The sequence below is a fragment of the Pseudomonas sp. FG6 genome (assembly GCF_057809015.1).
Genome location: NZ_JBMDJD010000004.1, coordinates 55,044 through 230,555, shown reverse-complemented (window position 1 = coordinate 230,555; position 175,512 = coordinate 55,044). Strand labels below are relative to the sequence as shown.

Sequence of the window (175,512 nt, the reverse complement as noted above, 5' to 3'; positions counted from 1 at the left end):
GAGAAACTGGCCTCGTGAAACCTTAACTGGTGTCCAGAATTACTTGACCAGTTCACTGCGCAGCCCAGCGGGAGCAAGCTCCCTCGCCACAGGGGTTGTATTCGGCCAATGATGAAGGGTACTTCAGCAACAAGCAGCCCCTCAATCTTCCTCACTGCCATCCAGCTTCCAATACCCCACCGCCTTCACAAAATCCGGGTCCACGCCTTTGTCCTCAAGCAACACCCGGCGGATCTGCCGCGAGACCTTGCTCTCCGTCGCCACCCAGGCATACAGCGTGCCGCCGGGCATTTCCAGGTGTTGCACGGTGGTCAGCAGGTTGTCCCGGCGACCTTCGCGCAGCACCCAGATCACATGCACCTGCGCCGGGCTGTGGAGAATCTGCTGCTCGGCGCCGTTTTCCACTTCCACCACCACCAGGGCGCGGCGGGCGGGCGCCAGGCCTTCGAGGCGGCGGGCGATGGCGGGCAGGGCGGTTTCATCGCCGATCAGCAGGTAGCTGTCGAAAATGTCCGGCACGATCATCGAGCCCCGTGGCCCGGCGATGTGCAGGTACTGCCCCGGCGCCGCCTGGGCCGCCCAGGTCGAGGCGGGGCCGTCGCCGTGGAGTACGAAATCGATGTCCAGCTCCAGGCTGTCCAGGTCGTAGCGGCGCGGGGTGTAGTCGCGCATCTCGGGCGTCGGGCCCTGGGCCTTGGCCGCGCCGGGGGTGAAGTTTTCCAGGGCGGCATGTTCCTCGGCGTTCTGCGGGAACAGCAGCTTCACGTGATCGTCGCTGCCCAGGCTGGCGAACCCGGCCAGCTCCGCCCCGCCCAGAGTGATGCGGCGCATGCGCGGGGTCAGGTCTTGCACCCGCAGCACTTGCAGGCGACGCCGCTTGATCTCGTGGGTGACGCGGTGAATGGCAGTTGGATCGACTTCATTCATGGCTTGACTCCGAAACGGGCGGACGGTCGGGACCGTCGATGATGGCTTTGGCGGTGTCGTTAAGCAGGTCGCGCACCCGTCGGATTTCTTCCGGGCTCCAGCGGCCATGATGCTTTTGCAGCGCATGCCGCAGGTTATACACCGCTTCATGGATCTCCGGGGGCCGATCACGGCCGTGCAGCATGCGCCGGCTGCTTTCGATGCGCAGGTGCACCTCTTCCAGCGCCACCGCTTGTTCTTCAAGGGATAGGCGTCCGGCCTCGGTCACGCTGTAGCTTTTTTTCCCGTCATCGACGCCGCAGGTGACCAGTGCGCTCACTTCCAGGAACGTCAGCGTCGGGTAGATCACCCCGGGGCTGGGGCTGTAGGCGCCATCGAACATGTTCTCGATGCGTCGGATCAGGTCGTAGCCGTGGCAAGGCTGTTCGGCAATCAATGCCAGGGCCAGCAGCTTCAGGTCGCCGGAAGCGAAGACCCGAGGCCCGCGGCTGCCGCGCTCGCGCGCAGCCGGGCGATCAAAACCGTCGTGTTCGCGTTTGGGATGGGAATAAGGGACGGCCATATGCTGTTCTCCATTCTGCATAAGTGAGTATCGAGATATAACTTTCGCCCTGTGATATATCTTCTAGCCTTAACAAGGGCTGGAACTAAGATATATCAAGTTTGTTGGCGGGCTACTTGTGATGAAACAAGACCTTACCTGAATGTGACGGGTAGGCGGGTGATGGGTTTTTACATGTGGTTTTTCTTGACAATGGGCAATGCCACGGTGCTGCGGGGCGTGTGGGCTGTTTCTGACATACAAACTTAAAGTTTACATATAGGCGGGTATTTTTCGCGCATTCGTATGCCGCATTTACTACAAGCTTGTGGGAAATTGCCTGCTTTTTTTTAGTTGGAGAGCGCCGATCATGCCCGGCGTTGGAAATGCAGCCAAAAGTTGTGCTGGCGGCAATTCCAACCTTTCTCTATTTATGCCAAGAACAGGTGTTAACAACATGCTCAAACAACTCGTAACCGCCGCTTCCCTGACTGCCGCTGCCCTGGCCTCTTCGACGGCCTTCGCGGTCGATGATGCGCGCTCCTCCATCCACATCACCGCGAACATCCCGAGCCAGCAGTTCCACGTGCAGCCACGCGACCCGAACTTCGGTAAAGACGAAGTCATGAGCTACAACACCGTCAGCGGCACCTTGACTGCGCTGCGCCAGACCTTCGATGTGAAGAACACCGACGGTTCGGTCCATGCCTACATCGAAGGTGGCCCGGCGGCGCTGTACAACGGCCGGGACGCCATTAACCTGACCACCAAGTTCAATGGCATCACCCTGACCGCCCTGGCTCAGGAAGTGGTCGATGACGCCACCTCCACCCCAGGCACCCAGGCTGACATGTCCATCGTCGCGGATCGTCCGCTGGATACCCAGAACGGCCTGTACACCGCCGACATGACCGTCATCTTCGACGCCGTACCACGCGTTACCCCGTAACGCCATTCGATGCCCGTCGAGTTTCACCTCGCTGCACGGGCATTGTCGCAGGCCGGCCGGCGCTCCCCCGCCGGGCGGCCCGCACCTGAAACGCCCTGATCGCTCGCTGATGATGAGAATCCGTTGATGTTTCCGATGACACCCATCGCGGGTGCGCTCGCGCTATTGCTGTGCGCGAATGCAATGGCCGCGCCGACTGCCCCCGGTACGACACCCAGGAGCCTGCTGGCCCAGGCCAAGGGGCTGCCGGCTGAGTTTGAATCGCATTTTTTCGATGTGCCTCTGGCGGTTCGTGTTGAACTCAATCAACAGTACCTCGGTGAAGCCATGGTGGTCTTGACGCGGGACGATCGCATTACCCTGCTCGAATTCACCGACACCCAGGACAGCCCCATAAAAGCGGTCGATCGCGATCAATGGGAGCAACACCTCAAGCAAGGACAAAAGCTGGGTGCCTGTGAAGGCAGTTGCCCGTCCGGGCTGCTGGCCGTGCACTACAGCCTTGAAAATTCATTGGTGTCGATCCTGACCAGGGACGTGGAGCGCGCCAACGAAACCAAGCGTTATCACGATCAGCCGGAAGGCGGCAGCCTCGGCCTGATCTTCAACAACCAACTGAACATCAACGGCGGCCAGGAACAAGACACGGGCGGGCGCTATGGCCTCAACGCCAGTTCCAGCGTCGGCAACTGGAGCCAGTCACTGGACCTTCAGCTGTCACGTCTTGGTGGCCCGGACGACCAGCTGTACCACGCCATCTACGAGCTCTACACCCAACGGGAGATGGAAGGGAATTTTTTCCGCCTGGGTTATTTCACCCCCAGCTCCGATGGCCTGAACCGTCAGATCCGTTCGTTCGGTGCCAACCCGGACACCGCGCTCGGGGTGATGTACGGCAGCTCCGACAGCCTGGTGGTCGAAAACCCCAAGCCCAGTGTCTACCCGATTTATGTCACCGCCAACCGCCAGGCCTCGGTGGAAATTTATCGCAGCGGCCTGTTGATCAATACCCAGGCGGTCAGCGCCGGCTTGCAGAGCCTGGACACCCGGCCCTTGCCCGGCGGCATCTATGAAGTGGAAGTGCGGCTGGTCGAGGACGGACAAACCACCGCCACCAGCCAGGAGCTGGTCTACAAACCGAATAACTGGAGTAACTCCGAAGATCGCTGGCGCTACAACCTGTTCGCCGGACGTGAAACCCGGCTGTGGAGCAACTGGGAAGACCAGCCCTCGGGGTTCAACACCGCGGGCCTGGGCTTCAACTACCTGGCCCATCCACGGGTGATCCTGGGCGCCTCCACCCGCCAGGTGCAAGACAAGCTGCAAGTGGGCACCTCGATCGACTGGACCCTGGCCAGCCATACCAGCCTGTACGCCAACGTCTACCAGACCCAGCAGTACGGCACCGGCATGGACATCCAGGGCCTGTACAGCTACGGCCACGGCAGCGTCGTGGCGAGCCACAATCGCAGCTGGCTGGACACCCGCAACACCTACGAAACCCTGCCGGACGGCACCCGCATCCGCCAGCGCAACGTCTTCGTCGGCCAAACCAGCAACTCCTCGCTGTCGGTCAACCATCGCTTGAGCAACAAGACCTCCGTCAACGGGCGGCTGGCCTACAGCGAAGGCAATGTCCAGGGCACCGGCCTGGACCTGGGCCTCACCCAGCGCGGCAAGCTGCGCGGCAGCGATGCCAACTGGCGGTTGTCGGTGTTCGATCGGCCGGGCACGTCGAGCACGGCCGAGCGACGCAATCGCGGCATCGACCTGAGCGTCAACGTCGCGCTGGGCGGGCCGGGCGAGTACTGGTCGGGCAGCGTCGGCACCCGCACGTCACGCGAGGGCGACCGGGACAACAATGCCTCGCTGACCTATCGCCGCGACCTGGAAGATCACGTGCTGCAAAGCGTCTCTGCCACCGCGTTGGCCGACACCTACGGCGTGGGCATGTCCGGCCTCGCCAGTTTCATGACCGACTCGCTCTACGGCGACGGTTTCGTCCAGCGTTCGTCCTACAACGACAACCTCACCGGCGGCTTGAACCTGAGCAGCACCGTGGCCGTGGGCGGCCATAAAACCGCCTTCACCGGCCTGCCCCAGGGACGCGGCGCCGGCATGATCGTCGACGTGGAAACCGACCTGGACGACGTCGCCCTGCGTGCCGACGACTTGACCGGCGGCAGCACCGTATTGCGTCCGGGCCGTAACTTCGTCCCCATCACCGCCTACAAGAACAGCATGGTGACCTTCGATTTTGACGGCGTGCACCCGCCCGCCGCGAACATCCAGCCTTCGCGCACCCGCTACCACTTGAACAAGGGGGGCGTGGACTACCGCAAGATCCAGGTGATGAAAACCGTGACCGTGCTCGGTCGCCTGGTGGACGAACAGGGCGAGCCGCTCAGGGGCCATCACGTCATCAACCACGCCAGTCGCGGCGTCAGCGAGGCGGACGGCTTCTTCTCCATGGAAATGAACGCCAGCTCGCCCACCCTGGAAGTGCGCCACGGCAGCGAACTGTTCTGCCGCTTCCGCCTCGACCCGGACAACGCCGAGCGCGAGGGCGATGTGTTGATGATCGGTGATCTGCGCTGCACCCCGGACACCCTGGCCGATACGACGATTGCGGGGGCCGACCGTGCGAAACAGCGCTCATGAAGGTGTGGGGGCAAAAGGGTGCTCACGAGGCTGAGACCAACGCTTGCTCATGGACTGTGGGAGCAAAGCTTGCTCAATGAACTGTGGGAGCAAAGCTTGCTCGCGATGAACGATGACGCGGTTCACCGGGAAACCGAGGCGCCTGCATCGCGGGCAAGCCTTGCTCCCACAGGGGAGTGGTTCCCACAGAGATGGAGGGGCCACAGATGAGTGGTTTCCACAGATGAATGATTTTCACAGATGAATGATTTCCACAGATGTATTGCTCGCCAGCCCTTCGCGGCGATTCGCTTTGATGCATGAGGTTGTATTGATGAAATGTTTATCGACGGCAGGACGTGGCGTGGTTTCGGTGTTGTTGTTCGCCGCGCTCCTGGCTGGCGCCCCCGCGGCCAATGCACTGACCCAGAACATCAGTGCGCTTTTTCGGCCCGATCCTGCAAAACCGATGGAGAACAAGTTCACCAATACCACGCCGGTGAGCGGGTACTGCTCCCAATTCCCAAGAGAATGTCAGATCACCGGTATGTTCAGTATCCGGATGCCGATTATTTTCAACTCGACAGGGCCAATTCAGGCCAATCACCCAACTAATCGGCAAGGCGCCATGTTCAAGGTGCCCGCCAATTGGCGTCCGGCAACCGTGACTCATTCAAGCACTGGTGAAAGTGAAGTGGTTGAAGTGCGGGTGTCAGGTATCGGTTCGCAATATCGGCTCAGTGTCAGCCCGGTCGAGTTGGTGGGGGGGGGCGTAAGTGTCGTGACGGCTCACGGCAGGCTGTGGGGGAACAGTTGGGTGAACGCGCCTTCGCCTTGTCGTTATAGCGGAGTAGGGATTTATTCGGTTAACCAATACGCATTTTTCTGGAAGACGCCACAGGAGAGTGCCTGTTCTAAACAGGCTAAGTACCTGGTTCCAGACTTGCGATACAACTACCTGGACTTCGCCTACGAACTACGCACGCCCAACCCCTTGAAGATGTCGACGGGTCACTACACCGGCTCGTTGAACTACAGCGTCGGACCGGGGCAAGATTTCGACATGGGCGACGTCATGATCCCGAACGATTCGGTGATCACCCTCAACTTCAATCTCGAAGTCCAGCACACCCTCAAAATCGAAGTCCCCCCCGGTGGCAACCGTGTCGACCTGGAGCCCCAGGAAGGCTGGCAAGCGTGGCTCAACAGCGGGCGCAAGCCGACGCGGCTGTTCCGTGACCAGCGCTTCCATCTCTCGGCCTCCTCGCGTTTCAAGATGGCCCTCGAATGCCAATACGTCAGCGGCAACACCTGCGCGGTGGCGGAACCCGATACCGGCCACGCCGTGCCGGTGGACATCAGCGTCAGCCTGCCCGATGGCGTCACCGACGCCGCCGGCCAACCGGTCAACCGCCGCCGGCTGGGGCGCGATGGCAGTGGCACGGAACTGTTCCAGCCGGGTTTCTACATCGATCGTCGCTCGGGAACCCTGCACTTCGACGTGGGCCGCACCTATGTCGAAGAGATGCTGGGCACTGGCGCCAAGGCCTATAGCGGCAACGTCACCGTGATCTGGGATTCGGAAGTTTAAACGCAGGGTTCGACGGATGTTTTTCCCCGCCACGATTCGCTTTGATGCGTGAGGTGCACAGATGGAACTATCGAGGAAACTGGCAAGCGGTTTGGTTTCAGCGGTCTGGTTGGCTTGGTTGCCGACAGTCGATGCCGCCAGCGTGAACATTACCGCGCAATTCCGGGCAGACAGCGCCAAGCCCCAAGAGAACAAGTTCGTCAACACCACGCCCAACGGGGGGTATTGCCAGCAGTTCGTTGCGCTGTGCCAGTCGGCGGGGATATTCAGCCTGAGGTTGGGCGCGTCCCCTTCAGGCGGCCCGATCCAGGCCAATCATGCAGACGCCCGGCAAGGAGCAATGCTTAAAGTCCCGGCCAACTGGCGTCCGGTGCAGGTGACCCATGCAGGGACAGGTCACACCGAAACCCTTGAATTGCGCGTCGCCGGAATAGGCGGGGCCCTCGCGCTCACGCCCAACCCGGTGGACATTGTCGGTGGCGGCGTGAGTGACGAAACCGCCTACAACATGATCTTCGGCACGACCTGGTGGCAAGCCCCGGCGCCCTGTGTGCGGCAAGGGGCGACGATTTCCCACGCCTGGTTCTTCTGGCGCACGCCAGCGGAAGAGGCTTGTGCCAAACCGTCCCGCTACCCGATTGCCCGGCTCCAGTACCAAGACTTGAGCTTCGCCTACGAACTGCGCACGCCGAATCCCTTGAAAATGGCGGGCGGCCAGTACCGGGGCTCGCTGGTGCTCGGTCTCGGGCCCGGCCAGGACTTTGACTTCGGTGACGTTGTGGCCGCCAACGATACGGCCCTCACGCTCAATTTCACCTTGGATGTCGAGCACGTCCTCAAGGTGGAAATTCCGCCGGGAGGCAACCGGGTGGAGCTGGAGCCGCGAGAGGGCTGGAAAACCTGGTTGAGCAACGGCAGCAAACCGACCGTGCTTTTTCGCGACCACCCGTTCCATATCTCGACGTCCAGCCCGTTCACGATGAGGCTCGAATGCCGCTACATGGCCGGCACCGAGTGCGGGGTCACGGCGCCGGGCTCCGCGATCTATTACCCGGTGGACGTCATGGTCACGCTGCCCGAAGGGTTGACCGGCAGCACCGGGCAACCGGTCAACCGCCAGGCGGTGCCGGTGGCGGGCTTTTCCAATCCCGCTCGATTCCTGCCCCTCAGGTACATCGACCGCAAGCCCGGCACCCTGCATTTCCAGATCCGCAGCAGCAGCGTCGCCGCGATGCTCGACCGTGCGCCCGACACCTATACCGGCAGCGTCACGGTGGTCTGGGATTCAGAGGTTTGAAGGGCTTGCCGTCCGGCGGTGTCCAGCAAGTTGCGTTTAATACATGAGGTTCAGAAGTGATGAAGCATCTATTGGCATGGGTTGGTTTTCTGGTGTTTTGCGGCGTGGCCCAGGCGGGGCCGCAGATTGGGGTCGGGGTGGTCTACGACTACCTCGACGGTGACAAGAGCACCTACATGAAGCGGGTATTCAACGGCGGCACCTCCACGGCGTTCGTCAAGGTCAACGTCCTGGAGATCATCTACAACGAAGATGGCACCTACCAGGAAATACCCCTGCAAGACCAGGCCGGTGCCGCCGCCAAGGATGGCCTGATGGCCAGCCCGGCGCGCCTCATCGTGCCGGCCAACGCCATGCAAGGCACTCGCTTGTTGTTCATGGGCAACCGCGACAAGGAGCGTTACTTCCGTGTGCGTTTCGTGCCGGTGGTGCCGGAGGCCGAGGACGAGTTCGCCATCAGCGCCGAGGAGCGCGAGGAATACAAGAAGGAACGCGTGGCGGCCGGGGTCAAGGTCCTGGCGGGTTACGGCACGGTGTTCTTCGTGCGGCCCAAGCACACCCGTTTCGAGACGGTGATCGATGAAAGCGCCAACCGTTACCAGATGCGCAACAACGGCAACAGTGTCGTGGTGATCGACGAGTTCAAGGACTGTGTCGCGAAGACAGACAACGACTGCCGGCCGACGATCAAGCACCACATCATGGCCGGCCGCACGTTTTCGTTCGACAAGGAAGCGGGGCGCGAATACCGCTTCACGCTGATCGAGGGCGGCAAGAGCCGCGCCGTCGAGGTCAAGGGCTGATGGTCGCCGTCGCCGAACCGTCGCAGATGCCACAGGTAATCCATATGTCCAAGACACTGCTGCGCCCCCTCGCGTTGACCGCCCTGATGCTGCCTTGGGGCCTGGCCTGGGGGGCGGTCGAGCGGGAGACGTTCGAACTCCACGTGACCATCCCGACGGTGGACTTTTATGTCCTGCCCCTGGACCCGCAATTGGTCCAGCGCGAGCAACGCCTGCCGTACAGCACCATCACCAGCGACCTCACGCCGCTGCGGGCGACCTACGAGGTGAAGAGCACCCTCGGTGCCATCGGTGCGCGCCTGGCTGACGAGGCTTATTTGTCCAATGGCCGTGATCGCATCGACTTGAAGGTGACGTTCAACAACGTCGAACTGACCCTGGATTCGAACGAGGTTGTATCGGCTATCGAAGCCCGGCCCGGGCGCCAGGTGCCGCTGGAAATCGCCGCGATCAAGCCCCGTGAGGGATACAGGTCGGGCGCCTACTACGGCACGGTGCACATGGTGTTCGATGCGATTGCACCGTGAAGAGCCAAGGCATGGCGCTGGTGTTGCGAGCCCCCGTGGCGAGGGAGCTTGCTCCCGCTCGCCTGCGCAGCAGGCGCAAAAATCCCGGGTTGAAAAGCGAGGGCGGCTTCGCCCCCCAGCGGGAGCAAGCTCCCTCGCCACGGGCAGTGGTGCTTCGTTCTATTTCTAATAAAAAGGTATCAAGCATGTTCAAGAAAATAATGCCCGTCATGGCCTTGGCCGTTGCAACCCTGAGCCCCTCACTGGCGTCGGCGGTCGATGATGCGCTCACCTCCATCCACATCACGGCGAATATTCCGAACAAGAATTTCCATGTGCAGCCACGCAACCCTGATTTCGGCAAGGATGAGGTGATGCACTACAACCCGGTGACCAAAATGCTGACCCCGCTGCGCCAGACCTTCGATGTGAAGCACACCGAAGGTTCGATCCATGCGTACATCGAGGGGCTGCAATGGCTCTACAACGGGCGGCATTCGATTCCCCTCATCACCTCGTTCAACAATGTCTCACTGGACAGTGTTCCGCAGGAAGTGGTGGATGACGCAACGTCCACGCCAGGTACCCAGGCTGAGATGGTCATCTTCGCGCCTTGGCCGATCGCTCCCAACCAGGCGACAGGTTTGTACACCGGGCATCTCACGGTGATCTTCGACGCCGTCCCCCGGATAAGCCTGTAAACCTGCGCCATACCCCGATGGATTGCACGCTGCAATCCCCCCGTGGCGAGGGAGCTTGCTCCCGCTCGCCTGCGCAGCAGGCGCAATACCGGCATGGCTGAACAATTCCCGGAAGTTGAAAAGCGAGGGCGGCTTCGCCCCCCAGCGGGAGCAAGCTCCCTCGCCACGGGAAACTGCATTTCGTTTCATTACTAAAGAAGAGAGGTACCAAGCATGTTAAAAAAAATAATATCGGTGACAGCCTTGGGTGTTGCTGTCTTGAGTCCTTCGCTGGTGTCGGCGGCTGATGATGCGCGCACAGCCATCCATATCACGGCGAACGTTCCGAACAAGCAGTTTCATGTGCAGCCGCGTAATCCGGACTTCGGTAAAGACGAGTACATGTACTACGACCCGGTAAACAACAACCTGAGTTCGTTGCGCCAGACCTACGACGTGAAAAATACCGACGGTTCGGTCCATGCCTACATCCAGGAAGGCAGGGCCTTCCTGGACAATGGCACGGTTAACATTCCCCTGAGTGTCGAGTTCAACGGCGTCTATTTGCTCGGCACGCCTCAAGAAGTGGTGGACGATGCCTCGTCCACGCCAGGCACCCAGGCCGACATGCTCATCCGTGCGAACGCCATGACGGTCAAGCGTTACCCAGGGCTGTACACCGGCCAGTTCACGGTGATTTTCGACGCGGTGCCGCGCATCACCCTGTAACTGTCACCGTACGGCGCCTTACTGCCTCGCCACCAACGGCTTGCACTGGGTCTGGCTGCCCGGTTGCAGGTATGGCGAGAGAATCGGCGCCATGCCCTTGAGCACCTGCACCGGCAAGGCCGAGGTGAACTTGAAGTTCTGCGCCGAGGCCCCCGGGACAAAGGCGGTGAGGGTGCCGAAATGGCTGTCGCCGATGTAGAAGACGAAGGTGGCGGTGCGGTTGATCGCCTTGGAGCTGATCACCCGTCCACCGGCACCGATGGCTTCGATGCGGTTGTCGCCGGTGCCGGTCTTGCCGCCCATGGCCAGCGGTGTGCCGTCCGCCAGTTTGAAACTGCCCGCCACCCGTTTCGCGGTGCCGGCATCGACGACTTGCGACAGCGCACCGCGCAAGGCCTGGGCCACCTCGGCCGGCATCACCCGTTTGCCTTTGTCCGGATCGTTGAGCAGGCGTGTCTCGTAGGGCGTACCCACGGCAAAATCCAGGCTGTCGACCCGCAGCGCCGGTTGGCGGATGCCGTCGTTGAGGATGGTGCCCACCAACTCCGCCAGCGCGGCGGGACGGTCGCCGGAGCTGCCGATGGCGGTGGCGAGCGACGGCACCAGGTGGTCGAACGGGTAGCCGACTTTCTGCCAGCGTTGGTGAATATCCAGGAACGCCTCGATCTCCAGCATGGTGCGGATGCGGCTGTCGCGGGCGCTCTTGTGCTTGCTCTTGAACAGCCAACTGTAGACTTCCTGGCGCTCGAACTGGCTGGCCTTGACGATCTGGCTGAACTTGGCGTCGGGGTTGTTCAGAAGGTAGCCCATCAACCACAGATCCAGCGGGTGGACCTTGGCGATGAAGCCCTGGTCCGGCAGGTCGTAGGCGCCGGGGCCGTAGCTCTGGTAGAGCCGTTCCAGGCGTTCGTCGGTGAGTTTCTCAGGGTCCTTGACCGACTTGAGGTGCGAGCGCACGAACAGGTTGAAGCTCTCCTGGCTGTCGCCGGGAAAGAAATAGCGGTGCACTGCGGCCAGGCGGATCGCGGTGGGACGCATGCCGTCGAGGAAGGTTTCCAGGCGTTGGGCGGTGTCTTTCTTCTGGTATTTCTTCCAGAACCTGAGCAGGAACGAGGTGCCTTCGCGGTCGGCGAACTGGGCCAGGTACTCCTGGCGGCGCGGGTCCTGGTCGTCCTTGAGCAGTTCGGAACTGTTGTTGGGGCCGGCGTAGGTGGCGTAGCGCACCAGGTCGCGCATCAGGCGGATGAACGGCAGGTTGATCGATTCACGCAAAGCGTCGCGCAGTGTCGGGTTGCGGCCGTTGTCCTCGCTGCGGAAGTTATGGAAGGTGTGCAACCCGCCACCCGTGAAGAACGCCTCGCCGGGGCTGGCCGAATAGGTGCGGTCCAGCGCGGCGTCGAGCATTTTCGGCAGGCTGCGGTCGGTGTTCTGGATCAAGTAGTCGACAGCCCAGCGGGAGAGGCGGTCCGGTTCGGCAATCTCGATTTTCTTCAGCTCGGCCGGGGTCTGCTGGGCGTAGCGGTCATGCAGTTCGGCGATGATTTGCAGGTAGGTGGTGAGCACCCGCAATTTGGCCGTAGAACCCAGTTCCAGCTTGCTGCCCTCGTTGATGTCGAAAGGCTGGTCGGTGCTGTCGGTTTGCACCCGCACACGCGAGCCATCGGGGGTCAGCTCCAGCAGGGTGAAGCTGTAGCGCACCTGGGTGGTGCTGGTGGGGGTCAGCAGGCGTTCGCCCATCAGGCCGATCTCGGTGGCGAACGCCGGGTCGGCCAGGTGCTTGAGGTATTCGGTGGCCTGGGCCTGCAAGTCGCTTTGCAAGGTGCTGGTGGCGGAAAGGTCCAGGCGATCGAGGTCGTAGAGTGGGCGGTTGAGCAGCGTGGCGAGGCGGCTGCGGGCGGCGCTGATGCCTTTGTTGGTTTCGTTGGGCTGGATCGTCGGTTCCTGCACCCAATCGCGGTAACTGACCTTGCTCGCCAGGGCGGCCGCGGCCAATGGCGCGTCGATCACGCCGTTCTGGGCCAGCAGCCGGATGTGGCTGTCGGTCAGGCTCGCCAGTTCGTCGTGGCCCTTGGACAGGTAGTGGGACGGCCGCCGCTGGGCGATCATCAAGGAGAGCATTTCCCGCAGGGCCAGGCCTTTTTCCGCCAGGCTCTGCGGGTCGCTGGCATCACTGAACAGCCGTTCGTTGGCCCGTTTGAAGTCGGCGCCGTACCAGACCCGCAAGCCTTCGGCCATGCCATGCACTTCACCGTGTCCCGGCACGGCAGACAGTGGCACGCTGTTGAGGTAGTCACGGATGATTCGCTGCCGCGCTTCGAGCGTCTGCGGGCCGGCCTGGTAGGCCCGCACGCTGGCGGAAATCATCTGGCGAATCTTCTCGCCACCCGACACGGTGAGGCCTTCGGGGGAGTGGCGGTACTTTTCCAACTGCGTCGCCAGGGTACTGCCACCGGCGGATTGCCCCGGCAGGCTCAACAGCTTGGCCACCTGCGACCACGCCGCCATGCCGAAGCGCGGCCAGTCCACCGCCGGGTTTGCCAAAGGTTGCTTGGGGTCGAGCAGGAAACGGTTCTCGATAAACAGCAGGCTCTGCACCACCACCGGCGGGATCGCGTCGAAACTGGCGTACAGCTGTTGCGGGTACTTGAACTGGTAGAGCGGGGCGGCGCGGCAATCGGTGATGGTCAGCCCGGCCTGGATCTTTTCGGGGTAGGGCACGAACAGGCCTTTTTCGACGTACTTCATCAAGGCGGGAGAAAAATGCGCCTGGGACTGGATCACGTAGTCACGCTTGAGCAACCGCGGCAGGAACTCCCCCAGCGCGCTGTAGCCCAGGCGCCGGTCGAACGGTCCGGCACCCGGATAGACGATGGCATCGCTGGGGCCTGGTTGGACGGCGTAGCTCAGGGACGCGGCGTAATGGCTGATCTCCCGGGCCTGGAACCGGGACGTGCGCATTTCCTTGGCCACCGCGAGCCCAACCACCACGATGATAATCAGCAGCAGCAACCAGAACGCCCGCCAACCATGCCGGGCGCGACGCTTTTTTTGGGGTGAAGGCGCTTCTTCCATACGTTCAGCCGGGACCACAGGTTCATGCGAATCGGTTTGCCACAAAGCGCCCATAGTCGACTGATCCATTCAAGCAGATTGATCGGACTTGCTTGAAGCTTAGACGGTGGTTGGCGGGGGGTAGGGGAAAATGTGGGGAGGCCTATTCCGAACACTCTCGAGACGCCATTGGCCAATACACCCCCCGTGGCGAGGGAGCTTGCTCCCGCTGGGCTGCAAAGCAGCTCCCCCTCAAGCAGAACGCAATCCACCAGAAACACCACGGCAACAGGTTTCAGGGCTGCTGCGCACCCCAGCGGGAGCAAGCTCCCTCGCCACGAAAAGCGGGTGAGTCAGTGCCGGTGTTGGAGGCCATCCAAAGCGATTCCACCGCTGAACCCGAGCCACCTACCCCCCCCCGTGGCGAGGGAGCTTGCTCCCGCTGGGCTGCAAAGCAGCCCCCTCCTCAAGCAGAACGCAATCCACCTGAAACACCACGACAGCAGGTTTCAGGGCTGCTTCGCACCCCAGCGGGAGCAAGCTCCCTCGCCACAAAAAGCAAGTGAGTCAGTACCGGTGTCGGAGGCCATCCAAAGCGATTCCACCGCTGAACCCGAGCCACCTACCCCCCCGTGGCGAGGGAGCTTGCTCCCGCTGGGCTGCAAAGCAGCCCCCCCTCAAGCAGAACGCAATCCACCAGAAACACCACGGCAACAGGTTTCAGGGCTGCTGCGCACCCCAGCGGGAGCAAGCTCCCTCGCCACGAAAAGCGGGTGAGTCGGTGAGGTCGGTATAAGCCATTACAAATGAAAATTCGCCGTCGACCCTGAGCCAACCACAGGGACTACGTTGTTTTCGGAAAAGTCGCTCGACCATCATCGCGTCGGTTCGTTACGGGTGAAGCTACCGTAAATAGCTTCTCTCACCTACAGGAAACCAAGGAATGCATCCGCCACGTCCAAACTCTCATCGCTTGCGTCAAGGCCGCTCTTCGGAACAGGGGAGAGGCTACCTCGTCACTACGGTCGTTCACCAACGCACACCCATCTTCAAGGACTGGCAACTGGGCCGCTTATTGGTTGCAGAAATGCGCCAGGCTCACGAGCGAGGTCAGGTCAATTCGCTGGCCTGGGTTGTGATGCCGGACCATCTGCATTGGCTGGTGCAGTTGGAGCAAACTCAACTCACACAGGTGATGCAGAGGGTCAAATCGTGCAGCACCCTGACGATCAATCGAGCAATGAACAGGCACGGCGCCTTCTGGCAAAGCGGTTTCCATGACCGTGCGATCCGCGACAACCAGGACCTGAGGCCCTTTGCCCGCTACATCGTCGCCAATCCACTTCGTGCAGGGCTGGTGGATCGTATCGGTGACTACCCACTCTGGGATGCGATATGGCTCTAGCGGCGAGTGAATCGGCACGGCCAATATCGGCCATCCAAAGCGATTCCACCGCTGAACCCGAGCCACCCACACCCCCCGTGGCGAGGGAGCTTGCTCCCGCTGGGCTGCAAAGCAGCCCCCTCCTCAAGCAGAACGCAATCCACCTGAAACACCACGACAGCAGGTTTCAGGGCTGCTGCGCACCCCAGCGGGAGCAAGCTCCCTCGCCACAAAAAGCGGGTGAGTCAGTGCCGGTGTTGGAGGCCCTCCAAAGCGATTCCACCGCTGAACTCGAGTCACCACAACAGTCGATGTTGGCTGTAATCCCTGTGCTAGAGCCTTAAACCCCATTCCAAGGCATGACGCTGCACCCTCCCTGTGCAATACTCGCGAGCATTTCGCGAAACGTCTGTAATCCTGGACAAAGCCTCTCATGGGATGCGTTTCTGTTGAGGCTTAGTCCTGAATTTCCCTGGTTTTACAGTGAATCTCTCTATCTCCGGCTTCTTATACTGCACGGCCCACCGATCCTGGTGCTGGTGTCCCCAAGGACGGTCTGTCCACGAAGCAGACCCGGTTTCGGCAAGGTGGCAGGCCTATCGGCCTGTGGCCTTGGACACTCGGTGGTCAATCCAATAACAAGACGAGGTTGTATCCCTATGGCTGTCGGCAATCATCTGCCCCACGGCGAGACCGCGCAGGGTGGTCCGCTCAAACGTGAACTCGGCGAACGACATATCCGCCTGATGGCGCTTGGCGCCTGCATCGGTGTCGGGCTGTTTCTCGGTTCGGCCAAGGCCATCGAGATGGCCGGGCCGGCGATCATGCTGTCCTACATCATTGGCGGCCTGGCGATTCTGGTGATCATGCGCGCCCTGGGCGAGATGGCCGTGCACAACCCCGTGGCCGGTTCGTTCAGCCGTTATGCCCAGGACTACCTCGGCCCGTTGGCCGGGTTCCTGACCGGTTGGAACTACTGGTTCCTGTGGCTGGTGACCTGCGTGGCGGAGATCACGGCGGTGGCCGTGTACATGGGCATCTGGTTCCCCGACGTGCCGCGCTGGATCTGGGCCCTGGCGGCACTGCTGAGCATGGGTTCGATCAACCTGATTGCGGTGAAGGCCTTCGGCGAGTTCGAGTTCTGGTTCGCCCTGATCAAGATCGTGACCATCATTGCCATGGTCATCGGCGGCGTCGGCATCATCGCCTTCGGCTTCGGCAACGAGGGCGTGGCCCTGGGCATTTCCAACCTCTGGACCCATGGCGGCTTCATGCCCAACGGCGTGCAGGGCGTGTTGATGTCCCTGCAAATGGTGATGTTCGCCTACCTGGGCGTGGAGATGATCGGCCTGACCGCCGGTGAAGCGAAAAACCCGCAAAAAACCATCCCCGATGCCATCGGCTCGGTGTTCTGGCGGATCCTGCTGTTCTACGTCGGCGCGTTGTTCGTGATCCTGTCGATCTACCCGTGGAACGAGATCGGCACCCAGGGCAGCCCTTTCGTGATGACTTTCGAGCGCCTGGGCATCAAGACCGCCGCCGGTATCATCAACTTCGTGGTGATCACGGCCGCGCTGTCGTCTTGCAACGGCGGCATCTTCAGCACCGGGCGGATGCTCTACAGCCTGGCGCAGAACGGCCAGGCCCCGGCCGGTTTTGCCAAGACCTCGGCCAACGGCGTACCGCGTCGCGCCTTGCTGTTGTCCATCGCCGCACTGTTGCTGGGCGTGCTGCTCAACTACCTGGTGCCGGAGAAAGTCTTCGTCTGGGTGACCTCCATCGCCACCTTCGGCGCGATCTGGACCTGGGTGATGATCCTGCTGGCCCAGCTCAAGTTCCGCAAAAGCCTGAGCCCGTCGGAGCGTGCGGCCCTGAAATTCCGCCTGTGGCTGTACCCGATCAGCTCATACCTGACGCTGGCGTTCCTGGTGCTGGTGGTGGGATTGATGGCGTACTTCCCCGATACGCGCGTGGCGCTGTATGTCGGCCCGGCGTTCCTGGTGTTGCTGACGGTGCTGTTCCATGTCTTCAAGTTGCAACCCACTGCGGTTGTGCAGGGGGCGGTGCGTTCGGTTTCGTAGGTCAATCGATGTAAAAAGAGCCCCGGTCTGATGATCGGGGCTCTTTTTTGTGGGGTGTCCCTGGCAATCGAACTACAACGCACCTGTTAGTTCTTACAGTAGACCGGGTACAGGCAGCCCCCTAGATTAATACCGCCTGAAGCGTTGACCGGCTCGGAGCGAGTATGAAAGCGATATGGAAAGGATTTTTCTGCTACTCCCTGGTTGGACTCGCCAACACACTGATCCACTGGCAAGTCTTTTTCGTGCTGAGAGTGGCTGTCGGCCTTAGCCAGGCAACGAGCAATTTAGTTGCCTTTTGCGTAGCGGCCTCATTCTCCTTCTATGTCAATGCGCTTTACACCTTCGAAGCCAAGATCTCAGTGTTGGGCTATGTTCTTTTCATAGGCGTAATGGGCGTGCTCAGCTTCGTCGTCGGCTATCTGGGGGATCGTTGGCATGTCCATGGCTTGCTGACGGTGACGGTATTTTCACTATTGAGCCTGGTGATTGGTTTCCTATTGTCCCGGTTCGTGGTGTTTCGCGGACGTCGTGCATGAATATTTCGCTGATCGTTCCGGTGTTCAACGAAGAGCAGGCAATCGACCTGTTTTATCAAAGTGTTCGCCGGCACCCGGCGCTGAAAGACCATGCTGTCGAGATTGTCATTATCAACGATGGCAGCAGCGACCAGACCGCCTCCCTGGCCCGTGCTATTGCGTTGGCGGACAGCCAAGTGCTGTTGATCAATTTTTCCCGCAACTTTGGCAAGGAGCCTGCGTTGTTTGCCGGGCTCGAACATGCCAGCGGTGACGCCGTAATCCCGATGGACGTGGATCTGCAAGACCCCATCGACGTCATTCCGCAGATGATCGCTGAATGGGAAAAAGGCGCCGAAGTTGTGCTGGCCAAGCGCCGCAACCGCTCATCCGACAGTTACCTCAAGCGCCGGGGCGCGGCGCTGTTCTATCGAGTGCTCAATCGCATTGCCTATCCTCACATTGAACAGAACGTAGGGGACTTTCGCCTGATGGACCGCAAGGTGGTGGAGGTGGTCAAGGCCCTTCCCGAATACCAGTTGTTCATGAAGGGCGTGTTGTCGTGGGCCGGTTTCAACACGGTCGTCATTGAGTACGACCGCCCCCGCCGCGCTGCCGGCAAGAGCAAGTTCAATGGTTGGCAATTGTGGAACCTGGCCCTCGAGGGCATCACGTCATTCAGTACCGTGCCGTTGCGGTTATGGACCTATGTGGGGAGCTGTATCTCGCTGCTTTCGTTTTTATACGCGGTTTACATGGCTCTGGACAAAATCGTGTTTGGTAACGATGTACCGGGTTATCCGTCATTGATGGTCGCGATTCTGTTCCTGGGCGGCGTGCAACTGGTGGGTATCGGTGTGCTGGGCGAATACATCGGGCGGATCTACCTGGAAACCAAGCACCGGCCCCGGTACGTCATCAAGGAAATGGTCCGGGGAGGGGCCATGACCCGAAATAAACCGTGAAGCCAGGAGCGATCAGCCAAATTCTCAAGGAGTCATGCCCCATGAAGATGCCTCACATCGGCTTGGGAACGCACTCAGGTCGATGGGCTGATCGTTCAGCTTTGTTTGCGCTGGTCATCCTTGCGCTGGTCGTACGATTTCATGGGATCACCGTACCTGCTATCTGGTATGACGAGGCGTTCAGCATCCTGCTAGCCAGGCACGAGCCCTTGCAGATCTGGTCGATCACGGCACGAGACGTTCACCCGCCCCTTTATTACCTCGTGCTGCACTACTGGATGGTGTGGTTCGGCGACGGGGTCTTGGCGGTGAGGTCGCTCAGTGTGCTAGCCGATGTGGGCACGGTCTTGCTGAGCATCAAGTTGATGAGCCTGATTGCCACGCGCAGGGCAACCTGGATCGCTGCGTTGCTCTTGGCGTTGCTGCCGATTTCGGTCCGTTACAGCCAGGAAGCGCGCATGTATACCTTGCTCGGATTCTGGCTGATGGGGGCGACCGTGGCTTTGGTGTGCTGGGTTAAAGCGCCTGGAAGCCGACGTTTGCCGGTGACCTATGTACTGCTGATGAGTGCCGCGTTCTACACCCATTACTTCGCCGCGTTGTGTGTCCTTGCCCACTGGTTTTATTGGTGGTGGGGCCGTCCGGGGAAATACCAGACTGTCCTTCCGGTGCGCCCGTGGATACTGGTCAACGGTGCGATCGTGATGCTGTTCGTGCCGTGGTTGCCTCCCTTCATTGATCAACTGGCTGGTAGGCAGGGGCTTGAATGGATACCGCCGATCACAGGACAGGCAGTGTTTAGTCTCTTTTGGCAGTTCGTTATGTTGAATGGGCCGTGGGTGCAGTTGTCTTACGTGGGGGCGTTGCCTTTACTCGTGCTCATTGCACTCGCGGTCATACTGCTTTGGAAAGATGATAGCCAGCGTCGATTCAGCGGTTTAGTGGTTGGCTATTTTTTTATTCCGATTGTAGTTCTTGCCCTGGTGGCATTATTTGTTCCGGTATTTGTTCCTCGATATCTGGTATTTGCTGCGGTCGGCTTGCCATTCATCGTTGCCGTTGCTTTGGATATGTTGGTGTCACGATCAAGCATACTGATCTTGGCCATGGCCATTATTGGAGCAGTAGAGATACAGGGGTTGCAGGTTATCTATCGACAAACGGAGGGTTTGAGCGGAATTGGTTTTCGTAGGGATTTTGGCTTTGATGCGCTGGCAAGCATGATTAAGCAAGCGGTTCGGCCAGATGATCAAATTGTGCTTGAGTCAATAAGATCGTACGTGGAATTCAGTTACTACAATAAAACCGGTATACGGCCGAAGTTATACCTCCGCTTGTCGTCTGATACCGCTCAGGAAAACTCCTATCGAAACGGCTACGCCTTGATTGACGAAGATTTCCAGGGGAGGTATCTGAATAACCTGGATTCATTGAGGTGCTACGGGCGCAGGATCTGGTGGGTAGCTCCCGAATCTGACACCAAGCCTTTATCAGAAAAAGAATGGGAGCAAACCCTTACCCTTGTGGATGGGGCGATGGTTGCTTCTTTGTTTACCCTCAAAACACCCGCAGCCCCAGATGAGGTTGGCAACCCAATGGTCGTTACGCAGCCTCAACATCCCCCGGCTCAAAACTGTCCGCCCGCGCCATCTGCCACATCCGCGAATAAAACTCCCCAGTGACCTCACCGGTCAGCAATTCCCCCGGTTTCAAGAACACGTGCAACTGCGAAAACAACTTGATCTCGGTGGCCGACATGCGCCGCACCAGATGCTTGGGTTGCAGTTGCGAAGGGTGGTCCAGGCCGGCGGCGGCGAGCATTTCGGCCAGGGCCTTGAGGGTGTTGCGGTGGAAGTTGTAGACCCGCTGGGCTTTGTCCGGGACCACCAGGGCGCGCTGGCGCAGGGTGTCCTGGGTGGCGACGCCGGTGGGGCATTTGTTGGTGTGGCAGCTTTGCGACTGGATGCAGCCGATGGCGAACATGAAGCCCCGGGCGGCGTTGGCCCAGTCGGCGCCGATGGCCAGGACGCTGGCGATGTCGAAGGCGCTGACAATCTTGCCGCTGGCGCCGAGCTTGATTTTGTCGCGCAGGTTCAGGCCCACCAGGGTGTTGTGCACGAACAGCAGGCCTTCGCGCAGCGGCACGCCGATGTGGTCGGTGAACTCCACGGGCGCCGCGCCCGTGCCGCCTTCCTTGCCGTCCACCACGATGAAGTCGGGCAGGATGCCGGTTTCCAGCATGGCCTTGGCGATGCCCATGAACTCCCACGGATGGCCCAGGCAGAACTTGAAGCCCACCGGTTTGCCACCGGACAGTTCGCGCAGTTGCCGGACGAACTGCATCAGTTCCAAAGGCGTGGAGAACGCGCTGTGGCGTGACGGCGAAACACAATCCTCGCCCATGGAAATGCCGCGGGTCTCGGCGATTTCCCGGGTGACTTTATGCTTGGGCAGGATGCCGCCGTGGCCGGGCTTGGCGCCCTGGCTCATCTTGATCTCGATCATGCGCACTTGCGGGTTCTGCGCCTGGGCGGCGAAACGCTCGGGGTCGAAGTGGCCGTCGGGGGTGCGACAGCCGAAATAGCCGCTGCCCAGCTCCCAGGTCAGGTCGCCGCCGTGTTCGCGGTGGTAGGGGCTGATGCTGCCTTCGCCGGTGTCGTGGGCGAAGTTGCCGAGCTTGGCGCCCTGGTTCAGCGCCCGGATGGCGTTGGCGCTCAGGGAGCCGAAGCTCATGGCCGAGATGTTGAACACCGAGGCCGAATACGGCTGGCTGCACTGTGGACCGCCGACGGTGACGCGAAAACCGCTGGGGTCGCTGAGCGGGGCCGGGCGCATGGAGTGGCCGATGAATTCGAAGCCGGTCTGGTAAACGTCGATCAGGGTGCCGAACGGCTTATCGGCGCTTTCGTTCTTGGCCCGGGAGTAGACCAGCGAGCGCTGGGCCCGGGAGAAGGGCAGGGCGTCGCTGTCGGATTCGAGCAGGTACTGGCGGATCTCCGGGCGGATGCCTTCGACCAGGTAGCGGATGTTGCCCAGGATCGGATAGTTGCGCCGCACGGCGTGGCGGTTTTGCAGCAGGTCGAACAAGCCCAGCAAGCTCAACAGCCCGGTTACCAGCGTGATCGGCCAGAGCCAGTCGTGTTGCAGGAACGGCAGGCTGGCGAGCGTGAAGATCACGCAGCCGGCAAAAAAAGCGTAACGGCTCAGCAGCGACAGGCTCATACGGTTTCCTTGGGAGAGGCGGTTGGCGAGACATTAGCTTGGAATGCAGCTTGTGGCGAGGGAGCAAGCCTCCACAATGGGGGGCGGTCAGTGAGCGCCAGAACACCTGTGGGAGCAAAGCTTGCTCGCGATGGCGGTTGCACATTCAACATCCACATTGACTGTTGCACCGCCATCGCGAGCAAGCTTTGCTCCCACAGGGTCACACAATGTCATACAGTTTTTGCAGTTGCCTCGCTCAACTCGCCTGCTTCATCTGCCGCACCGGCAGCTCCACGCGGAAGGTGGTGCCGACGCCAACTTCGCTGCGTACGGTGATTTCGCCGTTGTGTTTCTTCACGATGCCGTAGGACAGCGACAGCCCGAGCCCCGTGCCCTGGCCGATGGGTTTGGTGGTGAAGAACGGGTCGAAGATTTTCTGCAGGGTCTCGGGGGGGATGCCCGAGCCGTTGTCGGCGACTTCGATCCACACGGTTTCGTCACCGACACCGTTGCGCAGGGTGATGGTGCCGCGTTCGGGGCCGATGGCCTGGGCGGCGTTGACGATCAGGTTCATGATTACCTGGTTGATCTGGGACGGCAGGCATTCCACTTCCGGCAACGGCGTGTATTGCTTGACCACGTCGGCCTTGTACTTGATTTCATTGGCGACGATGTTCAGTGTCGAATCCATGCCCTGTTGCAGATTGGCCATCTGCCATTCCTGATTGGAGTCGACGCGGGAGAAGTCCTTGAGGTCCTTGACGATCTGTCCGACCCGGGCGATGCCGTCCTTGGATTCCTTGATCAGCAGTGGAATGTCCTCGATAAGGAAATCCAGTTCCACCTGCTCGCGCAGTTTTCTCAAGCGCACCACCAGCTCGGGCGAGGCGATGGCTTCTTCGGCCCTGTCATAGGCCTGGAGCATTTCCTGGAGTTTGCCGAAATAACCGTCCAGGGCGCCCAGGTTGGAAGAGATGAAGCCGATCGGATTGTTGATCTCATGGGCCACCCCGGCCGCCAGTTGGCCTAGCGAGGCGAGTTTTTCCGATTGCACCAGCTGGGTTTCGAGCATCTTGCGTTCGTCGATCTCCATCTGCAGCAGTTCGCTGGCTTGCTTGAACGCCTGGGTCCGTTGTTCCACCAAGTCTTCAAGCTTGTTCATCTTCAATTGCGCGCGGGAGGTCATTTCCCATTTGGTGGTCAGGGTGTTGGCCATCTGCTGGACTTCGATGTTGTCGAAGGGCTTTTTCAGGATCAGCAGCCGGTCGTGGCCGTTCAGGCGGTCGAGCAGTTCGTCCCAGGAATAATCCGAGTACGCCGTACAGACCACCACTTGCAGCTGGGGGTCGCGCTTCCACAGTTCTTCGATGGTCTTGGCGCCATCCCACCCTTCGGGCATGCGCATGTCGACGAAGGCCAGGGCATAGGGACGGTCCTTGGCCGTGGCGTCCAGCAATTTGCCCAGGCCTTCCTGGCCGCCGTAGGCCGAGTCGAGCTCGAAGACGGTGGTGACAGGTTTCGGCGCTTCGCCGAACAGCGCGTTTTCCATGTCCAGCAGGTCGGCGTTGCCCTCGTCTTCCGGCGTGAGGATCTTGCGAAAATCGTCATGAATGGCGGGTGTATCGTCGATCAACAGGACGCGGCGGTTACTCATGCTATTCATTGTTCACCCTCTGCAAGTTTCAGGGGCAGTTGCAGTTCGAACGTCGCCCCCTTGCCTGGCCCCTCGCTGTGGGCGGTGAGGTGGCCGTTCATCTCGATGGCCGCCAGTGCGCAGCTGTGCAGGCCAAACCCGTGGCCTTCCTTGCGGGTGGTAAAACCGTGGGCGAAGATGCGCGTCATGTTTTCCTGCGGGATGCCTTCGCCTTCGTCCTTGACGCTGATTTGCAGGGTCTCGCCATTTAGGACTGCGGCCTTGAGGGTCATGTTCCGCGCATGATTGGAAACTCCCGCCATGGCGTACTTGGCGTTGCTGATCAGGTTGATCAGGATCAGCAGCAAGCGGTGCTTGTCCCCCATGATCCGCGGCACTTCGCCGTATTCCTTTATCACCGTGACATGGTGGCGGGTCAGCGCGCCGGAGTTCATGCGCAGGGCATCTTCGAGCAGCTCGCTGATCACCAGCGGTTCCAGCAGGCTGTTGGCGCCGGCGTAGGATTGCTGGGTGGAGACGATGTCCTTGATGTGGTCCACGCTCTTGCTCAGTTGCCCCAGCTCGTCGATCAGGCCTTGCTGCTCGGTGCCGATGGCCTCCACCAGTTGGTTGAGGTAACCCGGCAGCAGCTTGCCTTTGGGGTCTTCGCTGAGGAAATGCCCCAGGTCATCGGGGTGTTCATTGATCAGCTGCATGGCCTTGCCCAGGCCCAGGGCCTTGCTGCTGCGCAGCTTGCGACTGACCAGGTCGGCGGAGATGTTCACGCTGTTGAGCACGTTGCCGACGTTGTGCAGCACGTTGGTGGCGATTTCCGCCATGCCGGCCTGGCGGGCCGTGTCCATCAGCTCGCTCTGGGTGTCCTTGAGCTGTCGGGTGCGCTCTTCGACCCGTTGCTCCAGTTCATCGTTGGCGGTCTTCAGGGCGTTGTTGACGCTTTTAGTTTCGGCGAAGCTGCGCATCAGCCGGATCGCCAGCCAGATCAGGATCAGCACCAGGAACGTGGCGAACACCAGCAGCAGCACATGGTTGCGTTGGTATTGGGCGGCGGCTTTTTCCTGGTCCTGCTCGAGCAGCTTGGAGATGGTGTCGAGGCGGTCGGACAAGGACACGGTCTCGACGCCCACCAGCAACTCATTGACCCGTGGCTGCTCGCGCAGCACCAGTGCGATGTGTTTGCTCAGGATCTCCACGGAACTACGTAGCCCCTGGGGCAGGCGTTCCTTGTTGACCTCGAGCCGGTTCAACCCCAGGAGCACTTCCGCGGCGATCTCCGGTGTGGTGAGCTGAGCGTATTCCATGCTGCTTAGCAGCAGGTCATAGGTGTCGACGGCAACGTTTTGCAGCGCCAGTTTGTCCGCGTCGGAGAGTTGGGCGAATTGGCCCTGGATGTCGTCCTCGGCGGTGGGCAGGAACGCCAGGGAGTTGCGCAGTATCGAGTTGTGGGACTTGAACTGTTCCACCAGGCGGGTTTTTTCCTTGACCGCCTTGAGGTATTCCTCGCGCTGGCTATCCCAGAGGGTGGGGGCGTGGCGACCAGGCTGCGACTCGATGGCGTCCAGGCGCTGCCACAGGCGCGTCATCTCGTGCAGGGGCGAGACCAGGGGGTCGTAATTGTGGCTCAGGGCGACGCGCGCCTTGAGGACTTCGTTGTCCCAGATGGCGTCCTGCTGCTTGAGCTGGCGCACCAGGTCTCGCGATTCGATGTACGAGGCGGCTTGCTGCGCGCTCGAATTGATGTACATGAACAGCAGCACCGAAGCGAGCAATATGCCGATGAACAATAGGCCGAGGCGGCGCAGGAGGGTCATAGCGGCTTGCCCTCCGATTCACCGGTCAGGGTCTTGAGGAATTCGACGATCAGTTCCGTGTCCTTGCCGGCAGGTTCGCGTCCCAGCTGGTACCTGAACATCACTTCCACCGCCTTCTCCAGGGTGGGTGCGGAACCGGCATGAAAATACGGCGCGGTGAGGGCGACGTTGCGCAGGCTTGGAACCTTGAACACCTGGCGGTCCGCTTCGTCGCCGGTGACGTTGAAGCGCCCTTCGTCGGCTGGGGTCACGTTGCCCCGGTCGCGGATGTAGTCGCCCATCACGCCGAACTTCTGGAACATGTTGCCGCCGATGTTCACGCCCTGGTGGCAAGCGATGCAGCCGTATTCCTTGAAGCGCTGGTAACCGAATTTTTCCCTGGGTGTGAGGATGTCGGTATTGCCCAGCAGGTATTGGTCGAAGCGCGAGTTGGGGGTTTGCAGGGTACGTTCGTAATCGGCCAGCGCGCCCTGGATATTGGGCTGGGTCACGCCATCGGGGTACGCCTCCTTGAAATCCTTGGCGTAACCGGGGTCGTCGGCGATGCGCTTGACCACCGCCTCCCAGGTGTTGCCCATTTCCGTGGGGCTGATCACCACCGCGTGGACTTGTTCTTCCAGGGTGTCGACGCGACCGTCCCAGAACTGATGGAAGTTCAGGCTGGCGTTGAACACCGTGGGGGTGTTGACCGCCAGCGGCTTGCCGTCGAAGCCCAGGGAAAACTGCTTGTCGTCCGCGCCGCCCTTGTCCAGTCGATGGCAGCTGGCGCAGGACAGGGTGTTGTTGACCGACAGTCGTGGGTCATTGAACAGCCGCAACCCCAGCTGGACACGCTTGGGGTCCAGGGCTGGAATCGGTGGCAAGGGTTTGAGCGGTTCGTCCAGTGGCGCGGCGTGAGCGGCCAGGCTCGTTCCCAGAAGCAGGCCGAGCGCCAGAATCAGTCCATGTGATGCCATGGGGTGTGTTCCTTGAAAACGTTTGGTTGATGACGCTCAGGTGCTCACGCAAACGGGTACTGGCGCTGCTCCCACTCGGTCATCCATTGGACGAAAGCCTGTGCCTCCACCGCCTTGCTGAAGTAGTAGCCCTGGGCCTCTTCGCACTGGTGCAGCTTGAGGAACTCCAGTTGCTCGGGGGTTTCCACGCCTTCGGCGATGATGTGCAGGTTCAGGCTCTTGCCCAGGCTGATGATGGTGCTCACCAGTTTGGCGTCGTTGCTGTCGATGCTCAGGTCACCGACGAACGACTGGTCGATCTTCAACACATCCACTGGAAATTTCTGCAGGTAGCTCAGGCTCGAATAGCCGGTGCCGAAGTCATCGATGGCCAGCCGTATCCCCAATTGCTTGATGGCCTTGAGGATGGCGACGGTGGTGTCGATGTTTTGCATGAGCACGCTTTCGGTGATCTCCAATTCCAATAATGTCGGGTCGAAGCCGATTTCCTTGAGCGTGCGGGCGATGCCTTCGACGAACCCGCGCTGGCGAAAATCGATGGCCGAGACGTTCACCGACAGGCACAGCGGGCGCATCCCCTGGGCTTGCCAGCGGCAGGCCTGCTGGCAGGCTTCCTGGAGCACCCACTGGCTCAGGGGCACGATCAGCCCGCTGTCTTCGGCCACGGGAATGAAGTCGGAGGGGTAGACCAGGCCGTAATCCGGCCGGTTCCAGCGCACCAGGGCCTCGACGCCGACCACCCGGCCGCTCGTCAGGTCCAGCTTGGGCTGGTAGTGCAGCACGAACTCCTTGCGTTGCAGGGCGAGCCGCAGGCCGGATTCGATGGTCTGCTGCTGGCGGGCCCGACGGTTCATGTCCTCGGTGAAAAAACGGTAGTCGTTGGGTCCGGTGTCCTTGACGTTGCGCATCGCCGTCTCGGCTTTCTTGATCAGCGCCACGGCATCGAAGCCGTCGGTGGGGTACACGCTGACACCCAGGCTCGCGGTGACGGTCAGGTCGTGGCCGTCGATGGGTTGCGGCGTACTGATGGCCGCCAGCAGTTTTTCCGCCACGCCCTTGGTCTGTTGCGGGTCGCTGACATCCCCCAGTACCACCACGAACTCATCGGAACCGTAGCGAAACACCGAGTCGGTTTCACGCACCACGGTGGCCAGGGTCCGCGCCACGCGCTTGAGCATTTCGTCGCCCACCGGGTGGCCGAGCGCGTTATTGATGCGCTTGAAGCGGTCCAGGCCGAGGAACATCACCGCCAGTTGCCGGTCATGCCGACGGCATTGGGCCATGGCCTGGGTCAGGCGGTCTCCGAGCAACATGCTGTTGGGCAACTCGGTGAGCACGTCGTATTGCAGCAGGTGGGAGACCTTGAGCAGTTCCTGGACGCGTTCTTCGATGGTGCGCTCCAGGCTGCGCATTTTGCGCGCCGCATCCTGGGCCAGTTGCCATTTCCAGGTCATGGCACTGGCCATCTGGCGGATTTCCAGGGTGTCGAACGGTTTCTTGAGGATCAGCAACTGATCGTCGAACTCGATCCGCTCGGACATGGTTTCCCAGGAGTAGTCGGAAAACGCCGTGCACAACGCGATTTGCAGCCGCGGGTCGGCCTTCCACATCTGCTCGATGGTTTGCAGGCCGTCCCAGCCCGGCGGCATGCGCATGTCGGCGAACACCAGCGCGTAGGGCTGGCCTTCGGCCTGGGCGCGCTTGACCAGTTCCAGCGCCTCTTCACCCTGGTAGGCCGAGTCGATCTGGAATTGCAGCCGGTTGACCTGCGGGGTACCGAACAGCAGGCTTTCGGTGTCGTCCAGCGAGTCATCGCTGCCCGCGCTGGGGCTGAGGATCTTGCGAAAGTCCTGGTGGATCGCCGGCGTGTCGTCCACCACCAGGATGCGCCGGTTGGCCGGTACCGACATGGGGTTCATGGGTTGCTCTCCGATAGCTGGCCTGTGGGCCTGGTCCAGTGGTTGGCCACGGGAACGATGGTGCCGGCCTTGAGCAGTTCGGCGGCCTGGCTGCTGTCGACCACGGTACTGAAGTAATGCCCCTGGGCCTGCATCGAGCCGCCGCTGGACATCAGCGTGGTGCGTTGCTCCTGGGTCTCGACACCCTCGGCAATGATGCCGATGCCCACATCCCGGGCGAAGTTGATGATGGCCCGCAACGTCGTGGCGTTCTCCGGATCGTCGTTGGCGCTGTCGAGGAACCGTTGCGCCAGCTTGAGGTGGTTGACCCGGTAGGTCTTGAGGTAATCGAACGAGGAGTACTCGGTGCCAAAATCGTCGATGGCGATCTGTACCCCCAGCTCACAGAGGCGCGGCAGCACGTCGTTGTGGGTCCACTTGGTCTGTGCCAGGGTGGCTTCGGTCACGTCGAAGCGCAGGTCCCAGGGCGCCAGTTCCCAGCGGGCGGTGGTGCGCAGCACGTCGTAGATCAGTTCGGGACCGGTCTTGAGCTGGGTCAGGGACAGGTCGATGGCAATCACCGGTGGCGCCATGCCCTGGTCGCGCCATTGGCGCATCTGCTGGCAGGCCTGGTCCAGCACCCAATGGCCGAGGCCGATGATGATGCCGGTCTTTTCTGCTGTCGGCATGAAGACCGACGGTTCCAGCCAGCCACGCTGTGGGTGTTTCCAACGTACCTGCACGCCCATGCCGAGGATCTTGCCGGTGCCCAGGTCGACTTCCGGCAGGTAATGCAATTGCAGCTCGTTGTTCTCGATGGCCTGGCGCAGGTCGTTGGCCAGGGTGACCCGGTCGGTGACCTCCTGGTTGATCTCCTCGTTATGGAAATGGTACTGGTTGCGGCCTTTTTCCTTGGAGCGGTACAGGGCCATGTCCGATTGCGCCATCAGGCTGTCGGCGCTCAGGCTCTGCGGGGTGTACAAGGCGATGCCGATGCTGACCGAGATGCGTACGTCGTTGCCGTCCAGGGAGTAGGGCGCCACCAGGACGTCGCGGATCTTGGCCGCCAGCGCGGCGCATTGGGTCGCTTCGTGGACGTCCAGTTGCAGGAGGGCGAACTCGTCGCCGCCCAGGCGCGCCACCACGTCGTTTTCCCGGGTGCAGGCCTTGATGCGGGTGGCGACTTCCTGCAACAGCAGGTCGCCGATGGGATGGCCCAGGGTGTCGTTGATCCGCTTGAAGTGGTCCAGGTCCAGGTAGAACATCGCGAACGGCGCCGCCCCTCGGCGAGCGGCGGCGAAGGCCTGGTGCAGGCGCTCGATCACCGTGGCCCGGTTGGCCAGCCCGGTCAGGGCGTCGGTGCGGGCCAGCAAGGCGATTTTCTCCTCGGCCAGCTTGCGCTCGGTGATGTCCAGGATGATGCCTTCCACCTCCAGCAGCAGGCCCTGTTCGTTGCGCACCGGAATGTAGCGGTTTTCCACCCAGCGGAACGTGTCGTCGCCGGTGCGCATGCGGAACTCGATGGAAGCCCCCGCGGTGTCGCGGTCCAGCACCCGGATCATGGCCTCCTGGACCTTGTCCTGGTCGTCGGGGTGGATCAGGGTTTGCGCCCAGTCCGGCGAACTGGTCAGTTGCGCCGCGACATGGCCGAACTTGGTGATGTTGTGGGAGATGTACATCAAGGCGAACGGCGGCTCGCCCCGCAGGCGATAGAGAATGGTCGGGCTGTTCTGCACGATGATGTTGGCGTCGGCCAGCTCGCGGGTGCGTTCCTCCACGGCCCGTTCGAGCATGTCCATCTTCAGCGCCGCGTCCTCGGTCATCTGCCATTTGACGGTCAAGGCGCTGGCCATCTGGCGAATCTCGATGGCATCGAAGGGTTTTTTCAGGATGAGCAGGCGATCGCCCAGCTCCAGGCGCTCGGAAATGTCTTCCCAGGAATAGTCCGAATACGCCGTGCACAGGGCCACTTGCAGCTTGGGATCGACGCGCCAGAGCCGCTCGATGGTTTCAAGGCCATCCCAGCCCGGCGGCATGCGCATGTCGATGAACGCCATGGCGTAGGGCTGCCCCTGGGCCAGTGCCGTCTCGACCTTGTTCAGCGCCTCCATGCCCTGGAAGGCCGAATCGAGCGCGAAGCTCTGGATGGACACCGCTACCGGCGCGCCGAACAGGGCCTCTTCGGCGCTGCTCAGGTTGTCTTCGGCGGTCACCTGCGGGCTGAGGATCTTGTGAAAATCGTCATGAATCGTCTGGGTGTCGTCGACGATCAGGATCCGCCGATTGGTTTTTTCCATCGGCAGGCTCATGGCCGTGCACCGTCGAGATGCTGACTATAGAACCCTGGAAACATCTGATATCCCTTTCGCTGGCATGAGTATTCTGGCCTGTACTTGGCCCTTCATGGGGTACAGCATAGTCGTCTCAACGGGATGCGCCTGGCGGATGATGGCAAATCGTATCTAAATTTCTGCAATCTACTAGCCTGTCATTTGGGGGTAGGGTAGAACAGTTGTCGTGAATAGGAGGGGGTTGCAATGGAAGATCAATCGCCGGACGTTCCGGTCAAGAAACCGACGGTGCTGTTGGTCGATGATGAAGAGCCGATTCTCAATAGCCTGCGTCGATTATTGCGCAGCCAGCCGTATGAGATCCTCGTCGCCGACAGTGGCGCCAAGGCCCTGGAAATCCTCAAGGAGCGGCCGGTCGACCTGGTGATGACCGATGCGCGCATGCCCAACATGGATGGCGCCACCTTGTTGGCGCAGATCCGCAAGCTCTACCCCTCGACCCTGCGCATCCTGCTCACCGGCTACGCCGACGTGGACATGATGACCAAGGCCATCAACGAAGGGGGGCTCTATCGTTACCTCAGCAAGCCGTGGAACGACGACGAGCTGGTGCAGGCGTTGCGCCAGGCCCTGGCCCACCAGCATTCGGAAAGCGAGCGCCAGCGCCTCGAAGCGTTGAACCGCGAGCAGAATCAGCAACTCAAGACCCTCAACACGACCCTGGAAAAACGCGTGGCGTCGCGCACCTCCGAGTTGCAGCAGACCGCCGACATGCTCGACCTGGCGTATGAAGAGCTCAAGCGCAGCTATGTCACCGGCACCGAGGTGTTCTCGCTGATCGCCAACCTGCGCCTGCCCAAGGCCAAGCAGACCAACCGGCAGATCATCGAATTGATCAGGGTCTACAGCCGCCTGCATTTTTTGGATGAGTCCACCGACCGCGACCTGACCATGGCCGCCGCGCTGTACAACATCGGCAAGCTGAGCTGGACAGACAACATGATGGTCACGCCGGCCGACATGCTCCACCACAACGAACTCGAGTTGTACCGGGCCTATCCGAAGCAGAGCGAATCGCTGCTGATGACCCTGGACCCGATGAAGGACGCGGCGCGCATCATTCTTCATCACCAGGAACGTTGGGACGGCAGCGGTTTCCCCGATCACCTCAAGGGCGAGGCGATTCCGTTCGGTTCGCGACTGTTGAAGCTGGCGGTGGACTTCATCGAGTTGCAGCGCGGGTTGATCCTGGAGCGGCAGATGAACAGCGATGAAGCGCTGGTCTACATCCGCAAGTACGCGGGCAAGCTCTACGACCCGGACATGATCGAGGACTTCATCAAGGCCTGTGGCGAGTACCTGGACGACGTGACGCTGTCCGACCCGACGGTCAAGGTCATGACCACCCGCGAACTGGCGGCCGGCATGGTCCTGGCGCGCAACCTCAACGCCGACAACGGCATGCTGCTGCTCAACGCCGGCAAGGTCATGAGCGCGCCCCTGATCGACAAGCTCATCGCCTTCGAAGCGATGGAAGGGGCGCGGTACAGCGTGTTCGTCAAGATTCCCGAAGAGGAGGATCCTTCGGTGCCCAAGCCGATGCTGGGGTGACCTGGATCTTCTGTGGGAGCGAGCTTTTGTGGGAGCCGAGCTTGCTCGCGATGAACGATGACGCGGTCCTGCAGTTGGACCGTGTCACCCCATCGCGAGCAAGTTCGCTCCTACAGGAGGATGCGTCGACCCTGGGATCAGGGCAGGCTTTGCTCACTTCGCCCCGCGCTGTAATCTCCCCGGCATTTCCCCCGCCGAGGCCTTGATCCCATGACCACTTCCCTCATTCGCATCGCCGCCGCCCTGCTGATCGGCGCGGACGGCCGGACGCTGTTGGTGCGCAAGCGCGGCACCCGGGCCTTCATGCAGCCGGGTGGCAAGATCGAGGCCCATGAACAACCGGTGCAGGCGTTGGCCCGTGAACTGGAAGAAGAGTTGGGGCTGCGCATCGACCCGACGCAGGCCCGCTACCTGGGGCTGTTCAGCGCTCCGGCGGCCAACGAGCCGGGGTTTACCGTGCAGGCCGAGGTGTTCTTGCTGGACATCGACGCGGCGGTTTCACCCGCTGCCGAAATTGAAGAAGTTCGCTGGATCGACCCGGCCACCGACGGCGATCTGTTCCTGGCACCGTTGACAGGCGAGGTGATCCTGCCGTTTTATCGGGCCAGACATTTGACCACCTGCTGACTCAAGGATTGATGCTCATGATTCCATTGCCGGACCTGTTGATTTTCGCCGCCGCCGCGCTGCTGATGGTGCTGACGCCCGGGCCGAACATGATCTACCTGATTTCCCGTTCGATCTGCCAGGGCCGCAAGGCCGGGGTCACCTCTCTGGTGGGCGTGGTGGCGGGCTTCTTCGTGCACGTGTTTGCCGCCGCCGCAGGGTTGACCGCAGTGTTCCTGGCGGTGCCCATGGCGTATGAGGCGTTGAAATGGGCCGGTGCGCTGTATTTGCTGTGGATGGCCTGGCAGGCGGTGAAGCCGGGGGCGCGCTCGCCCTTCGAGGCCCAGCAATTGCCGGAAGACTCGACGCGCAAGTTAATCACCATGGGGTTTCTGACCAGCGCGCTGAACCCGAAGATCGCGGTGTTCTATCTCTCGGTATTCCCGCAGTTCATCAGCCCGGAACACGGTTCGCTGTTCACCCAGAGCATCCTCCTGGGGCTGACCCAGATCAGCGTCAGTTTCAGCGTCAACCTGTTGATAGCCCTGTTCGCCGCCGGCATTGCCTCCTGGTTCGTGCACAACCCCACCTGGCTGGCGGCGCAGCGTTATTTCATGGGCTTTGTCCTCGGCGGATTGGCGTTGCGACTGATGCTTGAGCAACGGCGCACGGCGTGAACATTCGACGGTTGCGGGCCGGCGATGCCCCGGCGTATCGCGAGCTGATGCTCCAGGCGTACGCGCGGCATCCGCAGGCCTTCACCTCCAGCGTCAGCGAGCGGGCGGCGTTGCCGATCAACTGGTGGGAGTCACGCCTGGGCAGCCGGCTCGACGTACTGCTGGGCGCGTTTGTCGATCAAGCGCTGGTCGGCATCGTCGGCCTGGCCCTGGAACCCCGGGAAAAGGCCCGGCACAAGGCCTTGCTGTTCGGCATGTACGTCGATGAAACCCACCACCGCCAAGGGCTCGGCTATCAACTGCTGCAAGCCGCCCTCGACGAAGCCCGCCGCTATCCGTTCCTGCGCCTGGTGCAACTGACCGTCACCGCCGGCAACGACCCGGCGATCACGCTTTACCAGCGCTGCGGTTTCGCCCTTTATGGCCTTGAGCCGCAGGCGATATGCGTGGACGGCGAATACCTCGACAAGATCCTCATGTGGCTGGAGCTTTGACTCACCGCTATCCCAGGTTTTTTGTGGGAGCGAGCCTGCTTGCGATTGGGGTTTCACCGCACGGCACTGACCCCATCAAGTGTGGAAAACGACGTGTCCTTGGCCGTCAGCAAGAAGTCGCGCATGTACGGCGCGTCGAGCATGTCGGTGCGCACCGCCGCATACAGTGTGGCGAACAAGCCTTTCTCCCCCAGCCGCTTGGCCTTCACGTAGCCGCGTGAGCTGTACTCATGCAGCGCCCAGTGCGGCATGCCGCACACGCCACGGCCGCTGGCCACCAGTTGCATCATCATCACCGTCAGTTCGGAGGTGCGCACCTGGGCCGGTTCGATGTCGGCCGGTTCCAGGAAGCGGGTGAAGATGTCCAGCCGATCCCGTTCCACCGGGTAGGTGATCAGGGTTTCGCTGATCAAGTCCTCGGGCACGATGTACGGCTTGCTCGCCAGTCGATGCTGGTTCGCCACGGCCAACATCGCTTCGTAGGTGAACAACGGTACATAAGTGATGCCCGCCAGCTCCAACGGGTCGGAGGTCACCACCAGGTCCAGGTCGCCACGGGCCAGGGCCGGCAGTGGGGCGAAGGCGAAGCCCGAGGCCAGGTCCAGCTCGACTTCCGGCCAGGCATCGCGGAACTGGTCGATGGTGGGCATCAGCCATTGGAAGCAGCTGTGGCATTCGATGGCCATGTGCAGGCGCCCCGCCGTGCCGCCGGCCAGGCGGGCGATGTCCCGCTCGGCGCTGCGCAACAACGGCAGGGTGGTGTCGGCCAGTTGCAACAAGCGCAGGCCGGCGCTGGTGAACCGCACCGGTTTGGTCTTGCGCACGAACAGTTGCATGCCCAAGCGTTCTTCCAGCTCCTTGAACTGGTGAGAAAGGGCGGACTGGGTCAGGTGCAGGCGTTCGGCGGCTTCCACCAGGCTATCGGCTTCGCGCAGGGCGTGCAGGGTCTTGAGGTGTCGGAGTTCGAGCAAGGGGGTCTCCATGAGTGAAACTTGTGATCAACACGAAAATGTTGAGTTTGTCTCATGCGGGGCCGACTGTCGACAATAGCGACATCTTAGAGAGGAGGATGCATACCATGGCCCTGGCCCACACCTTAGGTTTTCCCCGCATCGGCGCAGACCGCGAACTGAAAAAAGCCCTCGAAGCCTATTGGAAGGGCGACCTGGCCCTGTCCGAGCTGCAAGCCGTCGGGCGCGAGCTGCGGGCCCGGCACTGGCAATTGCAGGAAGACGCCGGCATCGACCTGCTGCCCGTGGGCGATTTCGCCTGGTACGACCAGGTGCTCAGCCACACCTTGACCCTGGGCGCCGTTCCGCCACGCTTCCACGGTACGTTGGATGCACAGGGCCTGCCGACCCTGGACACGCTGTTCGCCATGGCCCGCGGTGCCACGGCGCCTTGCTGCGGTGCCGACCACGGCCAGACCCAGCATGCCCAGGAGCTGACCAAGTGGTTCGACACCAACTACCACTACCTGGTCCCGGAGTTCAGCGCTGACCAGACGTTCGCCCTGAGCTGGCAACAGCTGTTCGATGAAGTGGCCGAGGCCCAGGCCCTGGGCCATTCGGTCAAGCCGGTGATCATCGGTCCGCTGACCTATCTGTGGCTGGGCAAGGCCAAAGGTGGGGACTTCGACAAGCTCGACCTGCTTGAACGCCTGCTGCCGGTCTACGGTGAAATCCTCAACCGCCTCAAGGCCCAAGGCGTGGAGTGGGTGCAGATCGACGAGCCGATCCTCACCCTGGACCTGCCACAGGCCTGGAAAAACGCCTTCGAACGGGCTTACCACATCCTTCAATATTCGCCGCTGAAGAAACTTGTGGCGACCTACTTCAGTGGCCTGGAAGACAATCTCGGCCTGGCGGTCGGCCTGCCCGTGGATGGCTTGCACATCGACGCGGTGCGTGCGCCGGACCAACTGGGCCAGGTACTCGACCGCCTGCCCACCTACAAGATCCTCTCGGTGGGCCTGGTCAATGGCCGCAACGTCTGGCGCTGTGAGCTGGAACAGGCTCTGGCGCAGTTGCAACCGGCGCAGGAGCGCTTTGGCGATAACCTCTGGGTCAGCACCTCATGCTCGCTGCTGCACAGCCCGGTGGACCTGGAGCGCGAAGACCGGCTCGACCCCGAACTCAAGAGCTGGCTGGCCTTTGCGGTGCAGAAGTGCGGTGAAGTCGCGGTGTTGCGCGATGCGCTCAACGATCCACAGGCGCCGAGCGTACAGCGCGCCCTGGCCGACAGCCGTGAGATCCAGGCCAGTCGCGCCCGTTCGGCACGCATTCATAAACCGGCAGTCCAGGCCCGCCTGGCGGCGATCGGGCCGCAGGACAGCCAGCGGCACTCACCGTTTGCCAAGCGCATCGAATTGCAGCGCGCGGGGCTGAACCTGCCGGCTTTTCCAACGACGAGCATCGGCTCCTTCCCGCAGACATCGGCGATTCGCCTGGCACGCCAGGCCTACAAGCAAGGCAAGCTGTCGGCCAATGACTATCAGGACGCCATGCACACCGAGATCCGTCATGCCGTGCAGATCCAGGAGCGCCTGGGCCTCGATGTGCTGGTGCACGGTGAGGCGGAACGCAACGACATGGTGGAATACTTCGCCGAGCAACTGGACGGTTACGCCTTCACCCGCTTCGGCTGGGTGCAGAGCTACGGCTCGCGTTGTGTAAAACCGGCGATCATCTACGGCGACATCAGCCGACCGAAAGCCATGACGGTCGAGTGGATCCGCTATGCACAGAGCCTGACCGACAAAGTCATGAAAGGCATGCTCACCGGCCCCGTGACGATGCTGATGTGGTCGTTCCCCCGCGAAGACGTGTCGCGTCGGGTGCAGGCGCAGCAACTGGCCCTGGCCCTGCGTGACGAAGTGGTGGACCTGGAAAAGGCCGGGATCAAGATCGTGCAGATCGACGAAGCCGCCTTCCGCGAAGGCTTGCCGCTGCGCCGTAGCCAATGGCAGTCCTACCTGGACTGGGCGGTGGAGGCCTTCCGCCTGTGCGCCTCGGGCGTAGCTGACGAAACCCAGATCCACACCCACATGTGCTACAGCGAATTCAACGACGTGATCAAGGCCATCGCCGCCATGGATGCCGACGTCATCACCATCGAAACGTCGCGCTCGGACATGGAGCTGCTGGAGGCGTTCGAGGCGTTCGATTACCCCAACGACATTGGTCCGGGCGTCTATGACATCCACTCGCCGCGCGTGCCGGACACCGCCGAGATGGTGGCGTTGATGAGCAAGGCGGTGAAGCGGATCGCGCCCGAACGGCTGTGGGTCAACCCCGATTGCGGGTTGAAAACCCGGGGCTGGCAGGAGACGGAAGCGGCGTTGGTGAACATGGTGGCAGCGGCGCGGCAGTTGCGTAGCCAGTTGGCTTGAAGAAGCGGGTGCCGTGAGCCGGCACCTGTGCTGTGGGAGCAAAGCTTGCTCGCGATGCAGGCACCGCGATTACTGACAGATCGCGTTGGCTGCATCGCGAGCAAGCTTTGCTCCCACAGATGAAATTCTTCATCGCAAGAGACCACACGGCAATCTTCATCAAACTGTCACGCATTTGTGGCAGCGCGCTTGAACAAACTTCATCAGACTTGCGCTCTACTGGGGTTCTGCGTTTCGGTGTTTGTTCATGCGTGTATTCATTTTCCTGGCCGCGTTGTTGTTCGGCCTGCCGTCGATGGCGGCGTCTCGTTGTGATGTCAATGTCGCGACCCAACGGGTCGACCTGGACCAGGTAAGCCTGGCGTACCAGAGCGTTGGCCGTGCCTCGGATCCGGCCTTGCTGCTGGTGATGGGGCTGGGCGGGCAGTTGATCCATTGGCCGGACGAGGTGGTGATGGCCCTGTGCGAGCAGGGTTTCCGAGTGATCCGCTACGACAACCGGGACGTGGGCCTGTCGGCCTGGCGCCAGGCTCCCGGCAGCGCCAACCTGACTTTCGAAGCCTTGCGCTACAAGCTCGGCTTGCCCGTGGCTGCGCCTTATACCTTGACCGACATGGCCAACGACGGGCTGGGGCTGATGGACGCCTTGCAGGTGCAGCGCTTTCATGTACTGGGCGCGAGCATGGGCGGCATGATTGCCCAGCACATGGCCGCCATGGCGCCACAGCGGGTCGAAAGCCTGACGCTGATCATGACCAGTTCCGGTGCCGAAGGATTGCCGGCACCGAGTGCTGCGCTGGTGCAGTTGCTGTCGCGGCGCAGCGCGCCGAATCGCGAAGCGGCGCTGGAGCAGCAGGCCGATCTGCTGGCCGCCCTGGGCAGCCCCCTGGTGGTCGACGACCGCCAGGTGTTGCTGCATCAGGCCGCCGTCTCCTATGACCGCGCCTTCAACCCCGAAGGCGTGCAACGGCAGATCATGGCGATCATGGCCGAGCCGAGCCGGGTCGCGCTGCTCAATCAATTGCAGGTGCCAACCCTGGTGGTCCACGGCACCGCCGACCCGCTGTTGCCGGTGATGCACGGCGTGCACCTGGCTGCGCACATCCGTGGTAGCCAGTTGAAGCTGATCCCGGGCCTGGCCCATCGTTTCCAGGAAGCCTTCAAGGCGCCGCTGCTGGGGGCGGTGTTGCCCTACTTGCAGCAGCACCGCGAAGACACCTCCCACTGGGCGCAGATCGAGCCGGTGCAGGTGCCGAACCTGCTCTAGCTTTCGCTGTGGCTCAAACCGACAACCGCAACCGCGCCAGATCCCGCAACGGCGGGGCGCCGAACAGTCGGCTGTACTCACGGCTGAACTGCGAAGGGCTTTCATAACCCACCCGATACCCCGCCGCAGAAGCCTCCAACCCTTCGGCCAGCATCAGCCGCCGGGCTTCCTGCAGGCGCAGTTGCTTCTGGTATTGCAACGGGCTCATGGCGGTCATGGCCTTGAAGCGGTGGTGCAGCGTGGAAACGCTGAGGTTCACTTCTCGGGCCAGGTCATCGATGCGCAGCGGCTGCTCGAAATGGCCATTGAGCCATTTGATCGCCTGGCTGATGCGATGGCTCTGACTGTTGGCAATGGCGATTTCGTACAAACGGTAACCCTGGGGACTGCGCAACAGGCGATAGAGAATCTCCCGGCGTACCAGCGGCGCGAGCATGGCGATGTCTTTCGGGGTGTCGAGCAGCCGCGTCAGGCGCAGCACCGCGTCGAGCATCGGCGTGTCCAGCCGTTCGACGTAGAGGCCGCGCCCGGCGGGGCGGGTGGGCACCCCCAGCGGGCCGGCGTCGGCGATCAGGGCGGTGATTTCCGCCGGGTCGATGTCCAGGCGCAGGGCCAGGATCGGTTGCTCGGGCGAAACATCGGCGATGCAGCCGCTCAGGGGCATCGACACCGAGACCACCAGGTAGTGGAGCGGGTCGTAGTTGAACAACTCGTCCGCCAGGCGCACCTGCTTGCTGCCCTGGGCCATGATGCACAGCGCCGGTTGTGCGAGCACTGGGGCAAAATCATGGGGCTGGCTGTGGCGTGACAAGTTCAGCGAGCCGATGGCCGTGGCATAGCTGCCATCTTCGCAGGTGTTGCGGTCGATGATCGACGCCAGTTCGGCGCGTTGCTGTTCCAGGTAGGTGTCCAGCGGGAGGTGGGCGTGATCGAGTGGGGACATGCCGGAATCCTCGGATGATAAGGCTCAATGGACACAGCTTAAGTTTGTGCAAGGCCTGGCGTTAGTCACATCCTCTTGAAAGCTTGCCTGATCCTGCACGGCTTGCGGGAGCGCCACCCGGCAACGTCTTTGAAACTTGCTTGATACCTTTTGTTTCAACTTTCGGCTTTGCAGCCGATGGCTGGCAGGCGTTGGCGTGTCGACAGGCAGGATTGTGCAATGGGTCGGCAGGAATCGACTAACCCGGGTGGTCGACGGACCCTTAACCTTTGATCCTGTAGCGGCCTGTCCCCGGCTGCACGACGGATAACCTGGGAGGTTGAACATGTCTACACAGATTCCCGTCAGCCACATGGCTTTTGTGAGGGCCCGCGTCGGTTACTCCAGGCAATTGGGTGCACGCCTGAGTACGCTGATCACGCCTTCGCGTCAAACACCCGGCTGCCTGCACTTTGCCTTGCAGCAATCGCAGTGCGACGCCGATTTGTGGCTGCTTTCCGGGCTCTGGACCAACCAGTCGGCGATGGAAGCTTATTTCAACTCTCCGGCCATGGCGATTTTCTCCGAGTTGGTGCAGCACCTGGTGGTCAGCAGCCTGGATTTCCACACTTTCAAGGACGTGTCTGTCGCCCAGGCGACCGAAGGTGGCGTGGCGAAGGTGCACAAACTGGCCGGTTGAAGGTTTAATGGCCGTCATTTTCCACCGCCAGGATGCGCGAACATGGCACGTAAAGCCTTTGAAACCTTTGAAGCTGTTTCTGCAGTCGTTCCCCGGGAGGGCGGCGGCTACTTCGCCGCCATTGCCACCAAGGCCATCGGCGGCTCGGGGGCGCCGCGTTTCAACAAGGTGCTTGAAGAGCAGAACTTCTCGACAGCTACCAAAGCCGATGAAGCGGCAGCGGTGCAACTGACCCATCTCAAGGGGGTCAGCGAGGAGGGTGGGTTGATCTGGTAATCAGCGCAGTTAACGCCGTGGAAGCAAGGCTGTAGGTACTGAAGGTACTCAGTGTGGGAGCAAGGCTTGCCCGCGATGAAGGCGCCTCGGTTTCTCAGGTAGACCGCGTTGCTTGCATCGCGGGCAAGCCTTGCTCCCACAGAAACCGCTCCCACAGAAACCGCTCCCACAGAAATCGCTCCCACAGATGACCTTTTTGTCTAAATGCAGCCCTTATCGAGGGCGATGCATCTTGAACAACGCCTCAGGCCCCAGCTGGAAGTAATCCGCCGGTCCGCCGCCGCGCAGGATCGGTTCGGCCGCGGCGGTGTCGTAGATCCCATCCTTCAACAGCCATTTGGCGATATGCACGGCGACCACTTCGCCGAGGATCAGCCAGCTCGGCACTAATTCCTTGTCCGCCCGCTGCAACTGAATGATCTGGGTGACCTTGCATTCGAAGGACACCGGGCTTTCGGCGACGCGCGGCACCTGGATGACCCGTGACGGCGCCGTCGTCAAACCCGCCAATTCGAACTCATTGACCTGGGGCGCGACCATCGCGCAGCTCTGGTTCATCTGCTCGGCCAGTGGGCGAGTGGCCAGGTTCCAGGCGAACTCACCGGTCTGTTCGATATTGTTCAGGCTGTCTTTGCGTCCGACGCTGGAAAAACCAATGATCGGCGGAATGTAGTTGAACGCGTTGAAGAAGCTGTAGGGCGCCAGGTTCAGGCGACCTTCGCCATCCTGGGACGAGATCCAGCCAATGGGACGCGGACCGACGATGGCATTGAACGGGTCGTGAGGCAGGCCGTGGCCTTGGGCGGGTTCGTAGTAGTGGATGTCGTCGGGCATTGCGGGCATTCCTGGAAGGCGTTCGGAGGCGGCCAATAGTGCAAGGCCGGGCCTGTTTTTTCCAGATCGGTTTGAGGCAAAAAAGATCGCCGCCTCGGCAGCGCCTACAGACCGGATTCAATCCGTAGGCGTTGCCGAAGGCGGCGATCTGTGTGTCGACATTAACCTATCACGCCAGCAGTGCCGGTCTTGTCAAAACCGTCGGCGGCGATGGCGTCGGCGGTGCCAGTCTTGTCGAAGCCGTCAGCGGCGATGGCGTCGGCGGTGCCGGTCTTGTCGAAACCGTCGGCGGCGATGGCATCAGCGGTGCCGGTCTTGTCGAAGCCGTCAGCGGCGATGGCGTCAGCGGTGCCAGTCTTGTCGAAACCGTCAGCGGCGATGGCGTCGGCGGTGCCGGTCTTGTCGAAGCCATCTGCGGCATAGCTGCCCGAATGGCTGCGTTCGATGGCAGCGCTGGCGTTAGAGCCGAAAGAGGCGGTACCGGTCTTGTCGAAACCATCGGCAGCAAAGGTATTGGCGGCCAGTACGGACAGGGTCAGGGCGAGGATCAGTTTGGTTTTCATGGTCGTAAACTCCAGGTTCGTTGGCGATGTGTCTTGCATGGGTTGAATGCTACGCCGATTAAACTGATTAAAAAGCGCAAAATAATGCTGGAAATAATCGATTAAATAGATATTAAGAGCGACGTATTCAATTCGCTTTCCATCGTCAGAGCGAACGTCGCGCAGGTCATCGATCAGGTGAAAGCAGGATGCAGTGCCAGCATTAACCGGTGATTAATCGCTGTTCGGATGTAAATGACAGATTTTTCATACATTCCCGACCTGTTTTTCACTGCTGCAACGCCAGTCTGCGCCGGGCCAAAAACAAGCGCCGCACGTCAACACTGGAGCCTTTCCCTGCGATGAATAAACTGCCTCAAATCACCCTGGCCTTCTGGGTCATGAAAATCTGCGCAACGACCCTGGGCGAGACGGCGGGGGATTTGCTGTCGATGACCCTGGACGTCGGTTACGCCGTCAGTTCGCTGATTCTGATCAGCGTCTTCGTCCTGACCCTGGTCACGCAGTTGATGTCCAAGACCTACAAGCCTGTCCTGTATTGGATCGTGATCCTGTCCACCAGCACCGCGGGCACCACCATGTCCGACTTCATGGATCGCACCCTCGAACTGGGCTATGCCACCGGGTCGATGATCCTGATCGCGATTTTGCTGGCGATCTTCGCCGCCTGGCGCCTGAGCGGCGATTCGCTCAACGTGACCAAGGTGCAAACCTTTCGCGGCGAGATGTTCTATTGGATGGCGATTCTGTTTTCCAACACCTTGGGCACCGCGCTCGGTGACTACCTGGCCGATGATTCGGGCCTGGGGTTCGCCGGTGGTGCACTGCTGATCGGCTCGACCATTGCCGTGGTCGTGCTGCTCAAGTACTTCACCAGGATTTCGTCGGTGGTGTTGTTCTGGATCGCGTTCGTACTGACCCGTCCGTTGGGTGCGACGCTGGGCGACTTGATGACCAAGTCCCACGAGAAGGGTGGCCTGGACTTCGGCACCATCGGTTCTTCGGCGGTGCTGGGGGGAATCTTGCTGGTGATGATCGCCGGGGCGGCGTATGCGCAGAGTCGCTATGGCAACCGGGAGGCTGCGCAGTTGAGCTGAGACCGAGTCGCGCCCTTCGTCGGATCGCCGCCCGGAGCAAGCCCGCTCCCACAGGATTTTGAGCAGAACCTGTGGGAGCGGGCTTGAACTGTGAAAGGGGCACTACAGTCTCTAGAGTAATGACCGCGGGAACACCGATCAGTCCGTCACGATCCGCGAATGCTTGCGGGTGTCTTTCATGGTGACGTACACCAGCAGCGATACCGCGATGCACGCCGTCACGTACCAGTAGTAGCCGGTTTCCATGCCGATGCTCTTGAACCACAGGGCGATGTATTCGGCGGTGCCGCCGAAGATCGAGACGGTCAGCGCGTATGGCAGGCCGACGCCCAGGGCGCGGATTTCGGTGGGGAACAGCTCGGCTTTCACCACCGCGTTGATCGAGGTGTAGCCGCTGACGATGATCAGCGCGGCCATGATCAGGAAGAACGCGCCCCACCAGGTCTGGATGGTGTGCAGGGTGGTGAGGATCGGCACGGTGAACAGCGTGCCGAGGATGCCGAAGGCAATCAGGATCGGCCGACGCCCGATCTTGTCCGACAGGCCGCCGATCACCGGTTGCAGGCACATGAACAGGAACAACGTGGCAGCGGAAATGGTGGTGGAGTCGGAAATGCTCATGCCGACGGTGTTCACCAGGTATTTCTGCATGTAGGTGGTGTAGGTGTAGAACGCCAGGGTGCCGCCCATGGTCAGGCCGACCACGGTCATCAGTTCCTTGGGATGGCGCAGCAAGGTGCGCATGGCGCTTTCCTTGGCTTTCTCTTTCTTGGTGAACGACTCGGTTTCTTCCATGCCGCGTCGCAGGTACAGCGCCACGATCGCGCACAGGGCGCCGATGGCGAACGGAATGCGCCAGCCCCAGGCGTACAGCTGTTCGCTGGTGAGGAACTGCTGCAGCACGATCAGCACGCCGAGGGCGATGAGCTGGCCGGAGATCAGGGTCACGTACTGGAAGCTGGAGAAGAAACCGCGACGTTCCTTGGTCGCCATCTCGCTCAGGTAGGTCGCCGAGGTGCCGTATTCGCCACCCACCGACAGGCCCTGGAGCAAGCGGGCGAACACCAGCAGGAGCGGCGCGCCGACGCCGATGGTTTCATAGCCCGGGCTCAGGGCGATGATCAGCGAACCGAAGCACATCAGGTAGACCGAGGCCATCAGCGCGCGTTTGCGTCCGGCGCGGTCGGCGTACAGCCCCATCAACCAGCCGCCGATCGGGCGCATCAAGAAGCCCACGGCGAAGATCGCGGCAGTGTTGAGCAACTGGGCGGTGGTGTCGCCCTTGGGGAAGAAGACTTTGGCGAAGTACAACGAGAACGCGGCGTAGACGTACCAGTCATACCACTCGACCATGTTGCCGACCGAACCGCTGAAGATCGACTTGATCCGGCTGGCGGTGGTTCTTTCACGGGCGGGTACGGCAGCCGACCCAATGGGCAGGGCGTTGGAGTTATCCATTGAAGGATCCTTCGTTTAATTGTTGTTGTGGAGCGCGTGGGAGCGCAGCCTGACAGGGCTATAGCAGAAGCTGTGCCAGGTGCCGGAAGGCCGGTTTAGAGGGGGGTGTGGCGCTGGATGAGCGGAAATCCGCTCATCTTGGCTGGGGGTGTGGGCGGGAATCCGCTTATGCAAAGAGATGCAGTGCCTGTATTGGCCTCATCGCGAGCAAGCCCTCTCCCACATTTCGTCCGGCGTACACATGCCCCTGTGTGCGAGCTTGCTCGCGATGGGGCCGGCACAGCTTGCGTAGAAATCAGGCCCTACAAAAACATCTCCCGACTCAACCCATGCCGCTGCATCTTTTCATTGAAGGTACGCCGCGGCAGTTGCAGTTCTTCGAGCACCGCTTTCACATCGCCCTTGTGCCGCATCAGGGCAGCCCGCAGGCATTGGGCTTCGAAGGCTTCCTGCTGGGCGGCGAGGGATTGACCGGGTTCCATGTCCAATCCAGGGGACTGGTCCAGCCCCAGGACCTGGCGTTCGGCAACGTTGGCCAGTTCCCGCACGTTGCCCGGCCAGTCGTGGCTGAGCAGGTGGTTCAGTTGCGCAGCGCTCAACGGCGCGGCGGCGCGGCCCAGGCGTTCGGCGGCGTGGTGGGTGAAGTGTTCGAACAGCAGGGGAATGTCCTCGCGCCGTTCACGCAGCGGCGGCAGGCGCAGTTCGGCGATGTTCAGGCGATAGGCCAGGTCTTCGCGAAAGCGCCCGGCCCGGGCTTCGTCCAGCAGGTCGGGTTTGGTGGCGGCGACGATGCGAATGTCCACCGCGATGCTCTGGTTGGAGCCCAGGCGTTCGAGTTTCTGTTCCTGCAACACGCGCAGCAGCTTGACCTGTTGGGCCAGGGGCATGCTTTCTATTTCATCAAGGAACAGCGTCCCGCCATGGGCGTATTCGAGCTTGCCGATGCGCCTGCCCTGGGCGCCGGTAAAGGCGCCGCTTTCGTGGCCGAACAATTCGGCCTCGAACAACGGTTCGGGAATGGCCGCGCAGTTCAAGGCGACGAAGGGCTTGCTCGCCCGCGGGCCGAAATCGTGCAGGCAGCGGGCGACCAGTTCTTTGCCGCTGCCGGTTTCGCCACGGATCAACACGTTGACCGGCAGTGCCGCCAGGTCCAGCACCTGGCGCCGCAGGTTTTGCAGCGCGCGGGAAACGCCCAAGAGCGTTCCATCGAGCCGGGCGCGGGCATCGGCCTGTTCGTGCAGGCGACGGTTCTCCAGTACCAGGAAACGCTTGTCCAGAGCGCGGTGCAGGCTGCCAAGCAGGGCGTCGGGGCTGAAGGGTTTCTCCAGGAAGTCGTAGGCGCCGTCGCGCATGGCTTCGACGGCCATCGGTACGTCGCCGTGGCCGGTCAACAGAATCACCGGCAGGTCCGGATCGCGGCGGCGCACTTCGGCGAGCAATTCCAGGCCGCTGAGCCCGGGCATGCGCACGTCGCTCAGGATCACCCCCGGGAAGTGCTCCGGGAGATGCGCCAGGCATTCCTCAGCGCGGCTGAACAACTGCACCTGGAACCCGGACAGGCTCAACCACTGCTCGACGGCGCTGCGGATGCTGCTTTCGTCATCGACGACCAGGACGTTTTTCAAGGTGGAAGGGCTAAGCATGCAGCGGCGTCTCCTGATCGATGGGCAAGGTCACGCAGAACACCGCGCCGTTTTCATGATTGTCGGCGGTCAACCGCCCGCCGGATTCGTGAATGATCGCAAACGAAACCGCCAGCCCCAAGCCCAGGCCATCGCCCACGGCCTTGGTGGTGAAGAATGGATCGAAGACCTGGGCCAAGTGCTCTTCGGCGATCCCGCTGCCGCTGTCGCTGACTGTTAGGCACCACAATTGCTCATCGGCCTCCAGGCGAATGTCCAGGCGCTTGGTCGGTTGCCCGGCCATGGCGTCGAGGGCGTTGCGCAGCAAGTTGATCAGCACCTGTTCGAGGCGGATCGCATCGCCCCGCACCCACGCCGGGCGGCTCAGGTGCAGCACGGTGCTGACGTTTTCGTCCCGCAGCCGGGTGTCCAGCAGTTGCAGGGCCTGGTCCACCACCGCTGCCAGGTCCAGGCGTTCGCGCAGGCCGCTGGGGCTTTTGCGGGCGAAGGTCTTCAGGTGGCCGGTGAGGGCGGCCATGCGGGTGAGCATGTCGTCCACCGGCTTGAGGGCCTTGTAGGCGTCGTCGATCCGGCCGTGATCGAGCAGCAGGCGCAGGGTTGCCAATTGCATGCGCTGGGCGGTCAGTGGCTGGTTGATCTCATGGGCCAGGGCCGCCGACATTTGCCCCAGGGCCGCGAGCTTGGCCGATTGCACCAGGCCGTCCTGGGCGGTGCGCAGGTCTCGGGTGCGTTCCTCTACCAACCGTTCAAGTTCCTGGCGACTGCGCTGACGCAGCTTTGCCAGGCGCCAGCGCTGGTTGAGAAACAGCAGCAGGAACACCAGCGCCAGCCACAGCCCGGCGGCGGCGAGCCCGGCGTTGCGTCGGTCTTCGAAGGCGATCTGCGGCTGGCGCAACAAGTGCAACGTCCAACCTTCGGCGCTCAGCGGCAGCGATTCCCACAGGTAGTCCGCTGTGCCTGCGGGCGCTTGGACCCGGGCCAGGTGGCTGTTGTCGTCAAAGCGCCGTAGCGACTCATAGGCCAAGGGTTGCAGCGGCTGCTTGTCGTACTGGCGGGTGGCCTTGAGTTCGGCGCGGTCGCTGTCGCTCAAAGGTTGCAAGTGGCGGTAGCGCCAGCCTGCGCGATTGGCGATGAAAATGATGCCCCGGGCATCGCTGACCAGCAGGGTGTCGCTGCCTTGGCGCCATTCGCGCTCCAGGTCCGGGAACTCCAGCTTGACCACCATCGCGCCGAGGAACTGGCCGTTCTCGTCGGTCACCGCGCTGGAAAGGAAGTAACCCGGAATGCCGCTGGTCACCCCCACCGCATAGAAACGCCCGGTGCCCTGGGTGCGGGTCTGGATGAAATAGGGGCGAAAACCATAGTTGTGGCCCACGTAGCTGCTGGGCAGGCGCCAATTGCTGGCGGCAACGGCCAGGCCGGTATGGTCGAGCAGCTCCAGGGTCGACGACTGTGCTGCGCCGTTGATTTGTTCGAGCTTGCGGTTCAACGCCTCCTGTTGCGTCGCACTGACCGGTCCCTTGAGGGCCGAGCGCAATTCCGGGTCCAGTGCCAGGACGGCGGGGAGGGTGCGGTAGCGTTCGATCAGGGTGTGCAATGAGTTGGCGTACAAGGCCAACTGCTGGTTTGCCCGGTTGGCGTCCTCCTGCAGGGCCGCACGCTCGGCGTGGCGCACGGCCAGCGTCGCGGCCACCACGGCACCGGCCAGGATCAGCAAGGTGTACAACGACAGGCGCAAGGTACGGGTGGTCGGCAGCATGCTGGCGTGAACCAGTGGCGGGTCGGGCGGGCACGATAGCATGGCACATCCCACATGGATGCAAGCTGCGCCACCGCTATCGCGAGCAAGGCGGTTCACTTGAGGTTTGTGTGAACAATTGTGGCGAGGGAGCTTGCTCCCTCGCCACAGGTCATCTGTTGTTCTTAAGTTAAAGGGGAGCCATCAACAAAAAGGCCGGTGGGCATGTTGCCCCACCGGCCTTTTTCACTGCGGCTAAGTGCGTGTTACTGCACTTCTACCGCCAGGCTGTCGCTGATCTTTTTCTGCCAGATGGCAGGGCCGGTGATGTGCACCGACTCGCCCTTGCTGTCGACCGCGACCGTCACCGGCATGTCCTTGACCTCGAACTCGTAGATCGCTTCCATGCCCAGTTCGGCGAAGGCCAGGACCTTGGACTTCTTGATCGCCTGGGCGACCAGGTAAGCCGCGCCGCCGACGGCCATCAGGTAGACGGCCTTGCTGTCCTTGATCGCTTCGATGGCGGTCGGGCCGCGCTCGGATTTGCCGATCATGCCCAGCAGGCCAGTCTGCTCGAGGATCTGACGGGTGAACTTGTCCATCCGCGTGGCGGTGGTCGGGCCGGCCGGGCCGACCACTTCGTCGCCCACCGGGTCGACCGGGCCGACGTAGTAGATGAAGCGACCTTTGAGGTCCACCGGCAGGGTTTCACCCTTGTTCAGCATCTCGACCATGCGCTTGTGCGCCGCGTCGCGACCGGTGAGCATCTTGCCGTTGAGCAGGACGGTTTCGCCCGGCTTCCAGCTCTGCACTTCTTCCGGGGTCAGGGTGTCGAGGTTCACGCGACGGGCCGACGGGCCAGCTTCCCAGACGATTTCCGGGTAGGCGTCCAACGGTGGCGCTTCCAGGGCGGCAGGGCCGGAACCGTCGAGCACGAAGTGCGCGTGACGGGTGGCGGCGCAGTTCGGGATCATGCACACCGGCAGGGAGGCGGCGTGGGTCGGGTAGTCCATGATCTTCACGTCGAGCACGGTGGTCAGGCCACCGAGGCCCTGGGCGCCGATGCCCAACTGGTTGACCTTCTCGAACAGCTCCAGGCGCATTTCTTCGATGCGGTTCTGCGGGCCGCGGGCCTTGAGCTCATGGATGTCGATGGATTCCATCAACACTTCCTTGGCCATGACTGCGGCTTTCTCGGCGGTGCCGCCGATGCCGATGCCCAGCATGCCCGGTGGGCACCAGCCGGCGCCCATGGTCGGAACGGTTTTCAGCACCCAGTCGACGATGGAGTCGGACGGGTTGAGCATGGCCATCTTCGACTTGTTCTCGGAGCCGCCGCCCTTGGCCGCCACGTCCACTTCCACGGTGTTGCCCGGGACGATGGAGTAGTGGATGACCGCAGGGGTGTTGTCCTTGGTGTTTTTGCGCGCACCGGCCGGGTCGGCGAGGATGGACGCACGCAGGACGTTTTCCGGCAGGTTGTAGGCGCGACGCACGCCCTCGTTGATCATGTCGTCCAGGCTCATGGTCGCGCCATCCCAACGCACGTCCATGCCCACACGCACGAACACGGTCACGATGCCGGTGTCCTGGCAGATCGGCCGATGGCCGGTGGCGCACATGCGCGAGTTGATCAGGATTTGCGCCATGGAGTCACGGGCTGCCGGCGATTCTTCGCGCAGGTAGGCCTCGTGCATCGCCTGGATGAAATCCACGGGGTGGTAGTAGGAAATGAACTGCAGGGCGTCGGCAACGCTCTGAATCAGGTCGTCTTGCTTGATCACGGTCATGAGTCGCGCTCCTCTCTAAGACGGGAACATTCAATAAGGCACCGCCCGTTTGGGTGCATCGGTCGACGGACGGAACCTCTTAGGACACGCCGGGCATGTTGGCGCGACGTTAAAAAGGCGCGGCAGTATATCGCAGGCGAGGGGCCTGTGGGAGCGAGCTTGTTCGTGATAGCGATGTGGGAGCAAGGCTTGCCCGCGATGAAGATCATGCAATCTCCCAGAGAATCGAGGTGTCCGCATCGCGAGCAAGCTTTGCTCCCACAGCCCAACAGGGCGGTGCACAGATTAGGTGTCAGGCATCAAACCACTGCGTCAATCTAGGCCATTGCTTTGACGCCATTTTTCTGCTCCAGAATTGAATGGTCATTTGTCCTACACGCCACTAAAGTGGCGTCTGGCCTGTAGCGTTGGACGCCTCTGTCAGTTTTCCTTTTTCATGGTGAGTCAACGATTGACCCAAAAAGCCATTCAACGTCTTTTACTGAAACGCTTCGCTTTGGCGGCCGTGACCTACGCGCTGGCGCTGGTGTTGTTGTGGCTGGCATTTTTCAGTGGTCATTACCTTGACTCGTTGCGCGGCGTCATCATCGGCAGCGGGTTGGTGGTGTTGTGCCAGGCCGGGCTGTTCGCGCTGTTTATCACCGGCCGCAACCTGCGATTCGAGGACCCCAGCCTCACCGAAATGCAGGTCTTGATCGGCCTGGGCTGGCAGACCTGGATGATGGCGCACCTGGATCAGGCCCGGGGCGTGTTCCTGGTGTTCTATGTGCTGATCCTGCTGTTCGGCTTGTTCCACTTGTCCCGCCGGGCCTTCGTGCGCTGTGCGACGCTGGTGTTCATCAGCTTCACCGGCATCAACCTGTGGGACGGCTACTTCTTCCGGCTTCCCGACCCTACGCTGGCCGCGTTGCAGGTGTGCGTGCTGTTCATGGTGTTGGTGTGGCTGGTGTTTTACGCCCGCTACGTCCAGACCTCGCGCCAACGCATGCGCCAGCGGCGGTTCGCCTTGCAGGCGCACCAGGACACCCTGCGCGGCATGATGCGCCAGCTCGAAGACCTGGTGGCCACCGACGAACTGACCGGGCTGTTCAACCGTCGCCACTTCCTGCGCCTGGCTTCTCGCGAGCTCAACACCCTGCGGCCCAATGTCGCCCATGGCCTGGCCTTGATCGACCTTGATCACTTCAAGCGGATCAACGACCTGCACGGCCACGCCGCCGGCGACCAGGTGCTCCAGGCGTTCGCCGGGGTCGCCACGGCCTGCCTGCGCGAGGGTGACGTGCTGGCGCGTTACGGTGGCGAGGAGTTCGTCATGCTCTTGCCCGATTGCGATCCCTCGCGCCTGACCGCCTGTTGCGAGCGGCTGCGGCTGGCGTTCACCGAGGTCGAGCTGATCGGCCTGCAAGTCGGTGCCCTCAGCCTGTCGGCGGGCATGACGATGCTGGAAATGGGCGATGACCTGGACAACGCCTTGCAGCGCGCCGACCAGGCCTTGTACCGCGCCAAGCGAGACGGCCGCAATCGCTGCGCCGCCGCCTGGGAGAACGTCGATGCCTGAGTTGACGGTCGGCGACCGGCAATGGACGGTGGCGGCGGGCAGCAATCTGTTGGACGCCTTGAATCAGTCCGGTGTGCCGGTGCCCTACAGTTGTCGCGCCGGCAGTTGCCATGCGTGCCTGGTGCAATGCGTCGGTGGCGATGTGCGCGACAGCCGACCCGATGCGCTGAGCCCGGCGCAGCGCGATCAAGGCTGGCGACTGGCGTGCCAGTGCCAGGTCGTCGAGGATGTGCAGGTCCATGCCTTCGACCCGCAGCGTGACGGCCAGGCGGCCCGAGTGGCGGCGGTGGACTGGCTGGGCCCCGACGTGCTGCGTCTGCGCATCACGCCTGAGCGGGCGCTGCGTTACCAGGCTGGGCAGCACCTGGTGCTGTGGGCTGCTGGCGTGGCCCGGCCATATTCCCTGGCGAGCCTGCCCGAGGAAGACCGCTTCCTGGAGTTTCACCTCGACTGCCGCGAACCCGGCCGGTTCAGCGATGCGGCGAGACAGATGAAGGCGGGCGACCCGATCCGCCTTGGCGAACTGCGCGGTGGGGCCTTGCATTACAACCCCGACTGGCATGACAAACCCTTGTGGCTGCTGGCCGCCGGCACTGGCCTGGCGCCGCTGTTCGGCATCCTGCGTGAAGCCCTGCGCCAGCGTCATCAGGGGCCGATCCGGCTCATCCATGTGGCCCACGATGCGGCCGGGCACTATCTGGCCAAGCCCTTGGCGGCGCTGGCGGCCAAGCATCACAACCTCAGTGTCGAGCTGCTGACCTCGGCCGAGGCCGCGCTGGCGCTGGGGCAACTGCGCTTGGCGTCCCGGCAAACCCAGGCATTGCTGTGCGGCCACCCCGAGCGGGTCGAAGCCTTCGCCAAGCGCTTGTACCTGGCCGGCTTGCCGCGCAATCAGCTGTTTTCGGATGTCTTCCTGACTCGGGCGAGCTGAGCCAAATCTCGCCTATCCCTCAAATACCTGTGGGAGCGGTGTATTCAAATGCTGTGCGTCTCCCGTGGGGAGCGAACTTGCTCCGGGCGGCGATCCGACGAAGACGGTCGTTCAGGCACTACATTCCTGAAGCCAAAATCAAAAAAGCCCCGCCATTCACATGGCAGGGCTTTTGGTTTTCAGCGCTCGGTCACTCAGACCATCGGATCGCCAACGTGCAGGATCTTCATCCCGTTGGTGCCGCCGATGGTGTGGTAGCTGTCGCCTTTGGTCAGGATGACCCAGTCGCCGGTCTGCACCACGCCGCGCTTGACCAGTTCGTCCACCGCCGCCTGGCTGACTTCGCCCGGTTGCAGGGCGGCCGGGTCGAACGGCACGGTGTAGACGCCACGGAACAGGGAGGCGCGAGCCTGGGTTTCGCGGTGCGGGGAGAACGCGTAGATCGGCACCGAGGAGCGGATGCGCGACATGATCAGCGGCGTGTAGCCACTTTCGGTCAGGGCGATGATCGCCTTCACGCCGGGGAAGTGGTTGGCGGTGTACATGGTTGCCAGCGCGATGCTCTCGTCGCAGCGCTCGAACGTCTTGCCGATGCGGTGGCTGGAGGTCTTGCCGGTAGGGTGCTTCTCCGCGCCGATGCAGATGCGTGCCATGGCCTGCACCGCTTCGAGCGGGTATTGACCGGCGGCGCTTTCGGCCGAGAGCATCACGGCGTCGGTGTAGTCGAGCACGGCGTTGGCTACGTCGGACACTTCGGCGCGGGTCGGCATCGGGTTCTGGATCATCGACTCCATCATCTGGGTCGCGACGATCACCGCTTTGTTGTGGCGGCGAGCGTGCAGGATGATCTTCTTCTGGATGCCCACCAGCTCGGCGTCGCCGATTTCCACGCCCAGGTCGCCACGGGCCACCATCACGGCGTCGGAAGCCTTGATCAGGCCATCGAGGGTTTCGTCGTCGGCCACGGCTTCGGCGCGTTCGATCTTGGCCACCAGCCAGGCGGTGCCGCCGGCTTCGTCGCGCAGTTGGCGGGCGTATTCCATGTCGGCGGCGTCGCGTGGGAAGGACACGGCCAGGTAGTCGACTTCCATTTCCGCGGCCAGCTTGATGTCGGCCTTGTCTTTTTCGGTCAGGGCCGGAGCCGTCAGGCCACCGCCGCGACGGTTGATGCCTTTGTGGTCCGACAGCGGGCCACCGATGGTCACCACGCAGTTCAGTTCAGTGTCGGTGGCGGTCTCGACGCGCATCACCACGCGGCCGTCGTCGAGCAGCAGCTCGTCGCCCACGCCGCAATCCTTGACCAGGTCCGGGTAGTCGATGCCGACCACTTGCTGGTTGCCTTCGGTCAGCGGATGGCTGGTGGAGAAGGTGAAGGTGTCACCGATTTTCAGTTCGATACGCTTGTTGGCGAATTTGGCGATACGGATCTTCGGGCCTTGCAGGTCACCCAGCAGGGCGACGAAGCGGCCGTGCTTGGCGGCCAGGTCGCGCACCAGCTTGGCACGAGCCTTGTGCTCGTCCGGGGTGCCATGGGAAAAGTTCAGGCGGGCGACGTCCAGGCCAGCCAGGATCAGCTGTTCGAGAACTTCCGGCGAATGACTGGCCGGGCCAAGGGTAGCAACGATTTTGGTGCGACGGACGGACATGCAAGACTCCTCAGGTTCAAGCGCCAGCGAAGGCTACTATGCTCTTTGGGTGTAGTCATTGTTCATATGCACTACTTATTCGTTTCTTTTTCGAAAGGAACATTCCTGAAAATTTTCACGCTTTTTTGCCCAACACAACTCCTTTGTGGCGAGGGGATTTATCTGTGGCGAGGGGATAAATCCCCTCGCCACAAGAGCACTCCCAGTACCATTTCAGGTTGAAGATTTCCCCACCCAGGCCGATACAGCACTCAAGACAGGAGAACCTTCCCATGCGATTCGTGCTTTTTATTGCCCTGGCCCTGAGTATCACGGGCTGCACCCGTTGGTCGATGGACCATCACATGAACCTCGCCTACAAGGCCTATGAGCGCGGCAATTGCGAACAGGTGATGCTCGAGCTGTCCCAGGTCGACCGCGACAGCCGGGCCCGTCGCTACATGCAGCCGGAAGTCTCGATGATGCGCGGCCAGTGCCTGGAACGGCAAAAGCTGTTCGTCGATGCGGCGCAGACCTATCAGTTCATCATCATGCAGTACCCCAACAGCGAATACGCCTTCCGCGCCCGTGCCCGGCTCGAGACCCTGCAGAGCCTGGGCCATTATCCGACTCGCAGCGCCTCGGCCATCCGTCCCGCTTCCTGAGGTATAGCGGGGCCATCGTGCCCCGGTGGCCATTACAGGGCGGTTTGACCGGCCACTGTTTATGGGCTGGCCGCCCGGCAATCATGAGCTATATTGTACAAGTCGTATTAGAGCTAGATCTCTAGATCCAAGGGGCACCTGTGACCGGCATCAGTTCAGGCCAAGGCGTATATAGGCGTCTGGCACCGGGATCGGGGAGAGCGGGCTGGCGTGTGCTCGTTCCGAAATATTCGGTTGCCCCTGTACGGGGTCGTTCAAAAAGCGATGCAAGACATGTACAAGAACCGGCGAATCGAGCGGCAGCAGCTGCCGTATTTCCTGAAAGTGTTTAATGGCGTCAACGACAGGCCCATCGGCTTTTTAGGCAATGTCTCAGAAGATGGCCTGATGCTCATCAGCCATTTGCCGTTGTTGGTCGGTGCCGATTTTGATCTGCGCCTGAAAATTCCTTCCGACGAGGGCGGGCAGCAAATCATCCAGATCAAGGCCAATTGCTTGTGGTGCCGTGAAGATGTCACGCCACAGCATTTCGATGCCGGCTTCAAACTGCGAGGGATAGCGCCGCCGGAGTACGGGCAACTGGTCAGCGACCTGCAACAGTATTTCAGTTTTCATCCGCTGCCCGAGTCGGCTTAAGTCTCGGCGTTTTCTGGTAGTTATTACCGCCCTGTGGGAGCGAGCCTGCTCGCGATGGCGTCGGCACAGTCGGCATTGATGCAAGCTGAGCCACCGTCATCGCGAGCAGGCTCGCTCCCACAGGTTCTGCATCCGTCCTCGTTTATATAGGCCTTCAGCGCTGAACCTTCGCTTCGCTATCCAGCAGCTTCTCCAGCAACACCCCCCCATCTTGCCTCTGGTGAATCGCCAGGGCCAGGTTGCGCGGCCAGTCTTCCAGGCCTTCCGATAAATCCAGGATCAGCGTGCTTGCAGAAAAAAGGTTTCGCAGGTGTGCGCGAGCATGGCTGTGGCCCGTTTGTCGGCGCTGTCGAAGTTGACAGGTGTGCGGGCAGATAGCCCTGTCGTCTACTGGATCGTGGACTCCATTGGCGCTGTAGCCAATTGGATATTCCTTAGCGTTCAGGAGAAGGTCATGGACACTGTCGAGGCTGGAAAAGGTGCGGAAATTACAATAAGGGCGCAACGAGACGAGGGATGGGCAGATCTCAAGCTGGAATACTCATGGGCGCAAGGTGGCAAGCTGTTCTCTGTGCGGACGCTTAGCTACAGAGCGGGAAATAATGGCCGTTCGAAAGGCAACATAAAAATAGGGCTCGTTTCAAAAGGCAATACGGGCTGGGTAGAGTTGACGGGTAGTGGTGTTCAGAATGGCAACTGGCATAGTTTTGTCAAAACGCTCGCTGTAGAAGGAGACGCCAAGTCCGCAGACATCCATTTCAATTGGATATACGACCAGGCGTTTCCGAGGGCCGACATCAATATGACGGGAATGGCGACCAAGCCCTATTCCGCTTCTGCTGCAACGCCGTCTGATGGCATTTCTCAATGACTGTCAGCGTTACGACTAGAAGGCCTGGCACAAGCAAAAACAACAATGTCTATGCGGTCCCGGCCTTTTTCCAGGCAAGGTATTGCGTCACCAATTGCGCCCCCAATTCACTGGGGCGTGAGTCCAGCACCGGGATGGCGTGGGCGCCCAGTCGCTTGTGCAGCTCGGCCCGCGCATTCAAATAGTCCACCGTCCCGCAATAAGCCAAGGCTTCGGGCAGGGTTTGCACCGGCGCCTGGCGCAAGTGGTCCAGCGCCTCTTCCCGCAGGCTGGCCAGCAGGACCCGGTGCTGTTGGCCCAGCCGTTTGAGGGCGGCCAGCAGCTCTTCATCGTCTTCGTCCCGCAGGTTGGTCACCAACACCACCAGGGCCCGGCGCTTTTGCCGGGCCAGCAGTTGGGTCACGGCGGCCTGGTAATCGGCGGGGCGTTGGCTGCTGTCCAGGTCGTAGACGCTGTTGAGCAAGACGTTGAGCTGGCCGCTGCCCTTGACCGGCGCGAGGTAGCGGGGCTGTTCGGTGGCGAAGGTACTCAGGCCCACGGCGTCGCCCTGGCGCAAGGCGGTGTAGCTGAGCAGCAGGCAGGCGTTGAGGGCGTGGTCGAAATGGGACAGCTCGCCGTCCTGGCTGCGCATGCGCCGACCGCAATCGAGCAGGAAGATGATCTGCTGGTCGCGCTCGTCTTCGTACTCCCGGGCGATGGGTGTGCGGTGGCGTGCGGTAGCTTTCCAATCGATCTGGCGCAGGCTGTCGCCTTCGCGAAACTCGCGCAGTTGATGGAATTCCTGGCCTTGGCCGCGTCGTTGACGCTGGCGGATACCCAGTTGACTGAGCCAGTTGTCCACGGCCAGCAGTTGGCCCTCGTAGAGCCTGGCGAAGTCGGGGTAGACGCGGGTTTCGTCGACGGCGTCCAGCAGGCGTTTGTCGGTCCACAGGCCCAACGGGCTCGGCAGGTGGGTCTCGCAGTGTTCGAAGGTGAAGTGCCCGCGCTTGAGCGGGCGCAGGCGATAGCCGACCTGGCTGTGCTGGCCGGGTTGCAGTTCGACCGACAATGGCAGGTTTTCGAAATCCAGGCCATCGGCGACGTGATCGAAGACCCGTACGTTCAGCGGTTGATTGAAGTCATGACTGACTTGCAGGCGTACCTCGCTCCATCGACCCAGTGCCAGGCTCCCCGGCATTTGCCGCTGCACCCGGGGCGAGGGCAGGCGCTTGAGGCGCACGGCGTCGAGCGTGGCCAAGGCCAGCAGCGCCAGCAGCAAGCCCCAGTTGATCGACAACAGCACCGGTGGAATCGCGATGTCCAACGCCCGCAGCGCGCCCAGCACGATACTCACGGCCAGCAACACGGCGAGCCAGGTCAGCAGCAGGCGGGAGGGTTTCATGGGTGCATGCTCTCGCGGGAGGTGTTTGCCTTGGCAAAGAAATTTGCTGCTGCGAGGTTTCCTGTGGCGAGGGAGCTTGCTCCCGCTGGGCTGCGAAGCGGCCCCCAGGTTCTATCTGACACACCGCCAGGGGAGGCTGCGCCTCCAGCGGGAGCAAGCTCCCTCGCCACAGAGGACTGCGTTGGCCAGGCGAGCGTGTGCAAGGACACGGCATTCACAACCGCGGCGCCGGCACTTGTTCGAGCAGTTGCCCGAGCACCTGGTCCACCGACAGCCCTTCGATGTCCAGCTCCGGCGCCAGGCGTACCCGGTGGCGCAGTACCGCCAGGGCGCAGCCCTTGACGTCATCGGGCACCACGAACTCGCCGCCGCGCAACAACGCCCGCGCCCGCGCGCAACGCACCAGTGCAATCGAGGCACGCGGGCCGGCGCCGAGGGTCAGCCCCGGCCAACTGCGGCTGGTGCGGGCCAGGCGCACGGCGTAGTCGAGCACCTGCTCGTCCATCGGCAGGTCGCTGGCGATGCGTTGCAACGCCTGCACATCCTTGGCTTGCAGCACCGTGCGCAACGGCTGCACGTCGAGCATGTCGGCGCGGGTCGAGCGGCTGACTTGGCGCACCATGTCCAGCTCCTGGCTCGCGTCGGGGTAGTCCATGCGCACCTTGAGCATGAACCGATCGAGCTCGGCCTCCGGCAGCGGGTAGGTGCCTTCCTGTTCGATGGGGTTCTGGGTGGCGAGCACCATGAACGGCTGGCTGATGGGCAACGCACGGCCTTCGAGGGTGACCTGGCGTTCCTGCATGGCTTCGAGCAGCGCCGCCTGGGTCTTGGCCGGGGCGCGGTTGATCTCGTCGGCCAGCAGCAGGTTGGTGAACACCGGGCCCTTGCGCAGCTTGAACTGCTCGGTCTGCAAGTCGTACACCGCATGGCCGGTGACATCGCTGGGCATCAGGTCCGGAGTGAACTGGATGCGCGCGTACTCGCCACTGAAACAACGCGCCAGGGCGCGCACCAGCAGCGTCTTGCCCAGCCCCGGAACCCCTTCTAGCAAGACGTGGCCGCCGGCAATCAGCGCCGTGAGCACATCGTCGATGACCTCGGCCTGGCCGACCACCGCCTTATGCAGTTCGCTGCGTATGGCCTGGGCCAACTGACTGGCACGCTGGCGCTGTTGGGTGGCATGGGCCTGGCTGCCGGCTGGTTCGTTCTGTTCGGTCATAGGGCGTTCCTGAGGTTTTGCAAATGGGCGACCAAGCGGCAGAACTCTGCGCTGGACAGGCGCTGTTTCGGCCGGGGGCTTAGGGCCTGGCTGATGGCTCGGGTGGGTTGGCGCGTCAGGCGGGCGAGTACTTGCCACTGTTCGGCGACGGCCAATTGTTCGAAACCGGGGTGTAGATGGCGGGCGCGGCGCAGCACGTCCTGTTGCAAGGTGTGCAACAAATGTTGCTGGCCGTTGTGGCGCAGGTGGAAACCGGCGCTGGCCTGCAAGTGTTCTTCCAGCTGGCGCCGTGCTTTGGGCGCCGGTTGCTGCAACGGGCCCAGGCGTGCCGCCGCGTGCCACAGCCACAGGCCGATCAGCGCCAGCAGGGCAACCAATGCTTGGGGGAAATAGCGCAGCAGCAGGCTCAGCAGGTTGTCGTGGTCGGTGTTGAACAGCAGCGTGACGTCGGTGTCGGCGCTCAGGTACCAGAGCAGCCAGGCGTTGTCGTATTGGCCGATGTGTTCGTTCTTCCACACCTCGGCGTCGGTGAGCACGGTGATCGAGCCCAGGCCGAGGTTCAATTGCATCATGTGGGTCGACAATGCGCTGTTGGCCCAGGCTTGGGCCAGGTTGTGCGGGTCTTCGAGGTGATAGTCGGTGTCGAAATCGACATACGCCGGCGCCTCTTCGTCTTCCAGGTACAGCTTGGTCAGCTCGGGGTAGCGGTCCTTGACGAGGTCTGGCGCCGGTTCCTTGAGGTCCTTGCTCAGCATTTGCCGCAGGAGTACGCGGTCCAACAGCAAGTCGCCGCTGCTGCCGGTGCTCTCGTCCCACAGGGCCTCGGCGACAAACAGCAGCCGCCCGCCGGCTCGGGTCCAGTTCAGCACCTGGTCGACATCCCGTGGCGTCATGTTGCTTCGCTCCCCCAGCAACAGCAGGCTGCGCTGGCGGGGCTCCAGGGTGGGGAGGACGTCGAGGCTATTGGCGTGATCGACCTTGATGCCCTGCTGGCGCAGGAAATGTTCGGCCGCCAGGTAGGGGTTGGCCTGGGCTTGCGGCGAGGGGCCGTGGTCGATGGTTTCCTGGTAGGGCACCGCCTTCATATAGACGTAAGCGACCAGCGCACACAGCACGACGGCCACGACGGCGCCCACCAGCCATCCGTGGCGCGGCTTCACTGGGACGCTCCCGGCCCGAATAGCCCGCGCCAGCCATCGCACAGTGCTCGTTGCAGATGCGCCGGCGGTGGGCGATGCCCGTAGGCGATGTTCTGCCAGTGCAGCGTCAGGTCCTGGCTGAACAGCAGCAGCTCCTGTTGCTGGAGGCGTTCGACCCGTTGCAGCACCTGGCCTTCCGTGTCGGCCGGTTTCAAGGGGACGTTGAAGTCGTGATGCAAGCGACTGAGCAGGGCGCGGTAGAGCAGGCCAAGGGCGTCACGGGGATGGGCGGCCCACAATTGTTCGACACAAGTGGCGACGTCCTCCGGCAGGCTCTCCTGGCGGATGTCCAGGCCGAACATCTGTGCCGGTGCCGGCCGTTCGATGGGTGGCTGTCGCCTCGGCCTGCGGCTCACCAGGGCTTGGGCTTGTTCACGATAGCGCCAGGCGAGCCAGGCGATCGCACCGGCCAGGCAGGCCCAGAGGATGACCTGGATCAGCGCGGCGGCGATGTCGAAGCGTTGGCTGCCCACCCATTTGAACAATGCCTTGAGCCAGCCCGGGTTGGCCTCGGCCTCGGTGGGTTCGGGGCGTTCTTCGCCGAAACGATAGCGGGTGATGGTCTGTGGGTTCTTGAACGGCGGGGCTTGCAGGATCGCCTCGATGCCGTTGCGTGAAGCTTCGCTGGTCAGCGGTTGGTTGAGCAATCGAGGGCTCTCGGGGGGGATACCGTCCCCGTCGGCCCACGCCGGGGGCGCGAGGGCGGGAAGGAGCACGGCCAGCAGGAACAACGCCGGGGCCACGCCGCTCAGGCGCTGGCGCAGGCGCCGGAACACCAGTTCGATGTCCCAGGCTTCGAGGAGGGTGCGCCGGTTCAGGTAGAGGCTGAAGCCTGCGGCGACATACACCGGCTCCCAGACGATCAGCAGCAGGGGATAGAGGAAGTTGATCAGGTGCTCGAACTTCAACACGGTGTGCTCGCTCGTCGCGATCAGCATCTGCCAGTCCCACTCCAGTTCGACCTGCTGTGGCACGAACAGATAGAACAGCGCCATCAGGCCGAACCAGAGGGCGGTTTCCAGGTGCACGCCAATGATCGTCAGCCACTGCGCTGCGCCGCCGTTGCGTTGCAGCAAGACCCGCAGGCGTTGTTCCCGCGCCTCGCCGGCCAGTCCTTCGAGTTGCACGACGGGCATGAGGAAGCTGCGGCTCAGGCTCAGCCTGCGCCAGGTCAGGCTCGCCAGCAATTGGGGCTTGAGCAGCGCCAGCCATTGGCGCAACGCCTGTTTCAAGGTCGGGGTCTCGCCAAACAGCGCCTTGGACAGGATGTACAGGGGCAAACGGTCAAAGGCTGGCTTCAACCACCAGAACAGGATCACCACCAGGGATGGCCACTCCCACAGCAACACCATCAATAACGCATACACCGGCAGCGTGACGATGGCCCAACTGGTCATCAGCAGGCGTCGGTGTTGCTGGCTCATCAGCACGCCGAGGTCCATGGCTTCCCAGGCGGTACGCGGGCGGATGACGACGGTGGCATCACTCAGGCGCATGGCGGCTCCGTCCGGCAAACGTCAGGTAGCCGAGCACCAGCAACCACAACAACGCGCCGACCGTGTATTTGGTGGCGGGCGTCACGGCGCTGGAGGACCAGTACGCCTCGATGAAGGCGGCGATCAGCAGCAACAGGACGATGCCGCCGATCAACAGCACGCTTTTGCCTGCCGCGAGCCGCAAGGCTTCGCCCCGGGTGAGGCGCCCAGGCGCGATGAGTGCCCAACCCAATTGCAGGCCGGCGGCACCGGCCAGGACGATGGCGGTCAGCTCGAAGGCGCCATGGCCGATCACGAACGACCAGAACGTCGTGGCGGACCCGATCTGGGTCAGGTGACCCGCCACGGCGCCGATGGTCAGGCCATTGAAGAACAGGAAGAATGCGCTCCCCAGGCCAAACATCAAGCCACTGGCAAAGGTCTGAAATGCGATGCCGATGTTGTGCATGATGTAGTAGCCGAACATGACCCAGTCCTCGCTGGCGGCCCGTTCGACGGAGCGCCCCAGGTGTCCGGAAGCCGGGTCGTACATGCTGCGGATCTGGCTCACCTCGTCGACACTCAGCACGCTGTAGACCAGATCGGGAAACCAATAGACCAGTAATGCAATGCCGGCCAGGCTGCCGAGGAACATCGCCGCGGCGGCCAGCACGAACCGCCATTGTTCACGGACCAGTCGGGGAAACCCGGCCAGGATAAAGGCCGAGAGGCTGATCGCAAGGCGGCTGCGCTCCCGGTAGAGCTGCTGGTGGCCACGCAGCGCCAGTTGTTGCAGGGTGTCGACCAGCAAGCTGCTGTAGCCGCGGGCCTGGGCCAGCGCCAGGTGATGGCAAAGTCGTCGGTAGGCACCGGGGAAGTCGCCGCTCTGGAGCGCATGACGGCTGCGTTCCAGTTGATCGAGCTGCTGGGACAGTTGGTCCCATTCCCGTTGATGGCGGTTTTCGAACAGGCTCTGCTTCATGTTGGCCCCAGCAGGCCGCGGGCGATGCCGTTGAGTTCTGTCGCGGCTTGGGGGGGCTGGACGTTCAAGGGCGCGGCCAGGATGCCGGCCAGTTCGTTGACCCGCGCCGGGGAGAGTTCTGCCTGGCGCTCGGCGAAACCGAGTACGGCGCGCTGCTCGCTCAGGCTCAGGCTGAAGGACAACCGTATGGGCTGCGCCATGGGCAGGGTGGGGCGCTTGACCGGCTGTTCGCGATACACCACCAGGGTGCCCGCCGCGAGATCTCCCAGGCGTTTGAAGGCCGGATGTTGCAGGCAGCTGATCGCGCCGAAGGTGTAGCCGAAAGGCAACATGTCGACGAAGCGCAACAGGTTGCGGATCAAGGAGGCCGACCAGCCAACGGGCCGGCCATCGTCCTGGACCACGCGCAACCCCATGACCTGCTTGCCGGGGGAGCGGCCCTGGTTCAATACCTCGAACAGCACCATGTACCACCAACTGACGATAAACAGCAGGATCGAGCCCAGGCCGATACCCAGTTCGCCGAAAAACGCCAGGATGATGAAAAGCAGGCCCAGGATCAGCCCGCGTATGGCCAGGTCGAGGGTGAAGGCGAGTGCACGGGGCATCAACCCCGCCGGGCGCAGTGGCAGGTCGATGCCTTCGGGCGTTTCAACCTGATACCGCGTGTCCAGTGGCGCAGGCAGCGTCGCGTTCCTTTGCAGTGCTGGTTTCTCGAGCATGGGCAACCTGAATGATGGGGCCGGATCGAAGAGTCATGTCGGCCCCGATGCTAGCAGTCTTCGTGCGGGCGGACGATATAACTGTGTGTGTCATTTCGTGGATCGCATTGCAATGTGATTGTGCATCCCTGTGGGCGCGCATTGGGTGAGCGACACAAAACTCTTGTGGGAGCAAAGCTTGCTCGCGATGGCGTCTGTACATTCAACATTGATGCAAACTGAGGCGCTGCTATCGCGAGCAAGCTTTGCTCCCACAGAAACTGAGGTGAACACTGCACCCGCCAATCGCTCCCCCCAGTCTTCAAAAGTTACACGACCACTGGCCGCCGCCAGGTTCGAGCGCCTAGACTTCGCCAGTCTTCAGTTCAGGAACAGCCCGTGACTTCCATTTTCTGGTACGACTACGAAACCACCGGCATCAACCCGCGTTGCGACCGACCCTTGCAGGTGGCGGGTATCCGTACCGATTTCCAGCTCAATGAGATCGACGAGCCGGTGAACCTGTATTGCCGTCCCAGCGACGATATCCTGCCCCATCCGGCGGCTTGTGCGATCACGGGCATCACCCCGGCATGCCTAGCGGAAAAGGGCTTGAGCGAAGCCGATTTCATGACCCGTGTCCACGCACAACTGGCCGCTCCCGGGACCTGCGGCGCCGGCTACAACACCCTGCGCTTCGACGATGAAATGACGCGCTACAGCCTGTATCGGAATTTCTTCGACCCGTACGCGCGCGAGTGGCAGGGCGGCAACAGTCGATGGGACCTGATCGACCTGGTGCGCACTGCCTACGCGCTGCGCCCGCAAGGCATTGTCTGGCCGCAAGAGGAGGGGCGCGTGACCCTCAAGCTGGAGCGCCTGACGGCCGCCAACGGTATTGACCATGGCCAGGCGCACGATGCGTTGTCGGACGTGCGCGCGACCATCGCCCTGGCGCGCCTGATCCGGCAGAAACAGCCGCGGCTCTACGACTGGCTGTTCCAGCTGCGCAGCAAACAGAGCGTGATGGACCAGATCCGCCTGCTGCAACCGATGGTGCATGTTTCCGGGCGTTTTTCCGGTGAGCGCAATTACCTTGGCGTGGTCCTGCCACTGGCCTGGCATCCGAAGAACCGCAATGCCTTGATCGTCTGCGACCTGCACCTGGATCCCCAGGGCTTGCTGGATCACGACGCCGATACGCTGCGCCAGCGCCTGTATACCCGCCGCGAAGACCTGCTCGAAGGCGAGTTGCCCGTGCCGCTCAAGCTCATCCATATCAACAAGTGTCCGGTGGTTGCGCCGCTCTCGGTACTGCGGGCGGAGGATCGGCAGCGACTGCAATTGGACATGGAGGGTTATCAGCAGCGGGCGTTGCGGCTAACTGACGCACAGAAAGTTTGGCAGGATAAACTCCCGGCTATTTATGGGGGCGAGGATTTCACCGCCAGTGAAGATCCCGAGCAACAGTTGTACGCAGGTTTTCTCGGCGATCGCGATCGCCGTTTATGCGAGCAAGTCCGACTGGCGGATCCGGCTCAATTGACCCAGGAGCGCTGGCCTTTCGATGATGAGCGTTTGCCTGAATTATTGTTCCGATATCGCGCCCGCAACTTTCCTGACACGTTGAATCAGCAAGAGCACGAGCGTTGGAGACTTTTCTGTCAACAACGTCTGTCATCCCCGGAGTGGGGCGCGCCCAATACGCTGGAAAGTTTTGATAAGGCGATGGCGCAATGGATGCTCCTTGCAACGCCATTGCAACGAGAAGTACTCCTGCACTGGCAGGGTTACAGCGCGCAACTGCGCCAGCGTTTAAGCCTTGGCTGACGATGAATTGAAAAGATGACAGGCATAAAAAAACGCCAGCATTCGCTGGCGTTTTTTGTTCGCAAAGAACGGTGCGAACCGGTGAGGCTTAACCCAGCAGGGTTGCCCAGCCTTCAACCACGTCACCGCCCCACTTGGCTTTCCACTCTTTCAGAGTCTTGTGGTTGCCACCTTTGGTTTCGATGACTTCGCCGTTGTGCGGGTTCTTGTATTGCTTAACTTTGCGAGCGCGTTTGGTGCCGGTAGTTTTTACGGCGCCACGTGGGGCTTTGCTCGATTTTGCTTCTGGATCCAACAGGGCAATGATGTCGCGCAGGGACTTGGAGTATTCGCCCATCAGCGTGCGCAGTTTGCCTTCGAATTCCAGTTCTTTTTGCAGCTTGTCGTCTTGCGACAGGTTCTTCAGGCGCGCTTGCAGTTCTTTGATGGCTTCTTCTGTGGCGCGGTATTCATTGATCAAGGACATGAGGACTACCTTATGTAGGACACGGGTGGCAAGGACACAGTGCGGCAATAGTAATCAGACAGTTTCATCAAGTAAACATTTAGCCGGTGTTTTATTTAATTAATTAGTGGTGTCTCGCAAAAGCCGCTGTTGCAGTTAAATTCCGTCAGTCTCTTCACATTTGTTCACACATATAGCGTCCCTGCGCAGCGCCGGTCGCTTGGCGATCTGGAGCTGTCTACCGTGGGGGCGGTCAATCATCAATACTGCAGTTTTGCTGCGCAATGGCTAGAATGGCCGCCTTTGCGAAGTTCTGGAGTTCCCCCTAATGCGCACTTTTCGGTTGGTGATCGCTTGCCCGGACCGCGTCGGCATCGTTGCTAAAGTCAGTAACTTTCTGGCGTCCCATAACGGTTGGATCACTGAAGCAAGCCATCACTCGGACGATCAAAGCGGCTGGTTTTTCATGCGTCACGAGATTCGCGCCGACTCGCTGCCCTTCGGTATCGAGGCTTTTCGCGAGGCGTTCGCACCGATTGCCCAAGAGTTCTCGATGAACTGGCGCATCACCGATACCGCGCAGAAAAAACGTGTGGTGCTGATGGCGAGCCGTGAATCCCACTGCCTGGCTGACCTGTTGCACCGCTGGCACAGCGATGAGCTCGATTGCGACATCGCCTGCGTGATTTCCAACCATGATGACTTGCGCAGCATGGTGGAGTGGCACGGCATCCCGTACTACCACGTCCCGGTCAACCTGCAGGACAAGCAGCCGGCGTTTGCCGAAGTCTCGCGCCTGGTCCAGCAGCACGATGCCGACGTGGTGGTACTGGCTCGCTACATGCAGATCCTGCCGCCAGCCTTGTGCCGCGAATATGCCCAGAAGGTCATCAACATCCACCACAGCTTCCTGCCGTCGTTCGTCGGCGCCAAGCCGTATCACCAGGCTTCGATGCGCGGTGTGAAGCTGATTGGCGCCACGTGCCACTACGTGACCGAAGAGCTGGACGCCGGCCCGATCATCGAGCAGGACGTGGTGCGCGTCAGCCACAGCGACAGCATCGACGATATGGTGCGTTTCGGCCGTGACGTCGAGAAGATGGTGCTGGCGCGAGGCCTGCGTTATCACCTGGAAGACCGGGTGCTGGTGCACGGCAACAAGACCGTGGTGTTCTGATCAAAGAAGGGCCTGGACGAGCAAATCGCCAGGCCCTTTTCAGGCCTGCCTGAGGCGCATCAGCTTCTTGAGCAAGGGGCGCCCGACCATCAGGAAAAACACCGGCCCGCCAGCCAGCAGATAGAAGTAATAGGTCACCGCCCGCCAGATCAGGATCGCCGCCGCTGCGGTGGATTTACCCACCATGGGCGCCAGCAACGCCGCCGATGTCACTTCCGCCGCCCCGGCGCCGCCCGGCAGCAGGCTGAACTGTCCCGCGCTCAGGGAAAGCATCTGGATCAGGAAGCTCCACGCCCACTGCAAATCCGCCCCCAAGCCTCTCAGTGCCAGGTACAACACGCTGTAGCGCAACGTCCAGTGCAGACAGGTCAGGCCGAAGACCTGGAACAATGTCCGCCGGGGCAATTTCAAGGTGTCGGTAAACGCCGCCAGAAAGTGCAGGATCTTGCGCCCCCAGCGTCGACGGGTGCTGCTCCTGACCCGCAGATGGCGCAGCAGCCGGGCTCCCAGCCGAATCAGCCGACGGTGATAGCGGGCCGCGAGTGCGCAGCCGACCAAGCCGCCCAACAATGAAACGGCGCTCAAGGCCAGCATCCACTCCAGGCGCTGGCTGAGGTTCTGGAACAGCGCGTACAGCAGGATCCCCACCAAGGCGCAGAAAAAAAACAGCAGGTCGCTCAGTTGGTCCATGGCAAACACCGCGCTGCCGTGGGCCGGGCGCACGCCGTTGCGCGAGAGCAGGGCCATCAGCGTCAGCGGCCCACCGCTGCCGCCGGGCGTCGCGCACATGGCAAACTCGGTGGACATCACCACGCCAAGGCTCCTCAGCCCACCCAACTGTCCACGGTGTTCACCCAACAGCAGGCGCAGGCGGACGGAGTTCAGGCCCCAGCAGAGCAGGATCATGCCCAGCATGACCAGCAGCAGCGACACGGGAAAACGCTGCACCCGCGACCACATCTCGCCACCGCCCACCAGCAACGGAACCAGCCACGCGATGAGCAGCGCGAGGACCAGCCAGATCAGCCGTTTCATGCGGCGCTGCCGACCATGAGTTCGCGGCTCGCCAGCCAGCGCGCCTTGGTCAGCGGCACGCGTCCATCCTCCAGCAGGCGTTCCAGGGTGCGTAGCCAGTAGTCCCGGGAGAACCGGTGGCGCATGTCCACCGGGTGCAGGCCCAGGCGAATCACCGGCGCCTGGCGCCAGCGTTGTTCACGCCGGTCGCTGATGACTTTCGATACACCACGGCGCCAGGCACTGCGGGCGCTCCAGACCAATCCCGGGGCATCGATGGGGGTGAAGTCCGGCAGGCGATACAGGTGCCGGGGATCGCTGGTATAGCGCAGGGGCAATTGGCGCAAGGCCTGGCGCGTGCCTTCGCTCATCAACCAGGCCGGCGCGACGAACCCCTCCAGTGGCCACTGGTAGCGCTGGAACAGTTCCATGCCCGCGCGCAGGCGCAGCAGGGCCTCGGCCTCGGAAAGGGCGTAGAACTCGCCTTCGTGGGTGTAGACCCGGCGCATGAACCAGTCCCTGGGCGAGCGCGGCGCCTTGCCGTCGTCGCAATGGTAGTAGCCGTGCAAGACCAGTTCGTCGCCCCGCGCGACCCGGCTGTCGAGCAGGCGCCGCATGCCCGGAAAATGCTCCAGCCTGTTGCCGTGGTGAAAGTCCGGCACCACCAGCCAGGTCATCGGCAGGTGGCCGAGGGCGTCGACGGCTTCGACAAAGGGCTGGTAGTCGGGCCAGGTTTGCGGGGCCACGTCATGCAATACCAGCAGTACGCTGGACGACGGGTTCATCGCCGCGCGCCTCGCTCAAGCATTGGCCAGCATCGGCATCTGGGCACCGAGCACGGCGTAGTAATGGCCCAGCAGGCTGTTGACCACCGAATCCCAGGCGTAATGGCGTTCTACATGACGCCGCGCCAACACGCCGCGGCGCTGGCAGCCCTCGCTGAACAGCTGTCGCACGGCATTGGCCATGGCCTGTGGGTTGTTGGGGGCACAGAGCAGGCCGCAGTCTTCGTGGACGATTTCGGTGAAGGCGCCGGCCGCCACTGCCACCACCGGGATGCCGCAGGCCATGGCTTCGAGGATCACCAGGCCGAAAGTCTCCTGGTCCCCAGCGTGGAGCAGGGCATCGGCGCTGGCCATCAGCCGGGCGACCTGTGGTGCCGGGCAGAATTCGTCGATCACCGTGACGTTGTCCGGCACCACGGCGGGCATCGACGAGCCGACCAGCAACAAGTGATAACGCTGGCCCAGGCGTTTCATGCACTTGAGCAGCACCGGCAGGTTTTTTTCCTTCGAGCCGCGACCGGCGAACACCAGCAGGCGCGTGTCCTCGGCAATGCCCAGTTCGGCCCGCAGCTCCGGGTCGCGGGCGGCGGGATTGAAGGTGTGCAGGTCCACGCCCAAGGGTTGTACGAAGACGTTCCGCACGCCGAGCCCGGTCAACTTGTCGGCCATGACCTGGCTCGGCGCCAGGACCCGGTCGAAGTTACCGTACAACTTACTGACGTAGGCTTCGATGTTGGGCGTGAACCAGCTGCCCATGCGGTTGCTCACCAGCAGCGGCAGATCGGAGTGATAAAAGCCGATCACCGGGACGTCGAGTTGCCGCCGGGCATCCAAGGCCGCCCAAGCCGTGAGATAGGGGTCGCCGACCTCGATCAGGTCCGGCTGCAAGTCCTGCAGGACATTGCGCCAGGGCGCCAGGCGAAGGGGGAAGCGATAGCCTTTGCCGAAAGGCAGGGGAGGGGCCGGAACGGTGTAGATCCCGTCTTGCTCGCTCAGATGCGCGCCGGGAACCAGCAAGCTGTGGCGAATACCGGGCCGATCGCCCAGGCGCCGGTGCTTGGCATCCAGATAAGTGCGCACGCCGCCGCTGGCGGGGGCGTAGAACATGGTTATGTCCGCTATATGCACGATGAACATCCCTCTGGTCTGTGTTCTCCTTTTGTTGACCTTTGTGGGGAATGGATGTTCGGTTGGGTTGTTGGGCAGGTGAGGTGTCAGTCAGTGCTGGGGTGTTTGGGTTGGCCTCATCGCGAGCAGGCGCTACTCAATGCGGAAACAGCGCTTTCTGTTCCAACAAGTGGGTGGTGTTCGTCGCGTCCGGATTGATCGCGATGTTCTGCGCCAGGTTCTCAATCAGCAGGATGCGACCGCTCAGCCAGGTCTGGATGTTGTTGGCCGTGACATCGCCCATTTTGTGCAGGTAGTTGTCGAGGTTGTCGCGGATGGCATTGCGTTGCAGGTAATCGTTGTACAGCGTGAAGCAGGCGAAGGCAGCGATGACGATGAGAGCCGCGGCTAGCAGGATTTTATGGCTAAAGCGCAGGTTTTTATTCATGGCTCGGGGTTCCGCTAAGGTCTAAATTCTCTGGGCATGCTTTTATAGAATAGAAGGGCACGCAAAATGGCGTCAGATTCAAAAAAGCTGATATTTCCATCTCTCCTTAGGGGAATACCCGGCCTTGTGTTCAGCAGGATCTGTCGCTTCATATCTCGGCCAAGCAGGGCCATGGATTAACCACAGGTGACGAAATGCCTGACTCATTGCAACTTGTTATCGGCGCCGATCTGACCGGCCAGCCCATTGCCCAGGCCATGCGCCTGGCGAACCGACATGGCCTGGTGGCCGGCGCCACCGGCACTGGCAAGACCGTGACGTTGCAGCGTCTGGCCGAAATGTTCAGCGATGCCGGCGTGGCGGTGTTCGCCGCCGATATCAAGGGTGACCTGTGCGGCCTCGGTGCCGCCGGCAATCCCCAGGGCAAGATCGCCGAGCGCATCGCCGGCATGCCCTGGCTCAACCACCGGCCCCAGGCTTATCCGGTGACGTTGTGGGATATCCACGGCCAATCCGGGCATCCGCTGCGCACCACCTTGAGTGAAATGGGCCCGTTGTTGATCGGCAGCCTGCTGGAGCTGACCGACAGCCAGCAGTCGGCGTTGTACGCCGCGTTCAAGGTGGCCGACCGCGAGGGGTTGTTACTGCTGGACCTCAAGGACCTCAAGGCGCTGCTCAATCACCTCAAGGACAACCCCGAGTTGCTGGGCGACGACGCCGCCCTGATGACCACCGGTTCCAGCCAGGCGTTGCTCCGTCGCTTGTCCACCTTGGCGCAGCAAGGCGCTGACGCCTTGTTCGGCGAACCGGCCTTGCAGCTCGAAGACATCCTGCAACCGGCCAGCGACGGTCGTGGCCGTATCCATTTGCTCGACGCCAGCCGCCTGGTCCATGAGGCGCCGAAGGTCTACGCGACGTTCCTGTTGTGGCTGCTGGCCGAGCTGTTCGAGCAACTGCCCGAGCGCGGCGATGCGGACAAACCGTTGCTGGCTCTGTTTTTCGACGAGGCGCACCTGCTTTTTGCCGGTACCCCCAAGGCGTTGCAGGAACGCCTGGAGCAGGTGGTGCGGTTGATTCGTTCCAAGGGTGTCGGGGTGTATTTCGTGACCCAGTCGCCGGGAGACTTGCCCGACGACGTGTTGGCGCAATTGGGGTTGCGTATCCAGCATGGCTTGCGCGCCTTTACCGCCAAGGAGCAGAAGTCCTTGCGAGCGGTGGCCGACGGCTTCCGGCCGAACCCGCAGTTCGACACGCTGGCGGTACTGACCGAGCTGGGCATCGGTGAAGCCCTGGTGGGCACCTTGCAGGAAAAGGGCACGCCCGAAATGGTCCAGCGCGTACTGGTGGCGCCGCCGCAGTCGCGCATTGGCCCGCTGACCGAGGCCGAACGCGCCGGGCTCATCGCTCGTTCGCCGTTGCAAGGACGCTACGATAAGCCCATCGATCGTGAGTCGGCCTATGAAGTCCTGATGGGGCGCAAGGGGCTGGAGCCGCAGGCCGAAGCCGCACCGGACAAGCCAGCGGCCGAAGAACCGAGTTTCACCGACAAGGCTGGCGAATTCCTCGGCACGGCGGCCGGCCAGGCCTTGAAGTCGGCGATGCGCCAGGCGGCCAATCAACTGGGGCGGCAGTTGGTGCGTGGGTTGATGGGGTCGTTGTTGGGGGGGAGTAAGCGGCGGTAGTGCAAGGCTTAAGATTGAGTCGCGAAGACGGTTTGTCAGGCGAGAAATATGTTGGCTGACTTAGCGGTATCGCGAGCAGACAACGAAACGCTCAACCCTTGGGCTTGCCGTGCGCCGCCAAGCGCTCCAGCGCCGCGCGCAGGTTGGGGTCGCTGATGCCGTCGGCGGTGGCCTGGATGGTCGCGGCGGCGTTGGTGGACAAATCCAGTGTGTGCCCCTTCGCGCCCACGTGGACGGTGGGCGGCTGCACCTTGAACAAAATCCGCGTCAGGCCGGCGAATTCTTCGAACACCTGCAATTGGCGCAACAGGCGCTTTTGCTGGTAGCGCAGGCGCGTGGCCCAATGGCCGTCGGTGACGATCAGCAGCAGGCAGCCTTCGCGCCAGGAGGCCACGTGGCAGTGCTCGCGCGCGGCCGGCTGCAACTGGCTGTCCAGCAGGCGTTGCAGGTGCCCCAGGCGCCGGGCGTGACCGAAAATGGCTTTCAGCGGCTTGGCTTCGCGCAGCAGGACGGCGGGCACCTTGGCTGTGAGAGGGCGGAAGGCCATGAACTAATACCGCAAATGACAGAGGCGCCATGGTAGCAGAAAGCATCGGCTGCGCCTCGATCCACCGCCCCGAGGCTCTGGCGCCGCATTTGGCGCAGGATAACTTCTGCGCTTGATGGGTTGAAACTCGCGCAAAAGCCCTTATTTTAAGCAAGCCCCGTCACAGCGCTGTGCCAGCATCGTGGAATAACGCCACTTTCCTCTCCATCGTTTCCGGGTAGAATGCTCGTTCGCATGCGGCCATGAGGGCTGCACGGGCGACCCATGGGGCCCGCCCTCCATCCCTTTAGTGTGGAAGATCCTGCCGATATGTTTGCGCCTTTGTTAAAGAAACTCTTTGGAAGCAAGAACGAGCGTGAAGTCAAGCGCATGCTCAAGACGGTACAGACTGTCAATGCCTTCGAAGAGCAAATGGTGGCCCTTTCGGACGATCAGTTACGCGCCAAGACTGCCGAATTCAAGGACCGCATCGCCAAAGGGGAAACCCTGGACCAGCTCCTGCCTGAAGCCTTTGCGGTCGCCCGCGAAGCCGGCAAGCGGATCATGGGCATGCGTCACTTCGACGTCCAGTTGATCGGCGGCATGACCTTGCACGAAGGCAAGATCGCCGAAATGCGCACCGGCGAGGGCAAGACCCTCGTGGCGACCCTGGGCGTGTACCTCAACGCACTGTCCGGCAAGGGCGTGCACGTGGTGACGGTCAACGACTACCTGGCCCGCCGCGACGCCAACTGGATGCGCCCACTCTACGAATTCCTCGGCCTGACCGTCGGTGTCGTTACACCGTTCCAGCCGCCGGAAGAGAAACGCGCCGCCTACGCCGCCGACATCACCTACGGCACCAACAACGAATTCGGTTTCGACTACCTGCGCGACAACATGGCGTTCAGCCTGGAAGAAAAATTCCAGCGTGAACTCAACTTCGCCGTGATCGACGAAGTCGACTCCATCCTCATCGACGAAGCCCGTACCCCGCTGATCATCTCCGGCCAGGCCGAAGACAGCTCCAAGCTGTACACCGAGATCAACAAACTGATCCCGCAGCTCAAGTTGCACGTCGAGGAAGTCGAAGGCCAGGTGACCCAGGCCGGTCACTACACCATCGACGAGAAGACCCGCCAGGTCGAACTCAACGAAGCCGGTCACCAGTTCATCGAGGACATGCTGACCCGCGTTGGTTTGCTGGCCGAAGGCGAGAGCCTGTACTCGGCGCATAACCTGGGCCTGTTGACCCACGTCTATGCCGGCCTGCGTGCCCACAAGCTGTTCCATCGCAACGTCGAATACATCGTGCAGGACGGCCAGGTCGTGCTGGTCGACGAACACACCGGCCGTACCATGCCGGGCCGTCGCCTGTCCGAAGGCCTGCACCAGGCCATCGAAGCGAAGGAAGGCCTGAACATCCAGGCCGAGAGCCAGACCCTGGCCTCGACCACCTTCCAGAACTACTTCCGCCTGTACAACAAGCTGTCCGGCATGACCGGTACCGCTGACACCGAAGCGTTCGAGTTCCACCAGATCTACGGCCTGCAAGTGGTGGTGATCCCCACCAACAAGCCGCTGGCGCGCAAGGACTACAACGACCTGGTGTTCCTGACCGCCGAAGAGAAGTACGCGGCGATCATCAACGACATCAAGGAAGGCATGGCCCAGGGCCGGCCGATCCTGGTGGGTACCGCCACCATCGAGACCTCCGAGCACATGTCCGCCTTGCTCAACAAGGAAGGCATCGAGCACAAGGTCCTCAACGCCAAGTTCCACGAGAAGGAAGCCGAGATCATTGCCCAGGCCGGTCGCCCGGGTGCGCTGACCATCGCCACCAACATGGCCGGTCGTGGTACCGACATCCTGTTGGGCGGCAACTGGGAAGTGGAAGTGGCTTCCCTGGAAAACCCGACCCCCGAGCAGATCGCGCAGATCAAGGCCGACTGGCAGAAGCGTCACCAGCAGGTGCTCGAATCCGGTGGCTTGCAGGTGATCGCCTCCGAGCGTCACGAATCGCGCCGTATCGACAACCAGCTGCGTGGCCGTGCCGGTCGCCAGGGTGACGCCGGTTCCAGCCGTTTCTACCTGTCCCTGGAAGACAGCCTGATGCGTATCTTCGCCTCTGACCGGGTGAAGAACTTCATGAAGGCCCTGGGCATGCAGCCGGGCGAGGCGATCGAGCACCGCATGGTGACCAACGCCATCGAGAAGGCCCAGCGCAAGGTCGAAGGCCGCAACTTCGACATCCGCAAGCAACTGCTGGAATTCGACGACGTCAACAACGAGCAGCGTAAAGTGATCTATCACATGCGCAACAGCTTGTTGGCCGCCGACAACATTGGCGACACCATCGCCGATTTCCGCCAGGAAGTGCTCAACGCCACCGTCAGCGCCCACATTCCGCCGCAATCGCTGCCGGAACAATGGGATATCGCGGGCCTGGAAGCGGCCCTGCGCAGTGACTTCGGCGTGTCGTTGCCGATCCAGCAATGGCTGGACGAAGACGATCACCTGTACGAAGAAACCCTGCGCGAGAAGCTGCTCGCCGAACTGATCGCCGCCTACAACGAGAAGGAAGACCAGGCTGGCGCCGAAGCGCTGCGCTCCTTCGAGAAGCAGATCGTGCTGCGAGTGCTGGACGACTTGTGGAAAGACCACCTGTCGACCATGGACCACCTGCGCCACGGTATCCATTTGCGCGGTTACGCCCAGAAGAACCCGAAGCAGGAGTACAAGCGCGAGTCCTACACGCTGTTCTCCGACCTGCTGGATTCGATCAAGCGCGACTCGATCCGCGTGCTGTCCCACGTCCAGGTTCGCCGCGAAGACCCGGCCGAAGAAGAAGCCCGCCTGCGCCAGGAAGCCGAGGCCCTGGCTGCGCGCATGCAGTTCGAACACGCTGCTGCGCCAGGCCTGGAAGCCAGCGAGGCCCAGGAAGAGGGCGTCGACGTGGATGTCGCCCTGGCGACTGCGCCAGTGCGCAACGAGCAGAAGCTGGGCCGCAACGAGCTGTGCTACTGCGGTTCGGGCAAGAAATACAAGCATTGTCACGGGCAGATCCAGTAATCCCGTTGCAAGGCTGAACCCTCTGCGCCGCGACAGGTCCCGTTCTGTCGCGGCGTTTTGCCATTTGTTCTGCCGTCCCGAAGCGACGGCGCCGACACACATCTGTTAAGGAGCGCATTCATGGCTGTTGGTCTTGGTCCGTTGCCAACGTTGCACCCGGTTGCCGGTTTTGAACTCGGTATCGCCTCGGCGGGCATCAAGCGCCCGGGGCGCAAGGACGTTGTCGTCATGCGTTGCGCCGAAGGCTCGACGGTGGCTGGCGTGTTTACCCTCAACGCTTTTTGCGCCGCGCCGGTCATCCTGGCCAAGCAACGCGTACAAGGGCCGGTGCGCTACCTGCTGACCAACACCGGCAATGCCAACGCCGGCACCGGTGCGCCGGGCCTGGCGGCTGCCGAGCGTACCTGCGCCAAACTGGCCGAACTGACCGGTGTCGACGCCAGCCAGGTGCTGCCGTACTCCACTGGTGTGATCGGCGAGCCCTTGCCGGTCGAGAAGATCGAAGGTGCCTTGCAGGCCGCCCTCGATGACCTGTCGGAAAACAACTGGGCTGCAGCCGCCACCGGCATCATGACCACCGACACCCTGCCCAAGGGTGCCAGCCGCCAGTTCCAGCATGATGGCGTGACCATCACCGTGACCGGCATCAGCAAGGGCGCGGGCATGATCCGTCCGAACATGGCGACCATGCTCGGCTACATCGCCACCGACGCCAAAGTCTCGCGCCAGGTGCTGCAAGACCTGATGCTCGACGGTGCCAACAAGTCGTTCAACCGCATCACCATCGACGGCGACACCTCCACCAACGACTGCTGCATGCTGATCGCTACCGGCAAGGCCAACCTGCCGGAAATCACCGAAGCCAGCGGCCCGCTGTTCGCCGCCCTGAAACAGGCCGTTTTCGAAGTGTGCATGGAAGTGGCCCAGGCCATCGTCCGTGACGGCGAAGGCGCGACCAAGTTCGTGACCGTGCAGGTCAACGGTGGTGGCAATCACCAGGAATGCCTGGACGTGGGCTACACCGTGGCGCACTCGCCGCTGATCAAGACCGCGCTGTTCGCTTCCGACCCGAACTGGGGCCGGATCCTCGCCGCCGTTGGCCGTGCGGGTGTGCCGGCGCTGGACGTGAGCAAGATCGACGTGTTCCTCGGTGAAGTCTGCATTGCCAGCCAAGGCGCGCGCGCGGCCACCTACACCGAAGCCCAGGGCGCGGCGGTGATGCAGCAGGAAGAAATCACCATCCGTATCGAGCTGGGACGCGGCGATTGCAGCGAAACCATCTGGACCACCGACCTGTCCCACGAGTACGTCAAGATCAACGCTGAGTATCGGACCTAATACCGAGTCGCCGTTATCGCGAGCAGGCTCGCTCCCACAAGGGATCCGTTGTGTGGCAACAACAGTATGCACACTGGAGAACCCTGTGGGAGCGAGCCTGCTCGCGATACGGCGGGACAGACGCCAACCCTCTGATTGACACAAGAAAGGATTTCAGACATGAGCCTGCACCTGATCATCGGCAACAAGAACCTCTCTTCCTGGTCCCTGCGCGGCGCGCTGGCGTTGGCATTGACTGGGGAGAAGTACACCGAAGAGCTGGTCAGGCTCGATCAGCCCGATACCCGCGAGAAACTGCTCAAGTACTCGCCCACGGCCAAGGTCCCGCTGCTCAAGACCGAGTTCGGCGTGATCGCCGACTCCCTGGCGATTGCCGAATATCTGGCCGAACGCTTCCCCGGTGCCGGTCTCTGGCCCAAGGACGTGGCCGCTCGGGCCCAGGCGCGTTCGGCTTGCGCACAGATGCACAGCGGCTTTTTCGCCCTCCGCAGCCATATGCCCATGGATCTGCAGCACGATGCTCCGCTGTCGCCCATGCCGGCTGATGTCCAGTTGGAGATCGAGCGGATGCTGGCGTTGTGGGCCGAATGCCGTGCCGCGGCGACCGAAGCCGGTCCCTATCTGTTTGGCCGCGTGAGCCTGGCAGACGCATTTTTTGCCCCGGTCGCCGTGCGCTTGCGCACCTATCAGGTGGCGCTGCCCGAGGTCGATGCGGCCTATGTCGAAACCCTTTATCAATGGCCTGCGTTCAAGGCCTGGCAACAGGCTGGCCTGGAGGAAACTGCGCGGTGAAACGAATCCATGTGGCGGCGGCGGTTATTCGCGACGCCGCCGGTAAAATCCTCATTGCCCGACGCGCCGACACCCAGCACCAGGGTGGCCTGTGGGAGTTCCCAGGTGGCAAGGTCGAGGCCGATGAGTCCGTCGAAATCGCCCTGGCCCGAGAACTTCATGAAGAGCTGGGCATCGTCGTTGGCGCTGCCCGACCGTTGATCAAGGTGCGTCACGACTACCCGGACAAGCAGGTGCTGCTCGATGTCTGGGAAGTCTCGGCGTTCACCGGCGAGCCCCATGGCGCCGAGGGGCAGCCGTTGGCGTGGGTGGCGGCTCGCGATCTGGCGAACTACGAATTTCCGGCCGCCAACCAGCCGATTGTCGCGGCGGCGCGTTTGCCGGGCGAATACCTGATCACCCCTGAAGGCCTTGAGACGCCGACCTTGCTGCGCGGCATGCAGAAGGCGATTGCCGGCGGGATCAAATTGCTCCAATTGCGTGCGCCCAATGGTTACGACCCGCAATACCGCGACTTGGCGGTGGACGCGGTGGGACTGTGTGCCGGCAAGGCTCAATTGATGCTCAAGGGGCCTTTCGAATGGCTGGGGGATTTTCCCTCCGCTGGCTGGCACGTCACCGCCGCGCAATTGCGCAAGCATGCGGCGGCGGGTCGGCCGTTCGGCAAGGAGCGTTGGCTGGCCGCGTCCTGCCATAACGCCGAGGAACTGTCCCTGGCCCGGCAGATGGACGTCGACTTCGTAACGCTCTCGCCGGTACAGCCGACCCAGACCCATCCCGAGGCCCAGCCGTTGGGTTGGGACGAGGCCGCGCGGTTGATCGAGGGCTTCGACAAGCCTGTCTATCTGTTGGGTGGGGTAGGGCCTGCCGAGCGGCAAAAAGCCTGGGAGACTGGGGCGCAAGGTGTGGCGGGGATTCGGGCGTTCTGGCCTGGGGCTTGATTCCCGGGGAGTGGCTGCTCGCGAAGGCGGCCTGAAGGCGATAGATCTGTCTGATCAATTCCCAGGCTTGGCCGCCGCCTCCCAAAGCACTTCCGCCACCCCTTGGCGCCTGGCAATGATTCGCGCCGCCACGAACAACAGGTCCGACAACCGATTGATATAGGCCAGCCCCGGCCCGGCCAGCGGCTCGATGGCATTCAATTGCTGGCAACGACGTTCGGCACTGCGGGCCAGGCTGCGGCAGACGTGGGCCTGGGCTATCAGCGCCGAGCCACCGGGCAGGATGAAGTTCTCCAGCGGCCCTAATTCCTCGTTCCATACGTCGATCGCTGCTTCCAGTCGCTCGATTTCCGTCACGTTCAAAGCCTGGTAGGCCGGCATCGCCAGTTCCCCACCCAGGTCGAACAGGCGGTGCTGGCAAGGTTTCAGCACCTCGATGACTTCCCCGAGCGCCGGGAAGCGGCTCATTTCATCGGCGAGCCCGGCCAGCAGCAATCCCAGCTGGCTATTGAGCGTGTCCACTTCGCCAATGGCCTCGACCCGTGGGTGGTCCTTGGGCACGCGGCGGCCGTCTCCCAGTCCGGTTTCACCTTTGTCTCCGGTCCGGGTGTAAATTTTCGACAGACGAAAACCCATGCTCAACGCTCCAGTGGCTTGTTTTCCTGGGGGACGGTGGAAGTGCCCGCCAGTGGCAGGCGCAAGGTGAAGCAGGTGCCTTGGCCCGGCGCCGATTGCACTTCCATCTGGCCCTTGTGGTTATTGGTGATGATGAAATACGACACCGAAAGCCCCAGCCCCGTGCCTTGGCCGATTTCCTTGGTGGTGAAGAAAGGCTCGAACGTGCGTTTGCGCACGTTCTCGCTCATGCCAATGCCGTTGTCTTCGACCTGGATTTCCGCCCACGGTGGATTCAGTCGGGTGCGCAGGATGATGCGCCCCGGTTCGCTGTCGTCCTGGCGTTGATGGATCGCCTGGGCAGCGTTCTTCAGCAGGTTGAGCAACACCTGTTCCAGCTCGTTGGCCGTGCCGGGCACCGGACCCAGGTTCGGATCGAACTGACGGATGATGGCCTGCCCCTTGAAGTCGAAACCGATGGCCAGGTCGAAGTCGTTGCCGGCGATTTCCACCGCCTGGTCGATCAACGCCGGCAGGTCGCACGGCGCCATCTGCCGGGTGCTGCGACGGCTGAAGCTGAGCATGTGGGTGACGATTTTTGCCGCCCGGGCGCCGGCCTGCTGGATGCCGTCGAGCAACTGCGGGATGTCCCGGCCCTGCAAGTAGCGATTCACCGTTTCCAGTGGGATCCCCAGTTGTTCGGCCTGTTCAAGGTTCTTGGGCAGCTCCGGCGAGAGGCGTCGGCGGATGTTCTGCACGTTGTGCAGGATCGCGCCCAGCGGGTTGTTGATCTCATGGGCCATGCCCGCCGCGAGGCCACCGACCGAGAGCATTTTTTCCGACTGCACCATCATTTCTTCCAGGGACAGGCGCTGGGTGATGTCGTCGATGCGGATCACCACGCCGCGCCCGGCACCGCCCATCAAGGGGTAGAAGGTCAGGGCATAGTGCCGAGCTTCGTCGTCCTTGGTCCAGGTGACGCGTTCGATCTTGGCCACCGTGTGTTGCTCGACCGTCTGCTTGAGTTGCGGCAGATACGGTTTCAGTGGTTCGAAGGCGAGGAAGATCGGCTGGTTCAGCGCCTCGTCCAGGCGTGTGCCGGAAAGGGCGCTGGCCTCCTGGTTCCACTGGGTGACGTAGAGCTGTTCGTCGAGGGCGATCAGCGCCGAGGGCATGGAGTCGATGATGCTGTTGAGGTAGTTCTGGAAGCCGGTGAGTTTCTTCTCGATCTTGCTGCGCACCTGGACTTCCAGCTCCAGCTTGCGGTTGGTGTGGCGGGTTTCTTCCGCCAGGCCCTGGGCCTGGTCGTAGGCCGCCTGGGAGTCGTCCCGGGCGCGCTTGAGTTGCTGTTCCCGGGCTTCGATGCGCGACAGCATGGTGTTGAACGCTTCGGCCAGGCTGCCGATCTCGTCATGGTTGCCGCGGGCGGCGCGCAGGGCATAGTTCTCTTCGCGGGTCACCTGGCGCGACAGCTCTTCGAGCTGATGGATCGGCTGGGTGATCAGGCGCTTGATCTGCTGGGCGATAAGCAGCCACAGCAGCACGCTGAAAATCAGGATGCCCAGGCTCGCGGTCAAGGTCCCGGTGTAGAACGCGGTCGGCAGTTCGCTGCTGGCCACCAGCAGCAGATGCCCCGGCGTGCTGCCAGGACGGGGCAGGGCAATGACCTGGTTGCTGCGAAATTCGCCCTGGCGCCAGGCCTGCATTTTTCGGAAATGTTCCGGCAGCTTGAGCTTGTCGCCTTGTTGCAATTGCGCCAGGCGTTCGCCCTGGCTGTCATACAGCGCACCTGCCCGCAACGGCCCGTAGCTGTTGAGTTCATCGAGCAGGCGTTGGGCACTTTGCGGCGATTGCAGGGAGTCGGAGATCAGGCTCGGGTTGGCCACCAGCCGGCCAATGGTCTGCAACGCCTGGGGCGCCATGCTTTCCTGGGAGATGTAGTAGGCGGCGCTGATAAAGGTCAGGTTGGCCACCAGCAGGACGGTGGTCAATAACACCAGCAGGGCGGCCAACAGTTTTTGGCCGACCGGAAGGTTCTCAAGGCGCTGGCGCAATGGCATCAGACTCGTCACAAAAAAGGAACACGAGGCCAGCGTAGCCGCTGCTCAGTCGCTGGGCAATCCGAGGTTGTCCAGGTGGGCAATCAGGCGCTGGCGCAATCGCTCCAGATGCGGCACGGCCACGCCATGGCGCTGGGCGACTTTGCAGGCGTGGCCAAGCAGGTAGCTGATTTCGGTGCGGCGTCGATTGGCCACGTCCTGGTACATCGAGGAATAGTTGGCGGCGGTGGCGTGGATCACTCGTTCGACTTCCGGCTGCAAGTCTGCGGCTGCCGCGGGTTGGCCGCAGCGTTCCAACAGCGCGGTGAGTTCGACGCACAGGGTCGCCACTTCACAGTGGTGTTCCAGCAAGCCGCCGTTCTTGCAGTCATGCAGCACGGTCAGCGGATTGATTGCACAGTTGAGCGCCAGTTTGCGCCACAGCCGGGTGAGGATATCAGCGCTCCATTCGTGGGGGATGCCGGCGTCGGCCAAGTCTTCCAGCCAGAACGGCGGCACCGGATGGGCCGGGTCGCCCAGCCAGGTGTAGCCGTGGCCGGCGAACACCACGCGCCAATCTCCTTCGCGAAAGGCGCCCTCGGTGCTCGATGCGCTGATGCAACGGACCTGCGGGACGCGGTTCGCCACGGCCTCCTGGCTGCCGAGGCCGTTCTGCAGCAGGATCAGTTCGCTCTCGGGGTCCAGGCGATGGGCCACCGAAGCAATGGCGTTTTCGGCGTCATACGCCTTGCAGGCCAGCAGCAGGCGCTTGATCGGCGCCGGGTTGTCCGCGGTTTCGCCAGGCACCGGGTAGCACTGGGCCTGGCCTTGCTCCACCAGGGTGAGGCCACCCGCCGCCTGATAATCCTGAAGCCGCTGCGTGTTGCGCAGCACCAACTGCACCGGCAGGCCGGCGCGGAACAGGCGCGAGGCCCACAACGTGCCAAGGCTACCGGCCCCCAGGACATGCCATGTGGTGGGCATCAGCTTTTTACTCGCTTTGGTACAGGCATCTGAAGGGCTCGCAGTGTCGGCAGGAAAAGACCCGTTATAATGAGCCCGATTTTAACCACAAGCCAAGCGCGCGCCTTTGTTACGGGCGCGCCTTTTTATTTGGAGAACACTACATGCCGTCATTCGACGTGGTATCCGAACTGGACAAGCACGAAGTCACCAACGCCGTTGAAAACGCCGTGAAGGAACTCGACCGTCGTTATGACCTCAAGGGTAAGGGCAGTTTCGAATTCAAGGAAAAGGACCTCACCGTCAACCTGACCGCCGAAGCCGAATTCCAACTCGAAGCAATGATCGAGATCCTCAAGATGGCGCTGACCAAGCGCAAGATCGATGTGCAATGCCTTGAGGTCAAGGACGCCTATGCTTCGGGCAAGCTGATGAAGCAGGAAGCCGTGCTCAAGGAAGGCATCGACAAGGAGCTGGCGAAGAAGATCGTCGCGCATATCAAGGACGCCAAGCTCAAGGTCCAGGCTGCCATCCAGGGTGAGCAGGTGCGTGTGACCGGCAAGAAGCGTGACGACTTGCAGGAAGCCATCGCGGCCCTGCGCGGCAAGGAATTCGGCATGCCGCTGCAGTTCAACAACTTCCGCGACTGACCCGAGCTGTATAAGAAACCGTGTGGCGAGGGAGCTTGCTCCCGCTTGGGTGCGAAGCACCCACCTGGTAGGGGGCTGCGAAGCACCCACCGGGTGGGGGGACTGCCATGCAGCCAGCGGGAGCAAGCTCCCTCGCCACAATGTGCTTTTGCAGGTCTTTTTGCGGTAACCGGAATAAGGAGAGAACGATGGACTTGAACGCTGAAGTAAACAATCTGGTCAAGATTTCCCAGGCCTGGATTCCTCTGGTCATGGAGTACGGCAGCCGTGTGCTGCTGGCGGTCATTACCCTGGCCATCGGCTGGTGGCTGATCAACAAGGTGGCGCAGAAACTGGGGGCTTTGCTGGCCCTGCGTAACGCCGACCTGGCACTGCAAGGGTTTATCAGTACCCTGGCCAACATCATCCTGAAGATCCTGCTAATCGTCAGCGTCGCGTCGATGATCGGTGTGGAAACCACGTCCTTCGTCGCGGCCATCGGTGCGGCCGGCCTGGCGATTGGCCTGGCGTTGCAGGGCAGCCTGGCAAACTTCGCCGGTGGCGTGCTGATCCTGCTGTTCCGCCCATTCCGTCTCGGCGACTGGATCGAAGCCCAAGGTGTGGCCGGTACGGTCGACAGCATCCAGATCTTCCACACGGTGTTGCGCACCGGTGACAACAAGACCGTCATCGTGCCCAACGGCAATCTGTCGAACGGCATCATCACCAACACCAACCGCCAGCCAACCCGCAAGGTTGTGTTCGATGTTGGCGTGGATTACCAGGCTGATCTGCAAAAGGCCCGGCAAGTATTGCTGGAATTGGCCAAGGACGAACGCGTATTGACCGACCCGGCACCCGAGGCGGTGATTTCCACCCTGGGTGACAGTTCCATCACGGTGTCTTTGCGTATCTGGGTCAAGACGGCGGATTATTGGAGTGTGATGTTCATGCTCAATGAGCATGCGCGGGATCGCTTGAAAGAGGCGGGGATTGAGATTCCGTTTCCGCAGCGAGTGATTCGAGTGGTTCAGGAAGGGGCAGCCCAATAACGTTTCGAATGTAACTTGGCGCTGGAGTCAGGTTATTTAGCTAGCTTGCTCATTAATAGGCTGTATAACGACTGGAATGCAGTCGAAATAAAAAGCCGCTCACCTGGATCAGGTGAGCGGCTTTTTAGTTTGTTGTGGTGTAGCTATCGAATGGCCGCTGAATTACAAGATGCTCAGTGGGTATTCGACGATGATGCGGAAGTCATTAACGTCGCCAGTGACGTTAGAGGACGCACGATAGAACGCTTGACGTACACGGAACGAGAGATCTTTGGCAGGACCGCTCTGCAGTACGTACTTGGTTTCGATATCCAACTCGTGTTCTTTGCCTTCACCGGTGTCGGTGGAGATATTGTCACCTTTAACGTAGCGGGTCATGAAGCTCAATCCCGGTACGCCATAGGTCTTCATGTTCAGGTCATAACGAGCCTGCCACGAACGCTCATCTGCAAAGTTGAAGTCGGAGTACTGGATGGAGTTAGCCAGGAAAATCGTGCCGCCACCGTCTACACCGTAAACGTAACCAGTGTCACCGGAAGAGCGCTGGTGGGCCAGGGTGAATTTGTGAGCGCCGAGGCTATACGCAGCAGCGAGGGACCAGATGCGGTTATCTACATCACCCGCCAGTTCCTGGCCTTGGCTCTTGCTCTTATAGCCGTTGAAGTCGAAGTTCAGCGACTGGGTATCGGCGATCGGCAATGTGTAGTTCAGGTTGACGTATTGTTTCTTGAAGTAGTCGTCGACGTCGGAAGCTGCAACACCAGCCACGAAATTGTCGGTGAACTGATAGGTTGCGCCAGCGATGTCAGCGGAAGTCAGGCCTTGTGTGTGTGGGCCATTGATGCTGTCGCGCCCCATATTTTGCTGGCCGCTCATCGCGGTGAAGTGACCGGCGGTAAGCTCCAGACCTTTGATTTCCTTGCTGGTGATCAAAGTACCGGTAGCGAATTCTGGCAGCAGACGGCTGTCGTCGGTGGAGAAGACGGGGCTTTCAGTTTGTTGGGTGCCGTACTTCAGGACAGTATCGGAAAGGCGGAATTTAACGGCTGCGCCGGCTTTCGATTGAGTGTGTTCAGGCTTGCCGTCGCTGTCGGAAGCGAACAGGTTGTTGCCTTGGCGACCTTCACCACCGTCCAGCCTGGCGGTGCCGCCGGCAAATGCATCAACACCGACACCGATGGTGCCCTGAGTGAAGCCGGATTTGTAGATGAGAAGCTCACTGATACCAGTATCTTCACGATAGCCGTTTTTGAAGCCGCCACCTGGCAAGGCAATGTTGCCACCGCCGTTTCGTTGATCGCGGTTCATGTACTCGAGACGAGTTTTTGCGGTCAGGCTTTGGTCTTCGATGAAACCCTTGGACTCCTCTTGGGAGGACGCCACTGCGAACTGCGAGGTACCGGCCGAAACAGCCAGTGCGATCATGCTCCACTTCATCACGCGCATCGTGATTTGCTCCTTTGGTTTTAGAAGAGTACTGCCGTCCCACCTGTTTTTTTATCTGGGCGGCTCTTTCTTTTTGTGCCGGCGCAAACTTATATCACGCCGACCCTATTGGCGATACTTGCCCATTCATCCTTTCAGCTTCTTTACGACCCTGTCGCCAATGGCTAGATCCATGTCGTATTTCAGCTGTTTTCCGAGGCAATTGGATTGACAACTTTAATGTTGTTTTTTAATCCGGCATCGGTGCAAAGAGTCCGTTGTTACTGCGTTTGAAGCTCCTGAGGGCAGCCTTGCCACGGTCATTTATAGGTCATCAGGTGCACCGCTTCCGGCGGGGCCCTGTAGACGATGCGAGGATGAATGCAACAAGCATGCACAAATCCCGTTTTCCTTTACATTTTTTTCACATTTTAGCTGCGGTTGCGGTGAAACCTCATGAAACCGGGCTCCAAAGGCCTTGTTTTAAATGGGGTTGACTGCTGGGCAACTCTCGTGTTTGCAGTCCTTGAACCTGGCCCGACAACCAAAAACGTTACCGGTTCACCCTACAGGTGAGTAGATCGCGGATGCTTCGAGCATAGAGCGTAGACGCATTGTGCGGTTTTGGTGCAAAAAATCTTCACGGTGTACGAAAATCATACAGCTGTGTCGTCGAGCGGTTGTCCGGGTGTCCTTTTCCAGGCTTGTTGCACGGTCCTGGTGCGAGCTCGAAAGAAAACCAACGCCTGGTCGACGCGCTGGACAGTGAACGTTCGGCCATTCGCGGGTATGCTGAAAGCCTGTGTCCGACGCAGGCCTGTGGGCCGCCGCGCCGGGCTGAATCGATAACGGGCGAGGAGTATGCACGGTGTTTGCCTTAGATCCACAACTGCAACAAGACACGTTGCCCGTCGGCGATTTCCCGCTGTGCCGGCTGCTCTTGTCCAATGATTCCAATTACCCGTGGTTCATCCTCGTACCGCGCCGGGAAAATATCAGCGAATTGTTTCAATTGGATGACGCCGATCAACAGCAGCTGTGGAAAGAAACCACGGCGCTGGCCGAAACCCTCAAGGACTCGTTCGACGCCGACAAGCTGAACGTTGCAACCTTGGGTAACGTCGTCAGTCAATTGCACATGCATGTCATCGTCCGCAAGCGCGATGATATCGCTTGGCCGGCGCCGGTCTGGGGCAAGCACCCGGCCAAGCCTTATGATGCCGGGCAGGTGGTGGCCATCCGCGAGCGCTTGCGAATGGCGCTGACCGATGATTTCAAGTTTCTGGAGGGTTGAAGCCATGAGCCTTGAAGAACGTGTGACCGAACTGGAAAGCCGCCTGGCGTTTCAGGATGACACCATCCAGGCTTTGAATGATGTGTTGGTGGAGCAGCAGCGAGTCGTCGAGCGTCTACAGCTGCAGATGGCCGCGTTGCTCAAGCGTCAGGAAGAGATGGCCGGGCAATTTGGTGCCTTGGAAGAAGAGGCTCCACCGCCTCATTACTGACCGGGCCTTGAACGGCAGGCATGAAAAACCGCGAGACAGCCAGGCTGCTCGCGGTTTTTTTTGCGCTCGGATCAGCGGCGCGGCAGTGCGGCGATCACGTCTTCGGCCTGCAGGCCCTTGTCACGGTGCATCACGGAGAACTCCACGCGCTGGCCTTCGACCAGGACGCGGTGACCTTCGCCACGAATGGCCCGGAAATGCACGAAAATGTCATCGCCGGAGTCGCGGGAGATAAAGCCGAACCCCTTGGAGGTGTTGAACCACTTCACGGTGCCGGTATCACGGTTGGACATGTCGTAGTTCTGTGGTGCGGCGGCCGACGACGACTTCTTGTAGAAGCTGACGGCCAGGTGCAGCAACACGGCGAGCAGTGCCGCCCCGAGGCTGAACAGGATGGCCGGTTGACCACCTATTTCCGGCATCGGTGCCAGTAAGGCCAGGGTTTGCAGGGCTACGGCCAGCACCAGCAGGACACTGACAAGGTTCTGCAGTTGATGGCGCGGGCCTTTGTTCCAGTAAGGGATGACAGGTGCAAGGGTCAGGTTGAGCAGGCCGAAAAAGGCCAGGTACAAGGCGTCGGGGTGTTGCAGGTACGGTGTGGCTTCTGAACCCAGGCTAGGGATGAAGGACAGCAGCAAGGCAGCTGCGCCCATTAGCAAGTGGACGATTTTCAACATTTTGATTGGCTCACGGTTAAGACGGATCACAAGGAAGAGCGGATTGGGGGCGGTTCGTATCAGAACAATGAAAGATGTTGGACGCGTCCCCGAATCAGCCTATGCACTACGCCTTGAAAAATAAGCGTAGCGACACACTGCCTATTTAACAGCAAAGCCTGAGCCTTCTCAAACGCCTTGCGGACGTGAGTCGCGCTGTTCGTCGGCGGGCAGGCGGCAAGCCAAGCCCTTGAAGGTCGACGGCCAAAGGCGTTGAATTTTGCTGGTTGCCGGAACCGCAGAGGAGGGTGTGCCTGGCGCCGAAGACATCGCTCGCGCCTCTTGTGCCCAGGTATCGGGTAGGACGACGTAATTCGTCGCAGGCCAACTGTTGGCTTGTCCTACATCGATGGTCATAAAGTCATCTGGAACTGGGGGTGCCGTTGAGCTTCCATAGAACCGCAGGTTGGTTGTTCCAATCGAGAGGTTCGTATGGCAAAGGAGTGTCAACGGTATGATCCAAGGAAAAGAGCCCACCGAAGGCGGGCGAGAGCGCTTGCGTCCCCTGAATGTCGAACCGTTCGTCAGGGGGTTCGATATGAAACTGGCCCATCCCCTGGCCCGATCCATCCGCCTGAACGGGTTCGCCACCTGTCTTCGGCTGGAACGGGTCTATTGGGATATTCTCGGCGACATGGCTCAGCTCAACAGCTGTTCCATCAGTGCCTTGCTGTCCCATGTGGACCGGGAGGTGCACCTGCGCCATGGCGGGGTACGCAATTTCAGCGGGTTGGTGCGCGTGGTCTGTGTGGTGCACAGCTTGAAGGCGGCCGGGATGAAGCATTGAGTGCCTCGGCCCGCCAAGCTCAGGGTTGACCCTGGCGCAGGCCGCAGGAGCGGCGTAGGAGCTGCCTTGTTGCACTCGGCAACTCCTACGGCTGCACAGGCTGCATTTAATGGATATAATCCCGCTCTTTGCCGCAAGGCCCCGCCTTTGCGCTTGTAACCTGATCGCCGAGACAACCCCCATGCCGATGTACGACTACCAATGCGCTTCCTGTGGTCATCAGATGGAAGCGATTCAAAAGATCAGCGCGGCACCGCTGGTCGACTGCCCTGCCTGCCAGGCGCCAGAGCTGAAGAAAATGCTGTCCATGCCCGGTTTCCGCCTTGGCGGCACGGGCTGGTATGAAACCGACTTCAAGACCGGCGCCAAGAAAAACCTGGCCGGTGGCGACAAAGCTGATTGAGTTGAACACGCGCGAGTGCTTGCACGGCAGGTCCTCCAACCGAATGTCGAATTACGAGAAGTGAAACCACTACCATGATGCGCAGCCATTATTGCGGCCAACTGAACGAAAGCCTGGAAGGTCAGGAAGTTACTCTTTGCGGATGGGTTCATCGTCGCCGTGACCATGGCGGGGTGATTTTCCTCGATATCCGTGATCGTGAAGGCCTGGCCCAGGTGGTGTTCGACCCGGACCGCGCTCAAACCTTCGCCACCGCCGACCGCGTGCGCAGCGAATACGTCGTCAAGATCACCGGCAAGGTGCGCCTGCGTCCGGCCGGTGCCGGGAACGCCAACATGGCCTCCGGCATGATCGAAGTGCTGGGCCATGAGCTGGAAGTGCTCAACGAAGCGGAAACCCCGCCGTTCCCGCTCAACGAATACTCCGACGTGGGCGAGGAAACCCGCCTGCGCTACCGCTTCATCGACCTGCGTCGCCCGGAAATGGCCGAGAAGCTGCGCCTGCGTTCGCGCATGACCACCAGCATCCGTCGCTACCTGGACGAGAACGGCTTCCTCGACGTCGAGACGCCGATCCTGACCCGCGCCACGCCGGAAGGTGCCCGCGACTACCTGGTCCCGAGCCGCACCCACCCCGGCAGCTTCTTCGCCCTGCCGCAATCGCCACAACTGTTCAAGCAGCTGTTGATGGTGGCCGGCTTCGACCGCTACTACCAGATCGCCAAGTGCTTCCGCGACGAAGACCTGCGTGCCGACCGTCAGCCTGAGTTCACTCAGATCGACATCGAGACCAGCTTCCTCGACGAAAAAGACATCATGGGCCTGACCGAGGGCATGATCCGCAACCTGTTCAAGGAAGTGCTGGGTCTGGAGTTCGGCGAGTTCCCGCACATGACTTACGAAGAAGCCATGCGCCGCTACGGTTCCGACAAGCCAGACCTGCGCATCCCGCTGGAACTGGTGGATGTGGCCGACCAGCTCAAGGAAGTCGAGTTCAAGGTGTTCAGCGGCCCGGCCAACGACCCGAAATGCCGTATCGCGGCCCTGCGTGTTCCAGGCGGCGCGAGCATGCCGCGCAAGCAGATCGACGACTACACCAAGTTCGTCGGCATCTACGGTGCCAAGGGCCTGGCGTACATCAAGGTCAACGAGCGTGCTGCGGGCGTCGATGGCCTGCAATCGCCAATCGTCAAGAACATCCCCGAGGCCAACCTGAACGTGATCCTCGATCGCGTCGGTGCGGTTGACGGCGACATCGTGTTCTTCGGCGCCGACAAGGCCAAGATCGTCAGCGAAGCCCTGGGCGCGCTGCGTATCAAGCTGGGTCACGACTTGAAGCTGCTGACCTGCGAGTGGGCGCCGATGTGGGTCGTGGACTTCCCGATGTTCGAAGAGAACGACGACGGCAGTTTCTCCGCGCTGCACCACCCGTTCACCGCGCCGAAGTGCTCGCCGCAAGAGCTGGAGGCCAACCCGGCCACCGCTCTGTCGCGCGCCTACGACATGGTCCTCAACGGCACCGAGCTGGGTGGCGGTTCGATTCGTATCCATCGCAAGGAAATGCAACAGGCGGTGTTCCGTCTGCTGGGCATCGACGAAGCGGAACAGGAAGAGAAGTTCGGCTTCCTGCTCGACGCGCTGAAGTACGGTGCACCGCCCCACGGTGGCCTGGCCTTCGGCCTGGACCGCCTGGTGATGCTGATGACCGGCGCACAGTCGATCCGTGAAGTGATCGCATTCCCGAAAACCCAGAGCGCGGCCGATGTCATGACCCAGGCGCCGGGTGTGGTGGATGCCAAGGCACTGCGCGAGTTGCACATTCGTTTGCGTGAACAGCCGAAGGCTGAGTAAGGCTGGCACCTGAGAGGGCGCATCTTCGGATGCGCCTTTTCATTGATGTCGATATTTCTGATTGCTGGCCGCTGCATCCGTGCAGGGCGGGCAATGTTCCAAAGAAAAACCGGAGCGAGTTATGGCAGGTCATTCCAAGTGGGCGAACATCAAGCACCGCAAAGAACGTCAGGATGCCAAGAGGGGCAAGATCTTCACCAAGTGGATCCGTGAGCTGACGGTCGCGGCCCGCCAGGGTGGCGGCGATCCGGGTTCCAACCCGCGCTTGCGCCTGGCCTTGGACAAGGCGCTGGGTGCCAACATGAGCCGCGACATCATCGACCGGGCCGTCGCCCGTGGCGCCGGTGCGACCGAGGCTGACAACGTTGAAGAGCTGACCTACGAAGGTTACGGCCCGGGCGGCGTAGCGGTGATGGTCGAGTGCATGACCGACAACCGCAACCGTACCGCGGCGGCCGTGCGTCATGCGTTCAGCAAGTGCGGTGGCAACCTGGGTACCGACGGTTCGGTGGCCTACCTGTTCGAACGCAAGGGGCAGATCAGCTTTGCGCCGGGCCTGGATGAGGACGCCCTGACAGAGGCGGCCCTGGAAGCCGACGCGGATGACGTGGTCAGTCACGAGGACGGTTCGTTCGAGGTGTTTACGTCGTTCGCCAGCTTCTATGCCGTGCGCAACGCCCTGGAGGCGGCCGGTTTCAAGCCCGCCGACGCGGAAATCGTCATGCAACCGACCACCAGTGCCGAACTCGACCTGGAAGGCGCCGAAAAGGTGCTCAAGCTGATCGACATGCTTGAGGACCTGGATGACGTGCAGAACGTCTACTCCAATGCCGATATTCCGGAGTCGGTGGCGCAGCAGCTCGGCTGACCCCAGCTTGGTCAACTGAGCGCAACCCTGTGGCGAGGGGATTTATCCCCGCTGGGTCGCGCAGCGACCCCAATCTAGCACCTCGGTGTATCAGACAGATTGAGTTAGCTGTTTTGAGGCTGCTACGCAGCCAGCGGGGATAAATCCCCTCGCCACAGGAATATTGCTCGACTTTACATATCATGCACGACCGGCACTGGGGTAAACCCTTGCTGTATCCTCACTTGCAACCGTATTACCTTTCGCAGGCGTCATGACTTTAATCCTTGGTATCGACCCAGGCTCGCGCATCACCGGCTACGGTGTGGTTCGCGACACGGGGCGCGGCTGCGTGTACGTTGCGTCTGGTTGCATCCGCACCGGTGCGGGTGAATTGCACGAGCGCCTGCAGATCGTTTATCGCGGCGTGCGCGAGGTTATCCAGACGTACGGCCCGGTGACCATGGGGATCGAAAGGGTGTTCATGGCGCGCAACGCCGACTCCGCCCTGAAGCTGGGGCAAGCGCGGGGCGCGGCCATCGTGGCCGGGGCCGAGGAAAACCTGGAAATCGCCGAATACACCGCAACCCAGGTCAAGCAGGCGGTCGTAGGAACAGGCGCGGCGAACAAGGAACAGGTGCAAATGATGGTGATGCACCTGTTGAAGCTGGTCAGCAAGCCGCAGATCGACGCTTCCGACGCCCTGGCCATCGCCATTTGCCATGCCCACACCCGCTCCAGCCTGATGCCTCATGGACTGGGAACCGCACGCAGTCGTGGCGGGCGCCTGCGTCTCTGATAGCATCTGCGCAATCATTCATGAGCCCGAGTATGTGGTGCCTGTGTCGTCGGCCCGCCATGCCCCGGCTGTTACTCGCCAGCCAGCGGCTGGTCAACGCCCAAGGATCTGAAACGTGATTGGACGCTTGCGCGGCACCCTGGCTGAAAAACAGCCGCCGCACCTGATTCTGGATGTAAACGGCCTGGGCTATGAGCTGGAAGTGCCCATGACCACGCTGTATCGCTTGCCGTCGGTCGGTGAGCCGCTGACGCTGCACACCCATTTGGTCGTGCGCGAGGATGCGCAGTTACTCTATGGCTTCGTCGGCAAGCGCGAGCGAGACTTTTTTCGCGAGTTGATCCGTCTCAATGGCGTGGGTCCGAAACTGGCCCTGGCCTTGATGTCGAGCCTGGAAGTCGACGAACTGGTCCGTTGCGTGCAGTCCCAGGACACCTCGGCCCTGACCAAGGTGCCAGGCGTGGGCAAAAAAACCGCCGAGCGCCTGCTGGTCGAACTCAAGGATCGCTTCAAGGCCTGGGAAGCGGTGCCGGCCATGTTCGCCCTGGTGCCGAACCAGCCGGACGCGCCCGTTCCCGTCAACAATGCTGAAAACGATGCGGTCAGCGCGCTGATCTCCCTGGGCTACAAGCCGCAGGAAGCCAGCAAGGCGGTTTCTGCCATCAAGGAGAAAGGCTTGAGCAGCGAAGACATGATTCGTCGCGCCCTGAAGGGGATGATCTAAGTGATAGAAGCCGATCGCCTGATTGCTGCCACGGGGGCGCCTCGTGACCGCGAGGATGTCCAGGACCGGGCGATTCGCCCCGTCAGCCTGGCCGACTACATCGGCCAGCCGACCGTGCGCGAGCAGATGGAGTTGTTCATCCAGGCCGCCCGTGGACGCAGCGAGTCGTTGGACCATACCTTGATCTTCGGTCCGCCGGGCCTGGGCAAGACCACCCTGGCCAACATCATTGCCCAGGAAATGGGCGTGTCGATCAAGAGCACTTCCGGTCCCGTCCTTGAGCGGCCGGGTGATTTGGCGGCGCTGCTGACCAACCTTGAGCCCCATGACGTGCTGTTCATCGACGAAATCCATCGGTTGTCGCCGATCGTCGAGGAAGTGCTGTACCCGGCCATGGAAGATTTCCAGCTCGACATCATGATCGGCGAAGGGCCGGCGGCGCGCTCCATCAAACTGGACCTGCCGCCGTTCACCCTGGTGGGCGCCACCACTCGCGCCGGCATGCTGACCAACCCGTTGCGGGACCGTTTCGGTATCGTCCAGCGCCTGGAGTTCTACAGCAATGCCGACCTGGCGACGATTGTCAGTCGTTCGGCGGGCATTCTCGGTTTGCCGCTGGACCCGGACGGTGCTTATGAAGTCGCCCGACGGGCCCGGGGCACGCCACGAATCGCCAACCGCCTGCTGCGCCGGGTGCGGGATTTTGCCGAAGTCCGGGCCAAGGGCCATATCACCAAGCCGATTGCCGACCTGGCGCTGAATCTGCTGGACATCGACGAGCGAGGCTTCGACCATCAGGACCGGCGCCTGCTGCTGACCATGATCGAGAAGTTCGACGGCGGCCCGGTGGGCGTGGACAGCCTGGCGGCGGCCATCAGCGAGGAGCGTCACACCATCGAGGATGTGCTGGAGCCGTACCTGATCCAGCAGGGCTATATCATGCGCACCCCTCGCGGGCGCGTCGTGACTCGCCATGCGTACCTGCATTTTGGCTTAAACATCCCGACACGAATGGGCGAGATGCCGGTGGTAGACGAATTCCTCGATGCCGTGGACGATTGAGCGAGCTTTTTACATCGATTTTTTTCCGGTTCGTGCTGTCCCAGGCGATACCCGAAGCGTCAATGGGCTCGAGAATGAAAAAACAGTTGCCTGGCCGATTGGCAACCTGAGGAGTAAGCACTAGAGTATGCGCGCGCAAAACGGGCTGGAGTCGTTCGCACATCGCTGTCGCGTTTATTACGAGGACACCGATGCCGGCGGCATCGTTTACTACGTCAATTACCTCAAGTTTATGGAACGGGCTCGAACCGAGCGGCTGCGGGAACTGGGTTTTGCCCAATCCGCACTGGTGGGGGAGGACCTGTTATTCGTCGTGCATTCCAGCGAAGCGCGCTATCACGCGCCGGCGCGACTGGACGACGAATTGCTGGTAAGTGCCGATGTCATCGAATTGAACCGTGCCAGCCTGCGCTTCAAGCAGCAGGTCAGGCGGGCTACGGATAATGTGCTGCTCTGTGAAGGGCAGTTTCTGGTGGCCTGTGTGCGCACCCATAGTTTGAAACCCCGGGCCATTCCCGAAACTCTACGTGCGGCCTTTGCCGGCGTGAGCGGCGCGGGTACACACTCAGAGCAGGAGATAAAGCGTGGAAGCTAACGTCGTCGACCATTCCTCCATGTGGAGCCTGGTCAGCAATGCCAGCGTCGTGGTGCAACTGGTAATGCTGACCCTGGTAGCCGCATCGGTGACCTCGTGGATCATGATCTTTCAGCGCAGCAACTTGCTGCGCGCCGGTCGTCGAGCCCTGGAGAGCTTCGAAGAGCGCTTCTGGTCCGGTATCGACCTGTCCAAGCTCTATCGCCAGGCCGGGAGCAACCCGGACCCGGATTCGGGCGTCGAGCAGATCTTTCGTGCCGGCTTCAAGGAATTCTCCCGTCTGCGCCAGCAGGCAGGTGTTGACCCGGAAGCGGTGATGGAAGGCGTGGCCCGTGCCATGCGCGTAGCCATTTCGCGCGAGGAAGAAAAACTCGAGCAGAGCCTGCCGTTCCTGGCGACTGTCGGTTCGGTCAGCCCGTATATCGGCCTGTTCGGTACGGTGTGGGGGATCATGAACTCCTTCCGTGGCCTGGCCTCCGCGCAGCAGGCGACCCTGGCCACTGTTGCTCCGGGTATCGCTGAAGCCCTGGTCGCCACCGCGATCGGCCTGTTCGCCGCGATCCCGGCCGTTATCGCCTACAACCGCTTCGCTGCCCGCAGTGAAACGCTGATCGGCCGCTACTACACCTTCGCCGACGAATTCCAGGCGATCCTGCACCGCAAAGTGCACACCAGCGAAGAATAAGCAGGTATTTCCCGATGGCTTTAATCGCTCGAGCCCGAAACAAGCGCAAGCCGGTTGCCGAGATGAACGTGGTGCCCTACATCGACGTGATGCTGGTGCTGCTGGTCATCTTCATGGTGACCGCGCCGATGCTCAATCAGGGCGTGAAGGTCGATCTGCCCAAGGTTTCCAGCGAAGCCTTGCCGCAGGACAACAACACCCAGGTCCTGACCATTTCGATCAAGGCTGACAAGACCTACTACTGGAACCTTGGCAGTGAAGTCGACACCGAGAAGCAGCAGGACCGGGCCATGACCTTGCCCCAGATGACCGATGCGGTGACCAAGATCATCCGTGCCGGCAACGATGCCGGCAAGCGCACCCAGGTCTTCATTCGCGGCGACAAGTCCGTCGACTACGGTGCCGTGATGGGCGCCATGGGCGGTCTGCAGAAAGCCGGGGTGGGTAACGTTGGCTTGATCACTGAGGCGCCCTGATGCAGCAACAGCGAGAGCCGTCCGCCTCGGAAAGCTACTTCTGGCCCAGCGTCCTGGCAATCAGCCTGCACGTGCTGGTGTTCGGCATGCTGTTCGTCAGTTTTGCCATGACGCCTGAACTGCCGCCGGCCAAGCCGATCGTGCAGGCGACCCTGTACCAGCTCAAGTCGAAAAGCCCGGCGACCACCCAGACCAATCAGAAGATTGCGGGTGAGGCGAAGAAGTCGGCCGCGCGCCAGACCGAAACCGAGCAGTTGGAGCAGAAAAAGGTCGAGCAGGAAGCGATCAAGGCCGCGGAACAAAAGAAAGAGGAAGCCGCTCAAAAGGCCGAGGAAGCCAAGAAGGCCGACGAGGCGAAGAAAGCGGATGAGGCGAAGAAGGCTGACGAAGCCAAGAAAGCCGATGATGCGAAGAAAGCCGCCGAGGCGAAAAAGGCAGAAGAGAAACAATTGGCTGATATAGCCAAGAAGAAAGCCGAAGAAGAAGCCAAGAAAGCCGCTGAAGAAGAGGCCAAGAAAGCGGCCGCTGAAGAAGCGAAGAAAAAGATCGTCGAGGACGCCAAGAAGAAGGCTGCCGAAGACGCCAAGAAGAAAGCCGAAGCCGAAGAGGCGAAAAAGAAAGTCGCCGAAGACGCGAAGAAGAAAGCCGCCGCCGACGCCGCCAAGAAAAAGGCCCAGGATGCGGCGCGCAAGTCTGCTGAAGACAAGAAGGCCCAGGCCTTGGCAGACCTGCTTTCGGACACGACCGAGCGTGAGGCGACCAAGGCGGATGAAATTGGCGATCAAGTGGCGGGCGATTATGACGACCTGATCCGGATCCGTGCAGCGGAAGGCTGGACCCGTCCACCTTCGGCGCGCAAAGGCATGACGGTCGTGTTGCAAATCGGCATGTTGCCCGACGGTACGGTGACTTCGGTCAGCGTGGCCAAGTCCAGCGGCGACGGTCCGTTCGACGCTTCGGCGGTCGCGGCGGTCAAGAACATTGGACGATTGACGGAAATGCAAGGAATGAAACCGAGCGACTTCGCTCCCTATCGTTCATTCAAGATGACATTCACACCTGAGGATCTAGCCTTGTGAGAAACCTTCTTCGAACAATGCTTGTCGTTATCTTCTGCATGGCAGGGATGGCGATGGCAGAGGAAAAGAACATCCTGGTCACCAGCGGCAGCGATCGGGCCACCCCGATCGCCGTCGTACCGTTCGGCTGGCAGGGCGGTAGCGTCCTGCCGGACGACATGGCGGAAATCATCGGCAATGACCTGCGCAACTCGGGTTACTACGCGCCGATTCCGAAGCAGAACATGATCAGCCTGCCGACCCAGGCCAGCGAAATCATCTACCGTGACTGGAAGGCCCTGGGCGCCCAGTACATCATGGTCGGCAGCATCGTTCCGGCCGGCGGTCGCCTGCAGGTGCAATACGCCCTGTTCAACGTCGCCACCGAGCAGCAAGTGCTGACCGGCAGCGTGTCGGGCGGCGTTGACCAACTGCGCGACATGGCGCACTACATCGCCGACCAGTCGTTCGAGAAGCTCACCGGCATCAAGGGCGCATTCTCCACCCGGATGCTCTACGTGACGGCCGAGCGCTTCTCCGAGAACAACACCCGCTACACCCTGCAGCGCTCCGACTATGACGGCGCCCGTGCGGTGACCCTGCTGCAATCGCGCGAGCCCATCCTGTCGCCGCGTTTCGCCCCCGATGGCAAGCGCATTGCCTATGTGTCGTTCGAGCAGAAGCGTCCGCGCATCTTCGTCCAGCACATCGACACTGGCCGTCGCGAGCAGATCACCAACTTCGAAGGCCTGAACGGCGCGCCTGCCTGGTCGCCGGACGGTTCGCGCCTGGCGTTCGTGCTGTCCAAGGACGGTAACCCGGACATCTACGTGATGAACCTGGCTTCGCGCTCGATCTCGCGCGTGACCAGCGGCCCGGGCATCAACACCGAACCGTTCTGGGGCAAGGATGGCTCGACCATCTACTTCACCTCCGACCGTGGCGGCAAGCCACAGATCTACAAGACCAGTGCCGGTGGCGGCGGTGCCGAGCGCGTGACGTTCGTGGGTAACTACAACGCCAACCCTAAACTGTCGGCGGACGAAAAGACCCTGGTCATGATTCATCGCCAGGATGGTTTCACCAATTTCAAGGTGGCAGCCCAGGATATGGCGCGCGGTAGCGTAAAAATCCTCACTGATAGCACTCTGGACGAGTCACCTACTGTTGCGCCCAACGGCACCATGGTAATCTACGCCACCCGCCAGCAGGGCCGGGGAGTCTTGATGCTCGTGTCCATTAATGGACGCGTGAGGCTCCCGCTTCCTACCGCTCAAGGCGAAGTCAGAGAACCGTCCTGGTCCCCTTACCTGAACTGACGCGGCGTAATACGTTTTACTTAACACACTGGGGTTCATTAGGAGTTTCACGATGGAAATGCTGAAGTTTGGTAAATTTGCTGCGCTGGCTCTGGCCATGGCTGTAGCTGTAGGTTGCTCCTCCAAAGGCGGCGACAACGCTGGTGAAGGCGCTGTTGATCCGAACGCTGGTTACGGCGCAAACACCGGTGCAGTTGATGGCTCCCTGAGCGAAGAAGCTGCTCTGCGCGCAATCACCACCTTCTACTTCGAATACGACAGCTCGGACCTGAAGCCAGAAGCCATGCGCGCTCTGGACGTTCACGCCAAAGACCTGAAAGCAAACGGCGCTCGCGTTGTTCTGGAAGGCAACACCGACGAACGTGGTACTCGTGAGTACAACATGGCACTGGGCGAGCGTCGTGCGAAAGCCGTTCAACGCTACCTGGTACTGCAAGGTGTTTCCCCAGCTCAGCTGGAACTGGTTTCCTACGGCGAAGAGCGTCCAGTTGCTACCGGCAACGACGAGCAGTCCTGGGCTCAAAACCGTCGCGTCGAACTGCGTAAGTAATTCGTCATGCGAACGTGCCGTCGTGCTGTAACTGTCCTGGCTCTCAGCCTCGCGCCGCTTGCGGCGTGGGCTGCGGTTCCTGTGGTCGATAATGATTCCGGCTATAACAATAGCGGGAGCAGTTATCCGCCTGCAGGTTACGGTACGAACGGCGCCTATGCCGGGGGAGGGGTTTCGGCCCCTGTCTCGGCACAGGGCGAGCTGTTCAACCAGCTCCAACAAATGCAGGATCAGCTGTCGCGCCAGCAAGGCGTGATCGAAGTTCTGCAGAATGATATTTCGCGCATGAAGCAGGAAAACCTGGAACGCTACCAGGATCTTGATCGGCGCATAGGAAGCGGTGTTGCACCTGCCGCGACTCCTGAGAATTCTCATGCCGGTGGCGACTTGAACGCTCCCGGTGCAGCCGCAGGCGCCAATGCGGGGGCAGCCGCTCCCGCACCCGCTGCCAGTGGTGAGCCAGGCGATCCGGCGAAGGAAAAGCTCTATTACGACGCTGCCTTCGACCTGATCAAGGCCAAGGATTTCGACAAGGCCAGCCAGGCTTTTGCCGCTTTCCTGCGCAAATACCCGAACAGCCAGTACGCGGGCAACGCCCAATACTGGTTGGGTGAAGTGAACCTGGCCAAGGGTGACTTGCAAGGTGCCGGCCAGGCCTTCGCCAAGGTTTCCCAGCTGTACCCCAAGCACGCCAAGGTGCCGGATTCGCTGTACAAGCTCGCTGATGTAGAGCGCCGCCTCGGTCACACCGACAAGGTCAAGGGCATTCTGCAGCAAGTGGTGGCCCAGTATCCGGGTACCTCCGCCGCCCAGTTGGCGCAGCGCGACTTGCAGCGCATGTAAGGCTGTTTGACCCGTTTCGAAGAAACCCGCGCCTGTCGCGGGTTTTTTCGTTAGAATTCACGCCCTTTTTATGAAACACGCTTTTTGGGATCTACGCGTTGGCGGGGTTCCTTGAAGTGCCTGACGGAGGCGGACAGCCTGTTTAGCTGTTACGCCCGTGGCGACTATGCAAGATACATTGAGAATCACCGAAGTTTTTTACTCGTTGCAGGGTGAAACGCGAACGGCCGGCCTGCCCACGGTATTCGTGCGCCTCACCGGCTGCCCGTTGCGTTGCCAATACTGTGACAGTGCCTACGCGTTCAGCGGCGGTACCTTGCGCACCCTCGACGATATCCTGGAGCAAGTGGCCGGCTATCGTCCGCGCTATGTATGCGTCACGGGCGGCGAGCCTTTGGCACAACCCAACGTCATCCCCCTGCTCAAGCAATTGTGCGACGCCGGCTACGAGGTTTCGCTGGAAACCAGCGGTGCCCTGGATATTTCGAGCGTCGACCCGCGCGTCAGCCGCGTCGTGGACCTGAAAACCCCAGGCTCCCAGGAAGCGCATCGCAACCGTTATGAGAACATCGAGCTGCTGACAGCCCACGATCAGGTCAAGTTTGTCATCTGCTCGCGAGAGGACTATGACTGGGCCGTGTCCAAGCTGATCCAGTACGGACTCGACCGGCGAGCCGGCGAAGTGTTGTTGTCGCCGAGCCATCACGACTTGAATGCCCGTGACCTGGCAGACTGGATCGTGGCGGACAATCTGCCGGTGCGCCTGCAATTGCAGTTGCATAAATATCTTTGGAACGATGAGCCGGGGCGCTGATATGACTGAACAATCGACCACCGAAAAACGTGCCGTCATCCTGCTGTCGGGTGGCCTGGATTCGGCGACTGTCGTGGCCATGGCCCGTGCCGAAGGTTACCGCTGCTACACCATGAGTTTCGATTACGGCCAACGCCATCGTGCCGAGCTGCAAGCTGCCGAGCGGGTGGCGCGGGACCTGGGCGTGGTCGAGCACAAGGTGATCGGCCTGAACCTCAACGGCATTGGGGGTTCGGCCCTGACCGACAGCTCCATCGACGTGCCCGAAGCCCCGAGTGAAGGCATCCCGGTGACCTATGTGCCGGCGCGCAACACCGTGTTCCTGTCGCTGGCCTTGGGGTGGGCCGAGGTGCTTGGCGCCCGTGACATCTTCATTGGGGTCAATGCCGTGGATTATTCCGGCTACCCGGATTGCCGTCCGGAGTTTGTCGAGGCGTTCGAGCGCATGGCGAACCTGGCGACCAAGGCTGGCGTAGAAGGGCAAGGTTTCCGCATCCAGGCGCCGCTGCAAAATCTCAGCAAGGCTGCCATCGTCAAGGCGGGTATGAAGCTTGGCGTGGACTACGGGCTGACCGTTTCGTGCTATCAGGCCGACGATCAGGGCCGTGCCTGTGGCAAGTGCGACAGCTGCCGCCTGCGTGCGGAAGGCTTCGCGGCGGCGGGTGTGAGCGATCCAACCCCTTATTTTTGATTTATTTCAAAATAAGTGTTGAATAGTCCTTAGAAATCAGTATTATACGCGCCACCACACAGCGGGTCGTTAGCTCAGTTGGTAGAGCAGTTGGCTTTTAACCAATTGGTCGTAGGTTCGAATCCCACACGACCCACCATTTTTTAGCGGTTTTGAAAGTCCGGAAGGCCCACGAAAGTGAGGATTTCCGGATTTTTTTTTTGCCTTTTGAAAACTGATCTCGCGGACCCGCCCGTTACCCGGCAGGTCCGTGGATGCCTGTCCGTGGATGCGTGGGCGCTACTGGATGTGTTGGGCGTAGCGCTTGGGGTTGAGCCTCCACACCATCACGATCATCAACGCCATGACGGCGGTGAGTGACCACCAGGCCCCCTCAAAACTTCCCGACTGATCGCGAATCATCCCGGCGATCAGCGGCGAGAGGCCGGCGATCAGATAGCCGATGCCTTGCACGAACGCTGTCAAGCCGCCCGCCCGGCGCGGGTTGTCCAAATGGTCGAGGGACACGATCAGGCTCATGGGGAACAGGCCGCCGATGCCCAGCCCAAGCAGGCACGGCCATAGCAGGCTGAAGCGTTCCGGGCTGAGGATCAGGCCGCAGAAGCCGCTAATGATCAGGATCAGTAGAGAGGCCAGCACCGGGCGTTTATCGGGGCTGCGGTTGGCAATCGCCGGGGTGACCAGGCCTGACAACACTTCCATGGCGGTGAGGAACCCCAGCAGCAGGCCCGCGTGTTGCTCGCTCCAGCCTTTTTCCACGTAGTACGGCGCCAGCCAGGCCAGCACACAAGTGTAGGAGGCGGTGCCCAGGCCGAAGAAGATCGCCAGCAACCAGGCCCGCGTGTTGCCGAAAAATGATTCGTGACGCTGGGACGTGGCTTCGGGCAAGGGTGTGAAGGTCGCGCGTTGGGCATACCAGAAGCCCAGGGCGACCAGCGCCAGCAGTGCCCAGATGGCCAGGCCGATGCGCCAACTGCCGGTTTGTGCCAGGACGAAGGGTGAGAACGATGCCGAAATCGCGGCGCCGGCCATGATCGATGTGACATACAGGCCCATGAACAGCGAGACGTTGTCGGCGAAGCGCGATTTGATCAGGGCCGGCACCACGGCTTGGATCAGGGCAATCCCGATCCCGGCCAGCACCGCGCTGATGATCAATGCTTCGGCGCTGCCCAGGTACAGGCGTGAGGCCGTGGCGATGCCGATGACCCACAGCGACAGCGCGACGGTGCGGTGCTCGCCGATGCGCAGGGCGATGCGCATGCCCAGGAACATCGCCAGGCCCATGGCCATGACCGGCAACATGGTCAGCAGCGAGGCGGTGCTGAAACTCAAGGGTACCTCGCCGCGAATCGCTGACAACAACGGCCCGACCGCCGCCATCGAGGGCCGCAGGTTCAGCGCCACCAAGACGATACTGACCATTAGCCAGGTGGCGTGGCTGGTTGAGGTTCGAACGTTTTCCATAACGGGGCCCTGGCTAAAACAAAGCACCATTTAGGCTGGGGCAGCCTGCTTTGGGCAAACTGAAAACTGGTGGGGCTTACTTAATAATTAAATGCTGCACCCGGTTGTCTTTGTGGCGAGGGAGCTTGCTCCGGCGGGCTGCGAAGCAGACCCGAAAGGCATGGATACCATTTGCTTGGTACACCGAGTGCTCAGGTTTTTTTGGGGGGGCGCTTTGCACCCCAGCGGGAGCAAGCTCCCTCGCCACGGGGTCAGTGGGGCGCTAGCGGCTATTCCATCCCCGGGCTCAGCGTCCCAAGCCACGCCACCAGTGCGAGGATGACCACTGCCACCGAGAGCTCCAGGATCATGCTGCGCCGCAGGGCATTCACCGCGACCCTGTGTTCGCCGGTCTGTCGGGCTTGCTCCAGCAGAGGGCTCAGGTGAAAGCGGTTCAGCGCCGCGAACACCAGCATGGCCGCGAACAGGATGAGTTTGAGCACCAGCAACTGGCCATAGGTGCTGTCGAACAATCCTTCAATGCTGGGGCCGACGATGAACAGGTAATTCACCACCCCGGTCACGCTGAGGATCACCACGATCAATGCGCCAACGGCTTCAAACCCGGTCAATGTCCGGGCCAGTACCGCCAAGCCCGGTTCGGCCTGGCGAAGCAGCAGGGCAAACGCGGCCAAGGCACCGACCCAGCCACCGGCCGCCCACAGGTGCAAAAAATCGGTAATGAAATGTCCGTTACGGCGCGCACCTTCGTCCATGGCGCCATGCCCGGCCCAGGCCAGTGTCGCCAACGCCACGGCACCGGCCAGGGTGACCAGCCCCAGACTGACGGTTGGCCAACGTTTATTGAGCGTCACGGCGAAACCGGCCAGCAGCAAGGCCACGATCCGCAGCGTCCAAGCCAAGCCGACGTCGGTCTGTAGCACCATCATTTCAATGTGCGGCCACAGCTCGGCCCAGTCCGAAGCGCCACTCATGGCCCAGGCCATGCAAGCCATGGCGGCCAGGGAGAGCAGGCCGCCCAGCACCGCCGAGCTCAGCAGCAGCGGCGCGAACGGCAACTGCGCGCCCGATACCCGCTCCTGGCCGCGCAGGGCATAGAGGCCAAAGGCGGCCAGGCCGAACAGCAACATCAAATCCAGGTACAGCGCAAAGCGCAACGCAATGTTGATCGAGTCGCTCATCAACTCACTTCACCTTGAACGTGACGTTACCGGTGATCGGGTGAGTGTCCGAGGACACCGCACGCCACTGGACCTGATAGGTGCCGGCGGAGAGCGGTGAGCTGGGGGTGATGACCATGGTTTTCGGGTCGTCGCTGCCCGATACCTTGGCCGGCATCGCCATCGGCGCATGGGCGGACATGCCGGGCATCGCGGTCATCAGCAGCTTGGCGCCGGAGAACTGGGTCATCAGGTTTTCGGAAAAATGCAGCTCGATTTTCGCCGGCGCTGTTCCCTCCGCGCCTTCGGCTGGCGTGGAGGACAACAATTTCGGGTGCGCCTGGGCCCAACCGCTGAGCAGCAGGCCGGTGGACAGCGTGACAGCAACGACAACGTTTTTGATGGATAGCATGCAAGGATTCCTTGGATTAGGTACTTCTATTCTTGATAGGTACTTTCTATTCTTGATAGGTACTTTCTATTTTTATCGACTCAGTTTGCAACCACACTCAGAACCACAGGCGCACCCCCAACACCAGGCGTGCTTCGCTGCGGTCTTCGTTTTCTTCCCGGGCATAATCGGCGGTGTTGCCGTAGACGCGGTTCCAGGTAACGCCGATGTAGGGCGCGAATTCGCGGCGGATTTCATAGCGCAGTCGCAGGCCGACTTCGGTGTTCGACAGCCCCGAGCCGACGCCGCGTGCCGGATCGTTCTTGCCGTAGAAATTGGCTTCGGCGGTGGGCTGCAGGACCAGGCGGTTGGTCAGCAGCAGGTCGTAATCGCCTTCCAGGCGCGCCGCGCTCTGGCCGCCCTCGCCGATGAACGCAGTGGCCTGGGCTTCGAAGTTGTACAGCGCCATGCCCTGCACGCCGAGGGCGCCCCAGGTTTGCGGATCGCCGGGCTTGAAGTCCTGGCGCACCCCGGCGACCACATCCCACCACGGGCTGACGGCGTGTCCCCACAGCGCCTGGAGTTCGGCTTTTTCGGTCTTGCCGTTGGTGCGCTCGCCTTCGGAGCGCAGCCACAAACGGTCGACGTCGCCACCGACCCAACCCGAAGCCTCCCAGCTCAGGGCGCTGCCGTCATCGGCGTCCTGCCATTCCAGTTGATCGATGAGGAAGAACGAGTGGAGGGCGTTGTCTTGCATCATGTGGCCGCCATGGTCCTCGTAGACCACGGCCCGGTCGGCGGCGGTCAATTCAGGGATAGGCGTGCGACTGCGAGTGGGCGCCGATTGCATCGGTTCCATGCCTTGCATCGAATCCATGCCCTGCATCGAGTCCATGCCTTGCATCTGGCTGTGGTCCATGCCCGGCATCTGGCTGTGATCGACTGGCATCTCGTGGCTGGCGGCCCAGGCCGGGGTGCCCCAGGCAAGGCTGGCAATCAGCGCCATCGATGCTGTGCAATAGTGAAAAACAGAGGTCATGATCGGCTCCTCATTCCTGTACCCGAACTTCGCGGAACATGCCCATCTCCATGTGGAACAACAGGTGACAGTGATAGGCCCAGCGCCCGAGGGCGTCGGCGGTGACGCGGTAACTGCGCTTGGAGCCCGGCGGCACGTCGATGGTGTGCTTGCGCACCATGAACGCGCCGTTTTCGTCCTCCAGGTCGCTCCACATGCCGTGCAGGTGGATGGGGTGGGTCATCATGGTGTCGTTGATCAACACGATGCGCAGGCGCTCGCCGTACTTGAGCAGCAGGGGCGCGGCGTCGGAAAACTTCACACCATTGAACGACCAGGCGAATTTTTCCATGTGCCCGGTCAAGTGCAGTTCAAGAGTGCGACCTGGCTCGCGGCCGTCTGGGTCGGCAAAGGTGCTGCGCAGGTCTGAATAAGTGAGCACCTTGCGCCCGTTGTTGCGCAGGCCCAGGCCGGGATCGTCCAGCTTGGGGGTGACGCTCATGGCTTGCATGTCCACCAGCGGATTGTTCTTCTCCGAGTCCGGATGGGACTGCATGCCGCCCATGCCTGACATGCTGCCCATGCCTTGCATGGCGCCGTGATCCATTCCTGCCATGCCGTCCATGCCCTGCATCTTGCTGTGATCCATGCCTTGCATCTGGCTGTGGTCCATTCCCGCCGTGCCTTGCATCGAGCCGTGATCCATGCCGCTCATGCTGCCGTGATCCATCCCGTCCATGGCCATCCCACCCATGCCCATATCGTCCATGGTCAGTTGCGGCCTTGGGTCCAGAGGGGGCACGGCTGCCGAAAGACCGGTGCGGGTGGCGAGGGTGCCGCGGGCGTAGCCGGTGCGGTCCATCGATTGGGCGAACAGGGTGTAGGCCTCCGCAGTCGGCTCGACAATGACGTCGTAGGTTTCGGCCACGGCGATCCGCAGTTCATCGACACTGACCGGTTTGACGTATTGCCCATCGGCTGCTACCACGGTCATCTTCAGGCCCGGGATGCGCACGTCGAAATAGGTCATGGCCGAGCCGTTGATCAAGCGCAGGCGCAGGCGCTCGCCGGGTTTGAACAGGCCAGTCCAGTTCATGTCCGGCGCCTGGCCGTTCATGAGGTAGGTGTAGGTGGCGCCGCTGACGTCGGAGAGGTCGGTGGGGTTCATCTTCATTTCGGCCCACATCTTGCGATCGGCCACGGTCGCGGCCCAGCCGTTCTTGCTCACATCGTCGATGAAATCGCCGACGGTGCGCTTGTGGTAGTTGTAGTAATCGGACTGCTTCTTGAGCTTGCTCAAGACGTCGGCGGGGGCTTCATCGGTCCAGTCCGTGAGCATTACCACGTAGTCCCGCTCGTATTGGAACGGTTCGGGCTCCTTCGCGTCGATCACCAGCGGGCCGTAGACCCCCGATTGCTCCTGGAAGCCGGAATGGCTGTGGTACCAGTAAGTGCCGTTCTGTCGGACCTTGAACTGATAAACATACATACCGTCGGGCTCGATGCCCTTGAAACTCAGCCCGGGGACGCCGTCCATGTTGGCCGGTAGCAGGATGCCGTGCCAATGGATGGACGTGGTTTCCTTCAGGCGGTTGCGTACCCGCAGTGTCACGGTGTCGCCTTCACGCCAGCGCAGCAGCGGTCCGGGGATGCCACCGTTGATGGTCTGGGCCGTGCGGGCGGTGCCGGTGAAATTGACCGGGCTTTCGCCGATGAACAGGTCAAACTCGGTGCCGCTCAGTACGTTGGGCTGGCCCGGGCTGGTGATCGCCCAGACGGGTGTGCGCCACAAGCCCAGGCCGCTGAGCAGGCCTCCGGCGGCAAGGCCCTTGACGAAGGTTCGCCGGGAAGTTTTGGTTTGCATCGATAGAAGTCCGTCAGTCGATTCGCTGCGTGCATGGGGCGGTGCCCTGTGCAGGTTTGAGCGAAAGATGACACAGGCGGGCGAGGCGAGTGATTACATTTCGGTCAGCTTGGTGCAGGTTTGCCGTTCGGCCTTTTGCATCGACAGGATATTCTGTAGCCTTGCCGCTTCACGCTGTCCCGTGCCTGATTGACCCCCACTTTCCCGGCGGTACCCGAGTGGTCCGGAGCCGGGTGTATACTCGACTTTCGCGCAATACGCGCTTGCAGGTCTTGCGAAACATGACGCAAATTTCCGAACGCCTTCTGGTCCAGGCTCACCTCGACGCCAAGCAGCCCAAGCCGCTGTCCGCCGAGCAAGAGGCCTGGTACCGCGCTGCCATCGCCGCCGAGCTCAAGGCTCAGGACGCTGTACTGGTTGCGCACTTCTACTGCGACCCGATCATCCAGGCCCTGGCCGAAGAGACCGGTGGCTGTGTCTCCGACTCCCTGGAAATGGCCCGCTTCGGCAACGCCCATCCGGCCAAGACCGTGTTGGTGGCCGGGGTCCGGTTCATGGGGGAAACCGCCAAGATCCTCAACCCTGAAAAACGCGTACTGATGCCGACCCTGGAGGCTACCTGCTCCCTGGACCTGGGGTGCCCGGTGGACGAGTTCTCGGCGTTCTGCGACCAGCATCCGGAACGCACCGTGGTGGTGTATGCCAACACGTCGGCGGCGGTCAAGGCCCGTGCCGACTGGGTGGTGACGTCCAGTTGCGCACTGGAGATCGTCGAAAGCCTGATGGACAACGGCGAGACGATCATCTGGGGCCCGGACAAGCACCTGGGTACCTACATCCAGAACAAGACCGGCGCCGACATGCTGCTCTGGGACGGCGCTTGCATCGTCCACGAGGAGTTCAAGTCCAAGCAGCTGGAGGACATGAAGGCGCTGTACCCGGACGCGGCGATCCTGGTGCACCCGGAGTCTCCCGCCTCGGTCATCGAGCTGGCCGACGCTGTGGGTTCCACCAGCCAGTTGATCGCGGCGGCACAGAGCCTGCCGCACAAGACGCTGATTGTCGCGACCGACCGCGGCATTTTCTACAAGATGCAGCAGCTGTGCCCGGACAAGGTCTTCATCGAAGCCCCTACGGCCGGCAACGGCGCAGCATGCCGCAGTTGCGCCCACTGCCCGTGGATGGCGATGAACACCCTGGAGCGCACGCTCAAATGCTTGCAGGAAGGCTCCAATGAGATCTTCGTCGACCCGGCGTTGATCCCCCAGGCCATCCGTCCACTCAAGCGCATGCTGGACTTCACCCAGGCGGCGCGGATGAAGTTGGCGGGCAATGCCTGAGGGGCAGCTACAAGCCACAAGCTGCAAGCTCTAAAGTCCAAAGCTTGTAGCTTGTAGCTTATTTCCCTTTCTTGGGAATCCGCACTAACTGCGTGTTGGAGTAGATGTCATGCCAGCCGCGCTTTTGCTTGTCGAACAGCGACCAGATAAAGCCCATCCCCAGCAGCAGTAACGACGCAATCGAAACCACGAAGCGCAACAATGCCTGCCACAGGCTGATGGCGCTGCCGTCGGCGTTCTGTACGCGAATGCGCCAGACCTGCATGCCCAGGGTCTGGCCATTGTGGGTCCAGAACTTGGCGAAGAAGCCGAACAGCACGAAGAACAGCACGGTGGACAGCAGCGGGTCGCCGTCCAGTGCGCCGGATTCGGTCAGGGTGCGCATTTTTTCTTCGCCGATGATCGACATCTGGATCATCTTGTAGGCGCCGCTGGTGACGATCAGCAGAGCCGTGCACAACAGGAAGTCATAGAACATCGCTGCCAGGCGACGGCCCAGGCCAACAGGAGGGAAGTCGCCCTGGGGGATGAGCAGGTGTTTCGGCATGACGGCCTCGGATGAAAAAAGAAGCCATTCTACGGATTTGCGTCCATAAAAAAGCCCCTGATATCAATCAGGGGCTTTTTTAGTTCGCGAAAACCTTAGCCTTCGGCTTGTACTTCGTCAGCTTGCATGCCTTTCTGGCCTTGCACGGCAACGAAAGTGACCTTCTGGCCTTCTTTCAGGCTCTTGAAGCCGTTGCCCTGGATGGCGCGGAAATGCACGAACAGATCCGGACCGCTTTCAGGAGTGATAAAACCAAAACCCTTCTCGTCGTTGAACCACTTGACGGTACCGCTCTGACGTTGAGACATTTTCTTATTTCCTTTGACGCTAAAATTGATGACAGCCTCTTTCAAGGGAAAGAGTACTGGGGCTGGGTTGCAGGAAAGTAAGAGGCGTCGAACGGGATGTAGCTAACTTTGTAGGCTACTGCCCAGGTCACGATCCAAGCGACCCATGCAAACACAGTGATCAAACTCTACGCCAACTCCGAATGAAAAAACAACCCCCCCTGGAACGCCCGTATTTACTCAGCTTGCCGGCATTTTGCGCGTTTCGCTGGCCTGGGCTTATTCGATAGGTTAGTTCAATTGTTTAGCGGGGTTATAAGCGCGGCGCTATATCGAATAGATGCACCTTTTTATGGCGGTTGCGTTACACATTAGTGCACGAATAACACAACCGCGTTACTTATAGAAACAATCAATCAACCGCGGTAATAGCGTTGTGCAACGAATGGCGTTTTACTTACAAGCAAAGACACCTTTTTCCCACGCACGATGGCCCAAACTGGCGTGTCCAACGCGGTATAGGCGCTGTCCAGGTAACCCATCGCCAACGGACCGCCCAGCGTCGGGCCAAAGCCGCCGCTGCACACCGCGCCGATAATCTCGCCGGCTTCGTTGACGATCTCCGCGCCTTCACGTACCGGTGTGCGTTCCTGGGGCAGCAGGCCGACGCGTTTGCGCCGCACGCCGCCCTGTTGTTGGGCAAACACGGTTTCAGCCCCGGGGAAGCCGCCAGCGCGGGCGCCGTCGGCACGACGTACCTTGGAAATCGCCCACAGCAGGCTGGCTTCGATCGGTGTGGTCTCGCTGTTCATGTCGTGGCCGTACAGGCACAGGCCGGCCTCCAGACGCAGCGAGTCGCGGGCACCGAGGCCGATGGCGGCGACTTCCGGTTCGGCCAGCAGGGCGCGGGCCAGCTTCTCGGCGTCGGCGGCGGGGACGGAGATCTCGAAACCGTCCTCACCGGTGTAGCCCGAGCGGCTGACGAAGCACTCCAGGCCCAGCAGCGTCACGCGCTGGAACTGCATGAACGTCATTTTCGCCACTTGTGGCGCCAGGCGCGCGAGCACGGTGACCGCGGCCGGACCTTGCAGCGCAAGCAGGGCGCGGGCTTCGAACAGCGGCTCGACGGTGCATGGGCTGCCGATGTGGGCACGCAGGTGGGCCAGGTCCTGTTCCTTGCAGGCGGCGTTGACCACCAGGAACAGTTCGTCGTTGCCCAGGTTGGCGACCATCAGGTCGTCGAGAATGCCGCCGTTCTCGTTGGTGAACATGGCGTAGCGCTGCATGCCCACGGGCAGGTCGAGGATGTCCACCGGCACCAGGGTTTCCAGGGCCTTGGCGGCGCCTGCACCGCTCAGGCGGATCTGGCCCATGTGGGACACGTCGAACAGCCCCGCTTGCTCGCGAGTGTGCTGGTGTTCTTTCATCACGCCCAGCGGGTACTGCACCGGCATGTCGTAGCCGGCGAACGGCACCATGCGTGCGCCGAGTTCGAGGTGCAGGGCATGCAGCGGGGTTTTCAACAGTTGTTCGGTGGACATATCAACTCCTGGGAAATGAGAGTGGCGCGTATCAGCATTCGATGATGTTGACTGCCAGACCGCCGCGGGCGGTCTCCTTGTATTTGCTTTTCATGTCGGCGCCGGTCTGGCGCATGGTGCGGATGACTTTGTCCAGGGACACGAAGTGATGCCCGTCGCCGCGCATGGCCATGCGCACCGCGTTGATGGCCTTCACCGAGCCCATGGCGTTGCGTTCGATGCACGGCACCTGCACGAGGCCGCCGATCGGGTCGCAGGTCAGGCCAAGGTTATGTTCCATGCCTATTTCGGCGGCGTTTTCCACTTGCTGCACCGTCCCGCCCAGCACTTCGCAGAGGGCGCCGGCGGCCATGGAGCAGGCCACGCCGACTTCACCCTGGCAACCGACTTCGGCACCGGAGATGGAGGCGTTTTCCTTGTACAGGATGCCGATGGCGGCAGCGGTCAGCAGGAAGCGCACCACGCCATCGTCATTGGCGCCCGGAATGAAGCGCATGTAGTAATGCAGCACCGCCGGGATGATCCCCGCCGCGCCGTTGGTAGGGGCGGTGACTACGCGACCGCCGAAAGCGTTCTCTTCGTTGACCGCCAAGGCGTACAGGTTGACCCAGTCCAGCACCGACAGCGGGTCGCGCAGCGACGCTTCCGGGTTCTTGCACAACTGGCGGTGCAGCGCGGCGGCGCGCCGCTTGACCTTCAAGCCGCCGGGCAGAATGCCTTCGTTGCGACAGCCTGCCGCCACGCAATCCTGCATGACCTGCCAGATTTTCAGCAGGCCGGCGCGGGTCTCGGCTTCGGGGCGCCAGGCGCTTTCGTTGGTCAGCATCACCTGGCTGATGGACAAGCCATAGGTGGCGCAATGGCCCAGCAGGTCCTTGGCACTTTTGAACGGGAACGTCAGGGGCGTGGCATCTTCGACGATACGGTCGGCACCGGCCGCGTCTTCGTCGACGACAAAGCCGCCACCCACCGAGTAGTACTCGCGACTGCGCACTTGCAGTCCCGCGGCATCGAAGGCGCGGAAGATCATGCCGTTGGGGTGATAGGCCAGGGGTTTGCGGATCATGGCCAGGTGCAGCTTTTCATTGAATTCGATGGGGTGCTGGCCGAGCAGGTTCAAGCGACCGTTGCTGCGAATCTCTTGCAGGCGGGCGGTGACGGTCTCGGTGTCCACGGTATCGGGGTGTTCCCCTTCCAGGCCCAGCAGCACGGCCTTGTCGCTGCCGTGGCCCTTGCCGGTCGCGCCGAGGGAGCCGTAGAGCTCGACCTTGACGCTGGTGATGGTTTCGAGCAGGTCATCACGGCGCAGCCCTTCGACAAAACGGGCAGCGGCGCGCATCGGGCCGACCGTATGGGAACTGGAAGGGCCGATGCCGATCTTGAACAGGTCGAACACGCTTAACGACATGGTGTTTCTCCGGTTTCTTTTTTGAGTTCGACGGTCTTACAAGGTTTGAAGACAGATCCCTTGTGGGAGCGAGCCTGCTCGCGATGACGGTGGATCAGTCAGCATGGATGTGAACTGACACACCGCCATCGCGAGCAGGCTCGCTCCCACAGGAGGAAAAAGGAGGGCTGGCAGATCGCCCTCCGTTCAGGTCAAGCGTAGCTTTCGATCGAAGGGCAGGCGCAGACCAGGTTGCGGTCGCCGAACACGTTGTCGACCCGGCCAACCGGTGGCCAGTACTTGCCCTCGATCAACGACGCGACAGGGTACACCGCTTGCTCGCGGCTGTAGGAATGATTCCACTCGCCGACGAGTTCCGCTGCGGTGTGCGGGGCGTTTTTCAGCGGGTTGTCGTCTTTGTCCAGACTGCCGTTTTCCACCGCGCGGATTTCTTCGCGGATGCAGATCATGGCGTCGCAGAAGCGGTCCAGTTCTTCCTTGGACTCGCTTTCGGTCGGCTCGATCATCAACGTGCCGGCCACCGGGAACGACATGGTCGGGGCGTGGAAGCCGAAGTCGATCAGGCGCTTGGCCACATCATCGACGCTGATGCCGCTGCTGTCCTTGAGCGGGCGCAGGTCGAGGATGCATTCGTGGGCGACCAGGCCGTTGCTGCCGGAGTAGAGCACCGGATAGTGCTCTTCCAGGCGACGGGCGATGTAGTTGGCGTTGAGGATCGCCAGCTGCGAGGCGCGCTTGAGACCGGCGCCGCCCATCATGCGGATGTACATCCAGGTGATCGGCAGGATGCTCGCGCTGCCGAATGGCGCCGCGCATACCGCGCCTTCCTTGCGCGCCATTTCGGCGTGGCCCGGCAGGAACGGAGCCAGGTGCGATTTGACGCCAATCGGGCCAACGCCCGGGCCGCCACCGCCGTGAGGAATGCAGAAGGTCTTGTGCAGGTTCAGGTGCGACACGTCGCCGCCGAACTTGCCCGGGGCGCAGAGGCCGACCATGGCGTTCATGTTGGCGCCGTCGATGTACACCTGGCCGCCGTTGTCATGAATGATGCCGCAGATCTCGCGGATGCCTTCTTCGAACACACCGTGGGTGGACGGGTAGGTGATCATCAGCGCGGCGAGGTGTTCGCGGTGCTCGATGGCCTTGGCCCGCAGGTCTTCGATGTCGACGTTGCCGCGGGCATCGCAGGCGGTCACGACCACGCGCATGCCGGCCATGTTGGCGGTGGCCGGGTTGGTGCCGTGGGCCGAGGACGGGATCAGGCAGATGTCGCGGCGCTCTTCGCCACGGCTCTGGTGGTAGGCGCGGATCGCCAGCAGGCCGGCGTATTCACCTTGGGAGCCGGCGTTGGGTTGCAGCGACACTGCGTCGTAACCGGTAGCAGCGCAGAGCATGGCTTCCAGTTCGTCGGTCAGTTGCTGGTAACCGGCGCTCTGTTCGGCCGGGGCGAACGGGTGCAGGGCGCCGAATTCGGCCCAGGTCACCGGGATCATTTCGCTGGCGGCGTTGAGTTTCATGGTGCAGGAACCCAGCGGGATCATGGTGCGATCCAGGGCCAGGTCCTTGTCGGCGAGCTTGCGCAGGTAGCGCATCAGCTCGGTTTCGGAATGGTAGCGGTTGAACACCGGGTGGCTGAGGATCGCCGATTGGCGCACCAGCTCGGCCGGGATGCGGCTTTGCACGGAGGCGGCCAGTGCCGCGAAGTCAGGCAAGGCCTTGCCATCAGCCAACAGTGTCCACAGCGTTTCGACATCAGCCTGGCTGGTGGTTTCGTCCAGGGACAGGCCCAGGCGTTCCGCGTCCACTACACGCAGGTTGATGCGCTGGGCGCGAGCCTTGTCGTGCAGGGCGGCGGTCTGTGCGCCGGTGCGCAGGGTCAGGGTGTCGAAGAAGCTCTCTTGCTCGACGCTCAGGCCCAGCGCGCCCAGGCCCTTGGCGAGGATCGCGGTGAGGTGATGGATGCGGTTGGCAATCTGCACCAGGCCCTTGGGACCGTGGTACACGGCGTACATGCTGGCGATGTTGGCCAGCAGCACTTGGGCGGTGCAGATGTTGCTGGTGGCTTTCTCGCGGCGGATATGTTGCTCGCGGGTCTGCATCGCCAGGCGCAGGGCCGGCTTGCCGAAACGGTCCACGGACACGCCCACCAGGCGGCCCGGCATGTCGCGCTTGAAGGCGTCCTTGGTGGAGAAATACGCCGCGTGCGGGCCGCCGAAGCCCAGTGGCACGCCGAAACGCTGGGCGCTGCCGATGGCCACGTCGGCGCCGAACTCGCCCGGTGGGGTCAGCACTGTCAGGGCCAGCAGGTCGGCCGCAACGGCCACCAGGGCGTTGGCGGCGTGGAAGCGCTCGGTCAGTTCGCGGTAGTCGAACAGGTCACCGTTGCTGGCCGGGTATTGCAGCAACGCGCCGAAGAAAGCGCTGACGTCGCTCAGTTCACGCTCATCGCCCACCACCACGTCGATGCCCAGGGGCTCGGCACGGGTGCGCAGCACGTCGAGGGTCTGCGGATGGCTGTGCACCGAGGCGAAGAACGCGTTGCTGCCCTTGTTCTTGCTCAGGCGCTTGCAGAAGGTCATGGCTTCGGCGGCGGCGGTGGCTTCGTCGAGCAAGGATGCGTTGGCGATCGGCAGGCCGGTGAGGTCGCTGATGAGGGTCTGGAAGTTCAGCAACGCTTCGAGACGGCCTTGGGAGATTTCCGGTTGGTACGGCGTGTAGGCGGTGTACCAGGCCGGGTTTTCCAGCAGGTTGCGCAGGATCGGCGCTGGCGTGTGGCAGTTGTAGTAGCCCTGGCCGATGTAAGTCTTGAACAGTTGGTTCTTGGCGGCGATGGCCTTGATCGAGGCCAGTGCATCGGCTTCGCTCTGGCCGTCGTCCATGTCCAGAACGCTGGTGCCCTTGATGCTTTCGGGGATGACGCTGGCGCTCAGGGCTTGCAGGGAGTCGTAGCCCAGGCGCTCGAGCATGGCTTGCTCGTCACTGGCGCGCGGGCCGATGTGGCGGGCGATGAATTCGTTGGCGGTGCCCAGATTAACGGTCATGTTGCGCTCCTCAGGCTTCGGCGTTGGCTTTGATCAGGCGGTCGTAGGCGTCCTGATCCAGCAGTTGGCCAACATCGCTGGCGCTGGCTGGCTTGAAGCGGAAAAACCAGCCTTCGCCCAGCGGATCTTCGTTGACCAGTTCCGGATTGCTTTCCAGGGCCGGGTTCACTTCGAGCACTTCACCGTCCAGTGGCATGTAGACACCGCTGGCGGCTTTCACCGATTCCACGGTAGAGGCCTCGTCACCCTTGGCGTAGGTTTGCAGTTCCGGTAACTGAACATAGACCACATCGCCCAAGGCGTTCTGGGCAAACGCAGTAATGCCGACTGTAACGCTGCCGTCGGCTTCGGCACGCAGCCATTCGTGATCTTCAGTGAAACGCAACTCGCTCATGGAAACTCCTGGGGCCAGATTCGTCTGGTGGACGCGAAGAAGGCACGGGGCTTGGCCCGGCCGAATGCCTATATCCATAGCAAGAATGCGGCCAATACGAATATGTGCATTTTTATCAATGGGTTATGGCGATTTGGCGAGAGGGGCAAAGCGGCGTGTGTAGCGAAATCGCTACAGCACTGGGCCGGGACAAAAAGGTTGGGGGATCAAAGCCTTATCCGGCGCAGTTTAACGGCGTCTGTAGCGATATCGTTCCACTGTAGCGCTTTCAGTACGGTCGAGGTCGTTTTTGGCGCGACTTTCAACACGCCGCAGACCTCCGGTGGGAGGTGGTGCGCAGAAGCATCACGGCTTATTGGGAATCCCATACTTGCGCAACCGATGGGCAATCGCCGTGTGGGAGGTTTGCAGGCGACTGGCAAGTTGGCGGGTGGAGGGGTAGTTGACGTAGAGGCTTTCGAGCAGGTGTTTCTCGAAGGTCTCCACGGCCTGCTCCAGGCTTTCGACTTCCACGTCGCCCTGGCGCGCCACGGAGGTGCCGGCGATGTCCAGGTCGCCGATGTCCACCAGGCTGCTTTCGCAGATGGCGGCGGCGCGGAAAATCACGTTCTGCAATTGCCGCACGTTGCCCGGCCAGCGGTTGCCCAGCAGCGCCGGGTACGTGCCGGGGGCGAGGCGGCAGACCGGGCGCTGGATCTGCGCACAGGCCTGCTGCATGAAGTAGCGCGCCAGCAGCAGGATGTCCTGGCCGCGCTCACGCAGCGGCGGGACTTCGACGTTGAGCACGTTCAGGCGATAGAACAGGTCTTCGCGGAACGAACCCTCGCTGACCATTTTCTCCAGGTTGCGGTGGGTGGCGCTGAGGATGCGCACGTTGACCTTGATCTCGCGGTCGCCGCCGACCCGCCTGAAACTGCCGTCGTTCAAAAAGCGCAGCAGCTTGGCTTGCAGGTACGGCGACATCTCGCCGATTTCGTCGAGGAACACCGTGCCCTGGTTCGCCAGCTCCATCAGCCCTGGCTTGCCGCCCCGTTGGGCGCCGGTGAAGGCGCCAGGGGCGTAGCCGAACAGTTCGCTTTCGGCCAGGTTCTCCGGCAACGCCGCGCAGTTCAGGGCCAGGAACGGGGCGCCGTGGCGGGCGCTGATGGCGTGGCAGGCCCGGGCGACCAATTCCTTGCCGGTGCCGGTTTCGCCCTGGATCAACAGCGGCGCGTCCAGGGCCGCAACCCGCTGTGCCCGGGCCTTGAGGGTGCGGATCGCCGGGGATTCGCCCAGCAACGCGTCGAAACCTTCGGCGTGATCGTGGTGCAAGGCGGAGAGGCGTTCGCCGATGCGGTTCGGCGGATAGAGCGTCAGCAGCGCGCCGGCGTCGGTGATCGGCGTGGCGTCCAGCAGCAGGGTCTGGCCGTTGAGGGTAATTTCCCGTAGCGGCAGGCGGAAGCCGTTCTCCAGCAAGGTGCCCAGCAGCGCTTTGTCGCCGAACAGCTCGGCCACGCTTTCGCCCATCGGCTCGCGCCCGTACAAGGCGATCAGCGCGGGGTTGGCCAGCAGCACCTTGCCAGCGCTGTCCACGGCCAGCACCGGGTCGGTCATGGCGGCCAGCAGGGCATCGAGCTGCAAGTGCCGGCGCTGTCCCGGAAGGATGTCCACCACGGTGACCGCCTGCACGCCACGCACACTGAACAATGCTTCGCGCAGCTCATCCAGCACTTGCGGGCTGAGGGTCGGGGCATCGATGTAGACGTTGGGCGGCACCATCTCCACGGCATCCAGGTTGAGATTGCGTCCACCGAGCAAGGCCAGGACTTCCTGGGTGATGCCGACGCGGTCGATGAAACTGACGTGGATACGCATGGGGCGCTTCTGGGTCCTGGAGTGTGGAGGGTGGCAAGTATGCCTTGGGGCGGGTGGTGGGTGGAATCCTGGTACGACTTCAGAGGGTAAGCTGGATCCCACAGTAGGTTTTCGGCGAGGCCACCATCCTCTACAACCCCACATCCCACTCCGGCACCTCGGGAAATTTCACCACCAAGAAATCCAACAGGCTGCGCAGCGCCGAGGGCATGTGCTTGCGTGACGCGTAGACCGCGTACATGGTCATCCGGCGGGGTTCGGCGTGGGGCAGCAGGCGGATCAGTTCGCCGTTCTTGATGTGGGCGCCGGCCTGGTAGCTGGGCAGCATCGCCACGCCGGCGCCGGCCACGGTGGCCCGCAGGAGCGTGCTGGCTTCGTTGGCGCTGATGTTGCCTTGCACCGGCACCGAGACCTGCTCGCCGTCCTGCTCGAAATGCCACAGGCTCTTGCCGACGTAGGAATGGGTCAGGCAGTTGTGCCGGGTCAGTTCCTCGACGCGCCGGGGTGCCGGATGTTCGCGCAGATAGGCGGGCGAGGCGCAGATCACTGAGCGGCAGACGGTGAGGCGACGGGCGATCAGGTTGGGATCCAGGTCGTTGCTCATGCGGATCGCCAGGTCGATGCGTTCGTCCACCAGGTTCACGGTGCGGTCGAGCATCTGCAGGTCGACACTCACCCCAGGGTAGCGCTGGACGAATTCGCTCATGGCGGCCGCCAACTGGGCCTGGCCGAATGACGTGCTGGCGCTGATGCGCAGCATGCCCCTTGGCGCATCGTCCGGAGCACTGACGGCGGCTTGCATGTCCGTGGACAGTTCGAGCATCTGCCGGCAGCGCGGCAGGATCTCGGCGCCTGCGGCCGTCAGGCTCAGTTTGCGCGTTGTGCGGTGCATCAGCCGGGCGCCGACCCAATCCTCCAGCTCCGCCAGATACCGCGACACCACAGGTCGCGACAGGTCCAGGTGCTCGGCCGCCGCCGACTGGCTGCCCAGGTCGACTACGGTGGTGAAGACACGCATTGCTTGTAGACGATCCATGATTTGCCCGCTTTCAGAAACAAACTATGTTGCAGCATCGCATTTTTTGGAACGAGCCAGGTGACTAAGCTCTTTCTCATTCCCTTCGGGCTTTTGGACAACGGAGCACACCATGACCGGATTCACCCCACTCAAGCGCCTGCTGCTAGCAACCGCCGCCTTGGCCTTCACGGCCCAGAGCTGGGCCGCGAACCTGACGCTCGACGTCTACAACCCCGGCGCGGCAGCGGTTTTTCCGGTGACTTCGGTGTTGGTCAGTGGTGAAAAAGAAGCGATTCTGGTGGACGCCCAATTCGGTAAGACCCAGGCCGCCCAAGTGGTGGAAAAAATCCGCGCCAGCGGCAAGCGATTGATCACGATCTACATCAGCCATGGCGATCCAGACTACTATTTTGGTCTGGAAACCCTGACTGCCGCGTTCCCCGAGGCCAAGGTGCTGGCGTCGGCGCCGACCGTCGCGCACATCAAGCAGACCATGGACGGCAAGCTGAAGTATTGGGGGCCGATCCTCAAGACCGATGCACCGGCCAAGGCCATCGTGCCCCAGGTGCTCAAGAGCGACAGTCTGACTTTGGAAGGCCAGCGCTTGCAGATCGTCGGTCTCGATGGCCCGCAGCCGGACCGCAGTTTCGTGTGGATTCCATCCATCAAGGCCGTGGTTGGCGGTGTGGTGGTCGCCGAGAACATTCATGTCTGGATGGCTGACACCCAGACGCCGCAGTCCCACAAGGACTGGCTGGCGACCCTCGCCGGTATTGAAAAGCTGCAACCGAACACCGTGATCCCGGGCCACTACCTGGGTGAAAGCGCCCGGTCTCTGGCCCCGGTGACATTCACCGCCGGCTACATCGAGGCTTTCGATGAAGAAACCGCCAAGGCCAAGGATTCCGCTGCGCTGATCGCCGCCATGAAGCAACGCTACCCGAACCTGGGTGAAGACAGTTCCCTGGAACTCAGTGCCAAGGTGGCGAAGGGTGAGATGAAGTGGTGACAACCCTGATTCCAGGGCATCGGATGTGCTTCTGTGGCGAGGGAGCTTGCTCCCGCTGGGCTGCGAAGCGGCCCCAATGCCAACAAACAGTTTGCACCTGATACACAGCGTGAGCCGTTTTGCGGCTGCTTCGCAGCCCAGCGGGAGCAAGCTCCCTCGCCACAACGGTGTACATACCGCAAAGATTGGTCATGTTCGTTTCGAGCACAGCTTCAATAGCCTCTATCTGTAATCACTGGAGAACACCATGAGCAAAATCGCAATCATCGGCGCCACCGGTCGTGCTGGCAGCCAACTGTTGGAAGAAGCCCTGCGTCGCGGCCACAGCGTGACGGCCATTGCTCGCAACACTGCAAAAATCGGCGAAAGGGCCGGGGTGGTCAGCAAGCAACTGGATGTATTGGACAGCGAGGCGCTGATCGCCGCCATTGCCGGGCACGACGTGGTGATCAGTGCTGTGCATTTTTCCACGGTGCCGGCCGACAAGGTCATCGCGCCAGTGAAGGCTGCTGGGGTCAAGCGTTTGCTGGTGGTGGGCGGGGCCGGTTCGTTGTTGTTGCCGGACAACAGCCGTGTGGTCGACAGTGATGGCTTCCCGGAGGAATACCTGGCTGAAGCCACTGCCGGCGCGCTGTTCCTGGACGTGCTGCGCAAAGAAGAGGACCTGGACTGGACCTTCCTCTCGCCATCGGCGGAGTTCGTCGAAACCGAGCGCACCGGTCAGTTCCGCCTCGGCAAGGATCACCTGCTGTTCGACGGTGCCGGGCGCAGTTGGATCAGCTTTGCCGACTATGCCATCGCGATGATCGATGAAGTGGAAACGCCGGAGTTCTCGCGCACGCGGTATACCGTGGGCTATTGATCCTACGGAGTGTGCGTCGCCGCGGGTTCAGCCGTGAACCCGCACCCAGACGCTGACCAGCACCGTCGCCGCCATCAGCCAGGCGACGGCTGCTACGGCGAGCGACGCTTCCAGGCGCAGGCGGTCGACCATCACGTACAGCGTCGCCAAGTAGACGAAGTACGGAATGATCGACCACATGCCAAACACGATGGTGGTCTTCAAGTCCTCCACCGAGCGGCCTTTGCCGACGATGTAATGGGCGATCAGGGCGAAAGTGGGGAACAGCGGCACCAGCCCGGCGATGTAATAGTTCTTGGTCTTGGCCAGCATCGCCAGGATGACCACCACGGCCGCACCGAGTGCCGCCTTGAAAATCAGGTCCACAGGTTGACCGCCTCGTTAATGGCTCAGGCCATATTTTTTGACTTTGTCGAACAACGTGGTCTTGGCCATGCCCAGCTCCTGGCTGGCTTGGGTCAGGTTGCCACCGCTGCGTTGCAGGGCGTCCATCAGCAGGTTGCGCTCGAACGCTTCCACCGCCTCGGCGAAGGCCAGGCCCTGGCTGCCGCTGCTGGCCCCCGGTTTCTTGAAGGCTGGCAGGCCGAGGGCGTAGCGCTCGGCGACGTTGCGCAGTTCGCGCACGTTGCCCGGCCAGTCATGGCTCATCAGGTTCGACAGGGTCTGGTTGTCCAGCGTCGGCACTGTGCGGTCGAAGCGCAGGGATGACTGCTGGAGGAAGTGCTCGAACAATTGCAGGATGTCTTCGCGCCGCTCGCGCAGGGGCGGCAGTTCCAAGGTCACCACGTTGAGTCGGTAATACAAGTCGCTGCGAAACTGTCCGGCGCGGCCCAGTTCGTCCAGGTCGGACTTGGTGGCGGCGATCACCCGGCAATCCACGGCCACGCTCTGGTTCGATCCCAGCCGTTCGAGGGTGCGCTCCTGCAACACTCGCAGCAGTTTGATCTGCAAGGGCAGGGGCATGCTTTCCACTTCGTCGAGAAACAGCGTGCCGCCATCGGCGTGCTCGATCTTGCCGATCCGGCGCTTGCCGGCGCCGGTGAAGGCGTTGGCCTCGTGGCCGAAGATCTCGCTTTCGAACAGGTTCTCCGGCAAGCCGCCGCAGTTGAGCGCGACGAACTGCTTGGTGTGGCGCCGGCTGAAATCGTGCAGGCAGCGCGCGACCAGTTCCTTGCCGGTGCCGGTTTCGCCTTCGATCAGCACGTTGGCCGACGTGTCGGCGACGTTGGCGATCAGCTCGCGCAAATGTTGCATGGCCGGCGAGCGGCCGATGATCCGGCCTTCCAGGGAATCGCGTTCGGCCAATTGCCGACGCAGGGAGGACACCTCACGGGCCAGGCTGCGCTGTTCCAGCGCGCGGCGGGCAACGTCCACCAGGCGTTCGGGGGAGAACGGTTTTTCCATGAAGTCATAGGCGCCTTTCTGCATGGCGCCGACGGCCATGGAGATGTCGCCGTGGCCGGTGATCAGCACCACCGGGAGGCTGCGGTCCCGTGCCTTGAGGCGCGTCAGCAGCTCCAGGCCATCGATGCCCGGCAGGCGAATGTCGCTGATGACGATGCCGGCAAAGTCATCGCCCACTTGCGCCAGGGCTTCTTCGGCGCTGCCCACACCGATGCACGGAATGTCTTCCAGGCTCAGGGCTTGCTGGCAGCCCAGCAGGACATGGGGATCGTCTTCGACGATCAATACGCTCAGGTCGTTGTTCATAGCGGCTCGGCAGGTGAAGGGCTTACCAACGGTAAACTGAGGACGAAGGTGGTGCCACGCTCGACCGGGTATTCGACGCCCAGGTGCCCACCCGCGGCGGCGGCCAGGCTCGCCGAGAGCGTCAGCCCCAGGCCCAGGCCTTGTTCGCCGGGCTTGGTGGTGAAAAAGGGTTCGAACAGATGCTTGCGCGCCTCGGGGTCGATGCCATGGCCGTTGTCCCGTACTCGCAGGCGGTATTTGCCCTCGACGATGTCACCTTCGAGCCATAGCTGTGGCTCGGGTTGCGTGCGCATGGCGTCCAGGGCATTGCCGATCAGGTTGACCAGGATTTGCTCCAGGCGCGTCTGGTCGATTTGCAATTGGGTGTCGTCGAAACAGCTGTGGATCCGGATGTCCAGGTTCTCCAGGCGCCCGCCCAGCAGTTGCAGCGCCGCTTCGACCGCCTTGCCCAGGCTCGCCCGGCCCTGGTCGTCGCCGCGCCGGGCAAAGGCGCGCAGGCTGGCGGTGATCCGGCCCATGCGGTCGATCAGTTCGTTGATGGTCTTGAGGTTGGTGCTGGCGATGTCCAGCTGGCCCCGTTCCAGGAAGCGCACGGTATTGCCGGACAAGGTGCGCAGCGCTGCCAGTGGCTGGTTGAGTTCGTGGGCGATGCTGGTGGACATCTGGCCGATGGCGGCCAGTTTTCCGGCTTGCACCAGCTCGTCCTGGGCGCGGCGCAAGGTCTCTTCGGCCTGCCGTCGTTCACGGATCTGGCCCTTGAGACGTTCGTTGCTGGCCCGCAGGTCCGTGGTGCGTTCGGAAATCCGACGCTCGAGCTGGTTGTTGGCCTCCTGCAAGGCTTCGCGGGCGGCGAGGCGGGTGGCGATGACTTTGCGCCGTTCGTTCCAGGCGATCAGCAGGAACGCTACCAGGGCAAAGGCCACGGCCACCAGGATGCCCTGGTTGATCGCCTGGCGGCGCAGGTCTTCCAGCGGCGTCAGCAGGGTGAAATTCCACGGGGTGTCGCTCAGGGGGCGGGTCTGGGAGAGGTAACTGCTGGCGGGCTTGTCGGCCGCGACTTCAGCGTTGGCCGGGAAGGTCAACAGCTCCATGCCTTCGGCCAGTCGCTCCCGGGCCAGCGGAATCAGCTCGTTCAGCGGGAACCAATAGTATTGCAGGCTGCGGGCCAGGCGTTCCTTGGTCTCGTCGCTCAGTGGGCGCACCGACTTGAGGCGCCGCGCCGGGTCGCTGGACAGGATGATGATGCCGTTCTCGTCGCTGACGAACGCTTCCAGGCGCGCCCGTTGCCAGCGTTCTTCCATGGCTTCGAGGCGCACCTTGACCACGGCGACGCCGATGATCTTGCCCTGTTGCTCCAGGCCGTGGGCGAGGTAGTAGCCGGGTTCGCCATTGGTGCTGCCGATGCCGTAGAAACGCCCCGGCTGGCCGCGCACGGCGTTCTGGAAATAGGCGCGAAAGGACAGGTCTTCACCCAGGTAACTGTCGACGTCGCGCCAGTTGCTGGTGGCCATGACCCGGCCAGTGGTGTCCATCACATAAATGGCCCGGCTGCGGCTGCGGCGGTTCAGGCCTTCGAGGTATTCGTTGACGGTCTTGCGGTGTTCGGGCGTCGGATCGTCAAGCAGTTGCGAGACGCTGGACTCAAGCTCCAGCAGGCTGGGCAGGTAGGTGTACTTGCTGATCTCGCTCTCGACGGCACGGGCGTGCAGCTCGAGCTGGCGTTCGCCGTTCTCGGCGAGGCTGCGAATGCCGTAGTGCTCGCTGATCCAGAAGCCGAGGTAACCCAGGCCGATCATCAGGGCAATGATCAGTGGCGGCAGGAACAGATGGCGGATCAGGCGGGGTTTCACGGCAAGTGATGGCGGCGAGGCGCGATAGAGGGTGGGGTCGCATTTCATCACAGAAGCCTTGGGTCAACCAGTGTGGCCGTGGTCGCCCTTTTGAACACGGTCCCGTGGCGAGGGAGCTTGCTCCCGCTCGGCTGCGAAGCAGTCGTAAAACCAGTCAATGCGGTACTTCCAGGTACACCGCATTCGCTGGTTCTGGGGTCGCTGCGCAACCCAGCGGGAGCAAGCTCCCTCGCCACAAGGGCTCATCTAAAGGAAGCGGTGTTGTTTAGTGCTGCAGGATTTTCTCAAGGAAATGCTGCGCGCGTTCGGAGCGGGCGCTGATGTCGCCGAAGAACTCTTCTTTCTTGCAGTCTTCGATGATCTGGCCCTGGTCCATGAAGATCACCCGGTTCGCCACTTTGCGGGCGAAGCCCATTTCGTGGGTCACGCACATCATGGTCATGCCTTCGTGGGCCAGTTGCACCATCACGTCGAGCACTTCGTTGACCATTTCCGGGTCAAGGGCTGAGGTCGGTTCGTCGAACAGCATCACCACCGGGTCCATCGCCAACGCACGGGCAATTGCCACGCGCTGCTGCTGGCCGCCAGAGAGCTGGCCCGGGTGCTTGTGGGCGTGGGCCGCCAGGCCAACGCGCTCAAGCAGTTGCAGGCCCTTCTTGGTGGCTTCTTCCTTGCTGCGACCCAGCACCTTGATCTGTGCGATGGTCAGGTTTTCGGTGATGGTCAGGTGCGGGAACAGCTCGAAATGCTGGAACACCATGCCCACCCGCGAGCGCAATTTCGGCAGGTTGGTCTTCGGGTCGGCAATGGAGGTGCCGTCGACCACGATGTCGCCTTTCTGGAACGGCTCCAGGGCGTTCACGCACTTGATCAGCGTGGACTTGCCCGAACCCGACGGCCCGCACACCACCACCACTTCACCCTTGCTGACCTCGGTGCTGCAATTGGTCAGTACCTGGAAGTCCCCATACCACTTGTTGATGTTCTTGATAGAGATCATACGGCGAACCTTTTTTGCAGACGCTTGACCAGCTGCGAAGCGGCAAAGCTGATGGTGAAGTACACGAGACCTGCGACGATCAGGAACTCATTGGAGCGGCCGATGATGTCGCCACTGGCCCGCGAAGCATTGAGGAAGTCCACCAGGCCGACGGTGTAGACCAGCGAGGTGTCCTGAAACAGGATGATGCTTTGTTGCAGCAGCAGCGGGGTCATCTTGCGAAACGCCTGGGGCAGGATGATCAGGCGCATGGTCTGGCCATAATTCATGCCCAGTGCCTGTGCGGCGCCCATCTGGCCCTTGGGGATCGCCTGCACGCCGGCCCGGACGATTTCGCAGAAGTACGCCGCTTCGAACATCATGAACGCCACGATGCAGGAGCCGAATGCGCCGATCGGCGTGTCTTCGCCGGTGATCCAGCGCAGCACGAACGGCACCGCCAGGTAGAACCAGGTGATGACCAGCAGCAACGGGATCGAGCGGAAATAGTTGACGTAGGCCCCGGCGAAATTGGACAACAGGCGGTTATGGGACAGGCGCATCAGGGCCAGGATAGTCCCCAGGACGATCCCGCCGACCACGCCGAGGACCATCAGCTTGAGGGTCATGACCATGCCATTCCACAAGCCGGGAATGGCCGGGACGACGCCACTGAAATCGAATTCCATCATTTACCCCCTACGGAGATCAGGCCGGGCACCGCGACTTTCTTCTCGACCATGCGCATGAGCAGCATCAGGCTCATGTTCAGGGTGAAGTAGATCAGCGTCGCCAGGGTGAAGGCTTCGAACAGGTTGGCGGAGAACTCGGCGGTCTGCTTGGTCTGCGCGAGCAGTTCCATCAGGCCGATCAGCGAGGCCACGGACGAGTTCTTGAAGACGTTGAGGAACTCCGAGGTCAGCGGCGGAATGATGATCCGGTAGGCCTGTGGCAGCAGCACGTTCCAGTAGATCTGCGGCAGTTTGAAACCCATGGCGCGGGCGGCGGATTCCTGGCCGCGTGGCAGCGCCTGGATGCCGGTGCGTACCTGTTCGCACACCCGGGCGGCGGTGAACAGGCCCAGGCACACGACGACGCTCAGGTAGGCCGAGGTGGTCGGGTTCAGGTCCTGCTTGTACCACTCCTGCAGGTTTTCCGGCAGCAGGTCGGGCACCAGGAAGTACCAGATGAACAGCTGCACCAGCAGCGGCACATTACGAAAGAGCTCCACGTAGCAAGTGGCGATGCCCGACACCAGCCGGTTCGGCACGGTGCGCATCACGCCCAGGATCGAGCCCAGCAGCAGGGCGATGATCCAGGCCACGACGGCGATGGCGATGGTCCAGCCCAGGCCGGACACGTACCAGTCGAGATAGGTCTCGCTGCCCACGCCGGTGGACTTGAAGAACACGCTCCAGTCCCAGTTGTAATTCATTAGGGTCTCCCCTCAGATCGATCAATGTACAAATGTCTGCAGGGGGAAATCCTTTCCCACCCGATCGTGACGAACGGGTACACACCCACGGCTCGACCTCACCGTTTCGATGTTTCCTTTTTGCCAGCAGGGAGTGACGGCCTCCTGAAAGGACGGGTGTCCTTTCAGGAGAAGACTAGTCAGAAATCAGGACTTCTTGTCGTCAGCCGCTTTGTCGGTCGGGTTGGCGATCAGGGCCTTGAGTTCGTCGCTCATCGGGAAGTTCAGGTTCAGGCCTTTTGGCGGGACGGGTTGCATGAACCATTTCTCGTAGATCTTGTTGATCTCGCCCGAGGTGTAGGTGGCCTTGATGGCGTCATCGACAGCCTTTTTGAACGGCTCGTCGCCCTTGCGCATCATGCAGCCATAGATTTCGTAGGACTGCGGGGTACCGGTCACGGCCCAGTCATCGGCTTTCTTGGCCTTGGCGGCTTCGCCGGCCAGCAGGGCGTCGTCCATCATGAACGCGACGGCACGACCTGATTCCAGCATCTGGAAGGATTCGCCGTGGTCCTTGGCGGAGATCACGTTCATGCCCATCTGCTTGTCGGCGTTCATGGACTTGAGCAGGCGCTCGGAGGTGGTGCCCGCGGTGGTCACGACGTTCTTGCCCTTGAGGTCGTCGAAATCCTTGTATTTGGAGTCTTTCTTGGACAACAACCGAGTACCGATCTCGAAGATACCCACGGAGAAGTCAACCTGCTGCTGACGCTCGACGTTGTTGGTGGTGGAGCCGCACTCCAGGTCTACGGTGCCGTTCTGCACCAGCGGGATACGGGTTTGCGAGGTGACGAGGTTGTACTTGACTTGCAGGTCAGGCATGCCCAGGTCTTTTTTCAGGGCTTCGACGACTTTCAGTTGAATGTCGTGGGAGTAGCCGACCGGTTTGCCGGAGGCGTCTGCGATGTAGGAAAACGGAATGGAAGCGTCGCGATGCCCAAGCGTGATAACGCCGGACTCTTTGATTTTTTTCAGTGTGCCGGTCAGTTCGGCCGCGAAAGCCGGAGTGCTGATCAGAGCGGCCGCCATGGCTGCGCCCAGGAGATGGGGAACGATACGCATCGGTGTTTCCTCGACATTGTTTTTTTTATTCAGCCGGTTCGTCGGCCCTGAGTACTTCGAAATGCCTGTCAGCTCCTGTTGTGTTGGCGCACAGGCATTCGTCTCGAGGGAGTGTAGAGCATGACTCGTGCCAGGCCAGTCGAGTGCGCCTATTTTATTGTTTTGTAAGGTAATTAATGTTTTGTTTCGGGTTTTTCAGGGGCTGTCTTATCCGGTTTGCCGAACTGACTGATGGGTCGTGTTCGGAAAACCGAATGTCTTTGCCACGCATGAGTCTGTGGGAGCGGGGTGGAGAGGTGGATGTCAGGCAGCAAGAAACCCCTGGATCGCAGGACCCAGGGGCTTTTGTCTAGCGGGTTATATCGTTCAGGCCGCTTCGATCTTGCGGCGATTCTGCTCGACCTTGTTCAGGTACTGTTGCAGCTTTTCCTGTTCGGCCGGTGTGGTGAACAGTCCCAGCTTGCTGCGGCGCCACAAGATGTCCTGGGCGTCGATGGCCCATTCGTCACTGCACAGATAATCGACTTCGCGGGTATAGAGACCGGCGCCGATGTGTTCGCCCAAGTCGCCGAGGGTGTGCACGCCTTCGAGCATGCGCCAGGTGCGGCTGCCGTAGGTGGTGGCCCAGCGGCGGGCGATGTCGGTGGGCAGCCAGTCGAACTTGTCGCGGATCGCCGAACACAGCGCCTGCGGGGTGGTCATGTTCTCGCCGCCGGGGAGGGCTTCTATGGCGGTCCAGCTCGGACGCATCCGGGTGAAATACGGGGCCAGTTGCGCCATGGCCGATTCGGCCAGCTTGCGGTAGGTGGTCAGCTTGCCACCGAACACCGACAACAGCGGTGCCTCCTCGCCGTTACCTGACAGCGCCAAGGTGTAGTCACGAGTGACGGCCGACGGGTTGTCGGATTCGTCGTTGCACAACGGACGCACGCCGGAATAGCTGTGCAGGATGTCGTCGCGGCTGATCTGTTTCTTGAAGTGAGCGTTGACCACTTGCAGCAGATAATCGGTTTCGCCTTCGGTGATCGCCACCTTGGCCGGGTCACCGGTGTATTCGCGATCTGTTGTGCCGATTAACGTGAACTGGTTCAGGTATGGAATGGTGAACACGATGCGCTGGTCTTCGTTTTGAAGAATGTGCGCATGTTCGCCTTCGTAGAGTTTCGGCACGATCAGATGGCTGCCCTGGATCAGGCGGATGCCGTAGGGCGAGTCCATCTTCAGGTCATCGCGAATGAACTTGGCGACCCACGGGCCGGCAGCGTTTACCAGCGCCTTGGCGCGGATCGAAAACAAGCTGCCATCGGCGCGTTCCAGATGCAAATGCCACAAGCCTTTGCTGCGACGGGCGTTCACGCAGCGAGTGCGGGTGTGGACATGTGCGCCTTTTTCCCGGGCTGCCATGGCGTTGAGCACCACCAGCCGCGCGTCGTCGACCCAGCAGTCGGAGTATTCGAAGCCTTTGGTGATCTCGCTTTTCAAGACGCTGTCTGCGCCGAACTTCAAGCTTCTGGAGCCGGCGAGCTGTTCGCGCTTGCCCAGGTGATCGTAGAGGAACAGGCCGGCACGGATCATCCAGGCCGGACGCAAGTGCGGGCGGTGAGGCAGGACGAAGCGCATTTGCTTAACAATGTGAGGCGCCTTGGTCAGCAACACTTCGCGCTCGGCCAGCGCCTCGCGCACCAGGCGGAATTCATAATGTTCGAGGTAGCGCAGGCCGCCGTGGATCAGCTTGCTGCTGGCCGACGAAGTATGGCTGGCCAGATCGTCCTTTTCGCAAAGGAACACCGAAAGGCCGCGACCGGCCGCGTCCGCGGCAATCCCCACGCCATTGATACCGCCGCCAATCACGGCAATATCGTAGATTTCGGCGAGCGGGGGCGTTGGCAAGGTGGAAGTGGGCATCGGCTGGCCTCGGGCTCTTTTCGTAACATTTGAATTCGAACATTAATGTTCATTTGCGAAAATACTAGCCCATAAAGACGGCAACAGCCAGCCGACTTCGATTGAAAATACTGATCAAAGAAAGCTGAAAGGAAAATTTTCGAACATTTAGGCGGCGGGAAGTTGGCCTGAGACGCTTTTGTGGCGAGGAGGATGTGTGGGAGCAAAGCTTGCTCGCGAAACAGGCACCTCGTTCTGTAGTAGACGCCGTGTCGCCTTCATCGCGGGCAAGCCTTGCTCCCACAGTAGCCTTGCCCCAGGTATTGAGGATGCCGTCAAACCACTTCCAGCCGAATCTTGTGCTGGCTCAGCAACTGCGCCAAAGCCGGCACTGGTTGCTGGTCGGTCACCAGGCAATCGATCAGGCTGATGGGGCCCAGGCGAACCATGGCGTTACGCCCGAATTTGCTGGAATCCGCTGCCAACAGCACTTGCCGGGCGTTGGCGATGATGGCTTGGGAGACCCGCACTTCCTGGTAGTCGAAATCCAGCAGGCTGCCGTCCTCATCGATGCCGCTGATGCCCACCAGCGCGAAGTCGACCTTGAACTGGTTGATGAAGTCGACGCTGGCCTGGCCTACCACGCCGCCGTCACGCCGCACGTTGCCACCGGCAATCAGGACTTCGAAATCGTCCTTGGCGCTGAGGATCGAGGCCACGTGCAGGTTGTTGGTGATGACCTTGAGATGGTTGTGGTTGAGCAGCGCCCGGGCGATGGATTCGGTGGTGGTGCCGATGTTGATGAACAACGAGGCGTGGTCGGGGATCTGGGCGGCGATGGCCTCGGCGATCCGCTGTTTCTCGTCGCGCATCTGGTCGGCGCGCATGGCGTATGCGGTGTTTTCCACGCTTGAGTCGTAGGCCGCGCCACCGTGGTAGCGGCGCAACAGGTTCGCTTCCGCCAATTGATTGATGTCGCGGCGGATGGTTTGCGGAGTGACGACAAAAAGCTGGGCCATTTCCTCGATGCTGACATAGCCGCGTTCACGGACCAATTCGAGGATTTGCTGTTGACGGGGAGGCAGATTCATACGGCTTCCTTTGGGCTGCCATGCAAAATGTGCCCATGATGCCGCAGGAATCCCCTCCCGGCCAGTTTCAGCCTTTTCTTTATACGACCTGCGTCGGTTTATTCCGCGTCTTCGTGGGGTTCCCAGTCGCGGGTGCGGCTGACCGCTTTCTTCCAGCCGGCGTAGAGCGCTTCCTTGGCTTGTTCGTCCAGTTGCGGTTCGAATTCGCGCTCGATCACCGCTTTGCCGCGCAACTCTTCCAGGCTGCCCCAGAAACCGCACGCCAGGCCCGCCAGGTAGGCGGCACCCAGGGCCGTGGTTTCGCGCATTTTCGGGCGTTCGACCCGAGTTCCGAGAATGTCGGCCTGGAACTGCATCAGGAAGTTGTTCGCCACCGCGCCGCCGTCGACGCGCAAGGCCTTGAGGCGTTCGCCACAATCCTGCTGCATGGCGTCGAGTACGTCGCGGGTCTGGTAGGCAATCGATTCCAGTGTCGCGCGGATGATGTGATCGACCCGCACGCCACGGGTCAGGCCGAACAGCGCGCCACGGGCATAAGGGTCCCAGTACGGCGCGCCGAGGCCGGTGAAGGCGGGCACCAGGTACACGCCGTTGCTGTCCTTGACCTTGTTGGCGAAGTATTCGGTGTCCAGGGCGTCGTTGATGATTTTCAGTTCATCGCGCAGCCACTGCACCGTCGACCCACCATTGAACACCGCCCCTTCCAGGGCGTAGGCCACTTCCCCGCGAGGGCCGCAGGCGATGGTGGTCAGCAGGCCATGATTGGATTTGACGGCTTTCTTTCCGGTGTTCATCAGCAGGAAGCAGCCGGTGCCGTAGGTGTTTTTTGCCTGGCCCGGCTCCACGCACATCTGGCCGAAGAGGGCGGCTTGCTGGTCGCCCGCGATGCCGCCGATGGCGATGCCGCTTTTGGTGCGGCCATAGATTTGCGAGGACGACTTCACTTGCGGCAGCATTTCGCGGGGGATGTCGAGGAGGTCGAGCATCTTCGCGTCCCACTCCAGCGAGTGGATATTGAAGAGCATCGTGCGCGAGGCGTTGGTGTAGTCGGTGACGTGGACCTTGCCGCCGGTGAATTTCCAGATCAGCCAGCTGTCGACGGTGCCGAACAGCAGTTCGCCGTTGCGCGCCCGTTCGCGGCTGCCTTCCACGTTGTCCAGGATCCATTTGAGCTTGGTGCCGGAGAAATACGGGTCGGTGACCAGGCCGGTGGTCTGGCTGATGTAGGGCTCGTGGCCGTCGCGCTTGAGCTGCTGGCAGATCTCGGTGCTGCGCCGGCATTGCCAGACGACGGCGTTATAGATGGGCCGGCCGGTGGTCTTGTCCCAGACCACGGTGGTTTCCCGTTGGTTGGTGATGCCGATGGCGGCGACCTGGTCATGATGCAGGCCCGCCTGGGCCAAGGCTTCCACCATGACCGCGCTCTGGGTGGCGAAGATTTCCATCGGGTCGTGCTCGACCCAGCCGGCCTGCGGATAGTGCTGGGCGAATTCGCGCTGGGCGGTGCCGACCACATTGGCGTCACGGTCGAAGATGATCGCGCGCGAGCTGGTCGTACCCTGGTCGAGGGCAATGATGTAGTTCTTGTTCTGAATGTCGGTCATTTCGATTGCCTTGGGACGAAAATAGGGAAGCAAGCCTTGGCGTCCACCAATAAGGGAAATTTCACCCCAGCCGGCGAATAAAGTCATCCGTTTACGACCGAGGTTCCGGTTCGCTCGGGTTATAGCTGGAATCTGCGTTGCTTCTTTCGGTTTCGAAAAAATATAGACAAGAAACGTTGGTGTCAAAGGTCGAAAGTGAACAGGTGGTCACATTCCAGCTATTCGTGTCGTGAATGAATCCAGCATAGGCGGGAAGTCGGTCCGGCCCGGCAGTCTTTTACCGGGCGATGGCATAGAATCCGTCCCATCCTTTTGGTCTTCTTGTCAGGAGCGGTCATGACACCGGCGTTGGATCTGCTTAAGAAAGTGCGTGCCGAACATCGTATCCACAGTTATGAACACGATCCCAAGGCGCCGTCCTATGGATTGGAGGCGGCGCAAAAGCTCGGATTGGAGCCGGCGCAGGTGTTCAAGACGTTGTTGGCGGCCAGCGAAAAGGGCGAACTGCTGGTGGCAGTCGTGCCCGTTGCCGGGAGCCTCGATTTGAAAGCCCTGGCCCATGCGGCCGGCGTGAAGAAGGTCGAGATGGCCGACCCGGCTGCTGCGCAACGTTCGACCGGTTATCTGCTGGGCGGTATCAGCCCGCTGGGCCAGAAGAAGCGTTTGCGCACCTTCATCGACAGTAGCGCCCTGCCGCTTGCCTCCCTGTTTGTCAGTGCGGGGAGGCGTGGGTTGGAAGTCGAGTTGGCGCCTTCGGTGCTCAAAGAGCAGACCGGCGCGGTGTTTGCCGATATTGGGCGTGCCTGACTTGCATAAATCCTGTGGCCGCTGCGCAGCCAAGCGGGAGCAAGCTCCCTCGCCACAGAAGCTCGCCACAAGAGTGTGAGGCTTGAGCTTTACTGGTTGTCAGGCTTCATCCGGTGTTGGCGGTCGAAAATTCAGCTGATCTGTCACTGGATAGGCGGTGTCGCAACGCTTCATGCTGGCGCATTGAACAATAAGGAGAACATGCCATGCAGCTTGCGTTTCATCAGGTCGATGCGTTCAGCGACCGACCCTTTGGTGGTAATCCGGCGATGGTCTACCGACTTGACGCCTGGCTGGCCGATGAGCTGATGCAGAAGATCGCCGCCGAACACAACCTGGCTGAAACCGCGTTTCTGGTGCGCGAGGGCTTGTATTGGCATATCCGTTGGTTCACCCCCACCACGGAGGTCCCGCTGTGTGGGCATGCCACGCTGGCCAGCGCCCACGTGCTGTTCGAGGTGTACAACGAAAGGGTCGAGCGGCTGGATTTCATCTGCAAATCCGGGTCACTGAGCGTCACTCGCGAAGGCGATCAGCTGTGGTTGGATTTCCCGGCGGTCGTGCCGAGCGAATTGGGCGTGTCCCTGGCGGTCCAGAACGCCCTGGGTGTCGAGGCGGTGGATGTGCTCAGCTCCAATGAGCTGTTGGTGGTGCTCGAATCGGAGCAAGCGGTGCTCGACTGCAAGCCGGACATGGCGGCCCTGGCAAAACTGCCGTGGCCGGGCGCAATCGTCACGGCGCCGGGCAGCAAGCAGGATTTTGTCTCGCGTTATTTCGCCCCGGCCATTGGCATCAACGAGGACCCGGTCACTGGCTCGACCCATTGCAGTCTCATTCCTTACTGGGCCAAGCGCCTGGGCAAGCACAGCCTGACGGCTTATCAATGCTCGACCAGGGGCGGAGCGTTGTTCTGTCGGCTGGAGGGGGAGCGCGTGAAGATTGGCGGGCATGCGACGCTGGTGGCGAGCGGGGCATTAATGCTGGGGTGAAGGGATAGAACCTTCAGCCAATGAGGTCCTTTGTGGGAGCGAGCCTGCTCGCGATAGCGGTGGGTCAGTCGACATGATGCAAGCTGATCCGACGCCATCGCGAGCAGGCTCGCTCCCACAGGGTTTTGCTTGTATTCAGCTGTCAACTCGCCGTGCTATGCCGCCGCACGCCGCTCTCCACCGACGGGAGATGGGCGGCCATGCTGCCCGACGCCTGGAACAGCACCAGGTGTTCCGCCACCACGCGGATGCCGACGCGGGCACCGACCTGGTGGTCGGCGTGGCTGGGGAAGATCGATTCCAGTTGTGCGCCGGTGGGCAATTGCAGGCGATACAAGGTTGAAGCACCGAGGAACGTCTTGCCGATGATGTTCGCGGTCAGCGGACTGTCTGGGGCATAGACGATATCGTCCGGTCGCAGCAACACGTCCACCGCGCCGCCAACCGGCCAGGTATAGGCCCGGTTGCCGCGCAAGGTCCCCAGCTCGGTCTGTACCGATTCGGGGCTCTGGAGACTGCCGCGAATGAAATAGCCCTGGCCAATGAAGCTGGCAACGAAGGGCGTCAGCGGCTCGTGGTACAGGTTGTAGGGCGTGTCCCACTGTTCCAGCCGTCCTTCCTTGAAGACCCCGACATGGTCGCTCACGGCGAAGGCTTCTTCCTGGTCATGGGTGACCAGGATCGCGCTGGTGCCACGCGCCTTGAGAATGTCCCGCACCTCATGGCTGAGCTTGCGGCGAAGCTCGCCGTCGAGATTGGAAAACGGCTCGTCGAGCAGCAGCAACTGTGGCTCCGGCGCCAGCGCCCGGGCCAGGGCCACGCGCTGTTGCTGGCCGCCAGACAACTCATGGGGGAAGCGCTTGCCCAGGTTTTTCAGGTTGACCAGTTCCAGCAGCTCCTCGACGACGCGCTCCAGTTGCGGATGCTTGCGAATGCCGAAGGCGATGTTCTCGGCCACGCTCAGGTGAGGGAACAACGCGTAGTCTTGGAACACCATGCCGATGCGACGCTTTTCCGGGGCAAGGGTGAACCCGGCGCGGGAGATGGTTTGCCCAGCCAGCTGGATCTCACCCTCGTGCACCGGCTCGAAACCGGCGATGGCGCGCAACGTGGTGGTCTTGCCGCACCCTGAGGAGCCGAGCAGGCAACCGATGTCGCCCGCGTTGAGGTGCAGGTTGAGGTTCTGCACAACCCGTTGGCCCTCGTAACCGCAGGCCAGGTTGTGCAAATTCAACAGCAGGGAATGGCTCATGCGTGGTGGTACGCCGGCTCGACCAGAAACTCGAGCAGGGCCTTCTGCGCGTGAAGGCGGTTTTCCGCCTGGTCCCAGGCCACCGAGCGCGGGTCATCCAGCAGGTCGACGCTGATTTCCTCGCCGCGGTGGGCGGGCAGGCAGTGCATGAACAGGACCTCGCTGTCCGCCAGGTCGAGCAGGGCTCGGTTGACCTGGAACGGTGCGAACAATTCGAGGCGCTTGGCGGTTTCTTCTTCCTGGCCCATGGAGGTCCAGACGTCGGTGCTCACCAGATGCGCCCCGGCCACGGCCTGCTTCGGATCGCGAACGATAGTCACCCGGTTCCCGGCCTTGGCGACCAGTGCGGCATTGGGGTCGTAGCCCTCAGGGCAGGCGATGCGCAGTTGGAAGTCGAACTGCATCGCCGCTTCTATATAGCTGTTGCACATGTTGTTGCCGTCGCCGATCCAGGTCACGGTCTTGCCCTGGATCGAACCCCTGTGCTCAAGGAACGTCTGCAGGTCGGCCAGCAACTGGCAGGGGTGGAAATCATCGGACAGGCCGTTGATCACCGGCACACGGGAATGGGCTGCGAACTCGGTCAGGGTGCTGTGGGCAAAGGTACGGATCATCACGGCGTCGAGCATGCTCGACATCACGATGGCGCTGTCGCTGATCGGTTCGCCACGGCCCAGTTGGGTGTCGCGGGGCGACAGGAAGATCGCCTGGCCGCCGAGCTGGATCATGCCGGCTTCGAAAGAGATGCGCGTGCGGGTCGATGACTTCTCGAAGATCATCCCCAGCACACGGTTTTTCAAGGGCTCGAACAGTACGCCGCGCTTACGCAGGTCTTTGAGCTCCACGCCTCGACGGATCACGCCGAGCAACTCGTCGGGCGTGAAATCCATCAGGGAGAGAAAGTGCCTTGCGCTCATGATTGACTACCTTTTTTTTATAACTAACCGCAGATGCTCAAAGCCATGTTCAACCAGAAACGGGCGAGACCTGCGGCAAAAGCCGCACGGGGCGACGAAATAGGGGGAAGGCGCGATCTTATAAGGAAATGTCGCGTCTTACCAATAGGGCTACGGTTTTTGGGGATTTCAGCGAGGCCATCCCAGGACTGCGATGACGTGTATGAAGCCGGATTCCTGACAGCAGCGACCCATTTGTACACTGGCGTTACGCCGCTTGGCAATCAAGCGGGGCGCGCGGGACGGGGGCAATGGCCGTGTTTTGACCTGTTTGTGTCGATGGCACGGGCCTGTTGCCGGGCGTGAAACGTTTCCTAATGCAAGGGGCTGGGTTATAAATGAACCCCGCGCGCCCCCAGGAGCCCCGAAATGGATTCGAAAGAGCAACAACTGATGGAACTGCTAGGGCTGACGGCACGCTCACTGACTCACCTGACGGCTTCGGTGACGTCCATGTCGTTCGAACTGCTGCGCAGCGACGATGAGGTGATCAAGGCTGCCGGTCGCCGGATGATCGATCGCATGGCCACGATCAGCGGCGGGCTCGACGAGCATTGGCGCTTGATTGGCGAACTGACCGGCGTGCCCATCGCCCAGGAGCAGGTGGAGACCATCGAGGAAATCCAGTTGGCGGCGCCGCCTCCCGAGCCGTCCTGATTTCCCTGCATCGGTGGCCCTGATGCCCGCCAATTCACAGGACGAACGTCGCTGGCGCTGTCGGGTATCGCGCGCCATAGTTTTGTTCCCGCGGCCGAAAGTGCCCGCCACGAATAAAACAGAGACTGGCCATGACCAAGACTCTCCACCACCGTGCGTGCCATCTGTGTGAAGCCATTTGTGGCTTGACCCTCGAAACCACCGAAACCGAAGACCAGGGCCTGGCGATCACCTCGATCAAGGGCGATGCGCTGGATAGCTTCAGCCGCGGGCATATCTGCCCCAAGGCGGTGGCCCTGCAGGATATCCAGAACGATCCGGACCGCCTGCGCCAGCCCATGCAGCGCATCGGCCAGCAATGGCAGCCGATCGCCTGGGACGACGCCTTCAAGTGGGTGGCCGAACGCCTGGCCGCTATCCAGGCGCGACACGGCCAGAATGCGGTGGCGGTCTATCAGGGCAATCCCAGCGTGCATAACTATGGGTTGATGACCCACAGTAACTATTTCCTTGGCCTGTTGAAGACCCGCAGCCGTTTCTCGGCGACTTCGGTGGACCAACTGCCCCATCACCTGACCAGCCACCTGATGTACGGCCATGGCCTGTTGCTGCCGATCCCCGACATCGATCACACCGACTTCATGCTGATCCTGGGCGGCAACCCGCTGGCGTCCAACGGCAGCATCATGACCGTTCCGGACGTGGAAAAACGCCTCAAGGCGATCCAGGCCCGTGGCGGCAAAGTGGTGGTGGTCGATCCGCGTCGCAGCGAAACAGCCGCCATCGCCAGCCAGCATCTCTTTGTGCGTCCTGGCGGCGATGCGGCATTGCTGTTCGGCTTGCTCAACACCCTGTTCGGCGAGGGACTGACCTGCGACAGCCACTTGCCGGTAGACGGTCTGGAGGACGTGCGCATGGCCGTTGCGGCGTTTACGGCTGAAGCGATGAGCCCGCTCTGTGCCGTGCCGGCGCCACAGATCCGGCAGTTGGCCCGGGACTTTGCCGCCGCGCCATCAGCGGTCTGCTATGGGCGCATGGGGGTGTCGACCCAGGCGTTCGGCACCCTCTGCCATTGGCTGATCCAGATCATCAACCTGGTCACCGGCAACCTTGACCGAGTGGGCGGGGCCCTGTGCACCGAGCCGGCGGTGGATCTGGTCGCAACGTCTTCGGGAGGGCACTTCAACCGCTGGCAGAGCCGGGTATCCGGGCGTCCGGAATACGCGGGAGAGCTGCCGGTCTCGACCCTGGCCGAGGAAATGCTCACCGAAGGAGAAGGGCAGGTCCGTGCGCTGGTCACCGTGGCCGGCAACCCGGTGCTTTCCACGCCCAACGGGCGACAATTGGAGCAGGCGCTGGATGGGCTGGAGTTCATGGTCAGCATCGATTTGTACATCAACGAAACCACGCGCTATGCCGATCTGATCCTGCCGTCTACGTCGGCGCTGGAAAACGATCACTATGACACCACGTTCAACCTGTTCGCCGTGCGCAACGTGACTCGTTTCAACCGGGCGATCCTGCCCAAGCCCGAAGGGGCGTTGCATGACTGGGAAATTTTCGTTGGCCTGGCCAAGGCCTTCGCCGCCCGGACCGGCAAGGAACTCAAGCCGACCCTGCCGCCGGCGCAGATGATCGATCTTGGCCTGCGCAGCGGAGCCTATGGTGATGCTTCGCCGCACAAGCTGTCCTTGGCGACCCTGTTCGACCATCCCCATGGCATCGACCTGGGGGCGCTCAAGCCCAACCTCGGCCCGCGCCTGAAGACCGAGAACCAGCGCATCCAGGCCGCGCCTGCGGTGATTCTCGCCGACCTCAAGCGCTTCGCCGCGTTGCGGGCGCCTGAACCTGGGGAGTTGCTGATGATTGGTCGGCGCCATGTACGCAGCAACAATTCCTGGATGCATAATTTTCATCGGTTGGTGAAGGGCAAGCCGCGTCATCAACTGTTGATGCACCCGGATGACCTGGCCAGCCGTGGCCTGGCCGACGGGCAGCGGGTGAAAGTCAGTTCACGGGTAGGGATGATCGAGGTCGAGGTCCAGGCTTGCCTGGACATGATGCAAGGCGTGGTCAGCCTGCCCCACGGTTGGGGCCATGCCCGGCCGGGCGTGCGGATGAGCATCGCCAGCGGCCAGCCGGGCTCCAGTGCCAACGACCTGACCGATGAAGGGCTGCTCGATGAATTGTCCGGCAACGCGGCGCTTAACGGTGTGGCGGTGAAGGTGGCGGCTGCGTGATTTTGTCTCGTCGCTAGACCGAGCAGCGTGCTCGGCTTTCCGTTACAATGCGCCACCGTGTCGACAACTTAAGTCGCAGAAGTTTAAGCCCGAGGTGCTCCATGGATATCATCGAAACGATCAAAGACCAGATTGCCAACAACACCGTCCTGCTTTACATGAAAGGCTCGCCGAACGCGCCACAGTGCGGTTTCTCGGCCAAGGCTGCTCAGGCTGTGATGGCGTGTGGCGAGAAGTTTGCCTACGTGGACATCCTGCAGAACCCGGAAATCCGTGCCAACCTGCCCAAGTATGCCAACTGGCCAACCTTCCCGCAGTTGTGGGTAGCGGGCGAGTTGGTTGGCGGTAGCGACATCATGATCGAGATGGCTGCCGACGGTTCCCTGCAGACCACGATCAAGGCGGCTGTCGAAAAAGCGGCGGCGAACAAGACCGAAGCTTGATTCACCAGTCTATGTGGGAGCGGGCTTGCCCGCGAATACGGTGCATCAGCTGGCATTTTTCTAGCTGACCCAGCGCATTCGCGAGCAAGCCCGCTCCCACAGTGGATTTCAGTGATCCTGGAATCCAGCCAATAAAAAGCCCCGCCTCTGGAAACAGGGCGGGGCTTTTTATTGGCTTGCGTTCGAGGGAAGTTACTCTTCGCCCATCTGCGATTGCAGGTAGTTCTCAAGGCCTACTTTATCGATCAGGCCCAGCTGGGTTTCCAGCCAGTCGATGTGCTCTTCTTCGGACTCGAGAATATCTTCCAGCAGTTCACGGCTGCCGAAGTCGCCCACGCTTTCACAATGAGCGATGGCCACTTTCAGGTCGGCATGGCCGGTGCGTTCGATGCGCAGGTCGCACTCAAGCATTTCCCGGGTGTGTTCGCCGATGTGCAGCTTGCCCAGGTCCTGGACGTTTGGCAGGCCTTCGAGGAACAGGATGCGCTTGATCAGCTTGTCCGCGTGTTTCATCTCGTCGATGGACTCGTGGTACTCGTGCTTGCCGAGCTTGTTCAGGCCCCAATCCTCATACATGCGTGCATGCAGGAAGTATTGATTGATCGCGACCAGTTCATTGGCGAGGATCTTGTTGAGATGCTGGATGACTGTAACGTCGCCTTTCATGGTGGGCCTGTCCTGTAAATAGCCATGTATAAGGCGGAGTCTGAGCTGCGCAATGAGGAGTGTCAAACCTAAGTTCTTGAATAATAAATGAAAATAAATCTGAATAAGAACGTTTTTATTCCGCGTCTGAGCGCTAAGCAATTGATTTGCGGGCATAAAAAAACCGGACATTGAGTCCGGTTCCTTGAAAAGCGGTTTGTTACGCGGCGGTAAATTCCACCGAGTAAGGAATCGAGGCCTGTGCTGTTTGCACCTGGGTGAGGGTTTCACGAACGACTTCCTTGGCAAGGCACGCACATTTACCGCATTGGCTGGCTACGCCGGTGGCCTGGCGGACTTCGCGGTAGCTGCAGCAGCCCTCATAGATCGCTTCGCGGATTTGTCCGTCGGTGACGCCAGTGCAGAGGCATACGTACATAAGTAAGAACCGTCGCAGGTTGTGACTCGATTGGGATGGATCTTAATGTTAACGAGAATGATTGTCAAAGTGGTTTCTGGAACTCTTGCGCAGGACTGACGAACGGTTTTCCAGTCGGTCCGGATAAGCCATCCTCAAGCCATGTGGGGATTTTTCCCTGCTGCCTAAAAACCATTGAAGACAGTCCAAATGCGCGGTGTATGATGGTCGGTCCTTGCGAAGCGGGTTCGTGTCACAGGGCTGTCGCCCGTGGGTGGCAGGCTGGCCCGGACCCTTGTTTTCACGTTATTACATCAGGAGATATCCAATGAGCGTACTCGTAGGCAAACAAGCCCCTGACTTCACCGTTCCTGCCGTCCTCGGCAACGGTGAAATCGTCGACAGCTTCACCCTGTCCTCGGCCATCAAAGGCAAATACGGCCTGGTGTTCTTCTACCCACTGGACTTCACCTTCGTCTGCCCGTCCGAGCTGATCGCACTGGATCACCGCATGGACGACTTCAAGGCACGCAATGTCGAAGTGATCGCGGTTTCGATCGACTCGCACTTCACCCACAACGCCTGGCGTAACACCCCGATCAACAACGGCGGGATCGGCGCGGTCAAATACACCATGGCTGCGGACATGAAGCACGAAATCGCCAAGGCCTACGACGTTGAGTCCGAAGGCGGCGTGGCTTTCCGTGGCGCGTTCCTGATCGACGACAAAGGCGTTGTCCGTTCGCAGATCGTCAACGACCTGCCACTGGGTCGCAACATGGAAGAGCTGATCCGTCTGGTCGACGCGCTGCAATTCCACGAAGAGCATGGCGAAGTTTGCCCGGCCAACTGGAAGAAGGGCGACAAGGGCATGACTGCATCGCCTGAAGGCGTTGCCGCTTACCTGGGCGAGCACGGCGACAAGCTGTAAGCGCACTGAGGTATAAAAAAACCGGCCCTTGATGGGCCGGTTTTTTTATGGGGGCTGTAAACCCTATTATCGATTGAAACGCCGTACCCGAGGACGGCAGGGATCTGTGGGAGCAAGGCTTGCCCGCGATGGCGGCGATGCGGTCCTTCAGAAACCGAGTCGCCTGTATCGCGAGCAAGCTTTGCTCCCACGCAGTGAGGGTCGCCACAATGGCGCCACTCTCCTAGTTATCGAAATCCTGCCAGCCACCCATCTCTTTCCACCGATTGACGATGCCGCAGAACAGCTCGGCGGTCTTTTCGGTGTCGTAACGGGCCGAGTGGGCTTCACGGCCATCGAAATCGATGTCGGCCGCTTGGCAAGCCTTGGCCAATACCGTCTGGCCGTAGGCCAGGCCGGCCAGGGTCGCGGTGTCGAAACTGGAGAACGGGTGGAACGGGTTGCGCTTCATGTCCAACCGCGCAACGGCAGCGTTGAGAAAGCCCAGGTCGAAGCTGCTGTTATGGCCCACCAGGATCGCACGCTTGCAACCATTGGCTTTCAGCGCCTTGCGCACACCGCGGAAGATGTCGGTCAGGGCCGTCTCTTCACTCACGGCCATGCGCAACGGGTGGTCGAGCTTGATCCCAGTGAACTCCAGGGCTGCCGCTTCGATGTTGGCGCCTTCGAACGGTTCGACGCGGAAGAAATAGGTGTGGTCAGGGAACACGAAGCCTTTCTCGTCCATGCCGATGGTGGTCGCGGCGATTTCCAGCAAGGCGTCGGTGGCGGAGTTGAAACCGCCGGTCTCTACGTCGACGACGACTGGCAGGTAGCCACGGAACCGTGCTGCCATCGGGTGCCGGGCGCCGCCCGAACCACCGTTGCCGTCCATCTCGTCGTCGAAATGATCTTCACTCACGCCGTTTCCTCCAGCAGGCGCCAGCGCAGTTTTTCACCGGCGCGCAGCGGGATGACCGTCTGCTCGCCGAACGGCAGGCTGGCGGGGGCGGTCCATTCGTCGCGGACCAGGGTAATGCGATCGCTGTTCACCGGCAGGCCATAGAAGCGAGGGCCGTGCAGGCTGGCGAAGGCTTCGAGCTTGTCCAGCGCATTGCGCTGTTCGAATGCCTCGGCGTACATCTCGATGGCGGCATAGGCGGTGTAGCAGCCCGCACAGCCGCAGGCAGCTTCCTTGGCGTGACGGGCGTGTGGCGCCGAGTCGGTGCCGAGGAAAAACTTGCTGCTGCCACTGGTGGCGGCGTCCAGCAAGGCTTCCTGGTGGGTATTGCGTTTGAGGATCGGCAGGCAGTAGAAGTGCGGCCGGATCCCGCCCACCAGCATGTGGTTGCGGTTGTACAACAGATGATGGGCGGTAATGGTCGCGCCAACGTTGGCCGGGGCCTCGTTGACGAACTGCACGGCGTCACCGGTCGTGATGTGCTCGAACACCACCTTGAGGGTGGGGAAACGCTCCACGACGCGGCGCATGTGTTCGTCGATGAAGAGCTTCTCGCGGTCGAACACGTCGACATCGCCTCGCGTCACTTCACCGTGGATCAACAGGGGCATCCCGACTTCGGCCATGGCCTCCAGTGCCGGGAAAATGTTGTCAATGCTGGTGACACCGGAATCGGAGTTGGTGGTGGCCCCGGCCGGGTACAGCTTGGCGGCATGAACGAAGCCGCTGGCCTTGGCATCACGAATTTCTTCGGGCTGGGTGCGGTCGGTGAGGTAAAGCACCATCAGCGGTTCGAAGCAGCTGCCAGCCGGGCGTGCGGCGAGGATGCGCTGGCGATAGCCATCGGCCTCGGCGGCGTTGCGCACGGGTGGAACCAGGTTAGGCATGATGATGGCGCGCCCGAAGGTGCGCGCGACATCGGCGACGGTATGGGTCAACACAGCACCATCGCGAAGATGAATATGCCAGTCGTCGGGACGCAGCAGGGTCAGGCGGTCGGACATTGGGGGGCTTCCAGGCGGGTAAAACTCTGGGAATGCTACCGGAAAAGACCGATTCAGGCACCCGCTATCAAGTTCTGTCGCAAGTGACCGATAGCTCCTACAGGTGTGCCACGAATTCGTGCCGTGCCTGGGACCTGCGTCATACTCTCAGCGTGTGTCGATCTTTGTGTAAAAGTCAGTGGAGCTGCCCGTGCGCCAGCGTTATCTAGCCTTGCTCAGTGTGTTTGCCAGCTTTCCCGCCATGGCGCTCACTTTCCAGACCCGTCTGGAGAGCATTGAGTGGACGGTCGAAGGCGACAAATTCGAGTGCCGGCTGAGCCAGCCGATCACCGATTTTGGCAGTGGCGAATTCGTACGCCGGGCGGGAGAGCAGGCCACGTTCCGACTCAAGGCTTATAACCCGGTGCTTGGCGGCGGTTCGGCGACCTTGCTGGCGGCCGCTGCGCCGTGGCAACCCGGGCGCGGCGACATCAATCTGGGCTCGGTCAGTATTGGCAGTGGCGATGTCCTGTTCAACAGCTCCCAGGCCCAGGCAGGTCGCCTGATCAGTGGCTTGATGGAAGGACGCAGCCCGGTGGTGCGCCGCAACACCGAGGACGGGCGGGTCTCGGAAGTCCGCTTGCTGCCGGTGCGATTCAACAAGGCCTTCAGCGACTATCAAGGCTGTGTGGCGAAACTGCTGCCAAAGAATTTCGAACAGGTGAAGCAATCCCAGATTGGCTTCCCCGGCGAAGGCACTGAGCTCGACGCGCATGCCAAGGCCCAGCTGCAAGTGATGCTCGACTTCATCAAGGCCGATCCGAGCGTCAATCATGTCGAGCTCGATGGCCACTCCGACAACAGCGGCAACCGGTTGACCAACCGTGAGTTGTCACGCCGCCGGGCCCTGGCGGTCATGGATTTCTTCAAGGCTAACGGTTTCCAGGAATCGCAGATCACCCTGCGGTTCCATGGCGAGCGTTATCCCCTGGTTCCCAATACCAATGCGGCCAACCGTGCCAAGAACCGCCGCGTGGCCGTGCTCTTGCAGCGCGTGGCGCCCTCTCAAGTCACGGCACCGCCGCCGGTTTCCGCGCCAGCCCCCGTCGCCCCCGCTGCGCCGGCCGCAGCTCCAGCCAAGGCACCGGCTCCTGCCCCCGCTGCGGCCCCGGCCAAGGCTCCGGCGGGCGCCACTGCGCGCACGTCCTGAACCGACCCGGCTCGTCGCGCAGTTGACATTATCTGTCGCTTCGTCGTCATAAGCTGTCGCGCCTCTGTAAATTATCCGCATTGGACGGTAGACTTCTCGGCTTTCCGTACAACCCGTGGAGTGATGGCATGGCGGACGTAAACAAGGTCGTTCTGGCGTATTCCGGCGGCCTGGACACTTCGGTGATCCTCAAGTGGCTGCAGGACACTTATAACTGCGAAGTGGTGACCTTCACCGCTGACCTGGGGCAGGGCGAGGAAGTCGAGCCTGCACGCGCCAAGGCTCAGGCCATGGGCGTCAAAGAAATCTACATCGACGACCTGCGCGAAGAGTTCGTCCGCGACTTCGTGTTCCCGATGTTCCGCGCCAACACCGTTTACGAAGGCGAGTACCTCTTGGGTACGTCCATCGCCCGTCCGTTGATCGCCAAGCGCCTGATCGAAATCGCCAACGAAACCGGCGCCGACGCCATTTCCCACGGCGCCACCGGCAAAGGCAATGACCAGGTACGTTTCGAACTGGGCGCCTACGCCCTCAAGCCGGGCGTGAAGGTTATCGCTCCGTGGCGCGAATGGGACCTGTTGTCCCGTGAAAAGCTGATGGATTACGCCGAGAAGCACGCGATCCCGATCGAGCGCCACGGCAAGAAGAAGTCCCCGTACTCGATGGACGCCAACCTGCTGCACATCTCTTATGAAGGCGGCGTGCTGGAAGACACCTGGACCGAGCACGAAGAAGACATGTGGCGCTGGACCGTCTCCCCGGAGAAGGCTCCTGACACCCCGCAATACCTGGAGCTGACCTACCGCAACGGCGACATCGTTGCGCTGGACGGTGTGGAGATGACCCCAGCCACCGTGCTGGCGACCCTGAACCGCATCGGTGGCGAACACGGCATCGGTCGCTTGGATATCGTCGAGAACCGTTACGTCGGCATGAAGTCCCGCGGTTGCTACGAAACCCCGGGCGGTACCATCATGCTGCGTGCTCACCGGGCGATCGAATCGATCACCCTGGACCGCGAAGTGGCTCACTTGAAAGACGAGCTGATGCCCAAGTACGCCAGCTTGATCTACACCGGCTACTGGTGGAGCCCTGAGCGCCTGATGCTGCAACAGATGATCGACGCCTCGCAGGTGAACGTGAACGGTGTCGTGCGCCTGAAGCTGTACAAGGGCAATGTCATCGTGACCGGTCGCAAGTCCGACGAGTCGCTGTTCGATGCCAACATCGCCACCTTCGAAGAAGACGGCGGTGCCTACAACCAGGCCGACGCGGCCGGCTTCATCAAGCTCAACGCCCTGCGCATGCGCATTGCGGCGAACAAGGGTCGCAAGCTGTTCTGACCCTGGCTGCATGAGAGCGGCCTGCCCAACCATGGGCAGGCCGTTATCGGCGTCCTCTCCTCCTGCGTTTGCGGCTGTCCTGCTGCAACGCTGTCTCCCCTCTTGGAAAGATCGTTCATCCGTCCTGCCGGTTCGCCGTAGCGCGTGGCCTGCAGATGACGTAGACGCTGATCCCAGCGTGACCCCGGCCGTGTTTCGAGGGCTTTGACCAGCAGGTCGAGAGCCGTCGTTGCGATGGGCTGTACACAATGGAAACGCCCCGTACCGGCGTGCGCCTGCGTCGATGAAGATGCCCCCGTGGTCGTCTGGTCCTGCTTGGTCGGCGCGACAGGCGTTTGCGTCGATAGAGGGAGTCCTCCAGGGTTTTCATGAAGTGCTTGCTCTTATGAAAGTCGGAGGGTGAATACAAGGCGTGGTAATTGAAGTTAAGGGTGATGAAAAAAAGAAGCAACAAGTAAAACGGGAAGGTGATCAGGAACCAGATGTAATATTCGCGATCCTGATCATCCAGGAAGGGCAGGGAAATGGCCGCCGAGGTTTCGGATAATGTGGAGAAAAGAGCAATAAGGGTCATAGGGTTGGTGATGGTCTTCGAAGTTGTTTTCATAATAAGTGCTCATGAGGGAATGAATTCTCTGTTCTTTAATGAGTGGGATAAGTTTTAGAGCGATTTTTAACGTGTTGGTGTGGAGGCAGTGTCCTGTTGCCGTTATTGAAAACAGTTTCGCTTGTTTTTCTTTGCTGGGTAAACTTTCTCTGTTCGAAATGTTGCTGTTTTATCCCGGGGATTAAGTTACTTTTTATGAAGGAGCGCTGCTTTTCAATCCTCGGTGCAGGGACTGGCACCGCAAAAAGGGGGGATGTTTCTGGTAGCGTGGGTGGGCAAGAGCGGGCAGCCGCACTCCGTCAATGAATTAATGGCACATTGTTTCCGGGGGAATTTGTAGGATTTTTCTGTATATCTTGTAGGTTGCGTCTCTCGGTGCGAGCAGCCAGGGGGGGGCGGCATGCCAAGGTAGAAATGACTACGCTATTGTGCGTGCTCTAAAAATTCGAACAGCGAAGTTGGATTTGCCCATGAATAAAGTGCTGATCGTGGATGATCATCCCGTCATTCGTCTTGCTGTACGTTTGCTAATGGAGCGCCATGGATATGAAGTTGTTGCCGAAACCGATAACGGCGTCGATGCACTGCAGTTTGCCCGTGACCTCATGCCCGATATTGTCATTCTCGATATTGGTATTCCCAAACTGGACGGCTTGGAGGTTATTGCGCGGCTGACCGTCAATCCATCGCCTTTGAAAGTGCTGGTGCTGACTTCCCAGTCTCCCGGGCACTTTTCGATGCGTTGCATGCAGACAGGGGCGGCGGGGTATGTCTGCAAGCAACAGGACCTTACTGAGTTATTGAGTGCGATAAAGGCAGTGCTGTCCGGCTACAGCTATTTTCCCAACCAGGCGTTGCACACGGTGCGCTCCAGTCTGGGCAATGCCAGTGAGTCGGATATGGTGGACCGTTTGTCCGGGCGGGAGATGATGGTGCTACAGCAACTGGCTCGCGGAAAGACCAACAAGGAAATCGCCGATGGGATGTTCTTGAGTAACAAGACTGTCAGTACATACAAGACGAGGTTGCTATTGAAACTCAATGCCCGTTCATTGGTCGATTTGATCGAGCTGGCGCAGCGTAACGGGTTGGTGTGAGCGATACGGTTATGCGTGCCCAGTAAAAAGCCTCCATCAGGGAGGCTTTTACGTGTCAGAGGTCAAAATCGTAATCGGCCAGTTGCTTCTGCAAGCGTCGCTCTTCGAGCAGGTTATCAATGGTGCGGCGTTTACTCAGATTGGTCTTCGCCACTTCCACGACCACAGGTTCTGCGTCGTCGCCTTCAGCCGCGATGAATTCGTCTTCTACATCCAGTTGTTCTTTGCCAGTACTCATGGGGTCGACTCCAGGCTAAGACTGCCATTGGCGCTCCTTATATCGATAAACCACGATCGGGTAAAAAAGATTTTTTCAATCGGCGGATCAGAAAAAGCAATAGCCCCTCAATCGTCAGAGGTCTTGTGCTTGTATTCGCATAGATCTTCGATTCGGCAACTGCCACAACGGGGTTTGCGCGCCAGGCAGACGTAGCGCCCGTGAAGGATGAGCCAGTGATGGGAGTCCAGCAGGAATTCCTTGGGGACGAACTTCATCAGCTTCTTCTCCACCTCCACCACGTTCTTGCCGGGGGCCAGTCCGGTGCGGTTGCTGACGCGGAAAATGTGGGTGTCGACGGCCATGGTCAACTGGCGAAACGCGGTATTGAGTACGACGTTGGCGGTTTTGCGGCCGACCCCCGGCAGGGCTTCAAGCGCTTCACGTGTCTGGGGGATTTTACCGTCGTGGCGCTCGATCAGCAGGCGGCAGGTTTCGATCACGTTCTTGGCCTTGCTGTTGAACAACCCGATGGTCTTGATGTACTCGGACAACCCTTCGACGCCCAGGGCCAGGATAGCCTGCGGCGTATTGGCCACCGGGAACAGCTTGGCCGTGGCCTTGTTGACGCCGACGTCGGTGGACTGGGCCGACAGAATGACCGCGATCAGCAATTCGAAAGGGGACGAATAGGCCAGTTCGGTCTTGGGTTCCGGGTTGTCCTCGTGAAAGCGACGAAAGATTTCCAGGCGTTTTGCGGCGTTCATGGGCGCGGCGTTTCCTCAAGGGGTGAATGGGGTTTGGCACGCGCCCAAGCCTGGTAGGCGGCCAGCAGCAGGCCAAGCAGGATGAATCCGCCGGGCGTGAGCAGGGCCAGCGGGACGGCGCCGCCGATCAGTTCGCGCAACGCGCCCAGGCCCGTCATCAACAGCCCGGACAGGCCGGCCAGCTTCAGGTACCCCGGCAGGCGGAGTTCGGTGAAGAAATCCTGGTTTTCCAGCACCACGCAACTGACGGCGATCCAGCCAAGATAAAGGTTCAGCGGTCGATACAGTTCCAACGCCCAGGCTTGTACCACCAGGGCCACGCAGGCGCTCAGGCTGGCAGCCAGCACGACGGCCGCCAGCCGCCGCTGGGGCGCATCCAGGCGCGCTCGTAGAAGCCCCATTGCTCCGCCATGGCTGCCGCTGATCAAGACCCAGGCCAGCCACACCGCCAAGGCGTTAGCCAGCGAATCACTGGCGCCCACCAACGGGACGAGCAGCAGGCCGCGACTCAACAACACGGGTTTATTCACCGCGAACCCCTCCCATTAGCTCAGCCTTGTGCTCATCAAAATACCGCAGTGCATCGTGGACAGCCTGCAGCACGGCTCGAGACGTCACCGTCGCGCCAGCCAGTTGATCGAACTGCCCCTGGTCCTTTTTCAAGGCCCAACCGCTGTCGTCGGGAGCGTTCCGTGATCGACCGTTGAAGGTTTGCAACCAGCTGTTCGGCCAGCCGGCAATCGCCGCGCCCAGTCCGGGCGTCTCGGTTTGGCGCAGGGTCTTCACACCCAGCAGTCGGCCTTGCGGGTCGATGGCCACGAGCAGTTCGATGCTGCCTTCGTAGCCCGTTGCCTGGCTGCGCAGCAGGACGGCAGCGGGGCGCGTGCTGCGGGTCGCCAGGTAACCGCCCAGCAGCGTGCTGTGGGCCAGGGCTATGGGGTGGGTGAGGGTCGGTCGTGCCAGCGGCTGGTTATCGTAAAGATCGAGGGGCAGTACTTCGAGCAAGGCCCGGTTGGCGAGGGCCTGGCGCTGAGCCTCGATGCGCTCGGCCGTGCCGAGGTACGTGAAGTAGGTGGCAGCGGTACCGAGGCCGATCAACAGGATGAGGATTGCGACGCCACGAGGGTTTTTCATGGCATCTGCCGCCTTTGCCGCGCCTCGGCGAACCGCTCCAGCGCCGGTACACCGAGGTTCATGAGTAGCACCGCGAACGCGACGCCATCCGGGTAGCCACCCCAGGTGCGGATCAGGTAGACCAGCAGGCCTGCGCCCGCGCCGAACAGCAGGCGGGCGAGCGGGGCCCTGGCGCCTGACACCGGTTCGGTCACGATAAAAAACGCGCCGAGCATGGTCGCGCCGGTGAACAGGTGAAACAGCGGCGAGCCGTGGGAATCGGAGCCCGAGCCGTTCCAGCACAGCAAGCTGGCAATGAACAGGCCGGCCAACATGCCGGCGGGGGCATGCCAACTGAACACACGTTGTTGCAGCAGGAACAGGCCGCCGGCCAAAAAGGCCAGGTTGATCCATTCCGTGGCGCGACCACCCACCTGGCCGAACGCCGGGTTGCTGGCGAACAGCTCATCGATGGTCAGGCTCTTGTTGATTCGCAGGCTGTCCAGCGCGGTCGCCCCGGCCCAGGCGTCGGGTGCGGGATGGACGCCGAACACACGCTGCAGGCCTTCAAGCACCTCCACGCCATGAGGTGTTGGCCATTGGCTCATGTGGGAAGGGAACGCCACCAGCATCAGGGCGTAGCCGAGCATCGCCGGGTTGAACGGGTTGCTGCCCACCCCGCCCCACACGTGCTTGCCCAGTAACAGGGCGCTGGCGGCGGCCGTGACGGTCAACCACCAGGGACAGTAGGCCGGCAAGGCCAGGGCCAACAGCGTGGCGCTGACCAACGCGCTGCCGTCGTTCAGTCCGGGCTTGAGAGGCCGGTCGCGCAAACGCAACACCAGCGCTTCGACCGCCAGGGCGGTGAGGCCGGACAACAACAGGTTGAACACTGTCCCCCAGCCATAGAACCACAGCGATGCCAGCACGCCAGGCAGTGTCGCCAGCAGCACTCGCGTCATCGCCAGTCGCAGCCGGTCGTCCACGGGCTCAAGGCGCGGCATGGGCATCCACCTGGCGTTCGGCGTCTTTCACCGCTTGTTCCAGGGCTTGCAGTTGTTCGTGCGCAGCGGCTGCATTGCGGGCCTTGCTGAGTTCTGCCCGGCGCATTGCCAGTTGGATCTTGGCCCGCTTCAGTTCGGCATCCTGGGCCGGTGCGGAGGCTGGCGCGGCGGGGGCGGGGCTGCTCTCCAGTTGCGCCAGGGCCTGCTCAGCCGCTTCGAACTGGCGTTGCAATACGATCAATTGCGACTGTTGTTCGAAGGTCGGTGGATGACCAAAGGCTTTCAAGGACTTGTTCAACTGCGCCCGGCTCATGGCCAAGTCAATCTTGGCTTTTTTCAGCGCGGCATCGGCGCTGGCGACTTTTTGCGCACGTACCCGCTCCAGCGCAGCTTGCACAGGGTCCAGAGCCTGGGGTTGTGCTTGGGGTTGTGCCTGGGCCGTTCGTTGGCTGCGGGCCAGGCGCTCGGCCTGACGCTGGTCTTCTTCCCGGCGCAGGCGGGCGTTGCGCTGCTCGAAACGTTGCCGGGCATGATTACGCTTGGCGGTGCGTGCTTGCAGTTGCTCGGCGCTGGCGGCCAGTCCACCCACGACCGGAACGACCGTGGCCGTTGGCAAGGGGCGCATTTCGATGCAATCGACCGGGCACGGGGCCACGCAAAGATCGCAGCCTGTGCACTCGTCAATGAGGACGGTGTGCATCAGCTTCGCCGCGCCGACAATGGCGTCCACCGGGCAGGCCTGGATGCATTTGGTGCAGCCGATGCATTCGGCTTCACGGATAAAGGCGAGCTGCGCCGGGGCTTGACCTCGGCTGGTGTCCAGTTCCAATACCGGTATTTTCATCAGCTCGGCCAGGGCCGCGATGGTTTCGCGTCCGCCAGGCGGGCACTTGTTGATCGGCTCGCCCTGGGCGATGCCTTCGGCGTAGGGCTTGCAACCGGGGTGGCCGCATTTGCCGCATTGAGTCTGCGGCAACAGGGCATCGATACGTTGAATAAGCGTCATGTCTTGACCAGCCCACGCAATCCGAGAAAGGCCACGGCCATCAGTCCGGCACTGATCAACTGAATCGGCAGGCCTCGAAAGGGCAGGGGAATATCGTTATTGAAAGTGCGCCGGCCCAGGTCGTCGAACAGGCTCAGCACCAGCCAGAATCCTAGCCCGGCCCCCAGGCTCGCCGCGATGGCGTGGCCGAGGCCTTGGGCTTGCTGACTGTTGAGCAGCACGATGCCCAGTACGCCGGCATTGCCGAGCAGCAATGGCCACAGACCGTCGAACGATTGCCCTGGGAGCAGGCGCGCCAACAAACGCAACAGCGGCCCGATCAGCAATACGCACAAGGGCAGCCACACCAGCAGGCGCAGCGACGTCAGGTTCGCCGTAGCTAAAAGCCACTGGTCGATGGCGTATCCGAGGGTGCCGACGATCAGCATCAGGCACGTTGTCGCCAAGCCCAGGGCGTGTACCTGTTTCCTGGGCTTGCTCGCCAGCAGGGGATCGATACCCAGGGGCCAATGCAACACCAGGTTGTTGATCAAGGCAGCACTGGACAATGTGAGGATGAATTCGGGCATGGGCGTGTTGGTGACAAAGAGCCTGTTACAAGATTAGGCATTATCCGGCACGCCGGGAGGGTAGACCAGATATGAAAATCCCACAGACACCTGCGAGGCGACTGTGGGATCGGTGTAGCACGCGGTCTCGTTACTTGATCCGCTGACCCGGCTTGGCGCCGCTGTCGGGGCTCAGCAGGTAGATTTCCTCGCCGCCAGGGCCCGCCGCCATCACCATGCCTTCGGAAATGCCGAAGCGCATTTTGCGCGGCTTGAGGTTGGCGATCATCATCGTCAACCGGCCTTCGAGCTTGGCGGGGTCCGGGTAGGCACTCTTGATGCCGGAGAACACATTGCGTTGCTCATCGCCGATGTCCAGGGTCAGGCGCAGCAGCTTGTCGGCACCCTCGACGGCCTCGGCCTTGACGATCAGCGCCACGCGCAGGTCGACGGCGGCGAAGGCATCGAATTCGATTTCCGGCGACAGCGGGTCCTTGGCCAGTTCGCCGTTGCCGGCCGGCGCGCCAGTGTCGGTCTGGCTGGCGGTCAGGTCTTCCTTGGAGGCGTCGGTCATGGCTTGCACCTTGGTGGCGTCGATGCGGGTCATCAACGGTTTGAATTCATTCAGCTGATGGTTGCTCAGCAGGGTCTGGTGATCGTTCCAGGTCAGTGGCGCGACGTTGAGGAACGCCTCGGCATCGGCGGCCAGCAGCGGCAGCACCGGCTTGAGGAAAATCACCAGCTGGCGGAACAGGTTGACGCCGAGGGCGCAGATCGCCTGGACTTCGTCCTGCTTGCCTTCTTGCTTGGCCAGCGACCAAGGGGCCTTGTCGGCGATCCAGGCGTTGGCGCGGTCGGCCAGGGCCATGATCTCGCGCATGGCACGGGCAAAGTCGCGGGTCTCGTAGGCGTCGGCGATGCTTGGCGCAGCGGCCAGGAACGCGTCGGTCAGCTCCGGTGCGGCATTACCCGCCACCAGTACGCCAGCGTTGCCCTTGTGAATGAAACCGGCGCAACGGCTGGCGATGTTGACGACCTTGCCCACCAGGTCGGAGTTGACCTTCTGTACGAAGTCTTCGAGGTTCAGGTCCAGGTCGTCGACGCCACGGCCGAGCTTGGCGGCGTAGTAGTAGCGCAGGTATTCCGGCGACAAGTGGTCCAGGTAGGTCCGGGCCTTGATGAAGGTGCCACGGGACTTGGACATTTTCTGGCCGTTGACGGTCAGGTAGCCGTGGACGTTGATGCCGGTCGGTTTGCGGAAACCGGCGCCTTCGAGCATGGCAGGCCAGAACAGGGCGTGGAAATTCACGATGTCCTTGCCGATGAAATGGTACAGCTCGGCGGTGGAGTCCTTGCCCCAGAACGCGTCGAAGTCCAGCTCCGGCGTGCGGTTGCACAGGTTCTTGAAGCTGGCCATGTAGCCGATCGGCGCGTCCAGCCACACGTAGAAATACTTGCCGGGCTCGTCGGGGATCTCGAAGCCGAAGTACGGCGCATCGCGGGAGATGTCCCACTGTTGCAGGCCGGCATCGAGCCATTCGGCGATCTTGTTGGCGACGGCGTCCTGCAGGGTGCCGCTGCGGGTCCAGGCTTGCAGCATCTGCTGGAAGTCCGGCAGCTTGAAGAAGAAGTGCTGGGAGTCCTTGAGCACCGGCGTCGCCCCGGAAATCGCCGATTTCGGGTCTTTCAGGTCGGTCGGTGCGTAGGTGGCGCCGCATTTTTCGCAGTTGTCGCCGTACTGGTCCTCGGTGCCGCATTTCGGGCAGGTGCCCTTGATGAAGCGGTCGGCCAGGAACATTTTCTTTTCCGGGTCGAAATACTGGGTGATCGAACGCGTGGCGATGTGCCCGGCGTCACGCAGCTTGAGATAGATCTGGCTCGACAGCTCACGGTTTTCTTCGGCGTGAGTGGAGTGGAAGTTGTCGAAGTCCACCAGGAACTCGGCAAAGTCGGCGCTGTGTTCAGCCTGGACGTTGGCGATCAGTTGTTCCGGGGTGATGCCTTCCTTTTCCGCACGCAGCATGATGGCCGAGCCGTGGGCGTCATCGGCGCAGACGTAAATGCATTGGTTGCCGCGATGCTTCTGGAAGCGCACCCACATATCGGTCTGGATGTATTCCAGCATATGGCCGAGGTGGATCGAACCATTGGCATAGGGCAGGGCGCTGGTGACGAGGATCTTGCGTGGCTCGGACATGGGGCTCGGCTACTTGATGAAACGGAGGTCGGCCACTATAAAGCGCCGGGAAATATATTTCACCCCACTGGCCTGTTTCCAGGTGCATCCATTGGGGATGGCAAGAGCATTGAGCCTGGCTGGACTGTGGGAGCAAAGCTTGCTCGCGAAGCAGGCGCCTCGATTCTAAGACCGCATCGCTTTTATCGCGGGCAAGCCTTGCTCCCACAATCTCCAGGCCACAAAAGGTATTCGCACCGCAGCAATCGGGTCGCCACAAAAGCAAGCGCGGCGTAGGATAGCGGCCTGTTTTTCAAGTCTTGCTATCGGAGTTGCCCATGAGCGCCGTCAATCGCGCAGCGGTGGAAGCCGTGCTTCGCCAGTACACCGACCCCTACCTGAACCAGGACCCGGTCAGCGCCGGATGCGTGCGCGCCATCGACATCCAGGGCGATCGCGTCAGCGTCCGGTTGGAAATCGGCTACGCCGCCGATCTGTTCAAGAACGGCTGGGCGCAGATGCTGCAGATGGCCATCGAGTCCCTGGACGGTGTGGCCGCTGCCAAGGTCGATATCACCAGCGTGATCGCCGCCCACAAGGCCCAGGCGCAGGTGCCGGGGCTGGCGAACGTCAAGAACGTGATCGCCGTGGCCTCGGGCAAGGGCGGCGTGGGCAAATCCACCACCGCCGCCAACCTGGCCCTGGCCCTGGCGCGTGAAGGGGCCAAGGTCGGGATTCTCGATGCCGACATCTACGGTCCCAGCCAGGGCATCATGTTCGGCATTGCCGAGGGCACCCGGCCGCAGGTCAAGGACCAGAAATGGTTCGTGCCATTGAAGTCCCATGGCGTGGAAGTCATGTCCATGGCGTTCCTGACCGATGACAACACGCCGATGGTCTGGCGTGGGCCGATGGTCTCCGGGGCCCTGCTGCAACTGGTCACGCAGACCGCGTGGGGCGACCTGGATTACCTGGTGATCGACATGCCGCCCGGCACTGGCGATATCCAGCTGACCCTGGCGCAGAAAGTCCCGGTGGCAGGCTCGGTGATCGTCACCACGCCCCAGGACCTGGCCCTGCTGGACGCGCGCAAGGGCGTGGAGATGTTCCGCAAGGTGAACATCCCGGTGCTGGGTGTGGTGGAAAACATGGCCGTGCACATCTGCTCGAACTGCGGCCATGCCGAGCATCTGTTCGGTGAGGGTGGCGGGGAGAAACTGGCTTCCCAGTACGGCGTCGAACTGCTGGCCTCGCTGCCACTGTCGATGCTGATCCGCGAACAGGCCGATGGCGGCAAGCCAACGGTCATCGCCGAACCGGACAGCCAGATCGCCATGGTCTACCAGGAACTGGCCCGCCACGTGGGCGCCCGCATCGTGTTGCAGGAAGCCGCGTCACCGGCGATGCCGAACATCACTGTCAGCGACGATTGATCGGCTGAACTGCAATCCCCTGTGGGAGCGAGCTTTGCTCCCACAGGCCTTACTCCCACCTCTTGTCTGGTGGTGGATTCAGATCCGCAACCCGCCATCCAATTCCAGAATCCGCCCGGTGTAGTAGTCGTTCTCGAAGATGTACGCCGCCGAATGAGCGATCTCCTCGGGCTTGCCCATGCGCTTGAGCGGAATGCCCGAGGTCATTTTTTCCAGGGCCTCGGGTTTCATGCTCAGGGTCATCTCGGTTTCGATGAAGCCCGGTGCGATGCCGGCGACACGGATGTCGTAGCGCGCCAGTTCCTTGGCCCAGGTCACGGTGGCCGCTGCCACGCCGGCCTTGGCGGCGGAATAGTTGGTCTGGCCGATATTGCCGGCGCGGGAGATCGAGGAAATATTGATGATGGCGCCGCTGTTCTTCAGCTCGACCATTTTCGCCGCCACTTCGCGGGTGCACAGGAACACGCCGGTGAGGTTGACGTCGATCACCGCCTGCCATTGGGCCAGGCTCATCTTGGTCATTTCGCCGTCCTTGACCTTGAGCAGCAGGCCATCTCGCAGGATCCCGGCGTTGTTGACCAGCCCGTTGATCGCGCCAAAATCCTCGGCCACTCGGGCGACCATGTCGGTCACCTGATCTTCGTTGGCGACGTTGCACAGGTAGGCGCGGGCTTCGACGCCCTTGGCCACGCACGCGGCAACCGCCTGATCGAGCTTTTCCTGGTTGAGGTCCACCAAGGCGAGCTTGGCGCCTTTGCCCGCCAGATGTTCGGCCATGGAACGCCCCAAACCCTGGCAGCCGCCGGTGATAATGATTACTTTGTCAGTGAGTTGCATTTCATTTCCCCAGCTATCCGACCGTTTTTAGACGAGATTTACCCAAGGAGTCATAAATTGAGCGTAGTCGCTGCCAAGCATGCCCGAGAATTGTTGCTCAAGGAATATCGTGGGGTGCTCTCCACTCATTCCCGATCCATGCCTGGCTTTCCGTTCGGTTCCGTGGTGCCTTATTGCCTGGACGAGCAGGGCCGGCCGTTGATCCTGATCAGCCGCATTGCCCAGCACACGCACAATCTGCAAAAAGATCCCAAGTGTTCGATGCTGGTGGGCGAGCGGGGCGCCGAGGACGTGCAAGCCGTTGGACGCCTGACCTACCTGGCTGAGGCGCAGCGGCTGGAAGACAGCGCCGCCATCGACGCTGCTGCCGAGCGTTACTACCGCTATTTCCCTGACTCGCAGAATTATCACAAGGCCCATGATTTCGATTTCTGGGTACTCAACCCAGTGCGGCATCGCTACATCGGCGGCTTCGGCGCCATTCACTGGGTCGATCAGCTCACGCTGCCCAACCCCTTCGTCGGCGCGGCCGAAACCAGCATGGTTGAGCACATGAACACCGACCACGCCAAAGCCATCGCCCATTACGTGGAACTGACCGGCCTGCCGAAAACCGAACCGGCGCAACTGGTGGGCATCGACAGCGAAGGCATGCACCTGCGCATTGGCCAGGGGCTGCATTGGTTGGCCTTCCCGGCAGCTTGTAACACCCCGACACAAGTGCGCGAGGCCTTGGTTTACCTGGCCCGCGCCGAACAATGGCCGAAAAATGCCGAGGCCGAGGGTTGAATTCACGAAAGGGCGACGTCATTTAAGTTTAGATAGCAAGGCATTCTTGCGTTGAGGAACCATTTGATGCGCCCTTTTTTGTTGCTCTTTCTGCTGTTCCCGGTGTTGGAGCTATTCGTATTCGTCAAGGTCAGCGGTGCTATCGGGTTTTTCCCGGCGTTGCTGCTGATCATCCTGGGTTCGATGCTCGGTGTGTTCGTGCTGCGCATCGCCGGGCTCGCCACGGCGCTACGTGCCCGTGACAGCCTGAACCGTGGCGAGCTGCCCGCCCAGACCATGCTCGAAGGCCTGATGCTGGCCTTGGGTGGCGGCCTGTTGATCCTGCCGGGCTTTGTCAGCGATGTGCTGGGCCTGGTCATGCTGTTGCCGTTCACCCGTCGCCTCTTGGCCAATAAAATGCGCCAGCGCGCCGAAGAACAGGCGATGCGCCAACGCGCGTTTGCCGACGATCTCCAGCCCCGTGGCGGTCCGGCTCCGCGCCAACCCGTTGGGCGTGAACCCACGGTCATCGAAGGCGAGTTCGAACACCGCGACGCCAAGTAATCCCATCGACACGGCACCTTCGGGTGCCGTGTTCGTTCCTGGCCACCGACGTAAAAAATTTTCTACCCGGCCCTTGTAATCGGCTTGCACGCCCCTATGTAACGGTCACCGCAAGGTTTCCGGTGGCGACACCGGACAGACTTCCGCGGTTCGACTGACGAACCGCACCCGGCTTTGCCGGCTTTGTTAAACCCGCCGGGACTACACCGGCCGATGAAAACCAAAATTAGGAGAGATCGACAATGAAGCTTCGTCCTCTGCATGACCGCGTCGTCATCCGTCGCAGCGAAGAAGAGAAGAAAACCGCTGGCGGTATCGTCCTGCCAGGTTCGGCTGCCGAGAAAGCCAACAACGGTGAAGTGATCGCTGTAGGTACCGGCCGCGTGCTGGACAACGGTGAAGTACGTGCGCTGGCCGTGAAAGTGGGTGACAAGGTCGTGTTCGGCCCTTACTCCGGCAGCAACACAGTGAAAGTCGACGGCGAAGACCTGCTGGTAATGAGCGAGAACGAGATCCTCGCTGTTATCGAAGGCTGATTTCCCTCGCGTATTTTCCCGCTACTACACAGTATTTAAGGAATATCGATCATGGCTGCTAAAGAAGTAAAATTCGGCGATTCCGCCCGCAAGAAAATGCTCGCCGGTGTCAACGTCCTGGCTGACGCAGTAAAAGCGACCCTGGGCCCGAAAGGCCGTAACGTGATCATCGAGAAGAGCTTCGGCGCTCCGACCATCACCAAGGACGGCGTTTCCGTAGCCAAGGAAATCGAGCTGAAAGACCGCTTCGAAAACATGGGCGCGCAACTGGTCAAGGACGTTGCCTCCCGTGCCAACGACGACGCCGGTGACGGCACCACCACCGCCACTGTCCTGGCTCAATCGATCGTCAACGAAGGCCTGAAAGCCGTCGCTGCCGGCATGAACCCGATGGACCTCAAGCGCGGTATCGACAAGGCGACCATCGCCATCGTCAAGGAACTCAAGGGCCTGTCCAAGCCTTGCGCTGACACCAAGGCAATCGCCCAGGTCGGCACCATCTCGGCCAACTCCGACAGCTCCATCGGCGACATCATTGCCGAAGCCATGGAAAAAGTCGGCAAAGAAGGCGTGATCACCGTTGAAGAAGGCTCGGGCCTGGAAAACGAACTGTCGGTCGTAGAAGGCATGCAGTTCGACCGTGGCTACCTGTCCCCATACTTCGTCAACAAGCCAGACACCATGACCGCCGAGCTCGACGGCCCGCTGATCCTGCTGGTGGACAAGAAGATCTCCAACATCCGCGAAATGCTGCCAGTGCTGGAAGCCGTTGCCAAAGCCGGCCGCCCACTGCTGATCGTGGCTGAAGACGTTGAAGGCGAAGCCCTGGCGACCCTGGTTGTGAACAACATGCGTGGCATCGTTAAAGTCGCTGCCGTCAAGGCACCTGGCTTCGGCGACCGTCGCAAGGCCATGCTGCAGGACATCGCCGTTCTGACCGGCGGTACCGTCATCTCCGAAGAGATCGGCCTGAGCCTGGAAAGCACCACCCTGGAGCACCTGGGTAATGCCAAGCGCGTGATCCTGTCCAAGGAAAACACCACCGTGATCGACGGTGCTGGCGTCGAGGCTGACATCCAGGCTCGCGTTACCCAGATCCGTGCACAAGTGGCCGAGACTTCGTCCGACTACGACCGTGAAAAACTGCAAGAGCGTCTGGCCAAGCTGTCCGGCGGCGTTGCGGTGATCAAGGTTGGCGCCGGTTCCGAAGTTGAAATGAAAGAGAAGAAAGCCCGCGTTGAAGACGCCCTGCACGCTACCCGCGCAGCCGTCGAAGAAGGCGTGGTACCTGGCGGCGGCGTGGCACTGGTTCGTGCCCTGCAAGCCATCAGCGAACTCAAGGGCGACAACGATGACCAGAACGTGGGCATCCAGTTGCTGCGTCGCGCTGTAGAAGCACCTCTGCGCCAGATCGTTGCCAACTCCGGCGACGAGCCAAGCGTTGTGGTCGACAAGGTCAAGCAAGGTTCGGGTAACTACGGTTACAACGCTGCGACCGGCGAATACGGCGACATGATCGAAATGGGTATCCTGGACCCGGCCAAAGTGACTCGTTCGGCCCTGCAAGCGGCTTCGTCGATTGCCAGCCTGATGATCACCACCGAGGCGATGATCGCTGAAATCAAGGAAGACGCTCCAGCCGCTGGCGGCATGCCAGACATGGGCGGCATGGGTGGCATGGGCGGCATGATGTAAGCCAGCCTTACCCCTGTAATGAAAAACCCCGCTGGCGAAAGCCGGCGGGGTTTTTTATTGCCTTGGGTTTATCCCAGGTGTGAGATCAGCCCTACTGGCCCTGTGGGAGCAAAGGTGAACATTAGATCTGTGAACACCTGCTACCAGGGAATTCAGGCGTTGACGGGCTGCCTCAGCGCCACGCGATCAGCCATGGCGGCCGGCCGATACAGTATGAAGTAATAACACCCCAGGCAAATCAGCCAACAGAACACCGCAGTCCACACGTTGTGGGAAAAGAAATGCGCGCCTTGCATCATCCGCCCCAGGGAGAACACCGTTCCCAGCGTGAAGGCCAAGACGAAGGCCTGGCGGGCCAGGCGCGGGCGCCGATCGCGCAGGACGAAGAACAGCGCGAACAACGTGAAGCCCGTGGCGGCGTGACCACCCGGCCAGCAGCGGCCGGGTTTGTCGGTGGCCGGACGCGGGCTCAGCAGTTCGCTGTAGGTTTCCTTGCCGCCGAACTCCTTCAGGCTCCACGGGCACTGCACGGCCGTTACCGCTTTCATCGGGGTGACGAAAGACGTCGCCAGCCCCAGCGACAGCACCAGGCACCCCAGTTCGCGCTTGAAGGGTTTGAGGCGGGTGACGAAAAAGCTACTGATGAAGCCGAGAATGGCCAACACCGAAAAGGCGATGACTAATTGCTTCGCCCGGTCATGGAGAATGTTCTCCAAAAAGTAACTGTGCCGGCCGATGAAGCCGCCAGCGGCGGGGTCATAGAACATTCGGGCCAGGACCATGTCCAGGTCGGTCCACTCCAGCAGAACCAGAACGAGCGCCGCAAGGGCGGGAATTCCGAGGCATAGCCAGAGGTTCAGCGGGCGAGGGCTGGAGGGTATAACACTTGATGACATGACAGATCCTGAACAAGAACTCGCCCCAGGACATCAGCCTGGGGCGGTTCGGTTAACGTTCGCTGACTTGCTCCACACCCTCCTTGGGTGCTTTCCAGCCAAGTAGCTGTTGCTTGAAGCCATAACTGGCGGTTTGGTAATACGCAATGGTGCGACGGATCAAAGGATCGTCGCGGGTAACCCGGGACTCGCGACTTTCGGTCAGCGCATCGTCATGGCGCCGCAGGCCCTGGCGTGGACTGAGAATCGCCAGGTCCTTGCCATCGAACAGGCCCAGATGCTGGTAGTTGCCGACAACGACACGCGGTGGCAGTGGGTTGTCCTTCAACAGGTCGCGCCCGAAGAACGTTGATTGGTAATCCAGGTTCAGCAAGCCGAGCAGGGTGGGCGCCAGATCGATCTGGCTGGCGAGTTGCGCGTTTTCTCGCGGCTCGATCAGCTTCGGTGCATAGATGAACAGCGGGATCTGATAATTGCTGATCGGCAGGTCTTCCTTGCCAGCGCTGCCGGCCGTGTGGTCGGCGACAAAGACGAAAAGCGTGTTATCGAACCATGGTTTTTGCCGGGCCTGCTCCAGAAACTGACCAATGGCGTAGTCGGTGTACTTCACCGCGCCATCCCGGCCGTTGCCGGACTTGATGTCGATCCGGTTGTCCGGATAGGTGTAGGGGCGATGGTTAGACGTGGTCATCAGTTGCAACAGGAAGGGCTGCTGCTTGGCGTAGTTGGCGTCGGCCAGCTTCAACGTCTGCTTGTACAGGTCTTCATCGGCCATGCCCCAAGCGTTCTTGAAGTGAATCTCGGATTCGTCGACGCTGCTCTGGTCGACCACGCGATAGCCATTGCCGCCGAAGAAGGCGTTCATGTTGTCGAAGTAACCGCGACCGCCGTAGACGAACACGCTGTCATAACCGACTGCGCTCAATTGCTGGCCCAGGCTGGCGAAGCCGCTTTCCCGGCCTATGCGCTTGACGATCGAACGGCCCGGGGTCGGCGGGATCGCCAGGGTGATGGCTTCCAGGCCACGGTCGGTGCGGGTGCCGGTGGCGTAGAAGTTGTTGAAGTACAGGCTTTGCTTGCGCAAGGCATCCAGGTTGGGCGTCAGGTTGCGCGTGTCGCCGTTGCTGCCCATGTACTTGGCGCTGAAGCTCTCGATGGTCACCAGCACGATGTTGGGTTTACGAACTTGGCCTGGGTTGTCGATCATGCGCCGGATGTCTTGCGGGTCCTCACCGATGAAGCTGGCGGAAGGCTCGTTGAGTTCCGCACGGATCTGCTGGGCCACAGCCTCAGGAGGCAGGTTGCCGTAGAACTGACCGTAGTCCAGCTCGTTATTCCTGAATGCGGCGAAGAACTGATACGGACCGTTGCTGGCCAGTTCGTTCTGATAGGCATTGCCGCCTTGGGCGCGCGGTGCGTCCTGGCTGAGCAACTGCAGGCTCAGGCCCGCGACCGCCAGCAGGCCCAACGCATTGAACAGGCGCCCACGCGCTGACGGCAAGGGGGCCGCCAGCGCAGCATTGAACGGTTTGCCCAAGGCCAGGCTCAGACCTGCGGCCAGCACGGCAAGAATCGTCAGCAGGGTGCCGATCGGGTACGACTCCAGCACGTTGTTGAGCACTTCATCGGAGTACACCAGGTAGTCGACGGCGATGAAGTTGAAGCGCACGCCAAACTCATCCCAGAACAGCCATTCGGCGACTGCGGTGAACAGCATGGCGTACACGCTGAAGGTCAGCAGTGCGCGCAGAAACCAGCGGTGACCCCGTCGGCGCCACAAGGCCGGCGGGCAAAGCAGCAGGTACAGGCCCATCGGCAAGATCGCATAGGCGAGGAAACCGAGGTCATACAGCAGGCCGATGCCGTACATGGACAGTGCGCCGCTGCCGGCCTCATCCAGGTGAGTCAGCCACAAGACCGTTCGGGTCAGCAGGAACACCACCAGCCAGGTGGCGACGATCAATCTCAAGAAGCGCATGGGCGCCGTTTTCATAAATTCCATTTACTACTTTCCTTACATTTCAAACCGATAGCCAGAAAGTGTAGCGTTTTGCCTGTCGTCAGGTTGTGAATCGATAGTGAAAAACTCATCAAACAAGTGGGCGGGGCCAGGCCGTTGTTTTCCACGTCGTGTGCAACCCTAGCCCTGAATCGGCATACGCCGTAAGCTGCGCGGGCCACGACGGCCGTTCACCGTGTACGCAGGAGGTGCCCATGCGCATTCTATTGGTTGAAGACAACCGTGACATTCTGGCCAACCTGGCCGATTACCTGGGGCTCAAGGGCTATACCGTCGATTGTGCCCAGGACGGTTTGTCGGGGTTGCACCTGGCTGCGACCGAACACTACGACCTGATCGTGCTGGACATCATGCTGCCGGGCATCGACGGCTACACCTTGTGCAAGCGCCTGCGCGAAGATGCCCGGCGCGACACGCCGGTGATCATGCTCACCGCCCGGGATCAACTGGACGATCGCCTGCAAGGTTTCAAATCCGGCGCCGACGATTACCTGATCAAGCCATTTGCCCTGTCGGAGCTGGCGGCGCGGATCGAAGCGGTCATGCGTCGGACCCAGGGCGGTGGTCGACGTGCCTTGCAGGTCGGCGACCTGAGCTACGACCTCGACACCCTGGAAGTAACCCGTGAAGGCAAACTGCTCAAGCTCAACCCGGTGGGCCTGAAACTGCTGGCGGTACTGATGCAGAAAAGCCCCCACGTGCTGCGCCGGGAAATTCTCGAGGAAGCCTTGTGGGGCGATGATTGCCCCGACAGCGACAGCCTGCGCAGCCATGTCCATCAACTGCGCCAGGTGATCGACAAACCGTTCGACAAGCCGTTGCTGCACACCGTACACGGGGTGGGTTATCGCTTGGCCGAGGGCCGCGATGGAGTTTAAGCAGAGCCTTGCCCAACGGATCATCATCGCCTTTGCACTGATGAGCGCGTTGGTGGCCGGGGCGTTTGCCTTGGGCATTGTGGCGACGGTGCACCTGGTGGAGGAGAAGCTGATATCCGCCGGGCTGGGGGGCGACCTGCAACGCCTGCTGCTGATGGACAGTGTTTCGGACTGGAACCATCGCCCGGAACCCGACCAGCTGTTTTATTTCAGCGGTGGCCAGGGTGACTTTGAGCTACCCAAGGATCTGCGCCATCTGGAGTCTGGCTTCCACGAGGTGTTTCGCGAGCAGTTGTCCTATCACGCCATGGTCGAGATCGTCGATGGTCGGCACTACGTGCTGCTGCAAGACCAGAGCGACTTCGAGGAGCGCGAACGGATACTGTTCGCCGTGGTGCTGGTGGGCTTCGTACTCAGCCTGGCACTGGCGGTGTTCTTGGGCTGGATCCTGTCACGTCGGGTGATGGCGCCGGTGGTGCGCCTGGCCCGGCAGGTGCGCCATCGCGACCAGCTCCTCGGACTCGCTCCGCCGCTGGCGCCGGATTATGCCGCCGATGAGGTGGGGGAGCTGGCGGTGGCGTTCGATGCAACGCTGGGGCGCTTGCGCCAGGCCTTGACCCGCGAACGATTGTTTACCAGCGATGTGAGCCACGAGTTGCGCACGCCGTTGATGGTGCTGGCCACCTCTTGCGAGTTGTTGCTGGAAAACCCCTCGCTGGACCCGCGTGGGCGCTCCCAGGTCGAGCGTATCAACCGGGCCGTCGAAGAAATGCGCGAGCTGGTACAGACCTTCCTGATGCTCGCCAGGGCCCAACGAGATGACAACGGCATGTCACCTCGACTGACCCTGGGCCAAGTGGCTGAAAACCTGCTCGGGATGTGGCGCTCGCCCATCGAGACCAAAGGCCTGGCATTGATTTTCGAACCGGGGCAAACCGCTGATACACCGTATAACGCGACGTTCCTGACGGCGGTTATGGGCAACCTGCTGCGCAACGCCTTGCACTACACCGACCAGGGCTTTATCCGCCTGTCGCTGACAGACTGCGGGTTCGTGGTCGAGGACAGCGGTGTGGGCATTCCTGAAGAGAAGCGCGAGGCGATGTTCGAGCCGTTCGTGCGCGGTAACGAAAAGCGCGGTGAAGGGCTGGGGCTGGGGTTGTCATTGGTGCAGCGGATCTGTGAGAACCAGGGCTGGACGGTGAGCCTGAGCACGATGGAACCCAACGGTTGCCGTTTCGAGGTTGAGTTGAATCCGAAGGTTTAGGGCTCTGAGTCACCACCACGAGCGCCGGACCTGGAAAAATCTTGAAATAATTGATCGGTGAACATGACAAAGTTTTCACAAATCGATGACGTACCGGTTCATAAAGTGGGGCTGATCAGAATTGGAGCCCTTCAATGTCTAAACCCGTCAAGCTCGATTTTTCCGAAAAATATGACGAGCAACATGCCAAGCGATACTTTCATAAACATCGCAACGGCTTGAGTCGCCGCCTGTCCAACTTGCGAGACCAGCAATTGGCCCGCCGCGCGTTGGCGCTGGTCGGTGATCCTGGCCTGGTGCTGGACCTGCCATGCGGTGCCGGGCGTTTCTGGTCCATGCTGGCTGAAAAACCCAACCGGGTCATCATCGGTGCGGACAATTCCGAAGCCATGATCCAGACCGCCTTGCAATCGCAACCCGCCGATGTTGTGAAACGGGTACAACCCTTGCACACTTCTGCGTTCGACATTGCCTTGCCTGATAACGCCGTCGACAGCATTTTTTGCATGCGCTTGTTGCATCACATTGGTGAACCTGCGCATCGACTGGCAATCCTGAAGGAATTCGAACGGGTCAGCCGTGACAGCGTGATCATTTCGTTGTGGGTCGATGGCAATTTCAAGGCCTGGAAACGCAAGCGCCAGGAGCGTACTCGTGGGCAAAAAGATTACCAGAATCGATTTGTGTTACCGGTCGCCACAGTAGAAGAAGAGTTCCGGCAGGCTGGGTTCCGTATTCAGGAACGATTGGATTTCCTGCCGCTCTATGCCATGTGGCGAGTTTATGTATTGCGCAAGAGGTAACAGCATGGTTGTGCAGGTAGCAGAGACATCAAGGATTTCCCCGGACAGCTTCGAACACTTCTGGAGCCTGCGGGGCGAATGGGTGGAAGAGCCTAATGTGCGTCGCGGTGGTGAAAGCGGCGTGCAACGGATCACTGGCAGGGATGGCGAACTGCTTTATGCCAAGCGCCAGACGGGACACATTTATCGCAGTTGGTTGCATCCGTTCGGTCGACCCACCGTGTTGCGTGAGCAAGACGCACTCGTGGCGCTGACCCGACTCAATGTCCGCGTGCCCCAGCTGATTTTCTGCGGTGCCCAACGAGACCCGGTTCACCAGTGGCGTGCGTTGCTGGTCACCCAGGCGCTTGAAGGTTTCGAGGAAATCGAGCACTGGTATGCCGGTGGAGGGCGCGAACGCCATGGTGAAGCGGTGCACGACCAACTCCTCCAGGCATTGGCCGAGAACCTGGCTCGCATGCACAGGGGGCGTTGGCAACATGGCTGCCTCTACATCAAGCATGTGTTTGTGCGGGTGACTGGCGAAGGCGCGGCGGCCAAGGCCGAAGTGGCGTTGCTGGATTTCGAGAAGTGTCGTCAGCGGTTGACCGCCCGGCGGGCGGCTTCCCATGACATGAAGCAACTGCGGCGCCACTCGTCGTTCAGCGACGGCGATTGGAAGAAACTCGTCTATTTTTATGAGACGGCGTTTGGCAGCGCTATCAAAGGTTTGTAGCGATGAAACTAGAAATTGCTAGAGGTTTGTTTTTGGCAGGAGCCCTGGCAGTTGCGTCGATGGCGGTGGTTGTGTGGGAGCAACCACGCTCGCAGATCCTTGGCGTTTCCAGCGCGGATGAACATTGTCCTTTGCCCCATGTGGCAAAGACCAGTGAAGCGATTCGACCGGATAACGACCTGTTGCTGCTCATGTTCAGCCTTTCCCAGGGGAGGCGACAGAGTTGAGCGTCATGAAGCCAAAAGCAAAGGCCTCGCATGTGCGAGGCCTTTGCTTTTCCCAATGCCGTCAGGCTTTGTCCGGCCTGGCCAGCAGCGTGTAGACGCAGGGCAACACGAACAATGTGAAGAGCGTGCCGATCGACATGCCCGTGGCGATTACCATGCCGATGTCGAAGCGGCTCACCGCGCCGGCGCCCGTGGCGAAAATGAGGGGCACCATGCCGAACACCATTGCCGCGGTGGTCATCAACACCGGTCGCAGGCGAATCGACGCCGCTTGTTCCACGGCTTCACGCGGCGTCAGGCTCTGCTCTTTGCGCAGTTGGTTGGCGAACTCGACGATCAGGATCCCGTGCTTGCTGATCAGGCCGATCAGCGTCACCAGCCCCACCTGGGTGTAGATGTTCATGCTCGACCAGCCGAGAAACAGCGGGATCAAGGCTCCGCAGATGGATAACGGTACGGTTACCAGGATGACCAGTGGGTCCCGGAAACTTTCGAATTGAGCCGCCAGTACCAGGAAGATGATCGCCAGCGCCAGGGCGAAGGTGACCCATAACGCACTGCCTTCCTGCACGAACTGACGCGACGCGCCGGCGTAATCGAAGGCAAACCCGGACGGTGCCTCTTCCCCGGCGATCTGGCGGACCGTCTCGATGGCTTCGCCCATGCTCACGATGGGAAAGCCCGAGATCGTCACCGCGTTGAGTTGCTGGAACTGGTTCAGTTGCCGCGGCCGCGCCCTGTCGCTGACCTTGATCAGCGTCGACAACGGCAGCATCTCGCCCTGGGTGTTTTTCACGTAGTAGTTGTTCAGCCAGTCGGGGTTGTCCCGAAACGGTCGTTCGACCTGCGCAATCACCTTGTAGCTGCGTCCCTCGATGGTGAAACGGTTGATCTCGGCCTCACCCAGCAGTGTTGCCAGGGTGCCGCCCAACTCCTGCATCGACACGCCCATCTGGGCCGCCTTGGCCCGATCGATATCCACCACCACTTCGGGCTTGTCGAAGGCCAGGTCGATGTCCATGAAGGCGAACTTGCCTGAATCCATTGCGCGTTGTTTCACGCGCTCGGCCACTTGCAGCAGGGTGGCGTAGTCCTTCGGCGAGTTGATGACGAAGGCAAACGGCAAGCCTTCACCGGTGCCGGGCAGCGAAGGCAGGTTGAAACCGAAGATCTGCAAGCCGGGAATGGTCTTGAGCTTGGCCTGGACCTGCGGAAGGATCTCCATCTGGGTGCGACTGCGTTCGTTCCAGGGCTTGAGCAGGAAACCGCCGATCCCGGATTGCACGCCGTTGTAGCCATTGATCTGGAACGAGGAGTAGTACTCCGGGAACTCCTTGAAGATCGTGATGAAGTGATCGGTATAGGCGTTCAGGTAATCGAGGTTGGTGGTCTTGGGAGCATTGGCCATCATGAAGATGATGCCCTGGTCCTCGTTGGGAGCCAGTTCGGACTTGGTGAACATGACCAGTGCCGGAATCAGCAGCAGGATGATCACCGCGAACACCAGCACCACCGGCCGCGCATTGAGCGTGCCGTGTAGCAGGCGCTGGTAGCGGTTTTTCAGACGCTCGAAAACCATGTCCAGTCGATGGGCCAGGCCCGATGGGTTCTCGTCGTGGCGCAGCAGCACGGCGCACATCATGGGGGACAGGGTCAGGGCGACGATCCCGGAGATCACCACCGCGCCGGCCAATGTCAGGGCGAACTCCTTGAACAGGGCCCCGGTGAGACCTTCCAGCAGGCCGATCGGTGCATACACGGCCGCTAGCGTGATGGTCATCGAGACCACCGGCATGGCAATTTCCCGGGCGCCGGCGATGGCCGCGTCATACGGTTTCAGGCCCTCTTCGATGTGCCGGTGGATGTTTTCCACCACGACGATGGCATCGTCCACCACCAGGCCGATGGCCAGGACCATCGCCAGCAGCGTCAGGAGGTTCATCGAGTACCCCATCAACTGCATGAAGAACAGCACGCCGATCATCGACAGCGGGATGGTGACCACCGGGATGACCACCGAGCGCAGGGCACCGAGGAACAGGAACACCACCACGATGACGATCAGCACGGCCTCGAACAGGGTCTTGACCACTTCGTCGATGGACGCCTGGATGAACAGTGTGGCGTCGTAGGCGATCTCGGCCTTGAGGTTCGCCGGCAACTGGGCTTCCAGGTCCGGCATGATCTTGCGCACTTCCTTGATCACGTCCAGCGGGTTTGCGCCCGGCGTGGCCTTGATCCCGATGTACACCGAGGGCGTGCCACCGAAGGAACTGATGGTGTCGTAGTTTTCCGCACCCATTTCCACCCGTGCCACATCCCGCAACAACACGCGGCTGTCGCCATCGGTCTTGAGCGGAATCGCAGCGAAGGCCTCCGCAGACTTGAGTTCGGTGTTGGCGTTGATGCTGGTGACCACGTATTCGCCTTTGACCTCACCGGCGGCCGACAGGAAGTTGTACTGGCGCACGGCATTGGTCACGTCGGCGGCGGTCAGGCCGAAACCGGCGAGCTTGACCGGGTCCAGCCACAGGCGCATGGCGAAAATCTGGTTGCCGAGAATTTCCGCTTCCGCCATGCCCGGCAGGGTCGCCAGCTTGGGCTGGATCACCCGCGACAGGTAGTCGGTGATCTGCGGGTTGTTCAATTCCTTGCTGAAAAAGCTGATGTACATCAGCGCCGAGGCATCGGCGGCCTCGCGGCTGAGTACCGGGTCTTCGGCGTCCTGGGGCAGTTGGTTCTTGACCTCGTTGGCCTTGGCCAGCAGTTCGGTGAAAAGCCGGTCGCTGTTGGAGCCGATGCGGGCATAGACCGAGATCACCGAGAAATTCTGGCGACTGACCGAGGTCATGTAGTCGATGCCCTCGGCACTGGCCAGGCTTTGCTGCATCGGTTGGGTGATGTAGCCCTGGATGGTCTCGGCGTTGGCCCCGGGGTAAGCGGTGGTCACCGTGATCAGGGCATTTTCCATTTGTGGATACTGGCGCAGCGGCAGCTTGCTCCAGGCTTGGAAGCCCAGCAGCACGATCAACAGGCTGACCACGGTGGCGAGCACCGGACGGCGGATGAATGGATCGGTAAAGGCCATGGGGATTCCTTGATCAGTCCGCGCGCGACGGGCTGTTCTGTTCGGTCAGGGTCTTGTCGTCGCTGATGGCGATGGGCGTACCGTTATCGAGCTTGATCTGGCCGGCGATCACCACCTGCTCACCGCTCTGCACGCCCTTGGTCACCAGCACCTGGCCGTCTCGCCGCTCGCCGGTCTCGACGGAACGCCGCTCGGCGATCAGCACCGGCTGGCCCTTGTCGTTTTTCTCGAGGCTGCCGTCGGCGGCCTTCTTCTGTGTCACCACGTACATTGAATTGCCGTACAGGGTGTAGGTCACGGCGCTTTCCGGAACGACAATGGCAGCCGTCGCGGTGGGCAGGATGACCTGGAGACTGGCGAACATGCCCGGCAACAACTTGCCCTCGGGATTGGCCAGGGTGGCGCGGACCAGCACGTTGCGGGTGGTGTCTTCTACCTTCGGGTTGATGGCGCTGATGGAGGCCACGAAATTCTGCCCGGGGTAAGCCGAGACACTGACGTTCACGGGCAGGGCAACGGCGAGCTTGGGCACCGTTTGCTCGGGCACATAGAAGTCGACGTAGAGGCTGCTGAGGTCTTGCAGGGTGGCGATGACCGTACCGCTGGCCAGGTAGTCGCCGACGTCCACCTGGCGAATCCCGATGGTGCCGCTGAACGGCGCGACGATGTGTTTCTTGGCCAGCGATGCCTTGAGCTGGTTGACCGTGGCCTGGTTCTTTTTCAACTGGGCCGAGAGCCGGTCGAATTCACCCTTGGAGATGGCCTGGCTGCCCACCAGTTGCCGGCCGCGGCCGAAGTCCAGTTGCGACAGCCCGAGGTCGGCCTCGGCGGTTGCCAGCAGGGCGTCTTCGACTTCACTGTCCAGTTGCAGGAGCGGTTGGCCGGCCTTGACCTTCTGTCCGGACTGGAACTGGACTTGCTGCACCGTTCCGGCAATTTCCAGGCTCAAGTCCACGCCTTGCAGGGCCTTGAGGCTGCCCACAGTGGGCAGGCGCACCTGCCAGGGCTGCGCCGTGGCGGTCGCCACCGCGACGCTGACCGGGGACTTGGGCGCAGAAAACTTCTGGATCTGCTGGTAGATGGAGAAGGCTTTGTAGCCGGCCAGTAACAGCACCACCAGCAGGACAGCACCCAACATAATCAGCATGCGGCGTCGCAGCATGTTCCACTTCCTTGGAAAAAAGCTGAGAGAAAAGACAAATAGGCGCGCACCTTACCCCGAGTGCGCGGGTGATTCCAGATGCTGTTGGCTTGCGGCGCGTGGGAATATTCCTAAATTGAAGGGGCGGCCCGTCGATGGGCGTCGCCCCCCAGTCAGGCCAGATGCAGATGGTTGTCCCAGAGCCCTGCTGGCAGATCCAGTGGTTTTGCCATCACTTGTGGCTGCCGACAGTCGTAATAACGGCAGCGTCCCTGGCCGGAGGTGACGACGAAACCGTCGGCCACCGCGCCCACGCCGGCGCAGTCGGGCAGCGGTGCGTCCAGGCGTACTTCGCCACTGTCCAGGTTCCAGATGAACAAGCGATTGCCGCGAGGGGCGGTCAGCGCGACCAGGCGCAGATCACTGTGCACCGCGACGCTGGCCGTGTAGTGACCCATGGCCTGCAACTGATACTCGGGGACCGGGAACGCCTTGAACGGTTGGCCCGGCCGCTTGATTGCCAGCAACTCCGAGGACTCGTGGGCGTCGCCCATGAACTGCTGGCCGGACACGATGGTGCCATCGCTGGCGATGCCCAGGTGGCGCACGCTGTTCATCGACTGGGCGAGGGTTTCCTTGCTCAGCAACGTGCCGTCACGCTGCATCAGCACCAGGCTTGGTTCCATGGCGTCGAGGTTCATTTCGACCCGGCTTTCGGCCTCGGTGCGGATGCCACCGTTGGCCACCACCAGCGTCTCGCCGTCGGGCATCCAGGACACCTGGTGCGGGCCGATGCCATGGGTAGAGATCTCGCCGCTGTGCACCAGCCGCTCGCCTTCGAACCGGTACACGCCCAGCAGGCCGCGTCCCGGATCGGTGGTGTCGTTCTCGGTGGCGTACAGCCATTCGCCGCTCTTATGGATCACCGCATGGCCATAGAAGTGCCGGTTCGGCAACGACGTGATGGTTTGCAGCAGCGCGCCGTTACGCAGGTCGATCAGGTAGCTTTCGGTGCCTGGCCGACGGGCGACGAACAGCGCGATGGGCTGGGTCGGATGGTTGACGATGTCATGGCAACGCTGGCCGACCTGGGTGGCGAACACTCGCGTGCCGTCCAGCCGATAGCCCACGGCGTAGTGCTTGCCGTCGCCGTCGTCCCGCGCCGAAAGCAACAGCGGTCCCTTGTCCTTTTGCTTGAACAGCGTCCAGCCGCCCAGGGTAACGGCGCCGAGCAGCAAGCTGCCCAGTGCCAAGGCCTGACGTCGAAACATGATCAGTCACCGTCGTTGGCATTGAAGCCCAATTGGATGCCCAGCGCCTTGGCCAGTTCGCCTTCGTGCAGGCGATGGACGACGTTGAGGCTGTCGTACAAGTCGTTGAGTTGCTGGCGCCCGGCGTCATCGTTGAGCATGTCGGTCAGCGAGCGCTGGGTGCCGGCGAACAACTTCAACGAGGCATCGTAGGCAGCGTCGATCTTGTCGGCCAGTGGTTTCTGCTCACTTGGCAACAGCCCGCGCAGGCCTTTGTTATCCACGCCCACCCAGACGGTCCTGGCCGCGCTGAGACTGGCCTCCAGGCCTCGCAGCGAGGACTGGCTGCGCCAGGCATCGGCCTGGAACGGTTGCGGTACGCCCTTGGTCTGGCGGCCCATCGGTGTGCCGAGTTTTTTCTTCAGGGTGTCGATGGCGGTGACCTGGACCCGCAGCAGGTCGGCGATCGCTTCATGGGAGTCGGCGTAGCGCTGGTTCGGGAACTTGCTCATCTGGGCGAGCATGCCGTCGTTGGTGTTCCAGCGCGACAGGATCTCTTCGGCCAGTTGTTTCTGGCGTTCACCGATGGCGACCAGCAGCGGGCAGTATTTGGCTTTTTGCGCACTGTCGGCCATGTCGATCTTGGCGTCGAACAGCAGGTACTCGTAGGCCGAGAGCCCTTGGACCACAACGCTGGATTTGGCCAGGCCGGCGGCGTCTATCTGCGGCTCGCTGTTGACCAGTTGCTCGACCTGGCGACCCACCAGGTTTTTCTTGTCCGGCCAGAACTGCACTTGCCAGGAGCGATTGCCCTCGGCCAGCGGCCCGATCAGCAGAGGTTGCAGCTCCGCCCAGGCTTTCTGCGCCTTGAGGAAGTCGGCGCGGGCGGTTTCCAGGTTTTCCTTGCCTTGGCAGAACGCCAGGGCGCTGGTCGCCAGTTGTCGGTCGGCATCGACCCAGCGGCTGTAGGTCGGCAGGATCACTTGCTTGGCGATGGCGGCCGAAGTGACGGCTTGCGGGTCCTGGGGCGAGCAGGCGCCGAGGGCGAGGGCGGCGAGGCTGGTGAACAACAGCTTGGGACGGAACATGTCGAGCTCCCACTTTTTGGAAAAGGTGTTTAAAGGGAATTCAGAAAGGCCAGCAACGCAGCACGCTGCTCGGCATTGAACGCTAATACCTGTCGCTGCGCAGCCTGCGCTTCACCACCGTGCCACAGCACGGCTTCGAGCAGGTTGCGGGCGCGACCGTCATGCAGGAACTGGGTGTGGCCGTTAACGGTTTCGGTCAGGCCGATGCCCCACAGCGGCGGGGTGCGCCAGTCACGACCACCGGCCTTGAACTCGCTGCGGTTGTCGGCCAGGCCTTCGCCCATGTCGTGCAACAGCAGGTCGGTGTAGGGGCGGATGACCTGGTTCGCCAGCTCCGGCTCGGCCGCATCGGCCGACGTGGTGTATTTCGGTGTGTGGCAGGACTGGCACCCGGCCTGGAAAAACAGGTTCTTGCCGGCCAGCACCTGGGGCGAACTCACGTCCCGACGCGCCGGCACGGCGAGGTTGCGGCTGTAGAACAGCACCAGCCGCAGAATGTTGTCGCTGACTTCTGGCTCGCCGTCTGGGCCGTTACCGCTGGGCGCGTGTCTGCAGTCGACCTGTGCCTCGGTGCAATCGTCGGAGGCCAGCAGGCTCGTCGTCAGGCCCATGTCACCGGAGAAGGCGTGGACGTTCTGTTGGTTGAGATTCGGCTGTCCGGCTTTCCAGCCGAAACGCCCCATGACGGTCTTTTGCTGCACGTCGTCCCAGACCTGGTTGGGCCGCCCGGCAATGCCGTTGTGCTCCTTGGCCTGGGCCTCGGCGTTCGCCAGGATGGCCGCTTCGGGGATGGCTTCAAGCAACCCCAGGCCGATCATCGGAGGTGCGACGCGGGCGGAAAAACGTGTATCCGGATGCATCGGGCCATAGGCCAACTGGCTGATCTGCAGGCTTGGCTTGCGCAGCTCCACCACGTTGCCGTCCTTGAAACGCACCGGGACGGGGCTGTAGTCGACGCGCACTTTTCCTTCGGGGGCGACGCCGGGCACGGACATGTCTTGCAACTGCCCGCCATAAACTGGCTCCGGCACGACCCCCAAGCGTTCGATGACCTTGGCGTAGGGCGGCGTGTCGGGGATCGACAGGCGCACGAGCATCGACGTCGCGCTGGCTGCGTCCGGCGCCGGCGGATGGCCGCGACCGTCCTTGATGTGGCAGTTCTGGCAGGCGTTGGTGTTGAACAGCGGCCCGAGGCCGTCCCGCGCCGTGGTGGTCGACGGTGCGATCACCCAGGGGCTGCGGAAAAAACTGTTGCCCACGCTGAAGTCCACGCGCCGTGAGGGCGGCAGGTTGGCCGACGGCAGGGAGAAGGCGTTCTGGTCGCTCTTGCGCACGGTCGTGCTACCGCCAGCCTTGGCCTCACCGGGCTCTGCCTGGGTAAAGCGTGGGGCATCGTCGCAGGCACTCAGGCCCAGGGCCATGAACAGTGCGCATAGACGAAGAGGCAACGACGGCATGGGGAATCCTGGAAGACGAGGCGAACGAGGGCGCAAAGTCTAACAGGGCGAGGCGGTTTGAATAAGAGGAATTAGCGTTTCGTTTGAGGGCTAGGGGAAGCTGTGGGAGCAAAGCTTGCTCGCGAAGCAGGCACCTCGATCTCCGGAGGACCGCATCGCCTTAATCGCGGGCAAGCCTTGCTCCCACAAGCACCCTTAGCCACAGGTTTAGCTGCCTGCTTTGAAGTTACGGCTGGGCCACCGTCCCTGGCACCAACGGCAGTTCCAGCGTCGCGATGAACCCGCCACTTGGGTGATTGCCCAGCACCAGCGCGCCGCCATGGCGTTCGGCGGCCCGGCGCGCGATGGCCAGGCCCAGGCCGTGGCCGGCGGTGGTCTGGCCGGGCGCGCGGTAGAACGGTTCACCCAACTGGCCCAGGTGTTCGGCGTCTACGCCCGGCCCGTGGTCGCGCACGCTCACCGTGATCCGTTCTCCCTGGCGCAGCGCCCGCACCTCGATGGGTTGACCGGCCGGGTTGAAGCGTTGGGCGTTGCGCAACAGGTTATCCACGGCCCGCTCGATCATGGTCGGCCACCCCGTGAGATTCAGGTTCGGTTCCACCTCCAATTGCACGCTTTGTTCCGGTGAGGCCAGCTGCGCATCCTTTTGCAGGGTGACCAGCAGGCTATTGAGGTCCACCGCTTCGGCGCCGGCGTTGTCGGCGTCGACCCGGGCCAAGACCAGGATTTCACTGATCAACGCCTCCAGTCGATCGCATTCGCAGGTCAGGCGTGGCCAGAGTTTTTCCCGCTCCTCGGGGCTGGCTCGCTCAGCCAGGGCCAGGGCGATGCGCAGCCGGGCCAGGGGTGAGCGCAACTCGTGGGAGACGTCGCGCAGTAGCTGTCGCTGGCTGGCGATCAAGCTTTGCAAGCGCGCGCCCATGCGGTTGAAGTCGGTGGCCAGGACGCCGAATTCGTCCCGCCGGTTGGCCAGTTTGGCGAGGCTGTTCTGTTGATAGGTGGCTTGGCCCAGGTCATGCACCGCGCCGCGTAAACGACTCAAGGGGCGGGTGATGGACAGTGTCACCAGCAGGCTGAACAAGGTCAGCACCACCAGGGCGATTCCCAAGGCACTGAGGGGCCAGAGCAGGCTGTCGCGATGCCAGGCGTCCAGTTCGGGGTGGGGAATGCGGTAGATGAACAGGTACGTGTCGCCGGTCTTGGCGCTGGTGAATTCATCGGTCAGCCGTCGCCAGGGCAGGCGCCGATCGTCGTT

At 61.5% G+C, this 175,512-nt stretch carries 158 protein-coding genes, 1 tRNA gene and 2 pseudogenes (1 of these 161 cut by a window edge); 77 read left to right on the top strand and 84 right to left on the bottom strand.

Features of this window, described 5'->3' with window-relative positions; genetic code table 11:
* Positions 1–141 precede the first annotated feature (141 nt).
* Together ACODSJ_RS04610 and ACODSJ_RS04605 are read right to left on the bottom strand one after the other, a co-directional pair.
* Positions 142–927, bottom strand: a complete 786-nt coding sequence (locus ACODSJ_RS04610) for a siderophore-interacting protein (protein WP_489100592.1) — start codon at positions 925–927, stop codon at positions 142–144.
* Positions 920–1,489, bottom strand: a complete 570-nt coding sequence (locus tag ACODSJ_RS04605; protein WP_489100591.1) for a PadR family transcriptional regulator — start codon at positions 1,487–1,489, stop codon at positions 920–922. Before ACODSJ_RS04605 ends, ACODSJ_RS04610 begins: the two co-directional genes overlap by 8 nt.
* Positions 1,490–1,925: 436 nt before the next feature.
* On the opposite strand from ACODSJ_RS04605, the gene ACODSJ_RS04600 reads away from it, so the two are divergent.
* Both ACODSJ_RS04600 and ACODSJ_RS04595 read left to right on the top strand, forming a co-directional pair.
* Positions 1,926–2,417, top strand: coding sequence for a CS1 type fimbrial major subunit (locus ACODSJ_RS04600; RefSeq protein ID WP_489100590.1), 492 nt, complete (start codon positions 1,926–1,928; stop codon positions 2,415–2,417).
* A 126-nt stretch (positions 2,418–2,543) separates the two neighbouring features.
* Complete coding sequence (locus ACODSJ_RS04595; RefSeq protein ID WP_489100589.1) at positions 2,544–5,078, top strand: CS1-pili formation C-terminal domain-containing protein; 2,535 nt, start codon at positions 2,544–2,546, stop codon at positions 5,076–5,078.
* A gap of 234 nt (positions 5,079–5,312) precedes the next feature.
* Here ACODSJ_RS04595 and ACODSJ_RS04590 read toward each other — a convergent pair whose 3' ends face one another.
* A complete protein-coding gene (locus ACODSJ_RS04590; RefSeq protein ID WP_489100602.1) occupies positions 5,313–5,543 on the bottom strand; it encodes a hypothetical protein in 231 nt (76 codons plus the stop codon).
* On the opposite strand from ACODSJ_RS04590, the gene ACODSJ_RS04585 reads away from it, so the two are divergent.
* The 6 genes from ACODSJ_RS04585 (at position 5,431) to ACODSJ_RS04560 (ending at position 10,663) form a co-directional block, all read left to right on the top strand.
* Positions 5,431–6,648, top strand: a complete 1,218-nt coding sequence (locus tag ACODSJ_RS04585; RefSeq protein ID WP_489100600.1) for a hypothetical protein — start codon at positions 5,431–5,433, stop codon at positions 6,646–6,648. The two genes, ACODSJ_RS04590 and ACODSJ_RS04585, sit on opposite strands and share 113 nt — an antisense overlap.
* A 118-nt stretch (positions 6,649–6,766) precedes the next feature.
* On the top strand, positions 6,767–7,945 hold the full coding sequence (locus ACODSJ_RS04580) for a hypothetical protein (RefSeq protein WP_489100588.1): 1,179 nt from the start codon (positions 6,767–6,769) through the stop codon (positions 7,943–7,945).
* A 59-nt stretch (positions 7,946–8,004) separates the two neighbouring features.
* Entirely contained in the window at positions 8,005–8,748 is a 744-nt protein-coding gene (locus ACODSJ_RS04575; RefSeq protein WP_489100587.1) for a fimbrial biogenesis chaperone, read from the top strand.
* Between the two features lie 44 nt (positions 8,749–8,792).
* Complete coding sequence (locus tag ACODSJ_RS04570) at positions 8,793–9,275, top strand: CS1 type fimbrial major subunit (RefSeq protein WP_489100586.1); 483 nt, start codon at positions 8,793–8,795, stop codon at positions 9,273–9,275.
* 185 nt (positions 9,276–9,460) lie between these two features.
* The gene (locus ACODSJ_RS04565; protein WP_489100585.1) at positions 9,461–9,955 is read left to right on the top strand and encodes a CS1 type fimbrial major subunit; all 495 of its coding nucleotides are present in this window, start codon (positions 9,461–9,463) and stop codon (positions 9,953–9,955) included.
* Between the two features lie 213 nt (positions 9,956–10,168).
* A complete protein-coding gene (locus ACODSJ_RS04560) occupies positions 10,169–10,663 on the top strand; it encodes a CS1 type fimbrial major subunit (RefSeq protein ID WP_489100584.1) in 495 nt (164 codons plus the stop codon).
* Between the two features lie 18 nt (positions 10,664–10,681).
* Here ACODSJ_RS04560 and ACODSJ_RS04555 read toward each other — a convergent pair whose 3' ends face one another.
* Positions 10,682–13,789: a transglycosylase domain-containing protein gene (locus ACODSJ_RS04555; protein ID WP_489100583.1), complete on the bottom strand. Its 3,108-nt coding sequence runs from the start codon at positions 13,787–13,789 to the stop codon at positions 10,682–10,684.
* A gap of 868 nt (positions 13,790–14,657) precedes the next feature.
* On the opposite strand from ACODSJ_RS04555, the gene ACODSJ_RS04550 reads away from it, so the two are divergent.
* The 5 genes from ACODSJ_RS04550 (at position 14,658) to ACODSJ_RS04530 (ending at position 20,344) form a co-directional block, all read left to right on the top strand.
* Positions 14,658–15,119: an REP-associated tyrosine transposase gene (locus tag ACODSJ_RS04550; RefSeq protein WP_489100582.1), complete on the top strand. Its 462-nt coding sequence runs from the start codon at positions 14,658–14,660 to the stop codon at positions 15,117–15,119.
* A 638-nt stretch (positions 15,120–15,757) separates the two neighbouring features.
* Positions 15,758–17,179, top strand: coding sequence for an amino acid permease (locus ACODSJ_RS04545; RefSeq protein ID WP_489100581.1), 1,422 nt, complete (start codon positions 15,758–15,760; stop codon positions 17,177–17,179).
* A gap of 164 nt (positions 17,180–17,343) precedes the next feature.
* Positions 17,344–17,718, top strand: a complete 375-nt coding sequence (locus ACODSJ_RS04540) for a GtrA family protein (RefSeq protein WP_489100580.1) — start codon at positions 17,344–17,346, stop codon at positions 17,716–17,718.
* Positions 17,715–18,662, top strand: coding sequence for a glycosyltransferase family 2 protein (locus ACODSJ_RS04535; RefSeq protein ID WP_489100579.1), 948 nt, complete (start codon positions 17,715–17,717; stop codon positions 18,660–18,662). Before ACODSJ_RS04540 ends, ACODSJ_RS04535 begins: the two co-directional genes overlap by 4 nt.
* Positions 18,663–18,703: 41 nt before the next feature.
* Positions 18,704–20,344 (top strand): glycosyltransferase family 39 protein, encoded by a 1,641-nt coding sequence (locus ACODSJ_RS04530; protein WP_489100578.1) that lies wholly within the window; start codon positions 18,704–18,706, stop codon positions 20,342–20,344.
* On the opposite strand, the gene ACODSJ_RS04525 is transcribed toward ACODSJ_RS04530, so the two are convergent.
* From ACODSJ_RS04525 to ACODSJ_RS04500, 6 genes are all read right to left on the bottom strand, one after another.
* Positions 20,265–21,884, bottom strand: a complete 1,620-nt coding sequence (locus tag ACODSJ_RS04525) for an FMN-binding glutamate synthase family protein (protein ID WP_489100577.1) — start codon at positions 21,882–21,884, stop codon at positions 20,265–20,267. The genes ACODSJ_RS04530 and ACODSJ_RS04525 overlap by 80 nt on opposite strands.
* A gap of 238 nt (positions 21,885–22,122) precedes the next feature.
* A complete protein-coding gene (locus ACODSJ_RS04520) occupies positions 22,123–23,529 on the bottom strand; it encodes an ATP-binding protein (protein WP_489100576.1) in 1,407 nt (468 codons plus the stop codon).
* Positions 23,526–25,328, bottom strand: coding sequence for a DAHL domain-containing protein (locus ACODSJ_RS04515; RefSeq protein WP_489100575.1), 1,803 nt, complete (start codon positions 25,326–25,328; stop codon positions 23,526–23,528). Before ACODSJ_RS04515 ends, ACODSJ_RS04520 begins: the two co-directional genes overlap by 4 nt.
* The gene (locus tag ACODSJ_RS04510; protein ID WP_489100574.1) at positions 25,325–26,284 is read right to left on the bottom strand and encodes a cytochrome-c peroxidase; all 960 of its coding nucleotides are present in this window, start codon (positions 26,282–26,284) and stop codon (positions 25,325–25,327) included. The genes ACODSJ_RS04515 and ACODSJ_RS04510 overlap by 4 nt, the downstream gene beginning before the upstream one ends.
* Positions 26,285–26,328: 44 nt before the next feature.
* Positions 26,329–28,203 carry an EAL domain-containing protein gene (locus ACODSJ_RS04505; protein WP_489100573.1) on the bottom strand — a complete coding sequence of 625 codons (1,875 nt, stop codon included), beginning with the start codon at positions 28,201–28,203 and terminating at the stop codon, positions 26,329–26,331.
* Positions 28,200–30,491, bottom strand: coding sequence for a GGDEF/EAL domain-containing response regulator (locus ACODSJ_RS04500; protein ID WP_489100572.1), 2,292 nt, complete (start codon positions 30,489–30,491; stop codon positions 28,200–28,202). The genes ACODSJ_RS04505 and ACODSJ_RS04500 overlap by 4 nt, the downstream gene beginning before the upstream one ends.
* Positions 30,492–30,719: 228 nt before the next feature.
* On the opposite strand from ACODSJ_RS04500, the gene nosR reads away from it, so the two are divergent.
* The 4 genes from nosR to ACODSJ_RS04480 all read left to right on the top strand — a co-directional run bounded on the left by nosR (position 30,720) and on the right by ACODSJ_RS04480 (position 33,861).
* Positions 30,720–32,084: a response regulator c-di-GMP phosphodiesterase, NosR family gene (gene nosR / locus ACODSJ_RS04495; protein ID WP_489100571.1), complete on the top strand. Its 1,365-nt coding sequence runs from the start codon at positions 30,720–30,722 to the stop codon at positions 32,082–32,084.
* A gap of 210 nt (positions 32,085–32,294) precedes the next feature.
* Positions 32,295–32,711, top strand: a complete 417-nt coding sequence (locus tag ACODSJ_RS04490; protein WP_489100570.1) for an NUDIX hydrolase — start codon at positions 32,295–32,297, stop codon at positions 32,709–32,711.
* A gap of 17 nt (positions 32,712–32,728) precedes the next feature.
* Entirely contained in the window at positions 32,729–33,367 is a 639-nt protein-coding gene (locus ACODSJ_RS04485) for a LysE family translocator (protein WP_489100569.1), read from the top strand.
* A complete protein-coding gene (locus ACODSJ_RS04480) occupies positions 33,364–33,861 on the top strand; it encodes a GNAT family N-acetyltransferase (protein ID WP_489100568.1) in 498 nt (165 codons plus the stop codon). Before ACODSJ_RS04485 ends, ACODSJ_RS04480 begins: the two co-directional genes overlap by 4 nt.
* A 53-nt stretch (positions 33,862–33,914) precedes the next feature.
* Here the strand turns inward: ACODSJ_RS04480 and metR are convergent, their stop codons facing one another.
* Complete coding sequence (gene metR / locus ACODSJ_RS04475) at positions 33,915–34,832, bottom strand: transcriptional regulator MetR (protein WP_489100567.1); 918 nt, start codon at positions 34,830–34,832, stop codon at positions 33,915–33,917.
* Positions 34,833–34,939: 107 nt separating this feature from the next.
* On the opposite strand from metR, the gene metE reads away from it, so the two are divergent.
* Positions 34,940–37,252: a 5-methyltetrahydropteroyltriglutamate--homocysteine S-methyltransferase gene (metE, locus tag ACODSJ_RS04470; protein WP_489100566.1), complete on the top strand. Its 2,313-nt coding sequence runs from the start codon at positions 34,940–34,942 to the stop codon at positions 37,250–37,252.
* A gap of 247 nt (positions 37,253–37,499) precedes the next feature.
* A complete protein-coding gene (locus tag ACODSJ_RS04465; protein ID WP_489100565.1) occupies positions 37,500–38,519 on the top strand; it encodes an alpha/beta fold hydrolase in 1,020 nt (339 codons plus the stop codon).
* Between the two features lie 13 nt (positions 38,520–38,532).
* On the opposite strand, the gene ACODSJ_RS04460 is transcribed toward ACODSJ_RS04465, so the two are convergent.
* A complete protein-coding gene (locus ACODSJ_RS04460) occupies positions 38,533–39,462 on the bottom strand; it encodes an AraC family transcriptional regulator (protein WP_489100564.1) in 930 nt (309 codons plus the stop codon).
* Positions 39,463–39,787: 325 nt separating this feature from the next.
* Here ACODSJ_RS04460 and ACODSJ_RS04455 point away from each other — a divergent pair, with 325 nt between their 5' ends.
* Both ACODSJ_RS04455 and ACODSJ_RS04450 read left to right on the top strand, forming a co-directional pair.
* Positions 39,788–40,141, top strand: coding sequence for a putative quinol monooxygenase (locus tag ACODSJ_RS04455; protein WP_489100563.1), 354 nt, complete (start codon positions 39,788–39,790; stop codon positions 40,139–40,141).
* 42 nt (positions 40,142–40,183) lie between these two features.
* Positions 40,184–40,417 carry a hypothetical protein gene (locus ACODSJ_RS04450; protein WP_489100562.1) on the top strand — a complete coding sequence of 78 codons (234 nt, stop codon included), beginning with the start codon at positions 40,184–40,186 and terminating at the stop codon, positions 40,415–40,417.
* A gap of 213 nt (positions 40,418–40,630) precedes the next feature.
* Here ACODSJ_RS04450 and ACODSJ_RS04445 read toward each other — a convergent pair whose 3' ends face one another.
* Both ACODSJ_RS04445 and ACODSJ_RS04440 read right to left on the bottom strand, forming a co-directional pair.
* Positions 40,631–41,251 carry a flavin reductase family protein gene (locus ACODSJ_RS04445; protein WP_489100561.1) on the bottom strand — a complete coding sequence of 207 codons (621 nt, stop codon included), beginning with the start codon at positions 41,249–41,251 and terminating at the stop codon, positions 40,631–40,633.
* A gap of 161 nt (positions 41,252–41,412) precedes the next feature.
* Positions 41,413–41,814: a hypothetical protein gene (locus ACODSJ_RS04440; protein WP_489100560.1), complete on the bottom strand. Its 402-nt coding sequence runs from the start codon at positions 41,812–41,814 to the stop codon at positions 41,413–41,415.
* Between the two features lie 341 nt (positions 41,815–42,155).
* Between ACODSJ_RS04440 and ACODSJ_RS04435 the strand changes: the two genes are divergently transcribed.
* Complete coding sequence (locus tag ACODSJ_RS04435; protein ID WP_489100559.1) at positions 42,156–42,911, top strand: COG4705 family protein; 756 nt, start codon at positions 42,156–42,158, stop codon at positions 42,909–42,911.
* A 138-nt stretch (positions 42,912–43,049) separates the two neighbouring features.
* On the opposite strand, the gene ACODSJ_RS04430 is transcribed toward ACODSJ_RS04435, so the two are convergent.
* The 4 genes from ACODSJ_RS04430 to ACODSJ_RS04415 all read right to left on the bottom strand — a co-directional run bounded on the left by ACODSJ_RS04430 (position 43,050) and on the right by ACODSJ_RS04415 (position 49,540).
* On the bottom strand, positions 43,050–44,369 hold the full coding sequence (locus ACODSJ_RS04430) for an MFS transporter (RefSeq protein WP_489100558.1): 1,320 nt from the start codon (positions 44,367–44,369) through the stop codon (positions 43,050–43,052).
* Between the two features lie 302 nt (positions 44,370–44,671).
* Positions 44,672–46,012: a sigma-54-dependent transcriptional regulator gene (locus tag ACODSJ_RS04425; RefSeq protein WP_489100557.1), complete on the bottom strand. Its 1,341-nt coding sequence runs from the start codon at positions 46,010–46,012 to the stop codon at positions 44,672–44,674.
* The gene (locus tag ACODSJ_RS04420; protein WP_489100599.1) at positions 46,005–47,771 is read right to left on the bottom strand and encodes a sensor histidine kinase; all 1,767 of its coding nucleotides are present in this window, start codon (positions 47,769–47,771) and stop codon (positions 46,005–46,007) included. The genes ACODSJ_RS04425 and ACODSJ_RS04420 overlap by 8 nt, the downstream gene beginning before the upstream one ends.
* 245 nt (positions 47,772–48,016) lie before the next feature.
* Complete coding sequence (locus ACODSJ_RS04415; RefSeq protein ID WP_489100556.1) at positions 48,017–49,540, bottom strand: fumarate hydratase; 1,524 nt, start codon at positions 49,538–49,540, stop codon at positions 48,017–48,019.
* Positions 49,541–49,991: 451 nt separating this feature from the next.
* On the opposite strand from ACODSJ_RS04415, the gene ACODSJ_RS04410 reads away from it, so the two are divergent.
* Positions 49,992–51,098 carry a GGDEF domain-containing protein gene (locus ACODSJ_RS04410; RefSeq protein WP_489100555.1) on the top strand — a complete coding sequence of 369 codons (1,107 nt, stop codon included), beginning with the start codon at positions 49,992–49,994 and terminating at the stop codon, positions 51,096–51,098.
* Positions 51,091–52,029 carry an iron-sulfur-binding ferredoxin reductase gene (locus ACODSJ_RS04405; protein WP_489100554.1) on the top strand — a complete coding sequence of 313 codons (939 nt, stop codon included), beginning with the start codon at positions 51,091–51,093 and terminating at the stop codon, positions 52,027–52,029. The genes ACODSJ_RS04410 and ACODSJ_RS04405 overlap by 8 nt, the downstream gene beginning before the upstream one ends.
* A gap of 194 nt (positions 52,030–52,223) precedes the next feature.
* Here the strand turns inward: ACODSJ_RS04405 and pyk are convergent, their stop codons facing one another.
* Complete coding sequence (gene pyk, locus ACODSJ_RS04400) at positions 52,224–53,675, bottom strand: pyruvate kinase (protein WP_489100553.1); 1,452 nt, start codon at positions 53,673–53,675, stop codon at positions 52,224–52,226.
* 272 nt (positions 53,676–53,947) lie between these two features.
* Here pyk and ACODSJ_RS04395 point away from each other — a divergent pair, with 272 nt between their 5' ends.
* Positions 53,948–54,319: a tetratricopeptide repeat protein gene (locus ACODSJ_RS04395; RefSeq protein ID WP_489100552.1), complete on the top strand. Its 372-nt coding sequence runs from the start codon at positions 53,948–53,950 to the stop codon at positions 54,317–54,319.
* Positions 54,320–54,592: 273 nt separating this feature from the next.
* On the top strand, positions 54,593–54,955 hold the full coding sequence (locus ACODSJ_RS04390) for a PilZ domain-containing protein (protein WP_489100551.1): 363 nt from the start codon (positions 54,593–54,595) through the stop codon (positions 54,953–54,955).
* Positions 54,956–55,109: 154 nt separating this feature from the next.
* Here ACODSJ_RS04390 and ACODSJ_RS04385 read toward each other — a convergent pair whose 3' ends face one another.
* Positions 55,110–55,214, bottom strand: a complete 105-nt coding sequence (locus ACODSJ_RS04385; protein WP_489100598.1) for a hypothetical protein — start codon at positions 55,212–55,214, stop codon at positions 55,110–55,112.
* A gap of 63 nt (positions 55,215–55,277) precedes the next feature.
* On the opposite strand from ACODSJ_RS04385, the gene ACODSJ_RS04380 reads away from it, so the two are divergent.
* Positions 55,278–55,826, top strand: a complete 549-nt coding sequence (locus ACODSJ_RS04380) for a hypothetical protein (protein ID WP_489100601.1) — start codon at positions 55,278–55,280, stop codon at positions 55,824–55,826.
* A 49-nt stretch (positions 55,827–55,875) separates the two neighbouring features.
* On the opposite strand, the gene ACODSJ_RS04375 is transcribed toward ACODSJ_RS04380, so the two are convergent.
* The 6 genes from ACODSJ_RS04375 to ACODSJ_RS04350 form a co-directional block, all read right to left on the bottom strand.
* Positions 55,876–57,207, bottom strand: coding sequence for a DUF58 domain-containing protein (locus tag ACODSJ_RS04375; protein ID WP_489100550.1), 1,332 nt, complete (start codon positions 57,205–57,207; stop codon positions 55,876–55,878).
* Positions 57,208–57,421: 214 nt separating this feature from the next.
* Positions 57,422–58,426, bottom strand: a complete 1,005-nt coding sequence (locus ACODSJ_RS04370; RefSeq protein WP_489100549.1) for an AAA family ATPase — start codon at positions 58,424–58,426, stop codon at positions 57,422–57,424.
* Positions 58,423–59,511, bottom strand: a complete 1,089-nt coding sequence (locus ACODSJ_RS04365) for a DUF4350 domain-containing protein (protein WP_489100597.1) — start codon at positions 59,509–59,511, stop codon at positions 58,423–58,425. Before ACODSJ_RS04365 ends, ACODSJ_RS04370 begins: the two co-directional genes overlap by 4 nt.
* 71 nt (positions 59,512–59,582) lie before the next feature.
* Entirely contained in the window at positions 59,583–61,121 is a 1,539-nt protein-coding gene (locus ACODSJ_RS04360; protein ID WP_489100548.1) for a DUF4129 domain-containing protein, read from the bottom strand.
* Positions 61,108–62,082 (bottom strand): stage II sporulation protein M, encoded by a 975-nt coding sequence (locus tag ACODSJ_RS04355; RefSeq protein ID WP_489100547.1) that lies wholly within the window; start codon positions 62,080–62,082, stop codon positions 61,108–61,110. The genes ACODSJ_RS04360 and ACODSJ_RS04355 overlap by 14 nt, the downstream gene beginning before the upstream one ends.
* On the bottom strand, positions 62,079–62,804 hold the full coding sequence (locus ACODSJ_RS04350) for an RDD family protein (protein ID WP_489100546.1): 726 nt from the start codon (positions 62,802–62,804) through the stop codon (positions 62,079–62,081). Before ACODSJ_RS04350 ends, ACODSJ_RS04355 begins: the two co-directional genes overlap by 4 nt.
* 378 nt (positions 62,805–63,182) lie before the next feature.
* On the opposite strand from ACODSJ_RS04350, the gene sbcB reads away from it, so the two are divergent.
* Positions 63,183–64,613 carry an exodeoxyribonuclease I gene (gene sbcB, locus ACODSJ_RS04345; protein WP_489100545.1) on the top strand — a complete coding sequence of 477 codons (1,431 nt, stop codon included), beginning with the start codon at positions 63,183–63,185 and terminating at the stop codon, positions 64,611–64,613.
* Positions 64,614–64,701: 88 nt separating this feature from the next.
* Here sbcB and mvaT read toward each other — a convergent pair whose 3' ends face one another.
* On the bottom strand, positions 64,702–65,079 hold the full coding sequence (gene mvaT / locus ACODSJ_RS04340) for a histone-like nucleoid-structuring protein MvaT (RefSeq protein WP_260959188.1): 378 nt from the start codon (positions 65,077–65,079) through the stop codon (positions 64,702–64,704).
* A gap of 307 nt (positions 65,080–65,386) precedes the next feature.
* Between mvaT and purU the strand changes: the two genes are divergently transcribed.
* Positions 65,387–66,235, top strand: coding sequence for a formyltetrahydrofolate deformylase (purU, locus tag ACODSJ_RS04335; RefSeq protein ID WP_489100544.1), 849 nt, complete (start codon positions 65,387–65,389; stop codon positions 66,233–66,235).
* Between the two features lie 39 nt (positions 66,236–66,274).
* Here purU and gpgF read toward each other — a convergent pair whose 3' ends face one another.
* The 4 genes and pseudogenes from gpgF to ACODSJ_RS04315 all read right to left on the bottom strand — a co-directional run.
* Positions 66,275–67,270, bottom strand: coding sequence for a glucosaminyl phosphatidylglycerol flippase (gene gpgF, locus ACODSJ_RS04330; RefSeq protein ID WP_489100543.1), 996 nt, complete (start codon positions 67,268–67,270; stop codon positions 66,275–66,277).
* The gene (gene gpgD / locus ACODSJ_RS04325; RefSeq protein ID WP_489100542.1) at positions 67,267–68,034 is read right to left on the bottom strand and encodes an N-acetylglucosaminyl phosphatidylglycerol deacetylase; all 768 of its coding nucleotides are present in this window, start codon (positions 68,032–68,034) and stop codon (positions 67,267–67,269) included. The genes gpgF and gpgD overlap by 4 nt, the downstream gene beginning before the upstream one ends.
* A 15-nt stretch (positions 68,035–68,049) precedes the next feature.
* A complete protein-coding gene (gene gpgS, locus ACODSJ_RS04320) occupies positions 68,050–69,171 on the bottom strand; it encodes an N-acetylglucosaminyl phosphatidylglycerol synthase (RefSeq protein WP_489100541.1) in 1,122 nt (373 codons plus the stop codon).
* A gap of 139 nt (positions 69,172–69,310) precedes the next feature.
* Positions 69,311–69,589: pseudogene (locus ACODSJ_RS04315) on the bottom strand (chemotaxis protein); the annotation flags it as partial.
* 194 nt (positions 69,590–69,783) lie between these two features.
* On the opposite strand from ACODSJ_RS04315, the gene ACODSJ_RS04310 reads away from it, so the two are divergent.
* Positions 69,784–71,271, top strand: a complete 1,488-nt coding sequence (locus ACODSJ_RS04310) for a helicase HerA-like domain-containing protein (RefSeq protein WP_489100540.1) — start codon at positions 69,784–69,786, stop codon at positions 71,269–71,271.
* A 91-nt stretch (positions 71,272–71,362) separates the two neighbouring features.
* Here ACODSJ_RS04310 and ACODSJ_RS04305 read toward each other — a convergent pair whose 3' ends face one another.
* Positions 71,363–71,818 (bottom strand): DUF721 domain-containing protein, encoded by a 456-nt coding sequence (locus ACODSJ_RS04305; protein ID WP_489100539.1) that lies wholly within the window; start codon positions 71,816–71,818, stop codon positions 71,363–71,365.
* A 309-nt stretch (positions 71,819–72,127) separates the two neighbouring features.
* Between ACODSJ_RS04305 and secA the strand changes: the two genes are divergently transcribed.
* The 4 genes from secA (at position 72,128) to ACODSJ_RS04285 (ending at position 77,940) form a co-directional block, all read left to right on the top strand.
* Entirely contained in the window at positions 72,128–74,869 is a 2,742-nt protein-coding gene (secA, locus tag ACODSJ_RS04300) for a preprotein translocase subunit SecA (protein ID WP_489100538.1), read from the top strand.
* 120 nt (positions 74,870–74,989) lie between these two features.
* Positions 74,990–76,207 (top strand): bifunctional glutamate N-acetyltransferase/amino-acid acetyltransferase ArgJ, encoded by a 1,218-nt coding sequence (gene argJ, locus ACODSJ_RS04295; protein ID WP_489100537.1) that lies wholly within the window; start codon positions 74,990–74,992, stop codon positions 76,205–76,207.
* A gap of 159 nt (positions 76,208–76,366) precedes the next feature.
* On the top strand, positions 76,367–76,999 hold the full coding sequence (locus ACODSJ_RS04290) for a glutathione S-transferase family protein (RefSeq protein ID WP_489100536.1): 633 nt from the start codon (positions 76,367–76,369) through the stop codon (positions 76,997–76,999).
* Positions 76,996–77,940, top strand: coding sequence for a Nudix family hydrolase (locus ACODSJ_RS04285; RefSeq protein WP_489100535.1), 945 nt, complete (start codon positions 76,996–76,998; stop codon positions 77,938–77,940). The genes ACODSJ_RS04290 and ACODSJ_RS04285 overlap by 4 nt, the downstream gene beginning before the upstream one ends.
* Positions 77,941–77,994: 54 nt before the next feature.
* On the opposite strand, the gene ACODSJ_RS04280 is transcribed toward ACODSJ_RS04285, so the two are convergent.
* From ACODSJ_RS04280 to ACODSJ_RS04270, 3 genes are read right to left on the bottom strand one after another with little or no spacing between them, the layout of a single operon-like run.
* On the bottom strand, positions 77,995–78,576 hold the full coding sequence (locus ACODSJ_RS04280; RefSeq protein ID WP_489100534.1) for a cob(I)yrinic acid a,c-diamide adenosyltransferase: 582 nt from the start codon (positions 78,574–78,576) through the stop codon (positions 77,995–77,997).
* 2 nt (positions 78,577–78,578) lie between these two features.
* Positions 78,579–80,615 carry a sensor histidine kinase gene (locus ACODSJ_RS04275; protein WP_489100533.1) on the bottom strand — a complete coding sequence of 679 codons (2,037 nt, stop codon included), beginning with the start codon at positions 80,613–80,615 and terminating at the stop codon, positions 78,579–78,581.
* 45 nt (positions 80,616–80,660) lie between these two features.
* Positions 80,661–81,578: a putative 2-dehydropantoate 2-reductase gene (locus ACODSJ_RS04270; protein WP_489100532.1), complete on the bottom strand. Its 918-nt coding sequence runs from the start codon at positions 81,576–81,578 to the stop codon at positions 80,661–80,663.
* A gap of 143 nt (positions 81,579–81,721) precedes the next feature.
* On the opposite strand from ACODSJ_RS04270, the gene ACODSJ_RS04265 reads away from it, so the two are divergent.
* Together ACODSJ_RS04265 and ACODSJ_RS04260 are read left to right on the top strand one after the other, a co-directional pair.
* Complete coding sequence (locus ACODSJ_RS04265; RefSeq protein WP_489100531.1) at positions 81,722–82,207, top strand: YajQ family cyclic di-GMP-binding protein; 486 nt, start codon at positions 81,722–81,724, stop codon at positions 82,205–82,207.
* Between the two features lie 188 nt (positions 82,208–82,395).
* Complete coding sequence (locus ACODSJ_RS04260) at positions 82,396–83,238, top strand: mechanosensitive ion channel family protein (RefSeq protein WP_489100530.1); 843 nt, start codon at positions 82,396–82,398, stop codon at positions 83,236–83,238.
* Positions 83,239–83,400: 162 nt separating this feature from the next.
* Here ACODSJ_RS04260 and ACODSJ_RS04255 read toward each other — a convergent pair whose 3' ends face one another.
* Positions 83,401–84,684, bottom strand: a complete 1,284-nt coding sequence (locus ACODSJ_RS04255) for an OprD family porin (protein WP_489100529.1) — start codon at positions 84,682–84,684, stop codon at positions 83,401–83,403.
* Between the two features lie 847 nt (positions 84,685–85,531).
* Here ACODSJ_RS04255 and ACODSJ_RS04250 point away from each other — a divergent pair.
* Together ACODSJ_RS04250 and ACODSJ_RS04245 are read left to right on the top strand one after the other, a co-directional pair.
* Complete coding sequence (locus ACODSJ_RS04250) at positions 85,532–85,957, top strand: HIT family protein (protein ID WP_489100528.1); 426 nt, start codon at positions 85,532–85,534, stop codon at positions 85,955–85,957.
* 4 nt (positions 85,958–85,961) lie between these two features.
* Positions 85,962–86,168, top strand: a complete 207-nt coding sequence (locus tag ACODSJ_RS04245; protein ID WP_489100527.1) for a SlyX family protein — start codon at positions 85,962–85,964, stop codon at positions 86,166–86,168.
* Between the two features lie 71 nt (positions 86,169–86,239).
* Here the strand turns inward: ACODSJ_RS04245 and ACODSJ_RS04240 are convergent, their stop codons facing one another.
* Positions 86,240–86,845 carry a cold-shock protein gene (locus ACODSJ_RS04240; RefSeq protein WP_489100526.1) on the bottom strand — a complete coding sequence of 202 codons (606 nt, stop codon included), beginning with the start codon at positions 86,843–86,845 and terminating at the stop codon, positions 86,240–86,242.
* A 493-nt stretch (positions 86,846–87,338) separates the two neighbouring features.
* On the opposite strand from ACODSJ_RS04240, the gene ACODSJ_RS04235 reads away from it, so the two are divergent.
* From ACODSJ_RS04235 to ACODSJ_RS04155, 17 genes are all read left to right on the top strand, one after another.
* A complete protein-coding gene (locus tag ACODSJ_RS04235) occupies positions 87,339–87,671 on the top strand; it encodes a ribbon-helix-helix domain-containing protein (RefSeq protein WP_489100525.1) in 333 nt (110 codons plus the stop codon).
* Between the two features lie 181 nt (positions 87,672–87,852).
* Entirely contained in the window at positions 87,853–88,074 is a 222-nt protein-coding gene (locus ACODSJ_RS04230) for an FmdB family zinc ribbon protein (protein WP_003178589.1), read from the top strand.
* Positions 88,075–88,148: 74 nt separating this feature from the next.
* Positions 88,149–89,924, top strand: coding sequence for an aspartate--tRNA ligase (aspS, locus tag ACODSJ_RS04225; protein ID WP_489100524.1), 1,776 nt, complete (start codon positions 88,149–88,151; stop codon positions 89,922–89,924).
* 121 nt (positions 89,925–90,045) lie between these two features.
* Entirely contained in the window at positions 90,046–90,792 is a 747-nt protein-coding gene (locus tag ACODSJ_RS04220; RefSeq protein ID WP_489100523.1) for a YebC/PmpR family DNA-binding transcriptional regulator, read from the top strand.
* A gap of 253 nt (positions 90,793–91,045) precedes the next feature.
* Entirely contained in the window at positions 91,046–91,570 is a 525-nt protein-coding gene (ruvC, locus tag ACODSJ_RS04215; protein WP_489100522.1) for a crossover junction endodeoxyribonuclease RuvC, read from the top strand.
* Between the two features lie 115 nt (positions 91,571–91,685).
* The gene (gene ruvA / locus ACODSJ_RS04210; RefSeq protein ID WP_260959132.1) at positions 91,686–92,294 is read left to right on the top strand and encodes a Holliday junction branch migration protein RuvA; all 609 of its coding nucleotides are present in this window, start codon (positions 91,686–91,688) and stop codon (positions 92,292–92,294) included.
* A complete protein-coding gene (gene ruvB, locus ACODSJ_RS04205) occupies positions 92,295–93,356 on the top strand; it encodes a Holliday junction branch migration DNA helicase RuvB (RefSeq protein WP_489100521.1) in 1,062 nt (353 codons plus the stop codon).
* Positions 93,357–93,483: 127 nt separating this feature from the next.
* Positions 93,484–93,951, top strand: a complete 468-nt coding sequence (gene ybgC / locus ACODSJ_RS04200) for a tol-pal system-associated acyl-CoA thioesterase (protein WP_489100520.1) — start codon at positions 93,484–93,486, stop codon at positions 93,949–93,951.
* A complete protein-coding gene (gene tolQ, locus ACODSJ_RS04195; protein ID WP_489100519.1) occupies positions 93,941–94,636 on the top strand; it encodes a protein TolQ in 696 nt (231 codons plus the stop codon). The genes ybgC and tolQ overlap by 11 nt, the downstream gene beginning before the upstream one ends.
* Positions 94,637–94,659: 23 nt before the next feature.
* Positions 94,660–95,112: a protein TolR gene (tolR, locus tag ACODSJ_RS04190; RefSeq protein ID WP_260959320.1), complete on the top strand. Its 453-nt coding sequence runs from the start codon at positions 94,660–94,662 to the stop codon at positions 95,110–95,112.
* Positions 95,112–96,191, top strand: coding sequence for a cell envelope integrity protein TolA (gene tolA, locus ACODSJ_RS04185; protein ID WP_489100518.1), 1,080 nt, complete (start codon positions 95,112–95,114; stop codon positions 96,189–96,191). Before tolR ends, tolA begins: the two co-directional genes overlap by 1 nt.
* Before the next feature lie 17 nt (positions 96,192–96,208).
* Positions 96,209–97,489: a Tol-Pal system beta propeller repeat protein TolB gene (gene tolB / locus ACODSJ_RS04180; RefSeq protein WP_489100517.1), complete on the top strand. Its 1,281-nt coding sequence runs from the start codon at positions 96,209–96,211 to the stop codon at positions 97,487–97,489.
* Positions 97,490–97,541: 52 nt separating this feature from the next.
* Positions 97,542–98,039 carry a peptidoglycan-associated lipoprotein Pal gene (gene pal, locus ACODSJ_RS04175; RefSeq protein WP_003178634.1) on the top strand — a complete coding sequence of 166 codons (498 nt, stop codon included), beginning with the start codon at positions 97,542–97,544 and terminating at the stop codon, positions 98,037–98,039.
* A 6-nt stretch (positions 98,040–98,045) separates the two neighbouring features.
* Positions 98,046–98,882 carry a tol-pal system protein YbgF gene (gene ybgF / locus ACODSJ_RS04170; RefSeq protein ID WP_489100516.1) on the top strand — a complete coding sequence of 279 codons (837 nt, stop codon included), beginning with the start codon at positions 98,046–98,048 and terminating at the stop codon, positions 98,880–98,882.
* A 166-nt stretch (positions 98,883–99,048) separates the two neighbouring features.
* A complete protein-coding gene (gene queE / locus ACODSJ_RS04165) occupies positions 99,049–99,696 on the top strand; it encodes a 7-carboxy-7-deazaguanine synthase QueE (RefSeq protein WP_489100515.1) in 648 nt (215 codons plus the stop codon).
* 1 nt (position 99,697) lies between these two features.
* Positions 99,698–100,387 carry a 7-cyano-7-deazaguanine synthase QueC gene (queC, locus tag ACODSJ_RS04160; RefSeq protein WP_489100514.1) on the top strand — a complete coding sequence of 230 codons (690 nt, stop codon included), beginning with the start codon at positions 99,698–99,700 and terminating at the stop codon, positions 100,385–100,387.
* A 63-nt stretch (positions 100,388–100,450) separates the two neighbouring features.
* A tRNA-Lys gene (locus tag ACODSJ_RS04155) sits at positions 100,451–100,526 on the top strand.
* A 140-nt stretch (positions 100,527–100,666) separates the two neighbouring features.
* Here the strand turns inward: ACODSJ_RS04155 and ACODSJ_RS04150 are convergent.
* From ACODSJ_RS04150 to ACODSJ_RS04130, 5 genes are all read right to left on the bottom strand, one after another.
* Complete coding sequence (locus ACODSJ_RS04150; RefSeq protein WP_489100513.1) at positions 100,667–101,854, bottom strand: cyanate transporter; 1,188 nt, start codon at positions 101,852–101,854, stop codon at positions 100,667–100,669.
* A gap of 269 nt (positions 101,855–102,123) precedes the next feature.
* Positions 102,124–103,035 (bottom strand): copper homeostasis membrane protein CopD, encoded by a 912-nt coding sequence (gene copD / locus ACODSJ_RS04145; protein ID WP_489100512.1) that lies wholly within the window; start codon positions 103,033–103,035, stop codon positions 102,124–102,126.
* Positions 103,036–103,039: 4 nt separating this feature from the next.
* Positions 103,040–103,426 (bottom strand): copper homeostasis periplasmic binding protein CopC, encoded by a 387-nt coding sequence (gene copC, locus ACODSJ_RS04140; RefSeq protein WP_489100511.1) that lies wholly within the window; start codon positions 103,424–103,426, stop codon positions 103,040–103,042.
* A 97-nt stretch (positions 103,427–103,523) separates the two neighbouring features.
* Positions 103,524–104,444 carry a copper resistance protein B gene (locus ACODSJ_RS04135; protein ID WP_489100510.1) on the bottom strand — a complete coding sequence of 307 codons (921 nt, stop codon included), beginning with the start codon at positions 104,442–104,444 and terminating at the stop codon, positions 103,524–103,526.
* 10 nt (positions 104,445–104,454) lie between these two features.
* On the bottom strand, positions 104,455–106,287 hold the full coding sequence (locus ACODSJ_RS04130; protein ID WP_489100509.1) for a copper resistance system multicopper oxidase: 1,833 nt from the start codon (positions 106,285–106,287) through the stop codon (positions 104,455–104,457).
* 281 nt (positions 106,288–106,568) lie between these two features.
* Here ACODSJ_RS04130 and nadA point away from each other — a divergent pair, with 281 nt between their 5' ends.
* On the top strand, positions 106,569–107,627 hold the full coding sequence (gene nadA, locus ACODSJ_RS04125) for a quinolinate synthase NadA (RefSeq protein ID WP_489100508.1): 1,059 nt from the start codon (positions 106,569–106,571) through the stop codon (positions 107,625–107,627).
* A gap of 58 nt (positions 107,628–107,685) precedes the next feature.
* On the opposite strand, the gene ACODSJ_RS04120 is transcribed toward nadA, so the two are convergent.
* The 8 genes from ACODSJ_RS04120 to ACODSJ_RS04085 form a co-directional block, all read right to left on the bottom strand.
* Complete coding sequence (locus ACODSJ_RS04120; RefSeq protein ID WP_489100507.1) at positions 107,686–108,174, bottom strand: RDD family protein; 489 nt, start codon at positions 108,172–108,174, stop codon at positions 107,686–107,688.
* Between the two features lie 95 nt (positions 108,175–108,269).
* Complete coding sequence (locus ACODSJ_RS04115) at positions 108,270–108,482, bottom strand: cold-shock protein (protein ID WP_007934683.1); 213 nt, start codon at positions 108,480–108,482, stop codon at positions 108,270–108,272.
* Positions 108,483–108,877: 395 nt separating this feature from the next.
* Positions 108,878–110,002 (bottom strand): glycine cleavage system aminomethyltransferase GcvT, encoded by a 1,125-nt coding sequence (gene gcvT / locus ACODSJ_RS04110; RefSeq protein ID WP_489100506.1) that lies wholly within the window; start codon positions 110,000–110,002, stop codon positions 108,878–108,880.
* Positions 110,003–110,033: 31 nt separating this feature from the next.
* Positions 110,034–111,410, bottom strand: coding sequence for an L-serine ammonia-lyase (locus ACODSJ_RS04105; protein ID WP_489100505.1), 1,377 nt, complete (start codon positions 111,408–111,410; stop codon positions 110,034–110,036).
* 191 nt (positions 111,411–111,601) lie between these two features.
* On the bottom strand, positions 111,602–114,451 hold the full coding sequence (gcvP, locus tag ACODSJ_RS04100) for an aminomethyl-transferring glycine dehydrogenase (RefSeq protein ID WP_489100504.1): 2,850 nt from the start codon (positions 114,449–114,451) through the stop codon (positions 111,602–111,604).
* A gap of 10 nt (positions 114,452–114,461) precedes the next feature.
* Positions 114,462–114,845: a glycine cleavage system protein GcvH gene (gene gcvH, locus ACODSJ_RS04095; protein ID WP_489100503.1), complete on the bottom strand. Its 384-nt coding sequence runs from the start codon at positions 114,843–114,845 to the stop codon at positions 114,462–114,464.
* A 345-nt stretch (positions 114,846–115,190) separates the two neighbouring features.
* Positions 115,191–116,699: a sigma-54-dependent transcriptional regulator gene (locus tag ACODSJ_RS04090; RefSeq protein WP_489100502.1), complete on the bottom strand. Its 1,509-nt coding sequence runs from the start codon at positions 116,697–116,699 to the stop codon at positions 115,191–115,193.
* A gap of 130 nt (positions 116,700–116,829) precedes the next feature.
* A complete protein-coding gene (locus ACODSJ_RS04085; RefSeq protein WP_489100501.1) occupies positions 116,830–117,735 on the bottom strand; it encodes a LysR family transcriptional regulator in 906 nt (301 codons plus the stop codon).
* Between the two features lie 112 nt (positions 117,736–117,847).
* Between ACODSJ_RS04085 and ACODSJ_RS04080 the strand changes: the two genes are divergently transcribed.
* Both ACODSJ_RS04080 and ACODSJ_RS04075 read left to right on the top strand, forming a co-directional pair.
* Complete coding sequence (locus ACODSJ_RS04080; RefSeq protein WP_489100500.1) at positions 117,848–118,726, top strand: MBL fold metallo-hydrolase; 879 nt, start codon at positions 117,848–117,850, stop codon at positions 118,724–118,726.
* A gap of 247 nt (positions 118,727–118,973) precedes the next feature.
* On the top strand, positions 118,974–119,588 hold the full coding sequence (locus ACODSJ_RS04075) for an NAD(P)-dependent oxidoreductase (protein ID WP_489100499.1): 615 nt from the start codon (positions 118,974–118,976) through the stop codon (positions 119,586–119,588).
* A gap of 27 nt (positions 119,589–119,615) precedes the next feature.
* Here the strand turns inward: ACODSJ_RS04075 and ACODSJ_RS04070 are convergent, their stop codons facing one another.
* The 10 genes from ACODSJ_RS04070 to glpK all read right to left on the bottom strand — a co-directional run bounded on the left by ACODSJ_RS04070 (position 119,616) and on the right by glpK (position 131,242).
* On the bottom strand, positions 119,616–119,945 hold the full coding sequence (locus ACODSJ_RS04070) for a GlpM family protein (protein WP_489100596.1): 330 nt from the start codon (positions 119,943–119,945) through the stop codon (positions 119,616–119,618).
* A gap of 24 nt (positions 119,946–119,969) precedes the next feature.
* Positions 119,970–121,298 (bottom strand): two-component response regulator AauR, encoded by a 1,329-nt coding sequence (gene aauR / locus ACODSJ_RS04065; RefSeq protein WP_489100498.1) that lies wholly within the window; start codon positions 121,296–121,298, stop codon positions 119,970–119,972.
* On the bottom strand, positions 121,295–123,196 hold the full coding sequence (gene aauS / locus ACODSJ_RS04060) for a two-component sensor histidine kinase AauS (RefSeq protein WP_489100497.1): 1,902 nt from the start codon (positions 123,194–123,196) through the stop codon (positions 121,295–121,297). Before aauS ends, aauR begins: the two co-directional genes overlap by 4 nt.
* Before the next feature lie 217 nt (positions 123,197–123,413).
* Positions 123,414–124,148: an amino acid ABC transporter ATP-binding protein gene (locus ACODSJ_RS04055; protein ID WP_053145852.1), complete on the bottom strand. Its 735-nt coding sequence runs from the start codon at positions 124,146–124,148 to the stop codon at positions 123,414–123,416.
* Positions 124,145–124,816 (bottom strand): amino acid ABC transporter permease, encoded by a 672-nt coding sequence (locus ACODSJ_RS04050; protein ID WP_489100595.1) that lies wholly within the window; start codon positions 124,814–124,816, stop codon positions 124,145–124,147. The genes ACODSJ_RS04055 and ACODSJ_RS04050 overlap by 4 nt, the downstream gene beginning before the upstream one ends.
* The gene (locus ACODSJ_RS04045) at positions 124,816–125,562 is read right to left on the bottom strand and encodes an amino acid ABC transporter permease (protein ID WP_489100496.1); all 747 of its coding nucleotides are present in this window, start codon (positions 125,560–125,562) and stop codon (positions 124,816–124,818) included. Before ACODSJ_RS04045 ends, ACODSJ_RS04050 begins: the two co-directional genes overlap by 1 nt.
* A 186-nt stretch (positions 125,563–125,748) precedes the next feature.
* Positions 125,749–126,663, bottom strand: a complete 915-nt coding sequence (locus ACODSJ_RS04040) for a glutamate/aspartate ABC transporter substrate-binding protein (protein WP_489100495.1) — start codon at positions 126,661–126,663, stop codon at positions 125,749–125,751.
* A 366-nt stretch (positions 126,664–127,029) separates the two neighbouring features.
* Entirely contained in the window at positions 127,030–128,568 is a 1,539-nt protein-coding gene (glpD, locus tag ACODSJ_RS04035; protein WP_489100494.1) for a glycerol-3-phosphate dehydrogenase, read from the bottom strand.
* A gap of 314 nt (positions 128,569–128,882) precedes the next feature.
* A complete protein-coding gene (locus ACODSJ_RS04030) occupies positions 128,883–129,638 on the bottom strand; it encodes a DeoR/GlpR family transcriptional regulator (protein WP_039591738.1) in 756 nt (251 codons plus the stop codon).
* Between the two features lie 98 nt (positions 129,639–129,736).
* Entirely contained in the window at positions 129,737–131,242 is a 1,506-nt protein-coding gene (glpK, locus tag ACODSJ_RS04025) for a glycerol kinase GlpK (protein WP_489100493.1), read from the bottom strand.
* Between the two features lie 336 nt (positions 131,243–131,578).
* Between glpK and ybaK the strand changes: the two genes are divergently transcribed.
* Positions 131,579–132,049 carry a Cys-tRNA(Pro) deacylase gene (gene ybaK, locus ACODSJ_RS04020; RefSeq protein ID WP_489100492.1) on the top strand — a complete coding sequence of 157 codons (471 nt, stop codon included), beginning with the start codon at positions 131,579–131,581 and terminating at the stop codon, positions 132,047–132,049.
* Positions 132,050–132,255: 206 nt separating this feature from the next.
* Positions 132,256–133,038 carry a PhzF family phenazine biosynthesis protein gene (locus ACODSJ_RS04015; RefSeq protein WP_489100491.1) on the top strand — a complete coding sequence of 261 codons (783 nt, stop codon included), beginning with the start codon at positions 132,256–132,258 and terminating at the stop codon, positions 133,036–133,038.
* Between the two features lie 142 nt (positions 133,039–133,180).
* On the opposite strand, the gene ACODSJ_RS04010 is transcribed toward ACODSJ_RS04015, so the two are convergent.
* Both ACODSJ_RS04010 and argF read right to left on the bottom strand, forming a co-directional pair.
* Positions 133,181–134,290, bottom strand: a complete 1,110-nt coding sequence (locus ACODSJ_RS04010; protein ID WP_489100490.1) for an ABC transporter ATP-binding protein — start codon at positions 134,288–134,290, stop codon at positions 133,181–133,183.
* Entirely contained in the window at positions 134,287–135,207 is a 921-nt protein-coding gene (gene argF, locus ACODSJ_RS04005; RefSeq protein WP_489100489.1) for an ornithine carbamoyltransferase, read from the bottom strand. The genes ACODSJ_RS04010 and argF overlap by 4 nt, the downstream gene beginning before the upstream one ends.
* A 408-nt stretch (positions 135,208–135,615) precedes the next feature.
* On the opposite strand from argF, the gene ACODSJ_RS04000 reads away from it, so the two are divergent.
* From ACODSJ_RS04000 to grxD, 3 genes are all read left to right on the top strand, one after another.
* On the top strand, positions 135,616–135,903 hold the full coding sequence (locus ACODSJ_RS04000; protein WP_489100488.1) for a hypothetical protein: 288 nt from the start codon (positions 135,616–135,618) through the stop codon (positions 135,901–135,903).
* 131 nt (positions 135,904–136,034) lie between these two features.
* Complete coding sequence (locus ACODSJ_RS03995) at positions 136,035–138,143, top strand: molybdopterin oxidoreductase family protein (protein WP_489100487.1); 2,109 nt, start codon at positions 136,035–136,037, stop codon at positions 138,141–138,143.
* 101 nt (positions 138,144–138,244) lie between these two features.
* On the top strand, positions 138,245–138,586 hold the full coding sequence (gene grxD, locus ACODSJ_RS03990; protein WP_489100486.1) for a Grx4 family monothiol glutaredoxin: 342 nt from the start codon (positions 138,245–138,247) through the stop codon (positions 138,584–138,586).
* A gap of 192 nt (positions 138,587–138,778) precedes the next feature.
* Here grxD and bfr read toward each other — a convergent pair whose 3' ends face one another.
* Together bfr and ACODSJ_RS03980 are read right to left on the bottom strand one after the other, a co-directional pair.
* Positions 138,779–139,252 (bottom strand): bacterioferritin, encoded by a 474-nt coding sequence (bfr, locus tag ACODSJ_RS03985; RefSeq protein WP_489100485.1) that lies wholly within the window; start codon positions 139,250–139,252, stop codon positions 138,779–138,781.
* Between the two features lie 199 nt (positions 139,253–139,451).
* Positions 139,452–139,670, bottom strand: a complete 219-nt coding sequence (locus tag ACODSJ_RS03980; RefSeq protein ID WP_489100484.1) for a bacterioferritin-associated ferredoxin — start codon at positions 139,668–139,670, stop codon at positions 139,452–139,454.
* Between the two features lie 307 nt (positions 139,671–139,977).
* Here ACODSJ_RS03980 and ACODSJ_RS03975 point away from each other — a divergent pair, with 307 nt between their 5' ends.
* The gene (locus ACODSJ_RS03975) at positions 139,978–140,580 is read left to right on the top strand and encodes a peroxiredoxin (protein ID WP_260962438.1); all 603 of its coding nucleotides are present in this window, start codon (positions 139,978–139,980) and stop codon (positions 140,578–140,580) included.
* A 223-nt stretch (positions 140,581–140,803) separates the two neighbouring features.
* Here the strand turns inward: ACODSJ_RS03975 and rnt are convergent, their stop codons facing one another.
* A complete protein-coding gene (gene rnt, locus ACODSJ_RS03970) occupies positions 140,804–141,481 on the bottom strand; it encodes a ribonuclease T (RefSeq protein ID WP_489100483.1) in 678 nt (225 codons plus the stop codon).
* Positions 141,478–142,524 (bottom strand): dihydroorotase, encoded by a 1,047-nt coding sequence (gene pyrC / locus ACODSJ_RS03965; protein ID WP_489100482.1) that lies wholly within the window; start codon positions 142,522–142,524, stop codon positions 141,478–141,480. The genes rnt and pyrC overlap by 4 nt, the downstream gene beginning before the upstream one ends.
* 190 nt (positions 142,525–142,714) lie before the next feature.
* Between pyrC and ACODSJ_RS03960 the strand changes: the two genes are divergently transcribed.
* Positions 142,715–143,713 carry a flagellar protein MotY gene (locus ACODSJ_RS03960; protein ID WP_489100481.1) on the top strand — a complete coding sequence of 333 codons (999 nt, stop codon included), beginning with the start codon at positions 142,715–142,717 and terminating at the stop codon, positions 143,711–143,713.
* A gap of 128 nt (positions 143,714–143,841) precedes the next feature.
* Positions 143,842–145,059 carry an argininosuccinate synthase gene (locus ACODSJ_RS03955; protein WP_489088027.1) on the top strand — a complete coding sequence of 406 codons (1,218 nt, stop codon included), beginning with the start codon at positions 143,842–143,844 and terminating at the stop codon, positions 145,057–145,059.
* 349 nt (positions 145,060–145,408) lie between these two features.
* Here the strand turns inward: ACODSJ_RS03955 and ACODSJ_RS03950 are convergent.
* Positions 145,409–145,666: pseudogene (locus tag ACODSJ_RS03950) on the bottom strand (hypothetical protein); the annotation flags it as partial.
* Between the two features lie 470 nt (positions 145,667–146,136).
* Here ACODSJ_RS03950 and ACODSJ_RS03945 point away from each other — a divergent pair.
* Complete coding sequence (locus ACODSJ_RS03945; protein ID WP_260962426.1) at positions 146,137–146,763, top strand: response regulator transcription factor; 627 nt, start codon at positions 146,137–146,139, stop codon at positions 146,761–146,763.
* 55 nt (positions 146,764–146,818) lie between these two features.
* Here ACODSJ_RS03945 and ACODSJ_RS03940 read toward each other — a convergent pair whose 3' ends face one another.
* From ACODSJ_RS03940 to metG, 8 genes are all read right to left on the bottom strand, one after another.
* Entirely contained in the window at positions 146,819–147,001 is a 183-nt protein-coding gene (locus ACODSJ_RS03940; RefSeq protein ID WP_489100480.1) for a PA3496 family putative envelope integrity protein, read from the bottom strand.
* 107 nt (positions 147,002–147,108) lie between these two features.
* Positions 147,109–147,747, bottom strand: coding sequence for an endonuclease III (gene nth, locus ACODSJ_RS03935; RefSeq protein ID WP_489100479.1), 639 nt, complete (start codon positions 147,745–147,747; stop codon positions 147,109–147,111).
* Positions 147,744–148,277 carry an Rnf-Nqr domain containing protein gene (locus tag ACODSJ_RS03930; protein ID WP_489100478.1) on the bottom strand — a complete coding sequence of 178 codons (534 nt, stop codon included), beginning with the start codon at positions 148,275–148,277 and terminating at the stop codon, positions 147,744–147,746. The genes nth and ACODSJ_RS03930 overlap by 4 nt, the downstream gene beginning before the upstream one ends.
* Positions 148,270–148,881, bottom strand: coding sequence for an RnfABCDGE type electron transport complex subunit G (locus tag ACODSJ_RS03925; RefSeq protein WP_489100477.1), 612 nt, complete (start codon positions 148,879–148,881; stop codon positions 148,270–148,272). The genes ACODSJ_RS03930 and ACODSJ_RS03925 overlap by 8 nt, the downstream gene beginning before the upstream one ends.
* On the bottom strand, positions 148,878–149,864 hold the full coding sequence (locus ACODSJ_RS03920) for an RnfABCDGE type electron transport complex subunit D (RefSeq protein ID WP_489100476.1): 987 nt from the start codon (positions 149,862–149,864) through the stop codon (positions 148,878–148,880). Before ACODSJ_RS03920 ends, ACODSJ_RS03925 begins: the two co-directional genes overlap by 4 nt.
* Entirely contained in the window at positions 149,851–150,870 is a 1,020-nt protein-coding gene (gene rsxB / locus ACODSJ_RS03915; RefSeq protein ID WP_489100475.1) for an electron transport complex subunit RsxB, read from the bottom strand. Before rsxB ends, ACODSJ_RS03920 begins: the two co-directional genes overlap by 14 nt.
* Complete coding sequence (locus tag ACODSJ_RS03910) at positions 150,867–151,439, bottom strand: Rnf-Nqr domain containing protein (protein WP_489100474.1); 573 nt, start codon at positions 151,437–151,439, stop codon at positions 150,867–150,869. Before ACODSJ_RS03910 ends, rsxB begins: the two co-directional genes overlap by 4 nt.
* 130 nt (positions 151,440–151,569) lie before the next feature.
* The gene (metG, locus tag ACODSJ_RS03905) at positions 151,570–153,615 is read right to left on the bottom strand and encodes a methionine--tRNA ligase (RefSeq protein WP_489100473.1); all 2,046 of its coding nucleotides are present in this window, start codon (positions 153,613–153,615) and stop codon (positions 151,570–151,572) included.
* A gap of 317 nt (positions 153,616–153,932) precedes the next feature.
* On the opposite strand from metG, the gene apbC reads away from it, so the two are divergent.
* Entirely contained in the window at positions 153,933–155,027 is a 1,095-nt protein-coding gene (gene apbC, locus ACODSJ_RS03900) for an iron-sulfur cluster carrier protein ApbC (RefSeq protein ID WP_489100472.1), read from the top strand.
* A gap of 78 nt (positions 155,028–155,105) precedes the next feature.
* Here the strand turns inward: apbC and ACODSJ_RS03895 are convergent, their stop codons facing one another.
* Positions 155,106–155,864 carry an SDR family oxidoreductase gene (locus tag ACODSJ_RS03895; RefSeq protein WP_489100471.1) on the bottom strand — a complete coding sequence of 253 codons (759 nt, stop codon included), beginning with the start codon at positions 155,862–155,864 and terminating at the stop codon, positions 155,106–155,108.
* A 57-nt stretch (positions 155,865–155,921) separates the two neighbouring features.
* On the opposite strand from ACODSJ_RS03895, the gene ACODSJ_RS03890 reads away from it, so the two are divergent.
* The 4 genes from ACODSJ_RS03890 to groL all read left to right on the top strand — a co-directional run bounded on the left by ACODSJ_RS03890 (position 155,922) and on the right by groL (position 159,427).
* Entirely contained in the window at positions 155,922–156,653 is a 732-nt protein-coding gene (locus ACODSJ_RS03890; RefSeq protein ID WP_489100470.1) for a HugZ family pyridoxamine 5'-phosphate oxidase, read from the top strand.
* A 66-nt stretch (positions 156,654–156,719) separates the two neighbouring features.
* Positions 156,720–157,196 carry an FxsA family protein gene (locus tag ACODSJ_RS03885; RefSeq protein WP_489100469.1) on the top strand — a complete coding sequence of 159 codons (477 nt, stop codon included), beginning with the start codon at positions 156,720–156,722 and terminating at the stop codon, positions 157,194–157,196.
* 242 nt (positions 157,197–157,438) lie between these two features.
* Positions 157,439–157,732 carry a co-chaperone GroES gene (locus tag ACODSJ_RS03880; protein WP_158155612.1) on the top strand — a complete coding sequence of 98 codons (294 nt, stop codon included), beginning with the start codon at positions 157,439–157,441 and terminating at the stop codon, positions 157,730–157,732.
* A gap of 51 nt (positions 157,733–157,783) precedes the next feature.
* The gene (gene groL / locus ACODSJ_RS03875) at positions 157,784–159,427 is read left to right on the top strand and encodes a chaperonin GroEL (protein WP_489100468.1); all 1,644 of its coding nucleotides are present in this window, start codon (positions 157,784–157,786) and stop codon (positions 159,425–159,427) included.
* Positions 159,428–159,579: 152 nt separating this feature from the next.
* On the opposite strand, the gene ACODSJ_RS03870 is transcribed toward groL, so the two are convergent.
* Positions 159,580–160,323 carry a phosphatase PAP2 family protein gene (locus tag ACODSJ_RS03870; RefSeq protein ID WP_489100467.1) on the bottom strand — a complete coding sequence of 248 codons (744 nt, stop codon included), beginning with the start codon at positions 160,321–160,323 and terminating at the stop codon, positions 159,580–159,582.
* A 52-nt stretch (positions 160,324–160,375) separates the two neighbouring features.
* Positions 160,376–162,325, bottom strand: a complete 1,950-nt coding sequence (locus ACODSJ_RS03865) for an LTA synthase family protein (RefSeq protein ID WP_489100466.1) — start codon at positions 162,323–162,325, stop codon at positions 160,376–160,378.
* Between the two features lie 212 nt (positions 162,326–162,537).
* Between ACODSJ_RS03865 and colR the strand changes: the two genes are divergently transcribed.
* The 5 genes from colR (at position 162,538) to ACODSJ_RS03840 (ending at position 166,233) form a co-directional block, all read left to right on the top strand.
* On the top strand, positions 162,538–163,221 hold the full coding sequence (gene colR / locus ACODSJ_RS03860) for a two-component system response regulator ColR (protein ID WP_072394984.1): 684 nt from the start codon (positions 162,538–162,540) through the stop codon (positions 163,219–163,221).
* Positions 163,211–164,488, top strand: a complete 1,278-nt coding sequence (locus tag ACODSJ_RS03855; protein ID WP_489100465.1) for a sensor histidine kinase — start codon at positions 163,211–163,213, stop codon at positions 164,486–164,488. Before colR ends, ACODSJ_RS03855 begins: the two co-directional genes overlap by 11 nt.
* 134 nt (positions 164,489–164,622) lie before the next feature.
* Positions 164,623–165,291, top strand: a complete 669-nt coding sequence (locus ACODSJ_RS03850) for a class I SAM-dependent methyltransferase (protein WP_489100464.1) — start codon at positions 164,623–164,625, stop codon at positions 165,289–165,291.
* Positions 165,292–165,295: 4 nt separating this feature from the next.
* A complete protein-coding gene (locus ACODSJ_RS03845) occupies positions 165,296–166,006 on the top strand; it encodes a lipopolysaccharide kinase InaA family protein (RefSeq protein WP_489100463.1) in 711 nt (236 codons plus the stop codon).
* 2 nt (positions 166,007–166,008) lie between these two features.
* Positions 166,009–166,233 (top strand): hypothetical protein, encoded by a 225-nt coding sequence (locus tag ACODSJ_RS03840; RefSeq protein ID WP_489100462.1) that lies wholly within the window; start codon positions 166,009–166,011, stop codon positions 166,231–166,233.
* A 61-nt stretch (positions 166,234–166,294) separates the two neighbouring features.
* Here the strand turns inward: ACODSJ_RS03840 and ACODSJ_RS03835 are convergent, their stop codons facing one another.
* The 6 genes from ACODSJ_RS03835 to ACODSJ_RS03810 form a co-directional block, all read right to left on the bottom strand.
* The gene (locus ACODSJ_RS03835) at positions 166,295–169,321 is read right to left on the bottom strand and encodes a multidrug efflux RND transporter permease subunit (RefSeq protein WP_489100461.1); all 3,027 of its coding nucleotides are present in this window, start codon (positions 169,319–169,321) and stop codon (positions 166,295–166,297) included.
* 13 nt (positions 169,322–169,334) lie between these two features.
* Positions 169,335–170,483, bottom strand: a complete 1,149-nt coding sequence (locus ACODSJ_RS03830; protein ID WP_489100460.1) for an efflux RND transporter periplasmic adaptor subunit — start codon at positions 170,481–170,483, stop codon at positions 169,335–169,337.
* 152 nt (positions 170,484–170,635) lie between these two features.
* Entirely contained in the window at positions 170,636–171,733 is a 1,098-nt protein-coding gene (locus ACODSJ_RS03825; protein ID WP_489100459.1) for a DUF1513 domain-containing protein, read from the bottom strand.
* A 2-nt stretch (positions 171,734–171,735) separates the two neighbouring features.
* Complete coding sequence (locus tag ACODSJ_RS03820; protein ID WP_489100458.1) at positions 171,736–172,800, bottom strand: imelysin family protein; 1,065 nt, start codon at positions 172,798–172,800, stop codon at positions 171,736–171,738.
* Positions 172,801–172,829: 29 nt separating this feature from the next.
* Entirely contained in the window at positions 172,830–174,257 is a 1,428-nt protein-coding gene (locus ACODSJ_RS03815; protein ID WP_489100457.1) for a di-heme oxidoreductase family protein, read from the bottom strand.
* Positions 174,258–174,483: 226 nt separating this feature from the next.
* A protein-coding gene (locus ACODSJ_RS03810; protein WP_489100456.1) for a sensor histidine kinase crosses the window boundary here: on the bottom strand, positions 174,484–175,512 show its 3' portion. The gene runs 312 nt beyond the window's last position; only the last 1,029 of its 1,341 coding nucleotides appear in the window; the start codon falls outside the window, past its right edge; its stop codon occupies positions 174,484–174,486.

Bases quoted from the DNA above. Each gene is read 5' to 3' on its own strand.
- ACODSJ_RS04610 (WP_489100592.1), bottom strand. From the start codon at position 927: ATGAATGAAGTCGATCCAACTGCCATTCACCGCGTCACCCACGAGATC.
- ACODSJ_RS04605 (WP_489100591.1), bottom strand. From the start codon at position 1,489: ATGGCCGTCCCTTATTCCCATCCCAAACGCGAACACGACGGTTTTGAT.
- ACODSJ_RS04600 (WP_489100590.1), top strand. From the start codon at position 1,926: ATGCTCAAACAACTCGTAACCGCCGCTTCCCTGACTGCCGCTGCCCTG.
- ACODSJ_RS04595 (WP_489100589.1), top strand. From the start codon at position 2,544: ATGTTTCCGATGACACCCATCGCGGGTGCGCTCGCGCTATTGCTGTGC.
- ACODSJ_RS04575 (WP_489100587.1), top strand. From the start codon at position 8,005: ATGAAGCATCTATTGGCATGGGTTGGTTTTCTGGTGTTTTGCGGCGTG.
- ACODSJ_RS04570 (WP_489100586.1), top strand. From the start codon at position 8,793: ATGTCCAAGACACTGCTGCGCCCCCTCGCGTTGACCGCCCTGATGCTG.
- ACODSJ_RS04565 (WP_489100585.1), top strand. From the start codon at position 9,461: ATGTTCAAGAAAATAATGCCCGTCATGGCCTTGGCCGTTGCAACCCTG.
- ACODSJ_RS04560 (WP_489100584.1), top strand. From the start codon at position 10,169: ATGTTAAAAAAAATAATATCGGTGACAGCCTTGGGTGTTGCTGTCTTG.
- ACODSJ_RS04555 (WP_489100583.1), bottom strand. From the start codon at position 13,789: ATGGGCGCTTTGTGGCAAACCGATTCGCATGAACCTGTGGTCCCGGCT.
- ACODSJ_RS04550 (WP_489100582.1), top strand. From the start codon at position 14,658: ATGCATCCGCCACGTCCAAACTCTCATCGCTTGCGTCAAGGCCGCTCT.
- ACODSJ_RS04545 (WP_489100581.1), top strand. From the start codon at position 15,758: ATGGCTGTCGGCAATCATCTGCCCCACGGCGAGACCGCGCAGGGTGGT.
- ACODSJ_RS04540 (WP_489100580.1), top strand. From the start codon at position 17,344: ATGAAAGCGATATGGAAAGGATTTTTCTGCTACTCCCTGGTTGGACTC.
- ACODSJ_RS04535 (WP_489100579.1), top strand. From the start codon at position 17,715: ATGAATATTTCGCTGATCGTTCCGGTGTTCAACGAAGAGCAGGCAATC.
- ACODSJ_RS04530 (WP_489100578.1), top strand. From the start codon at position 18,704: ATGAAGATGCCTCACATCGGCTTGGGAACGCACTCAGGTCGATGGGCT.
- ACODSJ_RS04525 (WP_489100577.1), bottom strand. From the start codon at position 21,884: ATGAGCCTGTCGCTGCTGAGCCGTTACGCTTTTTTTGCCGGCTGCGTG.
- ACODSJ_RS04520 (WP_489100576.1), bottom strand. From the start codon at position 23,529: ATGAATAGCATGAGTAACCGCCGCGTCCTGTTGATCGACGATACACCC.
- ACODSJ_RS04515 (WP_489100575.1), bottom strand. From the start codon at position 25,328: ATGACCCTCCTGCGCCGCCTCGGCCTATTGTTCATCGGCATATTGCTC.
- ACODSJ_RS04510 (WP_489100574.1), bottom strand. From the start codon at position 26,284: ATGGCATCACATGGACTGATTCTGGCGCTCGGCCTGCTTCTGGGAACG.
- ACODSJ_RS04505 (WP_489100573.1), bottom strand. From the start codon at position 28,203: ATGAACCCCATGTCGGTACCGGCCAACCGGCGCATCCTGGTGGTGGAC.
- ACODSJ_RS04500 (WP_489100572.1), bottom strand. From the start codon at position 30,491: ATGAGCCTGCCGATGGAAAAAACCAATCGGCGGATCCTGATCGTCGAC.
- nosR (WP_489100571.1), top strand. From the start codon at position 30,720: ATGGAAGATCAATCGCCGGACGTTCCGGTCAAGAAACCGACGGTGCTG.
- ACODSJ_RS04490 (WP_489100570.1), top strand. From the start codon at position 32,295: ATGACCACTTCCCTCATTCGCATCGCCGCCGCCCTGCTGATCGGCGCG.
- ACODSJ_RS04485 (WP_489100569.1), top strand. From the start codon at position 32,729: ATGATTCCATTGCCGGACCTGTTGATTTTCGCCGCCGCCGCGCTGCTG.
- metE (WP_489100566.1), top strand. From the start codon at position 34,940: ATGGCCCTGGCCCACACCTTAGGTTTTCCCCGCATCGGCGCAGACCGC.
- ACODSJ_RS04465 (WP_489100565.1), top strand. From the start codon at position 37,500: ATGCGTGTATTCATTTTCCTGGCCGCGTTGTTGTTCGGCCTGCCGTCG.
- ACODSJ_RS04460 (WP_489100564.1), bottom strand. From the start codon at position 39,462: ATGTCCCCACTCGATCACGCCCACCTCCCGCTGGACACCTACCTGGAA.
- ACODSJ_RS04455 (WP_489100563.1), top strand. From the start codon at position 39,788: ATGTCTACACAGATTCCCGTCAGCCACATGGCTTTTGTGAGGGCCCGC.
- ACODSJ_RS04450 (WP_489100562.1), top strand. From the start codon at position 40,184: ATGGCACGTAAAGCCTTTGAAACCTTTGAAGCTGTTTCTGCAGTCGTT.
- ACODSJ_RS04445 (WP_489100561.1), bottom strand. From the start codon at position 41,251: ATGCCCGACGACATCCACTACTACGAACCCGCCCAAGGCCACGGCCTG.
- ACODSJ_RS04440 (WP_489100560.1), bottom strand. From the start codon at position 41,814: ATGAAAACCAAACTGATCCTCGCCCTGACCCTGTCCGTACTGGCCGCC.
- ACODSJ_RS04435 (WP_489100559.1), top strand. From the start codon at position 42,156: ATGAATAAACTGCCTCAAATCACCCTGGCCTTCTGGGTCATGAAAATC.
- ACODSJ_RS04430 (WP_489100558.1), bottom strand. From the start codon at position 44,369: ATGGATAACTCCAACGCCCTGCCCATTGGGTCGGCTGCCGTACCCGCC.
- ACODSJ_RS04425 (WP_489100557.1), bottom strand. From the start codon at position 46,012: ATGCTTAGCCCTTCCACCTTGAAAAACGTCCTGGTCGTCGATGACGAA.
- ACODSJ_RS04420 (WP_489100599.1), bottom strand. From the start codon at position 47,771: ATGCTGCCGACCACCCGTACCTTGCGCCTGTCGTTGTACACCTTGCTG.
- ACODSJ_RS04415 (WP_489100556.1), bottom strand. From the start codon at position 49,540: ATGACCGTGATCAAGCAAGACGACCTGATTCAGAGCGTTGCCGACGCC.
- ACODSJ_RS04405 (WP_489100554.1), top strand. From the start codon at position 51,091: ATGCCTGAGTTGACGGTCGGCGACCGGCAATGGACGGTGGCGGCGGGC.
- pyk (WP_489100553.1), bottom strand. From the start codon at position 53,675: ATGTCCGTCCGTCGCACCAAAATCGTTGCTACCCTTGGCCCGGCCAGT.
- ACODSJ_RS04395 (WP_489100552.1), top strand. From the start codon at position 53,948: ATGCGATTCGTGCTTTTTATTGCCCTGGCCCTGAGTATCACGGGCTGC.
- ACODSJ_RS04390 (WP_489100551.1), top strand. From the start codon at position 54,593: ATGTACAAGAACCGGCGAATCGAGCGGCAGCAGCTGCCGTATTTCCTG.
- ACODSJ_RS04380 (WP_489100601.1), top strand. From the start codon at position 55,278: ATGGCTGTGGCCCGTTTGTCGGCGCTGTCGAAGTTGACAGGTGTGCGG.
- ACODSJ_RS04375 (WP_489100550.1), bottom strand. From the start codon at position 57,207: ATGAAACCCTCCCGCCTGCTGCTGACCTGGCTCGCCGTGTTGCTGGCC.
- ACODSJ_RS04370 (WP_489100549.1), bottom strand. From the start codon at position 58,426: ATGACCGAACAGAACGAACCAGCCGGCAGCCAGGCCCATGCCACCCAA.
- ACODSJ_RS04365 (WP_489100597.1), bottom strand. From the start codon at position 59,511: ATGAAGGCGGTGCCCTACCAGGAAACCATCGACCACGGCCCCTCGCCG.
- ACODSJ_RS04360 (WP_489100548.1), bottom strand. From the start codon at position 61,121: ATGCGCCTGAGTGATGCCACCGTCGTCATCCGCCCGCGTACCGCCTGG.
- ACODSJ_RS04355 (WP_489100547.1), bottom strand. From the start codon at position 62,082: ATGAAGCAGAGCCTGTTCGAAAACCGCCATCAACGGGAATGGGACCAA.
- ACODSJ_RS04350 (WP_489100546.1), bottom strand. From the start codon at position 62,804: ATGCTCGAGAAACCAGCACTGCAAAGGAACGCGACGCTGCCTGCGCCA.
- mvaT (WP_260959188.1), bottom strand. From the start codon at position 65,079: ATGTCCTTGATCAATGAATACCGCGCCACAGAAGAAGCCATCAAAGAA.
- purU (WP_489100544.1), top strand. From the start codon at position 65,387: ATGCGCACTTTTCGGTTGGTGATCGCTTGCCCGGACCGCGTCGGCATC.
- gpgF (WP_489100543.1), bottom strand. From the start codon at position 67,270: ATGAAACGGCTGATCTGGCTGGTCCTCGCGCTGCTCATCGCGTGGCTG.
- gpgD (WP_489100542.1), bottom strand. From the start codon at position 68,034: ATGAACCCGTCGTCCAGCGTACTGCTGGTATTGCATGACGTGGCCCCG.
- gpgS (WP_489100541.1), bottom strand. From the start codon at position 69,171: ATGTTCATCGTGCATATAGCGGACATAACCATGTTCTACGCCCCCGCC.
- ACODSJ_RS04310 (WP_489100540.1), top strand. From the start codon at position 69,784: ATGCCTGACTCATTGCAACTTGTTATCGGCGCCGATCTGACCGGCCAG.
- ACODSJ_RS04305 (WP_489100539.1), bottom strand. From the start codon at position 71,818: ATGGCCTTCCGCCCTCTCACAGCCAAGGTGCCCGCCGTCCTGCTGCGC.
- secA (WP_489100538.1), top strand. From the start codon at position 72,128: ATGTTTGCGCCTTTGTTAAAGAAACTCTTTGGAAGCAAGAACGAGCGT.
- argJ (WP_489100537.1), top strand. From the start codon at position 74,990: ATGGCTGTTGGTCTTGGTCCGTTGCCAACGTTGCACCCGGTTGCCGGT.
- ACODSJ_RS04290 (WP_489100536.1), top strand. From the start codon at position 76,367: ATGAGCCTGCACCTGATCATCGGCAACAAGAACCTCTCTTCCTGGTCC.
- ACODSJ_RS04280 (WP_489100534.1), bottom strand. From the start codon at position 78,576: ATGGGTTTTCGTCTGTCGAAAATTTACACCCGGACCGGAGACAAAGGT.
- ACODSJ_RS04275 (WP_489100533.1), bottom strand. From the start codon at position 80,615: ATGCCATTGCGCCAGCGCCTTGAGAACCTTCCGGTCGGCCAAAAACTG.
- ACODSJ_RS04270 (WP_489100532.1), bottom strand. From the start codon at position 81,578: ATGCCCACCACATGGCATGTCCTGGGGGCCGGTAGCCTTGGCACGTTG.
- ACODSJ_RS04265 (WP_489100531.1), top strand. From the start codon at position 81,722: ATGCCGTCATTCGACGTGGTATCCGAACTGGACAAGCACGAAGTCACC.
- ACODSJ_RS04260 (WP_489100530.1), top strand. From the start codon at position 82,396: ATGGACTTGAACGCTGAAGTAAACAATCTGGTCAAGATTTCCCAGGCC.
- ACODSJ_RS04255 (WP_489100529.1), bottom strand. From the start codon at position 84,684: ATGCGCGTGATGAAGTGGAGCATGATCGCACTGGCTGTTTCGGCCGGT.
- ACODSJ_RS04245 (WP_489100527.1), top strand. From the start codon at position 85,962: ATGAGCCTTGAAGAACGTGTGACCGAACTGGAAAGCCGCCTGGCGTTT.
- ACODSJ_RS04240 (WP_489100526.1), bottom strand. From the start codon at position 86,845: ATGTTGAAAATCGTCCACTTGCTAATGGGCGCAGCTGCCTTGCTGCTG.
- ACODSJ_RS04235 (WP_489100525.1), top strand. From the start codon at position 87,339: ATGATCCAAGGAAAAGAGCCCACCGAAGGCGGGCGAGAGCGCTTGCGT.
- ACODSJ_RS04230 (WP_003178589.1), top strand. From the start codon at position 87,853: ATGCCGATGTACGACTACCAATGCGCTTCCTGTGGTCATCAGATGGAA.
- aspS (WP_489100524.1), top strand. From the start codon at position 88,149: ATGATGCGCAGCCATTATTGCGGCCAACTGAACGAAAGCCTGGAAGGT.
- ACODSJ_RS04220 (WP_489100523.1), top strand. From the start codon at position 90,046: ATGGCAGGTCATTCCAAGTGGGCGAACATCAAGCACCGCAAAGAACGT.
- ruvC (WP_489100522.1), top strand. From the start codon at position 91,046: ATGACTTTAATCCTTGGTATCGACCCAGGCTCGCGCATCACCGGCTAC.
- ybgC (WP_489100520.1), top strand. From the start codon at position 93,484: ATGCGCGCGCAAAACGGGCTGGAGTCGTTCGCACATCGCTGTCGCGTT.
- tolA (WP_489100518.1), top strand. From the start codon at position 95,112: ATGCAGCAACAGCGAGAGCCGTCCGCCTCGGAAAGCTACTTCTGGCCC.
- tolB (WP_489100517.1), top strand. From the start codon at position 96,209: ATGCTTGTCGTTATCTTCTGCATGGCAGGGATGGCGATGGCAGAGGAA.
- pal (WP_003178634.1), top strand. From the start codon at position 97,542: ATGGAAATGCTGAAGTTTGGTAAATTTGCTGCGCTGGCTCTGGCCATG.
- ybgF (WP_489100516.1), top strand. From the start codon at position 98,046: ATGCGAACGTGCCGTCGTGCTGTAACTGTCCTGGCTCTCAGCCTCGCG.
- queE (WP_489100515.1), top strand. From the start codon at position 99,049: ATGCAAGATACATTGAGAATCACCGAAGTTTTTTACTCGTTGCAGGGT.
- queC (WP_489100514.1), top strand. From the start codon at position 99,698: ATGACTGAACAATCGACCACCGAAAAACGTGCCGTCATCCTGCTGTCG.
- ACODSJ_RS04150 (WP_489100513.1), bottom strand. From the start codon at position 101,854: ATGGAAAACGTTCGAACCTCAACCAGCCACGCCACCTGGCTAATGGTC.
- copD (WP_489100512.1), bottom strand. From the start codon at position 103,035: ATGAGCGACTCGATCAACATTGCGTTGCGCTTTGCGCTGTACCTGGAT.
- copC (WP_489100511.1), bottom strand. From the start codon at position 103,426: ATGCTATCCATCAAAAACGTTGTCGTTGCTGTCACGCTGTCCACCGGC.
- ACODSJ_RS04135 (WP_489100510.1), bottom strand. From the start codon at position 104,444: ATGACCTCTGTTTTTCACTATTGCACAGCATCGATGGCGCTGATTGCC.
- ACODSJ_RS04130 (WP_489100509.1), bottom strand. From the start codon at position 106,287: ATGCAAACCAAAACTTCCCGGCGAACCTTCGTCAAGGGCCTTGCCGCC.
- nadA (WP_489100508.1), top strand. From the start codon at position 106,569: ATGACGCAAATTTCCGAACGCCTTCTGGTCCAGGCTCACCTCGACGCC.
- ACODSJ_RS04120 (WP_489100507.1), bottom strand. From the start codon at position 108,174: ATGCCGAAACACCTGCTCATCCCCCAGGGCGACTTCCCTCCTGTTGGC.
- ACODSJ_RS04115 (WP_007934683.1), bottom strand. From the start codon at position 108,482: ATGTCTCAACGTCAGAGCGGTACCGTCAAGTGGTTCAACGACGAGAAG.
- gcvT (WP_489100506.1), bottom strand. From the start codon at position 110,002: ATGTCCACCGAACAACTGTTGAAAACCCCGCTGCATGCCCTGCACCTC.
- ACODSJ_RS04105 (WP_489100505.1), bottom strand. From the start codon at position 111,410: ATGTCGTTAAGCGTGTTCGACCTGTTCAAGATCGGCATCGGCCCTTCC.
- gcvP (WP_489100504.1), bottom strand. From the start codon at position 114,451: ATGACCGTTAATCTGGGCACCGCCAACGAATTCATCGCCCGCCACATC.
- gcvH (WP_489100503.1), bottom strand. From the start codon at position 114,845: ATGAGCGAGTTGCGTTTCACTGAAGATCACGAATGGCTGCGTGCCGAA.
- ACODSJ_RS04090 (WP_489100502.1), bottom strand. From the start codon at position 116,699: ATGCGTATCCACGTCAGTTTCATCGACCGCGTCGGCATCACCCAGGAA.
- ACODSJ_RS04085 (WP_489100501.1), bottom strand. From the start codon at position 117,735: ATGGATCGTCTACAAGCAATGCGTGTCTTCACCACCGTAGTCGACCTG.
- ACODSJ_RS04080 (WP_489100500.1), top strand. From the start codon at position 117,848: ATGACCGGATTCACCCCACTCAAGCGCCTGCTGCTAGCAACCGCCGCC.
- ACODSJ_RS04075 (WP_489100499.1), top strand. From the start codon at position 118,974: ATGAGCAAAATCGCAATCATCGGCGCCACCGGTCGTGCTGGCAGCCAA.
- aauR (WP_489100498.1), bottom strand. From the start codon at position 121,298: ATGAACAACGACCTGAGCGTATTGATCGTCGAAGACGATCCCCATGTC.
- aauS (WP_489100497.1), bottom strand. From the start codon at position 123,196: ATGAAATGCGACCCCACCCTCTATCGCGCCTCGCCGCCATCACTTGCC.
- ACODSJ_RS04055 (WP_053145852.1), bottom strand. From the start codon at position 124,148: ATGATCTCTATCAAGAACATCAACAAGTGGTATGGGGACTTCCAGGTA.
- ACODSJ_RS04050 (WP_489100595.1), bottom strand. From the start codon at position 124,816: ATGGAATTCGATTTCAGTGGCGTCGTCCCGGCCATTCCCGGCTTGTGG.
- ACODSJ_RS04045 (WP_489100496.1), bottom strand. From the start codon at position 125,562: ATGAATTACAACTGGGACTGGAGCGTGTTCTTCAAGTCCACCGGCGTG.
- ACODSJ_RS04040 (WP_489100495.1), bottom strand. From the start codon at position 126,663: ATGCGTATCGTTCCCCATCTCCTGGGCGCAGCCATGGCGGCCGCTCTG.
- glpD (WP_489100494.1), bottom strand. From the start codon at position 128,568: ATGCCCACTTCCACCTTGCCAACGCCCCCGCTCGCCGAAATCTACGAT.
- ACODSJ_RS04030 (WP_039591738.1), bottom strand. From the start codon at position 129,638: ATGAATCTGCCTCCCCGTCAACAGCAAATCCTCGAATTGGTCCGTGAA.
- glpK (WP_489100493.1), bottom strand. From the start codon at position 131,242: ATGACCGACATTCAGAACAAGAACTACATCATTGCCCTCGACCAGGGT.
- ybaK (WP_489100492.1), top strand. From the start codon at position 131,579: ATGACACCGGCGTTGGATCTGCTTAAGAAAGTGCGTGCCGAACATCGT.
- ACODSJ_RS04015 (WP_489100491.1), top strand. From the start codon at position 132,256: ATGCAGCTTGCGTTTCATCAGGTCGATGCGTTCAGCGACCGACCCTTT.
- ACODSJ_RS04010 (WP_489100490.1), bottom strand. From the start codon at position 134,290: ATGAGCCATTCCCTGCTGTTGAATTTGCACAACCTGGCCTGCGGTTAC.
- argF (WP_489100489.1), bottom strand. From the start codon at position 135,207: ATGAGCGCAAGGCACTTTCTCTCCCTGATGGATTTCACGCCCGACGAG.
- ACODSJ_RS04000 (WP_489100488.1), top strand. From the start codon at position 135,616: ATGGATTCGAAAGAGCAACAACTGATGGAACTGCTAGGGCTGACGGCA.
- ACODSJ_RS03995 (WP_489100487.1), top strand. From the start codon at position 136,035: ATGACCAAGACTCTCCACCACCGTGCGTGCCATCTGTGTGAAGCCATT.
- grxD (WP_489100486.1), top strand. From the start codon at position 138,245: ATGGATATCATCGAAACGATCAAAGACCAGATTGCCAACAACACCGTC.
- bfr (WP_489100485.1), bottom strand. From the start codon at position 139,252: ATGAAAGGCGACGTTACAGTCATCCAGCATCTCAACAAGATCCTCGCC.
- ACODSJ_RS03980 (WP_489100484.1), bottom strand. From the start codon at position 139,670: ATGTACGTATGCCTCTGCACTGGCGTCACCGACGGACAAATCCGCGAA.
- ACODSJ_RS03975 (WP_260962438.1), top strand. From the start codon at position 139,978: ATGAGCGTACTCGTAGGCAAACAAGCCCCTGACTTCACCGTTCCTGCC.
- pyrC (WP_489100482.1), bottom strand. From the start codon at position 142,524: ATGTCCGACCGCCTGACCCTGCTGCGTCCCGACGACTGGCATATTCAT.
- ACODSJ_RS03955 (WP_489088027.1), top strand. From the start codon at position 143,842: ATGGCGGACGTAAACAAGGTCGTTCTGGCGTATTCCGGCGGCCTGGAC.
- ACODSJ_RS03945 (WP_260962426.1), top strand. From the start codon at position 146,137: ATGAATAAAGTGCTGATCGTGGATGATCATCCCGTCATTCGTCTTGCT.
- ACODSJ_RS03940 (WP_489100480.1), bottom strand. From the start codon at position 147,001: ATGAGTACTGGCAAAGAACAACTGGATGTAGAAGACGAATTCATCGCG.
- nth (WP_489100479.1), bottom strand. From the start codon at position 147,747: ATGAACGCCGCAAAACGCCTGGAAATCTTTCGTCGCTTTCACGAGGAC.
- ACODSJ_RS03925 (WP_489100477.1), bottom strand. From the start codon at position 148,881: ATGAAAAACCCTCGTGGCGTCGCAATCCTCATCCTGTTGATCGGCCTC.
- ACODSJ_RS03920 (WP_489100476.1), bottom strand. From the start codon at position 149,864: ATGCCGCGCCTTGAGCCCGTGGACGACCGGCTGCGACTGGCGATGACG.
- rsxB (WP_489100475.1), bottom strand. From the start codon at position 150,870: ATGACGCTTATTCAACGTATCGATGCCCTGTTGCCGCAGACTCAATGC.
- ACODSJ_RS03910 (WP_489100474.1), bottom strand. From the start codon at position 151,439: ATGCCCGAATTCATCCTCACATTGTCCAGTGCTGCCTTGATCAACAAC.
- metG (WP_489100473.1), bottom strand. From the start codon at position 153,615: ATGTCCGAGCCACGCAAGATCCTCGTCACCAGCGCCCTGCCCTATGCC.
- apbC (WP_489100472.1), top strand. From the start codon at position 153,933: ATGAGCGCCGTCAATCGCGCAGCGGTGGAAGCCGTGCTTCGCCAGTAC.
- ACODSJ_RS03895 (WP_489100471.1), bottom strand. From the start codon at position 155,864: ATGCAACTCACTGACAAAGTAATCATTATCACCGGCGGCTGCCAGGGT.
- ACODSJ_RS03885 (WP_489100469.1), top strand. From the start codon at position 156,720: ATGCGCCCTTTTTTGTTGCTCTTTCTGCTGTTCCCGGTGTTGGAGCTA.
- ACODSJ_RS03880 (WP_158155612.1), top strand. From the start codon at position 157,439: ATGAAGCTTCGTCCTCTGCATGACCGCGTCGTCATCCGTCGCAGCGAA.
- groL (WP_489100468.1), top strand. From the start codon at position 157,784: ATGGCTGCTAAAGAAGTAAAATTCGGCGATTCCGCCCGCAAGAAAATG.
- ACODSJ_RS03870 (WP_489100467.1), bottom strand. From the start codon at position 160,323: ATGTCATCAAGTGTTATACCCTCCAGCCCTCGCCCGCTGAACCTCTGG.
- ACODSJ_RS03865 (WP_489100466.1), bottom strand. From the start codon at position 162,325: ATGGAATTTATGAAAACGGCGCCCATGCGCTTCTTGAGATTGATCGTC.
- colR (WP_072394984.1), top strand. From the start codon at position 162,538: ATGCGCATTCTATTGGTTGAAGACAACCGTGACATTCTGGCCAACCTG.
- ACODSJ_RS03855 (WP_489100465.1), top strand. From the start codon at position 163,211: ATGGAGTTTAAGCAGAGCCTTGCCCAACGGATCATCATCGCCTTTGCA.
- ACODSJ_RS03850 (WP_489100464.1), top strand. From the start codon at position 164,623: ATGTCTAAACCCGTCAAGCTCGATTTTTCCGAAAAATATGACGAGCAA.
- ACODSJ_RS03845 (WP_489100463.1), top strand. From the start codon at position 165,296: ATGGTTGTGCAGGTAGCAGAGACATCAAGGATTTCCCCGGACAGCTTC.
- ACODSJ_RS03840 (WP_489100462.1), top strand. From the start codon at position 166,009: ATGAAACTAGAAATTGCTAGAGGTTTGTTTTTGGCAGGAGCCCTGGCA.
- ACODSJ_RS03835 (WP_489100461.1), bottom strand. From the start codon at position 169,321: ATGGCCTTTACCGATCCATTCATCCGCCGTCCGGTGCTCGCCACCGTG.
- ACODSJ_RS03830 (WP_489100460.1), bottom strand. From the start codon at position 170,483: ATGCTGCGACGCCGCATGCTGATTATGTTGGGTGCTGTCCTGCTGGTG.
- ACODSJ_RS03825 (WP_489100459.1), bottom strand. From the start codon at position 171,733: ATGTTTCGACGTCAGGCCTTGGCACTGGGCAGCTTGCTGCTCGGCGCC.
- ACODSJ_RS03820 (WP_489100458.1), bottom strand. From the start codon at position 172,800: ATGTTCCGTCCCAAGCTGTTGTTCACCAGCCTCGCCGCCCTCGCCCTC.
- ACODSJ_RS03815 (WP_489100457.1), bottom strand. From the start codon at position 174,257: ATGCCGTCGTTGCCTCTTCGTCTATGCGCACTGTTCATGGCCCTGGGC.